Source organism: Pseudarthrobacter sp. AL07 (assembly GCF_029960665.1).
Taxonomy (GTDB): Bacteria; Actinomycetota; Actinomycetes; order Actinomycetales; family Micrococcaceae; genus Arthrobacter.
Genome location: NZ_JASBRB010000004.1, coordinates 55946 through 247561, shown reverse-complemented (window position 1 = coordinate 247561; position 191616 = coordinate 55946). Strand labels below are relative to the sequence as shown.

Genomic DNA, 191616 nt, shown 5'->3' with positions numbered 1-191616 from the left:
CAGCTACGCCGCCTGGAACGCCTGGCAGACCAGCGTCCCCGCCGTCTAAGCAGGCGCAGCGGTGCGAACACCAACTAAGTAAAACCAGGGTGCGGTGGTGCAGGTGCGTTCCACCCGTGCCACGCACCCTGTTCAGCGACTTACCAACCAAGGAGAATCACATGTGCCGGGCAGTGAAATGCGATAAATGCCACAAGACGACGTGGGCCGGATGCGGCCAACACGTAGACGAAGTCCTGCGCGGAGTTCCCAGCTCCCAGCGCTGCCTCGGTCACGCGCGGCAGAGCCGGTCCGCGAGGGGCTTTTTCGCCAAACTCCTCGGGCGGTAGAGCCCCTTAGCCGCCCCGGCGATCCTAAGCTGCGGCAGTATCAGCAGGTAGCCGGACGGTCCGAGCTGCTGGGCACGATCGGCCCACGTGCCGCGTTAAACGCCGACGGCGGGGCGTCCCAGCGTGCGGCCGGCGCGCAGGACCAGGACGCGGCGGAAGCTGCGATCCACTACGACGACGTCGGCACGCAGGCCCGCGCGGAGGCTTCCGATTTCGTGTTCCCGGCCGATGATGGCCGCCGGCACCGCGGTGGCCGACAGAACAGCGGCGGCCGGCTCCACCCCGGATTCAATGGTCCGCCGCACAACGTCCAGCATTGTGGCCGTCCCGCCGGCGAGCGTGCCGTTGCTGAGCCGGGCCACGGCACCGCTGACGGAGACGGCTGCGGGGCCCAGCTCGTAGTCGCCGTCGGGGAGTCCGGTGGCGGCCATGGAGTCGGTCACCAGGACCACGTTCTCCGCGCCTACCAGCTCAAAGACCATCCGGACCGTTTCGGCGTCCAGGTGCGCGCCGTCGGCGATGAGTTCGACGGCAATCGTGCCGGCACCGGCCAGCCGGAGGCACGCGGCGACGGGTCCGGGGCTGCGGTGGTGCAGCGGCGGCATGCCGTTAAAGAGGTGCGTGACGGTGGGGCGCGATACGGTCCCCAGACCGGAGGCCGTCAGCAACTCCGCCGCCTCGGTGAGGGAGGCCGCCGTCGTCCGTGCGTCCGCGTCAGTGTGGCCCAGCGACGGTGTGACGCCGTGCTCGGCGAGCGTGCGCACCACGGCGCCGGCACCGGGAAGTTCAGGCGCGTAGGTCATGGTCCGCAGGTTGCCGCCGGCCGCGGTCAGCAGTTCACCCAGCAGGAGGAGGTCCGGCTCGCGTAGGTACCTCGGATCCTGGGCGCCGCAGCGCGCGTGGGACAGGAACGGCCCTTCGGCGTGGATGCCCGCGATGAGTCCTTCGTCGGCGAGCTGCCGCAGGGTTGCCAGGCTACGCATCAGGTCCTCGCGGGACGCCGTAACCATGCTTGCCAGCAGCGTGGTGGTGCCGCTGCGGTGCAGGAAGTCCACGGCGGTCCTGGCAGCCCCGCTATCGCCGCTGGGGAAGTCGCCGCCCACGGCGCCGTGGCAGTGCAGGTCTACGAGGCCGGGCAGAATCATGCTGCCCGGCGGAAGGTTAAGTTCTTCAAGGCCCGGCAGCGATGCCTCGTCCAGGCCCGCACGGGGCCCCACATACGCGATCCGGCCGTCCGCGACGGCCACCACGGCGTCGGCCTGGACCGAACCGTCGGTCAGGACCGTGCCGGCCAGCAAATAGTTCCCGGCCTCAGCGGCGGCGGGCTGTGTCTGTTCCGGCTGTGCTCGTTCCGGCGGCGGGGTCACTTCAGGGCCTCGGCGAACCAGCCGGTGATGGTGGCCGGGTGCGTGATCGCGGTACCGACGACGACGGCGAACGCGCCGGCGTCGAGGCACTGCCGGGCCTGTGCGGGGGAGTGGAGGCGGCCTTCGGCGATGAGCGGCACGCCGAAGCCGGCGGCGGCGATCTGCTCCAGCAGTTCCAGGTCGGGGCCGTGCGACTTGGGTCGCTCGCCGGTGTAACCGGACAGCGTCGTGCCGATCAGGTCGGCTCCGGCCTCGACCGCCGCGGCAGCGTCGTCAAACGAGCCGCAGTCCGCCATGACCAGCGCGTGGGAATCCTGGTGGATGCCCGCCACCGTCTGGGCCAGAGTCAGGCCGTCCGGACGTTCCCGGCGCGTGCCGTCGATCGCCACCACGTGGGCGCCCGCGTTGGCCACCGCCAAAGCGTGGCGGAGTGTGGGAGTTATCAAGACGCCGTCGTGCCCGTCCTTCCAGAGCCCGATCACCGGAACCTCCACGGCTGCCCGCGTGAACTGCACATCGGCCAGGCCTTGGACGCGGATAGCAGCGGCGCCGCCGATCACGGCGGAGGCCGCCACCTGCGCCGTGGTGCGCGGGTCCCGCATGGGCTCGCCCGGATACGCCTGGCAGGAGACGATGAGTTGCCCGCGCAGGGCTTCGAGGGCTTCGGGGGTCAGAATCACAGTCAGGTCCTCTGGAAGTTTGGCGGAGCGGGTTGAAGATCGGGGTGGGGCGAGGTGGTCTGGCGGGGTGCTTTGGACGCCCGGGTCAGGACGGCGTGGTGAGGACCAGCCGCGCGGCGCCCACCATGGCCGCTGCGTTGCCGAGTTTAGCGGGCAGGACCGGAAGGCCGCGCAGGGCCGGCAGGAGTTCGGCGCGCAAGGCACGTTCCATGGGGTGCCACCAGGGGGCGCCGGCATCGGACAGCCCACCGGAAACCACCACCACTTCGGGGTCCAGGATATTCGCGAGACCCCCCACCGCCTGCCCTGCCGCGGCGGCGCCGAGGCCCACAGCTTTGATGGCCACGGCATCGCCGGCGCCGGCAAGGGCAAAGACGCCGCGGGCGTCCAGCGCCGGCTCGTTGCCGCCCAGACGCACGTACGCCTCACGGATGGCAGGGCCGGAGGCGATCGCCTCAACATGCCCGGCGCCGCCGCAGACGCAGGGCACAGCCTGACCCCCATGGAACGCGTACGGGGAAGCGAAGTGGCCCACATGGCCGCCTGCGTAATGGTGTCCCAGGACGGGGTGCCCGGCCAGGACAAAACTGCCGCCGACGCCGGTGCCGAAGGCTACCAGGAGCGAACTTGCCGTTCCTGCGGCGGAACCCGTCCACGACTCGCCCAGGGCGTGCGCATGGACATCGTTCACAGCCTGTACAGCCCCGGGCGCCAGGCCAAGCCGGGCGGCCAATCCTGCGGTCAGCTTGGTTCCGGCCCACCCGAGAATGGCATCGGTAGCGGACACCACAACACCGCGTCCGGCATCGATGACCCCGGCAGAACCAACCCCGACCCCCGCCACGTCCAGGCCCTTTGCTTGAGCCCGGGACATGAGGGAAGAAATAAGTGCCGCAGTAGCGTCCAGGATCGCGTCGCCGCCATCCCGGTTCAGGGTGGGAATGGTCTCCGAAAACAAGACCTCCCCGTCCCCGGAAACAACCCCGGCAGCAGTCTTAGTACCCCCAAGGTCAACACCGATCGCATGCTGCATTTTTGTTCCCATGTTCTCTCTGCTGCGGGTTAGGTTCGTTGTGGCCGGGTCGGAGCCAAGTGCCTCGCCCAACCCAACCACGACTGACTAAACGAGCCCGTTGCGTTCGAGGATGACGCGGATCGCCGTGGTCTCGGCCTCGTCCAGGGAGAGCATGGGGACGCTCATGACGTTCGTCTTGATGATGCCCATGAGCTGCAGGGCGGTCTTGAAGGCGCCCAGGCCCGCGGCGTTGCCGGACATGCGGCCGGCCTTGGGGGTGTAGACGATCTCGAAGACGTCGGCCAGGCGGTCCTGCTCGGCTGCGGCCTGGGCCCAGTCGCCGGCCTGCGCGGCGTCGAACAGGCGGCGGTAGCCGGCGGGGTCAACGTTGCCGAGGCCCGGAACAACACCCTGGGCGCCGCCCAGGAGGGCGCCGTCCACAACCACTTCGTGGCCGGTGAAGATGTCGAAGTTGGGGATGTCCTTGGCAGCCAGCAGCAGCTGGCGGAACGAGACGTCGTCGCCGGAGGAGTCCTTCACACCGGCAATGACGCCGTCGCGGCCCAGCTCGACCAAAAGGTCGGTGGGCAGCTTGAAGTGGGTGCGCACCGGCACGTCGTAGGCGAAGACGGGAACGTCGACGGCGGCGGCGATGGAGCGGAAGTGCGTGTTGTTCTCCTGGGCGTTGGAGATGGCGTAGTACAGGCTGGTGGCCACGATCGAGTCGGCGCCCAGCGCGATGACGCGCTTGGCTTCCTCAATGACGCGGTTGGTGGTCTGTTCTACTGCGCCCACGATGACCGGCACCTGGCCGGCGTTCACGCCTGCCACGGTCTGCACGACGAGGTCGCGCTCGCTGTTGGTCATGTGGGTGACCTCGCCGGAGGAACCCAGCACGAACAGGCCGCTGACGCCGCCGTCGAGCAGGTGCTTGGTGACGCTTTCCAGCGACGCTACGTCGATGGCGCCTTCGGCGGTGCGGGGGGTTACGACGGGCGGAATGACGCCCTGGAAACGGGAAGCGACGGTGGTCACAGAGTTCTCCAAATATTGATGGTTTAGACGAAAATTCATGGCGGGAAGGCTAGATGTGGAGCAGGCTCGGGGCGGCGCCCAGGAGCTTCTTGGTGTAGTCGTTGGTGGGGCTGTCGAAGACCTGGGTCGCGGTGCCCTGCTCGACGATCTTGCCGAAGTACATAACGCAGATGCGGTCCGAGACGTAGCGGACGGTCTGGATGTCATGTGAGATGAAAACCATGCCAAGGTTCAGCTGGGTCTTCAGGTCCGAGAGCAGGTTCAGCACCTGGGCGCGGACGGAGACGTCAAGGGCCGACGTCGGCTCGTCCGCCACGATGATGTCCGGATCCAGCGCCAGGGCGCGGGCAATCGCCACACGCTGGCGCTGGCCGCCGGAAACCTGCGACGGCGTGACTTCTGCAGCGGACTGCGGCAGGCCCACGAGGGCCAGCAGTTCCTTGACCTTCGCCGCACGGGATGCGGCGTTGCCGATGCCGTGGATCTGCAGCGGGTCGGTGAGGATGTCCTGGACGGTCATGCGCGGGTTCAGCGCCGTGGCGGGGTCCTGGAAGACCACGGACACGGAGCGGCCGAATTCCTTGCGCATGTGTGCGTTGCGCTTGATGGCGGGCTTGCCGTGGAACAGGACCTCGCCCGACGTCGGCGGCTGCAGTCCCACGAGCACAGACGCGAGCGTGGACTTACCGCAGCCGGACTCACCCACGATGCCCACGGTTTCGCCGCGGCTGATGGTGAAGTCGACGCCGTCGACCGCTTTGACGATGTTCGGGCGGAAGAGCCCGCCGCCACGTGCGTGATGGTAGACCTTGACGTCCTTGAGCTCGATGACCGGTTTGCCGGTTGATTCGCTCACTTTGCATCCTCCTTCAGATGGCTCGCCCAATAGTGGTCAGCGTCCCCGCCATTGGCGGCTCCCACCGACGTCAGGACCAGCTGCTGGTTGGGGTCGGCGTCGGACCGCAGTGAACGCGGGGCAAAGCGGTCTCCCGGGGCGAAGTCCCGCGGGGACGGGACGGTGCCGGGGATCTGGTGCAGGCGCACGGCGTCGGCCTCGATGGAGAGGACAGCGCCGAGCAGGCCGCGGGTGTACTCGTGCCTGGGGTTCTGCAGCAGCTCCGAAGCCTGTGCGGATTCCACCATCTGGCCGGCGTACATCACGGTGATGCGGTGGGCCAGGGAGGCCACCAGGGCGAGGTCGTGGCTGACGAAGACCATGGCGAAGCCGAGCTGTTCGCGCAGTTCGTTGAGCAGGTCCACTACCTGCTTCTGGACCGTGACATCCAGTGCGGTGGTGGGCTCATCGGCGACCACGATCTTCGGCGAACGGGACAGGGCCATGGCGATCAGGACGCGCTGGCGCTGGCCGCCGGAGAGCTCGTGCGGGTAACTGGCAAGCGTCCGGACCGGATCGAGCCTGACCAGTTCCAGCAGCTCGGTGGGGGTCTTGCGGCCGCCGCGCTTGGTCAGCTGCTCCATCTGGTCCTTGATCTTCATGGACGGGTTCAGGGAGCTCAGGGCGTCCTGGTAGACCATGGCGATCTGCTGGCCGCGCAGGCCTTCGTAGGCCTTGGCGCTGCTGTGGCTGGTGGCCGGATCCAGCAGTTCCTTGCCGTCGAACTTGATGGACCCGGTGACCTGCGCGGTCTTGGGCAGCAGGCCCATGACCGCGAGGGACGTGATGGACTTGCCGCAACCGGATTCGCCCACCAGGCCCATGGTCTCGCCTTCGCGGACCGTAAAGGAGACGTTGTCCACAATCGCGGTGTCGCCGAAGCGGCCCGGGAAGCGGATGGACAGGTTCCTGACCTCGAGGACGTTGCGCGCTCCGGCCGGTACCTGGGGGAGTCGATCGGTGCGCGTGGCCTCGATGGCGGAAAGCAGTTCCAGTTCCTTGTCCAGCAACAGGTGCGGGTTCGCCGCGGCCAGCTTCGGATCGGAGAGGATGGCTGCCTCGTTGTAGTGCTCCTCGGTGAGGACGTCGCCGAAAGCGGCGCGCACGCCGTCGAGCTCGTGTTCTTCCACCACCGAAGGCTGGGCCACGGAAGTGCCGATCTGGGTGTCGACGCCGGCACCCACCGCTGCGCCGGACACAACAGCCGAAGCGCCGTCGTCGTCCTTTACTGCAGGTGCCTTGCGCAGTTTCGGGTTCACCATGGCGTCGGTGAGGCCCTCGGCGAGGATGTTCAGCGAGAGAACGGTGAGCAGGATGGTCACACCGGCGAAGGTGGTGGCCCACCAGCCGCCGGACAGGACAAGGTTGCGGCCGTAGGAGATCACGTTGCCCCACGACGGTGCGGGGTCCTGGACGCCGGCGCCGAGGAAGGACAGCGAGGCTTCGAGGATGATGGCGTCGGCCACCATCACCGTGGCGAACACCAGTACGGGGGCCGCGGTGTTGCGGACGATGTGTTTGAGCAGGATGTAGAAGCGGCCTGCGCCGATCACACGCTCGGCGCGGACGTAGTCTTCGCCGTACTGGGAGAGCACGTTGGCGCGGACCACGCGGGCCAGCTGCGGGGTATAGATGATGGCGATCGCGATGATGATGGTGGGAACCGAGTTGCCGAACGCGGCCAGCAGCACTGCGGCCAGGGCGATGCCCGGAAACGCCATCAGGATGTCCATCAGGCGCATGATCAGTTCGTTGACGGCCTTGCTGGATGTGGCGGCGAAGGAACCCAGCAGGGCGCCTGCCAGGATGGCCAGAATGACGGCGCCGAGGCCGATCATCAGCGAGGACTGGGCGCCGAAGAGCAGCCGGGAGAAGATGTCGCGGCCCAGCCGGTCGGTGCCGAAGAAGTGCTCGGCACCCGGCGGGGTAGCGGGGATGAAGGTCTCCAGCGGATCGTGCGGCGCGATGACGGGCGCGAACACGGCGGAGAGGACGATCATGATGAGGAAGAGGAGGGCGATGCGGGAGCCCCAGGGCAGGGCCTTGAAACGGATGCCCGGGGCACTCAGCCGTTCAGCAAGCTTGCTGCGCATGAGCTATACCGTCCTGATTCGGGGGTTGATGAGCAGGTACAGGAGGTCCACCACGATATTCACCAGAACGAAGGTGACCGAGATGGTGAGCACCACGCCCTGGACCAGGTTGACGTCCAGGTTGGTGATGCCGTTGAGGATCAGCTGGCCCATGCCGGGCAGGGCGAAGATCATTTCAATCACGACGGCGCCGCCGAGCAGGTAGCCCACGCGCAGTCCCAGCACGGTCACCGGAGTCACCAGCGCGTTGCGGAGGACGTTCTTGGAGACCACTTCGCGGTAGGGGACACCATTGCCGATGGCGGTGCGGACGTAGTCGCGGTCCAGCTCCTCCACCATCGAGGTGCGGACCACGCGGATCAGCGAGGCGGAGACCGGGATGCCGAGGGCCAGGGCCGGGAGGGCCATCGAGTTGAGCCAGCCGCCGAAGCCGGATTCCGGCGTCGCGATTCCCCCTGAGGGGAACAGGGGGCTGGCGCCGAGGGCAAACCACTGGATCAGGAGGATGCCGAGCCAGAACGAAGGCGTGGCGATCGCGGCGATCGAGAAAACGCGGACCAGCTGGTCCTGCCATTTGTCGCGGTAAAGGGCTCCGAGGATACCGAAGACCAGGGAAACGACGACGGCGAGGAGGACGCCGAGGAAGGTCAGCTGCAGCGTCAGGGGGAACGCGGAGCCGATCATGGACGCCACCGACTTTGCCGGCGGCGTGGTGACGCCGAGGTCCAGCTGCAGCAGCTTGCCGAGGAAGCTGAAGTACTGGATGACCAGCGGGTCGTTCAAGCCGTTTTCCTGGCGGTACTGCTGCTTCGCTTCTTCGCTGGCGCCGTCGCCGAGGGCGGAGCTTGCCTGGTCGCCAGGAGCGGCCTGCAGGACAAGGAAGACGAGCAGGGTGATGCCCAGGATCATCAATGGCAGTGCTGCGAGTCTGCGGCCAAGCAGACGCAATATCGTGACCAATTTGTTCTCCGGTTTGTTTGGTTGCGCCGCAGGGAAGCGTCACGGGGTGGTGCTTTCGAGCCCGGAGGGGCTATGGCCGGCGGGCCACAGCCCCTCCGCTGCGTCGAGTTGGTGATGCCGTTTCCCCGGGAGGTCCCGGGTGCTGCGCTGGTTCTCAGCGCAGCTTAGGCGGTGCGGCCGACGTCGATGAACGACATGCCGGTGGTGGGCAGCGGCTTGAAGCCGTTGAGCTTCTTGTCGTCCCAGGCGGAGGGCAGCTGGCGGTGGAAAATCGGGTACAGCGGAACTTCTTCGGAAACGAGGTCCACAATTTCGCCGGTGATCTTCTTGGCGTCTGCTGCGGCAGCCTGGGAGCCCTTGTTCATGAGCTCCTGCAGCTTGGCGCGTTCCGGCGCGGTCCAGTAGGCGCGCTTTTCCATCCAGGTGGCGCCCGAGTAGAACCAGCTCAGGAGCAGGTCCGCGTCGTTGCCGAAGACTGACGGGTCGCCGGGGGCTGCGACCACTGAGTAGTCGCCGGTGCCGACGCGGTCGGTGTACAGCGCGCCGGACTGGATGCTCTTGACGGAGACCTTGACGCCCGGGATCTTGTTCCAGGATTCGAGGATCAGCGGGGCAACGTCCTTGACCCAGGCAGTGTCCGTGGTGAGCAGCTCGAATTCGAGGCTCGTGACGCCGGCTTCCTTCAGCAGGTCTTCGGCCTTCTTGACGTCGTAGCCGTAGACGTTCTTGGCCTTGACGTAGTCCGGGTGGCCTTCCTGGAAGTAGGAGCTGGCCGCCTTGGCATTGCCGAACAGGGCCTTCTTAATGATGGCTTCCTTGTCCAGGCCGTAGTGCAGGGCCTGGCGGACCAGCTTGTTGTTGAACGGGGCCTTGTTGCAGTTGAACATCAGGAACATCAGGCCGAAGGACTGGACTGATTCAACCTTGACCTTGGACTTCAAGCCGTCGATGTCCAGGTAGGGGACGTCCTCGATGGCCTGGACACGGCCGGACTGGACGGCGGTGACGCGGGCAGCGGCGTCGGAGAGCAGGAGCCAGGTCATGCCCTTGGCCAGTGCCGGCTTGGGGCCGTTATAGTCTGCGAACGCTTCGAAAACGATCTTGTCGTCCTTGGCGGCGGAGATGAGCTTGTAGGGGCCGGTGCCGACGGGCTTGGCGTCGAAGGCCTTGAGGTCCGTGGCCAAGGCCTTGGGGACAATTTTGACCACGGAGATGCGGGGGCCGAAGCCGGGGAATGCGTACTTGAGGGTGAACTCAACCGTCTTGGCATCCAGGGGCTTGACGTCCTGGATGAACGGGATGAACTGTGAGAACAGGGACTTGTTCGCCGGATCCATCACGCGGGTGAAGGAGAAGGCGACGTCTTCGGTGGTGACCGGGGTGCCGTCGTGGAACTTGGCACCTTCGCGGATGGTCACCTGGTAGGTGGTGTCGTTGACCTTCTTGGGGTCCGAGGCGGCCAGTGCGTTGTACGGCACGCGGGTGGCCGGGTGCAGTTCGATGAGGCCTTCGAAGATGTGCAGGTTGGCGGCCATCGGGGTGGCGCCTGAGGAGCTCAGCGGGTCGAAGCCGGTGGAGAGGGCATAGGAGATGCCCGCCTCGATGGTGAGGTCTTTGTTGACTGCCGCAGGGCTCGCGGAGTCGCCGGTGGTGGTAGCTGCCGGGCTGCCGCACGCGGCGACAGAGGCGGTGAATGCTGCAGCGGCGCCCATCGCACCGGTGAGCTTGAGGAAGTTCCGGCGGCTGGCGTCATTGACCAGCGGCAGGTTCTTGGTGATGTTGTTCATGAGGGCCTCGCCATTCCAGAAGGTTTATCGGATGTAGGACGTCCGAGCTCGTATGTCGACTGTAAGCGTCATCACAGGTTCACGTCAAGCGCCAACTTCGTAACGCTTTCCCACTTAACGTGGCTTCCGGCGAACGCTCTCTCACTTCCTGTGGGTTTTCGGCGAACGCTCTCTCACCCGTCGCGCTGACGTCGCCGGAGCCAGTGTCAAACCTGAAAGCACGACGGCGGCGCTCGGCAGTGCCCCCGCGCTCGCCGATCACTTCAAACGTCACCTCGTAGGCCACCTCGGCGTAGCCGCGCGCCACATCGGCCCTGGTGACGGTGTAGCCCGGGGTGAAATACAGGGCTTCCTGCCCGGGGCCGAGATCCGTGGCGGGAAAAGTGTCCGAGCCGGGACCGGACAGCCGGACCGCGGTTACGGGCAGGGATCCGTCATTGCGCGCCCTGCCCGTGAAGGCCAGGATGTCCCCGGCCTTGTAGCCGGGAATGATCGGGCCGTAGTTCAGGTCCTGTGCTTCCCGGGTGCCGATGACCTGCGCCGCCCCGGCCGAGTAGCCCTGGCCGATTTCCTTCCAGGTGTGCACGCCCCAGTCCGCGCCGCCGGGCTGCATGACGTGGAACTCGCCGGCGTTCCGCCAGACCGTCGGGCGGCCGGGGGTGATGGAGCGGAGTTCCATGTCGAACACCAGCCCGGCGCCGTTTTCTGGCGCGCTCGGCCCCTCGGCGGACTCTGACAGGGTGCTCCCGGCGGTGCTCCCGGCGGTGCTCCCGGCGGCGGCCCTGCCGGAGCCGCCGGGAATGTGGGCGGCGAGCTGTGCGGTGAGTTGCCCCGCGGGCACGGAGGCAAACACGATCTCCCGGTAGCCCTGCCGTTCGTAGAGGACGCCGATGTTGCCGTCGGGGAGCCGGGCGGCGGTCGAATAGGCAGAGCTTCCCGGGCACAGGACCAGCTTGGCGGGCCAGCTGCGCCCATTGTCTGGAGACAGGCTGATTACCGTGTTCCGCCGCAGTGACGTGTCGTGGTTGTTGGTGGCCAGAAGCCATGAGTCTGTTACCTCGCCGGCCAGGGAGTCCAGGGACGGCAGGCCGTCGAAGCGGACCAGGGAGCCGTTGTCGCCCGGGTCCGGGAGGTCCTCGACGGCGCGCAGTGCGCTCCAGGTGGCCCCGCCGTCGTCCGATAATGCGGCAAGGCGGCGCGGTGTGCCGCGGCTGTGCAGCAGCAGCCGGCCGTCCTGGAGCGCGGCAACCTTGTTTTCGTTGGGGGCGGAGCCGTGCGTCCGGGCGCCGATGAGCTCCCCGAGGGTCCAGGTGCTGCCGTGGTCGTCGCTGTACGCCGAAGCGGCCATGATCTCGCCGCCGGCCAGGACCACAAACTGCTGGACCAGCCGGCCGCGGTACGGGCCCGTGTGGATCTGGATGCCCTGCCCGGCCGCGGCGAAGATCCCGGTGATGTCCGGCTCGTCCGTACTAGGCTCACTCGGGCGGACAGGCGGGCGGAGTTTGAGCTGGGCGGTGATCCGGCGGTGCTTCCAGGTGAGGCCGTCGTCGTCCGAGTAGCTGAGATCGCAGTGCTGCACATCGTCGTCGGGCTCCAGCCCGGCCGCGGCTTCGAAGAATCCGGCCTGCGTTCCGGCGGCGTGGAACATAAGGATCCGGCCCGTCTCAGCGTCCACCAGGAGGCTCGGATCGCCGTGGCCATTGAGGCCGCGGCCAGTCCTTACTACCTGCTGTTTGCCCCAGGTCCGGCCATTGTCCGTGCTGCGCCGGAGCAGGAGGTCAATGGGGTTGGGCAGGTCATCGAGGTTGGGGCGGCCGTCGTAGGCTGCCAGCAACGTGCCCTGCCGCGAAACGGCAAGGGCGGGGATCCTGTATTGCCGGTAGCCTCCGGCGCCCCGGACCGCCAGCACGTGTTCGACGTCGGGCATGGCAGCCGACATTGGCTGCAGGACATGGGATGTCATATCTCCATGATAGGGGACGCGTAACACGCCTGTGTAGGCGGATTCATGTCTGGCAGAGTATGAGTATGCTCACAGTAATAGGCGAGGGCCTTGTTGACGTTGTCCAGCGCGCCTCCGGAATCGAAGCCCACGTGGGCGGCAGCCCCCTTAACGTCGCGGTGGGCCTGGCCCGCCTTGACCACCCCGTGCAGTTCGTTGGCCGCTACGGCCGCGATGCATACGGGGATTCGGTGGCGGCGCACCTGCGCTCCAGTTCCGTTATGCTGCCGCTGGGCCCCGATGAGCTGCCTACCAGCGTGGCCACCGCCGTGATTGACGACGACGGCGCCGCCACCTACACGTTCGAGCTCGCCTGGGAGCTTCCCGGCCTGGCGGACCGCCTCGCCTATATGCTGCAGGGAACCACGCTGCTGCACACCGGCTCCATCGCTACGATGCTGGCGCCGGGCGCCGCGGCTGTGCTGGCCGCCGTCGAGTACGCCCACCCCGCCGCCACAATCAGTTTCGATCCCAACTGCCGGCCCAGCATCATCACCGACGTGGATTATGCGCGGCAACAGGCGGAGAAATTTGTCACCCTTTCGGACGTGGTCAAGGCCTCGGACGAGGACCTGGAGTGGCTGTACCCGGGTGTGGGCGTGCTGGAATCGGCGCGCCGCTGGCTGTCGTTGGGCGGTTCCGAGGGGCCTGCCCTGGTAGTGGTCACGCGCGGCGCGGCCGGTCCGTGGGGAATTACGGCTGCCGGTGAAGCGGCGATTGACGCGCCTCGTGTGGAAGTGGCCGACACTGTGGGCGCCGGTGATTCCTTTATGGCCGCGCTGCTTTCGGGGATCGTGGATCGGGGCCTGGACGGCGCGCAGAACCGGAAGGACCTGCGCGAACTTCCGGCCGAGGGCCTGGCTGAACTCCTGGCCCATGCTGCCCGCGCGGCGGCCGTTACGGTTTCCCGCCCGGGCGCCAACCCGCCCACGCGTGCCGAGCTGAACTCGGTTCCGGAGGAGTGAGGAAGAAGTGCAGAAGAAACTGCAGCGCTGGCCCGGAGCTCCACAGGATTTGGCCACGCGGAGGCAACGGCACGCAATCCGATGAGACATCTGCCCTCACCGCAACCGGAGCGCTTGGGGATCCTTATGCGTGGCGCAATTCCGAAGGCGACATGCCGCAGGTCAGCCGGCATGCGCCAGGATCGAGAGGCTCCTGACGCCGTATTTCGTAGTCGCCGCACGGGCTCTGTCGGAGAGGAACTCATAGGGATTGGTCCGGAGCGTTTCCAGCGCGAACCCGCTGCCGGCGATCAATTCCTGGTAGGTGTCTTCCTGCGTGGCGCCACCGATGCAGGCGGCCCAGAGATCAATGTTGCAGACAATCTGTTGGGTCAGCGGCCTTTCGGTGACGATATCGGCAACCGCCAGGCGCCCTCCTGGGTGCAGCACGCGTGCCGCTTCGCGGAAGACAGCGGGTTTGTCCGCGGACAGGTTGATGACGCCGTTGGAGATGATGCAGTCGAAGCTGGCATCGTCGAAGGGGAGTTCTTCGATGTACCCGTGCGCGAAGGCGACCTGGGGAAAGCCGCCCTCTTTCCGCAGGCCGTCGGCCTTCTCCAGCTGCTCCTCGGTCATGTCAAGGCCCACCACCTGCCCGCCGGATCCCACCGTGACGGCGGCAGCGAAGACGTCCATCCCCGAACCTGAGCCCAGGTCCAGGATTTTTTCTCCGGGCCTGAGGTTCGCCAGGTCGAAAAAATATCCCACCCCGGCGAAGGACTCGACGGCGGCGGCAGGGATCGCGTCCAGCAGCCAGGCCGGGTAGCCCAGCTGCTCCGCAAGACCGCGTCCCATCTTGAAGTGGTACTTGCCCGCGGGGTTTTGGGCCACCGCCCGATAGACCTGCTTTACCTTGTCCTCAAGCTCGCTTCGGTCAACTGCAACTGTTCCCATGTCCATGGCTCTACCCGTGCTTCATACGATTTCGAGGGTGGTTTCAACCGGAACCGGGTTGGCCAGGCAGTCGCGGACAGGTGACGTGTCCTGGACATACCGGCACAGGGACTGAAGCTGCTCCGGGGTGGCATTCGGGCTGGAGACCCGTGCCTGCGCACGGATCGCGGTGAATCCGGGCCGAGGCCCTTCGAGGCCGAGGAAGGGCCGTGCATCCAGATCGCCTTCGACGTGGAACTCCAGTGAACTGATCTCTATGCCCTGGGCGGCCGCGTTGGCCGCGTATCCGACGGCGTAGCAGAAGCCCAGGGCCTGCAGCAGCAGTTCGACGGCGTTGGGTCCGGCGTTGTTTCCGAGGAGCACGGGAGGTTCGTCACCCTCGATCGTGAAGTCTCCGGTCCGGGTGGTGTCGGGTTCCCCCGCATGGGTGAATCCCAGGATCTTTCCCGAGTTGTGGGTGCCGCCGCGCCAGGTGCTGGTGGCTCTGAACGTAAAGCTGCCCTGGGTGGGATCTGCCTGGATCGCATCGATGGTCGCCAGTAGCTGGTCGACGTCAATGCCATTGCGGATGGTCGCTGTCGATTCCATCGCAATTCGCCTCTTTTCCGGGTTGTCCCGGGGTCCGCGGCGCGGCCCCCGGTTGTATTCAAGTGAATACTTGAATATCACACCCGGTGGATATATCTTGTCAAGTACCTACTTGAATATGATTTGCGGGAGGATCGGGCATGAGTGACAGGCCGGCAAAGGACAAGCTGTTTGATGCATTTGCTTCCGTGGCCAAGGTCCTTGGCAGTGGTCGGCGCGCCGAGATAGTGGATGTCCTGGCCCAGGGTGAGCGCCCTGTGGACGAAATTGCCGAGGAAATCGGGCAAAGCATCGCCAATACTTCGCAGCATCTTCAGCAGCTCCTGCGGGCAGGCCTGGTGCGCACCCGTCGCGAAGGAACGCGGATCCATTACCGCCTCAGCGGCACCGCGGTCACGCGACTCTGGGTGGCCGTGCGGGAGGTTGCAGCCGAGCATGTCGCAGAACTCGACGAACTCGCCGAGGCCTACCTGGGGGACAGGGCGGCCTTGGACTCCCTGACCCGGGCTGAGTTGACCAACCGAATGGCCGCAGGAGATGTAGTAGTTCTCGATGTGCGGCCTGAGCGCGAATTTCGCTCCGGCCACATCCCGGGCGCGGTTTCGGTTCCTATTGGAGAGCTGGCGGGGAGGATCAAGGACCTGCCGCACGGCCGCATCATCGTGGCGTACTGCCGCGGACAGTACTGCGTGTTCGCCGACGACGCGGTGCGGACGCTGCGGGAACAGGGCATGCCTGCCGCCAGGCTCGAGGAGGGCTATCCCGAGTGGGCTGAGGCCGGGCTGCCCGTCGAGGATGGCGCGCCGCGCAAGTCCGGCGCACCGGGATAGCCACGGCGCCCAAAATCGGCGGGACACTCAGCTACGGGGTGTTATACGTTGTGACCAGACCACGACGGGAATCAGAAGGAGGGACAGGACGCCTCCGGCCAGGGACAGAACGGCGTAGCTGGTGCCGGCGACGACGACTCCGGCCAGGGCGCCGCCGGTTGCGCCGGCAAGGGCGATAAGAACATCTATGGAGCCTTGTATCTTCGCCCTGGTGTCGAGCGGGGTGGCATCGACGACGAGGGCCGTGCCGCTGATCAGGCCGAAGTTCCAGCCCAGTCCGAGCAGCGCGAGTGCGATCATCAGTTGCCCCATGGAGTGCGTAGGGGCCGTTGCCGCAACGATCCCGGCGGCCAGGAGCGTCACGCCCGCGGCGACGGCCATGGGGACCCGGCCGAGCCGGTCGACGAGGACGCCGGTGATCAGCGAGGGCAGGTACATGAAGCCGATATGGATGCCGATCACAACTCCGACTTCGGTCAGGCCGTGGCCGTGCGACTGCATGTGGACCGGGGTCATGGTCATGATGGCGACCATCGCAATCTGGGTGAGGACCATGACGGTGGTGCCGACGGCGACACCGCGGTTGTTCCCCGGCGGTTCCGGGATGGAGGGCGAATCGGTGGCCGGGGCAGTCTCCGCCCGGTCCTGGGTCCTGATCGCGGTAGCCAGTAGGAGCGGGTCGGGCCGCAGCCAGAAATACAACACAAGGCCCGCGAAAGCGTAGGCGACTGAGGCGAGCAGGAACGGTCCGGCCAGGGCCGGGATGCCCAGGGCTGTGGCGAATGCGCCCATCGGGGTGACCAGGTTCGGTCCGGCAACGGCGCCGAGTGTTGTGGACACCATGGCCAGGCTGACTGCGGTGGCGCGCCGCTGGGGTGGTGCGAGGTCGGTTCCGGCGTACCGTGCCTGCAGGTTGGTGGCCGTTCCGGCACCGTAGACGAGAAGGGCAATGAACAACAGGACCACGCTGTCCGTTACCGCTGCCAGGACGACGCCGGCTGCTCCGATGCCGCCGGCGATGAATCCCGAGGCCAGGCCGGCACGGCGGCCCCGGCGCTGGGAAATCCGTCCGACCAGGAAGGCCGCCCCGGCTGAGCCGAGCGTGAATAGTGCCGCCGGGATGCCTGCCAGCCCTGCGGTGCCGAGCATCTGCTGGGCCAGAAGGGCGCCGACGGTGACACCGGCGGCGAGACCGGCCCCTCCGAAAATCTGGGAAATGATGACGACGGCGAGGGTGCGCCGATAGAGCGCATGGCGGCGCTCCGGGGAAAAGGAGTAGGACAGGACCAGTTTTTCTGGGATCTGCTGCACAGCCGGGGCCTATGCGGTGGCGGTCAGGTCGACGTCGCCGCTGGCGCGCCATTCAAGGACGCCTTCATTCATGGCGTACGCGTCGATGCCCTGCCCGCGCATCAGACGTGCCGCATCACGGGCGAGCAGGCAGAATTCGCCCCGGCAATAGACGATGACCCTCCGATCCCGCGGAAGTTCCCCGATCCGGGAGGCCAACTCGTCCAAGGGAATCGATGCCGCTCCCGGGTAGTGGCCTGCCTGGTATTCGTGCGCGGGGCGGACATCAAGCATGTACGCCCCGCGGATTTCCTCGATGGTGCGGATAGGCGGCACGGAGTCATCGCGGCCGCTGCCAAAGTCACCGTCGATGGTGGAGGGGCCGGGGAGGACCCGGGCCGCCATGTTCTTCATCGCCACGAACAATCCAGCGACCTCCGGACCTGCCAGCCTGTAATGGATCCTGGTGCCATCCCTGCGCGTCCGCACCAGGCCGGCACCCTTCAGTACTTGCAGGTGGGCGGAAACGGTCGTCACCCCCATGCCGGACAATCGGGACAGGCCGTCAACGGACTGCTCAGCCTGCGCCAACAGCTCGAGGAGTTCGAGCCGGTTTCCGCTGCCGATGGCCTTTCCAATGCGCGCCACGTGCGCGTAAGCGTCCCGGTTCACTTTCGACCTCCAGTATTCCAATGAATATTGGAATAATATCAGGGCGCTTTGGAACGGGCGGTCCGCTCGGAGACTCCGGCCAAATCCACCAACAGTGCCTCCCGCCGGCAGTATGTTGCCGTTCTAGGGTAGGGGAACCTCTCGAAGGATTGGCTGAAGGAACCCGAAGGAAGCTGCCAGTTGGGGATCCATCCCTAGTTCGCTGCGACGCGCGGTGAAGGCGCGTGATCTTCAGGGTGTTAGGCCCTGCAGATGTTCCTCGCAGCCCACCGCGTAGGCCTCGCGGAGCCAGACGGCAAGTTCGCCGTCGACGTCGGAGGGCTCGGTCACCCGAACGTCGTCGGGCGGCTCCAACGGCCCAGTCGTCCCAAACGAAGCGGCACGGCCGGGAAACCCCAAGCCCCACGTAGACTGGCAGGATGCGGCTGGTAGCAAGTGATATTGACGGAACGATTCTTGGGCACAACGGAAAGATCAGCGACCGCACCGTCCGGGCCTTCCACGCCTGCCGCGACGCCGGCATCGAGCTTGTTTTCGTCACCGGCCGCCCGCCGCGCTGGCTCCACCCGCTGGAGGAACAGCTGGGCCACACCGGCACGGTCATCTGTTCCAACGGCGCCGTGGTGTGGGACCTCGAAGCGGACCGGCTGGTGTCCGCCCGGACGCTGGGCATGGACGCGGTGCTGGAACTGCGGCGGATCATCAAGGAACTGCGCCCCGCCGCGCTCTTCGCCGCGGAAACCCTGACCGGATTCCATCTCGAACCCGGCTTTATCGAGAACGGCTCCAGCGAGCTGCTGGCCGAATTTACCCCCGCCCCGCTGGCCGAAACGCTCACCCCGGACGACGCCGTCGTGAAGTTCCTGGCAATTGTCAGGGATGGCACCGCGGACGACTTCCTGGCAGCCGTGCGGCCCGCCGTCGCCCATCTTGCGTCCGCCACGCACTCCGCACCGACGGTGGCGATGCTTGAACTGTCTCTTCCCGGCGTCAACAAAGCCGTCACCTTGGCCGAATACGCCAAGGCGCTGTCCATTGACGCCGCCGACGTCGTGGCGTTCGGGGACATGCCCAACGACGTCGAGATGTTGCGTTGGGCGGGCCACGGGTACGCCATGGCCAGCGGCCATCCGGACGCCATCAGCGCCGCCGGGCAGCAGGCGCCGCACTTTGACGACGACGGCGTGGCCCAGATCCTCGAAGCCAGGCTCGCGGCGCTGGGGGTAAAGCTCTCCTGATCCCGGCTTCCGGGCCAGGAATTCACAGCTTCCGCTCACCTCCCGTTCACACTTGCCACCTACCGTGGGTTACGGACAATCATCCGCAGCTGAAGGGGCAGTCATGGCAAGAAACGGTAACCAACGCGCGGTCGACGAGCCGTTGCGCCCGGCAGAGCCGGCTGCGCACTGGAAAGCACTGAAAGAGGGTGACCGCGTGCGCGTCCGCCTCACCCCCGGATACGAAACCGGCGGGTTCGTGGATGCCATCACGTGGGACCACACCGTTGTGTGGGTGGACCTCGACGACGGCCACGGCCGCACGCTGCTGCACTGCGGCGACGGCGTGGAGATTGTGTCGCAGGACGCATAGCCCGGCGGCTCCGGTACGCTCGAAAACGTGACTGAGCCGTTTTTTGATGCTTCCGACGGTGCTGGCCGTCCCCCGCGTCCCATTGCCCTGGCCCACCGCGGATTCTCCCGGGAAGGGCTGGAGAACTCGATGGCCGCGTTCCGGGCCGCCGCCGAACTTGGCTATGAGTACCTTGAGACGGATGTGCACACCACCTCCGACGGCGTGCTGCTGCTCTTCCACGACGACACCCTGGACCGGGTCACAGACGGCCGTGGCCGGATTTCGGAGCTGACCGCCGCTGAGGTTTCCACCGCGCGGATCGGCGGGCGCGAGCCCGTGCCGCTGTTCGACGACCTGCTGACCGCCTTCCCGGCTGCCCGGCTGAACCTGGACGTCAAAGACTGGAAGTCGGTGCAAAGCCTGGCTGCCGGCATCGAACGGCACGGCGCGCATGACCGGGTCCTGGTGGCCAGTTTCTCAGACCGCCGACGCAGAGCGGTGCTGAAAATGCTGAGCCGTCCGGTGGCCTCCTCGGCAGGGATGGTGACGAATGCGCTGTTTGTCCTGCTGGGCCCGGTGCTTCCGGCGGCCTGGCTGCGCCTTGCGCTGCGGGGCCCGTTGCGCGATGTCCAGGCCCTGCAGGTTCCGGTCCGCTACGGGGCGGTCCGCGTGGTGACGACTGCCTATGTGCGGCGGGCGCACGCCCTGGGCCTGATGGTCCACGTGTGGACCATCAACCATCCGGCTGAGATGCGCCGGCTGCTTGACCTGGGCGTGGACGGGATCGTGACGGACCGCGCGGATCTCCTGAAGCAGGTCTTGCGGGAACGTGGCCAGTGGCCCGGCGGCTGACCCGGTTCCTGGGCGCCTGCGCCGGGTGCACTGCGCAGGACTGCGGTGGAATTCCGAGCGGTTAGGAGCCGCCGGGACCCTGGATGCCGTGGTTGGCAGCGAGGTGGCGGAGCCCATCGGGGTCCAAAGGCGTATTCCACGCCGCCCAGTCCTTCGGCCGCACGGAGGGCCGGCCCAGCAGGTAGCCCTGGCCGGCACTGAAACCCAACTCCGTAAGGACCCTCAGTTCCTCGGCGGTTTCAACACCTTCGGCCACCAGGACACTGCCTATCTGCTCCGCGAAGTCCACCAGGCACGCGGCCAGGGCGTGCTGGGAGGTGTCCGTGTCCACGCCGCTGATCACATTCCGGCCCAGCTTGATGAAATCAGGCCGCAGATGGAGCATTCGGCTCAGGGCGCCCGCGGTTGGGTGCGAATCATCGATTGCAATGCGCAGCCCCCGTTCACGAAACGGCGTAATTGCAGAAATGAAATGCGAGTATTCCTCGTCCGGAATTTCGTCCGTCAATTCGAGCACAATACGGTCTACTGGCAACTCGATGTGTTCAAACAATTCGGGGAGCCGGGGATCCAGGCACGATACGGGGGAGATGTTCAGGGACACGTAGAGGTTCGCGGGGAGTTTCGCGGCAGCTAAGGCCGCGGACGCGAGGGCCGAGAATTCCAGGTTGGCGCCCAAGCCAACGGCGGCCGCCTCGGCAAACCAGATTTCCGCGCCGGCGCCGTCGTCGCTGACAAAGCGTGACAACGCCTCTACACCCACTACGGCCTTGGATTCCAGGCCGTAGATCGGTTGGAAAGCGGTCATCAGCATCTGGTTTTCCAACAGCGAGCTGATGCGCGACAAGCTGCGGAGAGACTCCAGCCGCTCGGCCAGCTGGGGCGGCATGGCGCTGACAGGCTGCGGGAAACGGGCAGTGTCCGGCGCGCTGGCTTCTGCGCTGTCCTGTTGTTGGCGCTCCAGAAGATACTCCAGCAGGGCCCGTTCCGGCGCGCCTGGGTTTTCTCCCAAGCGGTCGCTAAGGCGCTGACGTATTGCCGCCCCGGCAGGATCAGAATCCCCGAGGACCCCAGCAATAACTCCCCAAGCTTGTGTTCGAACCGTCATTAGCAACGCCCCCAGTTGACGAAGTAATGGCTCCTTGGCCTCTTTATTTTCAAATTTCCAGATACCTTCGGAATGCTCTACTTCTGATTATTACCAATCTTCCTGACCGAGAAGAATCGGATGCCGCCACTTGATCGTATATCGGGATGCTCGAAAAGCGCAGCCCAAAATCGATCAACCCCTATTACTCCCGGATGAAGTTTCCGCCAACAGCGCAGGAAGCTCTTCGGGCGGGACGGGTTTGCTGAAGAAATAGCCCTGTGCGCTGATACACCCGAGGTTCCTGAGGTGCTCGGCCTGATCCGCTGTTTCCACGCCCTCCCACACGGCTTCGAGCCCGCAGGCGCGCACCAGTTGAAGGACGGCGGCCACCAATGCAGGCTGGCTGGGGTCCGTGCCCAGTCCCTCAATCAGGGACCGGTCCACTTTGACCCGGTCCACTGGGAGCCGGCGCAGGTAACTGATGGAGGAATACCCGGTACCGAAGTCGTCGATTTCGATTCCGACGCCCAGTCCGCGCAGCCCGGCCAGGGAGTACCGGTCCAGTTCGTTGCCCCTGACGATGGCCGCTTCCGTCAGCTCCAGGACAACCTGCTCGGGGCGGACGCCCGTCTGCTTGAGCACGGCGCGGACGTCCTCGATGAACTGCAGGCTCTGCAGATCAGTTGCGGAGATGTTGATCCGGACGGAAAACCTGCTGTCCACCAGTTCGGCATCAATCCAGCGGCGTAGCTGGCCGACAGCTGTGCTGAGCACCCACAGGCCCAGCTCGGAGATCAGTCCCGCATCTTCTGCCAGCGGGATGAACTCGTCGGGCATGATGCGGCCGCGGGTGGGGTGGTCCCACCGGACCAGGGCCTCCACGCCTTCGATGCGCCCGGTGCCCAGTTCAATCACGGGCTGGTAGTGCAGTACCAGGCCCTGGCCCTTGACGGCGGTCCGGAGGTCCTCCAGCAACTGGCTGCGGAGCTTGCGGATGAGCAGAAGCCCGGGTTCGAAGACGTGGAGCCGGTTCTGCCCCTCCGCTTTGGAGGCGTACATGGCAACATCGGCCTCCATCAGTAGGTCCTCGGCCCGCCGCCCGGACGCCCCGACGCTGAGTCCAACGCTCGCCCCGCAGCGGACACTCCGGTCAGGAAGGTCAATGGGTTCCCTAATGGCTGCCAGGATGCGCTGGCCTACGACGGCGGCTTGGTCGGCGCCCGTGGCCGGCATAACGATGGCGAACTCGTCCCCGCCCAGCCGGGCTACGACATCGTTGGTCCGGACAGCGCGGCGGATGCGTTGTCCCACGGTAACCAGTACCTGATCCCCGGCAGAGTGGCCGAGGGTGTCGTTGATGGATTTGAAGGCGTCAAGGTCAAGGAGGAGGATAACGGGCGGGCTGAGGGCATCGCCGTCGTGGTCCTGGGCGGACTTCACTGCAGCAAGAAGCGCGGAGCGGTTGGCAAGTCCGGTGAGGGGATCCTGCATGGCCATCTTCTGCATCTCGCGGTGGGCTTCGTGCAGCAGTTGCGTGCGCACCTCAACACGCTGCTCAAGCTCTTCGTAAATGATCTGGAGGTCCTCGGCCAGGAGGTTGGTGCCCATGATGATGGCGTCGAGCTCGTCCCGGGCCGGCGAAACTTCTATCCGCGACTGGAGGTCTCCGGAAGCGAGCCGGATGATGCCATTGAGCAGCTGGGAGAGCCTGGGGTCATCGTCAGCGAACATCGGGTGCCTCCTTTCCGGGTTCAGGTTCCGTGCGGCGCGTGAGCTCCAAGGGGGAGGTTCACAGTGACAGTGGTGCCAACACCCAGCTCCGAGGTTACCTGAATGCTTCCGCCGTGGCGCTGGACGATGTCCTGCGTGATGGCGAGCCCAAGACCGGTGCCCGGAACCGCCCCGGACATCGCGTTCGAGGCGCGGTAAAAGCGGGTGAAAACGTGGGCTATCTCGTCACTGGAGATCCCCATCCCGGTGTCCGAGACGCTGACCGTCGCCCAGCGGGTGCCGTCGGCGTCTGCCCGCGTCATGCTGACGACGTCGATCTGTCCTCCACCGGGGGTGAACTTGATGGCGTTGGAGACCAGATTCGTAAAAACCTGCTGCAGCTGCACTTCGTCTGCCAGGAATTCGAGCTCGTCCGAGGCGTGGGCCATCACAATGGCGACATTCTGCACTGTTGCGAGCGGCCTCAGCGCGGCGGTGACGATCTCCAGGGTCCGAGCCAGCCGGATAGGGGTCAGGTGCAGCGGGCTTTGTTCATGCCCGTTGCGGGAAACGCTCAGCATGTCTTCGATCAGCAACCGCAGCCGTTCCGTGTTCCTGACCACGATGTCCAACATTTGGTGGACATCGCTGGACACGGGGTCGGACGTGTTCTCCTGGATCATGTCCAGGTAGGCCATGATCGATGTCAGCGGCGTGCGGAGCTCATGGTTAACGGTGGCCAGGAAGTCGGTCTTGGCTTTGTCCAGCTGCTGGAGTTGCTTGACCACCTGCTGCTGGCTGGTGATCAGGTGGCTTTGGATCAGGCCGTGGACGGTATTGCCAGCAACGTGCTGGATCAGTGCCAGCTCGGCCCGCGACCATTCCCTGGGGGAGTCCAGCAGGGCGATCCAGATAATCCCCAGCGACGAGCTGCCGTCCCCCATCGGGACGGCAACGGACGCGGCGGCACACAGTTGCGCGAGCTCGGCGGGCAGCCGGACATCGCCGGCACCGTGCGGTGCGAACGCCCCGTCCGCAGTGAGGACCTCCGCCCGCGCCCACAGTAGGTCAGCGGTCCTGCGCACCGGGCCTTCGTCCGTGCACAATCCTTCAGGCAGTGGGCCCAGACCGGGCCGGTGCCACTGGGCGGTAATGGGCGGCACCTTGTCGTCGTCGAACGTGGTCAGCCAGACCCGGTCCGCGCCGAAAGTCTCACCGAACCCCCGGACCACAACATCGGCGATCTGTTGCGGATGGTTGGTTCCGCGGACCAGCGCGGACACCTGCCGCAGCCTTTCGCGTAACGTCTCCGCTTCCTGCCGGGCTTCATTCCGGCGGGAGACCAGGTTAATCAGGGCAGTGGCACGGTGGACGAGTTCCTTGGCAGCAGGCGGTTTGGCGATGGTGTCCCGTACGCCGGTATGCTCCGCCGCCTTGACTTCGGCCGGGCTGTCGAGATCAACGAGAACCAGCACAGGGGCGGTGGCGTCGACGTCGGAGAGTGAACTGTCCAGGACCAGGACGGAGGGCTCGCGCTTTTCCAGAAGGGTCGAAAGGCCGGTGGCGTTGTCCACGGCGCTGACCGTGAAGCCCGCCGCCTCCAGTGCCGCCGTGGTGGATTCCCGGCGCCCGGCGTCGGGATCCGCAACGACAGCCAGGTACGGCACGGTTGCGAAATGTGGTGTGTCCGCTGGCAACCTGTCCCCCTTTGCTCCTGAGTGAGCACCCGTTTGCTCCTGACTGAGTACATTGTAGGGTGACGGAGCACACCTGCTCCTATAAAATGCGCGGAGGGTATCGTGACGAGTCAGCCTGCAGAAGAGGCCAAAGCGGACCTGGCGCTGGACGAACTGGGTGTGGTCCAGCTCAAATGGCCGCAGGGAGTGTCCATCACGGAGTTGGACGCCGTGGCCGCCATGCAGAACGTCAACGACCTTTGCGGGGCCGGCCGCCACCCCATGCTGGTGGATATGGCCACCACGGCCCAGGTCAGCCGGGGAGCCCGTACGGTTTTCGGCCGCCCCTGCCAGGCCTCCCGCATTGCGCTGCTGGGGGCGTCACCCGTTGACAAAGTAGTGGCCAACTTCATCCTGGGCATCAACAAACTGCCCTGCCCCACCCGGTTCTTTACGTCCCGCGACGACGCCATGGTCTGGTTGTTGAAGGAACCCGCGGCCACAAGCTGAACGGAACAGCCCGCGAACGGCTGCGGCGCGTTCAGGGTCCTATATTTGTCCTATGCCATCCCGCGCGAAAAAGGTGCTCTCCGCCTTGCGGCAGTACTTGATCCTGCCCAAGCTGATCAGACTGTCCATCTCTGCTCCGAAAAACAGGACCGTGGCATGGGACAGGTATTGGGCCGGAATCGCGAGGACGGGCGCCCGGAGTGACGTGCTGTGGGATTCCGGCACTGACCACGAGCTGCTGGGTTACGGGGACGTCCTGCGGCGGCACTTCGATCCAGGCCTTCCCGTGGTGGATGTGGGGTGCGGGCATGGCGCATTCAGCCGCGCCCTGACGGCGTATTCACCAAAGGTCCTGGGCGTTGACGTGTCTGCGCACGCGGTGGCCCGTGCCCGTGACGAATCGGCCGGAGTTGACGGTGTCAGCTACCTGGCCCGTGACATGACCGAGCCTGGAGCCGGCGCGAGTCTGGTGGAATCCACGGATGCTAACGTCTTTGTCCGTGGCGTGTTTCACGTCCTCGCGCTGGCCGATCAGGCCGCGCTGATGGAAAATATGCGGCAGCTCGCAGGTGCCCGCGGCACCGTCTTCCTGGCGGAGACGAATTTCCAGGGCAACCCCGTGGAGTACGTCGCGCACCTGGGGGCGTCACTGCGCAGCATCCCGGCCCCGCTGGAGCTGGCTATCCGGAAACTGCCCATGCCGGGCCGCTTTGGACCGGAGGAGCTGGCCCGCGTGATGCCGAAGGGCCGGTGGACGCTGGTGGAAGACGGTGCCGCAACCATCGAAACCAATCCGCTGATGGATGCGGCGGGGAACAGCAGAATACCGGGCTACTTTGCGGTGCTCAAGCCCAAAAATTGCGACGCTGGCCGGTCGGGTTCGTCCTTAGCTGTCCGCATACCGGAGTAGGCAAGCGCTTTCCCGGAAGCGGCTGGCATGATGGACGGCATGCGCATTCTCATCGCTCCGGATAAGTTCAAAGGCTCGCTCACCGCCGCGGAGGCCGCCGCCGCCATCGCCGAAGGTGCGCTGCGCGTATACCCTGACGCCGTCGCCACCCAGTTTCCGATCGCCGACGGCGGCGAGGGCACCCTGGAGGCTGCCGTTTCGGCCGGCTACGAGGAGCGGCTCAACGCCGTTGTGGGCCCCATTCTTGCCCCCGTCGGCGCTGCCTGGGCCATCCGGAAGAACCCCGGCGGCGGGGCGACCGCCGTCATCGAAACAGCCCAGGCCTCGGGTCTGGCTGAGATGGAACCCACCCCGGCCAACGCCCTGCGGGCGCACAGCTACGGCTGCGGGCAGCTGATCGCGGCGGCGCTCGACGCCGGAGCTACCGAGATTGTGTTGGGGCTGGGCGGATCAGCCATGACCGACGGCGGCAGCGGCGCCCTGCGTGCGCTGGGCCTCAAGCCGCTGGACGCCGCCGGCAACGTTGTTCCGTTGGGCGGCGGATCACTGGCCGATGTTGCGGCCCTGGATACCTCCGGGCTGGACCCGCGACTCTCCGCAACCTCCTTCAGGATCGCCGTGGACGTCCAGAATCCGCTGTATGGCGCCACCGGCGCGGCCCACGTCTTCGGCGCCCAGAAGGGTGCCGACGGCGAGGCAGTTGAACGGCTCGACGCCGGTCTCCGCAACTGGGCGTCCGTACTCCGCGAGGCCACTGGCCGGGACGTTAACATTCCGGGAGCCGGGGCGGCAGGCGGCTTCCCGGCGTCGTTCCTTGCCTTCACGAACGCCCGGCTGGAAGGAGGGTTTGCGCTTGTCGCAGGGCTCACTGGGCTCGCAGGTCAACTGGACAACGCAGACCTGGTGATCACGGGGGAGGGTTCCCTGGACTCGCAGTCGCTGACAGGCAAAGCCCCCATCGCCCTCGCGGACGCAGCCCGGGACCGCGGGATTCCGGTGATTGTGGTGGCGGGGCGGATCCTGGTCACACCCGAGGACCTGGCCGGGCACGGCGTGGTCGCCGCAGCACAATTGCTGGATGTTGCGGCCAGCCCGGAAGACGCCGTCGCCCACGCCGCAAAATACCTGGCCGGGGCTACCAGCCAGGTCCTGGAAGGCGCCTGAAGCCACAGCCCGTGTTCCGGTAATTACTCATTTGCGCCTGTGCACTCCGTCGACAGGATCCCCGGCGATTTGCTGGCTTGGCGGTCTGCTACCGTTCCGATGCGCGCCTGTTGAGCCGCAGCGGGACGTAGATCAGCAGGACCACCAGGACCGCCAGCAGGATTCCGCCGGCGGTCAGGCCGGCGGTGCGGCCGGCCGTCACGTCAAAGACCAGGGCGGCTGTTCCCACACTGAGCATCCCCACGCCGGCCAGGGCAATTTTGGTGATGGTGTCTGCGCTCGAGACTAGGGTTTCCTTGAGCCGTTGGCGGAAGAGCCGGCGGTGGACGCTGACGGGAAGCAGGATAAAGGCGGTGGTCAGTGTCGCGATCACCACGTTGACGAGGTAGAGAACCACTTGGAACTCGTCCAGGTCCTGGAACCGATCCTGGAACGGCAGAGTCAGGAGGAAGCCGGCCAGAATCTGGACCCCGGTCTGCAGCACCCTGAGCTCCTGCAGCAGCTCGGCCCAGTTCCGGTCCAGCTGCTCCTCGCGGGTTTCATTCCGCCCGGTGCTGCCGGGGAAGTCCTCAACATCAGACATGCCTCTCCTCGCTCCCGGGTCTGGCCGCGTGATCCAAAGCTAGGCCGGAGTTGCGCCAAAATCAACATTTGATAAGTTTACTTATTATTTGCTCCGGATGATGGACTTGCGCCTCCGTGCGGGATAGTTTCGAAGAGCCGGCGCAGGCAGGAGCCCTTCGAAGACCGATCCAATGAAGAGGTGGACTATGAGCGAAACGCAGAAACGGACAGACCCGCCCACCGACCCCCGGGACGGCTTTCATTCCGGGCCCTTCCCGAAGCAGGAACAGAAGCAGCCGGGCCTGACTGCGCTCATGGATCCGAAGCCAGACCACGGCGAACTTGGCTACGAGGGGCGCGGTGCGCTGCGGGGTAAGGCTGCGCTCATCACCGGCGGAGACTCAGGAATCGGCAAGGCGGTGGCCATCGCGTTTGCCCGCGAGGGGGCCGACGTCGCAATTTCCTACCTTCCGGAAGAAGAGGAAGATGCCCAGGACACGGCCGACTGGATCCGCAAAACGGGCCAGCGCGCGCTGCTGTTGGCCGGGGACGGCCGGGAAGAGGCCTTCAGCACCCGGATCGTCGCTGATGCGGTGGCGGAATTCGGGGGTCTGGATGTGGTGGTGCTCAACGCTGCTTACCAGAAGAACCGCGAGAGTTTCGAGTCCCTGCCGACCGAGGAATTCGACCGCGTACTCAAGACCAATCTGTATTCCCTGATCTGGACGGCCCGGGCCGCGGTTCCGCACCTGAAGGCTGGCTCCTCGATCATCACTACGGCTTCGATCCAGGCTTTCAATCCGTCGCCGGGGCTGATCGACTACGCCATGACAAAGGCAGCGCAGGTTGCCTTCACCAAGGCGTTGGCCCAGGAACTTGGGCCACAGGGGATCCGCGTCAACGCCGTGGCCCCCGGACCCATCTGGACCCCGCTGATCCCGGCCACGGAGTGGCCGGACAAGCTGCCCACCTTCGGGCAGGATACGCCGTTGCAGCGGGCGGGTCAGCCGGCAGAGCTCGCCGCGGCCTATGTGCTGCTCGCGTCCGATCAGGGGTCCTACATCTCCGGAGCAGTGCTGCCGGTGACCGGCGGCAAGGGCCTGTAACCAAGTTTGCACGTCAGATTCACATCTACTACAGGAGGAACCATGAGTCAGGACAACCAGCGCACGGAACCCGCCGAGGAAGTGGGCGGCTACGGCACGCCGACTGCGGAACAGGAGATGGGCGGGACGGACAGCAATCAGTTTGCCCAGCCCCGCGACGAAGAGGAATTTGATGCCGCCGGGCTCAATCAAAACAGCCCAGAGGGCGAAACGTTCGCCACCGGCACACCCAATCTCAGCCACTTCGATGAGGAAGACAAAGACAGCGCCGGCGAGCCGGGTGCCGGCCGATTCGGCGGCACTGATGACCAGTACCACGCAGAAAGCGACACCAATGATCCCGGCTTTGAGCCGGGAGAACCGCTCATCCCGCGCGACGCCGACGTTCCCTCCGCCGATGCCGAGATCAACGAGGCCAACGCCGACGCGCAGGGCTCTGAACCCTTCTCGTCGGAATCGGGACAGGAGGCTGCCGGCCTGCCGGACGGCAGCGGAGCTGACCTGCCCAAGGACAAGTCACCGAAGGATGACGACGAGGAGAGTTTCGATGCCGGATAGGCGGTGTTCTCCGCCGGGACTGCGGTTTTTGTGTGGGTGGATCTTGCCCACGGAGCGGTCACCGGACGTATCCTAGAAACAGGTTTTGCAGTGGGCCACGCGTTTCGAACCTAGGCGTGGAACATGGCCGCGGAGACACAAGGGGAGCCGGGCCGGGAATCGATTCCGGACCCCCAGGAGATGGTGTTCGACAGCACGGATGTCGAAGACTTCCTTGTGGCAGTCACCGGCGAGTTCATGCGCGACATCGATGGCGATTCGCGTGGTATCAGCTGGGCCGTCACCTTCTTCCGCTCCGGATCGGCCCGGACTGCAGCCGCGGGGAGCGCCGCCGCGCGCGCCGCGGACGAAGAGCAGTGCTCGTTTGCGGACGGACCCGTGCTGGAAGCTGTTCGCGCGGGTGATTTTGTGCATCTGGCCGACGTCGGCCGCGACCGGCGCTGGCCGGGCTATGCCAGTGCTGCCGCGGACCATGGCGTCCGGTCGCTGCTGTCCACGCCGGTTGTTGCCGCTGCCGAATGGAGTGCAGCACTTAGCCTCTACGCGTCCACTCCCCATGCCTTCACCAGCGAGGACATCATCAGGACGCGCAGGTATGCGCGTCACGTGGCCCGGTCGCTGCTGATGGTGGTGTGTGTGGCGGAGCGGGCCGCAGCCGGTGCTCAGCTGGCGGTAGCCCAAAGCTCCATGGTGCTTATGGACCTGGCCGTGAGCACGCTTGAATCCGACTACGGGCTCGGCCACGATGCGGCACTGCAGTACCTCCGGACCGTCGCACGGCACACCCGCCACGGGCTTCGCGAGACAGCCCTGAATATTGTGGCTGCCTCGCGTGCCGACCAGGCAGGGCGCGGCCGTGAAAATGCCTCCTTCCGGGGACTCTCTGACCTCGAAACACCCCCGCTCCGCCAGGGTCACTACATAACAGGGAGTACGGCATGAACGTCTGGAAGCAGGACATTGCAGCCGCGAGGGCCGCTGCGGATCCGGCGCCCCACCCGTGGCACCGGCTGGTTGCGTTGGGTGACTCCTTCACTGAGGGCATCGGTGACCCCGAGCCGCGCAGCGAGGGTGGCTTGCGCGGCTGGGCAGACCGAGTGGCCGAGGAACTCAGCGCGAACCAGCCCGATTTCGCCTATGCCAACCTGGCCGTACGGGGCCTGCTGGTACAGCAGATTTTAGACCAGCAGCTCGCTCCGGCGCTTGCGCTGAAGCCCGATCTGGTCACGCTCTCCGCCGGCGGCAACGATATCGTTTTCCGTCGCAGCGACCCTGACCGGCTCGCAGAAACGATCGACGACGGCGTGGGCCAGCTGGCCCGGTCCGGCGCCACCGTGGTCCTGTTTGCCGGGCCGGACTGGGGCGCGACGCCAGTCTTCAGCCAGATCCGCGGCAAAGTGGCCATCTTCAACGAGAACCTCCACGCGGTGGCCGCCCGCCACGACGCGGTCATGGTTGACCTGTGGTTCCTGCGTGAATTGTCGAGCGCGGGCATGTGGGACCCGGACCGGCTGCACTTCTCACCGCTGGGGCACCACACCATCGCCGCGGCCGTGCTGAAGGCCCTGGGTGTCTCGCACACCCTGGAGCCGTTCGAGCCTAAGCCGCCGCTGCCCCACAGCTGGAAGGAAGCCCGGACCGAGGACCTCATCTGGGCGCGCGAATATCTGGTTCCGTGGGTGATCCGGCAGTTGAGGCACCCGCCGGAAGCGGAGCTGACCGCCAAGCGTCCCGAGCCGCGCCCGGTTTTCGGCGTCGGAACCCCGCCCGGACCGTTTATCAGCGGCGGTCACGCAGCCTGAGGCAACAGCTTGACGCGCCTGCGGACAGTTCAGCGCTTCTTCGGCGCCCGTTTCGCTGCTGCATTGACTGCTGCCTTGACCGCGGGAGGCAGGCCCGCCTGCTCCGTTTCCGGTTCAGCCACCGAGCCGCGGGCCTTCGCGATGGCTTTCATGCTGTGGTAAATCACCAGGGCGGCGGCCGAGCCGAGGGCGATGCCGGTGAACGTCAGTTCCCCGATGGTCCAGGTGTAGTCGGCGATGCCGATGATCAGGGCGACGGCGGCGGTGGTCAGGTTCACCGGGTTGGAGAAGTTCACTTTGTTCTGCACCCAGATCTTGACGCCCAGGATGCCGATCATGCCGTACAGCATGGTGGCGGCGCCGCCCAGTACGCCCGGCGGGACCGTGGCAATCAGTTCACCGAACTTGGGCGAGAAGCTCAGGACAATAGCGAAGACGCCCGCAACCCAGTACGCCGCTGTCGAATACACCTTGGTGGCCGCCATAACGCCGATGTTCTCCGCGTAGGTGGTGGTGCCGGAACCGCCGCCGAAACCGGCAAGGACCGTGGCGGCGCCGTCCGCCATCAGCGCGCGGCCGGAGACGCCGTCGAGGTTCTGGCCGGTCATGGCCGCCACGGACTTCACGTGCCCGATGTTCTCGGCTACCAGGACCAGCACGACGGGGACAAAGAGGCCAAGCACGCCCACATGGAACTCGGGGGTCTGGAAGTGAGGCAGCCCGATCCAGGCAGCGGCCTCCATTTTTTCGTAGCTCACTTCGCCGCGCAGCATGGCCACGAGGTAGCCCACCACCACGCCCACGAGGATGCTGAGCCGGCCGACGATTCCGCGGAAAAGAACGCTGACCAGAATGATGGTGGCGAGTGTGCTGACGGCGGTGACGGGGGCGGCGTCGAAGTTCATTTTCGCGGCGGGGGCCAGGTTCAGGCCGATCAGTGCCACGATGGCGCCGGTGACGATGGGTGGCATCAGCCGGTTGATCCAGCCGGCGCCGAACTTCTGCACGATCGCACCGATGAGGGCCAGTGCGACGCCGGCGAGCACCACTCCGCCCAGCGCGCCGGGCACGCCGAACTGCTGTTGGGACGCCATGATGGGCGCGATGAACGCGAAGCTGGAGCCGAGGTAGCTGGGAACGCGCCCCTTGGTGATGACCAGGAACAGCAGTGTGCCGATGCCGGAGAAGAACAGGGTGGTGGCCGGTGGCATGCCGGTGATGATGGGGACCAGGAACGTGGCGCCGAACATGGCCACGACATGCTGCATGCCCACGCCGATGGTCAGGGGCCAGGCCAGCCGCTCATCCGGAGCAACCACGTGGCCGGGCGTAATCGATTTGCCGTTGCCGTGGAGCTTCCATTTCATTCCGGGCATGCTCATGGTCTGGGCCTTTCAAGGGGTTGCCGCTGGGGCTGGGATCTTCCGGTGCAACAATACCGCGCGGTCCTGCTGTGGTGAACGTCACGTGCGGGTTGGGAAGAGGACGGGTGTGCTTGAAGTTACAACTATGGAAAGCAGACCGCCGGCCCATCATTCGAGATGAGCGGGCCCAGCGAAAGGTACGCCATGACTATTGCCCACGAAGAAGCGGTTATCGATCCGGCCGCCGTCGACGCCATTTTTGCAGAGGCCCGCACGGCCAACTCATTCACCGGCGAGGTGACCGAGGACCAGGCCCGCGCCATTTACGAACTTACCAAGTTCGGCCCTACGGCTTTCAACTCCCAGCCCCTCCGCGTGACCTACGTCCGCTCTGACGAGGCGCGTGCCACCCTGGTTGACACCCTGGCCAACGGCAACAAGGCCAAGACCGCCTCCGCGCCACTGGTTGCCGTCCTTAGCTACGACACCGCCTGGGCCGAGCAGTGGGACAACTTCCTGCCCGAGTACAACGCACCGAAGGCCATGTACGACGCCGCCCCGGACCTGGCCGCGTCCACTGGCAACAACAACGCCCACCTGCAGGCCGGCTACTTCATCCTGGCCGTCCGGTCCCTCGGACTCGCGGCCGGCCCGATGACCGGAGCCGACTTCGGCGCCCTCGACGCCGCCTTCTTCCCCGCTGGTGACCAGAAGAGCTTCCTGGTGGTCAACATCGGCCAGGCCGGCGAAAACGCGTGGGGCGCAGCGAAGCCCAAGTTCAGCTACGAGGACGTTGTCCGCACCGTCTGACCAAACCCAAGATGCTCTATCACTTTTGGTCCCCATCCGGGTTGGATGGGGACCAAAAGTGATAGAGCATCTGCTTTTTAAGGTTAGGCGATGACGCCGTCCACCAGCGCCTTGGCTTCTGCCTGGACCTGCTTAAGGTGCTCCTCGCCCTTGAAGGACTCGGCGTAGATCTTGTAGACGTCCTCGGTTCCGGACGGGCGGGCGGCGAACCAAGCGTTCTCCGTGACCACCTTGAGCCCGCCGATGGACGCGCCGTTGCCAGGCGCCTCGGTCAGCTTGGCGGTGATGGTTTCGCCGGCCAGTTCCGTTGCGGTGACGTCCGACGGCGAGAGCCTGCCGAGTACCGTCTTCTGCTCCCGCGTGGCCGCTGCATCAATGCGCGCGTAGACAGGGGCGCCGAACTGGTCGGTCAGGCCCCTGTACAGCTGGGAGGGGGACTTACCCGTGACGGCGGTGATCTCCGAGGCCAGCAGCGCCAGCAGGATGCCGTCCTTGTCGGTGGTCCAGACGCTGCCGTCCAACTTGTTAAAGGAAGCGCCGGCCGATTCCTCGCCGCCGAACGCGCCTTCGCCGGACAGCAGTCCCGGCACAAACCACTTGAAGCCCACGGGGACCTCAACCAGTTTGCGGCCCAGGCTTTCCGCCACCCGGTCGATGATCGAGGACGAAACCAGGGTCTTGCCCACCACCGAGTTGGGGTTCCAGCCGCTGCGGTTGCGGTAGAGGTAATCGATGGCGACGGCGAGATAGTGGTTCGGGTTCATCAGGCCACCCACCCCGTCGACAAGAGGTGTGACAATCCCGTGCCGGTCGGCGTCGGCGTCGTTGCCGGTGGCGACGTCGAACGCCGCTGAACTGCCGCCGTCGGACATCCTGTTGATCAGGGAGGCCATCGCGAACGGTGAGGAGCAGTCCATCCGGATTTTTTCGTCCCAGTCCAGGGTCATAAACGCCCACTGGGGATCCACGGTGGGGTTCACCACGGTCAGGTCCAGGTGGTGGCGCTCGCCGATCTCGCCCCAGTAATCCACGGCCGCACCGCCCATGGGGTCGGCCCCAATGCGCACTCCGGCTTCGCGGATGGCGTCCAGGTTCAACACGGACGGGAGGTCGTCAACGTAGCTGCTGAGGAAATCGAACTTTCCGGTGCTGTCCGCGACGAGGGCTTCGGAGACGGGGATGCGCTTCACGCCCCGCAGGTCGTTTTCGAGGAGTTCGTTGGCGCGGTTGGCGATCCAGCCTGTCGCGTCCGAATCGGCCGGGCCACCGTGCGGAGGGTTGTATTTGAAGCCGCCGTCTCCGGGCGGGTTATGGCTGGGCGTGACCACAATGCCGTCCGCTTCCGGGGTGCCGGGCTGGCGGCTGTTGTTGTACGTCAGGATGGCGTGGCTCAGTGCCGGTGTCGGCGTGTAACCGTGCCGCGCGTCAATCAGCACGTGCACGCCGTTGGCGGCGAGGACCTCCAGGGCGGAGTTCTGCGCCGGCTCGCTGAGGGCGTGGGTGTCCTTCGCCAGGAAAAGCGGGCCGGAGATGCCCTGTCCGGCGCGGTACTCCACGATTGCCTGCGTGATCGCGACGATGTGTTTTTCGTTGAACGACGCCTTCAGGCTCGAGCCGCGGTGCCCGGACGTACCGAACGCCACGCGCTGGCCGGGATCACTCAGATCCGGCGTGATGTCGTAATACGCGTCGAGGAGCGCAGTGATGTCAACGAGGTCCTGGGGTTGGGCAACTGTGCCCGCGCGGCTAGCCATGGCACCAGCATGCCAGACCCAGGCTGGAGTCAAGACGCCGGGTCCACAATCCGGGCCCCTATGACGCGGAAAAGTCCCCTCCAGACTGTTGGCAGCAAGTAGTTAAAGCGAGTACCGGCCCCAAAAATACCTATATACCGGCTCCCTGCGGCGCTGCTACTTTCGGAAAACTCAGGAAAGAATGCCCGACGGCGGGGAGCGCCGCCGTCGGGCACTGCACTTAGCGTCGGGCACTTCAGTGAGTCGGACGCGGCAGTGAGTCGGCACGCGGGAACCAGGGGGCAGGTCATGGGGGCAGGAGACGGCGCGGCCGAGCAGTCCAGGCTGGCTGCGGAACGTGTTCAGCGGCTGAAACGCCAGCTCGATCAGGCCGAGCGTGCCACGAAGTCGTGGGATGCCGGTGCAGTGGGCGAGCGTCTGGTGGCGGACAGACTGAGCCGGCTCATTCCGCACGGATGGTACCTGCTGAACGATGTCCCCTGGCCCGGGCGGCCCAAAGCCAACCTTGACCATGTTCTTGTGGGGCCCGGCGGTGTGGTGGTGATCGATGCCAAGAACTGGACCGGCGAGGTCCGGGTCTCCGCCGGTGTCCTGTGGCAGGGCCGCTTTGCCAGGACGCAGTCCGTGGACGGCGCATTAGCGCAGTGCGCCGCCGTCGCGTCCGTGCTGGCCCCGCCCCACCGGCGGTTCGTCCGCCCGTTGATCTGCCTCGCCGGTCATCCGGACCTCTTCGGCATCACCAATTCCGACGTCGCCGTGGCAGGCGGCGACCGCGTTGTTGCTGCTGTCCTGGCGCTGCCTCCGGTGCTCGACCAGCAGACAGTGGTGGGCCTCTATGCGCACCTTGGCGAGCAGCTCACGCAGGAATCTGCTGCTCAAAGTCCTGCGGTGAACTCGCTGACCGTGAAGTCACCGACCGCGAAGCCGCTGACCTCGAAACTGTCGGCAGGACAGGCAGGCGGCGTCGGATCCGGACGCGCCAGGAAACCGAGCGCACAGCAACACGCCGCAGGTGGGTTGACCCGGGTGATGTTCCTGGCTGCCTTTGTGGTTTTTGCTGTCTACGTGCTGCCCTATTGGGGGCGGTAGGACGGGATGGCGGTGCCGGTAGGCCTGTATTGCAGGCGGCGGTAGGCTGGGAATCGAAGACTTCGAATGGGGAAAACATGACTGACCAGCCAACTCCGCGCCCTGACTCGCAAGGGTCCGCCGCCCAGGGACCAGTCGATTCGCCGGCAGGCTACGAGCCGCCGCAGTTTGTGCCGCCGCAGGGCCCCAGCATTCCGGCGCCGCCTTTGTATGACCAGAATCAGTTCGGACGGAACCAGTACGGCCAGCCTGGCGCGGACAGCCAGCCCGGCGATCAGTATGGCGCGGCCTATGCCCAGCCACCAAGCCCTTACGGCCAAGGCGCCAGCCCCTATGGCCAGCCGGCGTACGGGCAACCTGCGTCCGGCCAGCCTGCCTATTACGGCATGCCGGTGCAGCAGCCCAAGGGCCTGAGCATTGCCAGCATGGTCCTCGGCATTTCGTCGGTCCTTCTTGGCTGGTTCATGATTCCGCAGATCGCTGCAATCATCACCGGCCATCTGGCCCTCCGCCGCGAACCGTCGGGCAAGGGCATGGCCATCACCGGGCTGGTCGTGGGCTACCTTTGCCTGCTCGGCTACGGAGCGTTCTGGCTGCTCCTCATCATCGGGCTGATGTCATACGGCACCACCTACGGGTACTGACTCCCGGTCGAAACCGGGGTCGGATAGCGGGGCAGGCTGGCCCCGCCCGCCGCAGACTCCCAAGCAGCGGAAAGGCCCCCGACAGGGGGCCTTTCTTCAGCCGGGGCTGAACAACAAGTTCACACTCTCTCGCGCCGGCGTTCAGCGGCCGGTTCCTGGGCTTCGTGGGTCCTCCGGCGACGCGGGAAGGCCCAGAAGGTGAGTCCTGGCCCGTGTAGTGCGGCTCCGGACGGTCCGGCGGTGTTTCCTGGCGTTCTTCGGGTTTCCGGGCGGCTTGCTTCTTGGCACGCCACCCGAAATCTTCCATCGATGAGTAGCACATCACAGACCTCCTCGTACTGACTGCCCCTTAATCGTCCTCCGGATCGGCCCCGGAGTGGACCCCCGGAGCGGTTCAAACTGTCATCAGAAGCCGAGCTGGGCCGCCACCTGGAGCAGGACCAGTTCCGAGCCCGCCGGCCCCACGAGCTGGATTCCCATGGGCAGGCCGTGCGCTGGCCGCCCACCGGTCCAGTACACGGGAATCGTGATGGCCGGCAGGCCGCAGACGTTCACCATGGAGGACCATGGCGCGAATTCGCACTGCCGGCGGTAATCGCCGTCAGCATCCCCGGGCCATTCCGCAGCCGGCCATGGTTCGTCACCGTGCGTGGCGCCCGTAAACCAGCCCACGGGACGGGGCGTCTGCGCCAGGGCCGGCATCAGCATCAGGTCCCAGCCGCCGTACTGCGTGACGGTGTCGCGCTCGAATTGCCGCAGGAACGCCAATGATTCATTGAGCTCGGCGGCGCTGCGCTGCTGGGCCCGGCGTCTGAACGTGCGGGTCAGCGGGACCAGGAGCGCTTCGCGGTGCGGACTGATCCGGGCGGTTCCGACGGCGGCGGTCCACGCAGTGGTGAAGGCGTCAGGGTAGCGGTTGTCGTAGCGGATGGCGGCTTCGCTGACGGCGTGCCCGGCGTGCTCCAGCATTTCCAGGCCCACCTGCAGCGCGGCTAAGGTTTCGGGTTCCGGGGTCAACGGGAAGGTGGTGGACCAGGGGCTGTCCATGGTCAGGCCGATGCGCAGAGGACGCGGTTCGTGTCCCACAGCGCCGAGATAAATGTTGTCGGGGGACGGCACCAGAGCATCCATCAGCAGGGCCGCGTCGGCCGCGTTGCGGGCAAGGGGCCCCGCTACCACCAGCCGGGCGGGATCGCTTGAACTTTCGCCGGACGGCACCACGCCACGGCCGGGTTTGAGGCCCACCAGGCCGCAGGCGGCGGCCGGGATACGGACGGAACCGCCGCCGTCGGTCCCAGGCGCGAATGGAAGCAGGCCCGCGGCCACCGCGGCAGCGCTGCCTCCCGAGGAGCCACCGGAACTCCGGCTCGGGGCATGCGGGTTGCGCGACGGCGGTGCGATGCGGTTTTCGCTGTACGCCGTCAGCCCAAACTCCGGAACCTGCGTCTTGCCCAATGAGACAACGCCAGCGGCCTTGAGGACTGCGGCCAAGGTGCCGTCGGCGAGGGCCGGTTTGTGGTCAAGTGCAGCGCTGCCGTGGGTGGTCACCACGCCGGCGACGTCGGTCAGGTCCTTGAAAGCCACCGGCATGCCATGCAGGAGCGGCAGGCCGTCCGTCCTGGCCCCGGAGGCCTCTGCGGAGCCGGTTCCGAATTCTTTCCGGAACCGGGCGAACCGGGCATCGGCGGCGTCCGCATCGGCCATGGCCTCTTCTGTAGTGACCGTGACAAAGGCGCCCAACAGCGGATTCTGATCGGCAATGCGGGCCAGGAAATGTGCGGCGACGTCCCGAGCTGAGAGCTCTCCTGTGCGGAGCGCATCCCGCAGTTGGACGGCGGTCAGTTCGTGGATGTCAGCGGTGGAACCGGTTGTCTGCTCAGCGGGCAAAGCCCCTCCTCAGGGTCATTGAGAAGCGTAGCCTGCGTCAGCTTTCGGCAGGCACGGCAGGGCGGCTGACGCTAGGCTGGAGGAAGACCCGTGATTCTCCGAAAAAGGACTCCCATGAGCGATTTCGATTCTGTGCCCGTCAACGACGTCCCGGCCGACGCCGTGATTCTGGACGTCCGCGAAGACTACGAATGGGTAGCCGGACATGCCGCGGATGCTCTGCACGTCCCCCTGGATCAGCTTCCGGCACGGCTTGGCGAGTTGGACCCGGACCAGGACATCCACGTTATTTGCCGCACCGGCGGACGGTCCTTCCGTGCTGCGCAGTGGCTCACCGGCCAGGGCTATACAGCCATCAACGTGGCTGGCGGAATGGACCAGTGGCTCGAGTCCGGCAAGCCTCTTGTGTCCGATAACGGCCTTAAGCCTCTCGTTCTGTAGTTCAACCCGTATCTGTGTCCATCACCCAAGAGGAATCCATGCCCGCGATGCCCGTTACATACGCTTTCCTTGGGCCTGAGGGCACATTCACTGAAGCGGCACTGATGCAGGTACCGGACGCCGCCAAAGCCACGCGTAATCCGGCCTCCACCGTCAATGCGGCGCTGGACATGGTCCGCGACGGCTCTGCGGACGCAGCGATGGTGCCCATTGAGAACTCGGTCGAGGGCGGCGTCACCGCCACCCTGGACGCTATCGCCGGCGGACAGGAACTCCGGATCATCCGCGAAGTCCTGGTGCCCATCAGCTTTGTCCTGGTAGGCCGTCCCGGCATGGAGGTGGCGGATATCAGCCGGATCTCCACCCACGGCCACGCCTGGGCGCAGTGCCGTCTATGGGTGGACGCGAATATTCCGGGTGCGGAACATGTTGCTGGCTCCTCCACCGCTGCGGCCGCAATGGGGCTACTGGGCGACGAAGCTCACTACGATGCCGCGATCTGTGCGCCCATCGTCGCACAGGAGCAGCCGGGGCTGACCGTTTTGGCAGAGAACATCGGCGACAACCCGGGGGCCGTAACGCGTTTCATCCTGGTGAGCAGGCCGGGCGTCCTGCCGGAACGGACCGGTGCGGATAAGACCACAGTGGTAGTCCCGCTGCCGGAAGACCGTCCGGGTGCCCTGATGGAAATCCTGGACCAGTTCGCCACGAGGGGCGTGAACCTCAGCCGGATCGAATCCCGGCCGACAGGTCAGTACCTTGGCCACTACTTTTTCAGCATCGACGCTGACGGGCACATCGCGGATGCCCGGGTGGCCGATGCCTTGGCTGGGCTTCACCGCATCAGCCCGGCCACCCGCTTCCTGGGCTCCTACGGGCGGGCAGACGCCCAAAGCCCCAGCGTCCCGCAACACACCTCGGACGAGGCATTCCGGGCCGCACATGAATGGATCGGGAAGATTCTGCAGGGGGAATAAACGCGGCTGGACGACGACCAGGGCTTCGCCCACAGCGTAGGTCAAGGTACTTCCGCGGGATAGTTACTGTGCGTATGCTTGCCTGATCCACCTGGGGGAGGGACCCCTAACGAAAGGGAGCAGGTCATGAATACCAGCAGCACAGACAATGATGGCCAGGGCATGATCGTTAATCCCAAGCCCGCTGTCGACAATCAGGACTGGGACGGCGACGATGCTGACCGCGCTGACCGCCTGCGCTTCGAAGAGGAACAGGCCATGATCCGTGAGCAGTCCGAGGCGCGTGCCGCGAAGGCCGCCGCCGAGGCTGAGGCGGTCAAGAAGGCAACTGCCTGAGGCCAGGCCCGCTTAGCCCTGCTGGCCTTTCACCCTGATCAGGAGAGACCGCGGCTCCACCCGGACAGTGAGCTTCGTGGCCAAGCCGGATGTGTCGCCGTCTATTTGTGTGGGCATAGGCTCCGGGCACTTGATGACGATACGGCCGGCCCGGTACATCGTCATGATGGGCAGGTTGCCCTTGTGTTTGAAGAGGATTTTCGCATACATGGCGAGCCAGCCGATGGCGCTGCGGGGGCTCATGACCACCACGTCCAGCATGCCATCGTCGATCATGGCTTCCGGGATGAAATCGATCCCGCCCGGGACCAGCCCACAGTTAGCAAACAGGACGCTGCGGATATTCCGGACCTGCTCCGGCTTGCCATCCAGCGCCACTGATACCTTCCTTCGCCGCCCGGGCAGGTGACGCATTCCGGCCTCGGTATAAGCGAGCCAACCCACGGCTTTCTTCAGGCCGTCGTTAGTGTCCGCGAGAATTTCGGCGTCCATGCCGATCCCGCCCATCACCAGGAACGCGTGCTCGGAAGAGTGTCCCGTGCGCGAATTTTCGATTCCCATCCGAGCGGTATCAATGTAGCGTTGGTGGCCAAAAAGCGCTGTCTGCACGTTGGCGTGGAGGTCGCTGACATTCAGATCCACGTTTCGAGCCAGGAGGTTTCCCGTTCCCAAGGGAACCAGGCCCATGGCCACATCCGTATGTGCGAGAGACTCAGCCACCACGCGCACAGTACCGTCGCCACCGCCCACCAGAACGACGTCGGCCTTGTAGTCCAGCGCCGCCCGGGCCTGGGAGTACCCGGGGTCCTCGGCCGTCGTCTCGATGAAGAGAGGCTCGTCCCAGCCGGCGGCCAGGCAGGCGCGCTGGATGGCTTCTTTCGCTTCCGGGGCACGTGCCTTGACGGGGTTAAGGATGACCACGACGCGTTGCTGGGTGAGGCCGGTTTCGTGTGCTTCTTCGTGGACGGCGCTGCGGATGTGCAGGGCTTTGAGCCTGCGGACGCCCCACCAGCTGGAGACGGCGAAGGCAAGCGCCGCCGCGCTCAGGACGTAAAGAAGCCAGTCGTTCATGGTGCTTCAACAGTAGCCCGGCCGCGGCGCCGCGATTCCCGCCGTCCGGCCAGGAGGTGTTGGGTCCGCCGGATTCGATACTCTTGTCTGGTGATCGACGTAAAAGAGCTCAGCGAAAACCCGGACAAGTTCCGTGCCAGCCAGCGCGCCCGCGGCGCAGACGAATCAGTGGTGGACGCGATCATCGCCGCGGACTCCGCCAGGCGTGCCGCCCTGATCCGCTTTGAAAACCTCCGCGCGGAGCAGAACGTTTTCGGCAAGAAGGTGGCACAGGCCAAGGGCGATGAGAAGAAGGCCCTGCTCGCCGAGGTCAAGGAACTGGCCAACACTGTGAAAGCCGCATCTTCCGAAGCGGACGCTGCCCAGGCCAAACAGGACGAACTGCTGCGCACCATCCCGAACCTTATTGAAGACGGTGTCCCCGAGGGTGGCGAGGACGACTACGTGGTGGTCAAGACCGTTGGCACGCCCCGCGGGTTCCCCGATTTCGAGCCGAAGGACCACCTGGAAATCGGTGAGCTGATCGGCGCGATCGACATGGAGCGCGGTGCGAAGGTGTCCGGCTCCCGCTTCTACTTCCTGCGCGGCGTGGGTGCACGCCTGGAGATGGCGTTGCTGCAGATGGCCATGGACCAGGCCATCGAGGCGGGCTTCGTGCCCATGATCACGCCTACTCTGGTGCGCCCCGAAACCATGCAAGGCACCGGCTTTGACGTAAAGCACGACGCCGAGATCTACCGTCTGGCTGAGGACGACCTTTACCTGGTGGGCACCTCCGAGGTTGCCTTGGCCGGGTACCACGCGGACGAGATCCTGGACCTGACGGCCGGCCCCATCCGGTTTGCCGGGCAGAGCTCCTGCTACCGCCGCGAGGCCGGCTCGCACGGCAAGGACACCCGCGGCATCATCCGCGTGCACCAGTTCAACAAAGTGGAGATGTTCGTCTACACCACGGTGGAAAAAGCCGCAGCCGAACACGAACGGCTGCTGGCGTGGGAAGAGGAGATGCTGGCCAAGTGCGAGCTTCCGTACCGGGTGATCGACACCGCTGCCGGGGACCTCGGCATGTCTGCGGCCCGCAAGTTCGACTGCGAAGCCTGGGTTCCCACACAGGGTGCCTACCGTGAGCTCACATCCACCTCGAACTGCACCACGTTCCAGGCCCGGCGCCTGAACATCCGCGAGCGTGTGGTCAACGACGAAGGCGTAGCCAAGGGGACCCGTGCCGTGGCCACGCTGAACGGCACGCTGGCCACCACCCGCTGGATCGTGGCCATCCTGGAGCACCACCAGAACGCCGACGGCTCGGTCAACGTCCCGGCCGGACTGCAGAAGTACCTCGGCGGGATGGAAGTCTTCCCGGTCCTGTAGCATTCGCTGATCCCTGAACGCAGGATTCGGGGGCGTGCCGAAGGTTAATACTCACACCGGGGATAACCGGTGAGTATTTACCGGCTGTTCATGGGCGCTGTGGCCTGCGTCCTAGCCGGTATAGGGGGTCTCTGGTCTACTGGATGTATGACTACATTGACTGAAACCACAGTCGCTGGCATCGATGACCAGCGGATCGCAAACGAATACACCACCAAGTTCATGATTGCCCTGGACGTGGACGGAACCTTGGTGGACCACGACGGGCACATGTCCGTGCCCGTCCGGGAGGCCGCACAGGCCGTGGTCGCGGCAGGGCATGACGTTCTGATCGCAACCGGCCGCTCGCTGAACGCCACGCTGCCCATCATCGAGCAGATCGGCATCCAAAGCGGTTACGCCGTCTGCTGCAACGGCGGCGTGACACTGCGGCTGGATCCTGACCTGGCTGATGGCTACGAGATCATCCATAAGGCCACCTTCGATCCGGCCCCGGCGCTCCGGGCATTGCGGGAGAAACTGCCCACCGCGAAGTATGCGCTGGAAGACGAGGACGGCAACTTCCTGTCCACGGAGCGATTCCAGGACGCCAGCTTCGGCGTAGAGGCTATCGGCGTCGACTTCCAGACACTGCTGGAAGCCACCGCCGTCCGGCTGGTGGTGTTCAGCACCGAAAACACCCCGGAAGAATTCACCGCGACCATCCAGGAGATCGGCCTCGCCGGTGTCACGTACTCGGTCGGATGGACCGCGTGGCTGGACATCGCGGCGGCCGGCGTCACCAAGGCCAGCGCGCTGGAACGTCTCCGCGGCCAGTTGGGGACTGAACCCCACAGCACCGTGGCCATTGGCGACGGCCGCAACGACATCGAAATGCTGAGCTGGGCCGGACGTGGGGTCGCCATGGGCCAGGCCCCGGAGGAAGTCATCGCCGCCGCGGATGAGGTCACGCATTCAGTATTCGAAGACGGCGCCGCGCACGTGCTACGCAGCCTCCTTTAGGGGGCGTACTTGATCAGCCAAAACCCCGCTCAAATCTTCAACGTCGGGGCCGTGGGGCGATCACCGGCGCAGTGCAGTGACGGCACTCTGTAAAGGCGCCCAGCAAAAGGCGTGAGTCAGCAGCAAACCGCGTGGACTCGGCCGCAGTCAGCGCACCTCGAGGATGAGTGACAGCAGCCGTGCGGCGGCGGGACGGGCAGCGTGTTCCTCGTTCCACTGGGCCCTGGCCGCTGCCTTGCTGACGGCCTGGGTGGTGATTCCGAGTTCCTGGGCCACCGCTTTCTGCTGTCCGCGGACGCCCGGGGTCATCAGGTCCAGGACACGCCATTCAGCCCCGGATCTGTCCCGCACAATATGGCCCAAAAGCCGCAGAACGGCCTCGGCCTCGTGGGCGATTTCGGCCACCGGTCCCTCCACAGCAACCGGGATGCGTTCTTTGCTGTTCCGGAGCCGGTCCACCGCACGCCGGGCGTAGATCAGGCCGTGGCCGGAGGCATCCTTGATCTGGTTGGGAAGGGGCTCGTTGACCGGTCCGACGCCGAGTCCCACGTACCAGGAGCCGCAGCGCAGGGCGATCAGGGCAGCCTCCACGGCCTGGTGCGGGCAGTCCACAATGCCCTGGACTTCATCCTCCACGGACCGGTCGAAATCCAGGCGCGCGGGTATATGCCGCAGGTCCTTCAGCAGCTGAGGGACGCGGTCGCCGTCGCGCCGGCTGTCGGTCTGGTTGATGGTCAACGTGAACATGTGGATCAAAGACTACCGGTTAGCAGTTGACCCAAGGCAAGTCAGCGAGGGGTCCTGATTCAGGCAAAGCCTGACCTGCCACAAGGTTGTGCCGCGTCCCTTTCCGTGGGACAGATCTACTTGCGCTCCAACCCGCTGCTGCGGGAGCCCCTCGCCGCGGACCACACCAAGTCCGGGTTCCTGGGCCATTGGGGCACCAGTCCCGGGCTGAACTTCGTCTACGCACACCTGAACCGTGTGATCCGCCGGGACGCGCAGGAAATGCTCTTCATGGCCGGCCCGGGCCATGGCGGTCCTGCCGTAGTGGCGAACGCCTGGCTTGAGGGCACGTACTCGGAAATCTACGGCCAGGTGGGCCCCGACGAGGCAGGAATGGCCGAACTCTTCCGGCAGTTCTCCTACCCCGGCGGCATTCCCAGCCACGCAGCGCCCGAAACCCCGGGGTCCATCAGCGAAGGCGGCGAACTCGGGTACGCGCTGGCCCACGCCTGCGGGTCCGTGTTCGACAATCCCCAGCTGATCACTGCCGCCGTGATCGGTGACGGCGAGGCCGAAACGGGGCCGCTCGCGGCGAGCTGGCACTCGCACAACTTCCTGGATCCGGCCGCGGATGGTGCGGTGCTGCCCATCCTGCACCTGAACGGCTACAAGATCGCCAACCCCACCATCCTGGCGCGCATGCCGCAGGAACAGCTGGAGCAGCTGCTGCGGGCGTACGGTCACGAACCGTATTTCGTGACCGTCAAGGACCCGGACAACACTTAGCAGGCGCACCGGGACTTCGCGGCCGCCGTCGACAACTGCCTGGCCGGGATCCGCGCCATCCAGGACTCCCGCCGGGGCGGGGAGGACGGGACGGGCGCGGCGCACGACGGCGGCACTGCAGCCGGTGCCCCAGGAGACGGCGCTGCGCCGCACTGGCCCATGATTGTGCTGCGCTCGCCCAAGGGCTGGACGGGACCGCGGATAGTGGACGGGCTCCAGGTGGAGGGCACATGGCGGAGCCGCCAGGTCCCGCTGGCGGAAGTCCGCACCAACGGCGCCCACCTGAAACAGCTGGAGGAGTGGCTGAAGTCTTACCGTCCGGAGGAACTGTTCGACGCCGACGGCCGGCTCCGGACCGAGGTAGCCGCGAATGCGCCCACCGGTGACCTCCGGATGAGCGCCACCCCGCACGCCAACAGTGGACTCCTTCGCACGCCGCTGAAGCTGCCCGCCTACGCCACCCACGCCGTTGACGTCGCTGTGCCGGGAACCGAACGGTCCAGCCCGATGATCACCCTGGGCTCGTGGATGCGGGACGTCATCAGGCTGAACATGGAGAACTTCCGCCTCTTCGGGCCGGATGAGACGGCATCGAACCGGCTTCAGGCCGTCTACGAAGTGACCGACAAGGTATGGCAGTACCGGATTGAGGACGTCGACGAGCACCTTGCGCGTTCGGGCCGGGTTCTGGAGGTGCTCAGTGAACACCTGTGCCAGGGCTGGCTGGAAGGCTATCTCCTGACCGGCCGGCACGGGGTGTTCAGCTGTTATGAGGCCTTTATCCATATCGTGGATTCCATGTTTAACCAGCACGCCAAGTGGCTCAAGGTCCACCGCAAGCTCCCGTGGCGCCGGCCCGTGGCGTCGCTGAACTACCTGCTCTCGTCCCATGTGTGGCAGCAAGATCACAACGGTTTTTCGCACCAGGATCCAGGCTTCATCGATCACGCGGTGAACAAAAAAGCCGAGATCATCCGCGTGTACCTGCCGCCGGACGTGAACACGCTGCTCTCGGTCATGGAGCACTGCCTGGCGTCCACCGACTACGTGAACATTGTGGTCAGCGGCAAGCAGCCATCGCCCACCTGGCTGGGCCCGGCCGACGCCGCGAACCACTGCCGCCGCGGCCTGGGCATCTGGGAATTCGCGGGTTCGGAGGTGCCAGGGGAGGACCCGGACGTTGTTCTGGCGTGTGCCGGGGATGTGCCCACGGTGGAAACGGTGGCCGCGGCCGAACTGCTGAAGCGGGGTGTCCCGGGGCTGACGATCCGCGTGGTCAACGTGGTTGACCTGATGCGGCTCCAGGACGTGAGTGAGCACCCGCACGGCCTTCCGGCGTCGGACTTTGACGGCATCTTCACCCCGGACAAACCGATCATCTTCGCCTACCACGGCTATCCCTCGCTGATCCACCGGCTGGCCTACCGCCGCACCAACCAGGAAGGCCTGCACGTGCGCGGCTACAAGGAGGAGGGAACCACCACAACACCGTTCGACATGGCCATGCTCAACGGGATCGACCGCTTCCAGCTGGCCATCGACGCTATTGACCGCGTACCAGGTCTGGCCGAAAAGCACTCGCTGCTGCGGCAGAATCTTCAGGACCGGCGGATCCAGGCCCGCGAATACACACGCACACACGGCGAAGACCCGGAGGAGATCCGGAACTGGGTGCTCAACGCCTGAACAGAAGCAACGCGGGGTCACTTACGGCCGGTCCGGACGCCCAGGATGGGCGCGAAGTGACCCCGCGTTGCAGACATGGTGGGTTACAGCGAGCGGTACTCGAGTGCCCCGGGAATCCCGCCAGCCTGACCAAGGCCGTCGCCGCGGGCAAAGTCCGCCCACAGCCGGCGCATCTCACGGCCCACGGCGTCGATCTCACCCCAGGTCGCGCCCTTGAGGAGCCCTGCGTCGGCCCAGGTCTGCTGGTTTCCGAACAGCAGCGGCAGGTCAACGGTGTGTGCGGCGCGGTAAAAGTTTCCCGGTGCGCCCCAGGACAGCAGGTAGCTGTAGGCCTTGCCTCCCGCGCGGGCGTGGCGGCGGGCAAATTTGCGGGCAGATCGGCCGTATACAGCCTCCGTCACCGCCCAATTAATGGCCCGCACGGCAACGTCACCCAGCACGGGGACCTTGCCCAGCCAGCTGACCACTGGACTCCGGGGAAGGAACAGGCGGGCCTCGTCGGAGGTGTGCCCGATTAGCACCTCGATGCCCGGGGCCGTGGCGTTCCAGGCCGCCTCAACGCGTGATTCAGGTGGCAGCGGGGCGTGCCCGTATTGGGTGCCGAACGGCATGGCTGCCATCAGGCCGTATTTCCGGGCCACCTGGGACACGTGGTCTTCGATGTCCACCACGTTCAGCATCGGGGTGTCTTCCGTGACGGCTTCGGCCGCGATGCCCATGGCGCGGCTCATCTTGTGCCGGCCGCGGGTGATCCCCAAGGGTGCACTCTGGATGATGGCCCGCTGAAACAGGTACGTCGCCTCCGGAGTGGCCATGAGGTGGGCTACGGAGTCGCCGCCTGCGGACTGCCCGAACGCGGTGACCCGCCCCGGATCCCCACCGAAGGCCGCGATGTTGCGCTGCACCCATCGGAACGCTTCCAACTGGTCCAGCAGGCCGAGGTTCGCGGGCCGGCCGGTGCCGGTGGCCAAATATCCGAACAGGCCTAGGCGATAGGTCACCGAAACGACGATGACCCGGTTCTCTGCCACCAGCGACGTGGCATCAAAGATCGCCAGGTCGCCGGAACCGGACGTGTAGGAGCCGCCGTGCAGCCACACCATGACCGGGACGTGCTCGCCGTCGGCAAGCCCGGCCGGAACCGTGATCGACAGGCGCTGGCAGTCCTCACTTCCGGGGAGCTCGCCGTACCGTGTACCCAGGACGTCGTCCAGGAACGGAACGGGGCCCTGCGGGCAGGCGGGTGCGAGGGTGGTGGCGGCATAGTCGGCGGTCCAATCGGACGCGGTCACCGGAAGTTGAAAACGGCCCGCGGTGGCGTAGGGAATGCCGGTGGCCCGCAGCACCGAACCGTCCCGCCACCCGGTGATCGGTCCGCACGGCGGTTGAAAATACGGAGGTTCAAAATACGGGGCACTCAAAGGCTGGAAACTCACCCTTCACCTTAAACCACAACGCGGGGTCACTTCCTGCCCAATTCCGGAGGTGGAATGGGCGCGAAGTGACCCCGCGTTGCAGGCGGTGGGATCAGTGCGTGGCCGGCACGTAACGCTTGATGGAGGCTTCGAGCTCGGCCTCGGCGGCGGCGCGGTCGCCCCAGCCCTCGGCCTTGACCCACTTGCCGGGCTCCAGGTCCTTGTAACGGGTGAAGAAGTGCTCGATTTCCTTAATCAGGAATTCGCTGACATCGCTGATTTCCTGGATGTGGTCAAAGCGGGCGTCAACCGGGACGCACAGAACCTTGGCGTCGCCACCGCCGTCGTCGGTCATATTGAAAACGCCGATGGGGCGGGACTCAACAATGACGCCGGGGTGCAGGTCGAAGTCCTGCAGGAGCACCAGTGCGTCCAGCGGATCGCCGTCTTCGCCCAGGGTGTTCTCGAAGAACCCGTAGTGCGTGGGGTACTGCATGGAGGTGAAGAGGACGCGGTCCAGGCGGACGCGGCCGGTTTCGTGGTCAACTTCGTACTTGACTCGTGATCCCTTGGGGATCTCGATGGTCACGTCGTGCTTCATGGAATGCTCCTCGGCAATTGCAGGGGGTTCGCGGCACAGGAGACGAACAACAAAAAAGGAGTGTCGGTGCCGCCGACTACTATTGAGGATATAGCGAGAGGCCCAGGTTTCAGGAACTTGCGGGGAAATTTCAGGACTTGAGGACCAGCACCAACATGAAGGAAACATCGGGCGCAGGCGCGTTCCGGCGCACGGTTCAGCGCGGGCTGCAGGCCTGGCCCACCGCGCTGCTCTTGGCCGTGATCGTTATCCTGGCACTCCCCGCCGTGTGGCTGGTTGCCCCTGCTTTCGTCGTCCCGCCGCCGGCAGCGACGCCGGTGATGCCCGCCTGGCAGCAACTCCCGGCCACGCTTTCCGCCCGGAAGGGCCTGGCTCCGCTTACGGAGTCGGCGCCCGTTCCGCTGCCCACCGCTGTCGCCGCGCAGCTGGACGCCTTGTTAAAGCCCGACGGCGACGGCAGCTTCACTGGGCTTGTCCAGGATGCGCTCACTGGCCAGGTCCTGTTTGACCGGGGCGGTTCGGAGAGCCGGATCCCTGCCTCCAATATGAAGCTGCTCACCGCTGTGGCCGCCCTCCGGGCGATCGGGCCGGACCGCCGTTTCGGCACCAGGGTTCTAGCTGGGCCCGAGCGCAATCAGGTGGTGCTGACCGGCGGCGGCGACGTCCTCCTGGGCGCCGGTGAGTCCGCGCCCAACCAGGTGATGGGCCACTCAGGACTCGCCACCCTCGCCACCGCCACCGCGGACGCGCTCCAGGCCATTGGAACAACCGGCGAGCTGAAGGTTCTGGTGGACGATTCCCTGTTCAGCGGCCCTGCACTGAACCCCGCCTGGGCTGACGGGGACGTTGCAGCGGGCGAGGTGGCCCCCTTGTACCCGCTGGCGCTGAACTCGGCGCGCTTTGACCCGGCCGTGACCACCGGCCTGCGCCCCCAGGACTCTGCAATCACCGCCGCGGAGGCGTTTGCCGCTCAGCTCAAGACGGCAGGCGCCGCTGCGGGACTTACGGTAGCGGCCGGCGTCGAACGTTACACGGCGCCTTCCGGCGATGCGCTCCCCGCTGAAGAGCCGGCGGTCCTTGCCGAAGTCCAGTCCGCCACGGTGGGCCAGCAGGTGGACCTGATGCTGCAGACCTCGGACAACTATCTGGCGGAGGTCCTGGGCCGGATGGCTGCGTCGGCGGCCGGGGAGCCCGCCAGCAATGACGGCGCCACCTCAGCAGTCCGCACGCAGCTCGTGGACCTGGGGATCCCCACGGACACCATGCGTCTGGCCGATGTGTCCGGGCTGGCGTTGGCGAACCAGGTCTCTGCCCGCCAGTTCGCGGAAGTGGTGCGTGCCATCACCTCCGGTACCGACACCAGGTTGCTGGCTGCGCTGGATGGATTTCCGGTCGCCGGGCTGACCGGAACGCTGGACAGCCGCTACGGGGATGGCACCACGGCCCGCGGCGCCGGCCTGGTGCGGGCCAAGACCGGGACCCTGAACTCGGTGATCGCACTCAGCGGATACGTGGTGGACGCAGACGGGCGGCTCCTGGTCTTCTCGTTCATCGGCAACGGTTTGACGCCTGGCGCTGCAGGTAACAGGGAGGCCCTGGACCGGGCCGCCACGGCGCTCGCCTCCTGCGGCTGCCGCTAAGGCTGGCAACTCGCTAGAACGTAGCGGAATGTCCCGAGTTGGCGGCAGGAGTTGCCTGTGCCGCCGCAGAAACCGGGGACTCCCCGGACAAAGGAGCGCTGGGGCGGTACGGGATCATGGGGTACTCCTCGATGCGGGGCGGTTCTGTGGTCCCTACTTTGCCTGCGCTTGCTGGCAGGGCGCTTTCGGCATCCTGTGCGCCGGATGCGCCTGCGGACATCGCCTGAGGCCCGATGCGCCGGTGACCGTTCGCCGGTCAGCGAACTTAAGGACCATCTGCCGTCCGCTGTGATGTGATGGGGACTATGGAGTCCACTGCGCGTGATTCGTCAGCCCCGGCATCGTCCAGCCCCGCCCAGGCCCTGATTAACTGGGACTTGGCCGCGTCCACAGCGGCCCGGTTGGCCTCCTCGGGGCCCACCCTCAACTCTGCGGAAATCGGCGAAGCCGTGGACAGCCTGCGCCGCCTCGCGGACGCCTCGGTCCCGCACGTCCACGAAATCACGGGCCTCGAAGCCGCAAGGGACCTCCGCGACTCCTCTGTCCTGGTGGTGGACCGGGCCAGCTGGGCCAAAGCCAACACGCAGAGCTTCGCCGTGATGCTCAAACCCGCGATGGAAAAAATGCTCGAAAGCCGCCGCGGCAACGTCAGCCCGGCGGCGGCCAGCGTCAGCGGCGCCGTCACCGGCAGCCAACTCGGCGCTGTCCTGGCGTTCCTGTCCAGCAAGGTCCTGGGCCAGTACGATCCGTTTGCCGCGCTCGCCGAAGGTTCCAAAGCGCCGGCAGCCGGCCGCCTGCTTCTTGTGGCGCCCAACATCGTGGCTGTGGAGCGCGAACTCAACGTCACGCCGGAGGATTTCCGGCTCTGGGTCTGCCTTCACGAACAGACGCACCGCGTGCAGTTTGCCGCCGCGCCCTGGCTCCGCCACCACATGCTTTCCGAGATCGACAACCTCAGCGGGCACCTGCTGGGCAACGTTGATTCGCTGATGGAGCGCGCGTCCGCCGCCGCACGTTCCCTCAGGGACCGGACCGCCACCGGCGATACTCCCGGCCGCGGCGCCATCCTGGACCTGCTGCAGAATCCCGAGGAGAAGGAGTCCCTGTCCCACCTGACGGCAGTCATGAGCCTGCTGGAGGGCCACGCCAATGTGGTGATGGACGCCGTCGACGCCAGCATCGTCCCCTCGGTCAGGACTATCCGGCAGTGCTTCACCGACCGTGGCAAGGAGCGCGGCGTGATGGAGAAATTCATCCGCAACCTCCTGGGCCTGGACGCCAAGATGCGCCAGTACTCCGACGGCGCCAAATTTGTCCGCGCCGTCGTGGCGGTGGCCGGCATGGAGGGCTTCAACAGGGTGTGGGAATCCGCCGAAAACCTCCCCACCGAACCCGAAATCCATGAAGCCAAGCTGTGGGTTGACCGGATGGGTCTGTAGGTGCCCCAGGCCCCGAATGTGCCGGACGCCCGTACGGCTTCACCCGGACGACGGCGGCCCGGCAGGCTCGCGCCCGTCGTCGGCAAGGCGCGCAAGATGGTCCAGAACGCCCTGGCAGAGGCCGGCTATCCGGGGCACGTGCTCGTGGCCTGCAGCGGCGGTCCAGATTCGATGGCTCTCGCGGCGGTGGCGGCCTATTTTGCCCGCCGCGGCCACGTTGACGGGCACGCCCTGACGGTGGGCGGGGTGGTGGTTGACCACCAGCTGCAGGAAGGCTCGGCCCAGGTGGCTGCCGCCGCAGTCCGGACATTGCAAGAACTGGGCCTCTCCCCGGTGGACCTCCGGACCGTTACCGTCGCCAGCACCGGGAGGGGCCCGGAAGCGGCCGCCAGGGATGCCCGCCACGCAGCGCTGGAGGCTGCGGCCAGGGACTACGGGGCAACCGCTATCCTGCTCGGGCACACTCTGGATGACCAGGCCGAACAGGTCCTGCTGGGGCTTGCCCGCGGTTCCGGCACACGCTCGCTGGCCGGTATGCGCCCTGCCCGCGGCCTGTTGCTGAGGCCGTTCCTGGGCCTGCGCCGCGCGGAAACCCTTGAGATCTGTGTCGTCGAGGACCTTGAGCCCTGGCACGATCCCAGCAATTCGGACCCGTCGTTTGCCCGCTCCCGGACCCGGGTGGAAGTACTGCCGCTGCTCGAGGAAAAACTCGGGCCCGGCGTGGCTGAATCGCTGGCCCGGACCGCGTCCATCCTGCAGCTGGACGCTGACTATCTGGAGGACGTGGCAGATCGCACATTTGCCGCCTTGGCCGAGCGGTCCGGACTCGAGATCGGCCTTCCGGAGGAGGCCCTGGGGGATCTTTCCCCGGCCATCAGGTTCCGGGTCATCGCCAAGGCAGCGGCCGACGTCGGGGGCCAACAGCCCAGCTACCAGCGCCTTCTGGCAGCGGAAGCGCTGCTGCGCCGGCAAGGTTCTGCCGGTCCCGTGGAGCTGCCCGGCGGGGTGAGCGTGTACCGGCTGTCCCTCGCCGAGCTGGCCCAGCGGGACACGGCGGAAACTCTGCCCGCGACCCCGGACGGCCCCGACGGCGGCGCCCCCGTTCCCCGTGAAGCGGCCCGCTGTGGGAAGCTAGTATTCCGGCCTCAAAAACCGCCCCAAGAATAGTCGCACCCCGCATCTACACAGGAGCCATTGGTGGATTCAAACGACGTCCAGGCAGACCTCAAACACGTTCTCTACACCAAGGAACAGATCCAACAGCGGATCGCCGAGCTCGCCGCGCAGATCGACAAGGACTACGAAGGCCGCGAAATCCTTCTGGTCGGTGTACTCAAGGGCGCTGTGATGGTTATGGCCGATCTCGCCCGCGCGCTCCACAGCCACGTTTCGATGGACTGGATGGCAGTGTCCTCCTACGGCTCCGGCACCCAGTCCTCGGGCGTTGTCCGGATCCTGAAGGACCTGGACACGGACCTGATGGGCAAGGACGTCCTGATTGTCGAAGACATCATCGACTCCGGCCTGACCCTGTCCTGGCTCAAGACCAACCTGGAATCCCGGGGCACCGCTTCTGTGGAAATCTGCACCGCCTTCCGCAAGCCCACGGCCGCCAAGGTGGAGATCGACGTCAAGTACATCGGCTACGACATCCCCAACGAGTTCGTGGTGGGCTACGGCCTGGACTACGCCGAGAAGTACCGCAACCTGGACTTCGTGGGCACGCTCGCCCCGCACGTTTACGAGTAAAGATTTAGGCACGGCAATGCCGGCGGCGGCCTCTTCGGAGGCCGCCGCCGGCATTTAAGCTGCCGAACGCGCGCTGACCGCTGCCGCGTTGCGCCAGTTACAAGGGCCAAGGCCAGAACCTACCCACATCAGACCAAAGGACCCGCCATCCATGTCCAGTTGCCTTGACGACGCCCGCCCCCAGACGGACCCGGCCGGAACGCCCCACCTGCGCCCGCCCTCCATGACACGGCGCGGGACACCTGGCTCAATGACCCCAACGGCCTGGTGTTTTACCGTGGTAGCTACCACCTCGACTACCGTGCTCACGCTGCGCATCGTCGTCGACCATTGCTCGGTTGAGGTGTTCGCGCAGGGCGGGAAAGTGGTCCTGACCGACCTGGTCTTTCCGCGCGTTGGAAGCAAGGGTTCGTCCGTGTTTACCGAGAGCGGCACGGCCATCCTCCGGAAACTGGCTGTCGCCGCGGCCAGCTGACCTGCGGAGTTCCGCTTTTGCCGTCCGCATCCCGCTACGCCCAGAGGGAACTTTTGCGCAGCACCGTGCGTGAATTACTCCGAACGGTGTATAGCTAGTAGCTGATGCAGGACCACACGCGCGCAGACTCACTCGCCGTGCAGCACTACCAGGAGGGACGGGGCAAGCCCCCGAACAGATGAAAGCTAAGAGTTTCTTGAAGGGCCCGGGCATCTGGATCGTTGTTGTGATCGCCATGCTCCTTGTGGCTTTTGCAACACTGGCTCCCGGTGGTGCGGCACGGATCGATACGGACAAGGGCCTTGAGCTCCTTGCCGACAGCGGCAAGGTTGAGCAGGCAAAAATCTTCGACGGCGAAAACCGCGTTGACCTGACCCTCAAGGACAACCTGGATGTCAACGGGCAGGACAAGGGCAAGAGCGTCCAGTTCTTCTTTGTCGACGCCCGCGCCGCCGACGTCGTCAAGGCGGTCACGGCTGCCAAACCCGCCAACGGCTACACGGACCAGCCGATCGAAAGCAACTGGTTCTCCGGCCTGCTTTCGTTGCTTATCCCTGTCATCCTGCTCGGTGCGCTGTTCTGGTTCCTGATGACCCGGATGCAGGGCGGCGGCTCGAAGATCATGCAGTTCGGCAAGTCCAAGGCCAAGATGGTCAACAAGGACATGCCGCAGGTGACCTTCGTTGACGTAGCCGGTGCGGACGAGGCCGTGGAGGAGCTCCAGGAAATCAAGGAGTTCTTGCAGGAACCGGCCAAGTTCCAGGCTGTGGGCGCCAAGATCCCCAAGGGCGTGCTGCTCTACGGAGCCCCGGGAACCGGCAAGACCCTCCTGGCCCGCGCGGTCGCCGGCGAGGCCGGCGTGCCGTTCTTCTCCATCTCCGGCTCGGACTTTGTCGAAATGTTTGTCGGCGTGGGCGCCTCCCGTGTCCGCGACCTTTTTGAGCAGGCCAAGGCCAACTCTCCGGCCATCATCTTTGTTGACGAGATTGACGCGGTCGGCCGGCACCGCGGTGCCGGGATCGGCGGCGGCAACGACGAACGCGAGCAGACCCTGAACCAGTTGCTGGTTGAAATGGACGGCTTCGACGTCAAGACCAACGTCATCCTGATCGCGGCCACCAACCGTCCCGACGTCCTGGACCCGGCACTGCTGCGTCCCGGCCGTTTTGACCGCCAGATCTCGGTGGACGCCCCGGACCTGATCGGCCGCGACCAGATCCTGCAGGTGCACGCCAAGGGCAAGCCGATGGCCCCGGGCGTTGACCTCAAGGCCGTGGCGAAGAAGACTCCGGGCTACACCGGCGCAGACCTCGCCAACGTCCTGAACGAGGCAGCGCTGCTGACCGCGCGCTCCAACGCCAACCTCATCGATGACCGCGCCCTCGACGAGGCCATCGACCGCGTTATGGCAGGCCCGCAAAAGCGCAGCCGCGTGATGAAGGAACACGAACGCAAAATCACCGCATACCACGAAGGCGGACACGCCCTGGTGGCGGCTGCCCTGAGGAACTCGGCGCCGGTCACCAAGATCACCATCCTCCCCCGTGGCCGGGCCTTGGGTTACACCATGGTGGTCCCGGAGAACGACAAGTACTCCATCACCCGCAACGAACTGCTGGACCAGATGGCCTACGCAATGGGCGGCCGCGTGGCGGAAGAGATCGTCTTCCACGATCCCTCCACGGGAGCCTCCAACGACATCGAAAAGGCCACCTCCACGGCCCGCAAGATGGTCACCGAGTTCGGTATGAGCGAGCGTGTCGGCGCGGTACGCCTGGGCCAGGGCGGCGGCGAACCCTTCCTGGGCCGCGACGCCGGGCACGAGCGCAACTACTCGGACCAGATCGCCTATGTGGTGGATGAGGAAGTGCGCCGCCTGATCGACCAGGCGCATGACGAGGCGTACGCCATCCTCACCGAAAACCGGGACGTCCTGGACCAGCTGGCCCTGGAACTCCTGGAACGGGAGACCCTCAACCAGGCCGAGATCGCGCACATCTTCACGGACATCCGCAAGCGTGACTTCCGCGAGGTATGGCTGTCCAAGGAGACGCGACCGGTCCAGCAGGCCGGCCCCGTTGAGTCCCGCCTGGAGAAGTCTGAGCGCGAAGCCCAGCAGGAAGCCAAGGAGGCCCGCCTCGAGGAACCGCTGGACGCGCTGCCGCCGCACCCGCAGGGTGTCCCGGATGACGCTGCGTTCCAGGGCGGCATCCCCGACTCGGGGCCTGACGCCACGCACGGCTAAGCTTTCTTCTGTGACTCACATCGACGACGACGACGCATCCGCCTCCGCCGGACACCCGGCGGAGGACGGATCCCACCACAATAAGCACGAGAAGGTGGACCGGCCCCGGATCGAGGCGGCCGTCCGTGAAATCCTCCTGGCCATTGGCGAGGACCCGGACCGAGGTGGCCTCGTAGACACCCCCAAGCGGGTGGCCAAGGCCTACGCCGAGGTGTTCGCGGGACTGCACCACGATCCCGCTGACGTCCTCTCCACCACGTTTGACCTGGACCACGAAGAACTGGTCCTGGTCAAGGACATCCCGTTCTACTCAACGTGCGAGCACCACCTGGTGCCGTTCCACGGGGTTGCCCATGTCGGCTACATTCCCTCCCACGACGGCAAAGTGACCGGGCTCAGCAAGCTGGCACGCCTCGTGGATATCTACGCCCGACGCCCCCAGGTGCAGGAGCGGCTCACCACCCAGATCGTCGAAGCAATGGTCAGCCACCTCAAGCCCCGTGGCGCGATCGTCGTTGTCGAATGCGAACACATGTGCATGTCTATGCGCGGTGTCCGCAAGCCCGGAGCAAAGACCGTCACCAGCGCGGTCCGCGGGCAGCTTCATGACCCGGCCACCCGTGCCGAAGCCATGAGCCTCATCCTCGGAAGGTAAGTAACAGACCATGGACTCACTCGCTGCAGCCCCGGGAACCGGGCCCGCAACATCTCCGCTGCCCATCCTGCGCAAACCGCGCCCGGCCGCGACATTCGCGGACCTGCCCACCGGCCGCACCCTGGTGATGGGCATTCTGAACGTTACCCCGGACTCCTTCAGCGACGGCGGAAAGCACCCGACGGCGGACACCGCCATCGCGGCGGGCCTGCGGATGTTCTACGCCGGAGCGGACATCATCGATGTCGGCGGCGAATCGACTCGTCCCGGCGCGGAGGATGTAACCCTGGCGGAAGAACAGCGCCGGGTGATCCCAGTCATCGAAGCCCTGGTCAAGGCGGGCGCCCTGGTCAGCATCGACACCACGCACGCCGCCACGGCCGCTGCTGCCCTGAAGGCCGGCGCCGCCATCATCAACGACGTTTCCGGGCTGACCATCGAGCCGGAGATGGCCGAGCTCGTAGCCGCGTCCAAGGTGCCGTATATCCTCACGCACCGCCGCGGCGACGCCCGCACCATGGACTCCCTGGCCCAGTACCAGGACGTTGCCGGCGAAGTGGTGGCTGAACTGGCCGGCGTCCGCGACAAGCTCTACGCAGCCGGGGTGGGCAAAGAGCAGATCATCGTGGACCCGGGCCTGGGCTTCGCCAAGAACGACGCCCAGAACTGGGAGCTCCTGCAACACCTGGACCAGCTGGACAGCCTGGGGCACAAGCTCCTGATTGCCGCTTCCCGTAAGCGCTTCCTGGGCACACTCCTCACGGTCGCCGGCAAGTCCGCCGTCCCGGAGGAACGCGACGATGCCACGGCCGCGATCACCGCGATCAGCGCGGCCCGAGGGGCCTGGGCCGTCCGTGTGCACGACGTCGGTCCCAGCCTTGACGCCGTCAAGGTGGCCGCGCGGATGGCCGCCGCCCCTACCACCACCTAGGCCGGGTACCCATGGACAGGATCACGCTGAGCGGTGTCACCGCCGTCGGTCATCACGGAGTCTTTGATTTCGAGCGCCGTGAGGGCCAGCCGTTTGTAGTGGACGCCGTGCTGCATCTGGACTTCGCCAAAGCCGCAGTATCCGACGACGTCCGGGACACCGCCCACTACGGCGAGGTGGCTGAGCGGATCACGGACTGGATCACGGGGGAACCGCTGAACCTGATCGAGGCACTGGCCGTCCGGATCGCGGATGGCTTGCTCGCCGAATTCACCATCCAGGCCGTGGATATCACCGTCCACAAGCCCAAGGCGCCCATCGAGGTGCCCTTCGGCGATGTCGCCGTCAGCGTGCACCGGGAGAGACCATGAGCGTCGGGTACACCAAAGCCGTCCTGGCCCTCGGCAGCAACCTGGGCGAGCGGAACGACACCCTGTCCGAGGCCGTTGCCGACCTGGTGGACCCGCCGGAGGTTCGCCTGCAGGCCGTTTCCCCGGTGGTGCAGACCAAAGCCGTGGGCGGACCGGCCGGCCAGCCCGACTTCCTGAACATGATCATCACCGTGGAGACCACGCTGTCCCCAGCCGAGCTGCTGAAGCACTGCCAGGCCGTGGAAAACAAGCACCTCCGGGTTCGTGAAGTGCGCTGGGGGCCGCGGACGCTCGACGTCGACATCATCACCTACGGCGGCCTCATCAGTGACGATCCGGTCCTGACCTTGCCACACCCGCGTGCCGCCGGACGCGCATTTGTGCTGTATCCGTGGTCGCTCATCGAGCCGGCGGCCACCCTGGGCGGGGAACGCATCAGCGAGCTGGCTGCCCGAGCCCCCGACTTTGGCGATCTCGCCCCGTTCGACGGTTTCGGCGATTACGACGGCGTCCCCACAGCCGGGGCGGTCGAGTAACCAGTGAAGCCCATCAACCCTGTCCGCCTGCTGCTGATCGGCCTGGTCCTGACCGTGGCCGGCTGGTCGGCCACCGTAGTGACCACGCGCTACAGCATGGCTACGCCGGTTCTTCCGGCCACCGCGCTGGCCACCATGGGCGTGATTGTCGCCATCACACTGGTGCTTGGCATCCGCGTGCTCCGGTGGCGCAACAGCACCAAACGCAAGAAGGCCCTGGACCCGATCCTTGCCGCCCGGACCCTCGTTCTTGCCCAGGCGTGCGCCTACGCGGGCACCGTCCTGCTGGGCTGGCACGCGGGGATCTTCCTGGACCAGTTGCGGATCTGGAACCTGCGCAGCGACCAAGGCATCACCTGGGTGGCAGTAGCGATCGCTGCCGGTGGCCTGGTGATGATCGTCGTCGGCCTGCTGGTGGAGCAGTTCTGCAAGATCCCACCCGAAGACACCGAGGCTACCCCCGGCGACGGGAAACCCGGCCGCGGGGTACGTGGCGAAGCCGCCGGGGAAGGCGAATATGCGTACAGAAGCGATTGATCCACCCGGCATTTCATGGCACCGGGTGTCCCCGAAATACGTCACCGTGCGGCTGGTGCAGTGGGCCATCGAAAACCTGATCACGGTGGTCGTGCTGACCCTGCCCCTCGTCTTTGTCCTGCTTGGCTGGTGGCGGTGGCCGCCCCTGTGGCTGGCCATCACCGTCCCGGCCGTGACCCTGGTCCTGGCCGTCTGGCGCCTTCTGCTGATCCCACGGCAGGTGCGCGCTATCGGCTACGCCGAGCGCGACGATGACCTCCTGGTCCGTGGCGGTATTTTCTTCCAACGGACCATGACGGTTCCCTACGGCCGGATGCAGTACGTGGACATCGGCGTGGGCCCGGTGGAACGCGGGCTGGGACTCTGCACGCTCAAACTTCACACCGCCTCACCCGGAACCAACGCCAGCATCCCCGGCCTGCCCGCGGCGGAAGGTGCACGCCTGCGCGAGCAGCTCGCCGCCCGCGGTGAAGCGAGGCTGGCAGGGCTGTGACGGCAAACGTTCCGGAGGCCGGTGCACCGAGTGCGGTTCCGGTAGCGCCCGACGGCGAGTGGCTGCGTGTGCACCCGGCCTCCCCCTTTGTGCGCGGCTGGGTGGCGCTGGCGGCCATCGGATTCTTCTTCGGGCGGGACTTTTTCGAGCGGTTACTGCAGGGCCGTCCGGTCTTCGAGCAGGACTTCGCCGGCAGGGCACCCTGGCTGGTGGCCGGCGGCGGCATCGTCCTGGTGGTCACCGTGCTGGGTTTCATCCTGACCTGGTATTTCACCAAGTACCAGATCTCGGAAGGGTACGTCCGGGTAAACTCCGGTTTCCTCTTCCGCCAGCAGCGGCAGGCCCGGCTGGACCGGGTCCAGGCCATCGACATCGTGCAGCCCCTGCTGGCCAGGATCTTCGGCCTTGCCGAACTCAAGTTTGAGGTCGCCGATGCCGGCGAATCGGCAGTCAAACTGGCCTACCTCCGGATGGACGTCGCCCGCCAGCTCCGGGCCACCATCCTGGCACGGGCCGCAGGTATGGTCCCGGACCCGGCCCGGCCACAGGAGGCCGCGCCCGAGGCACCTGAACATCCGGTCCTGTCCGTGCCGCCGTCGCGCCTTATCGGTTCGCTGCTGCTCAGCGAGCAGAGCTTCTTTGTGGTGGTGGGCGGCATTGCCTCCGTGATCCTGTCCGCCGTGACGGAGAACCGCGGCTTCTTCTTCTACCTGATCCCGGCCGTGCTGGGCCTTGCAGCCAGCTACTGGGGGTCCTTCAACAAGGGCTACAACTTCACCGCCGCCATTTCGCCGGACGGGATCCGGCTGCGCTACGGGCTGCTGGACACGCAGGCGCAGACCCTGCCCCCGGGCAGGGTCCAGGCGCTGAAAGTAGCCCAGTCCCCGCTGTGGCGGATCTTCGGCTGGTACCGGATCCAGGTCAACGTGGCCGGGTACGGCGCAGCCGGGAGCAACGGCGAGACGGCGTCCCGGACCACGCTGCTGCCCGTGGGCAAGCTGCCCGAAGTGATGTCCATGCTTGCCCTCGTGTTGCCGGATCCTGGGACGCCGGAGCCCGGACGCATCTTCGCTGCCGGGCTCTCGGGGTTGGATTCCGACGGCGGATTTGTCACCACGCCGCTCCGTGCCAGGTTCCTGGCGCCGCTGGGCTGGCGCCGCAACGGCTTCGCCACCACTGACTCCGCCCTGCTGATCCGATCGGGCCGGTGGTGGCGGGAACTGGTGGTGGTCCCGCACCAGCGCACCCAGTCCATGGCACTGCACCAGGGCCCCCTTGCACGGCGGTTCCGTGTGGCGGACCTTGTCCTGCACACCACGGCGGGGCCGGTTTCGCCGCGGCTCACCCAGGCCGGACTTGACGAGGCCAGGTCCCTTTTTGATGCCCAGTCCGCCAGGGCCCGGCTCGCCCGCAAGCGGCAGATCAGCGAACAATGGCTGGCAACGGTGGTTCCCGCACCGGTGGTCGCGCCCGTCGTAACCCCTGTGGTTGTGCCGACCCAAACCCCCCTGCCGCAACAAAGTCCCCAACAGGAAGGCCCGCAACGTGGCTAAGCCCGGACGCCTTGGCGTCGGAATCATCGGTGCCGGGAAAGTGGGTGCCGTCCTTGGTGCGGCGTTGCGCTCGGCCGAGCACGCCGTCGTCGGGGTTTCCGCGGTGTCTGAGGCCAGCCGTGAACGGGCGGAGACGCTGCTGCCCGGCGTGCCCATCCTGGAGATCCAGGAGATTGTGGAACGGTCTGAACTGGTGCTCCTGGCCGTGCCCGACGACGCCTTGGCCGGACTGGTGGACGGACTCGCCAAACTCGGGGCGTGGCAGCCCGGCCAGATCGTGGCGCACACCTCAGGCCGGTTCGGCGTGGGGGTGCTTCGCCCGGTGCGCGCCGCCGGAGCCATCCCCCTTGCGCTGCACCCCGCCATGACGTTCACGGGCATGAGCCTGGACCTGACACGACTGCTGGATTGCACCTTTGGCGTGACCGCTGATGCAGCGATGCTGCCCATTGCCCAGGCGCTGGTAGTGGAGATGGGTGCCGAACCCGTGGCCATCGCCGAAGGGGACCGGACGCTTTATCACACGGCCCTCGCCCATGGCTCGAACCATATGGTCACCCTGGTGGCGCAGGCTTCCCAGCTGCTCCGGGACGTTGGCGTGGACGCGCCGGAGCGGATGCTGGGGCCCTTGCTGCGGGCCACGCTGGAGAACGCGCTCGCCTCCGGGGAATCGGCGTTGACCGGGCCGGTGGCCCGAGGTGACGTCGGGACAGTGGCGGCCCATGCTGAGGCGCTGCGGGAGTACGACGCCGGCGCGCACGGCGATGTTCTGGAGGCTTACCTCGCCATGGCCCGCGCCACGGCAAGGCGGGCAAGCAGCCGGGGGCTGCTCAAAGCGGATCAAGTGGCGGCCATCCGCGCGGCCCTGGAAGAGGAGAACTGACATGGCCACGCAACTGGTGACAACTGCCGCAGCGCTCCGCGAAGCGAGTGCCCGGCTGCTCGCCCAGAAGTCGGGCAGATCCCAGGGCCTCGTGCCCACCATGGGCGCGCTGCACGAAGGGCACGCCCGCCTGGCGCGGACCGCCGTCGAACAGGACGACGTAGTGGTGGCGTCCATTTTTGTGAACCCACTGCAGTTCGGCGATGCGGTGGATTTGGACCGGTACCCGCGGACCCTTGACGCCGACTGTGCCCTGCTGGAAGAACAGGGCGTGGACCTCGTGTTTGCGCCGCCGGTGGAAGAGGTCTATCCCGGCGGCGAGCCGCTGGTGCGTGTGACCGCCGGCTCCCTGGGGGAGAAATGGGAAGGCGCCTCACGGCCGGGACATTTCGACGGCGCCCTCACAGTGGTTGCCAAACTGCTGCACTACGGCATCCCGGGCTCAGGGCTTCCGCCTGCCGGTGCTTTTGCTTCCGGCGGCGGGGGACTGCCGGTCTACCGGGCTTACTTCGGGCAAAAGGATGCGCAGCAGCTGGCCCTCGTGCGACGGATGGTGGCGGACCTGAACTTCCCGGTCGACATTGTTGCCGTTCCTACGGTCCGGTCTGAGGACGGGCTGGCCCTCTCAAGCCGCAACCGGTTCCTATCAGACGAGGAGCGGGAAGCCGCCCTGGTGTTGTCACGGGCGCTGCGGCTCCTGGCGGAGCGGGCGGACGCCCACCAGCCGCTTGATCTGGAATCCGCCCAGGCCTTGGTGGAATCCCAGCCATTGGTCGAACTGGATTATTTCGACGTAGTGCATCCCGGCACCCTTGAGCCTTTGGCCGAAAACTGCCGGAAAGTCCCGTTCCGTGGCGAGGGCCTGGCTATCATCGCGGCCAAGGTGGGGCCGGTCCGGCTGATCGATAACGTGCCGCTGAGCAGCTGACATGTTGCGTCCGGCTCCGGGCGCGTAGGGCCTCGGACCACTGTCCGTCTGTCCGCGTATGGGCTATGCTGAAATTGTTGCCCCAGACCCTGGCATCGCCCTATTCGGCGTACTCCAGGAGGACCAATTTCACTCAGGGCACCCCACACTTCCTCTGCAATTAGCCGCGGCCTTTTTTGTGTTGCCCGGCTTCTGTCTGTCCAGCGCAGCCGCATGCACGGCCAGCGGGACGCCCACTTGCATTCCCCATTCCCGTGGCTGACCGGCCAAGCTCAAATCAGGAGCGAATCCAATGATCCGCACAATAGATGACGGGCTGTCGTATCTCGTCAAAGTGAATGACGCGTCCGTCCTGGACGAATATTTGAATTCGGCCGTTGACCTGGCCCGCCAGTATGCCTCCAGCACTGCCCTGTGCGGGATTCTGGTAACCCGCCACGCGCACGACACCTATACCGTATCGGTCAGCGAGGCCGTACCTTTCGGAGAGACCCATGAGCGCCACGATCCCTAAGGTGGAGGCCGTGTTGTCCTATGATCTTTTTGCCGACAGAATCACACCGATCGGATGGCAGGCGTACGAAATCATTACGTCCATCCTGGAGGACCCGTCGCCGGATCTGAACCAGGTCAAATGGCACCTTCGCAGGTGTGTGACCGCATACCCGGGCGCGCCGGAACGGGCGCTGCAGGCCCATCTGATGGCCACCTCAGAACTGGTAAATGCCTACAGCCAGGAAGGGCCGGCCTGAGGCCCTGTCATTGACGATCGTAGGGTCGCGGCAATATGTATCCTTGAGGTGACAACTCCGCCGTTCCGGTTCAGTCTGCAGCCGAACCTTTACCGCGGGATGATTCAGGGATCAGAGGCTCACCATGGACATTGCACCCGATATGGTTGCCGATGACCAGAACGTGTGTACTCCATATCTGGAGATGCTGCCCATAACGGGTGCCGCGGTGTCGATCTTCGGCGGAGCCGCCGCGGAGACCCTGTTCTCCGCCAGCGACGAACTCGCCGCCCGCCTGGACGAACTGCAGTTCAATCTCGGCGAAGGCCCGCGGTGGCGGGCCCACAAGACCCGCTTGCCCGTGCTGGTCCCCGACGCACAATCCACCGCCGACCACGAATGGCCCATGTTCCGGCAGGCGATCGCCGGGACGGACGCAGCCGCGCTGTTCGTTTTTCCACTCACAGTGGGCGCGATGGACCTCGGTGTCGTCGAGCTGTATCACGCCGTTAGTGGAAACCTGACCCGGTCGGACCAGTCGAAGGCGGCCGTACTTGCCGGGGAGACATCGTGGTATCTCCTGCGCAAGATTCTGAGCCTCAGCTCACCGGATACGGACCCAGCCCTGGAACCGGCGCTTACGTCGCGCCGCGAGATTCACCAGGCCACCGGGATGGTCCTGGCGCAGTCTGGTGCTACGGCAGCGGAATCCTTGCTTTTGTTGCGTGCCTACGCTTTTGCAAATGACGTCACGTTGGGGGAGACAGCCGCCGCTGTGCTCGAAAGAAAGCTCAGCTTCGACACCGACAAGGGTGGGGCCCGCGGCGCTGCCCTGCAGTAAAATAGGGCCATGGTAACCAGTACCCGCGCCGAGCGCGCCAGTGCGGCGTTCGTCAAGCTCACTGACACCCTGGTGGCCGATTACGACGTCGTGGATCTACTGCACACACTCGTGGAGGAGTCAGTGGGCCTTCTTGACGTCGCGGCCGCTGGTCTGCTGCTTGCCGATCCCAGCGGACAACTGCAGGTTGTCGCCTCCACCAGCGAGCAGAGCCAACTGGTCGAGGTGCTCCAGCTGCAAGCCGGAGCCGGTCCATGCGTGGAGTGCTATCTGACCGGGGCGGCAGTTGCCGTGGACGACATCGCCGGGCTTACCAAGTGGCTGGGCTTTCGCCAAGCCGCGCTGTCGCAGGGCTTCGGCTCCGTTCATGCAGTGCCCATGCGCATTCACGGCAGGATTATCGGAGCCATGGGTCTGTTCGGCGCACGTGGGGGTTCTCTGACCGCCGAGGATGCCGCGATCGGCCAGGCCCTTGCCGACGTCGCCACCATCAGCCTGATGCAGGAACGCACCATCCGGGAAGCGGCACTGGTCAACGAGCAGTTGCAGCTGGCACTGAATACCCGCGTGCTGATTGAGCAGGCGAAAGGCGTTATTGCCCATACGGCCGGGGTGGACATGGATGCAGCGTTCAACCTGCTGCGGAGCCATGCACGCGCCAATAGCCAGAGCCTGCATACGACCGCCGGACAGATTGTGGACCGCAGCCTCACCTTGCAAAGCCGTCCGCTCTAAGCCTTTCTACGGCGGTTGCCTCATGCTGAATCGCGGGCGGGCGCACATTGCGGCGCAGGAGCGTGTTGCTCTACTGCGTTGATCCACCCTGCGGGTCGCGGTTGATCATCAGCTGCTGCAGAAGTGCGCGCTCGGGTTTCCCAGGATTCCGGGCGACGCAACGGCGCAACCTGGCCCGGGCAAGTTCCTCGCCGGGGGCTGTTCCGCGGAGCACTTCATCGATGATTTCCTGCGCCTGCCACCGCAGGGATTCCCGGGCGAAGTAACGGATCTCGGCGGACGCAGCCGTACTTTCTATCCACGGGTCAGTGTCGTCACACGGGATAAAATCGAACGTTCGCTCTGCTGACATCGGGGCCTCCTTGCACCAAGCCGACGAGGTCTTTTAAGGGTACCGTCGGCGTCATAGCACTGCGTTGGGAAAAACATTACAGCGAGTAAGACCGGTCTGTCTGCACCTGGAGTAAACTATTCCTACGATGATTTTTGATGCAGACCACGCTGCAGAGCCCCCCCTGTCTCCTGCGGATTTACCCGCCGAGGCGGCAGTTGTTCCTGCCGATTCCCGGGGCCGGATCCTGGCTGTGGCGTATGAACTGTTTTCCCGCCGTGGGGTGCGGGACGTAGGTGTTAACGAACTGATCGAACGTTCCGGCGTCGCCAAGGCAACGTTTTACCGGCACTTCCCGTCCAAGGACGCACTCGTCCTGGCGTTCCTGGAGCAGCGGGACCAAATATGGACAGTTGATGCCATCGTCGGCCAGGCCAAACTGCGCGGCACAACCCCCGCCGAACAACTGCTTGCTATCTTCGACGTCTTCGGCGACTGGTTTCTCCGCGAAGACTTCGAAGCCTGCTCCTTCATCAACATCCTGCTGGAAATGGGCCCGGCCCACCCGCTGGGCCAGGCCAGCATCGACTACCTGGCCAGGATCAGGGGCCACGTGCAGGCCCTCGCGGAGCAGGCCGGGTTGGACCGCCCGGAGGAGTTCGCCCGGTCCTGGCACATCCTCATGAAGGGGTCCATCGTCTCAGCCACCGAAGGCGACACCCAGGCGGCGAAGCGGGCCCAGCAGATGGCCGGCTGGCTGATCGAGCACCACCGCAGCTGACACCGGCCCTCCCGCGCGAATGGCCCCTTAAACCCCGCCCACGAATGCGCCGTTCCCTCGATACCGAGCGCCTGATTGCAAGGAATCCGCCGAAGCCCGGTTAATCCGGCCGGCCCCGAGGCGGCATACTGGATCAAGGTCCGGGCCGAACTAAAAACCTGTGTCCCCGGAATTAGTACGGACGGTACAGTGTTGGAATCTGCAGCGACGATGCTCGCGAGCCACTTCATTCTTAGTCCCTGAGGGAACACCCATGTCCACAGAAGTCTCTTCGAACGCCTCCGGGCAGCCCGGGCCGGTAGCGGCGCCGAAGTCCGCCGCGGCGGAGAAGATGTCCCGCGAATCGGTGACCATCATCGCCACCCTGCTCGTGGCGACCTTTGTGGTGATCCTGAACGAGACCATCATGAATGTGGCCCTGCAGCGGCTGATGGTTGACCTGCGTGTGGACGCGCCCACCGTGCAATGGCTCTCCACCGGCTTTATGCTCACCATGGCGGTGGTCATCCCCACCACCGGGTTCATCCTCCAAAGCCTGCCCACGAGGGCCGTCTTTATGCTGGCCATGGGTCTGTTTGCCGGCGGCACCGCCCTGGCGTCGGTGGCTCCCGGTTTTGAGGTCCTGCTCCTGGCCCGCATCGTCCAGGCCAGCGGCACCGCCATCATGCTTCCGTTGCTGATGACCACCATCCTCACCCTTGTCCCGCTGGCCAAGCGCGGCGCCGTCATGGGCAACGTCAGTATCGCCATCTCCGTAGCGCCGGCCATGGGCCCCACTGTCTCCGGGCTGATCCTGGAGCATTTCACCTGGCGCTTTATGTTCGTTTTTGTCCTCCCGGTCGCCCTGGCCGCGCTGGCCATCGGCGCCAAGTACCTGACGAACGTGGGTGAAACCGAGAAGACCAAGCTCGATTTCCCCTCCGTGCTCCTGACGGTTCCTGCCTTCGGTGGCTTGGTGTACGGCCTGAGCCAGATCGGCGGCGGCCAAAGCGGTCCGGGCACCATGGCCATCGCCGCGCTGGTCATCGGCGTCGCCAGCCTGACGGTCTTTGTGCTCCGCCAGCTCCGGCTGCAAAAGTCCGAAGCCCCGCTGCTGGATCTCCGCGCCTTCAACTTCAGGATGTTCACGGTCTCCGTGCTGCTGATGGTGGTGGCCATGATGGCGCTCTTCGGCGGCGTGATCCTGCTGCCCCTTTATCTGCAGGAAATCCGCGGCCTGGGCTCGCTGGAGACGGGTCTCGCGCTGCTTCCGGGTGGCCTGGCGATGGGCCTGCTGGGCCCGTTTATCGGCCGGCTGTTCGACAAAGTGGGCCCGCTGCCGCTCACCCTTACCGGTTCCGTGCTGATGGCGCTGGCGCTGTGGCAGTTTTCAATGCTCGACGCCGGCACTCCGGTCTGGTGGATCATCACCCTCCATGTGGGGCTCAGTTTCGGCCTGGCGCTGCTGTTCACGCCGGCATTTACCACCGGCCTGAACCCGCTGCCGCCGCATCTTTACTCTCACGGCTCGGCGATCATGAGCACCGCCCAGCAGGTAGCCGGTGCCGCCGGAACGGCGCTGCTGGTGTCCATTTTTGCCGTGGTCTCGGCCGCGTCGGGGCTCGTTGCCGGCATGAGTGCAGCGTTCCTGACGGCAACCGTGATAGCCCTCGCCGCCGTCGTACTCTCTGCGATGATGCGCAAAACCGAAGGTGCCGCCCCGGGGCACGGCGCCCACTAGCCCACTTTTAACCCAACGCGGGGTCACTTAGCGCCCATCCGGCCCACGGGAATGGGCGCTAAGTGACCCCGCGTTGGTTGGATGGGGTCAGCCGGAGAAGAAGTCGCTCAGCTCGGTGATGAGCTTGTCCGGTGCACGGAGCACGCCGTCGTGGCCGGCTCCTGGCAGGATGGTGTAGCTGGAGCCGGACAGGACATCATGGATCTGGCCGCAGGCAACACCGAAGTACGCAGGGCTCTTCTCGCCCACGATAATCAGTGTTTCCAGGGGCAGCTCCAGGAACGGCTCGGCCGGCATGTCCGCTGCGATGATGGCCTTGATTTCCCGGACGCCGGTGCGCATCAGTTCACGCTGCTGCTTGCCTTCGGAAGTGCCCGCGGTGAGTTTGTTGGCCAAGGTCAGCATGGACAGCGGCATGCGGGATGAAAACGCCCCGCCCGCCTCAAGCCCGCGCTGCAGTACGGCTAAGGCGCGGTCGTCGTCCCCGGCGGCCGTGGCGCGTTCGTATTCGGCAGTCCAGTCGGCTTTCACGCTGTGGTTCACGGACACGGCGGGGTCATACACAGCCAGCCGCTCCACCGGAAGGGTCCGGGCCGCGTGCAGGGCCACAGCGCCGCCGAAGCTGTGCCCAAAAACGTCCGTGCTGGACGTGTGTTTCATTACGGCATCCAGGTCCCGGATGTCCCCGTCCAGCGTGTAATCCTCGGCCTGCGGCGAGGATGATCCGCGGCCGCGGCGGTTGAACGTGTGCACGGGGCGGCCCAACGCGGTGCTGAGTTTCTGGGCGAACTTTGTGTAGTCGGCCGCGGTCACCATGGAGGCCGGGACCACAACCACGCCGGAACCGGCGGAGGCCAGTTCAGCACCCGTGGAGAAGAGCTCCAGCGTGCCGCCGTCGGGGGTCTTGATGTTCTCGCTCGTCATGATCCGAGCCTAGCCGAGCAACCTGCGGAAAGCCTCAGCCCTTGAAGTAATCCGCGATGTCAGCGACAAGTTCCTTAACTGCGGCCGGAATGGAGCCATGGAAGCCGTTGGGTGAGACCTCGAACGTGCTCCCCGGGACGGCCGCGTGAAGGCGCTGGGCGGTGACCTTGTAGTAGCTCGGGCTCTTGCCGCCCACCATAAAGTGAGTGTTGGCGGGCAGGACGGCGAAGTTCCTTGCATGCTCGGCTTCGCCGTACGCGGCCCGCAGTTCGCCCACGCCGGTTGGCATCAGCTCCCGGAGCAGCTTGTTAACTTTGGTGCGCGACACCACAGCCATAAGCCCCGCAAGGACAGGCTCGGGGATCTTCGACAGCGCGGTGCCAGGCTGCATGCCCTTTTTCATTCGGGCCATGGCATGCCCCACTCGGCCGGCGTTCACCGCGGCCTCGAACTCGTCCAGCCAGGACATGTCGATGCTGCCGTCGATATTGACTGCGGCGTCGTAGACCGCCAGCTTGTCCGGTTCGTATGAGGTGCCTGCGAACTCCTGGACGGCGTTCAGCGCCACCGATCCGCCCAGACTGTGGCCCAGGACGTTGCGGGCACCCGTCGCATCCATGACCGTGCGGACATCGGCAATTTCCGTGGCCATGGAGTAATCCGCCGGCTGCTCGGTGGAGTTGCCCCGCCCACGCCGGTCGTAGACGTCCACTGCCCACCCGTCGCCCAGCCCGTCGGCCAAAGCCATCGAGAAGGGCCGGTAGATCAGGGCCGTGAGGAAGGCTCCGCCGATGACCACCACACGGCGTTCTCCCGGCGCATCCTCGGTTCCGTAGCTGTACAAAGCCAGCCTGCCGCCGTCGTGCGTGGGGACGTCCTGTGCTTTCACGCTCCCCATCCTAGGCGCGCGGTAAGGCTCCCCGCCGGGCAAGGCAACCTATCGGCGCCTCCCCAGAGTTCGGGCCTGGCCGTCGCTGCCGTTGATGAACCGGGCAATCCGCACGGCCAGGCCCTTGCCGGGCCGGATGGGTCCCTCGTGCAGCTGGCCGGGGACCACCTGGAAGGTGATCGATGGCACGGCGGCCGCCAGTTGGCGGCCGGTCTCGGCAAAATACGCCGGACTCCAGCCGCCGCTGAGCATCAGGACGGGGGCGGTGAGGGTGGTGAAATTCTCCAGTTCGGCGTCGGCGTCCAGTACCGCCCGCATTTCGGTGACGGCCGTGGGCAGCAGCTGGCGCATTTCCGCGCCCATGTTGGTTTTGGCGGAGAGAATGCTCAACATCCGCAGCGCGCCGAGCGGCAGGTAGGACAGCGGGCCCGCCGTGGCCAGGCCCTGGACCAGGTGCGCCCAGGCATGGTTAAGCTGGCCTGCGGTGACGGCGTCCTCAAGCTCCGGCCGCCAGCGGTGGCTCAGGTTTCCGGACAGCGACACCGCAGCGTCATAGGTCACCAGCCGGCCCACGGGCAGGGTCCGGGCCGCCTGCAGCGCCACGAAACCGCCATAGCTATGGGCCACCACGTCCGTGGAACCCGTCTCGCGCATGACCGCCGCAAGGTCACTGATCTCCGTCTTCACCGAATAGTCTTCCGGCTGCGGGGCGGACCCCGCCCTGCCGCGGCGGTTGTAGCAGTGCACCGGCCGGCCCAGCAGGACGCTGAGCTTCCGGGCAAAAGGCCGGTAGAGGGCGTCCGTGACCAAAGTGCCGTGGATGAGTACGACGCCGGGAGGTCCCGCCGTCGTCGACGGGTCCAGTCCTGCGGGGGTACGGAAGGAATGGACGTCGAGGCGCCCGCCGTCCTCCGCTTCAACTTTCCACGTCTCCACAGCCCGAGTCTATGCCCGGGCGGCTGCCGGGAACCGGTGGCGGGAATGCCCGGTAAACTTAGGGATTGTGACTTCCCAAAACACCCCCACCCCAAAAAATGTCCCAGAGCCGCTCGACGCCAGCGAGCAGATGCGCATCCGCATGGACAAGCGCGCGAAGCTGATCGAGCGCGGCACCGAGGCATATCCGGTCGGTGTGGAACGCACGCATTCCCTCACGGAGATCCGCGAAAAGTACTCGCACCTTGAGGCTGACGACACCACGGGCGATGTTGTAGGCGTCACCGGCCGCGTGGTTTTTGTGCGAAATACCGGCAAGCTTTGCTTCGCCACGCTCCAGGAAGGCGGCGTTGACGGCAAGGGCACCCGGCTCCAGGCGATGCTCAGCCTGGCCAACGTGGGCGAGGAAGCGCTCGCGGACTGGAAGGCGCTCGCGGACCTCGGAGACCACGTGTTCATCAAGGGCGAAGTGATTTCCTCCCGCCGCGGCGAGTTGTCCGTGATGGCCGAGTCCTGGTCCATGGCCTCCAAAGCACTCCGTCCGTTGCCGGTGCTGCACGCGGAACTGAACGAGGAAACCCGCGTCCGCCAGCGCTACGTGGACCTGATGGTGCGCGACGAAGCCCGGGAAATGGTCTACACCCGCGCAGCGATTACCCGTTCCATCCGCGAGAGCCTGCACCGCCACAGCTACGTCGAGGTGGAAACCCCCATCCTGCAGCTGGTCCACGGCGGCGCCCTGGCCCGCCCGTTCGAGACGCACATGAACGCGTTCGACCAGAAAATGACCCTCCGCATTGCCACCGAGCTTTACCTCAAGCGCGCCGTAGTGGGCGGGATCGACCGCGTCTACGACATGGGCCGCGTCTTCCGCAACGAGGGCGTGGACTCCACCCACAGCCCCGAATTCACCACCCTTGAGTGCTACGAGGCCTGGGCTGACCAGTTCGTCATGGCCGAGCGCATCAAGGAGATCATCCTCGACGCCGCTGACGCCGTGGGTGTGGGCCGCACCCTCCAGACCGAAGCCGGGGAGATCAACCTCGACGGCGACTGGGCCTGGGTTTCGGTCTACCCCGGACTGTCCGACGCCGTTGGCCAGGAAGTCACGCCGGACACGTCGCTTGAGGTGCTCCGCGAAATCGCCCAAAAGCACGAGGTCAAGGTGGACCCGAAGTGGGACGCCGAGAAACTGGCCGTGGAGCTGTTCGGCGAAATTGTGGAACCCACGCTCCTGAACCCCACGTTTGTGTACGACTACCCGCCGTCTGCCCAGCCTCTGGCCCGCCCGCACCGGGAGGACAGCCGGCTGATCGAAGCCTGGGACCTCATCATCGGCGGGATGGAACGCGGCACCGCCTTCTCCGAGCTGATCGACCCCGTCATCCAGCGTGAGCGGCTGACTGAACAGTCGCGGCACGCTGCCGCGGGCGATGTCGAGGCCATGCAGCTGGACGAGGACTTCCTGCGGGCCCTGGAATACGGCGCACCGCCCATGGGCGGCATCGGCCTGGGTATTGACCGGCTGGTGATGTTGTTCACCGGCGCCGGTATCCGCGAAACCATCCTTTTCCCGCTTCTGAAGCCCGAAGGCCACTGACCATGGAATATGTAGCCGTACTCCTGCCCTCGTTGGTGGTTGGCCTGCTTTTTTGGTTTGCCATGAAATCCATCTTCAATGCCGATAAGTCCGAGCGTAAGGCTGAAGCACGGGCCCAAGCCGAGGCGGAATCGCGTTCCGGCGTGCCCTTGAAGGAACAGAACCCCGAATCGGACAAATAGCTCGAAAGAGATTTGTGCGCGTTCCTGTGGATATCCACAGGAACGATTGAACGCTTTGACGCGTTGCCATAAAGAGGCCCATACTTTTTACAGGAACATCCTCATTTTCTGACAACCGAACCTTTCCAAGAGGAAGACATATTTAATGGCACAGAAAGTAAACATCATCCTCGTCGATGATCTTGATGGGGGATCGGCGGACGAAAACGTCCGTTTCGGCCTCGATGGGGTCAGCTACGAAATCGATCTGTCCTCGGCCAATGCGGCCGAGCTCCGTTCTGCCCTGGGGCGCTTTGTTGCGGCCGGACGCAAAACCTCGGCCGGCAGGCCTACCCGCACCAAGCCGGTTGCAGGCACCCGCCCCAACGACTCCGCGCAGATCCGCCAGTGGGCGCGGGATAACGGCTACACGGTTAACAGCCGCGGCCGAATTCAGGCTGAAATTCAGGAAGCCTACCAAAAGGCAAATTCCTGATCTGCCCATCTCCATCGGCGTAATAGGCCCTGTCTTCACCTTCGGGGTGGGGGCAGGGTTTTTTGATGCCAATTGTAAATGCGCAAAGACGGACTTTGGCATGCGCGAAACCCTTGCTGGCCAAAACTTTTCAGCCGTGCCGTTGGGCAAATCTCCGCGCGATTTCCTGACGGCGAGCCGGTGATTCGCTTTGAGCCTCTGGTCTGGGTCGCCGGCGCGAATTCGCCCACTCGAATCTTTGCGTGGCGGGAGACACCCGAAATGTCTCTAATTAGCGGGCCTTGGTGATCCTTGAGCCGTCGTCGTCCCTTACTGCGTTCCGCTCCTGACGCCGCGGTCATGAGCAGGATGACGGGAGGTTGAACACGTCATGTTTCCCCTGTGGCGAACACGCTCCCCAATAGTGGGTCTGCCACGTAGCATCAAAGTACGTCGTAGCTAGGAGTGTGGCGAAAATGTTTGAGCGATTTACGGACCGTGCCCGTCGAGTAGTTGTGCTTGCCCAAGAAGAGGCACGCATGCTGAACCACAATTACATTGGTACCGAACACATCCTCTTGGGTCTGATCCATGAAGGTGAGGGCGTTGCCGCCAAAGCTCTTGAGTCCTTGAGCATTTCGCTCGACGGTGTGCGCGAGCAGGTACAGGAGATCATCGGCCAAGGCCAGCAGGCCCCATCCGGTCACATCCCCTTTACCCCGCGCGCCAAGAAGGTGCTGGAACTTTCCCTGCGGGAAGCCTTGCAGCTGGGCCACAACTACATCGGCACGGAGCACATCCTGCTGGGCCTCATCCGTGAGGGTGAAGGCGTTGCCGCTCAGGTGCTGGTCAAACTGGGCGCAGACCTAAACCGCGTCCGCCAGCAGGTCATCCAGCTCCTCTCCGGCTACCAGGGCAAGGAGACTACCGGCGCAGGCGTCGGTCCCGGCCAGCCCGAGGGCACTCCAGCCGGCTCCGTGGTTCTGGACCAGTTCGGCCGCAACCTTACCCAGGCTGCGCGCGAGAACAAGCTGGACCCGGTGATCGGTCGTGAGTCCGAAATGGAACGCGTTATGCAGGTCCTTTCGCGCCGCACCAAGAACAACCCTGTGCTGATCGGTGAGCCCGGCGTCGGCAAGACCGCCGTCGTCGAAGGCCTCGCCCAGGCAATTGTGCGCGGCGACGTCCCGGAAACCATCAAGGACAAGCAGCTGTACACCCTGGACCTCGGTTCACTGGTGGCCGGCTCCCGGTACCGCGGTGACTTCGAAGAGCGACTGAAGAAGGTCCTCAAGGAAATCCGCACCCGCGGCGACATCATCCTCTTCATCGACGAAATCCACACCCTTGTGGGTGCCGGCGCTGCTGAAGGTGCCATCGATGCTGCGTCCATCCTGAAGCCCATGCTGGCTCGCGGTGAACTGCAGACCATCGGTGCCACCACCCTGGATGAGTACCGCAAGCACATCGAGAAGGATGCCGCGCTCGAGCGTCGTTTCCAGCCGATCCAGGTCAAGGAGCCCTCTGTCGCACACGCGATCGAGATCCTCAAGGGCCTGCGTGACCGTTACGAGGCGCACCACCGCGTCACCATCACCGACGGCGCCCTCACCTCGGCCGCGAACCTCGCCGAACGCTACATCTCGGACCGCTTCCTGCCGGACAAGGCCATCGACCTGATCGACGAAGCCGGTGCCCGGCTGCGCATCCGCCGGATGACCGCCCCGCCGGAACTGAAGGCAATGGATGAGCGGATTGCCAAGCTGAAGATGGAGAAGGAATCCGCCATCGACGCGCAGGACTTCGAAGGTGCCGCTTCGCTCCGGGACAAGGAGCAGAAGCTCATCACTGAGCGTGCCGAGAAGGAACGCCATTGGAAGTCCGGCGGCATGGATGACATCTCCGAGGTGGACGAGGATCTCATCGCCGAGGTGTTGGCCAACTCCACCGGCATCCCGGTCTTCAAGCTGACCGAGGAAGAGTCCACGCGCCTGCTGAAGATGGAAGACGAACTGCACAAGCGTGTGGTGGGCCAGAATGAGGCCATCAGGTCCCTGTCCCAGGCAATCCGCCGCACCCGTGCAGGCCTGAAGGACCCCAAGCGTCCGGGCGGCTCGTTCATCTTTGCTGGCCCCACCGGCGTCGGCAAGACCGAGCTGGCCAAGGCCCTGGCGGAATTCCTGTTTGGTGACGAGGACGCCCTCATCACGCTGGACATGTCCGAGTACTCCGAAAAGCACACTGTTTCACGGCTCTTCGGTGCCCCTCCGGGCTACGTCGGCTACGAAGAGGGTGGCCAGCTCACTGAGAAGGTCCGCCGCCGTCCGTTCTCCGTGGTCCTGTTCGACGAAGTGGAGAAGGCGCACGCTGACCTCTTCAACTCACTCCTGCAGATCCTTGAAGACGGCCGCCTGACCGACTCCCAGGGTCGCGTGGTGGACTTCAAGAACACCGTGATCATCATGACCACCAACCTGGGCACCCGGGACATCTCCAAGAGCGTTGCCACCGGCTTCCAGTCCGGCACGGACACCCAGACCGGCTATAACCGGATGCGTGCCCGTGTGACGGAGGAGCTCAAGCAGCACTTCCGTCCGGAGTTCCTGAACCGTGTGGATGACGTTGTGGTGTTCCCGCAGCTCACCCAGGACGAGATCATCGAGATCGTGGACATGTTCGTTGGCCGCCTGGAGAAGCGCCTCAAGGACAAGGACATGGGCATCGAGCTCACCACCGCGGCCAAGGTGCTCCTGGCCACCCGCGGCTACGATCCTGCTATGGGTGCCCGGCCGCTGCGCCGCACCATCCAGCGCGAGATCGAGGACCAGCTCTCCGAGAAGATCCTGTTCGGCGAGCTCCACGCCGGCGACATCGTTGTAGTGGACGTGGATGGCGAAGGCGACGACGCCAAGTTCACCTTCGCTGGCAACGCCAAGCCGCGCATCCCGGAGATCGCTCCCAGCGTCTAACCACCAAAAGCGAAGGCTCCGCCACTCCGAAAGGAGCGGCGGGGCCTTCGTGTTGTCCGGCTTCCCGGTGTTGAGTCCGGGAGCGCCCCAGCCCAGCCGGAGCGGCCGAAGCCGGCCGGGTGCCACCGTAGGATTATGGGGTGACCGACTCTGATTCCTTCCACATCCGTTCCGCACGTACCAGCGACGTGGCCGCCATCAAGGGCCTTGTGGCGCCGTTGGCTGTGCAGCGGATCCTGATGGCGAAAGAGACCGTAGCCTATTACGAAAGCCTCCAGGAGTTCCGGATCGCAGAAGCCGACGACGGCGAAGTCATCGGCTGCGGCGCCCTGCACGTTATGTGGGAGGATCTCGCAGAAGTCCGCACGCTGGCCGCATCGGACGCGTGGCGCGGCAAGGGTGTAGGGCACGTACTGGTGGAAAGCCTGCTGGCCGAGGCCCGTGAACTGGGCGTGGCCCGGGTCTTCTGCCTCACGTTCGAGGTGGATTTTTTCAAGCGCCACGGCTTCGAGGTCATGGCCGACCAGACGGCCGTGGACCCGGTGGTCTACTCCGAGCTGCTGCGCTCCCATGACGAAGGCGTTGCCGAGTTCCTGGACCTGGCGAGGGTCAAGCCCAACACCCTGGGCAACACCCGCATGATCAAGACCCTCTAGGCACCCCCAATCACCCTGCCGCGGGCAACCGCGGGAAGAAGTCACCCTGTGACATAAATAGCTTTATGTCGAATTGATGGATAAACTTACGAGGTTGCAGTGTGGGGCCTGCCGTAAGGGACAGTCATTGGGGGCTGTCCCTTACCGCTTCCACCGCATCGTCGCAGGCCTACCGGACTTCAGGCGGCGGTAGTAGGGTCAAAGTGCATCCTCCAGGACGCACCCACACCCCAGGAGTTCTGCCATGAAAAAGCTCATCAATGATCCCCGTTCCGTGGTTGACGAATCCGTCGAGGGATTCGGTCTGGCCCACGCGGGACTTGTCACCGTCACCGCCGATCCGAAGTACGTCACGCGCAAAGACGCGCCGGTGGCAGGGAAAGTCGGACTCGTTTCCGGAGGGGGCAGCGGCCACGAGCCGCTCCACGCCGGGTTTGTCGGGCTGGGAATGCTCGACGCCGCCGTGCCGGGGGCGGTGTTCACCTCGCCGACGCCGGACCAGATTCTTCCGGCGACGCTCGCCGTTAGCTCGGGTGCCGGCGTCGTCCATATCGTGAAGAACTACACCGGCGACGTCCTGAACTTTGAGACCGCAGCGGAGCTGGCGCAGGCCGAAGGTGTGGACATCCGCACGGTCCTGGTCAATGACGACGTCGCGGTGGAGGACTCCCTGTATACCGCAGGCCGCCGCGGAGTGGGCGGCACCGTTCTGGTCGAGAAAATCGCCGGCGCCGCCGCTGAGCGGGGCGATAGCCTCGATGCCGTGGCCGCGATCGGTGACCGCGTCAACAGCAACGTCCGCACCATGGGGGTTGCGCTGTCCGCGTGCACAGTACCGCATGCGGGAACGCCCAGTTTCGACCTGGCGGATGATGAGATCGAGATCGGCATCGGCATCCATGGCGAGCCCGGCCGGCACAAAATCCCGATGGAGAACGCTGACGGCATCACGGACCGCCTGCTGGACCCGGTCCTCAGCGACCTGGGCATCACCGGCGGCGAAAAAGTACTGCTGTTCGTCAACGGCATGGGCGGCACCCCCCTGAGCGAGCTGTACATCGTCTACCGCCGCGCTGCCCAGGTGATCGCAGAACGTGGAGCCGCCGTCGAACGCTCGCTGGTAGGGAACTACATCACGTCCCTGGAAATGCAGGGCTGCTCCATCTCGGTGCTCCGGCTCGACGATGAACTGACGCAGCTGTGGGACGCTCCGGTGCACACCGCAGCCCTGCGTTGGGGCGTGTAACCGTGGTGCTGGACGTGAAATGGGCCGTCAGATGGCTGACTCTCTGCGCCCAGGCCATGGCGGAAAACCGGGTGTGGCTCATCGAACTCGACCGTGCGATCGGGGACTCGGACCACGGCGAGAACATGGACCGCGGCTTCCAGGCGGTGCTGGAGAAACTGGCTGAAGCGCAGCCTGAGACGCCCGGCGCGGCCCTGAAGCTGACTGCCATGACCCTGATGTCCAAGGTGGGCGGCGCCGCAGGTCCCTTGTACGGAACCGCGTTCCTGCGCGCCTCCACCGCCCTGGGAGACGCGGCCGAAATTGATCCGGAACGCCTTGCCGAAGCGCTCGGGGCTGCCCGCGACGGGATCGTGGCCCGGGGCAAGGCCGAACCCGGCGACAAGACCATGGTGGATGCATGGACCCCCGCTGTGGAGGCTGCACAGGCCGCCGCCAAGGACGGTGCCGGCACCGTCCTTGGCGTGCTGGTGGCTGCGGCCGAAGCGGCTGAAGCCGGCGCCGTGGCCACCGACCCGTTGGTGGCCCGCAAGGGCCGCGCCAGCTACCTGGGGGAGCGGAGCGCGGGCCACCGCGATCCGGGCGCCGCCTCGAGTGCGCTGATTCTCCGGGCAGCCGTGGGGGCCGCAGCGTGACAGTTCGTCTGGTGGTGGTTTCCCATAGCGAAAAAATAGCCGACGGCGCCGTGGAACTTGCCGCCCAGATGGCGCCCGACGTCGTCATCCTCGCCGCCGGGGGCACCGCAGACGGCAGGATCGGAACGAGCCTGGAAAAAGTCATGTCCGCCCTGGACCAGGCGGCCGGCGGCGATGGCGTGGTTGTCCTGACAGACCTGGGATCTGCCGTGATGACGGCGGAATCGGCCCTGGAATTCGTGGAGGAGCGGGCCGGTGTGCTTCTGGCGGACGCGCCCCTGGTGGAGGGCCTGGTTGCTGCCGCGGTGGCCGCGCAGGGCGGTGCCGATGCGAAGGCAGTTAAACATGCCGCCGAAGCGGTCTACGGACTGGGGCCGGACGTGGCGGCTGCTTCGCTAGCCCTGGCTGTCAATACCGTGGCTGAAGGGTCCGTCACCGGTCCGGGGCCGGACTTCACCGGCGACTTCGAACTGGTGAACGAGGCTGGCATGCACGCCCGCCCGGCCGCCAAGATCGCGGGCGGCCTGGCGTCCCTCAACGCCGAAGTCACGGTCAACGGCGTGGATGGCGCGTCAATGACATCCCTGATGATCCTGGCGGCAGGTAAGGGATCCATGCTCCACATCGAGGCTTGGGGGCCCGACGCAGAGCGTGCCCTGAACTACGTTGGCGGCCTGGTGCAGGCCGGCTTCGGCGAGCCGTAGGCCGTGGACTGGAGCTATTTGACCTGGCTGCGGCCCAGATTGAAGGAGCGCTTGTCCACGAGCAGGTACGTGCCGGCTCCCATCAGGAGGAAACCGCCAACGCCGATCGCGATGATCTGAGTGCTGACGCCGACAATAAGCAGCACCAGTCCGAACAGGCATGCGATGGCACCGAAGTACGTGCGGCGCCCAAACCTCGTGCCCACGGAGCCGGACGAGAGTTCCTCGGCGAGCCGCGGATCGTCTGCAGACAGGCCCAACTCCAGCTCCTCAAGCTGTTTCCGCTCTCTATCTGAAAGTGGCATCACAACCCCTTCCCGGCGGCGAACCTGTTGTAAATCCAATGTTGCCGAGGCTGGTAATACAGACCGTAGAAGCGTCCTGGGTGGAAGTCAAGGGCGGGGCCGGAGGGCCCTTGGCCGCCATCAGTCACGCAGCCTGTCGCAGGCCCTGGGCGTCGAGAATCACCGCAGCGGTGACGAACTTCCCGCAGTGCTCACCGTAGGGATAGGCGCCGCGGGGCCGGAAATTCAGGGTGTGCACCGGCAGAGCCGATCCGTCCGGAGCAGCTGCGGTGGCGGTCAGCGCCATCGGGGCCTCGGTGAGGGACTCCAGCATCAGCATCCCGATCATGGTCCCGTCAGGGGAAGCCGTGGCGGAGCAGACCCCTTCCGGTGTGCAGCCTTGGTCAATCGAGGCAGTGCCGGTGAAAAGCTCGACGCCGGCTTCTTTACAGACGCCGTCCTGGCAGGCCTTGAGACGCAGTGAGCCCACCTGCGGTACGTACTCCCGGGCCACGGTCACAGAGACCGCTGACGCCTGGGCAATCATCGGGCACGGCGTCGGGGCGGGGTAGTAGTAGCAACCGGAGGTGAGAACCGCCGTCGTCATCAGTGCCAGAAGTACCCCGGGCTTGCCCATACTCCAGCGTAAATCCGGAGACGGAAGCCGGCATTGCTACCAGGAAAGTGATGCAAACATTGTTATGGCCGTTGCTCCGAAAAGCACCATAATGAGACCCGTCGCCATCCGGCCCTTGGCAACAACAAAGGCCGGCAGCGTGGATTCGGCGGGGTTGGCCGGGTTGTAGGCCACCGGGATGTGGGTGCCGATGATCGCCTGGTCCTGGCTGTAGATATCGGACTGCCCCAGCCAGCGCTTGCCGCCCGCGTCTGAGAATTCATACGACGGCGCAAACCGGTTCCGGCCGTTGCCTGCGGGTCCGTCCGTGCCGTGCAGGTTTCCGGTGACGGTGGCCAAAGTCTCTTGCCACCCCGCCATGGAGCGTTTCCGGCGGAAGGACGCGGCCAGGGACAGCCCCATCAGGATCAGGCCCGCGGCAAGGAAAAGCCCCGGCAGCACGATGAACAGCAGTTTCAGGGAGTCCACAGTTCAGCCCAGCGGGAAGTTGCCGGCGACCCAGAACAGCAGCAGGGCGAAGAATGCAAAAACCGGCATCAGGCACCCGATCACCATTTTGGATTCGGACGCCACCTGGAACGACTGGTTGGGATTCGCCGGGTTGTAGGCCACGGCCAGGGGTGATCCCGGTGCCTGCTGATTAGCGTACGAAACCTCGGATTCGCCCGCATAAAGGGTCCCGTTGGGGTCGGCGAACTGGTAGGTGGGGTAGAAGCGCCGGCTCCGCGTTGAGCCGCCGCCGCCATGTGTCCAGCCCGCCACGTTCCCGGTGACGGTCGCCTGCACCTTTGGCCAGCCGGCGATCAGTTTTTCCTGCCGCTTGGCTTTCCGCAGTGAGCGGACCAGCGCAAAAATGACACCCGCAACAAACAGTGCCCAGATGACATACAACACGATTCTCATGAACTTCCCCCGGTTCGAGTCACCAGAAAGTATCCCATTCAGGGGCGGTCCACACTAAAAGACGCTCAGGCCGGCAGCCGGTAACCGCCCTGGTGCAGCTCGGCCAGGCCGTCGCCGAGGAGGCCGGCAATGGCACGTTCGAGTTGTTCCGGCGCGGAGTTCAGGCGGTGCAGTGCGGACAAGGGCACGCCGATTCCTGTCGCCGCGAAGCCCAGGTCAGCAGGCTCCCGCTGGAACATTTCCGCCGGCACCGGGGCATCCGCAAGCCGAAGCACAGCTATCACGGCTCCCCGGACCTGCCGGTCAGTGCCGTGCCACGCCTGTCCTTTGGGAGCGTACGACGGCGGCGGCTCGCCGGCTGCCAGCCACGCACAGGAGTTCCGCACCGGGCATTCCGCGCACTTGGGCGCACGCGCCGTGCAGACCAGCGCCCCCAGTTCCATCACCGCGGCGTTCCAGCGCACGGAGGTCCCGACGTCGTCCGGCAGCAGTTCCGCTGCGAGCCGCATCTCCGCGGCGTTCAGCGACGGTGAGGGGAGTGCGACGCCGGAAACCAGCCGCGCGTGCACCCGCCGGATGTTGGTGTCCACCACAGTCTCCCGGCGTCCGAAGGCAAAGGCGGCAACGGCCGCGGCCGTGTAGCTGCCCACGCCGGGCAGGGCCAGCAGCTCCGTGTAGTCGCCGGGGACCTCGCCGGCGTGGTCGCGGACGATGGCGGCGGCGGCCGCGTGCAGGCGGAGTGCCCTGCGGGGATAGCCGAGCCTTCCCCAGGAGCGGACGGCTTCCCCTGCAGGCTCACCGGCGAGCCCGGCGGGGGTGGGCCAGCGCTCAAGCCATTCCCGCCAGACCGGCAAAACCCGCACCACAGGGGTCTGCTGGAGCATGATCTCGCTGACCAGGACTCCCCACGGTGAGCAACGGGTTTCGCGCCACGGCAGGTCCCTCGCCGTCTCCGCGAACCAGCCGGTGATCCTGCGGTGCAGCGCGGCGAGCTGGTCGGGGCGGAGTCCACCCGGGCCGGACGGGCCGTCCACGGGCATGGCTGGGGAAAGGGTCATGGCGTCGATTCCAACACTGTAGTGGATTCCCGGGAGCCGCGCGAAGATTCCCGCGGACAAACTGTGACCTTAGCGTTGACTGGGGGACCGGCGTGGTGGGACGGCAGAATCCGGCGGGTTCTCTAGCCTAGAAGGATGGGCAGGCAAGGCAATTCATCACCGCGCAAGACGGCATCCGCATCCGGTTCCCGGGGCGGTTCCGGCGCTACCGGGCAGCCGAGCGCAGCCGTCTACCGCCGCCGTCGGCTTTTTACGGGAACAGCCCTGCTCATGGCGGTGGCGCTCGCCTTCGGTGGCTTTGCGGTGGCCGGTGCGCTCAGCGGCACCGAGCAGGCAGCTTCCACGGGCGGCGCCACCGAATCTGCCCCCGCCCCCGGCCCATCGCCGTCGGAAACTGCGGGCACGGAACCCACTGCCACGCCCACGCCGTCCTGCAGTCAAAACCTGGTGACGGTGTCCGCTTCGACGGACAAAGCCGCCTACGGCCCCGATGAGAACCCGCTGCTCACCCTGAAGGTGACCAACGGCGGAACCATGCCGTGCGAGGTGAACATCGGAACGTCCCAGATGGAGTTCCTGGTGACCAGCGGTGCGGACAGGATCTTCTCGTCCAAGGACTGCCAGGCCAAAAGCGAAGACCTGATGAAGACGATTGCCCCGGGGGCCAGCGAAACGGCGAACTTTCCGTGGGCCCGTAACCGCACGCTGGAGGGCTGCAGCCCCATCGAAGCCAAGCCAGGAGCGGGCGGGTCCTACTACATTTTCACGGCCAAGCTTGGCTCGAGGGCCAGCCCCAAGGCCGTGTTCCAGCTCAGCTGATCCGCCCCTTAGGTGGGTGGGGATTAGAGGAAGCGGTCCAGCAGGCTGGCTTCGGCCATCCGGCTCAGGCCTTCGCGGACGGTGCGGGCACGTTGGTCGCCGATGCCGTCAACGGTCATGAGGTCGTCAATGGTGGCCGCCATCAGGAACTGCAGGCCGCCGAAGTGGTCCACCAAGCGGTCGGCAACAGCCTTGGGGACTGCCTTGAGCCCGGACAGCAACCTGTAACCGCGCGGCTGCACCACGGCGTCGAGATTGGCCTCGCCGCCGGCGAAACCGACGATCCCGGAGATCTTGCCCAGGTCGATCAGCTCTGTAGGGCCGAGGTTCACCAACGCAGTGACGGCCCGTTCGATGTCCTCGGCGGACGCGTCCGGCCGGGCGTAGTCGCGGATGATGACATCGCTGCCCGGGCCGCGGCCAACCGTGAGTTCATCGAGCTGGAGGGACAGAAGCCGGCCGTCCTCGCCAAGTTCCAGGACATACTGCGATATTTCCTCGGAGATCCGGCGGACCATTTCCTGGCGCTGCAGGGTCACTGCGACGTCGCGGACGGTCACCATGGCCTCGATCTCGAGGGCGGACAGGGAACTGGTCACCTGGTCCAGCCGCGAACGGTACCGTTCCAGCGTGGCGAGGGCCTGGTTGGCGCGGGCCAGGACCTTCTCGGATCCCTCCAGCACGTGCCGGAGCCCGTTCACGTACAGCGCGATGATCTGCATGGACTGGCTGACGGAGATTACGGGAACGCCGGTCTGGATGGCCACACGCTCGGCGGTGCGGTGGCGGGTACCGGATTCCTGGGTTTCGATGCTTGAGTCCGGGACCAGCTGGACCGCGGCCCGGAGAATGTTGCCGGCGTCCTTGTCGCAGATGATGGCTCCGTCCATCTTGGCCAGTTCGCGGAGCCTTGTGGGGGAGAAATCGATGCCAATGTCGAACCCGCCGGAGCAGATGGAATCGATGGTCCGGTCCGAGCCCAGCACGATCAGCGCACCGGTCCGCCCCCGGAGGATGCGCTCCAGGCCATCGCGCAACGGCGTGCCTGGAGCCACTCTGCCCAGAGTCGCCTTGAGCGATTCTTCGGGGCTCCGAGCCATAGGTTTTCCCTTCAAAGGTGCAGGCTGCCGCCCGCAGGTACGCCGGTTTACGCTCAGCCGGGAGGATCAAAAGTACTCAGTTTCCTGCAAGCTCAATGATAGAGGTAAGAAGCGGCAACAACCGCACGGACAAGCCCCAAAGTGCCTCGTTAGGGGGTGCCGCGAAGTGCCTTGGGAACGCGTGCGACGGCGGCTGGTCGGGTGGGCACATTTGGCCAGTTTGGGTGCGTGGCGGGCTCTGCGCCCCCACCACATCAGAATGAGGTGCATGCCCGGTTGGCAATGCGTCGACGAGCAGGGGCGCGTACCGGATCTTGTTACCGCTGCGTCCCCCGAAGAACCGGCGCAACTGCGCCGTTATGGGCCGGTCTCGCTGAGACGGCTGGTGTTGGAGGATCCGGAACGACGCGAGCTCGCCCTGAGCCGCGATGACACCGGGAAAGCCGTCAACCCCAAGGCAACGGATGAGTTCATCCTCCAGGTCGGCGTCACAGACGTGGAAGCCAAGCTCCGCCAGCGGGCCCGACCCGATGCCTGCCCGGCCGAGCGCACGGGCGATGCCACGGGACTCCCGCACATCACACAGACCTAGCAACCGGTGGCCTGCGACGTCCGGGCCGTAGCGGGCGAGGAAGCGGACGATGCTGGTGGCGCCTCCCATCGGGGCCACAGTCACCCGCTCGGCGGCCAGGTCGTGGCCAAGGCGCACGGCCAGCGTCTCCACCGCCATCCGGTCACTCTCGCCCTCAACCAACACCGTCGTCGCCTGCATGGAACCAGTATGCCGAACGCCAGCCTGGGTGGCTCGCGCGCCGTCAGATCTGGCACGGTCTGAGGGTTTGTACGCGTTAGTCCGTTGAGCGTCACCGCGATGAGTTCGGCAAGCTCCACCGGAGTGTGCGTCCCTGCCCGGCAAGGCCCTGGCCGGAGAAGGTCTTGTCCGGGCGTCATCCCAAGGCGACCCGGGCGTTTTTTCTCGGCGCTGAGGTCTTGGTCGTTGTGGATACACGGGCGTACCGATAAGGATTCCCGTCGTGCTTCAGCAGGTACCGTTTATCCCCCCGTCACCGGGCATTTTCTCGGGCGGGTCTTACGGGAATCGGGCGACCGCGGAAACCCGGCGAAGCGTGATCCGCAAAGTTTGGGTATCCCTTGCGCCGATGGGGGACCGGCTAAAGGGCACGCCGGCCGCCCTGCGTGGCGCTACGACCAGGGCTGCGGTTAGCTTGGCATGATTCAACTTGTCGACCACGGATTGAGCGTCCCCTGTGGACCACGTGACCAAAGGTCGCCTTTGAAGAAGAACAACAATGCGATGCACTTGGGGGAAAGTATGCAGGATGCGCCGAGCTTCGAACTGTGGACGCCTGCCAGGCAGAAGCTGCACAAGTACATCGGGGCAGTCGATTCGTCTCTCGCGCCCCTCTATAGGGAAGCGGTCCGGATGATCGATACCACTCCCGCAGCGGGTGAGGACCGCCTCCGCCTCGCCATGATCGGACACTGCATTCGAGAGCGCAAGAGGCGGAGGCTCTCCTCGGCCTGTTCCGCGAGTGGCTGGGCCAGACCGGCCACAGCAGCGTTCGTCAGGAGGGCTACAGCACTGCCGCCGGCCAAGTGTTCGAATTCTTCAATCGTGCCGGGAAACGTTTCCTGCCACGAGTGTCGCTGGGATCGGTGCTCGTGGGCAGCGGCGCCGAGATGGGGTGGGCGCGGAAGCCTAAGTCGGGGCGAGAGTTGGTGTAGTCCCAGGAATCGTGGACTATTTGGCCGTGAGTGGAATAGTGAAGAGATCGCTCAGGTCGGTCGCGGTAGAAGCCTGGCGCAGGAGCGGTCCGACGCCGAAGATCTCCTGGACGGTGCGCAGGGTGGAACCGTGGTTGTAGGCAATGGTGTTGGAGTAGTTCGTCTTGCCATACGGCGAGTTGACGATCAGGCCACTGGGATAGTTGCCGTCCCAGCCCATTTCGTCCCAGAGGATGAGGATGGCTCCGCCGTTCTGATACGCGGCTGATGCCTGTATCTTGGGAATTTCTGACTTGAGAAAACTATCCGCCTGGCAGGGCATGCAATTGGACCCGGAGGCGAGTTTCTCACCCTGATCCCAGTCGTTGGGGACGATAAAGTTATAGGCCGGAACGGTGTTATTGGTCAGATCGCCGGCAAATTCACTGTAGGGACGTTCATGGGACTGGCAGTAGCCCGCATCGTTGCGGACGTCGTCGAAGTAGACGAAAGCGTTGTGATCCAGCGAGTAAGGGGTGCCGGGGTCGGAAATATTACAGGTCGTGCCGTCGCCAGGCAGGTTCTCGGCATAGTACCTCCAGGAAATACCGGCAGTGCGCAATTGAGTGACCAAGTGGTCAGTCATACTGGTGCTGGGGGTCGGGGGCAGGAAGGTGCCGTCCGTGAGACCCATGGAATCCCCGGCCTCGAGAGCGATGTAATTAGGCAGGCTAGGATGCCCGTAAGTAGTGCTGTAATTCTCGGCGTACGCGGAGGAGGGCAACAGGACGCTATTTAGATACGGGTAGCTGCCGTTGGCTTTCACGTCTTTCCAGTCGGTATTCTCCATCATGACGACGAAAACGGTTTTGATGGCTCCAAGCGATGTAGGTGGGGGCGCTGGAGTAGGTGTGGCCGTCGGGGTCGGGGTCGGGGTCGGTGTAGACGTCGCGGTCGAGGTCGGAGCTGGCGTCGGTGCTGTAAGACCGCTCACCACGTCCAGCCGGTCGGCCTCCAGATTCACGCCGTTGGAGGCCGCGTTCTTGGTGCCGGTGGAACGCACTTTGATGGTGTGCGTACCGGCGGACAGGGTCGGGCTGGAATATACCAACTGTTGATCTTGGCGGGTAGTCGCATAAGGATCTACCAGGGTTTCGGTACCCCCATCGATCGAGACAGCAAAGATGGCCAGAGTGTTGTTCTTTTCCGAGAAAATCAGCCCCCGGGTCCCCTTAAACTTCACGCTGTAAGCCGCCCCGGAAGCATTGGTAAAGTGGTCGTTGCCCTGGTACAGGCTGGGCATACCCGTACTTGTGGACCACCCGCTACCTGTGTAGCTGAACTGATTCAAACCCGCTCCGACGGTAGCGTCGTTCAGCGTTTGAGTGGCGGCTCCACTCAGGCTGGCAGACGTTAACCATGCGCCGACCACAGCGGCAGCGAGCAACGTAGCTAGCCCGCGCCGCAAAATGGTTGAGTTTATCTTCATGTGATCGCCTAAGTATTTCTTTCCAAAGTTATTTCCCGATGCTGAAGGCGTCGGTGAAGGTGTATCCGGTTGCGGGAACAAATCTCACGTCCATCCGCGTGCTGGTCACGGTGACATCCAAGGTTCCCAGGGCTGGATTTTCGTTGGTCCCGGACCAGACGTCAAAGTAGGGCTTTTCGGGATCGTCGGTGTTGATTTCGCGGATGCTCTTGCCTCCGACGCCGATCGTGGTGAAAACCGTTCCCTTTCCTTTGGTCAGGGCGTCGTCGCTGTCAACCACGCACTCTGGTGTGACATCCCTGATAAACAGGTAGATGCAGGTCCTGTTGATGCCGAGCTGGTGCGTTCGTTGGTAGATGTGTTCATGGCCGGTCAGCACGAGATCCACATTTTTGCTGATCAGAAGGTTCGTCAGTGCTTGGCCTGCGTCACAGCCATAGTTCCCAATGCTGAAGCACGGGGTATGCATGCCCACCACTGTCCAGGGAATGTCCGCCGTACGGGCACCGTCAATGGCAGATTCGGTCCACCGCCACCGCTCGCTGTCCCTCGAATAGTCCAAAACGCCTTCCGGGAACTCCAGGCCGGGCGAGACCAGAATCAGCCTCACCAGTGGGTGCTCCTGGGGGACGTCCACGTACCACTGTTTGCCGTACTCGCCCTGCAGGCCGGGCAACTTGTTGGGCAGGCAGTTGGCGAAGTTCTCTATATGCCCCTCTTCACCATTGCTTTCGTGGTTTCCTGCCACCACCTCATAAGGAAAGTCCGGACCGAGCTTTGCGGTGATTAGGTCACAGAATGCCTGCTCCGGGCCTTGCGCGTAGGACAGGTCTCCGAGGTTGACGTTGAAATCGGGTCCAAGTTCCTTGATTGTGTCGAGCACCGCTTTGGCGCCCTTTCCCATGCCGACGTCACCGGCTGCCGTAAAACGCACAGACCTTCCATCGGGAGGCGCCGAACTCTTGGGTACGGCAAATTCGCAACGTGCCAACCCGAAACAGGTCAGGGAGGCCAAAACGACCGAGGCAACTACTTTCTGCCATGCCGGCATGTGACCACCATCCCTTGTTTTGAGTATTGTGTAGTGGTTCGTAAGGGTACGCCCTGGCAAGGACCGTGCTCGCGGGGATTCTGAATGCCGCCGCTCAGGCGCAAAAGGTGCAAGAAGCGGCTTGCCAGACATAGAAGAGTCTGTGGGATGCAATGGTTGCGAAGCACGCTCTGGCGAAGACCCCCTACTCGAAGCTGTCTTCCTGGCAGTTTGGCGATTTCGTCTTCGCGTGGGACTACGACGTTATCGCCGATACTTCAAAATCGAGACGTGCAGGCTTTCACGCATATGTTGAAAGCGAAGAGATGTTTTTGAGAATTTTCAAGAGTCTCTGAGATCAGCGGCTGATTCCCTAAGCCGGTCCGCCCTACGTTCTATGCCCTTGAAGGAGCATTGATCCTCGTCAGTTGATGATTTGGCCTCGCTCGTCCGCCCGGAGGGCTACGAGTCGCTCCTTCCACGCCTGTAGCGCCTCGGGCGCCTGTCGTGTCCAATCGGTGACTTCGCCGACGACCCTGAGCGGGGCACTGCTGCGATATGACCGGGTGGGGTTGCCGGGGAATTTCTTGTCGGTCACGGTGGGGTCGTTCTCGAATGCCCCGGTCGGCTCGACCTCGTAGACGCGCGGGGCTCCGTCACCCGCCGCGAGTCCCGCGCCGTTCGGAAGAGCGGTGAAATAGATGTGATTCATCACGACTTCGGGACGGTAGTTCGACCTGAAGCCCGCCCTGAGGAGATCACCGTCCCGGAGGTTGGCTTTCGTGCCGTGAAAGAACGGACCCTCGTCCAGGGATTTGCTCACACCTACAGCCTAAGCGTCTGAACCGCTGGCTGCCCGGAGGGAGAGAATCGCCCTGGCGGCGAAAGCGATGCCGGCTAGAAGAAGTACCACGGCCGAAATGATGAGGTACCAGACTCCGTTGGAGCCCAGTGCGGTGGATACGCCGATGAGGGAGAAAATAACTGCCCCCAGCGACCAAATGAGCGTTGCTCTCTTGGTGTTATTCATGGCCCCAGCCTAAAGTCCGCCGCTGCGATAAACTTGGAACTTGGCTCTCACAGAGCCATGCTTCCCCTTAAGGCCTGCCGAGCGCCTTGGGGTAACCCCACCGCAGCGAAAGTAGCACCGTGTCCCAAGATGTCCTTAGCCCCGCCCGGGTCAACGAGATTCACAAACAGGCGGCCCGGCGTCGGACCTTTGCTGTCATTTCGCACCCCGACGCCGGCAAGTCCACCCTCACCGAGGCTCTGGCACTGCACGCGAAGGTGATCGGCACGGCCGGCGCCTCCAGCGGTAAGGCCAACCGCAAGGAAACGGTTTCGGACTGGATGCAGATGGAGAAGGACCGCGGCATCTCCATCAGCTCCGCCGCCCTCCAGTTCTCCTACCGGGACACCGTCATCAACCTGCTTGACACCCCCGGCCACGCGGACTTCTCCGAGGATACCTACCGCGTCCTGGCCGCCGTCGACTGCGCGGTGATGCTCGTGGACGCCGCCAAGGGCCTTGAAACGCAGACCATGAAGCTGTTTGAAGTCTGCAAGGCGCGGAACCTGCCCATCATCACCGTGATCAACAAGTGGGACCGGCCGGGCCTGGACGCACTGGCGCTGATGGACGAGCTCACCGAGCGCACCGGCCTCCAGCCCATGCCGCTGACCTGGGCCGTGGGAATCTCCGGTGACTTCCGCGGCGTCTGGGACCTCCGCCAGGACCGCTTCGCCCGCTTCCAGCGCAACAATTCCGGCGCCAACATCGCCCTGACCGAGTACTTCACGCCCGAAGAGGCCGCGGAGACGCAGGGCAGCAACTGGACCGACGCCGTGGACGAGGCCGGCCTGGTCATCGAGTCCAACCTCGAATTCGACGTCGAAGCCTTCCACGCGGGCACCGCCACCCCCATCCTTTTCAGCTCCGCCGCGCTGAACTTCGGCGTGAAGGAACTGCTGGACGCCCTGGTGGACTTCGCGCCGCACGCCGCCCCCCGGCCCGACGTCGAGGGCAGCCCGCGCCCGGTCGAATCGTCCTTCTCCGGCTTCGTCTTCAAGGTCCAGGCCGGCATGAACAAGGCCCACCGCGACCACGTCGCCTTCATCCGTGTCTGCTCCGGAGTTTTTGAACGCGGCATGGTGGTCACCCAGACCCGCACCGGAAAGTCGTTCGCCACCAAGTACGCCCAGCAGGTCTTCGGCCGCGAACGCGAGGTCATCGACGAGGCCTACCCCGGCGACGTTGTTGGCCTGGTCAACGCCTCCACGCTGCGCGTAGGTGACAGCCTCTTCCTCGAAGACGCGGTGGAATACCCCGCCATTCCGCTGTTCGCCCCGGAACATTTCCAGGTGGCCCGGTCCAAGGACCCCAGCAAGTTCAAGCAGTTCCGCCGGGGCATCGAGCAGCTCGAGCACGAGGGCGTCATCCAGGTGCTCCGCTCCGACGTCCGCGGCGACCAGGCGCCGGTGCTCGCCGCCGTCGGCCCCATGCAGTTCGAAGTGGTGGAGGACCGCATGGCCCACGATTTCAGCGCCCCGATGCGGCTGGAACGCCTGCCGTACTCCATCGCCAGGATTTCGACGGCGGAGGCCATGCCCACGCTGGCCAACGTGCCCGGTGCCGAGGTGCTGTTGCGGTCCGACGGCGAATACCTTGCCCTGTTCAACGACGTCTGGGCCCTGCGCCGGATCGAGAAGAACCACCCCGATCTGACCCTCGTGCCCATCGGCACCCACAACCCCGCAAAGTAGCGTCCAATGTCTGCAGACCAACCCCGCGCGCTGATCACCGGCGTCGGCACCATCAACCCGCTCGGATCCACGATGGCAGAAACCTGGACCGGCCTGCTGGCGGGGCAGTCCGGCATCGCCGCGCTGGATCAGGAGTGGGCGGAGCAGTTGCCCGTGCGCATGGCCGGACAGGTCACCGCAGACCTTTCGGAGCACCTCACCACGCGCGAGCTGAAAAGGATGGACCGGTGCGGGCAACTGGCGCTGGTGGCTGCCCGGGAAGCCTGGCAGCAGGCAGGAACGCCCGACGTCGACCCCGAACGGTTCGCTGTGGTGATCGGCTCCGCCTATGGCGGCCTCGGTTCCACCCTCGAACAGGACCGTGCGCTCGCCAGCGGCGGCCCGCGCCGGGTCTCGCCGCACACCCTCACCCGGCTGATGGTCAACGGCCCCGCGGCCTGGGTCTCCATTGACCTCGGCGCCCGCGGCGGAGCCCGGACCCCGGTCAGCGCGTGCGCGTCCGGCGCGGAAGCAATTGTCCAGGGCGCCGAAATGATCCGCTCCGGAGCGGCCGACGTCGTGATTGCCGGCGGCGTGGACGCATCCGTCAACGACCTTGTGATCACCGGGTTCTCCCAGATCCGGGCACTCTCCACGCGCAACAGCGAACCCCAGCTAGCCTCGCGCCCGTTCGACGGCGCCCGCGACGGCTTTGTCCTCGCAGAAGGCGCCGGCATTGTGGTGCTTGAGAGTGAGGCCCACGCCCGGGCGCGCGGCGCCGTTGTCCTCGGCGCAGTGGCCGGCGGGGCGGTAACCTCGGACGCCAACGACATCGTGGCCGCGGACCCCGCCATGCAGCGGAGGGTCATGCAGAAGGCCCTGGCCTCGGCCGGAATGCAGGCTTCGGAAATCGGCTTCGTTCACGCGCACGCCACCTCCACCCCGGTAGGGGACCGGCTCGAGGCGCAGGCCATCAACGCCATTTTCGGTGCCAACGTGCCCGTGACTTCCACCAAGGGCCACACAGGCCACCTGCTGGGCGGCGCCGGTGCGCTCGCCGCGGTTGTGGTGGTCCAGGCCCTGCAGACCGGACAGCTTCCCGGAACGGCGAACGTCGAGGCGCTGGACCCCGAAGTGAACCTGAACGTCATCACGGAAAACGCGCACACGCTGGCGCCGGGCTCCGCCCCCGCCGGCCTGGTGAACGCTTTTGGCTTCGGCGGACACAGCGTTGCCCTGGTGATCACGGCCAGCTGACACCGCCCCCGCCGGCAACGGGCCCTACCCGATCAGCAGGCTCAACGCCTCCGTCAGATGTTCCACCTCGCGCACGGAGAAGCCCGCCGGGACAGGGCCGGGACCGTTGTGGCTGGCCGGGACCACGGCGTGGGTGAAGCCCAGGCGGTGTGCTTCCTGGATGCGCTGGTTGATGCCGGGTACCGGCCGGACTTCGCCGGCCAGGCCCACCTCGCCGAACGCGATCAGCCGGATGGGCAGGGGTTTGCGGGCCTTCGCGGAGGCGACGGCCAAGGCAACGGCGAGGTCAGTGGCCGGTTCGCTGAGCTTCACGCCACCTACCGTGGCCACGTAGGAATCGTCCTTGTGCAGCAGGCAGCCGGCGCGCTGCTGTAGCACCGCCAGGAGCATGGACACCCGTGAACTGTCCAGGCCGCTGGTGGCCCGGCGGGGCTGCGAGTTGGCGCTCTCGGCAAGCAGCGACTGCACCTCGGCAAGCAAAGGCCGCCGCCCTTCCATGGTCACGGTGATGCAGGTGCCGGAGACAGGTTCCTTGGTGCGGCTCACGAACAGCCCGCTGGGGTCCGTGAGCCCTTCGATGCCGTTCTCATTCAAGTCAAAACAGCCGACGTCATCCGTGGGCCCGTACCGATTCTTCACCGCGCGCAGCATCCGGAGCCGGGAATGCCGCTCGCCTTCGAACTGGCACACCACGTCCACCAGGTGTTCGAGCAGCCGCGGCCCCGCGATGGACCCGTCCTTCGTGACGTGCCCCACCAGCAACGTAGTCATGTTCCGGCGCTTCGCAGCTGCGATGATGGACGCCGCAACCTCACGCACCTGCGAGACGCCGCCGGCGCTGCCGTCCACGTCAGCGCTGCTGAGCGTCTGGACCGAGTCCACAATCAGCAGCCGCGGCTCGATTTTCTCCACCTGCCCCAAGGCCTGCCCCAGGTCAGTTTCGGCGGACAGGTACAGTGAGTCCGCGACGGCGTCGATCCGTTCGGCGCGCAGCTTCACCTGCGCGGCGGATTCCTCGCCCGTGACATACAGGACATCCTGGGCGGTGCGGGCGAACTTGGCCGCGACGTCCAGGAGTAGGGTGGACTTGCCCACGCCGGGTTCCCCGGCAAGCAGGATGACCGCACCCGGGACGAGGCCACCGCCCAGTACGCGGTCCAGCTCGTCCACGCCGGTAGGCAGGAAAGCCGCCGTGCTGGCATCCACCTCGGCGATCCGGCGGGCCGGCTCCAGAACTGTTGTTGCCGCCGTCGTCCGCGCTACAGCGGCACCGGTTTCCTCAACCGTCCCCCACGCCTGGCACTCGCCGCAGCGTCCCACCCACTTGACAGTGGTCCAGCCGCATTCGGCGCACTTATAAGCCGGCGCTTTGGACGCCCGGGAAGTCTTTGTTGCCATGGGTTCCACCCTACTGGCGGGCACCGACAATCCTCCCCACCTGCCCCCCTAAGCTCGGCCAGGGAACCCTGCAGGCGTGGGCCCAGCCCGTCGGCCCGCTACAAGCCCGGCAGCACGTCCCTGGCCTCGATCGGATCCATGCCCGTGGCCTCCAGGAGGTCCACCATCAGCGGCCGGAACAGCATCACCACAGTCTCTCCCTCAAGGCGCTGGACTTCCAGCAGCCTCGGGTGCAGCCGCAGCGCAACCTCGCTGAAGTCCTGCCGGGCCGTCCTCAGATGGGCGCGCCGCGCGCCGTCGTGCGTCTCGGCAAGGCCCAGCGAGAGTTCATCAATCGCAGCCGCCGTATCCTCCAGCACCTCTGCAATGTTCTCGGTTGCCTCATCGGACAGTGCGGCATGGTTGATGGCGCTGGTCAGCCGCCGTGCGAACACGCGGCTGTTCCTGAGCGCAAGGTCGATGGAGTCCAGTGACTGCTTGAGCCGGTCCAACTCGTCGCGGTGCCGGCGGTGGGCCGGCGCGAGCGTGGCCACCTCGCCGGAAGCACGGAGGGAGTGGCGCATAGCGTCCACCAGCGTCTGGCAGTTCCGGCCGCGGATCAGGGCGTGCCACGCCTGGGTGGAGTCGCTGTTGCTCAGTGCAGTAGCGCATTCCCGCAGTACTTCGGCCAGTTCGTGGAGCAGCTTCCGTACATCCTTGCGGGGCTCCCGGCGCGGATCCTTCGGAATCAGGATGGTCACCAGAAGTGCGAACACCCCGCCAACAATGGCGTCAATGCTGCGGGTGAACGGCCCGCCGTCCGGCGCCGGGAGCAGTACCACCAGCAAGGATTGCAGCCCCAGTTGGGTGGTGAAGATGTTGCCGCTGTCCAGGAAGCGGGCCAGCAGGATGGAGAACAGAAGGACGACGGCGGCCTGCCAGATGCCGCTGCCCAGCCAGTGCAGCAGCAGATCACCCACCGCGATCCCGATGGTGCAACCGAGGCCCACCTCCATCACCCGGCGCAGCCGCGGGTCACGCGAGAAGCCCAGTGCGATCAGTGACGATGTGGCCGCGAAGAGGGGGCCGGAGTGCCCCAGGACGTATTCGGCGAAGGCGTACGCCCCCACCGCGCAGGCGGTCATCTGGACGGCGGGGACCAGCGAGTTCCGGCTCCGGACCAGGCCGGTGCGGATGCGGCCGCGCAGGAATCGCCTGCTTGCTGAGAGTCCTGCTGCTGCGGCCATGCCCACCAGTCTATTTGCCGCCCGGACACCTAAGCCCGAAAGTGTGAAACGCGCAATGGTGGCGCCGCGGGTGTAAGCCAATATGCCGCCGTCGTTAATCTTCTGTTCACCTATGCCCGCCCATCCCGTTACCTGCGGCCCATAGATTCGTTGAAGGTACAAAACGTACGCATCGCGCTGCAGGGCGTCTCCGGCCCTGCCGCTGCTGAATAACCCTGGAAGGGGTACATCTAGTGAAGGCACTCCGTTTCGGCCGCCACGCGGCTATCGCTGTAATCGCAGCCGGCGCACTCGCGCTCACCGCCTGCGGTTCAGACAACGCTACGGGCAACACGCCTGCAGGCAACCAGACTTCTGCCGGCCCCAAGGTCACCGGCACGCTGACCGGCATCGGCTCCTCCGCGCAGGGCGCGGCCATGGACGCCTGGAAGACCGAATTTGCATCCGCCAACCAGGGCGTCACCGTGCAGTACTCCCCGGATGGCTCCGGTGCGGGCCGCAAGGCGCTCGTAGACGGGTCGGCCCAGTTCGGCGGCTCGGATGCCTACCTGAAGGACGAAGAGTTCGCATCCTCCAAGGCCGTCTGTGGCCCTGATGGCGCAATCAACATCCCGGTCTACATCTCCCCGATCGCCGTGGCGTTCAACGTCCCCGGCATCACCGAGCTGAAGCTTGACGCTGCCACCGTCGCCAAGATCTTCCGTGGCCAGATCGCCAACTGGAACGATCCGGCCATCGCCGCACTGAACGCAGGCGTATCCCTCCCGGACCTCAAAGTCACCCCGGTGAACCGCTCTGACGATTCCGGCACCACCACCAACTTCACCGAGTACCTGGCCGCGGCTGCTGCCGAGGTCTGGACCGACAAGGCTTCCGGCGTTTGGCCCGCAACCCTGCAGGGCGAGAACGCCAAGGGAACCTCTGGTGTTGTCAAGACAGTCACCGGCACCCCCGGCGCAGTGACCTACGCAGATGATTCCGCTGTCAGCGGCAAGCTCGGCGTTGCTCAGATCAAGGTTGGCGAGTCTTTCACGAAGATCTCCGCTGACGCAGCCGCCAAGGCTGTTGACGCAGGCAAGCCTGTTGAAGGCCGCTCCGCCAACGACCTGTCCATCAAGCTGGACCGCAAGACCACCATCGAAGGCGCATACCCGATCGTCCTGGTTTCCTTCCACGTTGTCTGCACCACCTACGACAAGCAGGAGACCGTTGACCTGGTCAAGGCCTTCGAAAGCTACGTAGTTTCCGACGCCGGTCAGCAGGCAGCTGCTGACTCCGCGAAGTCCGCGCCGCTCTCCTCGGCCCTCGCCGAGAAGGCCGTCAAGGCCATCGAATCCATCAAGGTCAAGTCCTAGTACCTGTCCCTGAACCACGTTCCCCGCCACGCCGAAAGGCGGGGCGGGGAACTTGGCTTTGTACGCTCGATTTAGGCACTACCAACAACCGAAGGGTCTGGAATGACCGCCACCCCCCTGAGTAGTTCCCAGGGCGCAGGCCGCGCCGGGGATAAGATCTTTTCCGGCGCCGCCCTGGCCGCCGGGTGCCTCATCCTCGCCGTCCTGTTCGGCGTGGCATTGTTCCTTGTTGTCCAGGCCATTCCGGCGCTCACTGCCCCGGCAGCCGAGATCCAGGGCGGCGAAGGCTTCTTCGCCTACATCTGGCCGATCGTTATTGGCACCCTCATTGCCGCCGTCATCGCCCTGGTGATCGCAACACCCGTCGCCATCGGCGTTGCCCTGTTTATCTCGCACTTCGCACCGCGCGGACTCGCCGCCGGCCTCGGCTACGTCGTGGACCTCCTGGCCGCCATCCCGTCAGTAGTTTACGGCGCCTGGGGCGCGGCATTCCTCGCCAAGGAAATATCCCCGGCCTACAACTGGCTGGCCGGGAACATGGGCTGGCTGCCCATCTTCCAGGGCCCCGCCTCTGCCACTGGCAAAACCATCCTGACCGCGGGCATTGTGCTCTCGGTGATGGTCCTGCCGATCATCACGTCCCTGAGCCGTGAAATCTTCCTGCAGACCCCCAAGCTCCATGAGGAAGCCGCCTTGGCCCTCGGCGCCACGCGCTGGGAAATGATCAAAATGTCGGTCCTGCCGTTCGCCCGTCCGGGCATCATCAGCGCAGTCATGCTGGGCCTGGGCCGGGCACTGGGCGAGACCATGGCGGTTGCCCTGGTCCTCTCCTCCGGTGCCCTGACCGCCAGCCTGATCACGTCCGGCAACCAGACCATCGCCGCGGAGATCGCCCTGAACTTCCCCGAAGCCAGCGGCCTCAAGGTCAGCACGCTGATCGCCGCCGGCCTGGTCCTGTTTGTGATCACCCTGGGAGTCAACATGATCGCCCGCTGGATCATCACCCGGCACAAAGAATTCTCGGGAGCAAACTAAATGTCCTCCACTCTCACTCCCGTGCGCAGCAAGCGTTCAGCCCTGACCAAGGGCCAGTTGCCCAAGTACGCGCCGTATGTTGTCCTGGCACTCGCGCTCATCGTGGGCGCCGCGATCCTGGCCCTGATCGGTTTTAACGCTTTCGGCTGGGGCATTGTCTCGGCCATCCTCTTCACCGCCGGCCTGGTGGGCTGGAGCGTTGTTGTGGAGGGCTCCCGCAAAGCCAAGGACAAGCTGGCCACCTGCCTGGTGGTGGGCTCATTCCTGGTCGCACTTCTCCCGCTGATCTCCGTAATCTGGACGGTTCTGGTCAACGGCGTTCCCGGCCTGATCGCCCCGGGGTTCCTCACCAACTCCATGAACGGCGTCACCGGCGCCTACGACAATAAAGCTGTCGAAGAGGGCGCCCCCGTGATCGGCGGCATCTACCACGCCCTGGTGGGTACGGTGCAGATGACGCTGGTCGCCACCGTCATCTCTGTGCCCGTCGGCCTGCTGACCGCCATCTACCTGGTCGAGTACGGCAACGACGGCCGGCTGGCCCGCGCCATCACGTTCTTTGTGGACGTTATGACCGGCATCCCGTCCATCGTGGCCGGCCTGTTTGCCGCAGCGTTCTTCTTCGCCGTGGTTGGGCCCGGCACCAAAACCGGTGCCGTCGCCGCCGTCGCGCTTTCTGTCCTGATGATCCCCGTGGTGGTGCGATCCAGCGAGGAAATGCTGAAGATCGTCCCCAACGAACTGCGCGAAGCAGCCTACGCGCTGGGCGTGCGCAAGTGGCGCACCATCATCAAGGTGGTTATTCCGACGGCGATCTCCGGCATCGCGTCCGGCGTCACCTTGGCGATCGCCCGCGTGATCGGCGAGACCGCGCCCATCCTGGTCACCGCCGGGTTTGCCACCAGCATCAACAACAACGTGTTCGGCGGCTGGATGGCCTCCCTGCCGACGTTCATCTACACCCAGATCCTGAACCCCACGTCCCCGGCAAACCCGGATCCCTCTTCGCAGCGGGCCTGGGGGGCCGCCCTGGTGCTGATCATCCTGGTGATGGTCCTGAACCTGGGCGCCCGGCTGATCGCCAGGATCTTCGCCCCCAAGACCGGCCGCTGAAAATATTCTCAGCAGGCCATTCCGGTCCTCGCGGCCAAACCCTAGACTTCAATCCATACCCCAGCAAGTGAAGGAACACCATGTCTAAGCGCATCGACGTCAAAGACCTGAACGTGTACTACGGCGATTTTCTGGCCGTGGAGGATGTCAGCATCAACATCGAAGCCAAGTCCGTAACGGCCTTCATCGGTCCCTCAGGCTGTGGTAAGTCAACGTTCCTGCGCACCCTGAACCGCATGCACGAGGTTCTGCCCGGCGCCCGCGTCGAAGGTGAAGTCCTGATGGACGGCGACAACCTTTACGGCCCCGGCGTGGACCCCGTGACCGTGCGTTCGCAGATCGGCATGGTCTTCCAGCGGCCCAACCCGTTCCCCACCATGTCCATCCGCGACAACGTGCTGGCCGGCGTGAAGCTGAACAACAAAAAGATCTCCAAGGGCGAGGCCGACGTCCTCGTGGAGAGCTCCCTCCGGAGCGCCAACCTCTGGAACGAGGTCAAGGACCGCCTGGAGAAGCCCGGATCCGGCCTGTCAGGCGGCCAGCAGCAGCGACTCTGCATCGCCCGTGCCATTGCGGTGGAACCGCAGGTGATCCTCATGGACGAGCCGTGCTCGGCGCTGGACCCGATCTCCACGCTGGCCATCGAGGACCTTATCAACGATCTCAAGGACCAGTACACCGTGGTGATAGTGACCCACAACATGCAGCAGGCCGCCCGCGTTTCGGAAAAGACGGCGTTCTTCAACATTGCCGGTACCGGCAAGCCGGGCAAGCTGATCGAATACGGGAACACCCAGACCATCTTCAACAACCCCGCCGTGAAAGCCACGGAGGACTACGTCTCCGGCCGCTTCGGCTAGTCCCCACCGCCGCCAAATGCGGCGTTGAAGGCCTGCCCTCAGGCAGCCAATGGTGACAACGCAAGGGCCAGCACGAACGCCCCGGAGGCGGTTGCCACGGGGGTCAGGACCCACAGCCCCAGAATCCGGATCACCAGCTTCCTGTTTGTCACGGAGAAGTTCTGGTTCTCGCCGGCGCCCAGCACGGCGGACGTCACGGTGTGGGTGGTGGACACAGGCCAGTGCAGTCCGATGGCGCCCACGAACAGGATCAACGCGCTGAAGATCTGGGCCACGGAGCCCCGCAACGGGTCAACCCGGGTGATTTTGTAGCCGATGGTTTGGGAGATCCGCCAGCCGCCGAAAAGCGTTCCCACCGTGATCATCACCGCTGAGAGCAGCGCCACCCACATGGGCATAGTGCCGTCGTCGGAATAGCCAGCCGCCAACAGTGCCAGCAGCAGTACGGCACTGATCCGCTGGCCGTCCTGCAGGCCGTGACCGAATGCTACGGCGCCGGCGGCGATGGACTGGCTGCGCCGGAAGCGTTGGTTGATCACGCTGGGCTGGGCGTAGCGCGCCGCCCACGTGACCGGGAGAACCAGCAGGAACGCGCCGCTGTACGCAACCAGCGGTGACAACAGCAGCGGCAGAACAACTTGGAACAGCAGTGACTGGTCTACCCCGCCAACGCCGGGGCCACCCACGGCCAAGCTGGCCAGGCCGGCGCCGCCCAGCCCCCCCACCAGGGCATGGGTGGAGGACGCCGGGATGCCGCGCCACCAAAGCAGGACGCCCCAGACGCAGGCGCTCGCGAGCCCTGCAACCAGGATGCTAAGGCCGCTGGTGCCCTCTGGAAGGCTGATCCAGGTCTGGCTGATGGTGACCGCCAGGCTGGCGCTGAGCAGGGCGCCCAGGAAGTTGAAGAAGGCCGCAAGCAGCACGGCCACGCTTGGCGTGAGCGCCCGGGTGCGGACCGCCAGGGCAGCGGACGTGGAGGCATCCCTGAAGCCGTTCAGGAAGCCAAATCCCGCGGTCAACATCACCACAACGCCGAAAATCACTGCTGTCACGTCAGGATTCCTTGACGATGATGCTGCCTACCTGGGTAGCGATGCGGCGCATGTCCTTGGTGACTTCGACCAGTTGGTTGGCGACGTCGCGGTTACGGGAATACTGCGCCCATTTCATGTCCCGGATCATGTCCGCTACCCAGATCCGGTGGGTCCGTTCGGCGCGTTTGGCCAGCCTGAGAATCTCAATCCAGTAATCCTCGAGGTCGTCGAGGTTGTTGAGCTGGCGCATGGCGTCCACGGTGAGCTCGGCTTGCCGGCTGATGATCTCAAGCTGGTCTGCGGCGCGCCGGGGCAGGCGGTCAAGCTGATACAGGGACACAAGCTCCGCAGCGCCGTCCAGTTTCTCGAGAGCCTCGTTCAGGTATCGGGACAGAGCATACATGTCTTCGCGGGGGAGCGGGTTCACAAAGCTCGTGCGCATGTGGGTGAGCAAGGCGAAATGCAGTTCGGCGGACTTGGCTTCGTGGTTGTGCATGTCGTCCACGAGTTTGGCGTGCTCAGTGGCGGGTACGCCCAGGATCTCTGCCATGGTGGCGCTGGCATGCACGATTTGCTGGGCCATCTGGGACAGCAAGGTCAGCCCTGCGGGCTCCTGGGGAAAAAGGCGCAGCTTCACGTTGGGATACCGGTCTCCGGGGATGTGCAGGGGTGGTGGGCCGCCCGCTTGTGACTTGACGCAGGCCAGCAACTGTGTTGATTCTAGCGGCCGTGGCCTGAAAACAGGCATAAAAATGGTGCCGAACCGGATACGCCTCTCGGCGGTAGGCCGCTCTAGGCGGCTAATTGTTGAAGCCCGGGGGTTTCGCGGCTCGACACCAGTTTCAGTGTTCTACGTTGCCTGGCCCAAGTCAACATTGACAGATCGGCGCCGGTGGTTCAGTCGAGCTCGCCCAATCGCCAGGCATTCGCCGCGTGCTCAAGGTCCTCGGCGGTCTTCACGAGCTGGTGCGAGTTGCGCGTGAGCTTGCTCGCATGGGCCTCGTTGCCGAGCTCGGCACCGTCGGCAATCGTCGCCTGGCCGAGCGCCACCACGCGGCAGAATGCGGCAGAACGCTCCAACGCGACGTCGAACTCGCCGTCGAACGCTCCGGAAAGAATGGCGTCCGCCATGGCCCGCATTTCTTCGGCTCCAGGCGGTTCGGCGGCGCCGGCCACTACATGGGAGACCTGAGCGGTGTCCTTGCCCGCGCGGAAGTACACGGAGATCCGTTCCGGGTCCTGGACAGTGGCGGCGCGCAGGGCGTACAGCCGCCAGAGGGCGCCGGGCAGCGAACGCGCCGGGCTTTCGGCCCACATCTCCGCGATGGCCTCCAGGCCCTGCTCGTCCGTCAGCTTGACCAGGCGTTCGGTGATGACGGGATCGTCGCTGTCGCGTCCGTGGCGCACCAGAGCCTGGGCAGCGAGGTGGGCGGCCTCGGACACGCGCGCAGGATCCGGACCGCCTGCGAACGGCTCAAAGTCGATGGGGGCGAACGGCTTGGGCTTGTGATGCCGGTTGGCTCCGCCGTAGTGACTGGGTCCTGCTTGTTCGCTCATGCCCCCACGCTACTCCTGTGCCGCGCGGGAAATCGAGTGCTGTTCGCAGCCAGGATGCACCTTGCCAGCGCCGGTGACGCTGTGCGGAATACGGAACGTACGACGGCGGCGCACACCTGCGTGCCAAACCCGCCCCGTGTGTGGGGTAAAGTATTCTACGTCCAGAAATGGACTGGGCTGATCGGTCGTTTGTCGGTCAGCTGGGGCCTTTAGCTCAGTTGGTAGAGCATCGGACTTTTAATCCGTGGGTCGTGGGTTCGATCCCCACAGGGCCCACCCACGCAGAAGACCAGAGACACTCCGTCTCTGGTCTTCTGTCGTACAGCGGGAGCCTAATGTTCGAAATGAGTGTCCGGCGCACCGCCCGGCAGGCTGGCCAGGATGCCCTCGGCCACCTTGCGGAGCTTGATGTTCCGGTGGCTGGATGCCTTGGAGATGATGGCAATCGCGTCGTTGTAGGAACACCTGTTCTGCGCCATGATGACACCGCAGGCAATATCGATGGACGTCCGGCTTTTCAATGCTGACTGCAGATCCGACGCCCTGGTGCTGGCCGACTGCAGCTCAAGGGCCAGCCTGAGGCCGCGGGACGCCAGGTCAGTGAAGCTGCGGGCCTCGGCGATCACGGGCAGCGGGAACGCTTGGCAGCCGGCTGCGAAGAAGGCGATGGCAGCCTCGGTGCCCTCATCAAGTGAAAGCCGAAGTCCCAGGACGCTGCCGAAGCCGGCGTCCTGGAGATACGGCCTGTAGCGTGCCCAGCGAAAGTCGGAGCCCACGTGGTTCATGGCAGCGGTACCCGTGCCCGTGAGGGCGTCGGTCAGGGGGCCTTCGCCGGCCTCCGTTTCCAGCCGGGCCAAGGCTACGGGCCGTGTGCCGGTTCCCGCGGTGGCTCTGGCGCGTTTAACCCGGTTCAGGACCAGGGCACATTCGATGGGGGCACCGGCGAGTTGGCTCAGCGCGGCCGCCGCGAGGTGGACCAGGGTCTCCAAGGAGTCGGGAAGGTCCGTCGAGCCGGTGACCAGATCGGGGATAAGCCCATCGGCCCCGAGCAGCCCGGAGGTGATCGCTTTCACGGCCGAGTCCGCGCCCGGATGACCGCCCGGTGCCGGGCTGGGTCTGCGGTCCGTGATTGCTGCCGGCCCCGCAGGGGGGACTCCATGCTGGATGGCGCGCTGTGTCGGATGAGCAGACGCCGGACGCCTGCCTGCCGACGAGTGCGCCGGGGACGCTTCGGAACGGGACTTCATGTCCGCCTCGCCATGGGTCACCGGGATCCGGCTGGCGGCGTGCGGTGGATGTGACCAGTGGAGAACGGAGGGCCGGCGACGGCTGGGGGAGAGGCCTTGGTCTCGAAGACCTCCTCGTCGCCGGCCCCGCTTACTTCCCGTCCCCCTTGGGACGGGAAAGCGCGGTTGCCAGATGGTGTATTCATCCTTCTCACAACCCCCTGGTGAGACATCCAATCGAACGCGATGTGCGAGTCTGTGCTCCTAGTCGACGGTAGTTCGGACGCGTCCCCGGCGACCGCGTAATCGGTACTTGTTTTTCAAGTTAGGTAGTACTTGTTTTTCCGTCTACGTGGCAGGCGACGGTGGAGGACTCGACGTCGGTCCTGCCCGCGCAGAACGTGAGCGTCAAAGCCAAGGGCGGCTGGCTCACCGCGGAACTCCCGGCGGTGTCCTGGTCCAGGATCCGGCTGGCCCTCGATTCCTAGCCGCGGGAGGTGGAAAGATGAGGGCCATGGAACTGCATATCACCGGTGACCCGGCCGCCGACCAACTGCTGACCGATGACGCGTTCGCGCTGCTGACAGGTATGCTGCTGGACCAGCAGGTCACCATGGAATCCGCCTTTGCCGGGCCGGAGAAGATCCGGGCCCGGATCGGGTCCATTGCCCCGGCCGCCGTTGCCGCGTATGAACCCCAGGCGTTCGTTGAGGTGTTCAAGGAACGGCCCGCGGTGCACCGGTTCCCTGGTTCGATGGCGGGTCGTGTCCAGGCGCTCGCCGAAACAGTGCAGCGGGACTGGGACGGCGACGCGACGCTGATCTGGACCAAGGGCGATCCCGACGGCGCGGAGGTGCTGCGCCGTCTGCAGGCACTGCCAGGATTCGGGGAGCAGAAGGCAAAAATCTTCCTTGCACTCCTCGGGAAGCAGCGCGGGCTGAGCGCCCCGGGCTGGCGCGAGGCCGCCGGCCATTACGGCCAGGAGGACGCCTTCCTGTCGGTTGCGGACATCGTGAGTCCTGAATCGCTCGTTAAGGTGAGGGCCAGCAAGCAGGCAGCAAAGGCGGCGGCCAAGGCTGCCCAGGGCTGACCAACCGTGGCAGTGACCATGAACGATGTGGCGCGCGCGGCCGGGGTGTTGTTGAAGACCGTGTCGAACGTGCTCAACGACTACGAGTTTATCCGGCCGGCCACCAGACAGCGGGTCCAGGACGCCATCGCCGAACTGGGCTACGAGGCGAACCTGACGGCCCGCAGCTTGCGCTCGGGGAAGACCCGCATGCTGGGCCTGATGCTGTCCGACCTCGCGGCACCGTACTACGCGGAACTGGCCTCGCGGGTGATGACGGCGGCGGAGCGGCGCGGCTACCGGGTGCTCGTGGAACAATCCGTCGCACTGGAAGCCAACGAACTCGGTGCCCTGCAAGGTCCCCTGCGGCAGTTGACCGATGGCCTGCTGTTCACGCCCCTGGTCGTGGGGGCCGACGCCGTTGCCTCCCACCGCGGCACAAAGCCGGTGGTGCTGCTCGGCGAGCACATTCTGGATTCTCGGCTGGATCTGGTCACCATGAGAAACCGGGACGCCGCCCACTCCCTCGCCGCCCACCTGCTGGCGGGAGGCCGCCGTCGTATCGCCGTGCTCGGCGCCCGGCCCGGCGAGTCGGCGGGCGCTGCCGGTCGCCATGCATGAACTGCTCGTCCGTGGCGTGAAGGTGCCAAGCGATGTTGCGGTGGTGGGCTTTGACGATATTGAGGAGGCACGATTCGCCTCGCCGTCGCTTACCACCGTGTCGCCCGGCGTGGACGAGATTGCAGAACGGTCCATCGGCCTGCTGATCGACCGGATTGACGGGCTGGAAGCGGGGGGCAGGCGGGGTCCACGCGGAGGCGGGCTTCGTCCTGAAAATCCGGGATTCGGCGCCCTGAGGGCTGCCGCCCGACTATCGTTGGCTGCAACAGTCGTGCGCGGGGGCGTGTTGCTCCCGTGCGTCAACAAGCAATGTAGGTTCGGGCCCAACACACCAGGCGAGGCGGACATTCCATGAAGACTCCAGACCAGCAGCACGCTCAAATTTTCGGCACACCGGCACCGTCGGGCGGCGGCGATGCCGCCGGTCATGAGCCCGTGGACCATCAACTCCTCCAGAGTTTGGCGGACGCGCACGGCGTGGGCACCTCGTTCCACGGCTGGGACGGGCTGCCGCACAGCGTGGCCGCGGAGACGCTGATCAAGGTCCTGGCAGCGCTGGGCGTCCCCGCTCACACGAACCAGCTGATCGAAAGTGCTTTGGTCGAGGCGGAAGTGGCGCCGTGGCGGCGGATGCTGCCCCCCGCCGTCGTGGTTCAGCAGGGCGAACCCGCACTGGTTCCCGTCCACGTCCGGGACGGGGCCACGGCCCGCCTGCATGTGGAGCTTGAAACGGGCACGGGCGAGCCGGTGGACGCCGTCCAGCAGGATCTCTGGGCGACGCCCCAGGACGTGGATGGCGTGGCCACCAGCCGGGCCACCTTCGCGCTACCGGAGGGGTTGCCGCTGGGCTGGCACACGCTGCGGGCAGAGTCCGGCGGCGTCATAGCCAAGGGTGCCCTGGTGGTGGTTCCGGCGCGGCTCACCACCGCCGATTCCTTGGCGGAGCGTCGGGGATGGGGCCTGGCCACGCAGCTCTACTCCGTGCGGTCCAAGCGGTCCTGGGGGATCGGCGACTTCGCCGACCTCGCGGATCTGGCCACGCTCAGCGGGGCCCGTGGTGCGGACTATGTCCTGGTCAACCCGCTGCACGCCGCGGAACCCGTGCCGCCGGTCCAGCCCTCGCCCTACTCGCCGTCCACACGGCGCTTCTTCAACCCGCTGTACATCCGGGTGGAGGCCATCCCGGAAATCGCCTACCTGAAGCCGCGTAAGCGCGCGGCAGTGGACAGCCTGCAAGAGCAGGTCCAGGCCCTGAACAAGGACGGCGAACGGCTGGACCGCAACGCCGTGTATGCCGCCAAGCTCCAGGCCCTGGAACTGCTCTATCACGCCAGGCGCTCGCCGGCACGGCAGGCAGCGTTCGACGAATTCTGCCGGATCTCCGGCTCAGGGCTGGATGACTTCGCCCTGTGGTCCGCTATCCGGGAAGACCTGGCACCGGACCATCCGCTGTGGACCGATCCGGACTCCGCGTTGGGCTCGCCCGACGCGGAGTCGCTGCGCGGAAAGCTGGCGGACAGGATCGGGTTCCACCGCTGGCTGCAGTGGATCTGCGACGAGCAGCTTGAGAACGCGCAGCAGGCGGCGCGCCGGGCGGGGATGCGGCTGGGTGTGGTGCACGATCTCGCCGTGGGCGTTGACCTCAGCAGCGCCGACGCCTGGACCCTGCGTGACGTCCTGGCTCCCGGGATGAGCGTGGGGGCGCCGCCGGACATGTACAACCAGCTGGGCCAGGACTGGAACCAGCCGCCGTGGCATCCCTCCCGTCTGGCGGAGGCCGGCTATGCACCGTTCCGCAACATGCTCTCCACCGTGCTTCGGCACGCCGGCGGCATCCGGGTGGACCACGTGCTGGGCCTGTTCCGCCTCTGGTGGGTGCCGGCTGGCAACTCCCCGCGTGACGGCGCCTATGTCACGTACGACCACGAAGCACTGATCGGCATCCTGGCGCTGGAGGCCCAGCGTGCCGGCGCCGTGGTGATCGGCGAGGACTTAGGAACCTTCGAACCGTGGGTGCGCGACTATCTGGCTGCCCGCGGCATCCTGGGCACGTCCATCCTCTGGTTCGAGAACGACGGCGATTCGCCCCTGCCACCGGAACGGTACCGGACGCAGGCCCTCGCCAGCGTCAACACCCACGACCTGCCGCCCACCGCGGGCTACCTGGCGGGCGACCATGTGGCGCTCCGCAGCAGGCTGGGCCTGCTGGAACGCTCTGAGGCGGAGGAACGGGCGGACCACACGGCTACGCTGGAAAAGATGATGGGGCTGCTGCGGGAACGCGGCCTCCTGCCCGAGGATGGGGGCACGTCCGGCGCCTCCGCCGAGGGGAACCACGGCAGCACCGGCAGCGAGGAACGCACCATAGAGGCGCTGCACCGCCTGCTGGCCCAGACGCCGTCGGTGCTTCTTGGCGTGGCGCTGGTGGACGCCGTGGGGGAGCGGCGCGTGCAGAACCAGCCCGGCACCACCGAAGCGCTGTACCCGAACTGGCAGGTCCCGCTCGGTGATCCGGACGGGAAGCCGGTGCTCATCGACGACCTCCCTGCCAACCCACGGTTCAACGCCTTGCTGGGTGCCGTCTCTGAAGCGCTGGGGGATCCTCAATGACCGACCGGGCCAGTACTCGTCGCCGGCTATCTTGCGGAGGCGGTTGACCTTCCGGGCCTGGAAAGCCGGCGCATCGACATCGGCTGGGACCGGGCCGTAGCCATGAACTCGTCCGTGCCGGCCGGCAGGTCCGGCACGGACAGCTTCCACACCAGCGTTGCCGGGACCAGCGTCAACTGGGCCTGGTCGCAGGTGCTTTTTAGACATGCCGCCGGAGCCAAGCTTGGCGTACATTCAGAGGCGGGCGATGGTGCCCGGAGCCCCTCAGCTCGCGGAAGGTGTACCCATGTCAGCCACTGACCTTCACGTTGAGTCCCTTTTGGGGATCGCTGAGCAGCTTCGCTCGGCGGGGTGCGTCTTTGCGGAGGAGGAAGCCCAGCTTCTCCTGGCCGCAATGTCCGATCCGGCCCAGATCGCTTCGGCGGTCCGAAAGCGCATTGCCGGGTATCCACTGGAGCACATCCTCGGCTGGGCAGAGTTCTGCGGTCTCCAGGTTGAGCTCGATGCCGGGGTTTTTGTACCGCGCCGCCGGACCGGGCTCTTGGTGAACGAGGCCGCAACCCTGCTCTCGGCGGACCGGATGCGGGAGTGCCTGGATGGTTCGGAGCCCGCCGTAGTTGTGGACCTTTGTTGCGGGTCGGGTGCCGTGGGTGCTGCCATCGCCTCCCGGATTGCTGGCCTGGAACTCCATGCGGCGGACATTGACCCGGCCGCGGTGGCCTGCGCCCGCCGGAACCTTGACCGTGCGGGTGGTGACGTCCACCAGGGCGACCTGTTCGAGGCACTGCCGCCCACCATCCAGGGCCGGATCAGTGTTCTGGCCGTCAACGCCCCCTACGTCCCCACCGGCGCCATAGATTCCATGCCGCACGAGGCGCGCGAGCACGAACCCTTATGGTCGCTCGACGGCGGCGCTGACGGACTCGAGTTCCACCGCCGCGTCGCTGCGGAGGCCAACGAATGGCTGCGGCCGGGCGGGAATCTCCTCATCGAAACCAGCGAACGGCAGGCCGCCCGGACGTCGTCGATCCTGGCACATGCAGGCTTCGCGGTGAGGACTGTCCGTTCGGAAGAACTGGACGGCACCGTCGTAGTGGGACGGGCCCGGTCTTAGTAACGGTGCGCCGGCAGGTACCAGTGCCTGCGGTGGCGGCTGCCCTTTAGCGCTGCGCTCTCGGCATTCCGTGTTGTGGCCGCCTTTTCGCGTTATGGCAGCGTCTTTTCGCGCTGGGGTGGTGGGGGTGAACCATCCCGGGCCGGGTGGTTCACCGCCGGCTCCGCTGATTACTACGACCTCGGCCTGATCAAGGGAAATCTGGGCAATCAGGTTTACCAGATACCCGCCGACGTGGATCTGTCGAAGTACCGCTCGGTTGACCTGTGGTGCGCTCAGTTCAGCGTGTCGTTCGGCGCTGCCGAGCTGGCCCCCTGAGTCAGGGCATGTGGCCATTACCTGGCCTGAGACGCTTCTGGCCGCCGCGTCCCCCAAGGAGCGCGGCGGCCAGCAACGACTATTTTTAGCACAATTTCAACGTTGCTTCCGTGTCACACGGCGAATCCCGCGTAATGTCCCCGCAACGATCCCGAATCATTCCCGCCGAGGGTCAACGTTCGTTGCTGCGCCGGCAGTAGTGGCGCCGCCTTCACCGGACCAGTCCTGGCCCTCGTTGTCATTGAACGCGGGGTCGGACTCGACGTCCGATGTTCCCAGGTTCATCGATTCACCCGCCGAAGTGCCGGCGTCGGACGTTTTGGACTTGGTGATACCCGACGCGGCCTCATGGTGGACGGCGGAGCTGATGACTGTGCCCGCCCGGCGCGCGGCCTCACCCAGCTGGTCCGCCACGTCGGGAGCCTTCTCCTTGATGGCCTCCGTGGCGGCACTGACTTTGTCCTGGACCGGCTTGCTGTCCCAGATGCTCGTAGCCCTGGCCTTGAGCTTGTCGTACGCTGCCCGGCCGGACCGTGATCCCAGGACGTAACCAGCCGCGATTCCAATACCTAATAGAAGCTTTGATTTCATTGTGAACTCCTGCTCGTTGAGAAGGGTCAGCCCCCGGTCCGAGTGGCCGGGGAAAGAAAACCGGCCCCGGGAGGTCCCGGGGCCGGTGTTCATGCCGGTAACGAAGTTAGCTGCGAACGCTGCGCTTCGTGATCATGCCGTAAACAAGCAGCACGATGATCGAGCCGGCGATCGCGAGCAACCAGGTCTGCAGCGAGAAGAACTCCTGCAGGCCGGTACCGAAAATCATTCCGCCAAGCCAGCCACCCAGAAATGCGCCGACGACGCCCAGGATGAGGGTGATGATCCAGCCGCCACCCTGCTTGCCTGGAAGGATTGCCTTAGCGATGGCGCCGGCAATAAGGCCAAGAATCAAAAATGCAAAGAAACCCATTTTTTCATTCCTTCTTCCTACATCAAGGAGGTACCCGGATCCCGGGCACGCTTCATCCTTCTGCCTCAATACTAATCATGCTTAGTATCTTTTCGCCACTCTGCATCCGCGCCAGAAGCATGTTCCCGGCCCTCTCAGTGCCCTGTCGTGTCCGAATCGTTGCCGGCGCCTGGCCCCTCGTCCAGGATGGCAAGTTCCGCGAGATCCTGCCGGTCCAGGGCGAAGTCGAAGATGTCCAGGTTTTCCTGCATCCGCTCGGGATTTCCCGATTTGGGAATGACTACAAGTCCCTGCTCAATATGCCAGCGCAGCACCATTTGAGCCGGCGTCTTGTCGTATTTTTCGCCCAGCTGCGCAAGCAGGGGGGCGCCCAGCAGGCTGGCCCCTGAACCGCCCAGCGGACTGTAGGATTCGGTGACAATTCCGTGCACGGCATTGAACTCCCGTTCCGCCTGGCGGGTAATCGCCGGGCTCAGCTGGATCTGGTTCACGGCAGGCACAACGTCGCTTCCGGCCAGCAGCCGTTCCAGGTGTGCAGGCTTGAAGTTGGAGACGCCGATGGACCGGACTTTGCCCTCCGCCTGCAGCCGCTCGATCGTTTTCCACGTCGACACGAATTCATCACGCGCAGGGAGCGGCCAGTGGATCAGCAGCAGGTCCACGTAGTCCAGTCCCATGCGGGTCAGCGACCCCTCCAGCCCCGCCGCGGCGCGGTTCTCGCCTTGGAACTGGCCATCCAGCTTGGTGGTGACGAAGATTTCGCTTCGGTCCAGTCCGGCCGCGCGGATACCGTTCCCAACGCCTTCTTCATTGCCGTATTTCACTGCCGTATCGATGTGCCGGTACCCGGCTTCCAGGGCATGTACGACGGCGGCAGTCACCTGTTCGTCGTTGAGCGGCCAGGTGCCGAGTCCCAGCTGCGGGATGCTGTAGCCGTCATTGAGCATGATGAGCGGTGAGAGAGTCATTTCAACAGTCTGCCGTGCTTTCGCTTTCCTTGCCCTCGAATGCCCGGAGGATGTTGCCGGCCTGGTGGACTACAACGGGCCGCAATACGAAACGGTGTTCATTTTCGAATTCCGGGACGGCGGGATCGCCAAGGAGACGGCCTACTGGAGCGAGGCCTTCGAGGCGCCCCAGTCAACGATCTCGCGGGTCCCGTCCGCGAACGGAATCGTGGCCGTGTAGCCCGGGACCAGGGACTTGATCTTGGTGTTGTCGAAAACCACTGAGTGGGATCGGTCGCCCAGCAGGTTGGGCCCCAGTTCCGCACTGTGCGCGGCGATGGTTTCCGAGGCCACATGGACCAGCTCGGGCTCCGGGACATCGGCTGCCCGGGCGAACGAACGGTAAACCTGGTTCCAGGGCAGATATTCGTCGGAGGTGATGGAGAATGTCTTCGCAGGCGATTTTGTCCCGCGAATACTGCCAGAAAGGGTTTTTTAGAGGCGTGGATTCCATGATGGGCAGCCGGGTGGGCGGCTTCTGGTACGCCGAGGCTGAAGACGTATTGACCCGTCCTGCCACGGAACAGCTCCAAGCGTGGAATCCAATGGATTCACCATGCGTAGTCCTCCGGTGCCGGGCGGTGGCCCGGGAAGATGTCGTCGAGCCGCTTGAGCGCGTCGGCGTCAAGGGTGACGTCCAACGCCCGGATGCCGGCGTCGAGCTGTTCCTGCGTGCGCGGCCCCACGATCGGTGCAGTGACAGCAGGCTGGTGAAGGAGCCAGGCGAGCGCGATGTCACCGGGTTCATGTCCGAGTCCGTCCGCTAGATCCTCGAAGTGCTGGATCTGGTCCCGGTGTTTCTCGAGCGTTTCTGCAGCGCGTCCTTCGATGCGCCGGACGCCTCCGCGTTCCTTCTTCAGGACGCCGCCCAGCAGCCCGCCCTGCAGAGGGGACCAGGGGATCAGGCCCAGGCCGTACTGCTGGGCGGCAGGGATGACCTCCAGCTCCACCTCGCGGCGGAACAGGTTGTAGATCGACTGCTCGCTGACCAGCCCGGTATAGTTCCGGCGACGGGCAGCTTCCTGTGCCTGGGCGATGTGCCACCCGGCGAAGTTGCTGCTGCCTGAGTAGAGGATCTTGCCCTGCTGGACGGCCACTTCGGTGGCCTGCCAGATCTCGTCCCAGGGCGTGTCCCGGTCAATGTGATAGAACTGGTACACATCGATGTAGTCCGTCTGGAGGCGCTTCAGGCTGGCGTCCAAGGCGCGGCGGATGTTCAGCGCAGACAGCTTGGACTCGTTGGGGCGGTCAGTCATGGTGCCGTACAGCTTGGTGGCCAGGACGGTCCGTTCGCGCCGCTCGCCGCCCTTGGCGAACCAGCGGCCAATGATGTCCTCGGTCCAGCCCCGGTGCCCGCTGCCGCCATAGACGTTGGCCGTGTCGAAGAAGTTGATGCCGGCGTCCAGGGCGGAATCCATGATGTTGTGTGCGTCCGCTTCGTCGGTATGCGGGCCGAAGTTCATGGTGCCCAGGCACAGGCGGGAGACTTTCAGGCCGGAGCGGCCCAGGTGCGTGTACTGCATGGGGAATCCTTCGTTGGTTGATGGACCTATCGGAATGCGGTGACCGGGCCTGCCTGAATCGCTGCCGGCAGGCTCGGTCACCGGTTGCTACAGCTGCGTGAAAGCGGCGACGGCGGGATCGGCACCGATGCGCGCGCCCCGCTCCAGGGCGGTGATGGAGGCGAGTTCGTCGTCGGACAGTGTGAGGGACGCGGCGGCGAGGTTTTCACGGATACGGGACGGGTTAACAGACTTGGGGATGACGATGGTGCCGGCGGCCAGGTGCCAGGCCAGGACCACCTGCGCCGTGGTGGCGTCGTGAGCCTGGGCGACAGCGGTGACGGCGTTCCCGTTGAGGTCGCCGCCCTGGCCCAGCGGACTGTAGGCCTCCACCGCAATCCCGAGGGCACGGCTCTTGGCGGCAAGTTCGGCCTGCTGGAAGCTAGGGTGCACCTCGATCTGGTTCACAGCCGGTACCACGTCCGAAGATTCGAGCAGGGTGTCCAGGTGGTCCGAGAGGAAGTTCGAGACGCCGATGGCGCGGATCTCCTTGGCGTTATGCAGGGCCTCCAGTTCCTTCCATGCCTGGACGTAGAGGCCCTGCGACGGAACCGGCCAGTGGATGAGGTAGAGGTCCACGAAGTCGAGACCCAGTGCATCGCGGGTGTCCTGGAATGCGTCCCGGGCCCGGCCCTGGTCGCCGTTGCGGAGCTTGGTGGTCACAAAGATTTCCTCGCGCGGAATGTCTGAGGCTGCGATGGCAGCTCCCACACCTGCTTCGTTGCGGTAGCCGGCGGCGGTGTCGATGTGGCGGTAGCCGGCGGCGAGAGCATCTTCGACGATCCGCTGGGTGTCTTCCGGCGGGACCTGGAATACGCCGAAACCGAGCTGGGGAATGGTGATGCCGTTGTTCAGCGTGATTTCTGACATGGGGGACTCCTCATAATGCGGAAGGGTGGTTCCTGGCACGGGACGTCCGGCCGGAAACCGCTTTCGGGAATTGCTCCGGTACGAGCCTATGTACTTTCTCGCCGATAGCCAGGCCCTGACCGTATCCCTGTTTTTCCTAGGACTGGCAGTCCTACCTTCGCCGTAGGAAGTGCCTGCCGGGACGATGCAGAATGGGGGCATGGGTCAGAGCGCCGAGCTCGGAAGACGCGGGGGCGGAAGCCACCTCCGGCGCGCGCCGCGTTCCTGGCCTCCGGCGTGAGGAGGTGGCCCGGCTCGCAGGTGTCAGCACGGACTACTACATCCGCCTGGAGCAGGGGAGGAACATCCACCCGTCGCGCTCTGTGCTCGACTCCGTGTCCCGAGCCCTCCGGCTGGATGCGGGCCAACACGCGCACATGGCCTACCTGTTGTTCACGGATTTTCGGGACCTGCCGGCGCACGAGGTCAACCTGACCCGATGGCTGGTTCTCGATCCCGGTGCCCGGGAACTCTTCCGCGCCTGGAAAACAGTGGCCGCGGACGAGGCCGGAGCCCTCCGCGTGGATGTCGGCCGGCACCCCAACGACCCGGAGGCCAACCAGCTGGTCGGCGAACTCGCCGTCCTCAGCGAGCAATTCCGGCAATGGTGGGCAGGGCGCCGCGTGGCCACGCGATCCGCCGGCAGCATACGGCTCCATCATCCCGCCGTCGGCGACCTGGAACTGAACTTTGAACACCTGGTCCTTCAGGACGATCCGGACCAGACCCTGAGGGTGTATTCCGCAAAACCGGGCTCGCCGCCGTCGGACGCCTTGGCGTTACTGAGTCTTGGCCTCAATGCCGGGACCGGCTCCGCAGTCGCCCCTCCGGGCACGACGCTGGACTTGGAAGTACTCCCTCCGGCCACCGCCGAAAGCTGATCGGTCTGTACGTCTGCTGGCAACGCTGATTCTAGCCAGGCGCACCGCAGGTGTTGCCTCGTCCAACAGAAGCCAAAGAGTGATGACCGCGCCCAAAGGACGCGGCCATCACTCCGAAAACCCAGGCAGGTCAGCCTTCGTGGCGGAAACCGAGCTTGACCCGCACCTGCCAGTCGGCAACCTGGCCATCTTTGAGATGGCCGCGGATTTCCTTCACTTCGAACCAGTCAAGGTTGCGCAAGGTCTTGGAGGCCTCGGCGATCCCGTTGCGGACTGCCGCGTCCACGCCTTCTTCGGAAGTACCGACAATTTCAGTAATGCTGTACGTGTGGTTGGACAACTTCGCTCCTCGTGATCGCCTTCGATTCCCGGTTGCGGGCCGTTCTTGAACACTAGTGGCACTTCTCAGGTGTGGCCAGACCCAATACTTCGGAGCGGATGCTGGTCAGGGCGCCTCGAGGACCAGGTTCTTGAGGTCATCCAGGGTCTGTTGCATGTGCAGGTCCATGGCTTCCCGCGACCGGCTCGGATCGCGCGACTCCAGTGCCTCGGCGATGTTCTGGTGGTGCCCGATTGCATGCTCCTGGATGGCGGGCACGGCCGATGTCTCGGCCCGGCGCTTTTCGAGCACCCGGTGCAGCGGCGCGAAAAGGACCGCCACAAAAACGTTCTCCGAGGCGCGCAGGATCAGGTCATGGAATGCCAGGTCAGCCTCCACGAAGGCGGCCACGTCATTGACCTCATGGGCGGCCCGCATCGCCGCTACATGGACGAACAGCGCCTGGACGTCGGTGTCGCTGATCCGGGCGGCCGCGAGCTCACACGCCCCGGTTTCCAGCATCCGGCGCAGTTCAATCAGCTGCACGGAGGCGGCGGCTTCGTTCTGGCCCTCTGACGCGGCGCGCAGCACAGCTTCCAGCGAAGCCCAGCGGTTTAGCGGGTTTACGAACGTGCCGCGGCCGCGTTCCACGCTGAGGATCCGCTGCGCCTCGAGGGTTTTCATGGCCTCGCGCACGGTCATCCGGCTTACCTCGTGTTTGGCGCTGAGCTCAAGCTCTCCGGGCACGCTGGATCCGGCGGGAAATTCCCCGGCAATGATCCGGTCCAGGAGCTCGTCTGCAACAACGCCCACCAATGATTTCCGTGCCATATGTCCCCCTTGCGGCGTCGCCAGATATGTCTGACAAGTCTACTTGCGCGTTTCTATGTCCTGTGCCACACTATTTGAAATGTTAGATGTCAGACATCTTACAGCTACCTCAATTTTTTGATTTCCCACACAATGGAGTGCACTGTGACGCTTGAAGCAGACATCCTGGCCGCCTTCCCGGCCGAAGTCCGGATTCCCGCCCGCCTTGTTGCCGACGCCGTCGCCGCGTCCAGCGCGGAGACCCCCCGGATGCTCATAGTGCTCGACGACGACCCCACCGGAACGCAGTCCGTTGCGGATCTGCCCGTGCTCACCCGCTGGGAGGTGAAGGACTTCACCTGGGCCTTCGGACAGGCGAAGCCTGCCGTGTACGTGCTGACCAACACCCGCAGCCTGGACCCCGCAGAAGCTGCAGCCCGCAACGAGGAAGTGGTCCGCAACGCGCTGGCCGCCGCGGGGCCCGCAGATGCCAGCACCGGTTCGGGCCTCCGGCTCGGGTTCGTGAGCCGCAGCGACTCCACTCTCCGCGGACACTACCCGCTGGAGCCCGACGTTATCGCCGCCACCGTTGCTGACGTCAGCGGAGAAGCCACCGACGGCGTGGTGCTGGTGCCGGCATTCCCCGACGCCGGCCGCGTGACCATCGGCGGCGTGCACTACATGCGTGGCACCGGGGACGACGCCGGCACGCTCACCCCCGTGGCCGAGACCGAATTCGCCAAGGATGCAAGCTTCGGCTTCACCAACTCGGACATGACCCGGTACGTGGAAGAGAAGTCGCAGGGCCGCTTCGCCGCGGAATCCGTGATCGTCCTTGACCTGAACATCATCCGCGCCTCGGCCGATCCGCAGATCACCGCCAAGGCCATCGCCGACGCAATCCATCCCGCCACCGACTCCACGCCGATCATCGCGGACATTGTCACGGAGAACGACCTCCGCGCCCTGTCACTGGGCCTGGAAGAAGCCGAACGGCGCGGCAAGAAGCTCCTCTACCGCGTGGGACCGCCGTTTGTCCGGGCCCGGATCGGCCAGGAAATCCGCACCGAGCTCACCGGCGCTGAAGCCTTTGCCGGCAACACCCCGTCCGAGGCAGGCGGCCTGATCGTGGTCGGATCCCACGTGGGCGTCACCACCCGTCAGCTCAAGGCCCTCACTGAACAGCACAGCGCGGCCCGGATTGTGGAGATCGACGTCGAGAAGCTGCTCAGCGACGCCGGGGACGCCCATCTGGACCAGACCGTCGGCACCGTCGTGGAGGCTCTCCACGGGGGAGATGTGATCGTCCACACGAGCCGGCTGCTGATCAAGACCGACAACCCCGCCGAAAGCCTGCGGATCGCGCGCACGGTGTCCGCCGCCGTCGTCGCCGTGGTGAACCGGACGCTCAAGACGTTCCCGCCGCGGTTCGTCATCGCCAAGGGCGGGATCACGTCCTCCGACGTCGCCGCCCACGGCCTGGAAATCCGCCACGCCATAGTCCGCGGGCCCATGCTGCCGGGCATCGTCTCGCTCTGGGAGCCGGTGGACGGCCCCGCCACGGGCATCCCGTACATCGTGTTCGCCGGCAACGTTGGCGATGACCAGTCCCTCGCCGACGTCACCCGCAAGCTCAGCAACACCTTCTGACCGGTGGTTGAGCTTGTCGAAACCCGCAAGAATTCAAAGGAGAACACCATGACCAGCAACTACACCATCACCGTCCTGGGCCTCGGCGCCATGGGCCTGCCCATGGCTACCCGCCTGGCCAGCGAACTCACCGTCCACGGCTTCGACATCGCCGAGCCGCGCCTGAAGCTCGCCGAAGAAGCCGGCATCCGCACCTTCGCCTCCGCCCGGGAAGCCTCCAAGGGCGCCGACGCCCTGCTCCTGGCGGTCCGCAACGGCGAGCAGCTCAACGAGGTCCTCTTCGGGGAGAACGGCGTGGCCTCCGTGCTGGAGCCGGGCGCCGTCGTTATCCTCGGCAGCACCGTGGGCACCGAAGCCATCCCCGCCACCGTGGCGCGCCTGGCCGAATACGGTGTTGAGCTCGTGGACGCGCCGCTGTCCGGGGGCCCCAAGCGCGCCGGCGAAGGCGACCTGCTGATCGTCGTCGGCGCCTCCCCGGAAGCCATGGACAAGGCCCGCCCGGCCCTCGAACTACTGGCTTCCACGCTGACCGTTGTGGGCGACAAACCCGGCGACGGCCAGGCGCTCAAGACCGTCAACCAGCTCCTCTGCGGCGTCCACATCGCCGCGGCCGCGGAGGCCCTGGCCCTCGCCGACGCGCTCGGCCTGGACCAGGCCAAGACCCTCGCCGCGCTCGAAGCCGGCGCGGCAGGTTCGTTTATGCTCTCCAACCGAGGCCCGCGCATTCTCGAGGCCTACACGGAAAACGGCGCCGAGGTCCTGTCCCGCCTGGACATCTTCGTCAAGGACATGGGCATCGTAGGCAAGGCCACCCGCGCCGCCGGCTTGGCAGCCCCCGTTGCCGCCGCGGCGGAGCAGCTGTACCTCCTGGGCCAGGCCCAGGGCCTGGCCGCCGCCGATGACTCCGCCGTCATCAAGGTCGTCGCCCCGGCCAAACGCACCTCCTAAGCGCCACCCCAATAACCCGACGACGGCGGATCCCCCCTTTCCGCCGTCGTCGATCCACCCAGCCCGCTAGGCCGAACTAGCACCGTCGAAGGAGACACACCATGAGCGCTCTCGCTCTCCTGGCCATTGCAGCAGCAGGCGTCGCCCTGCTGCTCGTGGCAGTCATCAAGTTCAAGATCCCCGCATTCCTGGCCCTGCTGGTGGTCAGCGTGGGAGTGGCACTCACCGCCGGAATCCCGCTGGCCGACGTCGTCAAGACCGTCACAGAAGGCATGGGCGGCACACTCGGCAACGTGGCCATCCTCGTCGGGCTCGGCGCCATGCTCGGCAAGATGATCGAAATCTCGGGCGGGGCCCAGGCCCTGGCCGGCAAGTTCACCCAACTGCTGGGGCCGCGCCGTGTCATCGCCGCGCTCACCTCGGCCGCCTTCCTGCTGGCCATCCCCGTGTTCTTCGATGTCGGATTCATCATCCTGATCCCGATCATCTATGGCTTCGCCAAGGCTGCCGGCGTTAACCCGGTCAAGATCGGCCTGCCGGTCGGCGCGATCATGCTCGCCATCCACGTTGTGGTCCCGCCGCACCCGGGCGTGGTGGGCGGCGCCGGAATCCTCGGCGCGGACATCGGATGGACCACCATCATCGGTCTGTCCCTCTGCATCCCCGTCGGCGTCCTCGGTTACTTCGTTGCCCGCCGGCTGAACCGCCGCGACTTCACCATGCTTCCCTCCACCGCAGCGCAGTTCCGGCTCTTTGGTACGGGGAAATCCGAGGTCGAACAGGACGCAAACGAAGGCGGGTCCGACGTCGCCGTCAAGACCCGCGTCGCGCCGGTCAAGACCGCTCCGAGCCCGGCCATGATCATCTCCCTCATCGTCCTGCCGATCCTGATGATCATGGTGGGCACCCTCGGCGCCGTTATCCTGCCCAAGGGCACCCCTGCTGCAGACGTTGCCGGCTTCGTCGGTGCGCCACTCATCGCCCTGCTGACCACCTTGGGACTCGCCTACTACTTCCTGGGCATCCGCCGCGGCTGGAGTTCACAGCAGACCGGTGAAGTCATGGACTCCGCCCTGGCCCCCACGGCCATCGTGATCCTCGTAACCGGCGCCGGCGGTGTCTTTGGCAAGGTCCTGACCGTCTCCGGAATCGGCAAGGCGCTGGCCGAGGGCCTGCACACAGTCGGCCTCCCGGTCATCCTGATGGCCTTCGTCCTGGCGGCAATCCTTCGGGCGTCGCAGGGCTCGGCCACGGTTGCCATCATCACCACCGCCGGCCTGCTGAGCGCTTCAGTTGCCGACGGCGGCTACTCGCCGGTGCAGACCGCGCTCATCCTGGTAGCGATCGGCTTCGGCGCCTTCGGCCTCAGCCACGTCAACGATTCAGGCTTCTGGATCGTCACGCGTTTCCTGGGCCTGTCCGTCGCAGACGGACTGCGGACCTGGACCGTGCTCACCACCATCCTTGGCCTGGCAGGCTTCGCCCTGACGTTCCTGGTATGGATCCTGGCCGGCGGCCTGAGCGTCTGATGCGCACCCGACTCGACCAGCTGGTCATGCAAGCCCTCCAGCAGGGCTCGGCCGTTCCCGCCTTCACCTGCTACGACTTCACCACGGCGCTCGCCGTTGTGGGTGCGGCCGACGACGCTGGCCACGGGATCATCCTGCTGGTGGCCCCCAAGACGGCTGCCACGGCGAACGGACTGCGGCTGATCGCCGCGTTCCGTGGCCTGGCAGACACCGCGTTCGTTCCGGTAGCGGTCCAGCTTGATCACGCGACGGACCTCAAGGTGATGGCCGACGCCGTCGCCGCGGGGGCGGATTCTGTCCTCGCGGACGGTTCCTCCTTGCCGTATGAGGAGAACATTGCGCTGGTCCGTCAGGCACGCGCTGTGCTGGGTGCCGACGTCGTGCTTGAAGCCGAACTCGGCGGCCTGGCCGGCGACGAGGACCGGGCCTTCGGCGCGGATGAAGCCGGTGTGGCAGTGGCCGGCCTGACGGATTCCGCCCAGGTGGAGGATTTTGTGGCCCGGACCGGCGCTGAACTGCTGGCTGTTGCGGTGGGCAACGTCCACGGCAAGTACAAGGGCGAGCCCCAGCTTCGCTGGGACGTCCTGCAGGACATTGCCGTGCGGACGCACATTCCCCTGGTGCTCCACGGAGCGTCCGGCATCCCGGCGGGTGAGCTGGTCAAGGCCGCCGCGATGAACGTGGGCAAAGTGAACTTCAACACCGAGCTCCGCACCGGGGTGCTGTCCACACTCCAGGCACAGCTGCCCGCGCACCGTGCCGACGGCGAGAATCTCCAGGGCCTGCTGGGGCACTGGAACACCACGGCCAGGGAGTTCGCCACGTCGGCGCTGGGCATGCTCACCCGGTGACGCCCTTTTGAGTTTTTTGGGAGGCTAGGATCAGCACATGATCCTGGCCTCCCTTCTTTTTGCGTTCATCGCGGCCGCGCTGCACGTGTACATCTTCACCATGGAGTCCCTCACGTGGACCACCCCGGCCACCTGGAAACGTTTCGGCCTCGCCTCCCAGGCCGACGCCGAGACCACCAAGCCACTCGCCTACAACCAGGGCTTCTATAACCTGTTCCTGGCCATCGGCGCGTTCATCGGAGTGGGCTGCGTGGCGTTTGGCCCGGACGCCTCGGCGCAGAAGGTGGCCGGCTGGACGCTGATGTTCAGCTGCTGCGGCTCGATGCTGCTGGCCGCCGCAGTGCTGGCACTCAGTGGGAAAAAGTACCTCCGCGCCGCGGTGCTGCAAGGCACGACGCCGGTGCTCGCCGTCGTGCTTGGGTTGCTGGCCGTGATGCTCGGGTAAGTCGGCGCCGCCCGGCAACTCAAGGAGTCGAGTGGCCACTCACGGCATGCCCGCGTAACGACTCATCACCGTCAAGATGCTCGCGAAAGTGTTGTGCTTGCCTCAGCTATTTGTGCTCGCGTGGGTGAGTGCTCCAGTGCCCGGGTTTTGGCTGCTGCGAGGGCGATCAGCTTGGTCTGGATGGTGGTGATGCCTCGGGTGAGGTCGGCCGGGTTGGTGATCTCCATCAGTGCCGCGACTTCAGTGGCTTTGGCTTCTGTGAGGATTCCGGAATCGATGACGGGTTGGTACGGGTCTGCGGTTTGTCGTAGATGCGGGTCTTCTTCCCGTGTTTGTTGGAGCGCCAGCCGGTTGCTTTCGTGCTGGCGGTGAAGAGGTTCAGCCGGACCCGCACAAGGGCGTAGAGGGCGTTGAGGAGCTTCAGCTCGGCGGCGGTGTCGTAGCGGTAGTGGAAGGCGTGCCGGCGGACGACGTCGCCGTTTTTCTGCTCGACGTGGGCGTTGTCGTTGGACTTGTAGGGACGGGATCGGGTGAAGTAGATGTCCTTCTCGTCGACCCATTTGATCAGGGCGTAGTTGATGAACTCTCCACCGTTGTCCGAGATAAGGCATCGGCATAATCCGAGTCGATCCCGAGGATGGTGAACGGGAAGGCGGCGGTGGCCTCCTTGATGGCGGCGAACACCCACTTCTGGACCTTGCTTCACCGAGACAGTCTCGGTCCAGCCGGTGGCAATATCGGTGGTATCCAGGGTAAAACAGAACTCGCCCTGGCCCAGGTCCGCATCGGAATGGAGTCCTTCAACAAGGTCTCCGGCTTGGTGTGGGAACGGCCCCTTGGGTCGAGTTTCCCCCGGTCTGCCTTGAGCCGGCGGTCGATGGTGGCAGGGGCGATCTTCAGCAACAACGCCGCCGTCCCGTCCTCGATACTCAGCTCCTTCAACCGGCGCAGCCGCGGAACCAAATCCGGCAGCGCTGCAGCCAGCAGGCGCCCGCACGGGGTGCCCTGGACGGCCCAGCAGAACCGCAGCGCCTCGATCACGTCTTCGCCGTAGACCGGGGGCCTGGGCGGCCGGGGCTTGACCTGTTTGAGCACCAGGGCCTGCCGCAGGGCCTTCCGCGCATGGTCACGGTGCCAAAGCGTCAGGGCACACAGCTCGTCCAGGATGGTCTTCTTGGCCGCACGGTCCGACCGGGCATATCGGAGGGCAGTGGTCTTCGTGACGGCCTTGCGTTCGCTCATCGAAAGCTCCATGGCTCACAGTGCCGGGCCAGCGGATACCACCCCAGCAGACGCGCCGCTACGCGGGCATTACCAAATGATTCTTCGATAGCAGCTACGCGGGCATCTTTGATGAGTCAACGCGTAGCCTTGACAGTGGCACTTCCCGCTCGCATGATGGGGATTAAGGTCCGAAGTGCCTTTTTGTTTTTTTATTTCTGAATTTTACTGGCGTCCCTTTATGCGTTGCGGCACTGATCGCTCAACGTGTTCTGGATGATGCCTTCGATGCGGCTAAGCTGGGCCGGCCGGTTCACCCTTTACGTGGTCTACGACATCCGTGGGCCCCCTCAGGAATGCGCCATGCTCAGTCATCTCCGAATTTTCCTGGCGTCGTTGCTCGCTTTGGCGACGATAGGCGCTTTTGCTTTGCTCAGCGGCGTGTCCAAGACAGCCGTCGCTGCCCCCACGACCGTCACTCTCAATGCGGTGGCGGACACCTATGTTTCCACGGTCTCGCCCAACAGTAACTTCGGCGGGGCGACGTCGTTGGCCGTATCGCAGAACACATATCATGTGCTCATGCGGTTCGATGTGTCGCTCCCGGCTGGCAGCAGCATCACCAGCGCGAGCCTTAGGATCTATTCCAGAACGTCTGTGAACGGGAGCCTAATTGTGCACCCTGCCAGCAACGCCTGGGACGAGACGACCGTGACTTCCGCCAACCAGCCTGCCTGGCAATCTGCTGAACTTGCCCGGACGGGAGTGCTGCGCTCGGACCAATATGCCAGTGCACCCTTGCCGACGAGTTCAGTGACCAGTTCCGGCAGCGCTAGTTTCGGGCTCAACACGACCGCTGGTGTGCAGGGCAGCCTGGCCTCCCGCGAGACCGGGAAACGACCGCAGTTGCTCGTTACTTACGAAACAGCGACGACGCCAACTCCTACGCTTACCCCGACAGCAACTCCTACGCCTACCCCGACAGCAACTCCCACGCCAACGGCGCCGCCCGCCGTCCCTGTTGTGCTACCAGTGGTTGAGACCGTTGGCTTTTCAGGGTCGGGGGACACTTCAGATGACTCTGCCATTTGGGTTGACCAAGCAAACCCGGCCAATAGCGTGGTGATCGCCGATAAGAAGGCGACATCAGGCGGCGGTATTGGGGTATTCGGAATGGACGGCCAGCTAATCCAGTTCCGTGCCGACGGAATGATCGGCAACGTCGACGTGAGGACTGGCTTCCCCTTGGCGGGGCAATCGATAGTGCTGGTCGGGGCGAATAACCGGACGAACAATACTCTGGCTCTGTATTCACTGAATACCGCGACCAGAACCCTGTCACCCATCGAAGCCCTTAGCATCGCAACTTTTGCACCCAACTACGGCTTCTGCCTCTACCACAGCAGCGTAAGGGGTAAGTTTTTTGCGTTCGTCACACCGTACGTGTCAGGTAGCATCCAACAATTCGAACTGTTCGATAACGGGGCCGGCAAGGTCGACGCCACCCTTGTCAGGACGTTGCCGATCAACAGCATCACCGAGGGCTGTGTCGCCGATGACGAACTGGGCAATCTGTATGTTGGTCAGGAGGACGTGGCTCTATGGAAGTACGGGGCCGACCCTGGGGCCGGTGGCAGCCGTGTGGCTGTCGACACGGCTGGTGGGGGCCGCCTGGCGGCCGACATCGAAGGGATGAGCATCGAGTACGGCCCGAACGGTACGGGGCGCCTCTTCGTCTCCAGCCAAGGCGATTCCACAATAGCGATCTATGACCGTGCCGGCGGCAACGCTTTCCTCAAGAAGTTCAGCGTCGGCGCCAACGGAACCATTGACGCAGTGACGGGCACCGACGGTGTGGACGTCACCCCTCTGAATGCCGGGCCGCAGTTCGAGCAGGGCCTCCTCGTGGTCCACGACGAGAACAACACCGGTGGCACTTCATCCAACCTGAAATACGTACCCTTGGGCGCCGTCCCCCGATAACGCCGCCGTCGCCGACACTGAAATGGCTCTGAGCGGTACGGTCCCGCATTCGTTCATGCCCGAATCCTCCCACCAGCACTGACAGTTTGGACGCTGCGTGCGGGACCCCGAAAATGACAATTCACATGGCAGGGCGTGCCCGCCGGCCGACTATCCCACAGAACCCAGGAATTGAGACGCCTCCGCCGGCCCGGAGTAGCTGCTCGAAGTTCGTGGGACATTCAGTGCGCAGCATCGCTGTGATGGTTAGCTGAGCATGATGGTCAATTCGCAGCTTGGAATGGACCGTTTGCAGTCCCGTTAAGGAACCCTCAGCGGACACTTTCTTCCCTAACTCCTGGGAGCGCACGCGTGTGAAGTGCCGCAGAGTGCCCGCCAAGCACCTGCGCCCACTGCTCTCTTCATCCCGCCTGCCCAGTCTGCTGGCTACATGAGGCTGGCCGGGGTTAAACGGGTCTGCCCTTATCAAGCTGGTGGAGCGACGGATTCTGGTCTCCACCCTCGACGTGGACGTGGACGTGGACGGTGCCGGGAGCCGGACCGCCAGAGAATCCGGCCTAGGGTCCTCAACCAAGAGCGAGTACTCCGGCCCCGAAAGACGGATACCGTCTGCGAAAAAATGAGTACAGGGAAGCACCTCACCATGCCCGCGTAACGACTCATCACCGTCAAGATGCTCGCGAAAGTGTTGTGCTTGCCTCAGCTATTTGTGCTCGCGTGGGTGAGTGCTCCAGTGCCCGGGTTTTGGCTGCTGCGAGGGCGATCAGCTTGGTCTGGATGGTGGTGATGCCTCGGGTGAGGTCGGCCGGGTTGGTGATCTCCATCAGTGCCGCGACTTCAGTGGCTTTGGCTTCTGTGAGGATTCCGGAATCGATGACGGGTTGGTACGGGTCTGCGGTTTGTCGTAGATGCGGGTCTTCTTCCCGTGTTTGTTGGAGCGCCAGCCGGTTGCTTTCGTGCTGGCGGTGAAGGGGTTCAGCCGGACCCGCACAAGGGCGTAGGGTCCGCCCACGCGGTTTCCGGACGACCGATTTCGCGGGCCCTTTCCGCTTACGGGCCGTGGACAGGGCCCGGCGGGCGTTGGCCCTGGACCACCCCGTCACACCCACGAGCTCGTCCAGAATCAACCCCTTGACGCTCTTGGACGACTTCGCATAATCGGTTGCGTACTTCTTCGTGATTTCCCTACGCTTTGCCATCGACAGGTCCATCCCTCATCGTCACCGCCGTGCCCGAAGCGGCCCGGGATTTCGCGAGCGTTTCTCAAATGAGGCATGCACCCCGTTTCGCGAGCACTATAGGTGAGTCTCGTCGGCCCGTTTAGGCACGCCCTCCTTTGGGGTATTATCGGTGTTGCAAAGGGCAATAGCCTCGAGAAGTGGGTCTGGCAGTCTTCCGGATGGTATGACGAGCCGGACCTGCGGCATTTAACGGTCGCAGTTGACGATGTTCTGAACGAGCGGAGCGGCCCTACTGATCCAGTCCCCGCCCCTTTGATGGCACCAAGCCACGGCGTCACTGACCCAAAGAAGTGGCTCCTCATGAGGCTTGCAATGCAGATACTTCAAGTTCTCGCCTCGAGACCTGAGGGGCTGTCCGATGATCCGCCGGTCTGCTTGTTCCAGCGATTCGTCGCTTTCCAGCACGAGCCTTGATGCCCCTGCGGCCAGCAAATCGTCAATCAGACGTTCCAAACACAACGGCCTGGCGATCTTGTCCGGCAGGTTTCGAGCGACATAAAGCCGAGTAGTGAGCCCGGCCCGGGCTGCGCCTTTGAGGAACGCGTTCCTGGAGCTGTCGCTTTCGCCCTTGAAATGGACTCTGCGCTGACCCGGTCGGCAGAGGGCGGGGATCGCCTGCCTGGCGGCCACGACGTCCGCTGGCGCAATCACGGACGCGGCCACGTAGTACGCCTTCGTTTTGGACTCGTCGACGAAGACGTGCGCGCCGGGCGGGATGAACGAATTCACATAACGAACCTTAACCGGGCTAAAAGTAGTTGAGTTACTGAGTACCCCGACCTATACTTTCAGTAGGAAGAATACCGGAAGGAGTCGCGTGCGGCTGTCCGACGTGGCCACAGTCAGTTCCGGCATGACCGTTCGCGAAAGGTTGAGCCTTCAGCCCAAGGGTGTTCTGGCCATTCAGATGGCTGACATTTCCGAGGATGGCAGCGTTCAGCCGAGCCTTCTGGCGCGGGTTGACCATGCTAACCCCCGCTACTTCGTTGCCCCCGGAGATATTCTGTTCCGTTCCCGCGGCCAAACCACTATTGCGTGGCGCGTCCCTGGCAATCTCCCTGAGCCGGTTGTGGCCGTCCTCCCGCTGTTCATCATCCGGCCAAGCGCTGACAATTACGATTCGGATTTCCTTGCGTGGTGGCTGAACCAGCCGGATGCGCAGACACATCTGCGGCGCGCAGCGCAGGGGCAGACCATTCAGATGGTGGCCAAGGCGACGCTCGAAACAGTCCCGCTTGTGCTGCCGTCACTCGCGGAGCAGCGGCTGATTGCCGATGCCGCACGCCTCGCCTCCCATGAAGCTCAGCTCATGCATCGCCTGGCGGATTGCCAGCACACACTTCGTAAAACCCAATTGACCGCCGCTGCCCTTTCCGGGCAGACCCACCCGAAAGCAGGCCCCGCATGACCGCGCAAGAAAGCCCCCGGCTCCCGAACGGCAAGAAGGATCAGGTCACGCAGGACCAGATCAACAACGCTGCCTGGGCTGCCTGTGACACGTTCCGGGGCGTGGTGGATGCCACGCAGTACAAGGACTACATCCTGGTGATGTTGTTCGTGAAGTACATTTCGGACGTTTGGACTGAGCACGCGGAGAAGTACCAGAAGCAGTTCGACGGCAATCCGGAGCGTGTCGAGTCACTGCTCAAGCGTGAGAGGTTTCCGCTGCACGAAACCTCCACGTTCAACCACCTCTACGCCAACCGGAACGCTGACAACATCGGCGAGCTGATCAACGTTGCGCTGGAAGCCATCGAGGAGGACAACCGGGCAAAACTGGCCGGAGTCTTCAGGAATATTGACTTCAACTCCGAGGCGAACCTGGGGCAGCCCAAGGACCGCAACCGGCGTCTGAAGAACCTGCTGGAGGATTTCGCCAAGCCGGAGCTGGATCTCCGTCCTTCGCGGGTGAGTGATGACATCATCGGCGAGACCTACATCTACCTGATTTCGCGGTTCGCCTCGGATGCCGGCAAGAAGGCGGGGGAGTTCTACACGCCGCGCTCCGTTTCAGAGCTGTTGGCCCGCCTCGCCGCTCCTCGAGAGGGGACGAGCATTTACGATCCTGCCTGCGGATCCGGTTCGCTGCTCATCCAGACTGCGGCCGAGGTGGGAAGCAACAACTACGAGCTTTTTGGCCAGGAGGTCAACGGCTCCACTTGGGCGCTGGCACGTATGAACATGTTCATGCATGCCAACGACAGCGCTCACATTGAGTGGGGCGACACTCTGAATGACCCAAAGCTGCTGGAAGGCGATCAGCTCAAACAGTTTGACGTGGTGGTGGCCAACCCGCCATTCTCACTGGACAAGTGGGGTGCCGAGGTTGCGGAGTCTGACCGGTGGGGCCGGTTCTGGCGCGGGGTCCCGCCGAAGAGCAAAGGTGATTACGCCTTTATCTCGCACATGATCGAATCAGCACGACGGCGGACGGGCAGGGTTGCCGTGATCGTTCCGCACGGCGTCTTGTTCCGTGCTGGCGCCGAAGGGCGCATCAGGAAGTCGCTGATCGAAGAAAACCTGCTGGACACGGTGGTGGGTTTGCCGGCCAATCTATTCACCACGACCGGAATTCCCGTAGCCATTCTGATCTTTGACCGTTCGCGTGAAAAGGGTGGCGCAAACGAGGGCCGCGAGAACGTTCTGTTCATTGATGCCAGTCGGGACTTTACGCCGGCCAAAGCCCAGAGCCTGCTGGACGAGGACCATATCGAGCGGATCGTTGAGACGTATCGCAGCCGGACAGAGGCTGAGCGGTACTCGCGGCTGGTGCCCCTCCAGGAGATCGGCGAGAACGATTTCAACCTGAACATCCCACGTTACATCGATACTTTCGAGGCCGAGGCTGAGATAGACGTCGCCGCTGTGCAGCGCGAAATCGATCAGATTGAAGCCGAACTGGTGGTAGTCCGTGCGCGCATGGCCGGCTACCTGAAGGAGCTGGGCCTCGATGACTGAAAACCCCAATATTGAGTCCGGTGGCGGATCCGGTGAACTGGTGCTGTACACGAGCGAGGACGGCCTGGCTCATGTGCAGCTGCGGGCTGTGGATGGCTCGGCCTGGTTGCCGCAGCGAGGCATCGCCGAACTGCTCGGGAAGGACGTGCGCACCATCAACGAGCACATCCAGAACGTCATCACCGAGGGCGAGGTGGACCCCAGCGCAACTATCCGGAAATTCCGGATAGTTCAAAACGAGGGCAATCGTGCGGTAGCGCGCGACGTGGAGCATTACAACCTCGACGTAATCCTGGCCGTTGGCTACCGGGTGCGTTCGGCGCGCGGCGTGCAGTTCCGCCGCTGGGCCACCACTGTGCTGAGCGAGTATCTCGTCAAGGGTTTCGCCATGGACGATGCCAAGCTCAAGGATGCCAAGCAGTGGGACTACTTTGACGAGTGGCTCGAACGCATCCGGGACATCCGGGCCAGCGAGAAGCGCTTTTATCAGAAGGTGCTGGACCTCTACGCCACAGCCGTGGACTACGACAAAAACTCGAATGAGGCCCAGCTCTTCTTCAAGGTCGTGCAGAACAAGATGCTGTGGGCTGTCACCGGCAAGACTGCGGCCGAGCTCATCAAGGACCGGAGTGATCCCAGCGCGCCGAACATGGGACTGACAAGCTGGGCTGGCGGAATCGTCCGCAAGGGCGACGTTTCCACCGGGAAGAACTACCTCACGAAAGAGGAGCTGGCAGGCTTGAACAGCGTCGTCACCATGTACCTGGACTTCGCCGAGAATCAAGCGAAGCGTCGCCTCGTGGTGACCATGGCGGACTGGAAGGAAAAACTCGACGCCTTCCTGCAGTTCAACGGGCATGAGCTGCTGACGAACGCCGGCAGCGTGCGCGCGGAAGTCGCGAAGAAGCTCGCCGAGGACCGGTACGGGGCGTTCGACGCGAAGCGGAAAACTGTGGAGGCTGTGGCTGCGGACGAAGCTGACTTTGCGGAGATTGAGCGGCTTGCGTCAAGGAACTTTCCTGACGAAGGAGACAACTCGTGATTAGTTCGCCCCAGCATTTCAGGATCGGCGACTTTGCAACAGTTGGATCCGGGACTACTCCTGCCCGCGCCAAGGCAGCGCGCTATTTCAGCAGTTCAGGGCACGAATGGGTCAAGACTGGCGACCTCACCAACTCGGTCATCCGCTTCACGGACGAAAAAATCACTCCAGCTGCCGTAGCTGAATCGAATTGCCGGCTCTATCCCTCTGGAACGGTGCTTGTCGCCATGTATGGGGGGCTCCGACAGATTGGACGAACAGGCCTTCTTGAACGCCCGGCTGCGGTGAACCAGGCTATTTCGGCCATTCAAGTGGACCCCACGAAGGCACATCCCGAATATCTGCTTCACTTCCTTAATCACGCGGTAGACGGATGGAGGCAATTTGCGGCGAGCAGCCGCAAGGACCCGAACATTACCCGCCAGGATGTCGAGTCGTTTCCTGTTCCGCTTCCGCCACTCGCGGAGCAGCGGAAAATCGCCGAAATCCTCGGCGCATGGGATAACGCAATTGACAAGACGATGGAACTGCGACGACTGGCGGACGTCCGCCGCGCGGAGCTTGTTGAGCGGGTGCTTGTGCCCTCAGACGGGGCTCGGCGGAAATTGTCAGAACTAACAAGGCCAATCAAAACGCGGAATTCGGCCGCCGCGATGGGCCGCGAATCCGTGATGGGAGTTTCCAATCGCTTAGGACTTGTGCCTATGAGGGAACAAACGATCGCAGCCGACATTTCGCGTTATCAGGTCCTGCCACCGAGGGGGTTTGCCTATAATCCAATGCGTATCAATGTGGGGTCGATCGCGATGTCACGATTGGAATCTCACGTTCTTGTAAGCCCGGATTATGTGCTTTTCCAGTGCGAGGAGCGAGAACTCCGCCCGGAGTACCTCGATCATGTTTTGAGGACTCGCTGGTGGCTGCACCACGTGAACGCGGGGGCCTCCGGCAGCGTACGAACCCGGACGTATTACGACGACCTCGCCGCCATTTCCATCGCCGCACCTCCCATAGCTAAGCAGGACAATGTCTCGCGTGCTCTCGACGGACTTGAGAAAGAGATTCAACTGCTGCAGCGCAAAGCCGAACTCCTCCGCACACAGAAGCGCGGCCTGATGCAGAAACTACTCACCGGGCAGGTGCGTGTGAACGTGGCTGCCGAGTTCGAGCCAGGGGGACAAAATGATGATTGACGAGACATTCGACGCCTCGGAGCTGAGCCAGTCGCAGGGCCCCGCCGTGCAACTGCTGGAAGCGCTCGGGTTCACGCAGCTCACACCGGCCGAAGCCTTGAAAGAACGCGGCGGCAGGCGGAGCAATGTGCTGTTCACCGGGATCCTCGCCGCGCAAATCCTCAAGATCAACCAGTTCGCGCACAAGAAGCGCCAGTACCCCTTTGACATGGCGGACGCAGAGGAGGCCGTGCGGCGGCTCGCGCCAGGGCTGGAACAGGTCAAGGGTCCGCAGGCGGCCAGCCTGGAAGTCTACGACCGCCTCAGCCTCGGCACCACCGTCACCAAGACTGTGGACGGCGACAGCAAAAGCTACTCACTGCGCTACATAGACTGGCAAAACCCTGCCAGCAACGTCTTCCACGTCACCACCGAAATGCGTGTGGAACGCACCGGCAGCAGCGCAACCCAGCGTCTCGACGTCGTCGGCTATGTGAACGGCATTCCGTTCATCGTTATGGAAAACAAGCGCCCCACGGAGGACCTCGACAAGGCCGGCAGCCAGCTGATCGGGTACCAAAACAGCGACGGCATCCCGCAGCTGTTCCACTACGCTCAACTGCTCATCTCGGCCAACCGGCAGGAGGCCCTATATGCAACCGTTGGAACGCCCCGGAAGTTCTGGGCGAGCTGGCACGACACCGAGGATACCGACGCAGACATCCAGCCACTCATAGCCGGGCGCGCCGTCAGTGAGCAGGACCGCCTCCTCTACGCGCTGTGCCGCCCCGAACGGCTGCTGGATCTTGTCCTCCGCTTCACCGTGTTCGATGCCGGGGTCCGCAAAATCGCCAGGCACCAGCAGTACTTCGCTGTCCGTAGGACTGTGGAACGCGTACTGACACCTGGCCATAAAGAACGCCGCAACGGTGGGGTCATTTGGCACACCCAAGGCTCGGGGAAATCGCTCACCATGGTGATGCTCGGCAAAGCCCTGGTCCTGGACCCCCGCGTCACCAACCCGCGACTCATCATCGTCACGGACCGCGACGATCTGGACAAACAGATCCGCGACACCTTCATCGCGTGCGAGCTGGAGCCCGTCCGAGCCAAGAGCGGCAAACATCTTGGCGAACTCATACGCGACGGCGCGCCGCTAATCACCACGCTCATCAACAAGTTCGACGGCGCGGCCAGCCGCGCGGGCCGGGACGAGTCCGGCGACATTTTTGTTCTGGTGGACGAGAGCCACCGCAGCCAGACCGGCCGTTATGGGGGCTACGGCCAATTCCATGTGGCCATGCGCCGAGTACTGCCCAATGCCTGCTACCTCGGGTTCACTGGAACGCCGCTGCTGAAACGGGAGAGGAATACAGCAGAAACTTTTGGCGGGATCATCCACAGCTACACCATCGATGAAGCTGTGCGCGACGGCTCGGTGGTGCCCATCCTGTATGAGGGCCGTCTGGTGGAACAGCAGATCACTGCCGGTGTGATTGACGCCTGGTTCGAGAAGATCAGTGCCGGGCTGACGGATGAGCAAAAGCGCGATCTCAAGCGGAAGTTCAGCCGCGCCGGCGTTCTCGGAAAGACGGCCCAGGCGATCCGTGCCAAGGCTTTCGACGTTTCCGAGCATTTCCGCCAGAACTGGCAGGATTCTGGGTTCAAGGCTCAACTGGTGGCGCCCAATAAGGCCGCGGCCATCCGGTTCAAGCAGGAACTCGACGAGATCGGCCACGTCACCAGCGAGGTGATCATCTCCCCACCCGATGATGCGGAAGACCGGGAAGAAGTAGACGCAGACTCCCGTGAAATCGTGCAGCGCTTCTGGAAAACGCAGATGGACCGGTATGGCACCGAGGCCAACTACAACGAGCAGCTCATCAAACAGTTCAAGGGCTCCGGCGGTCCGGAGATCATCATCGTAGTTTCCAAACTACTCACCGGTTTCGATGCCCCCCGCAACACCGTCCTCTACCTGTGCAAACCTCTGCGTGAACATACCCTGCTGCAGGCCGTGGCCCGTGTCAACCGACTGTTCTCCGACGAGAAGAGTGAGAAACAGTTCGGCTATGTAGTGGACTACGAAGGACTCCTCGGCGAGCTCGATGAAGCTCTGACGTCCTACAGTGCACTGGGTGACTTTGATTCCGAGGAGATTGCGGGGGCCGTGGTGGACATCCGCGAGCAGATCCGCCTGCTCCCGGGCCGGTGGAGCCACGTGTGGGACCTGTTCAACGCCGTCGCCCGCAAAGACGATATGGAAGCATTGGAGCAACACCTGTTTGATGAATCGCTGCGGCACGAATTCTATGAACGACTCAAGACGTTTGGCCGTACCCTTCATTTGGCACTGTCCAGCGACAAACTGCTCGACGTTATGACCCAGCCCGACGTGGACCGGTACCGGAACGACTACGCCCAGTTTGCCGAACTCCGGGGCGCAGTTCAAAACCGATACCAGGAGACCGTTGACCTCCGCGACTACGAACCACGCATCCGCCGCCTGCTCGATGACCACGTGACCGCTCTGCCGGCCGATACGATCATCGAACAACTCAACATCAACGATCCCGCCGCTCTGCAGGCCGTTGTGGACGAGGAAGGCACAACGCCCGGATCAAAGGCAGACCGGATCGTCAGCGCCACGCGAAAGACCATCACGGAACGGATGGCCGAGGACCCGGCCTTCTACGCGCGGTTCTCGGAACTGCTGCAGCAAGCAATTGACGAGTATCGCCGTCGTCGGGACGGTGAACGCTACCTGCTCCAGGCGAAGGAAATCGCGCAGCAGCTCGCCGGTGGTGACCGCGGTGCGGCTCTTCCCGCCGCGGTGGCGCACGACGACGACGCTGCCGCGATGTACGGTGCGCTCGGCAAGAGTCTCCTGGACTCGAAGCTCGCAGAATTTCTTGCCGTACGCGACGACGAAAGAGCGGAGACGGCGAAGACCGTTGCCGACATGATTCGGGAAAGGCAGGTGGTCAATTTCTGGACCAAGCCAAATGAGCAGAATGCTTTGGCCACCGCACTCGACGACTTCTTCTATGACTTTGGTGAACGCCGCGGCATCCAGATGCGACAGCCCGTTGTTGACAGCCTCACAAGGGCAGTCATGCAGGTCGCAAAGGCACGCTTCAAGAAGTGATGCTGGAGATGGAGCAGATTCAGTACGGAACCCGGGTCGTTGAATACTTTCTGGAGCGCCGGGACCGCGCCACACTTGAGATCACGGTGGAACCGGACGGGGTGGCCCGTGTTGTCGCGCCCATAGATTCGCCTGTGGAGGACATCGCTGTTCGAGTCCGCAAGCGAGCCCGGTGGATCCTTGCGCAACAGGCGACCTTCGCCGAGTTCCGGCCACACACACCACCACGGACATACGTTCCCGGCGAGACCCACCTGTACCTTGGCCGGCAGTACCGCATACGAGTGGTGCCAACTCAACCAGGTGAAGGTGCGTCCAACGTATCGAGCACTCCTGGCGTGAAAATGGTCCGAGGATTTCTGGAAGTGCGAGGCGTTGATTTCCACGACACCGCGGTAATCGAGAAGCACGTAACGGAGTGGTACCGGCGGCGGGCGCACGTGCAGCTTCCCAAGCTCCTGGAGCTGAACAAGCAGCGCTTCCCCGACCAAAATGCCGTGCAGCCAACGTCTTTCAGGCTTCAACGCATGCCCACCCGTTGGGGCTCAACGTCTCCGGCCGGCAGCCTGACATTGAATCCGGATCTCATCCGCGCACCCATGGATTGCATTGACTATGTGGTCACGCACGAACTGTGTCACCTGCTGGTCCCCAACCATGGCAGGCAGTTCTATGAACTTCAGAGCCTGGTGATGCCTGATTGGGAGCGCCGGAAACAGCGCCTCGAGCGAATAATGGCGTAGCGCTTGTGCATTTCTGGCCGGGAGCGCATCGCGGGCGGACAATTTAGTCAACAGCAGCATCGGCGCATGTAGGGACTGCACGTGAGTGGTGTGAAGGAGCCGGGGCCGGCCCCGCAGGGTGAACAGGAGGTCCAGCGCGACCTGGTGATCGACCTTGTCCGATTCGTCTGTCTGGCCCTGGTGGTGGTGGGCCACTGCATGATGGTCAGCCCCGTCCTGCAAACGGACGGCACCGTGACCTCCGAAAACACCCTCGGCGATCAGCCGTGGTTCGTGCCCGTCATCTGGATCTTTATGGTCATGCCGCTGTTCTTCGTGACCGGCGGCACCACCGGCCTCCGGTCCTGGCAGCGGCTGAAAGCCCGCGGCGGCACCGGCGTCGAGTTTGCCCAGGCACGGCTCCTGCGGCTGGTCCGTCCGGCAGCGGCCCTCCTGGCGGTGATGTTCCTGGGCCTCTCGGCGGCGCTTCTGTTCGGTGTGGACGCCCAGGTGGTCCAGCTGATGGCCACCGGGGCCGGTATGCCTCTGTGGTTCCTTGCCGCCTACCTGGCAGCCCAGCTGAACATTCCGCTCCTGGCGCGGTTCCACAGCCGCGCGCCCTGGCTGACTGTTGCCGTCCTGGCTGCCCTGGTAATAGCCGTCGACTGCTTCCGCGGGGCCCTGCCCATGCTCGCCTACGCGAATCTTGTTTTCCTGTGGTGCGCGGTGCAGCAGCTTGGTTTCCTGGTGGCCGACGGTCATCTCGCCAGCCTCACCCGCTCCGGCCTGGTGGGGCTCATCCTGGCAGCCAACCTGCTGCTGGGGCTGGTCACTGGACTGGGCCTCTACTCCGGAAATATGCTGGTCAACCTCAACCCGCCCAACCTCTGCCTGCTGCTCCTGGGTGTTTCCCAGGCTGGCGCCCTCCAGCTTTTCCGGCCGGGGCTCGGCTGGGTTTCCGGGGTGCGCTGGGTCCGGGCGGTGGTCATGGTTGCCGGCCGCCGCTCCATGACCGTCTACCTCTGGCACCTGCCGCTGCTCGTGGCCATGTCCGGGCTCCTGCTCCTCACCGACTTCCCCAAGCCTGCGGCCGGCACCGCTGAATGGTGGTGGGCCCGTCCGCTCGTCCTTCTTGGCGTTGTGGCCCTCCTGCTCCCGGTGCTGGCCGCGTTCGGTCACCTTGAGGAACGTCCGACGGCGTCTGTCCACACCCGCGGCCGGCCCGCCGTCGCGGTGGTGACGGCCGCCGTCGTCGTCTTCATCCCGGTGGGGAACGCTGCCCTCAACGGCCTGACGCTCGGCCTGCTCGGAGGTGGCGCAGCGTGCTTCGTACTGGCCATGCTGCTGCTGGGCAGGATGCCGGTACGCGTCCCCGGCGATGTCCGTGCCGAACGGGCCGCCCACAACGGACGGCAGCCTGGCGAGCCATTGCCAGCCGGGCCAAGTAGTGCCAATGTCGAACCATGACTGAGAACATGATTTCCACAGAGGACAAGTTCAGCCCGGACGTCTCGCTGTCCAGGGATGACGAGCATCACCGCTACGAGCTGCGGGTGGGCGGGAAGATCGCCGTCCAGTCCTTCTTCCGGGACCTGCCCGGACACGTGGATTTCCTCCATACCGACACAGCCGAGGACTTCAAGGGGCAGGGGCTGGGCAAGGTGCTGGCGCACTTCGCGCTCGACGACGTTGTGGCTTCGGGTAAGCGGATCATTCCGCATTGCCCGTTCATTGCCAGTTACCTCCGTGCCCATGAGGGGGGCTACGAACAGCACATCGACTGGCCGGACAACTAGCGCGAGCGGTCACTTAAGCCCCCACCCGCTGGCGCGAACGGTCACTTAAGCCCCGGAAAATCCCTCAGGAGGGCCTCAAGTGTCCGTTCGCGCGGAGTAGTTTGCACCCGATTCGCGACCGGGGCCAGTCAATGACGCGGTCGCGACCTGAAGAACGCCCGTATTCCCGCGGCTTAAGATAAATAAGTCACAAAAGTTTGACGAAAAGGTTCACCTAAGTAAGGCTTGCCTTGCTAAAGACAACCCCCAACGTCGAACTAAGGATGACCACTGTGCCGCTGCTGCCCCGTGTTGATGAGATGTACGTGGATGAGAATCGGGTGGGCGAAACCCTGCCCGGGCAGGATTTCGGTTCACGGGTGGAGCTGGCCCTCGCTGCCACCAACCATCTGTTCAACACCAGGAACTCCACCCGGTACGTGGCGCAGGTTCTGCAGGGCGTCAACGCCGTGGCCACCAAAATCGACCGCACCACCAGGCCCTTTACCGGCGTCGGGCCTGCCGAAATGAAGGCGCGCATCGGCGCCGTGGACCTGGACCAGCCGCTCCCGGACACCGCGGCGGCCCTGGAGGAGCTGGAGACCGTGTACCTCCGGGACGCCATCTACTTCCACGATGCGAAGTACGCGGCCCACCTGAACTGCCCGGTGGTGATTCCGGCGCTGGTGGGGGAGGCCATCCTGTCCGCGGTGAACTCCTCGATGGACACCTGGGACCAGAGCGCCGGGGCCACCATGATCGAACGCCGGCTCATCGACTGGACCGCCGAACGCCTGCAGCTGGGGGCTGCAGCCGACGGCGTATTCACCTCCGGCGGCAGTCAGTCCAACCTGCAGGCGCTGCTGATCGCGCGCAACCACGCCGTTGCCGGCCTGCGGCAGGAGCCGGCCAACGCCGGACTCCGGCTGCCCGCCATGCTGGAAAAGCTGCGCATTTTCACGTCCGCGGACAGCCACTTCAGCATCCAGAAGTCCGCGTCCATGCTGGGCATGGGCTTCGACGCCGTGATCTCCGTCCCGTGCGCCGATGACCACAGGATGGACCCTGCCGCGCTCGCCGAGGCCATGGCGGAAACGCACGACGCCGGGCTGGTGCCGACGGCGGTTGTGGCCACCGCCGGGACAACCGACTTCGGTGCAGTGGACCCGCTCGCGGACCTCGCCGCCCTGGCCCGCGCCTACGGTGCCTGGTTCCACGTTGATGCGGCTTACGGCGGCGGGCTGATGGTTTCCGGCCGCTACCGCCACCTGCTGGAGGGGGCCCGCCTGGCAGACTCCGTCACCGTGGACTTCCACAAAACATTCTTCCAGCCCGTCAGCTCCAGCGCCCTGTTGGTCCGCGACCGCGCCATGCTCCAGCACGTCACGTACTACGCGGACTACCTGAACCCGGAAAGCGCCGCCCTGGCCGAGGTCCCCAACCAGGTGGACAAGAGCATCCAGACCACCCGGCGCTTTGACGCGCTCAAGCTGTGGCTGACCCTGCGCATCATGGGCGCGGATGCCATTGGCGCCCTGTTTGATGAGGCGATCGATCTCGCCGCCCGCGTGGGATCCGTCCTCGCGGCCGACGACGACTTTGAGCTCGCCGCCGCTCCGCAGCTCAGCACACTGGTGTTCCGGTACCGGCCCCGTGTGGCCGGTTCTGAACCCACGGACGCCGTGTCCGACGCTCACGGGCGGCTTTCCGAGGATGAGGCCGACGCCCTCAACCCGGCCATCCGCGCGGCGGTCTTCGCGTCCGGGCAGGCGGTGGTGGCCGGCACCAAGGTGGCCGGCAGGCACTACCTGAAGTTCACCCTCCTCAACGCCGAAGCAACCCTGGGGGACGTCAGCTCGATCATCGAGCTGCTGCGCCGCACCGGCGCGCAGCTGCTGGCCAGCGACAGTGCCAGCCCCAGCACCAGCGAGGTGTTCGGATGAGCACCTCCACCGAACCGCGCATTTTCGACTTCGCCGGGATCGGCGTCGGGCCCTTCAACCTGGGCCTCGCCGCCCTCAGCGAGCCGGTGGACGGGCTGGACAGCGTCTTCCTGGAGCAGCGGGAATCCTTCGACTGGCACCCCGGCATGATGCTGGAGCCTGCCCATCTCCAGGTGCCGTTTATGGCGGACCTGGTGACGCTGGCAGACCCCACCTCGCCCTATTCATTCCTGAATTTCCTCAAGCAGACCGGGCGGCTCTACCGCTTTTACATCCGCGAAAACTTCTATCCGCTGCGTGCCGAATACAACCAGTACTGCCAGTGGGTGGCCGGCCAGCTGCGCTCGGTCCGTTTTAGCACAGCCGTGCGGGATATAACGTACGACGCCGGCGTGTACCGCCTTTCGGTGGAAGGCCCGGAGGGGCCCGAGGTGCTGCTGGCCCGGCGGCTGGTGCTGGGCACCGGCACCTCGCCTTACGTGCCGGCGTCCTGTGACGGAATAGTCGAGGCGGCCGCGAACGGCGGGGGACTTGTCCTCCACAACGCGGACTACCTTTCGAGGAAGAGTGAGCTGCAGGCCAAACGCAGCATCACCCTCGTGGGCAGTGGCCAGAGCGCCGCGGAAATCTACTATGAGCTGCTGCAGGACATGGACACTTACGGCTACCAGCTGAACTGGGTCACCCGGTCCGGGCGTTTCTTCCCGCTGGAGTACACCAAGCTCACCCTGGAGATGACCTCGCCGGAGTACGTGGATTACTTCCATGGCCTGCCTCAGGACCAGCGTGACGGCCTGATCAAAAGCCAGAAAAACCTTTACAAGGGGATCAACTCCGAGCTGATCGATTCCATCTACGACCTCCTGTACACCAAAAGTCTTTCCGGCATGGTGGACACCCAGATCCTCACCCATTCGTCACTCACCGGCGCCGCGTGGGATCAGGCCGCCAGTTCCCACACGCTGCGGCTCCGGCACGAGGAGCAGGGTTCGGATTATGTTCTGGACAGCGAAGCAGTGGTCCTGGCCACCGGCTACACCTACCGGGAGCCGGAATTCCTGGCCGGAATCCAGGACCGGATCGCCAGGGACGCCGCCGGCCGGTTCGCCGTGGCACGCAACTACGGCACCGGCGTGGAACCCGGCGAAATATTCGTCCAGAACGCCGAGCTGCACACGCACGGCTTTGTCACCCCGGACCTCGGCATGGCCGCCTACCGCAACTCGTGCATCCTGCGCGAGATCACCGGCTGCGAGGTCTATCCAGTGGAACGGCGCATCGCTTTCCAGCAGTTCGGGCCGCCGCAGCCAGGCCCGATCGCCGCGCCGGCTCCGATCCATGCTGCGGAGGTGTCCGCATGAGCTTCACGTTCCGCTGTGTTGACGCTGTTGCCGATGCACCCCTCCTCCACAGCTGGGTGACCCAGCCGTACGCGTCGTTCTGGGGGATGCTGTCCTCCACAGTTGACGGCGTTGTGGAGGAATACTCAAGAATCCAGGCAACGGGGCATCACCATGCCTTGCTGGGGATCGACCACGACGAAGCCCCCGCCTTCCTGATGGAGGAGTACCTTCCGGCCGCCTCGCCGCTTGCCGCCGTCTATGCCGTGCAGGAGGGCGACATCGGCATGCACCTGCTGGTGGCGCCGCCGTCGGGAGATCCCCAACCGGGGTACACGGCCGCGGTGATGGATGCCGTGCTGGAGCGGCTGTTCGAAAAACCAGGAGTTGAACGCGTGGTGGTGGAACCGGACGCCAGGAACTCCAAGATCCATGTGCTCAACGAGCGGCTCGGCTTCCATCCGTCGGGGGTAGTCAACCTGGCGGACAAGGAAGCGCTGCTCAGCTTCTGCACACGCCAGGACTACCTCGCCGCCCGCGCAGTGCTGCGCCACCCCCAAGACCCTTCCCATGACCTTTCCGCCCCGATCCACCAGGGAGCACCACTGTGACTACTCTCGAACTGAACCCCGCCATCACCGCAACGGCGGGAACCACCGCCAACACCGTTCCCCACCTCGCGCCCGAGCGCTGGGCTACGGCCAACCGCCATCTGGTCCGCAAGGCGCTCGCCGAATTCCTGCACGAACGCATCCTGGAGCCGCAGCGCCTGGGCTCCGGCGGGGGTGCCACGGGTGCGGAAGTGCCCGCGGTATACGCGGTGCGAAGCGACGACGGCTCAACCACGTACTCGTTCACCGCACGCGTGCTGGAACTGGAGCATTGGTCGGTGGACGCAGCTTCCATCCGCTGCACCCGGGGCGGCGAGGACGCCGCCCCGGACGCGCTTTGCTTCATCACCGAGTTCAGGGGCACCCTGGGCATCCGGGAGGAGATGCTCCCGGTCTACCTCGAAGAGATCAGCAGCACGCTGGCCGGGCATTCCTACAAGCAGTGGCAGGGACAGCCATCCGCCGAAGAGCTCGCGGCAGGGGTCACCGGCGGCACCGACCCCGCAGCAGACTTCCAGGCCATCGAACGCAGCATGACGGAGGGTCACCCGTGTTTTGTGGCCAACAACGGCCGGCTGGGCTTCGGCGTCAGCGACTACCGGGCGTTCGCGCCGGAGACCGGAGCCTCCGTCAGCCTGGAGTGGATCGGGGTCCATCGCAGCAAGGCTGTCTTCACCTCCAGCGCCGGGCTGGACTACCGTGCCCACCTGGAGGCCGAGCTCGGCGCCGCCGCGCTGCAGTCGTTTGACGCTGAATTCGCAGCCCAGGGTGTGGACCCCGCGCAGTACTTCCTGATGCCGGTGCATCCCTGGCAGTGGGAGAACAAGCTCACCGTCACGTTCGCTGCCGAGATCGCCCAGCAGCACATCATCCATCTGGGGACAGGGACTGACAGCTACCAGGCCCAGCAGTCCATCCGCACGTTCTTCAATACAGCCGCGCCCGCCAAGAGCTACGTCAAGACGGCGATGTCCGTCCTGAACATGGGCTTTATGCGCGGACTCTCGCCCCAGTACATGAAGGCCACCCCGGCCATCAATGACTGGCTGCAAGACCTGATCCGGGCAGACGCGGCCCTGCAGAAGCGCGGCGTGGCCATGATCAGCGAGATCGCGGCGATCGGCTACCACAACAGCTACTACGAGGCCGCGTCCGCCAAAGGCTCGCCCTACGGGAAGATGCTGTCAGTGCTGTGGAGGGAAAGTCCGCTCCCTCTGCTGGAGGACGGCCAGCAGCTGGCCACCATGGCGTCGCTGCTGCACGTCGATTCGGCCGGCAAGCCGATGGTGTCTGCCCTGATCGAGCGTTCCGGACTGGAACCGGTCGAATGGCTGCGCCGCTACTTCGAGGCTTACCTCGTCCCGCTGATCCACTGCCTCTACCGGTACGAACTCGCCTTTATGCCGCACGGAGAGAACGTGATCCTGGTGCTGAAGGACGGCGTCCCAGTGCGCGCGGTTATGAAGGACATTGCCGAGGAAATCGTGGTGATGGGGCGCCGCCTAGACCTGCCCGAGGAGGTGTCACGGATCCAGGTGGACATTCCCGACAGCGAAAAGGTCCTGGCCATCTTCACGGATGTGTTCGACTGCATCTTCCGTTTCCTCGGCGCCCTGCTGGTGGAGGACGGCAAACTCAGTGAGGAGGAGTTTTGGGGCACGGCCGCCCGGGTTATCCAGGACTACCAGGCGGAGAACCCGGAGCTCGCGGACCAGTTCGTCCGCCACGACCTGTTCGTGGCTGACTTCGAACTGTCGTGCCTGAACCGGCTGCAGCTGCGGAACAACCAGCAGATGCTTGACCTCACCGACCCGTCCGGCGGGCTGCAGATGGCGGGCCGGCTCGCCAACCCCCTGGCAAGGTTCGCTTAGTCTGGGCATATGGAGACACCAACCACAGCTCTCGTCACAGGTGCAACGGCAGGGCTGGGCGCGGAGTTCGCCCGCCAGCTCGCGCAGGAAGGCCACCACATGGTGCTGGTGGCCCGCGACGCCGCCCGGCTCCAGCAGATCGCTGACGAACTCGAGCGTGATTACAGCGTTTCCACTGAGGTGCTGCCCGCCGACCTGACGGACGACGCCGGGGTGGCTGCCGTCGTCGGGCGTCTTACGGACGCTGCACGGCCGGTTGAGGTCCTGGTGAACAATGCGGGGATCGGGCTGCTGCATTCGTTCGAAAAAAATTCCCTGGAGGACGAGCGGAGGCACCTTCGCCTGCACGTGCAGACCCCCATGGAGCTCTGCCATGCCGCCCTGCAGGGGATGCTGGAGCGGCATTCCGGCCGAATCATCAACGTGGCCAGCGTGGCGGCTTTTGCCAACCGCGGCAGCTACTCGGCTGCGAAAGCCTGGCAGGTCAGCTTCAGCCGCTGGGCCAACATTGCGTATGGACCAAGAGGCGTGCATGTCACGGCACTGTGCCCCGGATTTACGCACACAGAATTCCATGACCGCATGGGCATGGACAAATCGGTCGCGCCGCACTGGATGTGGCTGCGGGCGGACTGGGTGGTCCGGGACGGGTTGGCGGACAATGCAAGCGGGAAGGGCGTTTCGATCCCCACCAAACGCTACAAACTGGTGGCGGCCATCTCGCGATTGCTGCCGGCGCGGCTTACGTCCGGGCCGCCGCGACGCCCGAAACAGTAGTCTTCCGCGGTGCGCGGACCGCAATCACCACCGCGATGCCGATCGCCGCGCCTACAAGGGTTTCCACCGCGCGTTCGGTGACCAGCAGGCCCGGGTCCGCGGGCGCGGCAAGCTGCGTCATGAGCAGGATCACCGGCGTGAAGAATGCCATGGCCCAGCCGTAGTGCCGCGCCATGAACAGCTCGGTGGAGAACTGGAATGCGATCACCAACAGCGCCAGTACGGCCGCGGTGTGGCCGGGGAAATATTGCAGCGGCGACAGCGGACCAGGGAAAAGGACGACGGCGACCAGCGCCAAACCGAGGAACGTCCCCACGATGCGGTGGATCCCGCGGTGAACGCGGCTGGGCAGGTCGGCTCCGGCAAGCGGGACGGCGGCCGCGGCCATGGCCCAGTGCGGGTGGCCGCTGCCGCTCAGCACTCCGCAGGCGCCGGCGGCGCCGACGGCCAGGACATAGCGGGCTGCGTGCACCAGCGCGGCCTGACGGATTTCGCCGCTGAGACGCGGAACGTCCCGCATGGCGCCCGCTTGCCAGGTCCGAACCCGCAGCCAGCCGGCGAAGCCCACAAGGATTGAGAATGCAGCCGAGGCTGCACCGATCAGCACGGCCGTCAGGAACGGCACGTTCGTCGGAACCGAGGCGCAGGCGCCTAGTGCCAGGATGCCGAAGAACGGTCCGTTCGGCTTGAGCTGCACCTTGTCGGAGAACAGGGACCCGATGCCGGCCAGCAGAGCCTCCACCAGCACCAGCCACCAGGAGTGGATGTGGTTGAGGGACAGGAATACGCCCACCGTGATGCCGCTGACCAGGACCACTGCCGCCTGCGCCTGGTGCTTGAGGCGCAGCTGATGGGATTCCGAGCGTCCGTACATGCCGGTCAGGGCGCCGAACACTGCGTACATAGTCAGCTCTGGGCGGCCGATGACCAGGAGTGCCAAGGAGGGAAGCGCCACGCTGAGGGCAACCCTTACGGCCGAGAGCCGGTCGTTGTTCGCCGGGCCCAGCGCGTGCAGGGTTCGGGCATGGGCCATGACTCTGCGCACAGCAACACCACCTTTTCTTCAAGCCCGTGTTCGAAAATTAGCAGAAGCCCGGAAGGGCCACCATTAGCTGGGTCACAGGGCGTCGCTAAGGCCCGCCCTGCGTGCTTCCCCCAAGGAAAGCGTGCGGGACGGGCCTTTGAGCGCGGGCTACAAGACGGCCCCGTCAGGCCGGTTTTGTTTTTGCGGTGCTTAACTGTGTTGCTTAGACTCCGGCCGGGACCTTAGCGGCCGCGGCATCGGTGGCGTCCTGGGATTCGAACGGCATGTCGGCCAGGTCGATCAGCGGGTTCTCGTCCTGGGTTGCTACCAGTTCCTTGGCTTCCGCCTGGGTGTCCACGCTGGGCATGGAGCCTGGGAGCGGACGCTTGGCCGATTCCTTCAGGAAGTAGATGGCCACAGCCCCGATGGCTGACGTCAGCATGAGGTAGTACGCGGGCATCATGTCATCGCCCGTGGCCTTGATCAGCGCAGCAACGATGAACGGGGTGGTTCCACCAAAGATGGCAACGGCGAAGTTGTAGGCGATACCCATGGCGCTGTACCTGTTGGCTGTCGGGAACTGCGCGGGCAATGCCGAGGCGAGGTTCGCAACATAGAACGTGACCGGGAAGGCGATCAGCGAGAGGCCCGCCAGCGTGGACCACACCTCACCGACACCGATGAGGAGGAACGCCGGCGTGGCCAGTACCACGGTGCTGATGGCGCCGATCCACAGCACGGGACGGCGGCCGATTCGGTCGGACAGCTTCCCGGTCAGGGGGATGCAGAGGCTCATGATCACCAGTACAGGGATGGTCAGCAGCGTTCCGTGGACGGGATCGTAGCCTTTGGACTCAGTGAGGTACGTCGGCATGTAGGACGTCAAGGCGTAGCCGGCGGTGTTGGCAGCGGCGACAAGGACCATCGCGACGATGAGCGAGCGCCAATAGGCCTTGACGATGCCGACCGGTGACTTGGCTGCGTCCACGTCAGCTGCTGCTGCGGCCTGCCCTATGGATTCCTGGGCATCCAAGGTGGCCTGGAACTGAGGGGATTCCTCGATCTTGTTCCGGAAGTAGATGGCGATGAGGCCCAACGGCCCTGCAATCAGGAAGGGTATGCGCCAGCCCCATTCCTCCATGGCTGTCTGGCCAAGGGTCAGCTGCAGGACAGAAACAAGTGCCGCACCCAGGGCAAAGCCAAGGTAGCTGCCCATGTCCAGGAAGCTTGCAAAGAATCCACGGCGCTTATCCGGGGCGTATTCGCTGACGAACGTGGTGGCGCCTGCGTATTCACCGCCGGTGGAGAAGCCCTGTATGAGCTTCAGGACTACCAGCAGTACAGCGGCCCAGATTCCGATCTGCGCGTATCCGGGCAGGAGTCCGACGGCGAACGTGCTCGCAGCCATAATCATGAGTGTTGCGGCGAGTACCTTCTGGCGCCCGATCTTGTCGCCGAGCCAGCCGAACACGATGCCGCCGAGTGGACGGGCAATAAACGTGGCCGCGAACGTTCCAAGCAGGAACAGCGTCTGGACGGACTTGTCGGCCTCGGGAAGGAAGACGGGTCCCATGGTGGTGATCAGGTAGCCGAATACGCCGACATCGAACCACTCCATGGTGTTACCCACGATGGTTCCGCCGAGCGCTTTCTTAAGCATGGGCTGGTTGACCACGTTCACGTCGGACTCTTTGAGTCGGCGACGCGTAAGGATCTTAGGTTTCCGCGCACTTGTTGGCGCGGTGGGTCGTACGTTGTTGGGTCCTGCATTGTTGGTTCTGCTGGCGTTGTTCACGCCTGCTGAAGAGTCGGTCGTGCTTCGGTCTGTGGGCATTTGGGCGACTCCTATGGAGGTCATTTGCTTGCGACTTGTAGCTGCCCCGCTCTGGGCAGGCTTTCAATTTTACGCGGATTCCATGGCAAATGAGAGTTTTGTACCGTAAAGTGCCCTCCTTGAAGAGGGTTTCCATCGGCTTTCAGGGACTTCTTTTGGCTGGTCTCGCCCCGTCATCACTGGGATTCGGGCGGTTCAGGCCCATCGTTACCGAATCTTTTTGTTCACGTCGCATTTTTTAGGCCATTTTCCCCTGATTTGCGCGGGAAAGTGACGGCCGCCACGGCCATCCGGGCACCAGCCCAGACCGCTAGACGGCCCTACATGCGGGCCGGAAACCGGGGGTTCACAACCCAGGCTGAAACTGCCTATTGTTGAGCCATGGGAACACTGATTTTTGAGTAGTCGGACGCCTGCGGCCTGGTACCACAGGCCTCGTCCAGCTGATCTCGTCAGACACACTGATTCTCCTCAGAAAGGTTCCACCACATGACTGAAAACAACACTCCCAGCCAGCCCGACCCCGCGCAGGACGACGCCGACACCAAGGGCATCCGGGCCGGGCTCACCGAAGCGCAGCGGGCCATGCTCGCCAGCAAATCCCGGGGCGGCGACGCCGGACTGCAGAGCGTCGGCAAGAGCCACAAGCCCACCCACGCCAGCGGCAAGCAGGGCCCGGCGGAGAAGAAGGTCCGCTGGTAATTCCAGCGCCCGGACAGCACGCCAGACCTACTATTGGTAACCACTTCATTTCATTGCGGAAGGAAGAAAAAATGGCTGAAAAACATGCTGGAGCAAAGATTGAGCCGGAGGTCGCGGGCCATCTCGCGGCAGCCATGGACACCCCGTCCATGCCTGACCCGGCCACCATTGCGGTGACCGCGGCGATGGCTGGCGAACAGCAATGGCCGGACGGCAACGGCAAGCACCGGCACCCCAAAGAGCGGGATGCAGGCCACGGCCGCATGGGCCAGGAAGCTGCAGTCACGGCCGTGCACCGCACCGGCCGCCCGCAGATGCCGCACTCGTCCTAGGAACACCTGCGCAGCCGACGCGCATCTGACCTGACGACACAGAAAAGGCCTGGCGAGACCCAAATTCGGGCGTCGCCAGGCCTTTTCTGTGTCCCAGGAGATTTTGCGAGTCCTGGAGGAATTTGCGCGTCGGCTGCTCAGCAGCACGAGGCCGCCGCGCTAGGCTTCCGGCAGCACTTCGTCGGCGGTTTTGTCCAGCCGCCAGCCCCGCCACACCGGATGCCGGAGCTTCCCGCTGCCTGTCCATTCCCCGAAAGTCACCTCGCCGACCAGCCGGGGCGTCACCCAATGGGCGTCCGAGGCATCCTCAACGGGAACGTCCTCGAACGGTGACGTCTTGCGGGCCAGATGGTCCACCTTCTGCCGCAGTCCCTCCAGTTCCCGGGTGCTGAACCCGCTGCCCACCCGGCCAACGTAGCGCAACTTGTTGCCGTCAGGGATCCCCACGAGCAGCGACCCTACTGAGCTCTGCCGCCCGCCTTTGCCGGCCCGCCAGCCACCCACCACAACTTCCTGGGTCTGGTGCAGCTTGATCTTAATCCATGTCCGGGTCCGCCGCCCGCTGACGTAGCGGCTGTCGGTCCGCTTCGCCATGACACCCTCAAGCCCCAGCTCCTGCGCACTTTCCAGAATGTGCTCGATCCTTTCGTCCAGGACCGGAGACAGCTCCACCGGGCACCCCGAAGGCCGATAAAACTGCTCAAGGCGTTGCCGCCGCTTGACGAGCGGCAGCCGGCGAAGGTCCTCGCCACCGTCGGACAGCAGGTCAAAGAGCACCAGCCGGACCGGGATGTCTGCGCGGGCCTTGGCGACGTCGCCGGGCCGGGTCAGCTTCATGCGCCCCTGAAGCAGCCCGAAGTCGGGCTTCCCGGAAGGCCCGACGGCGATGATCTCACCGTCGGCAACAAACGGTCCCGCCGGCCAGCAGGACCGGTCCGTCAGCTCCGGGTAGGTTGCGGTGACGTCGATGCCGTTGCGGCTGAAGATCCGGACCTTCTTTTCGTCCGCGACCAGCAGGGCCCGCACGCCGTCCCACTTCAGTTCAAACTGCCAATCGCTACCGTGAAGGTCGGCGGCGGTCCCGGAAGTTGCCATCATGGGACTGAAATCCGCCGCCGGTTCATCCTCCACGTGGGCTCGCCGTGGATGGAATGTGTGGTGGTCCTTGTCCATCAGGTGGATGAGCCATTGCCCTTCAGTGTCCCTGCCCTGCCCGCGGCCGGTGTGGATGAGGGCGAACTTCCGGGTGCCGCCCAGGCCCCCGCCCTCGGCGCCGGTCAGGGTGGCGATGACCTCGCGGCCGTTGATCCATTTCTCCAGTTCATACGTGCCGTGGTCCCAGATGGTGACCTCGCCGGCGCCGTACTGGCCCTTGGGAATGGTGCCCTCAAAAGTGGCGTAGTCCAAGGGGTGGTCTTCGGTCTGGACCGCCAGGTGGTTCTTCCCGCCGGATTCCGGGACGCCCTTCGGCAGGGCCCACGACACCAGCACACCCTCGTGCTCCAGCCGGAAATCGAAGTGCAGCCTGCTCGCGTGGTGCTCCTGGATCACGAAGGTGTCCCCGGTTCCTGAGGCGCCGGAGAACGAGGTGCCGGAGAACGGTTCCGGCGTCGCGTCCGGGTCCCGCATCGACCGGTACCGCTCCAAGCGGGCGTGTGCGCCGACGTCGTCCGTCCCTTCGCCCGAAGGACCCAGGGAACGTGCGTCCCCCGTGTGCCCGGCACCGCTGGCGACGGCGGCGAACGGGTCCTTGCCCGCCTTGACCCGGCGCAGCACGGCTTTGTAGTCGAGGTGCTCGAGCTTGGGGGAGCCGATCTCCTGCCAGGTCCGCGGGGCAGCCACGGTGGGGGTGAGGCGGCCGCGCAGGGAGTACGGCACGATGGTGGTTTTGGCGGCGCTGTTCTGGCTCCAGTCCACCAGTACTTTGCCTTTGCGCAGCGTCTTTTTCATGTCGCTGACGGCGAGATTCGGGTGGTCCGCTTCCAGAGCGCGGGCCAGTTCGTGGGCAAAGTCCGAGATCTGATCGGAGGTCTGCGTGCCGTCAAGGCGGGCGTAGAGGTGGATGCCCTTGCTGCCGCTGGTCACCGGCACGGGTTCCAGGCCCACGTCCTGCAGGATGGCCCTCGCAAGGAACGCAACCTCGGCGCATTCCGCCAGGCCTGCGCCGTCGCCGGGATCGAGGTCAAGGACCAGGCGGTCCGGGTTGAGCTGCTTGCCGTGCGAGTCCACCTGCCACTGGGGGACGTGGATTTCCAGCGAATTGATTTGGCCGAACCAGGTGAGCGTGGCGGGATCGTTCACCATCGGGTAGTAGATGGTCCGGTCCTTGTGTGTGATGGCGGCGCGGGGGAGCCAGCCGGGCGCTGAATCCTCCAGGTTCTTTTGGAAGAACACCTCGCCGGGCTGTCCGGGGGAGCCCACGCCGTTGACCCACCGCTTGCGGGTGGCGGGCCTGTTGGCCGCTGCGGGGATCAGGACATGGGCCACGGCGGCGTAGTAGGCCAGGACGTCGGCCTTGGTGGTGCCGGTCTCCGGGTAGATGATTTTGTCCAGGTTGGTGAGGTTCAGTTCCCGGCCTGCCACCCTGACACGCTCTTTAGGGCCGGCCATGGGTCTTCACCTCCGGCCCCACGTGATGTTCACTTGAGGGATGAGAGCCATCTGGAAAGGTGCCATCGCGTTTGGCCTGGTGAACGTGCCCGTGAAGGTCTACAGCGCCACCGAGGACCACGACATCAGCCTCCACCAGGTCCACAATGCCGACGGCGGCCGGATCCGGTACCAGCGCCGCTGCGAGGTGTGCAGCAAGATCATCGACTATTCGGACATTGACAAGGCCTTTGAGGACGACGGCCGGACGGTGGTCCTGTCCAAGGACGAGCTCAAATCCATCCCGGCGGAGAACAGCCACGAGATTGAGGTGGTCCAGTTTGTTCCGTCGGAGCAGCTCGAACCCATGATGTTCGAGAAGAGCTACTACCTGGAGCCGGATTCCAAGTCGCCAAAGGCCTACGTGCTGCTGCGCCGTGCGCTCGAGGATACGGACCGCGTGGCCATCGTCCAGTTTGCCCTGCGCGAAAAGACCAGGCTGGGGGCGCTGCGCATCAAGGACGACGTACTGGTCCTGCAGTCCCTGCTGTGGCCCGACGAGGTCCGGGAGGCCAGCTTCCCGGCCCTGGACACGTCCCTCCGGATTTCGGCACAGGAACGCGAAATGTCCGCTGCCCTGGTGGAGTCCATGGCCGCCGATTTCGAACCCGGGCACTTCACTGATGACTATCAGGTGCAGCTCCGGAAGCTCATCGAGGCCAAGCTGGAGAAGGGCGATTCGCTCGATACCGACGAAACGTTCGGCGCAGAAGCGGGTGAGGGTGGCAACGGCGAGGTCATCGACCTGATGGAGGCGCTGAAGCGCAGCCTGGAGCGGAAACGCGGCCGCGGGAAGGCTGCCGCGTCTGCGGATGCGGGCTCCGGGGATACGGCCTCCGGAGACGCGGACGACGACGACACGGAAGCGAGTGCCGACAGTTCCGGCGCGAAGGCTCCCGCCACAGCCGGTGCCAAGACTGCAAGTACGAGGAATGCTCCCGCGAAGTCCTCCGGAACCAAGGCCTCCGCCGCGAAGCCCGCGGCGAAGGGTGCCACAGCGCGGGCGCGAAAGGGCGCTTAGAGCAGTCCGCGAGCAGTCTGTGGTGGTGGGGATGGCCGCCACCTAAGAGCTCCGCAGGGCGGAGATAAGCTCGCTTTTCTTTTTGGCTGAGTAACCAGCGAGGCCTATCTCCTTGGCTTTGGCCTTTAGTTGCGGGACGGTCCAATCGTCGTAATCGCCGGCTTTCCCACCCTTGCGTCCTACCGCTGAGCGGCCTTTGTTGGCGGCCGCGTTCGAGATGCGGGCGGCCTTCTGCTTGGACGCGCCGTCGTCCCGCAGTTCCTCGTACAGTTCAGGATCTTTCAGGCTCGGGTTCTTCTTGCCGGGCATGTGGTCCTCCTTCGCCGGGTCCGGGATGAGCACCGTATTGGCTGGTCAGGCTTCCACGCTAATTCCGGGACTCTGGAAACACAAGGAAGCAGTAAGGTTGCTTGCTTCCGTGTTGGTCCTTTAGCTCCAGGCGCTTTACAGCCCGCCCTGATGCGGCCACAATGGGTCGCATTACAGCCCTGTGGAACAGCCTGCTATCACTTGAAGCCTGTCAAGGGAAAGCCTGTCAAAGGAGAGGGGCGCCACCATGAATGACAATGCGGACGTAGACGAGGCCGACCGGGCATTGAAGCAAAAGCACCGGACCATGTGGGCCTCAGGGGATTACCCGGCACTGGCCAGTGAGCTGGTGCAGGACCTCGGAGCCATTCTGGTTGATGCCTGCGGAATCAAGCCGAAGCAGCACGTTTTGGACGTGGCCGCCGGCGCCGGCAACGCGGCCATCCCTGCAGCCATGATGGGCGCGCATGTGGTGGCCAGCGACCTCACCCCGGAACTGTTCTCCGCCGGGCGTCGGCAGGCTGCCGATCGCGGCGTCGGGCTTGAATGGGTGGAAGCGGACGCCGAGGCGCTGCCGTTCGAGGACAATTCGTTTGACGTGGTCACGTCCTGCCTGGGCGTGATGTTCGCTCCGCACCATCAGGCCGGAGCGGACGAAATTGTCAGGGTGTGCAAACCCGGCGGCACCATCGGCCTGCTCAACTGGACGCCCGAAGGCTTCATCGGAAGGATGTTTGCCACCATGAAGCCGTTCGCGCCGCCGCCTTCGCCCGGCGCCCAGCCGCCGCCGCTGTGGGGGAGCGAGGATCACGTGCGGGAACTCTTCGGGAGCAGGATCACCGATATCCAGGCGAAGAAGCGTTCGCTGGCCATCCGCAGTTTCCACCAGCCGGAGGACTTCCTGCGGTACTTCAAGTCCCACTACGGCCCCACCATCTCGGTCTATAAGTTCATTGGCGATGACAAGGACAAGGCGCAGGCCCTGGACAAAGCGCTCACCGAACTGGCCGATTCCTTTGGCGAGGCCCACGGCGATGCCGTATGGCAAATGGAATGGGAATATCTGCTGTTGACCGCCAAGGAGGCCCGATAGTGCCCGGGAACCATGTGGCCACATCCACCATCACCATCGAAGCTCCGGCGGACCGCGTCTGGAAGGTCATCACTGATCCGGCCGCCGTCAAGGAGTTTATGTTCGGCGCGGACCTGGAAACCGACTGGACGGAAGGAAGCCCCATGGCCTGGCGCGGGCAGTGGGAAGGCAAACCCTACGAAGATAAGGGCGAGATCCTCGAGGTAGACCCCGGACGAAGACTGGTCCACACGCACTTCAGCCCGCTGGGCGGTCAGGAAGACAAGCCGGAAAATTACCACACGCTCACCTGGACCCTGGAGGGCCAGGGCGGTGCAACAACACTCACGCTCTCGCAGGACAACAACGCCGGCGAAGACGCAGCCGAACACTCCAAGGGCATGTGGGACATGCTCGTGGCGGACGTCAAGAAGATCGCAGAACGCGGCTAAGAAACCAGCGGCCGCCGTCGTACCTTCCCAGGAGAGGGGACAGGCGCGACGGCGGCCGCTGGGGTCAGGCTGTTTACTCGGCGTCGTGATCCGTTTCCAGGATCTGGACCAGACGCTCCAGGGCGTCATCCGCGCCGGTACCTTCTGCGCGGAGCACCACAACATCGCCGTGGGCGGCACCCAGGCTCATGAGGGACAGGATGCTGGCGGCGTCCATTGCCTCATCCACCGGCTCGCCCTGGCGGGCGATGGTGATGTCCAGATCGAACTCGCCGGCGGCCTCGGCAAAGATGGCGGCGGGGCGGGCGTGCAGGCCTACTCGGCTGGCGACGGTTGCGGTGCGTTCTGACATTTGTGCTCCTTTGACTTTCGGCGAGTCCGTTGGTTCAGCGCCGGGGGTGGTGGTGCGGTGCGGCCGGTCAGACCGTTACTAGAACCGACTCAACGGTAGCGGCGGGCTGGCGGACGGCCCAGCGCTTGAGAGCGATCACTGACAGGGCGGTGACGACCGTTCCGACAATGATAGAGACAACGAACATCAGGAAGTTGTCGATGGCGAAGAAGACAAAGAGACCGCCGTGCGGGGCTTTTGACCCTACACCGGCCGCCATGGAGATGGCGCCGGTGACGGCTCCGCCCAGCATGCTGGCCGGGATGACGCGGAGCGGGTCCGCAGCGGCGAAGGGAATGGCGCCTTCGGAGATGAAGGATGCCCCCAGCAGCCAGGCGGCTTTGCCGTTCTCGCGCTCAGCCAAGCTAAAGCGCTTTTTGTCCAGGACCGTGGACGCAAGGGCCATTGCCAGCGGCGGAACCATGCCGGACGCCATGACGGCCGCCATAATCTGCCACGGTGCCTGATTGTCCAGCGTTGCGGCACCCAGGCCAGCGACGGCGAAGGCATAGGCGACCTTATTGACCGGACCGCCGAGGTCGAAGCACATCATCAGGCCAAGGATGATGCCGAGGGCTATGGCGCTGGCACCGGTCAGGCCGGACAGGAAGGAGTTCAGCCCAACAGTGATGGCGACGATCGGAGCGCCCAGGATCAGGAACATGAGGCCTGAGGCCACGATGGAAGCCGCCAGGGGGATGATCACCACGGGCATCAGGCCGCGCAGCCAGCGGGCAACCTGAAGTTGGCCGATAACGTGCGCGATGTAACCGGCCAGGAGACCTCCGACGATACCGCCTAGGAAGCCTGCGCCCATAAAGCCGGCAACGGCGCCGGCAACGAAACCCGGTGCGATGCCTGGCCGGTCGGCAATCGCATACGCGATATATCCGGCCAGTGCGGGTACCAGGAATCCGAGCGACAAGGCGCCGATCTTGAACAAGACCGCACCGAGGTACGCACCGAGCGGGCCCCACGCGTTCTCAGGGAATTCTGTGGGCAGGTTGAAAATGCTGTTGTCCACCACGATGGTGTCCGCGTACTTTGTGATGAGGTAGCCACCCATCAGGAAGCCCAACGCGATCAGGAGGCCGCCACCGGCGACGAACGGGATCATGTAGCTGACACCGGTGAGGAGTGCCTTCTTCAGCTTTTGGCCGATGTGTTCGCCCTTTTCGGTGGCCTCGTTCTCAGCCTGTTCCTCGGCCCCGAAGTGGGGGACTCGGCGCGCATTCGGATTGTCGGCGGCAGCGAGCGCCTCCTGGACCATCTTGGCCGGCTCGTCGATGCCGCGCTTGACGGGGGCGTTGATGACGGGCTTGCCAGCGAAGCGCTCCTTGCCGCGGACATCCACGTCCACGGCAAAGATCACGGCTTCGGCGGCGGCAATGACTGCAGGGTCAAGCGGCTTGGCCCCGGAGGAACCCTGGGTCTCAACCTGCAGGTCCACGCCCATTTCCTGGGCTGCGGCCACGAGTGAATCGGCGGCCATGTAGGTGTGGGCGATGCCGGTGGGGCACGCGGTCACGGCCACCAGACGCCTGGGGCCAGCGGTGGTTGAGCCAGTAGCAACAGCACCGGCAACAGCAGCAGCGGGCGCAGCTTCGGCAACCGCAGCGGCTGCGTGGGCCGCCGGCTTGTCCGCCAAAGCGCCGTCCACCAGTGCCACGACCTCTTCCCGCGAAGACGCATTGCGGAGTGCCGCAGTGAAATCCTTTTTGATCAGGGACCGTGCCAGCTTGGACAGCAGCTGCAGGTGCTCCTGGTCCGCGCCGTCCGGCGCGGCGATAAAGAAGACCAGGTCCGCGGGCCCGTCCTTGGCGCCGAAGTCCACCTTGGGGTTGAGCCGGGCCATCGCCAGCGTGGGTTCGATGACCGCAGCAGAGCGGCAGTGCGGGATGGCGAGGCCGCCGGGGATGCCGGTGGCGGTCTTCTGTTCGCGGGCGAAGGCATCGGCGAAGAGGCCTTCGACTTCTGACGCGCGGCCGGTGGCAGCTACTGTGCTGGCCAGGTGCCGGATCACGTCCTCGGGCGAGGTGCCCAGGTTCTGGTCGAGCACGACCAGGTCGGTGGTGATGAGCTGAGTCACTGTCAATCCTTTCGAAGAGCCGTGATGGTTACGGCATCCGGGGTGGTTTGGTGGACTGCCGGGACAGTGGAACCCGGCAGGGAGGCGGCGGCGGCACCATGTGCCACTGCCTGACGGAGGCAATCGGCCGGGGCGGCGCCCTGGCCATGGGCGAGCAGGTAGCCGGCCAGCGACGAATCGCCCGCACCGACCGTGCTGACCGCGGCGACCGGCGGATGCGTGGCCAGCCACGCGCCGTCGGCCGTTACCAGGACAGCTCCCTTGGATCCGAGCGTTGCCAGCACAGCACCCACACCTGAACGTACGACGGCGGCGGCGGCCGCTGCAGCGGCCTCCGGATCCGCTTCAAGTTCGTCTGCGGTGGACGCCGTAGCGAAGCCGGCTGCAGCAGCCAGTTCCGCCAGTTCCTCGGCGTTGGGTTTGAGGAGGTCCGGTTTCCCGGACACACCGTTCTGTGAAGTGCCATGCTGTGCCGTGCCGTCCGGCGAGGGGCCGGAGACGGCGGCGACGAGCGGGCCGCCGGAGGAGTCGACGGCGATCAGCGGCGCACCGCCGTCGGCTCCGATACCAGCGCCCGACCCGGCGCCGCTGCGCAGCCGCCGGGTGACGGTCGCGTAGAAGTCGGCCGGGAAGCCCGGCGGCAGGGAGCCTGCCATGACCACCCAGCTGGCGCCGCGGGCGCGTTCCAGCAGCAGGCCGATCAGGGCTTCCTGCTGGTCTGCGTCCATGATGGGTCCGGGCTCGTTGATCTTGGTGGTCACGCCACCAGGCTCGGTGAGTGCCACGTTGGTGCGCAGCGGCTGTTCGATGGGAAGAGCCGCGAACGGCACGCCATCGTGGAGCAGCCCGGCGAGGACGGGATCATTCTCAGCGCCCGGAAGCACCGCGATAGTCTCCAGGCCGGAGGCGACCAGGGCGCGGGAAACGTTGACGCCCTTGCCGCCGGATTCCTGGCTGACCGAGACCGCGCGTTGGACTTCGCCGCGTGCCAGGGGGCCGGGCAGGGCCACCGTGCGGTCCAGGCTGGGGTTGGCCGTGAAGGTGACAATCATGCGATCACCACGTCAACGCCGGCCTCGGTCAGGGCTGCCGCGAGTTCGGGGCTGGGCTCGCTGTCTGTAATCAAGGTGTCCAGATCTTTCAGGGAGGCGAACTGGACCAGGGTTTCCACGTCCAGCTTGGAGGAATCGGCCAGCACTACGATGCGGTGCGCCGAATGGACGAAGGCCGCCTTGACGGCGGCTTCTTCAGGATCGGGAGTGCTAAGGCCAAAGCTGGCGTGGATGCCATTGGTGCCGATGAAAGCGACGTCGGGGCGCAACCGCTGCGCCGCTTCCACAGTTACCTGCCCCACCGCGGCCTGGGTGAGCCCGCGCACCCTGCCGCCCAGGATTTGGAGGGCGACGCCGGGCGCGCTGGACAGCTTCGCCGCGATGGGGACGGCGTGGGTGATGACTACCAGTTCGGCGCCGGGTCCGGTAGCGGAAGGCTCGACGGCGGTGCGCCGGGCGAGAAGGTCAGCCAACGCTTCAGTGGTGGAACCGGCGTCGAGCAGGATGCTGCCGGACGTGGCCCGGGGGATCAGGGCCAGGGCCGCCTGGGCGATGCGCACCTTCTGGTCCGGGCGCTGGATGGTCCGTTCGTTGATGCTTTCCTCGGTGGTGCTGAAGCGGTCGGCGGAAACCGCTCCGCCGTGGACACGGCGCACAGTGCCGGTGCTTTCGAGGGCGGCCAGGTCGCGGCGGACAGTTTCGGTGGTGATGCGGAAACGCTCAGCCAGCAGGGTCACGCTCACCCGGCCGGTGCCGGCAACAAGCTCGGCTATCTTCTGCTGGCGCTCCTCGGCAAACACATACCCTCCATTGCGTAAAGTGCTGAATCCCAGCCCTGAAATCCAGTGACTGGCATCACATGATGTTGAATTACTTGACTTTATCTTTGTATGTGTTGGTTTGTCAATGAAAACCACAAAAGGGCAGAACTGCTTGGAGTTTTTGTCCACATATTGCGAGTCGAACGGCCCGAAACTCCGGATAAGTGGACAAAAACTCGCGGGGCGGGGCGGGTGCGAGTCGGGTTGGGCGTGTGTTAGCCGGCAACGCAAAAGCCGGGCCCGACCTTTTCGGTCGGGCCCGGCTTCCGGGTGGTTTTGAAGCCTAGATGCCGCCGTCGCGGCTTTCGTTGCGGGTGATGCGCTCGCCGGTGTTGGGATCCACCACCGACCGGGTTTCGCTGACCCGGCGGCTGCGGCCCGGTGAGGCCAGGATGAGGGAGGTGATCAGCCCGATCACACCAACGGCCATCAGGATGTATCCAATCAGGACCTGGTCTATGAAGGGGATCAGCCCCGGGGCTACGGCCCAGGCCAGGATGGCACCGAGTGCAATAAGGAAAATGGAGGAACCGATTCTCATGACTTGCTCCTTAGTTGTGCGAGTACGTGTGGTGCCAAAGTTGATAAGCATGCTGCCTTACGCTCACGCTACAGTCCGACGGGGCACGATTCAATGATTGGGCCGCCCGGGGCGCGCCAGCGTCTTGGCTGTTCAGGAGCCGGGCGCTGGTTAGGCTGATCTGATGGAGACAGTTGTTTGGTCCAAGCCGGAGGCTGAACGGGCCGGCACGCCGCTGCTGGTCATGATGCATGGCTACGGCACGGACGAGTCCCGAATGGTGCGGCTGTTTGAATACCTCCCGGCCGAGTTCACTTGTGCTGCGCTGCGGGCGCCCATGGTGATCGGCGACCACTACGGCTGGTTCCTCCTGGACTACTTCCTGGCCAACGATTTCGCGGATGTCATCACGGCCACCAACACCGTCCAGACGTGGATCAACTCCGTCCGGGGCCAGCACAGCAGCGTCAGCCTGTTGGGCTATTCCCAGGGAATGGCCATGGCCAGCACGCTGCTGCGCCTTCATCCCTCGGATTACCAGGCAACGGTGGGCCTCTCCGGTTTTGTGCTGGAAAGCGAACTGCTGTCGCTGACCGAATCCTTCACGGCCCCGCCGCCCTTCTTCTGGGGTCGGGACAAGGCGGACCTGGTGATCAATGAGGACGCAACGGCCTACACCGGACAATGGCTGAACGAAAAGACCCGGCTGACCGCCAGGACATATCCGGGCATGGGCCACGCCATGAGCAAGACGGAGATGGTGGACGTCAGCGCCTTCCTGCGCCACTACGTGCTCGGCTGACTACCTGCTCCACTCAACGGCATGCGGGGGCTGAAATCCCTACCCCGCAGGGCGTGTGCCCGGTATCGCACCATGGGAAAAAACAGTTGCACGCCAAATCTGTAAGCGCTTACACTCGTCGGTGGCCCACTCTTGCGGGTCACTGAAACCATCGAAGAGGGAAGCCGGACCCATGCCACGTGCCATGCCTCCTGCCTGCCTTGCGCCACCGCCCCGCGTCCGCCAAGTTGTCAGGCCGTGCCAAGGCGCCCATGATGGAAGAAAACGTTCAACAGCAGCCCACCGGCCCGCCGAGGTTTTCACCTTGGCCCTCAGCCGCCCCTGCTGACCCGGTGGCATCGTGGCCGCCCTCCCCGCTCCTGCTCGAACCCTCCTTGTTGCCCGCTTTTCGGGCCCGCTCTACTTTTCTGCCTATTTACCTACCGCCCAGTAACAACCCGCCCGTGACATCCCGCCTGTTGCCCGCCGTCTGAAAGGACACCGCGCATGACTGACGTTCTGAAAACCCAAAGCACTAGCTGGACCACCGCCTCCGCCATCCTGTTCGACCTCGACGGCGTGCTGACCCCCACGGCCGCTGTCCACGAACAGGCGTGGAAGGAACTTTTCGAGGGCTTCCTGGCGTCACGTCCGGATGTGCCCGGCTACCGCGAGGACGACTACTTCGATCACATCGACGGCAAGCCCAGGTTCGACGGAGTCCGGGACTTCCTGGCGTCCCGCGGCATCGTGCTGCCAGAAGGCGCGCCAAGTGACGGCACTGCCGGTCACTCGCCCACCGAGGGCGCCGGGCAGGACGCTCCCCAGCAGGACCCCGCCCGGCAGCATGCCACCCGGCAGGACCCCGCCGATGCCACCGTCCAGGGGCTGGGCAACCGCAAGAACAAGGTCTTCAATGACATCGTCAGCGCCGGCGTCGAGCCGTTTGAAGGCTCGGTGCGCTTCCTGGAAGCCGCGGTGGGCCGCGGACTCAAGGTCGCCGTCGTCTCCTCGTCCCGGAATGCTCCGGCTGTCCTGAAGGCCGCAGGCTTGAACAGGCACTTCGAAATAGTGGTTGACGGCGTCGTGGCTGCGGCCGAAGGCCTCCCCGGCAAGCCGAGCCCGGCCACGTACCAGTACGCCGCGGAACTGTTGGGCCTGCCCAGCGAAGAATGCGTGGTGGTCGAGGACGCCGTCTCGGGCGTCCAGGCCGGACATGCGGGGCAGTTCCACTCGGTGATCGGCGTGGACCGCGGCGCCGGACGGCAGACCCTGCTCGACGCCGGGGCCACGCGTGTGGTCAACGACCTCAACGAGCTCCTCTAACCCAATCGCCGTCTGACGCTCCCCGGCCTCAGGCACGAAGCACCTCCCCGCACCGCACAACGCCAAAGGACCCCAACACCATGGCTCTTATCACTGCGGACCGTGAACGGTTCCCCAACACCCCCTGGCAGCTTGTGGAAACACGCCACCAGCCGGGCAGCGCGGGCACGCTGGAAACGCTCTTTGCCCTTGGCAACGGGCATCTGGGTATCCGTGGCGCCCACTGGGCGGCCGCGGACGCCGATCTTCCGGGCAGTTTCATCAATGGCCTGCACGAGATCTGGGAGATCAAGCACGCGGAGAACGCATTCGGCTTCGCCCGGACCGGACAGCGGATCATTTACATCCCGGATGCGAACAACTTCACAGTGATCATTGACGGTGAGAGCCTCATGCTCGCCGAATCGACAGTCCTGGATTACCGCCGCTCCGTTGACTTCGCCACCGGCATCTACGAATGCCGCATCACCTGGCTGTGCCGGTCCGGCGCCACGGTGACCACCACCGAACGTCGCGCCGTGGGCTTCGCCTCACGTGGCAGCCTGGGCATCTCGCTCGAAGTGGCGTCGGACCGCGAGGTTTCCGCCGACGTGACGTCGTCCGTCATCAACCGCCAGGACCAGCCTGTGGAGGACCACTCGGCGCATGACCCGCGCCGGGCGGGCCGGCACGCCGGCCGGGTCCTGCTGCCGGTAAGGTCCGACGGCGGCGACGGCTCGCTCCGTCTCTCCTGGGAAGCGGCGGAATCCGGGCAGCGCGTGGGAATTGCCGTGGACCATTGGACCTCGGCCGGGCACCAGCCTTTCGAGACTGTGGCGGGCGAGGATGACAGCAGCGTCCGCTATGTCCTGGCGGTAGGTGCCCAGGAGCCGTTCCGGCTGGAAAAGAGCGTCAGCTACGCCGCCGGCCGCGGCGTCCAGGACTCGGAACGGGACGCGGCGGAGGCCGCCGAGGCAGGGCTCCGGTCTGTGGAGGACATCTTCGCCGAGAGCCGCGAGCATTACCGCGCGTACTGGGACACCTCGGACATCGTGGTGGGCGGCCAGCCCGAGCTCCAGCAGGCCATCCGCTGGAACTTGTTCCAGCTTGCCCAGGCCACTGCGCGGGCCGACGTCGCCGGCATCCCCGCGAAGGGCGTCACAGGATCGGGTTATGAGGGGCACTATTTCTGGGACCAGGAGGTCTACCTCCTGCCTTACCTCACGTACACCAACCCCGACGGCGCCCGCCAGGTCCTGGAGTTCCGGCACAACATGCTGCCGGCCGCCAAGATCCGGGCCAAGGAACTCAGCGTGGACGGCGCATTGTTCCCTTGGCGCACCATCAACGGCCTTGAAGCCAGCGCCTATTACGCCGCCGGCACGGCGCAGTTCCACATCGCAGCGGCCATCGCCTTCGCCACCAACCGCTACCTGTGGGCCAGCGGCGACGAAATCTTCCGCGAGGGCATGGGTGCCGAGCTGTTGATCGAAACCGCCCGCATGTGGAGCTCCCTGGGATTCTTCGGAAAAGACGGGCTCTTCCACATCCACGGCGTCACCGGACCGGACGAATACACGGCCGTTGTCAACGACAACCTCTACACCAACGTGATGGCAAGGTTTAACCTGCGCACCGCCGCCGCGCTGGACCACGCGGGGATCGACGACGCCGAACGCGAGCTGTGGGAGCAGGCGTCGAACCGCATGCAGCTGCCGTTCGACGATGACCTGCAGGTCTATTCGCAGGACAACGACTTCATGACCCTGGAGCCGTGGGACTGGACCACTCCCCGGTCCAAGTACCCGCTGCTGCTGAACTTCCACCCGCTGGTGATCTACCGGCACCAGGTACTGAAGCAGGCAGACACCGTGCTGGCCATGTTCCTGCAGTGGCAGGATTTCTCCGCAGATGAGAAGCGCCGCGCGTTCGATTTCTACGACCCCATCACCACCGGCGATTCCACCCTGTCCGCCTGCGTGCAGGGGATCATGGCTGCCGAAGTGGGTCACCCCGAAGCTGCCCTGAAGCACTTCACGAACGCCGTCTTCATCGACCTGGATGACACCCACGGGAACACGATCGACGGCGTACATATCGCTTCCACCGGGGGAGTCTGGAGCTCACTGGTCTCCGGCTTCGCCGGGCTCCGGGACCAGGGCCACCTGCCGTACTTCGATCCGAGGCTTCCGGCGGAGTGGGAGACGCTGTCCTTCCACCTGAAGATCCAAGGCCGGCTGCTGCTGGTGGAGCTCGACGCCGGTGCACTCACGCTGAGCGTCCGCAGCGGCGGACCGCTCGACGTCGATGTCCGCGGCCAGGTGCACACCATTGGTGAAGAAGCAGTCCGGGTTGCCCTTGCTCCCTTTGAAGTTCCGGAACGCACTGTCTTCCCCGGCGGGCCCCCGACGGCGAGCCTCCCCATCGTGGGGTTTCGCGCCTGAAGTGACTGCGCGCCTTAGGTGAGGCTGAAGCGTCAGTCTCCCGCCGCCGTCGTGCGTTCCACGTCTGCTGGCTTGCACGGAAACGCAGGCCCACAGCAGGGTCCACAGCATCTAGGATCGGCCGGGACCGGAACCGCATTAGTCTTAAGCACCCTTAGTGTTAAGGCAGGGCCGCAGCCAAAACTGCCGGCGGACACAAGCAGTACACAAGCAGAGGTGACCATGGCCAGGCGCAGAAATCCCGCAGTACGCATCGCACAGGAGACCGCCCACAACGCGGTGTTCGACTCCGACGGCAAACCGAAACCCGGCGTCCACAACGTGCTCCTCCGGGCAGTTGAAATCCAGCGGCCGCTGGTGCTCGCCTACGTCCGGCGGCTGCAACGAAAACACCCGCGCGCCAGTGCCGCCAAGCTCGCGGAGATCCTCGAACGCGACTACCTTCGGGCGGTGGCCGGCGGCGGTGCAATCGTTGGCGCAACTGCCGTTGTGCCGGGCGTCGGAACTGTGGCTTCCCTGGGCCTGTCCGCTGCGGCTACCGTGGGCTTCCTGGAAGCCACAGCCCTCTATGCCACGTCGCTGGCCGAACTCCATGGCATCCGGCTGACCAACCCGGAAAAGGCCAGCACCATGGTCATGGCCATCATGCTGGGCGAAGAAGGCACGGCACTGCTGGGAACGTTGAGCGGCCAGGCCATGGGCAAGGGAGCCAGCCAGACGCAGGCGTGGGGCAACGTCCTGACCAAGTCCATGCCATCGGGCTTCGGTGCCATTCGGAACAAGATCCAGAAGGCCTTCCTCAAGAACCTGCTCAAACGCCAGGGCACTGCGCTGCTTGGCCGGGCGCTTCCGTTCGGCATCGGTGCGGTGGTGGGCGGTGCCGGTAACCTCATAATGGGCCGCGCCGTGGTGGCGAACGCCAAGGAAGCCTTTGGCCCCATGCCGGACACCATCCCGGGGGAGCTCAAGGCCGTGGCGGCGGAACCGGAAATACATACTCTGGAGGGCAACAACCTTGGATCTTAACGCTGATCTCGGCGAATCGTTCGGCTCGTGGAACATGGGGGACGACGCCGCCATGTTCGGGCTGGTGACCAGCGCGAACGTGGCCTGTGGTTTCCACGCCGGTGACCCCATCACCATGCTGGACAGCTGCCGTGCCGCTTTCGAACTTGATGTGACCGTCGGTGCGCACGTGGGGTATCGGGACCTGGCCGGGTTCGGCCGCCGGTCCCTGGACATGTCCTTCGATGAGCTCTTCGGCGACGTGCTCTATCAGCTGGGCGCGCTCGACGGCGTGGCGCACGCCGTCGGTGCCTCCGTTGACTACGTCAAGCCGCATGGCGCCCTGTACAACCGCTTGGTTCACGACGCCGAGCAGGCCTCTGCCGTGGTCGCCGCCATCCAGGCCTACGACCCCGGGCTGCCGATCCTCGGCCTGCCGGGCTCGCAACTGCTGATCCAGGCCAAGGAAGCCGGCCACCCGGTGTTTATTGAGGCCTTCGTGGACCGCGCCTACCAGGCGGATGGGACCTTGGTGCCGCGCTCCCAGCCGGGTGCGGTCCTGCACGACGTCGGTTCGATCGTTGAGCGGGCCGTGCGGCTCGCGACGAAGGGCGAAGTTGTGGCCGTGGACGGAACGGTGGTTCAGGTCAGGCCCGACTCCCTGTGCATCCACGGCGACACCCCCGGGGCCGTGGAGATGGCCGCCGGTGTTCGGGCCGGGCTCGAAGCGGCCGGCGTAGAGCTGGAGTCCTTCGCGTAGTCAGCCCACTGCAACGCGGGGTCACTTACGGCCCATGCCGCGCGCCAACATGGGCCGTAAGTGACCCCGCGTTGGTTTGGAAGGGCCTGGTCAGCCGAAGACCAGGTGCGCCGCGCTGAAGATGACCAGCCCGGCCAGTGAGCCCACCACGGTGCCGTTGATCCGGATGAACTGCAGGTCCTTGCCCACCTGGAGTTCGATTTTCTGCGACGTTTCCTCGGCATCCCAGCGGGCCACGGTATCGGTGATCACGCCTGCGATGTCGGAGCGGTAGGTCCGCACCAGGTAGCCGGCGGCATCGCCGATCCAGGCGTTGACCTTGCCGGCCAGTTCCGCGTCGTTCACCAGGCGTGAGCCGAAATCGCGCACCGCCGACTTGAACCGCACCGTCAGCTCGCTGTCCGGATCGTCCACCGCAGACAGCAGGGCGCTCTTCACGGTTCCCCAGGTGCGGGAGGCCAGTTCGCGGACCTCGGGGTCTCCCAGAACCTGTGCCTTGATGTCCTCGGCCCGGTCGATCATGACGGGATCGTGCTGAAGATCCTGCGCGAGGTCGTTCAGGTACTTGTCGATCTGCCGCCGCACCTGGTGGTTCGGATCGGATTGCACGGCGCGCGCGAACTTGAGGATCTCCACGTAAACCTTGTCGCCCACGAGCCCGTCCACAAACTGCGGGACCCAGGTGGGGGAGCGGTCCGAGACCAGCCGGCTGACGGTTTCGTGGTTGTCATCCACCCAGTCCGCGGCACGGTCCACCAGCAGGTCCACCAGCTTGTGATGGTGCCCGTCGGCGAAAATCCGTTCCGCCATCCTGCCTACGGGCGGTCCCCACGGCGGAGTCAGCAGGTGCATACGCACCATTCCCTCGATGACCGCCTGGACGTCGTCGTCGTTCAACACCTTGAACGCACCGCGGATGACGGCGGCACCCTCCTTCGCCACCCGCTCGGCGCCACCCGGCCCGGCGAGCCATTGCCCGGCCTTCCCGGCGACGTTTACGCTGGCCAGCTTGTCCTGGACCACCTGTTCCGACAGAAAGTTGGTCTCCACAAATTCGCCGAGCGACGCCCCGATCTGGTCCTTGCGGCGCGGGATAATGGCGGTGTGCGGGATCTTGATGCCCATGGGGTACTTGAAGAGCGCGGTGACGGCGAACCAGTCGGCCAGCGCGCCCACCATGCCGCCCTCAGCCGCGGCGCGGACGTACTGCAGCCACGGATACTCCTTCTGCAGCGCGAACGCGAAGACAAAAATGACCGCCATGGCAATGAGGAGTCCCAGCGCCAGAAGCTTCATTTTCCGCAGCGCTGCCGCCTTTTCGGCGTCCCCGGCGCTGAGCTGATGACCGGCGACGGCGGCACTCGCCTTGGGGGACCGCGGCGCGGGATCTGCGGGCCCGGGCGGGGGCTGGCGGGTAGTTGGCTCAGAGTTCACCTGCATGTGCCCAGCCTAGTCCCGCGCCGCCGGGCTTCGTCCGCTAGCGTGTCCTCATGACATTCGAGGAGTCTGTGCCGGAAAGGCCACTGGTTTTCGCTCACCGGGGCGCCAGCGCGGCATTTGCCGAGCACACGCGCGCCGCATACCTGCGGGCGATAGCCGACGGCGCTGACGGGGTTGAGTGCGACGTCCACCTCACCCGGGACCAGCACGCCGTACTGCTGCATGACGCCAACCTGGACCGGACCTCGGACGGGACCGGGCCGGTCGCGGACCGAACGCTGGCGGAGTTGCGGCTGCTGGACTTTTCGTCGTGGAAGGGCGCTCGGATCCCGGACGAATACGGTGCCCGGTCTGAGCAGTTTCTTACCCTGCCGGAACTCCTAAACATCCTGCGCGGCGTTGGCCGGCCCATTGGACTGGCCATCGAGTTCAAGCACCCCAGTCCCTACCAGCTGAAACTGGAAGACCGTGTGCTGGGCGTGCTCCGGCGCGAAGGCTGGGATGCCGGAACTTCGATGCTGGACAACGTCCGGGTGACCTTCATGAGCTTCAGCCCCGATTCGGTGAAGCATCTGCTCCGGAGCGTGCCGGCCGAATTCATCTGCCAGTTGGTGGACGACATCGACGTCGACGAACTCCGCGACGACCTGAGCCTGGGCCCCTTGGCTGGCGGCGCGATCGCCAATTTGATGAAGGCGGCGCAGTTGGAAGGCGAACGCATCCTGGATGACTGCGAGGTGGGACTCGCGGGGCCGGGCATCATGTACGTCCGCGAGCACGCACGGACGGTGCAGCGCTGGCTGGAATCCGGCCGCCGCTTCCGCGTGTGGACCGTGGATTCCGAGCGGGACGTGGCGCTCTGCCAGGGGCTGGGGATCCACGAAATCACCACGAACAAACCTGGCAGTGTGCTGGCGCAGCTCCAGCCGAGCGGGCAACAGGTCCAGCTGCCCTCCTGAGCCGGTGCTGTCTGCCGTGTTGTTTAGGTCGCTGCTGTTTAGCCGCCGGGGCGGCGCTGTGATTGAGTGGACCCATGCCTTTTCGCTGGTCCGCCCGGGCCACCCAAACAGTCTCCGCGGCTGCCATGAGCGCGCTGCTGATGGCCAGCGCCATGAAGCACTTCCGCGAGCCGCGGTTCTTCGAACAGGTGGTCCCTGACTACCTTTGCCGCGAGGCGCCAATTGCCGGCGGCCAGTCGCCGGAGGGGCGCGAAATACCAGCACCTGACGGCGTTAGGCGGCCCCTGGCGGTGATGTCACGGGAGGAATGGATTGCGGTGAGCGGACTGCTGGAGGCGGGTGCCGCCGTCGGACTTTTGATACCCGGCACACGCCGCGCAACCGCAACCGCCGTGACTGCACTGTTCACGGTCTTCCTGGCCGGGCACGTGGACGCCCTTCGACGCGCGTATGGCCCTGCCGGTTCGCCGGCGCAGCGCAACGTGCATACTGTCAGGCTGCCGCTTCAGCTGCCGCTGATCCTGTGGGCCTGGAGCCTGCGGAAACCGGGACGACGGCTGTGAAGCTGCTCGCCTCGCCCGCCGTGCGGGTGGGAATCTCGATCAGCATTGCAACGGGGCTTTACGGGATTTCCTTCGGCGCGCTGTCCGTCACCTCCGGACTGGATTTCTGGCAAACCATGGCCCTCAGCCTGCTGCTCTTCAGCGGCGGCTCCCAGTTCGCGTTCATCGGTGTGGTGGCGGGCGGAGGATCCGGTATTGCCGCCATGAGCGCGGCCACGCTGTTGGGCATGCGGAACGGCATCTACGGCATGCAGCTCAACGCGCTCCTGCATCCGACCGGCTGGCGGCGCTATGTCGCGGCGCAGGTCACCATCGACGAGTCGACCGCCACCAGCAGCGGGCAGACTGATCCTGATGAGCAACGCCGGGGTTTCTGGACGGCCGGCATTGGCATCTACATTCTCTGGAACCTGTTCACCGCCGTGGGTGCCCTCGCCGGCAGCGGGTTGGGCGATCCCGGGCAGTGGGGCCTGGACGGTGCCGCGGTGGCCGCATTCCTGGCTCTGCTGTGGCCGAGGCTCAAGGGCCGGGAACCGGCGGCGATTGCCGTGGTGTGCGCCCTGGCCACGGTGGTGGCCGTGCCGTTCGTTCCCGCGGGCGTGCCCATCCTGATTGCCGCCGTCGTGGCTGCGCTGATCGGCTGGTTCAGCCACGGACGCAGTGATGAAGGCCTGGAACCGGACGTGGATCCCTACCATCCGCACCACGGGCGCCGGGACCGGAGCAACAACACGCGCCGGGACAATCAAGTGGACGCGCATCTCGACAAGCAAGGGGACGGCCACGGCCAGACGGGGCAGGCGGGCACATGAATCTCTGGATCTGGTTGCTGCTGGCGTGCGTCCTTGCCTATGCGTGGAAGCTGGTGGGCTATTTCGTCCCGGCGAAGCTGCTGAAGGACCCCCGGACGTCGCGTATTGCCGGCACCATGACCATCGGATTGCTGGCATCGCTGACCATCGTCAACACTGTGGCGTCCGGCCAGACGCTGGCCGCCGACGCGCGGCTGGGAGCCCTCGCCGCCGCGGCCGTCGCACTGGCCTTTCGGGCGCCCTTCCTCGTGGTGGTTGTGGTGGGTGCCGGTGCTGCAGCCCTGCTGCGGCTGATCGGTTGGAACTGACTGTCCATCTTGCGAAAACCGGCATCAAACTACTGGTGGTGCGGTTCACATGCGTTGTAGCATGGGCCTGGCTATGCAGTTGGCCGTGCACTCTCCTGAGAGCGCTGACCATGGAGATAAGACTGCACCCAGCCGGTGCAAAACCCGGAAAGACTCACCGTCCAGCACTTGATGGTTGGCGAGCAGGGCTGCCGGTCAAGCGCTTCTTTACCCGGTTCCGGTCCCTGGCCGACCTTCCGCCCGAGGACCTGGATCTACTTTCCGAGCGCATACGACGGGCCCTGGACCTCGGCCGGGGAGCGGATATGGCCGCCCTGCACGCGGCGGTTCGGGCCGAACTCCGAATCCGGGAAACGGAACCGGACGGCTGAAGGCAACGCCTAAAGGAGCCCCTTAGATGAATGATGAGCCCGATCCCAACGCACCCGATCCAGGCAGCGGAACCGATAACCCCAAAGGTTCGGACCCGAAGCCGCGTCCGGTGTACGACACCAGCGTCTCCGAATCGACGCGGGAACTGCGGGATACTTCCCGGCGCCGTCGCGACGCAGAGGAGAAGCTGCAGCAGCACCTGGTGGAGGCCAAGGAGCATGTGCCCCATGACTATGATCATGCGCCGCACAAGCATGGCAAGGAACACACCGCGGCGGAGGGGAAAGACAGCGCCGGGCGCCAGGAAACCCCGACTGAAGAACCCCAGTCGTAGGCCGGTCAGGCCGTTTGTTCATCCTCTGGCGACCCGGTCCGGCGGGCGCTTTCTTCAACTCCCAGCTCGTACCAAACCTGCGCACCGAACACCGGGGTGGGAGTGTCGAGGTTTTGGAAGAGGGTGTCCAGCAGATTGGCCAGGTCTTCAGCAGCCAACGAAGGAAGGATCTTCTCCGGGCCTAGAGGGTCGTGGATGAGCCGGGACAGGTCGGCTTGGTTCATCGGCGGACGATGGCATTGGATTGGTTGCGCCGCGTTTGTTTCACTATTGCTCCCTCTGAAGATTCAGAGGCTGGCTGCTTAACCCTACCCGAGTCTAATCCAACCTTGGGGCACCAACAATGGGGGTCGTTACGTGGGGCCGCGGTGGCTCGGTGCAGGCAGTGCTTACCCGGACCGGCGGTTGGTCAGGCGTGGGGTGTCAGGTGAACTGTGGACCCTGCAACTGCGGAGCGGGCAGCGGTACGTGCGCGGGCAACGGGCGGTGGGGCCGTTCAGTGCGGATGGCATCCTCGATCAGTGCCAAGGGGCGGCGCCAGGCATCGGAACCCGGTTCCATGGTGTCCACAACGCCGATCAGCATAGCGAGCAGGCGGAACATGTCAGTCATGGAAATATCGGAACGCAGGGTGCCTTGACCTTGGCCGCGGTCCAGCAGGACGCTCATGGAGTCCATCAGTGAGCCGGTGATGCCGGTGAGGAGTTCGCGGCGGCCCGCAACGGCGCCCAGCAGGTTGGCATCAGCGCTGGCCGCGGCCATAAGGGCTTCGAGGACGCGCAGCAGCCCCGCGGTTGCGTCGATGTCAGCCAACGCGCCTGCCATGACGGGGTCCACGGTCTCGCGGAGCTGCCGGTTGAGGGCGGCCAGGACCAGCTCCTCCTTGTCGGCGAAGTTCCGGAACAGGGTGGCCGGGCCAACGCCCGCCGTCAACGCAATGGTCTGGAGTGGAACCTCGGGGCCATGCTCCCGGAAGCACCGGCGCGCGGCCAGGATGATCTTGTCCACGTTCCGGGCAGCGTCTGCGCGTAGTGGCTTGCGGACGACGGCAATGCTCATTCGTTCAGGTTAGCAATGCGGCAGCCAGCCATCATGGTTACCGGAGGGTAGCCGGCTATGTGACGCTTTGCCGGCCTCGCCAAACCCGTTCCGGGTTCGGCTGCATGACAGACTTGCCCTATGTTGCTTGCATTTTCAGTCGCCCCGTCCGGTACGCCCGCCGCGGGATCGCGTCCCACCGACGCTTCAGTGCACGACGCCGTTGCGGCCGCCGTGCGGATCGTAAGGGAGTCGGGCCTGCCCAACCAGACGGACTCAATGTTCACCACCATCGAGGGCGAATGGGACGAGGTGTTCGACGTCGTCAAGCGCGCCACCGAAGCCGTGGGAGAGTTTGGCAGCCGTGTCTCACTGGTCATTAAGGCCGACATCCGGCCTGGCTACAAGGGTGAGCTCAGTGCCAAGGTGGACCGCCTCGAAGAAGCACTCTCAGACCGTTCCTAATTCCTGTCGCGCAAAGCCTGCTCCGCGTGACGCTCCCCCGCAGTCACTGGACGGGTTTCCTGCGCCGAGTCCTGGACCGGGGCATGCCCGCGTGCCAGACTGTGGCCATGTTCGAGCACAAGTCCCAGCCGGGGTGGGTGGCCGTGGAAGACTTCCTCACCACTACTGTGGTGCATCCCGACGCTGCGCTCCAGCGGGCGGTGCGCTCCGCCGTCGACGCCGGGATGCCGCCCATTGAAGTCACGCCCAACGCCGGCAAGCTGCTTAAGCTCCTGGTTCAGCTGTCCGGCGCCCGGCGGGTTCTGGAGATCGGCACCCTGGCGGGGTTCAGTAGCATCTGGATGGCGCAGGGACTGCCCGACGGCGGCCGGCTGGTGACGTGCGAATATCTCGCGAAGCATGCGGACATCGCCAAGGCGAATGTGGAGGCGGCCGGGTTGGGGGACAAGGTAGAGGTCCGGGTGGGCGCTGCCCTGGACACTTTGGCCGCGCTGCAGGCGGAGGGTCAGGAGCCGTTCGATTTTGTGTTCATCGATGCGGACAAAGAAAACAACGTCGCGTACCTCGAGTGGGCCGTGCGCCTGGGCCGGCCGGGAACCACGGTTGTCCTGGACAACGCCGTCTGGGAGGGCGCCGTGCTGGATCCTTCCATGGACCAGGTCAACGCCCCCGGGATCATCAGCGCCCTGGAGCTGCTGGGCCGGCACCCGCAGCTCGACGCCACCGTGATCCAGACTGTCGGCTCCAAAGGCTGGGACGGGTTCGCCCTGGCACGCGTCCGCTGAGCGCACAGCGCCACCGGGTCATTGGTCAATTGCTAAGTATGCTTAGAATGACTGTCCGGCCAATGCTCCGTCCGGAGTCGCCTGCACTGGAGGAACACGATGAAAGCGTCACCCACCCTTGCCAGCAACCTTCAGATGGTCCTCACAGACCTGATTGAGCTCCATCTCCAGGCCAAACAGGCCCACTGGAACATCGTGGGCACCAATTTCAGAGACCTTCACCTGCAACTGGACGAGATCATTGCCAGTGTCCGGCTGTTTGCCGACCAGACGGCAGAACGGATGCGGGCACTGCACGCCTTGCCCGACGGGCGGAGCCGGACCGTAGCCGCAGACACACGCCTTGATGAGCTCACCGGCGGGCTGATTTCCACGAAAGACGCCGTCAAACTGGTCACGTCCAGGCTGGAGCGGACGGTGAAAACCATGCGGGATGTCCACGATGAGGTGGACGAAGAGGATCCCACCAGCGCCGACTTGCTGCATGCCGGCATCGAACGCCTGGAACAGCTGGCATGGATGGTCAACGCTGAAACCATGACGCCGTCCGCCGCCGTCGCGGACCCGGCGGCAAAGTAGCTCGGGCCGGAGAAACGCCAGAATGTCTGCATCGCCCCACCTGCCCGTCCGCATGATCTCAACTCAATCCGAGCTGGCTTGGACAGATCCCCTGCTCGACTCCGTGGCCTCCGCTGCCGGCGACGTTCCCGCGCTGCTGTCGTTGGCCCGGGACGCGGGAGGCAACTGGCCGCAGCCGGGGGGCGGGCATACTGCCCATCTCTGGGAGCTGCTCGCTTCCGTCTCCGCCGTGGACGTTGCCGCCGGCCGTGTTTTTGAACCGCATGTGGATGCCCAAGCGATCCTTGCCCAGGCAGAGAACTATCGGGCGGGCCACGATCCTGCCGACCGCGCGGGGGCATGGGGAGTGTTTGCCGCCGAAGGCCCAGGGCTTCGCCTGGAGGCCAAGACCGGCGACGCCGGAATCCTATTAAGCGGGTCCAAACCGTGGTGTTCGCTGGCGCCGCTGCTGGACAGGGCTGTCATCACTGCCCACACAGAAACCGGCGGGAGAGCGGCCTTCGCTGTGGACCTCCGGGATCCGGGCGTGACGTGCGGGGAGCCGGTATGGGTGGCCCGCGGGTTGCGGGAGATTCCCAGCGGGACGGTCCATTTCAGCCACGTGCCCGCGCAGCGGCTGGGCAGCGACGGCTGGTATTTCAGCCGTCCCGGTTTTGCCTGGGGTGGCATGGGGGTAGCTGCCTGTTGGCTGGGGGGCGCCGTGGGCGTGGCACGGGACTACAAAGCTGCCTTGGCTGCCGCAGCCCGGTCCGGCCGCGAACCTGACCAGATTGCCCTGGCTGCACTCGGCGAAACAGACAGGATCCTCACCGCCGCGCTCCAGTACCTGGCGCGAACGGCAACAGCTATTGACGACGGCGGCCTGTCCACCGGGGAAGACACATGGGCGGCCGAGGACGGCAGCCAGCAAACCGTGGACGGCCATCCGGACGCTGTCGAAGGCAAGCCAGCGGCGGACCGGAGTGTATGGAGCGATGCGTTACGCGTACGCGGAACCGTAGCGGCCGCCGTCGAACGAGTCCTCTCCCTGGTAAGCCAGAACCGGGGACCGGCGCCGCTGGCGTTTGACGAACCGTATGCCAAGCGCATGGCGGACCTGGCGCTGTACGTGCGCCAGCACCATGCAATGCGGGACGATGCGCAGCTGGGAAAACTGACGCTGAAGGGGGAACATCTGTGGTGACTTTTTCGCACATGGACCAGGGGACTGCGGAGGCCCGTTGGGCGGCGAGCGGGCTCGCCGCGATAGCGGAGTTGCCGTTGGGGCAAAACGAATTGGCTGCCATGCGGTTCGTGGTGTTGGCTGCACACCCCGACGACGAGACCCTGGGCGCCGGGGGCCTGCTGGCGCTGCTGCACTCGCTGGGCGCCGACGTCGAGGTGCTGCTGTGCACGGCGGGGGAGGGCTCGCACCCGGACTCGGCGACAACCACGCCTGAACAGCTCGCCGCCGTCCGGCTTCAGGAGTTTGCGGCGGCGATGCGAGTCCTGGGGATGGCCGGACGCTGGCGCTTCCTCGGTCTGCCGGACAGGGGCCTGCAAGAACTGGCGCCGGAAATCGCCGGCCGGCTGCGCGAGGCCATTGGCCGATTCACCGGCCCACCGCAGCAGCTGGCGATTGTGGCCCCTTACCGGGATGACGGGCACTCCGACCACAACACCCTCGGCGCGGTGGCTGCGGACGTCGCCGGCGACGATGGGCACGGCCTGCTGGAGTATCCCATCTGGTACTGGTTATGGGCCTCCCCGGAGGACCCTGCCTGGCGGTCCTGGGCGCGCTTTCCGCTAAGTACTGAACAGCAGGCGGCGAAGAGATCCGCTATGGACTCCCACACGAGCCAAATCCGTCCGCTGTCCGGGCTCCCCGGGGACGAAGTGCTCCTCGGCGAGGGGCTGCTGCAACATTTCAGGCGCTCTTTTGAGACATTCGCCTGGACGCCGCCCGGGGCCCAACTGGTCCCATCCCCTCCCCATTCCAGCGCGGACGCGCAACGGATCTTCGACGCCGTACACGCGAAGTCCGATGACCCCTGGGCGTACACCACCAGCTGGTACGAGCGGCGCAAGCGCACCCTCACCCTCGCCGCGCTGCCCCAGGAGACCTACTTTTCTGGCCTGGAAATCGGCTGCTCCATCGGAACATTGACCGCCGAACTGGCCACCAGATGCACCAGCCTGCTTGCCGTGGATGCCAGCGGTACCGCGCTTGAACTTGCGGCCCGCCGACTCGCGCCGTTTCCCGGCGTCAGCACGCGGCATTTGACGCTCCCTGCCGACTGGCCCGGGGGCCGCTTCGACCTCGTGGTGGTCTCCGAGGTGGGCTACTACCTGTCGACGGCAGAGTTGGAGGTGCTGCTGCAGCGGATCCAGGAATCGATGATGCCAGGCGGCACGCTGCTGCTGTGCCACTGGCGGCACCGGGTTTCCGGATGGGAGCTCGACGGCGACTCGGTCCACGCGCTGGCCCGGAACCGGCTGCGGTGGCCTACCGCCGGTCTGTACCAGGAACGCGATTTTGTGCTGGAAACGCTCGTGGCTCCCGCCGATGGCAGCGACGCCGGCGATCCTGGACCTCCGGTGTCCTGAGATGGGCAGGATCGAGCAGGTTGCCGCGGTCATTCCGGTCCATAACGAGGAACCGCACCTGGCACGTGCGCTGGCAGCGCTCAGTAGCGCAGCCGATGCGCTGCAGCAAAGCCAACCGGAGATCGACGTCGCCATCTTGGTGGTTTTGGACGCCTGCACGGACGGCTCGGGCACCGTGGCGGCGCGGTTTGCAGCGGCGGATGGCCGCATCACCCTGCTGCCGGTCGTGTTCCGCAGCGTGGGGAGGAGCCGGCGGGCAGGGATTAACCTGCTGCTCGCAGGACGCGGGCCGGACCGTGCGCGGGCGGGCCGCGTGCTGGCCACCGAACGGATGTGGCTGGCCAATACAGACGCCGATTCCTGCGTTCCGGACAACTGGCTCCTCCGCCAGGTGGAACTGGCTGACCGCGGCGCCGACGCAGTCTTGGGAACGGTGGAACCGGATCCGGCCGGGATGGACGGCGAACTCCTGCGGCGCTGGCACGTTCGGCATCCGCTGGGGGAGGACCATCCCCATGTGTACGGTGCGAATTTCGGGGTACGGGCCTCGGCCTACATTGGTGCTGGCGGCTTTCCCTGCCAGCCCTCGCATGAGGACCGGGTCCTGGCAGCACAGCTGCGCCGCAACGGGTACCGAATAACTTCCACGGACGCGGTCCGGGTTGTGACCTCCGGGCGGACCGAGGCCCGGGCGCCGCAGGGATTCGGCACCTATCTGCTGGCTCTGGGCATGGAATCCACTGTGGCGTTCGAACGCTGAAGAAGCATAAACGGTGGAACCACATGGATGCTGCGCAGCGAACGCAATGAGGGGGCCGACGACGACTGGGGGGACTGGCCTCGGTCTCAGGAGAGGCCACCTCGCCGCCGACCCCGCCTGACACCCGGGACGCCACGGCCCCGGGAAACCCGAAGGAATCTGCTGGTATTAATTTTCCTCCACGCGGGATGCCCTGCCTAGTCCTAGGGGTCCCGCGTGCTGGTGTCCCGTTCCGACTGCACCGCGCCGTTCCGATGGTGCTCACGCAGCTCACGGCCGCGCCGGATATCGTCCTCCTCCTGCTCTTGCATCTTCTCGCTCCTCTTGGTGTCCCGGGGCGGCAGTTGGATGGTCTCCTCGGCCTCGATTCCGGCCTGGAGTTGCCGTCCCCGCTCCATCTCGGCGTCGAACTCTGCCCCGAACAGCAGCGACATGTTCAGGATCCACAGCCAGAGCAGCATCACGATCACACCGCCGAGCGCGCCGTACGTTTTGTTGTAATTGCCGAAGTTGGCCACATAGAAGGCGAAACCCAGCGAGGCCAGCAGAAAGATAAACAGGGCTATGCCGGAGCCCAGGCTCATCCATTTGAACTTGGGTTGCTTGACGTTGGGAGTGGCGTAGTAAAGTACCGCGATGATGACAATGATGAGCGCGACCATCACTGGCCACTTGGCGATGTTCCAGACAGTGAGGAACGCGCCGCCGAGCCCGATCAGGCCGCCTGCTGCCTCCGCGACAGGTCCGCTGAGCACCAGCATGCCTGCCAAAAGGGCCACGATGGCTACGGCGAGGAGCGTCACGGCCAGCATGGTTCCGCGCAGCTTGACGAAAGGGCGGCCCTCGTCCACTTCATAGATCCGGTTCATCGCCCTGCCAAAGGCGCCAACGTACCCCGATGCGGACCACAGTGCTGTTCCGAGGCCAATGACCAGAGTAAATCCTGCCGCTGGCGCGTTGGCTAACTCCTCAACCGGGCCACTAACGGTATTCACCGTCTCAGCAGGGGCGAAGCCCCTTACGATTTCCAGCAGGGCCGTGGTTGTTTTCTCGGGATCCCCAAAGAGGCCGATCAGGGAAACGAGCGCGAGCATTGCAGGAAACAACGACAGCACGGCATAGTACGTAAGAGCCGCCGCGAGGTCCGGGCACTGGTCCTTGGAGAACTCCCGAAGGGTCTTTTTGGCAATGTACTTCCACGACGGTTTGGTGACGTCGCCAGGGCTGTCCGGTTTCCGGGTGTCGTCGGGCGCCGGAGCTTGGCCAGCCTTGGCAGTGCTGGTTTCGGATGAGTCATGAGCGGCCATGGGTGTCCTGTCTGGAAAAAATCAGACAGGCCGGTTCCGCCGGGGGAGGCGGAACCGGCCTGTCAGTCCTACTGGCGGGGCTGTCGCCGGTGCTAGAGCTGGCGCCGTTACGTGTTCTGGACGTGGTCCCTGGCATCGGTAGCGCGATCCTTGACGTCGGTCGCTGCCATCTGGCCTTCGGCCTTGACATGCTCGGCGGCGTCCGTGGCGGTGGCCTTGACGTTCTCCATGGCTTCCCGGGCGGGTTCCTTCAGGCCTTCGGCCATGTCCTTGGCCGCCTCGGTCAGCTCGGTGGTCAACGGTTCGGCGGCCGACTTGAGGGCATCCGCTGCTTCGCGTTCCTTCTCGCTGGCAGGGATCAGTGAGGACAGGAGCAGACCGGCCCCGAACGCGATCAGGCCTGCCGCCATCGGATTGCCCTGTGTCTTGGCCTTCACCTGGTGCGGAGCGTCACCAATGGCGGCGCCCGCATCGCTGAGGGCGTTGCCTGCACTGTCGGTGCGGGTGCCACCATGCACGCGGCTGGTGGCGTCGGCTGTTCCCATGACTTTCTCCTTCACTCCGAACACGGCGTCCTTGACCTTGTCTGTCTGCCGATGGACGATGTTCGACGGCGTCACTTTGTCCGCCACCGCATCCACGCTCGTGCCCAGGCGGGCACGGGTTGCCTCAATATCTGAACGGATAACGTCCGGGTTGTCGCTCATGGTTTTACCTCACCGGGTTTTAGGGTTGGGGGAATTTCCTGGAGTGTTTCAGCGGTTTGGGGCATGCCCTTTATGGTTTTGAGCTCCCTGCGGCCCACGGAGGCCAGCACAGCGGCGATGACGCCCCAGATGACAGCGACGACGACGGCGGACCAGCCGAGTCCCATCAGCCCGCCCAACGCGACCCAGAGGGCGATTGACAGGAACAGGAGCACGAAGTGGCCGGCTACGCCGGCGCCGGCCAGCATGCCGCCTCCCCGGCCTGCCTTGCTGGCGGATTCCTTGAGTTCGGCCTTGGCAAGCTCCACTTCCTGGCGCATGAGCGTGGAAAGGTCGCGCGTCACCTCGCCGAGCAGGTCACCTAACGACGTGTTGTCCGCCTTAGCATGCGCCGCAGACGGGGGAGGTGCAGGTATCTGGCTGCTCATCAGAGCCTGCCAGCCTGGCCGTCTGCGGAGCGGTCCCGGGTCAGGGGGTCGTTGGCCATAGGATCGTCGGCGAAAGCGCCATCCGGCAAGGGATCGTCGTCGCGGCGCTCATCAGACCACTCCTCCGCGAGCTGCGGGCGGTCCAACGTACTGGCGGGACGCGAAGGGTCACCGTAGCTGCTCCCCGGTGCGCCGCCGTCGAACCCTGCCGTGTTGGTGGCCGGGCCCGGCAACTGCACCGGCGGGGGCGGGACAGTGCCACCAGCCGACGGCGTGTAGCCGCCAGGACCCGCGACATGCTGGCCGCCCGTGCCAGGGTAATTCGACGCGGACTCTGGTGCGCCGGCGCTCAGGCTGCGGCTGAGCCGGCCGGCAAGGACTCCTGCGCCGGCCGCGAGAAGCAGGAAAGTCCCGGGGCGCTGCCGGGCGAAGCTTTTGACCTCGTCCAGGAGCGACCCCGGGTCCCGTCCGTCCAGCCAGGTGGCGACGGACGAGGAACGTTCCGCTGCCTGGCGGACCATGTCGGTGGCCACCCCGGGTTGCTCTGACGCCTGAGCCATGGCGTGCAGTTCGTCCGAGACTGACCGGAGGCCGTTGGCTACCTTCTGCTGCTGCGCGCTGGCCTGTTGGGTAAGGTCATGGCGGGCTTGCTGCAGGAGCTCCTTGGTGTTCGCCTTGGCCTCCGATGCGACGTTGGCCGCTTCCGACTTGGCGGTTTCAGCCACACTCTGTGCGGACTCCGCCGCGGTCCGCGCCACATCTCCGGCTTCTTGTTTGGCTGCATCCGTGCGGGAGGTCCCGTACGTATCACCCGTTTGCGGCGCTGCTGTGGGTAACGTGCTGGGGAACGTACTTGGCTCACGTTCTCCTGTGGTTCCGTGGGTGGCCGGTGGAGACGGGTATGCCGAATCCTCGGGCCATTGGTTCTCTGTCATCTTCGCTCTACTCTTTCCAAAGAAGGCCTGTTGTTGATTAAGAACCAGCGATACTGGCCGTAAAATAGTAAGCATGATTAGTAACGGAAGGTAAGTACCCTTCCTACCTGAATTTCAAAAGGGGTTCGTATCGCCTGCCGCCCGGCATCGCAGGGACCCCGTCGCAATGAAGTGGAAAGGGTGGGCAGTCGTGGATACAACATCGTGGGTTTGGGTGGTTATTGCCATCGTTGTGCTGGTCCTGATTGTGCTTTGGCTGGTGACCGGGCGTCGCCGTCAGGCCATGCAGCAGAAGCGGGACGAATCACACCGCGAAAAGGCCGCCGAAATGCGCAGGAAAGCCGAGAACATTGAGCTCGATGCGCGTGAGAACGAAGCCCGGGCCACTCGCGCCCGTGCCGACGCAGAGAAGGCGCAGGTGGACGCTGCGAGGCTGAAGCAGGAGGCTGAGCAGAAGGCCGACGCTGCCAGGTCGCTCCGGGAAGACGTGGCCGAGCGCACCCAGAAGGCTGATGCCCTGGACCCCGACATGGATCAGGACGGGGACGCAGCGCGTACCGATGCCATGCGGGCCGACGCTGACGTGCATCCGGACGACGCCATCCGCACCGACGCCACGCGCTCCGATGCCACCCGGGCGGAGGCGCTTCGGCGGGATCAGGAAAAGGAAAACCGGGACAGGCCGCTGGCAACCTAGCCAGCTTGCGGCGCCCGGACCGGTCTGGACTGAGGCCGGGCCGGACCGCCGGCGCTGGGTGGTCACTTATGGTTGATCCATGACTGAGTTGATCCATGACTGAAGCGGCACACGGGTAATGGCAAAGCGTGCCAAGTCAGGCGGGCGGAACAGCCAGCGTTCGACGGCGGGTGTCATCGAGGTGCCCAAGGGGAGCCGTCCTGAGGGCCCGGTTGAGGGCGTCTACTACGTTGATACCGGCGACTGCGAGCTCATTGCGGACCAGGATAACTCCAACGGGTGGCTACTGAAGATCAACGGCGTCATGAGCTCCCATATCGACCTCGCCGATCCGTTGTTCCTCGATTTTGAGTACATGCGCTGGATGGCGGCTTTGATTGAGTCCCGTTGGCCGCCGAAGTCCGGCAAGGGCGGAGCTAAAGCGGTGGCGCCCACCGCGGGCGGGACGGGGAAGCTGCGCGGACTGCATCTGGGTGGCGGGGCTTGTTCGCTGGCCCGGTACTTCCACGCCGCTTATCCTGACGCCCGGCAGGTGGTGGTGGAGCTCGACGGCAAACTGGCCGAGTATGTCCGCGGCTGGTTCGACCTGCCCAAGGCGCCGCTCCTTCGGCTCCGCGTGGGGGAAGCCCGCGAGGTCACCGAGACGCTGACACCGGACAGCCGCGACTTCATCATCCGAGACGTGTTTGCCGGTTCACTCACACCGCGGCCGCTCACCACCGCCGAGTTCAATGACCACATCCAGCGGGTCCTGGCGCCGGGCGGCATCTATGTGGTGAATTCCGGCGACGCGCCGGACCTGAAGAATGCGCGTGAGGACGCCGCCACCATCGCGGCCGCATTCAAATACACCGTCATCGTCGCCGACCCCGCCATGCTGAAGGGCCGCCGCTACGGCAACATGGTCATGGCCGGCAGCGACAGCCCGCTCGACGGAGACCCGCAGCTGGCCCGCCGGCTGCTGGGCGGCGCCGTCCCGGCCCACATCTGGAACGACGCCCAGGTGCGAGCCTTCGCTGCAAACTCCCCGGTGCGTCACGACCCGGCCGTGAACGCCTCCGGTGATTGAGCTCGTCGAAATCCAGGTTTCGACAAGCTCAACCACCGGAGTTCCCGCCCCGGCGCAGTAAGGCATCGCGGTGCGCCACCGTCTGGTCGCGCAATGCCTGAACAACGGCGGCCACGGCAGGGCGGCGCATCGAATCCGGCCGCAGCACCATCCAGTAGGGGAGCAGCTCGGCGAAGTCGTCGGGGAGCAGCCGGACTAGGTCGGTGTGCAGATTGCCCATAAAACAGGGCAGGAATCCGATACCCGCGCCGGCACGGGTGGCCTCCACATGGACAAACACGTTGGTGGACGTGAGCCCTTCGCGCATGGCAGGCACCAGCCGCCGGGGTGCGTCCAGATCGTCCACCTGCAGCATCGAATCCACAAAATACACCAGCGGGTGCTCCGTCAGTTCAGCCACGCTCGCCGGCGTCCCGTTCTCGGCGAGGTAGGCATGCGAGGCGTACATCCCCAGCATGTACTCGCCCAATTGCACAGCTTCGGCCCGGTGGACCTGCGGTTCGCCCACCACCACTTCGATGTCCAGGCCCGACCGCTGCTGCAGGGCCCGCCGGGTCATAGTCACCACTTCCACGCTCAGGCCCGGGTGTTTCCGGCGCAGCCGTGCCACCGCGGGTGCGGCGATGTAGGCGCTGAAGCCGTCGGTCGCGGTCATGCGTACGACGCCGGTAATCGGGTCAGGTGCCTGGCCTGCCGGTCCCAGCGCACTCACCGCTGCCTCCACCTGTTCGGCAACCCGGACAGCGTCTGAGCCCAGCTCCGTCAGTTCCCAGCCGCCGGCCGCCCGTGCCAGGACGCGGCCGCCGAGCGCCTTCTCGAGGGCGGCTATCCGGCGCGAAACGGTGGTGTGGTTCAGCCCCAACACTTGCGCCGCCGTCGTGAATTTTGCGGAGCGGGATACCGTCAGCAGGACCAGGAGGTCATCGGGATTAGCCTTCATATCTGCAATTGTGCACACGGCGGGTGCTGGATTGGGTATTGAAGGCGCATGTTTGTGCAGTAATACTCAGTGGAGCCATTAGTGCTGTGGATTCGAAGTGCAGTGGATCACAGCGCGTGTCAAAGTGGACACTAAGGAGAAACTCATGAGCGTAGAGCAGCGCTCGGCAGACAATGCCGCCGGATCCGCACCCAAGGGATCCGGGCTTAAGAAGATTGTGGCCGCCTCGATGGTGGGCACGGTGGTGGAATGGTATGAATTCTTCCTCTACGCCACCGCCGCCACCCTGGTCTTCGGGAAGTACTTCTTCCCCGCCACCGGCAACGAGCTGGACGGCATCATCCAGGCGTTCCTGACCTACGCGGTGGGCTTCGTGGCGCGCCCCCTCGGCGGCATCGTCTTCGGCCAGATCGGCGACAAGCTGGGCCGCAAACCAACGCTGCAGCTGACCATCGTGATCGTCGGCGTGGCCACGTTCCTGATGGGCTGCCTCCCGGGCTTCGCCGACATCGGCTACCTGGCCCCGGCCCTGCTGGTGACCCTCCGCTTTATCCAGGGCTTCGCGCTCGGCGGCGAATGGGGCGGCGCGGTGCTGCTGGTTGCCGAACACAGCCCCAACAAGTCCCGCGGATTCTGGTCCAGCTGGCCGCAGGCCGCCGTGCCGGTGGGCAACCTGCTGGCCACGCTGGTGCTGTTCATCATGTCCACCACCCTGAGCCCCGAGGCGTTTCTCGGCTGGGGCTGGCGTGTGGCCTTCTGGCTCTCCGCGGTGATCGTCTTCGTTGGCTATTACATCCGCACCCACGTCACCGAAGCCCCCATCTTCCTCGAGGCCAAGGCCCTCGTGGAGAAGGAGCAGGCTGTCAGCTATGGCGTCTTCGAGGTGGTGCGCAAGTACCCCAAGGGCATCCTGCAGGCCATGGGGCTGCGCTTCGCGGAGAACATCATGTACTACCTGGTGGTCAGCTTCGCGATCGTCTACCTCAAGAGCGTGCACAAGTACGACACGTCCTCGCTCCTCCTGGCACTGCTGATCGCCCACGTCATCCACTTCCTGGTCATCCCGCAGGTGGGCCGGCTCGTGGACAAGCTGGGACGCAAGCCCGTCTATCTGACCGGGTCCATCTCCGGTGCGGCCTGGCCGTTCTTCGCCTTCCCCATGTTCGATACGCGCAACGCCGTGGTGATTGTCCTGGCCGTGACCATCGGCCTGTGCCTGCACGCGTTTATGTATGCCGGCCAGCCCGCCATCATGGCCGAGCTCTTCCCCACCCGGATGCGGTACTCGGGTGTCTCGCTGGGCTCGCAGGTGACGTCCATATTCGCCGGTTCGCTGGCGCCGCTGCTGGCTACCCAGTGGCTCAAGGACACCGGTTCCTGGCTGCCCACGGCCATCTACCTGGTGGTCGCCTGCGCCATCACTACGGTGGCGGTGCTGAGCCTGAAGGAAACGAAGGGCATTGCTCTGGAAGAAGTGGACAAGGCCGACGCCGCCCGCGAGGGGCTGCTCTCGGCCGGCTCACGCTGAGCTGCTGAGCTACTGAGCTACTGAGGACTGGTTAAACGATGGGAAGTGCAATGGAAAACACGCTTAACGGCCGCAAGGCCGTGGTGACCGGCGGTGCCAGCGGGATCGGCGCTGCCTGTGTCCGGGAACTCGCCGCCCGCGGGGCGAAAGTGGTGGTGGCCGACGTCGACTCCGCCGGCGCTGCCGCCCTCGCTGATGAAGTGGGCGGCACGGCCTGGGCCGTGGACCTGCTGGACGTGGACGGACTCGCCACCCTGAGCCTGGACTGCGACATCCTGGTGAACAACGCCGGGATTCAGTGCATCAGCCCCATCGAAGCGTTCGATCCGGCGGACTTCCGCCGGATCATCGCGCTGATGCTCGAAGCCCCGTTCCTGCTGATCCGGGCCGCACTGCCGCACATGTACGCCAACGGCTTCGGCCGGATCATCAACGTGTCATCCGTGCACGGAATTCGGGCCTCCCCGTTCAAAAGCGCGTATGTTTCCGCCAAGCACGGCCTCGAAGGGCTGAGCAAGGTGACGGCGCTTGAGGGCGGGGAGTACGGAGTCACATCCAACTGCATCAACCCCGGCTACGTCCGGACCCCGCTCGTCGAGAAGCAGATTGTGGACCAGGCCAAGGTGCACGGCATCCCCGCGGCCGAGGTCCTGGCCAAGGTGATGCTCACCGAGTCCGCTGTGAAACGCCTGGTGGAACCGAAGGAGGTTGCTTCGCTGGTGGCCTGGATGGCGTCCGATCATGCCGGCATGGTCACCGGCTCCAGTTACGTGATGGACGGCGGCTGGTCGGCTCGGTAAGCCCCCAACAGTCCTTCCGGGGCTTGGAGTTTTTGTCCAGATAACGCGGGTTCCAGGGCCTGATGGGTGCGTTATCTGGACAAAAACTCAGTCCTGGCGCCTCAGGTGGCGGTGATCGTAAAAGAAGACCCCAGCCGCGGCTCCGAGTTCCACGGACGGACCGCGGTGGGACATGATGATCCCCGCGTGCCGGCCGTTGAACGGATCGTCACCCACCACTGCTTCGCCCACGCGATAGGGGCACCGCGGGCGGAGCATCGCGAGGACCCGGCCGCAGGCGCGGCGAATGAGGGAAGAAAGTCTGACAGGCCGCCCCATGCTGGCAAGGTCCTGGACATGTGCTTTTACCATGCGAACCACTCCTTAAAGCGGCGTTGAGCCGCTCAGTTTGGTGCGGTAGCCGGAAAGCTCCCAGCAGAGGATGGTCCTCCTATTCCTGGCTGGCACCTTACAGATACGGTAGGCCCTATTCACACCAGTCACACCAGTAACATGTACCTGTTTCGCGGGCCAGTTCTACCTAGGCGATTTCAGGGTCGGTCCCGGCTGTCGAGGATGTCGTCGGCGTTGTTGTAGGCCCAGGTGACCAGTGGAACCAGCAGGCTGGACAGCTCATAGCCGCGCTCGGTCAGGCTGTAGTCCACGCGGGGCGGGATGACCGGCTGGGCCTTCCGCAGCACCAGTCCGTCGCGCTCCAGGGTCTTGAGGGTCTGAGCCAGCATTTTCTCGCTGATTCCCCCCGCCGCTGTCCGGTCACGCGCAAGAGGGTGCCCAGCAGCTGATAGTCGTGGCCTGCCGGAATCGTTGGCGGAACCAGCTGGCGGAGCTGGGAATCGTACGCGGCAAGGATATCGCTGGCTGAGGCCATACGCTTCAGCCTACGACCGGCCCGTCCCAGCCAACTTTGGACCGAACCCCACCCAAGGCAAGTGTCTGGTATTCCGGACACGTTTGTATTTTGATGGCAGAAAGAGGACCATCCATGGGCGCAAGGTTAAGTACGGGATCCCGGACACGGCCGGATCCCCCGCGAGAATTGACGGAGGGCACAGTGGAGTCGAGTGCAGTGGTGTCGAGAACGGAAACCAGGCCTGAGGTGGGCAGCGAACCAAGGGCGACGTCCAAAGTCCCCGCTGCCGAGAACACCCTTCGTATCCTCAAACTACTGGCCTCGAAGCGGGGGCCGATGGCGGCGTCGAGCATTGCGACGTCCTTGGGATTGCCGCGCTCAAGCGTTTACCACCTGCTCGGGGTAATGGAGGCGAACGGTTTTGTCCTCCACCTGCACGAGGAGCAGCGCTACGGGCTGGGGATCAGTGCCTTCGAGCTGAGCTCGGCGTATTCGCGGCAGGAACCGCTGTCCCGCCTGGGCCGGCCGCTGCTGGCATCGCTGGTGGATGTGATCGGCGAGAGCGCGCACCTGGCGGTGCTCCATGGGCGCGACGTGCTGTACATCGTGGAAGAGCGGGCCAAGAATCGCCCGTCCCTGGTCACCGACGTCGGCGTCCGGCTCCCCAGCCACCTCACCGCCAGCGGACGCGCCATCCTCGCGGCATTGCCCAAGTCCCAGGTCCGTGCGCTTTACCCGAATGCCGAGGCCTTCACTGCCCGGCATGAGGTGGAGGGCGCCATCATGAAGTACTCCGCGCTGTCCTCGCACCTTGACGGGGTCAGGCAGCGCGGCTACGCCACCGAGCACGGCGAGGTGACGCCCGGCTTCGGCTCGATCGCCGCCGCTGTTACGGACCACGTGGGATGGCCGACGGCGGCAGTCGCCGTCACGTTCCTCGAGGACAAATTGCCGGCGGACCAATGGCCGGCGCTCGCCGCGCGGGTCCAGAAAGTAGCGGACGAGCTGTCGGTGCGCATCCACGGCCGCGCGGCCAAGTAGCGCCGCCACCGGAGCCATGCTCTATCACTTTCGGTTCCCGTTCGAGCGGTTTGGCGACCGGATCTGATAGAGCAACAGGGAAATGGCGCAGGTCTGGAATCCCGGACACCACCCCTCCGAAAGCCCTTTTTGACCAGCCGTAAAGGGGCTTTAGTAGAGACAGAACCTCTTCCCATCACCGCGAACCACTCGCCAGAACACAAAGGAGCCCTCATGGCACCCGCCGATTTCACCACCGGTGCCCGCCCGGTCAAAGCAGCCCGCGGCACCGAACTCACCGCCAAGAGCTGGCAGACCGAAGCCCCGCTGCGGATGCTGATGAACAACCTGGACCCCGAGGTGGCCGAACGCCCCGAAGACCTGGTTGTCTACGGCGGCACCGGCCGCGCCGTACGGTCCTGGGCCGCGTTCGACGCCATTACCCGCACCCTGGAAACCATGGAAAAGGACGAGACGCTCCTGGTCCAGTCCGGCAAGCCGGTGGGCGTGTTCCGCACCAACGAATGGGCACCCCGTGTGCTGCTGGCCAACTCCAACCTTGTCGGTGACTGGGCCAACTGGCCCGAATTCCGCCGCCTCGAGGCCGAGGGCCTCATGATGTACGGACAGATGACCGCCGGGTCCTGGATCTACATCGGCACCCAGGGTATCCTGCAGGGCACTTTCGAGACCTTTGCCGCGATCGCCCGCAAGCTCGCCGGCGATGCGGACGGCACCCTCGCCGGAACCTTGACCCTCACCGGCGGCTGTGGCGGCATGGGCGGCGCCCAGCCGCTCGCCGTCACCCTGAACGAGGGCGCCTGCCTGATCGTCGACGTCGACGAAAGCCACCTGCGCCGCCGTGCCGGCAAACGCTACCTCGACGAGGTGGAAACGGACCTCGACGCCGCGATCGCCAAGGTGCTGAAGGCCAAAGAAGAGCGCCGCGGCTGGTCCGTGGGCTACGTCGGCAACGCCGCCGAGGTCTTCCCCGAGATCCTGCGCCGCCACAACGCCGGCGAACTCACAGTGGACATCGTCACGGACCAGACCAGTGCCCACGACCCGCTGAGCTACCTCCCTGAAGGCATCGCGGTCGAGGAGTGGCACACCGAGGCCGCCGCCGACCCGGAAGGCTTCACCAAGAAGGCCCAGGCCTCGATGGCCAAGCACGTCCAGGCCATGGTCGAGTTCCAGGACGCCGGCGCCGAGGTCTTCGACTACGGCAACTCCATCCGCGACGAGGCCCGCACCGGCGGCTACAACCGCGCGTTCGAATTCCCCGGCTTTGTCCCGGCCTACATCCGCCCGCTGTTCTGCGAGGGCCTCGGCCCGTTCCGCTGGGTGGCGCTCTCCGGCGATCCCGAAGACATCGCCGTCACGGACAGAGCCATCAAGGAACTCTTCCCGGAGAACAAGCACCTGCACCGCTGGATCGACGCCGCACAGGAACGGGTGGAGTTCGAAGGGCTGCCGGCCCGGATCTGCTGGCTCGGCTACGGCGACCGCGCCAAGGCCGGCCTGCTGTTCAACCAGCTGGTCAAGGACGGCAAGGTCAGAGCGCCCATCGTGATCGGCCGCGACCACCTCGACTCCGGCTCCGTCGCCTCCCCATACCGCGAAACCGAGGCCATGGCCGACGGCTCCGACGCCATCGCGGACTGGCCGCTGCTCAACGCCCTGCTCAACACCGCCTCAGGTGCCACTTGGGTCTCGATCCACCACGGCGGTGGCGTCGGCATCGGCCGCTCCATCCACGCTGGCCAGGTTTCCGTCGCCGACGGCACCGACCTCGCCGCACAGAAACTCGAACGCCTCCTCACCAACGACCCCGGCATGGGCGTCATCCGCCACGCCGACGCAGGCTACGGCCGCGCCCTCGACGTCGCCAAAGAACGCGGCGTCCGCATCCCCATGAACGAGGCCCGGTGATCGAGCCCGTCAAGATCCAGGTTTCGACAGGCTCAACCACCTGCCCAGGCTCAACCACCAAAGTAGGAATCATGACCATCGCCACGAACGAAGCGCTCACCGTAACGCTCGGCTCCACCGGAGTCACACCTGAGGACGTTGTCGCCGTCGCGCGCCACAACGCCCGGGTGACCATCGCCCACGAAGCGCTGGACACGGTGGCTAAGGTCCGCGCGCACATCGACGAACTGGCGCACAGCGAGACCCCCGCCTACGGTATCTCCACCGGCTTCGGTGCGCTGGCAAACCGGCATATCCCCAGCGAGCTGCGCACCCAGCTGCAGAAATCGCTGATCCGCAGCCACGCCGCGGGCATGGGCCCGGCCGTGGAACGCGAGGTGGTCCGCGGCATCATGTTCCTGCGCGCCAAGACCCTCGCGTCCGGTCGAACCGGCGTCCGTCCGGTCGTCCTGCAGACCATGGTTGACGTGCTCAACGCCGGCATCACGCCGGTGGTCCGCGAGTTCGGCTCGCTCGGCTGCTCCGGCGACCTCGCCCCGCTGTCCCACTGCGCGCTGGTGCTGATGGGCGAGGGGGAAGCGGAAGGGCCCGACGGCGTGACGTACGGGGGGCGGGGTGAGGCGCCTGTCGCCGCGCTGCTCGCCGGTCACGGCATCGAGCCGGTCGTCCTCGCCGAGAAGGAAGGCCTGGCGCTGGTCAACGGCACCGAGGGCATGCTGGGCATGCTCCTGATGGCCATCGCGGACCTTCGCCAACTGCTGACGACGGCGGATATCACCGCCGCGCTCAGCGTCGAGGCGCTGCTCGGTACGGACCAGGTCTTCGTGCCGGAGTTGCATGCGGCGCTGCGTCCGCACCCCGGCCAGGCCGCCAGTGCAGACAACATGCTGCGAGTGCTCTCCAACTCCCCGATCGTGGCCTCGCACCGGGTGGGGGATTCCAAGGTCCAGGACGCCTACTCGCTGCGCTGCGCACCCCAGGTGGCCGGCGCCGCGCGCGATACCGTGGACTACGCCGCCCTTGTGGCTTCCCGTGAGCTTGCTGCGGCCATCGACAACCCGGTGGTCCTGCCCGACAGGCGCGTCAGTTCCAACGGCAACTTCCACGGCGCACCCGTGGCGTACGTCCTGGACTTCCTGGCCATCGCCGTGGCGGACCTCAGCTCCATCGCCGAGCGCCGGACGGACCGGATGCTGGACCCGGCGCGTTCGCACGGGCTGCCGGCGTTCCTCGCCGCGGATCCGGGCGTGGATTCGGGCCTGATGATCGCCCAGTACACGCAGGCAGGGCTGGTCTCGGACAACAAGCGACTGGCCGTCCCGGCGTCGGTGGATTCCATCCCCAGCTCCGCCATGCAGGAGGACCACGTGTCCATGGGCTGGCACGCGGCCCGGAAGCTGCGCAAGGCCGTGGAGAATCTCCGCCGTGTCCTGGCCATCGAACTGGTGACGAGCGCCCGCGCCATCGACATGCGGACGCAGCTGTCCGACGGACAGCTCACTCCGGGCCCGGCAGGCACTGCCGTGATCGGGGTGCTGCGGTCCGTCGTCGAAGGCCCCGGAACCGACCGGTTCCTGTCACCGGAGCTGGAGGCGGCTGACCGTCTGGTTGCCTCCGGAAAGGTCCGGGCAGCCGCCGAATCCGCCGTCGGAATTCTTTCCTGAGCGGGAATATTCTTCAGTCCTGCTACGAAATTCAACCAATGTCGAAATATGGTGCGGCACGTACATTTCGGCGCCGGGAGTGTAGTAGAAATAAAGGTGTAGTGAAAGTCACATCAAAGAGGCTGTGGCGCAGAACGTATACAAAGGGGTAGTAGTTCAAATGAAAGCACGCGGGGCTGTCCTGTCGAGGCGTAATATCCATGCGGCCACCATCTCGGAGTGGGGAACGCTCAAAGCTGGTGACCAGGTGGAAATCATTAAACACGCGCACGTCATTGCGGCGGGCGAAGTGGAAGAAGTATCGCAGAGCGGGAACGTGCTGTGGCTCGTGCCGGCCACCGCGTCAGAGAAGGAACTTTTCCTTAAGTCCGACGGTGTAGAGGTCCGCAGGAGCTAGGAACGCGACATCAAAACGCACAAGAGTCCCTGCCTTCCGTTGCCGGAGGGCGGGGACTCTTGCGTAGATCGCGTTGGATCGCGGACTGGATCCCGGCAGGGACCGTAGCCCGGATTCGGGGCCGAATCAGCTCAGGCCGCAATGCTTTCGTATGTTTCGCCGAAGGGGACTGACTCGTCCAGGGCCACCGTGAATCGTCCCGGGCGCAGCCGCGTCACAAGGATGCCGCAGACGGCTTCTTTAGCCGGCTCGATCAGCGTGGCGACAGCCTGATCCAGGCCTTCGTGCATCTCGTGCGCTGTGGAAAAATGCAGGTCGATGGACAGCGAAGCCGGGTCTTCGACGGCCAGGGGACGTTCCAAAAATGCTGTAGTCATGTGCCGAACTTTCTGTTTCTCGTGCCAAAGGGCTCCATCTACTGTACCGGACACAGGACCTGGGATGTCAGATGAATGCTGCCTCGTGGGCCCAGACGCCAAAATCCGAAGTTTGTTCGCCGGGCCGCACCGTCAGGGCGGGGTCCCGCGAACAAACTTCGGATCGAAGGTAACGCTCTGTTCAGCCCGCCGTGCCCGCTTTGACGGCCAGCACGGGACAATCAGCCTCGAGCAGGATCCGCTGCGAGGTGCTGCCCATAATCAGCTTGCCCACCGGGGTGCGGCGGCGCAGGCCGATCACGATGAGCTCGGCGTTGTGCTCCTCCGCGGCGTCGAGTACCTCCGCCGCCGCGTCATGCCCACGGACCGGCTGCTTGATCACGTGGTCAATGCCCTGGGTGGCCAGCCGGTCCTCGATGCTCTGGATCTCAGGTTCCTGGGCGTACCTGTTGTCCACCAGGGCATCGCCCTTGGACGAGTTGATGACCAGCAGGGTGGTGTTGCTCTTCCGGGCCTCGGCGACGGCCTGGGTCAGGGCCGCTTCGCCCTCGGGGGTCGGGACGTATCCCACAACGATCGTCATGGCTGTACCTCTTTTCTGTCAGTTGATCTTCTGCTGCTGGGCGGATGCGGGGCTGATGCCCAGGACTGGGCAGCCGTCCGGTTAGCCGTCCCCGTCGCCGCCAGTGGTGGCGCGGTGGCTGCCATGGCTGGTGCTGCCGCTGGCATCCGTCGGTTCGGATTCGCCGGAGCGCGTGGCGGGCACTCCTGCCTGCAGTGCTGCCGGGCGGTTCCGACGCCACAGCTTGAGCAGCAGCGGAAAGGCGAGAATAATCGCCAGAATGACATAGATGCCGACGGCGATTGGCTCGCTCAAGAGACCGGCGGGGTCACCCGCGCTGAGCTGCAGGCTCTTGCGAAGCTGTCCTTCGATCCTCGGCCCCAGGATGACGCCCAGGATAAGCGGCAGCACGGGGAGTCCGAAACGCCGCATCATGAATCCCAACGCACCGAGCACCAGCAGGAGTATCAGATCGAAAGCCTGCAGGTTGACCGAATAGGCGCCCAGCGTGGCGAAGAACAGGATCCCGGCGTACAGGTACGGCCGCGGGAGCTGCAGGATTTTTGCCCACATCGGTGCCAGGGGCAAGTTGATGAGCAGGAGCAGGAAGTTGCCGATAAAGAGGCTCGCGATCAGCGCCCAAACCAGCGGTCCCTCGTTGGCGAACAGGAGGGGTCCCGGCTGAATGCCGAACTGGACAAACGCTGCGAGCATCACGGCGGCAGTGGCATTGGTGGGCAGGCCCAGGGCCAGGAGAGGCGTCATGGTGCCGGCGGCGGCCGCGTTGTTGGCTGCTTCCGGTCCGGCAACTCCTTCGATGGCTCCCTTGCCGAACTCCTCGGGATGCTTACTTAGGCGCTTCTCCGTCACGTAGGAGAGGAACGTGGGGATCTCGGCTCCACCGGCCGGAAGTGCGCCGAAAGGGAAACCGAATGCCGTTCCGCGGAGCCAGGGCTTCCATGACCGTTTCCAGTCCTGTTTTCCCATCCAGGGTCGGCCTACCGGGATGACGTGCAAAGGAGTGCGGCGCATATGAGCGGCAACCCACAGTGCTTCGCCCACCGCAAAGATGGCGACTGCCACCACCACGATGTCCAGGCCATCGGCGAGCAGGGGCTGGCCGAAGGTGAGGCGGCGCTGGCCGGTGACGGAATCCATGCCTACCAGGCCTATGGCCAGCCCAAGACCGAGCGAGGCAAAGCCCCGGAGCCGCGAAGATCCAAGGACGGCGGTCACTGCCAGGAGTGCAAGCACCATGATGGCGAAGTAGCTCGGCGAGCCCAGGCTGACTGCGAACTCAACCACGATCGGTGCGAAGACAGCCAGTAGTGCGGTGCCGATGGTGCCTGCCACGAAGGAGCCGATGGCTGCCGTCGCCAGGGCCTGGGCGGCCCTGCCGGCTTTAGCCATCTTGTTGCCTTCAATGGCGGTGACAACAGAAGACGATTCCCCTGGGGTGTTTAGGAGGATGGACGTGGTGGAGCCGCCGTACATTCCGCCGTAGTAGATGCCAGCGAACATAATGAAGGCGCTGGTGGGTTCCAGGACGTAGGTGACCGGGAGCAGCAGGGCAATGGTCATGGCCGGGCCAAGGCCCGGAAGCACGCCGACGGCAGAACCCAGGATCACGCCAATAACGGCGTAGAGGAGATTCATAGGGGTCAGGGCGGTGGCAAAGCCGTCCATGAGGGACGAGAAGACGTCCATTAAAGAATTCCTTCCAGGAGACCGGCGGGCAGCGGGATGCCGAGGCCTAGGTAGAAGCCGTAAAAAGTCAGTACGGACACAGCCAGGGCAATGAGGCCATCGCGGACGTAATGCCGGCTCCCCAAGGCCCACGCGCTGCCCCAGAACAGGACGGTTCCCGAGATCACCCATCCCGCCCAGTCGATCAGC

General features: G+C 65.1%; 193 protein-coding genes, 1 tRNA gene and 4 pseudogenes (1 of these 198 running past the window's edge). 117 read left to right on the top strand and 81 right to left on the bottom strand.

The features are described 5' to 3' along the window. Nucleotides 1-424 precede the first annotated feature (424 nt). From nagA to QK290_RS06455, 9 genes are all read right to left on the bottom strand, one after another. Nucleotides 425-1627, bottom strand: coding sequence for an N-acetylglucosamine-6-phosphate deacetylase (gene nagA, locus QK290_RS06495; RefSeq protein WP_282329875.1), 1203 nt, complete (start codon nucleotides 1625-1627; stop codon nucleotides 425-427). A gap of 65 nt (nucleotides 1628-1692) precedes the next feature. Then, on the bottom strand, nucleotides 1693-2376 hold the full coding sequence (locus tag QK290_RS06490; RefSeq protein WP_282329856.1) for an N-acetylmannosamine-6-phosphate 2-epimerase: 684 nt from the start codon (nucleotides 2374-2376) through the stop codon (nucleotides 1693-1695). 85 nt (nucleotides 2377-2461) lie between these two features. Beyond that, on the bottom strand, nucleotides 2462-3409 hold the full coding sequence (locus tag QK290_RS06485; RefSeq protein WP_282329874.1) for an ROK family protein: 948 nt from the start codon (nucleotides 3407-3409) through the stop codon (nucleotides 2462-2464). Nucleotides 3410-3496: 87 nt separating this feature from the next. Beyond that, the gene (locus tag QK290_RS06480) at nucleotides 3497-4426 is read right to left on the bottom strand and encodes a dihydrodipicolinate synthase family protein (RefSeq protein ID WP_282329855.1); all 930 of its coding nucleotides are present in this window, start codon (nucleotides 4424-4426) and stop codon (nucleotides 3497-3499) included. A gap of 49 nt (nucleotides 4427-4475) precedes the next feature. Then, nucleotides 4476-5282, bottom strand: coding sequence for an ATP-binding cassette domain-containing protein (locus QK290_RS06475; RefSeq protein ID WP_282329854.1), 807 nt, complete (start codon nucleotides 5280-5282; stop codon nucleotides 4476-4478). Next, a complete protein-coding gene (locus QK290_RS06470; RefSeq protein WP_282329853.1) occupies nucleotides 5279-7414 on the bottom strand; it encodes a dipeptide/oligopeptide/nickel ABC transporter permease/ATP-binding protein in 2136 nt (711 codons plus the stop codon). The genes QK290_RS06475 and QK290_RS06470 overlap by 4 nt, the downstream gene beginning before the upstream one ends. Before the next feature lie 3 nt (nucleotides 7415-7417). Then, nucleotides 7418-8374 carry an ABC transporter permease gene (locus QK290_RS06465; protein ID WP_282329852.1) on the bottom strand — a complete coding sequence of 319 codons (957 nt, stop codon included), beginning with the start codon at nucleotides 8372-8374 and terminating at the stop codon, nucleotides 7418-7420. A gap of 164 nt (nucleotides 8375-8538) precedes the next feature. Next, a complete protein-coding gene (locus tag QK290_RS06460) occupies nucleotides 8539-10161 on the bottom strand; it encodes an ABC transporter substrate-binding protein (protein ID WP_282329851.1) in 1623 nt (540 codons plus the stop codon). A 79-nt stretch (nucleotides 10162-10240) separates the two neighbouring features. After that, nucleotides 10241-12124: an exo-alpha-sialidase gene (locus QK290_RS06455; RefSeq protein WP_282329850.1), complete on the bottom strand. Its 1884-nt coding sequence runs from the start codon at nucleotides 12122-12124 to the stop codon at nucleotides 10241-10243. Nucleotides 12125-12189: 65 nt separating this feature from the next. On the opposite strand from QK290_RS06455, the gene QK290_RS06450 reads away from it, so the two are divergent. Further along, the gene (locus QK290_RS06450) at nucleotides 12190-13128 is read left to right on the top strand and encodes a PfkB family carbohydrate kinase (RefSeq protein ID WP_282329849.1); all 939 of its coding nucleotides are present in this window, start codon (nucleotides 12190-12192) and stop codon (nucleotides 13126-13128) included. A gap of 162 nt (nucleotides 13129-13290) precedes the next feature. Here the strand turns inward: QK290_RS06450 and QK290_RS06445 are convergent, their stop codons facing one another. Continuing rightward, nucleotides 13291-14061: a methyltransferase domain-containing protein gene (locus tag QK290_RS06445; protein ID WP_282329848.1), complete on the bottom strand. Its 771-nt coding sequence runs from the start codon at nucleotides 14059-14061 to the stop codon at nucleotides 13291-13293. A gap of 21 nt (nucleotides 14062-14082) precedes the next feature. Then, a complete protein-coding gene (locus tag QK290_RS06440) occupies nucleotides 14083-14649 on the bottom strand; it encodes an OsmC family protein (RefSeq protein ID WP_282329847.1) in 567 nt (188 codons plus the stop codon). Between the two features lie 140 nt (nucleotides 14650-14789). Between QK290_RS06440 and QK290_RS06435 the strand changes: the two genes are divergently transcribed. Further along, the gene (locus QK290_RS06435) at nucleotides 14790-15479 is read left to right on the top strand and encodes a metalloregulator ArsR/SmtB family transcription factor (protein WP_282329846.1); all 690 of its coding nucleotides are present in this window, start codon (nucleotides 14790-14792) and stop codon (nucleotides 15477-15479) included. A 27-nt stretch (nucleotides 15480-15506) separates the two neighbouring features. Here the strand turns inward: QK290_RS06435 and QK290_RS06430 are convergent, their stop codons facing one another. Together QK290_RS06430 and QK290_RS06425 are read right to left on the bottom strand one after the other, a co-directional pair. Beyond that, nucleotides 15507-16790: an MFS transporter gene (locus tag QK290_RS06430; RefSeq protein WP_282329845.1), complete on the bottom strand. Its 1284-nt coding sequence runs from the start codon at nucleotides 16788-16790 to the stop codon at nucleotides 15507-15509. A gap of 9 nt (nucleotides 16791-16799) precedes the next feature. Next, nucleotides 16800-17441 carry a metalloregulator ArsR/SmtB family transcription factor gene (locus QK290_RS06425; RefSeq protein ID WP_282329844.1) on the bottom strand — a complete coding sequence of 214 codons (642 nt, stop codon included), beginning with the start codon at nucleotides 17439-17441 and terminating at the stop codon, nucleotides 16800-16802. A gap of 419 nt (nucleotides 17442-17860) precedes the next feature. Here QK290_RS06425 and QK290_RS06420 point away from each other — a divergent pair, with 419 nt between their 5' ends. The 3 genes from QK290_RS06420 to QK290_RS06410 all read left to right on the top strand — a co-directional run bounded on the left by QK290_RS06420 (nucleotide 17861) and on the right by QK290_RS06410 (nucleotide 19865). Then, nucleotides 17861-18679: an HAD family hydrolase gene (locus tag QK290_RS06420; protein WP_282329843.1), complete on the top strand. Its 819-nt coding sequence runs from the start codon at nucleotides 17861-17863 to the stop codon at nucleotides 18677-18679. Nucleotides 18680-18782: 103 nt separating this feature from the next. Continuing rightward, a complete protein-coding gene (locus QK290_RS06415) occupies nucleotides 18783-19031 on the top strand; it encodes a hypothetical protein (protein ID WP_282329842.1) in 249 nt (82 codons plus the stop codon). 27 nt (nucleotides 19032-19058) lie between these two features. Further along, nucleotides 19059-19865, top strand: coding sequence for a glycerophosphodiester phosphodiesterase (locus QK290_RS06410; protein ID WP_282329841.1), 807 nt, complete (start codon nucleotides 19059-19061; stop codon nucleotides 19863-19865). A gap of 61 nt (nucleotides 19866-19926) precedes the next feature. On the opposite strand, the gene QK290_RS06405 is transcribed toward QK290_RS06410, so the two are convergent. The 3 genes from QK290_RS06405 to QK290_RS06395 form a co-directional block, all read right to left on the bottom strand. After that, nucleotides 19927-20877 (bottom strand): EAL domain-containing protein, encoded by a 951-nt coding sequence (locus tag QK290_RS06405; protein ID WP_282329840.1) that lies wholly within the window; start codon nucleotides 20875-20877, stop codon nucleotides 19927-19929. 270 nt (nucleotides 20878-21147) lie between these two features. Beyond that, the gene (locus tag QK290_RS06400) at nucleotides 21148-22686 is read right to left on the bottom strand and encodes an EAL domain-containing protein (protein ID WP_282329839.1); all 1539 of its coding nucleotides are present in this window, start codon (nucleotides 22684-22686) and stop codon (nucleotides 21148-21150) included. Between the two features lie 20 nt (nucleotides 22687-22706). Next, nucleotides 22707-24362: an ATP-binding protein gene (locus QK290_RS06395; RefSeq protein ID WP_282329838.1), complete on the bottom strand. Its 1656-nt coding sequence runs from the start codon at nucleotides 24360-24362 to the stop codon at nucleotides 22707-22709. A gap of 102 nt (nucleotides 24363-24464) precedes the next feature. Here QK290_RS06395 and QK290_RS06390 point away from each other — a divergent pair, with 102 nt between their 5' ends. The 3 genes from QK290_RS06390 to QK290_RS06380 are packed head-to-tail and all read left to right on the top strand — an operon-like array spanning nucleotide 24465 to nucleotide 26925. Beyond that, nucleotides 24465-24851, top strand: a complete 387-nt coding sequence (locus QK290_RS06390) for an STAS/SEC14 domain-containing protein (protein WP_282329837.1) — start codon at nucleotides 24465-24467, stop codon at nucleotides 24849-24851. Between the two features lie 52 nt (nucleotides 24852-24903). Then, on the top strand, nucleotides 24904-25761 hold the full coding sequence (locus QK290_RS06385; RefSeq protein ID WP_282329836.1) for a class I SAM-dependent methyltransferase: 858 nt from the start codon (nucleotides 24904-24906) through the stop codon (nucleotides 25759-25761). 39 nt (nucleotides 25762-25800) lie between these two features. Further along, nucleotides 25801-26925: a glycerate kinase gene (locus QK290_RS06380; protein WP_282329835.1), complete on the top strand. Its 1125-nt coding sequence runs from the start codon at nucleotides 25801-25803 to the stop codon at nucleotides 26923-26925. 88 nt (nucleotides 26926-27013) lie between these two features. On the opposite strand, the gene QK290_RS06375 is transcribed toward QK290_RS06380, so the two are convergent. Then, a complete protein-coding gene (locus QK290_RS06375) occupies nucleotides 27014-27508 on the bottom strand; it encodes a DUF6328 family protein (protein WP_282329834.1) in 495 nt (164 codons plus the stop codon). Nucleotides 27509-27695: 187 nt separating this feature from the next. Here QK290_RS06375 and QK290_RS06370 point away from each other — a divergent pair, with 187 nt between their 5' ends. The 4 genes from QK290_RS06370 to QK290_RS06355 all read left to right on the top strand — a co-directional run bounded on the left by QK290_RS06370 (nucleotide 27696) and on the right by QK290_RS06355 (nucleotide 30955). After that, a complete protein-coding gene (locus QK290_RS06370) occupies nucleotides 27696-28595 on the top strand; it encodes an SDR family oxidoreductase (protein WP_282329833.1) in 900 nt (299 codons plus the stop codon). A 42-nt stretch (nucleotides 28596-28637) separates the two neighbouring features. Next, complete coding sequence (locus QK290_RS06365; RefSeq protein ID WP_282329832.1) at nucleotides 28638-29153, top strand: hypothetical protein; 516 nt, start codon at nucleotides 28638-28640, stop codon at nucleotides 29151-29153. A 123-nt stretch (nucleotides 29154-29276) separates the two neighbouring features. Further along, complete coding sequence (locus QK290_RS06360) at nucleotides 29277-30095, top strand: GAF domain-containing protein (RefSeq protein ID WP_282329831.1); 819 nt, start codon at nucleotides 29277-29279, stop codon at nucleotides 30093-30095. Next, nucleotides 30092-30955, top strand: a complete 864-nt coding sequence (locus QK290_RS06355; RefSeq protein WP_282329830.1) for an SGNH/GDSL hydrolase family protein — start codon at nucleotides 30092-30094, stop codon at nucleotides 30953-30955. The genes QK290_RS06360 and QK290_RS06355 overlap by 4 nt, the downstream gene beginning before the upstream one ends. A 29-nt stretch (nucleotides 30956-30984) precedes the next feature. On the opposite strand, the gene QK290_RS06350 is transcribed toward QK290_RS06355, so the two are convergent. Beyond that, nucleotides 30985-32337 carry a solute carrier family 23 protein gene (locus tag QK290_RS06350; RefSeq protein WP_282329829.1) on the bottom strand — a complete coding sequence of 451 codons (1353 nt, stop codon included), beginning with the start codon at nucleotides 32335-32337 and terminating at the stop codon, nucleotides 30985-30987. Nucleotides 32338-32523: 186 nt separating this feature from the next. Between QK290_RS06350 and QK290_RS06345 the strand changes: the two genes are divergently transcribed. Continuing rightward, entirely contained in the window at nucleotides 32524-33129 is a 606-nt protein-coding gene (locus QK290_RS06345; RefSeq protein WP_282329828.1) for a malonic semialdehyde reductase, read from the top strand. An 83-nt stretch (nucleotides 33130-33212) separates the two neighbouring features. On the opposite strand, the gene pgm is transcribed toward QK290_RS06345, so the two are convergent. Continuing rightward, complete coding sequence (pgm, locus tag QK290_RS06340) at nucleotides 33213-34883, bottom strand: phosphoglucomutase (alpha-D-glucose-1,6-bisphosphate-dependent) (protein WP_282329827.1); 1671 nt, start codon at nucleotides 34881-34883, stop codon at nucleotides 33213-33215. A 288-nt stretch (nucleotides 34884-35171) separates the two neighbouring features. Between pgm and QK290_RS06335 the strand changes: the two genes are divergently transcribed. Together QK290_RS06335 and QK290_RS06330 are read left to right on the top strand one after the other, a co-directional pair. Next, nucleotides 35172-35972 carry a nuclease-related domain-containing protein gene (locus QK290_RS06335; protein WP_282329826.1) on the top strand — a complete coding sequence of 267 codons (801 nt, stop codon included), beginning with the start codon at nucleotides 35172-35174 and terminating at the stop codon, nucleotides 35970-35972. Nucleotides 35973-36049: 77 nt separating this feature from the next. Then, nucleotides 36050-36616, top strand: coding sequence for a DUF4190 domain-containing protein (locus QK290_RS06330; RefSeq protein WP_282329825.1), 567 nt, complete (start codon nucleotides 36050-36052; stop codon nucleotides 36614-36616). Nucleotides 36617-37021: 405 nt separating this feature from the next. Here the strand turns inward: QK290_RS06330 and QK290_RS06325 are convergent, their stop codons facing one another. Continuing rightward, the gene (locus QK290_RS06325; RefSeq protein WP_282329824.1) at nucleotides 37022-38503 is read right to left on the bottom strand and encodes an amidase; all 1482 of its coding nucleotides are present in this window, start codon (nucleotides 38501-38503) and stop codon (nucleotides 37022-37024) included. 114 nt (nucleotides 38504-38617) lie between these two features. Here QK290_RS06325 and QK290_RS06320 point away from each other — a divergent pair, with 114 nt between their 5' ends. The 3 genes from QK290_RS06320 to QK290_RS06310 all read left to right on the top strand — a co-directional run bounded on the left by QK290_RS06320 (nucleotide 38618) and on the right by QK290_RS06310 (nucleotide 40257). After that, a complete protein-coding gene (locus QK290_RS06320; protein ID WP_282329823.1) occupies nucleotides 38618-38944 on the top strand; it encodes a rhodanese-like domain-containing protein in 327 nt (108 codons plus the stop codon). 38 nt (nucleotides 38945-38982) lie between these two features. Then, on the top strand, nucleotides 38983-39921 hold the full coding sequence (gene pheA, locus QK290_RS06315; RefSeq protein WP_282329821.1) for a prephenate dehydratase: 939 nt from the start codon (nucleotides 38983-38985) through the stop codon (nucleotides 39919-39921). 126 nt (nucleotides 39922-40047) lie between these two features. Further along, a complete protein-coding gene (locus QK290_RS06310) occupies nucleotides 40048-40257 on the top strand; it encodes a hypothetical protein (RefSeq protein ID WP_185262232.1) in 210 nt (69 codons plus the stop codon). Between the two features lie 12 nt (nucleotides 40258-40269). Here the strand turns inward: QK290_RS06310 and QK290_RS06305 are convergent, their stop codons facing one another. Then, a complete protein-coding gene (locus QK290_RS06305) occupies nucleotides 40270-41328 on the bottom strand; it encodes a diacylglycerol kinase family protein (protein WP_282329820.1) in 1059 nt (352 codons plus the stop codon). 90 nt (nucleotides 41329-41418) lie between these two features. Between QK290_RS06305 and serS the strand changes: the two genes are divergently transcribed. Then, a complete protein-coding gene (serS, locus tag QK290_RS06300) occupies nucleotides 41419-42699 on the top strand; it encodes a serine--tRNA ligase (protein WP_282329819.1) in 1281 nt (426 codons plus the stop codon). A 147-nt stretch (nucleotides 42700-42846) separates the two neighbouring features. Then, a complete protein-coding gene (locus QK290_RS06295; RefSeq protein WP_282329818.1) occupies nucleotides 42847-43701 on the top strand; it encodes an HAD family hydrolase in 855 nt (284 codons plus the stop codon). Nucleotides 43702-43848: 147 nt separating this feature from the next. Here QK290_RS06295 and QK290_RS06290 read toward each other — a convergent pair whose 3' ends face one another. Then, nucleotides 43849-44448 carry a hypothetical protein gene (locus tag QK290_RS06290; RefSeq protein ID WP_282329817.1) on the bottom strand — a complete coding sequence of 200 codons (600 nt, stop codon included), beginning with the start codon at nucleotides 44446-44448 and terminating at the stop codon, nucleotides 43849-43851. Nucleotides 44449-44547: 99 nt separating this feature from the next. Between QK290_RS06290 and QK290_RS06285 the strand changes: the two are divergent. Further along, nucleotides 44548-46899: pseudogene (locus QK290_RS06285) on the top strand (phosphoketolase family protein); the annotation flags it as partial. An 83-nt stretch (nucleotides 46900-46982) separates the two neighbouring features. On the opposite strand, the gene QK290_RS06280 reads toward QK290_RS06285, so the two are convergent. Further along, complete coding sequence (locus QK290_RS06280) at nucleotides 46983-48335, bottom strand: carboxylesterase family protein (RefSeq protein ID WP_282329816.1); 1353 nt, start codon at nucleotides 48333-48335, stop codon at nucleotides 46983-46985. Between the two features lie 91 nt (nucleotides 48336-48426). Beyond that, nucleotides 48427-48915 carry an inorganic diphosphatase gene (locus tag QK290_RS06275; RefSeq protein ID WP_282329815.1) on the bottom strand — a complete coding sequence of 163 codons (489 nt, stop codon included), beginning with the start codon at nucleotides 48913-48915 and terminating at the stop codon, nucleotides 48427-48429. A 155-nt stretch (nucleotides 48916-49070) separates the two neighbouring features. Here QK290_RS06275 and dacB point away from each other — a divergent pair, with 155 nt between their 5' ends. The 20 genes from dacB to QK290_RS06180 all read left to right on the top strand — a co-directional run bounded on the left by dacB (nucleotide 49071) and on the right by QK290_RS06180 (nucleotide 65657). Further along, entirely contained in the window at nucleotides 49071-50555 is a 1485-nt protein-coding gene (gene dacB / locus QK290_RS06270) for a D-alanyl-D-alanine carboxypeptidase/D-alanyl-D-alanine-endopeptidase (RefSeq protein ID WP_282329814.1), read from the top strand. Nucleotides 50556-50860: 305 nt separating this feature from the next. Further along, nucleotides 50861-51994: a zinc-dependent metalloprotease gene (locus QK290_RS06265; protein ID WP_282329813.1), complete on the top strand. Its 1134-nt coding sequence runs from the start codon at nucleotides 50861-50863 to the stop codon at nucleotides 51992-51994. Between the two features lie 96 nt (nucleotides 51995-52090). Then, entirely contained in the window at nucleotides 52091-53161 is a 1071-nt protein-coding gene (gene tilS / locus QK290_RS06260) for a tRNA lysidine(34) synthetase TilS (protein WP_282329873.1), read from the top strand. Between the two features lie 30 nt (nucleotides 53162-53191). Further along, nucleotides 53192-53743, top strand: a complete 552-nt coding sequence (gene hpt, locus QK290_RS06255; protein ID WP_282329812.1) for a hypoxanthine phosphoribosyltransferase — start codon at nucleotides 53192-53194, stop codon at nucleotides 53741-53743. Between the two features lie 264 nt (nucleotides 53744-54007). Further along, complete coding sequence (locus tag QK290_RS18635) at nucleotides 54008-54085, top strand: hypothetical protein (protein ID WP_348994442.1); 78 nt, start codon at nucleotides 54008-54010, stop codon at nucleotides 54083-54085. A 1-nt stretch (nucleotide 54086) separates the two neighbouring features. Continuing rightward, nucleotides 54087-54218, top strand: coding sequence for a GH32 C-terminal domain-containing protein (locus QK290_RS06250; RefSeq protein WP_348994443.1), 132 nt, complete (start codon nucleotides 54087-54089; stop codon nucleotides 54216-54218). 178 nt (nucleotides 54219-54396) lie between these two features. Continuing rightward, a complete protein-coding gene (gene ftsH / locus QK290_RS06245) occupies nucleotides 54397-56463 on the top strand; it encodes an ATP-dependent zinc metalloprotease FtsH (protein ID WP_282329811.1) in 2067 nt (688 codons plus the stop codon). 10 nt (nucleotides 56464-56473) lie between these two features. Then, on the top strand, nucleotides 56474-57118 hold the full coding sequence (gene folE, locus QK290_RS06240) for a GTP cyclohydrolase I FolE (RefSeq protein WP_282329810.1): 645 nt from the start codon (nucleotides 56474-56476) through the stop codon (nucleotides 57116-57118). A gap of 10 nt (nucleotides 57119-57128) precedes the next feature. Then, nucleotides 57129-58049: a dihydropteroate synthase gene (gene folP, locus QK290_RS06235; RefSeq protein WP_282329809.1), complete on the top strand. Its 921-nt coding sequence runs from the start codon at nucleotides 57129-57131 to the stop codon at nucleotides 58047-58049. Nucleotides 58050-58060: 11 nt separating this feature from the next. Then, nucleotides 58061-58420 carry a dihydroneopterin aldolase gene (gene folB, locus QK290_RS06230; RefSeq protein ID WP_185262250.1) on the top strand — a complete coding sequence of 120 codons (360 nt, stop codon included), beginning with the start codon at nucleotides 58061-58063 and terminating at the stop codon, nucleotides 58418-58420. Next, the gene (folK, locus tag QK290_RS06225; RefSeq protein ID WP_282329808.1) at nucleotides 58417-58956 is read left to right on the top strand and encodes a 2-amino-4-hydroxy-6-hydroxymethyldihydropteridine diphosphokinase; all 540 of its coding nucleotides are present in this window, start codon (nucleotides 58417-58419) and stop codon (nucleotides 58954-58956) included. The genes folB and folK overlap by 4 nt, the downstream gene beginning before the upstream one ends. A 3-nt stretch (nucleotides 58957-58959) precedes the next feature. Next, entirely contained in the window at nucleotides 58960-59493 is a 534-nt protein-coding gene (locus QK290_RS06220; RefSeq protein ID WP_282329807.1) for a DUF3180 domain-containing protein, read from the top strand. Continuing rightward, the gene (locus tag QK290_RS06215; protein WP_282329806.1) at nucleotides 59474-59986 is read left to right on the top strand and encodes a PH domain-containing protein; all 513 of its coding nucleotides are present in this window, start codon (nucleotides 59474-59476) and stop codon (nucleotides 59984-59986) included. Before QK290_RS06220 ends, QK290_RS06215 begins: the two co-directional genes overlap by 20 nt. Next, entirely contained in the window at nucleotides 59983-61539 is a 1557-nt protein-coding gene (locus QK290_RS06210; RefSeq protein ID WP_282329805.1) for a PH domain-containing protein, read from the top strand. The genes QK290_RS06215 and QK290_RS06210 overlap by 4 nt, the downstream gene beginning before the upstream one ends. After that, a complete protein-coding gene (locus QK290_RS06205) occupies nucleotides 61532-62422 on the top strand; it encodes a DUF2520 domain-containing protein (RefSeq protein WP_282329804.1) in 891 nt (296 codons plus the stop codon). Before QK290_RS06210 ends, QK290_RS06205 begins: the two co-directional genes overlap by 8 nt. 1 nt (nucleotide 62423) lies before the next feature. Further along, nucleotides 62424-63350, top strand: coding sequence for a pantoate--beta-alanine ligase (locus tag QK290_RS06200; protein WP_282329803.1), 927 nt, complete (start codon nucleotides 62424-62426; stop codon nucleotides 63348-63350). Nucleotides 63351-63642: 292 nt separating this feature from the next. Continuing rightward, nucleotides 63643-63864 carry a hypothetical protein gene (locus QK290_RS06195; RefSeq protein ID WP_282329802.1) on the top strand — a complete coding sequence of 74 codons (222 nt, stop codon included), beginning with the start codon at nucleotides 63643-63645 and terminating at the stop codon, nucleotides 63862-63864. Next, entirely contained in the window at nucleotides 63845-64102 is a 258-nt protein-coding gene (locus tag QK290_RS06190) for a hypothetical protein (RefSeq protein WP_282329801.1), read from the top strand. The genes QK290_RS06195 and QK290_RS06190 overlap by 20 nt, the downstream gene beginning before the upstream one ends. 124 nt (nucleotides 64103-64226) lie before the next feature. Next, nucleotides 64227-64922, top strand: a complete 696-nt coding sequence (locus QK290_RS06185; protein WP_282329800.1) for a GAF and ANTAR domain-containing protein — start codon at nucleotides 64227-64229, stop codon at nucleotides 64920-64922. 9 nt (nucleotides 64923-64931) lie between these two features. Then, entirely contained in the window at nucleotides 64932-65657 is a 726-nt protein-coding gene (locus QK290_RS06180; protein WP_282329799.1) for a GAF and ANTAR domain-containing protein, read from the top strand. 70 nt (nucleotides 65658-65727) lie between these two features. Here the strand turns inward: QK290_RS06180 and QK290_RS06175 are convergent, their stop codons facing one another. Continuing rightward, nucleotides 65728-66009, bottom strand: coding sequence for a hypothetical protein (locus QK290_RS06175; RefSeq protein ID WP_282329798.1), 282 nt, complete (start codon nucleotides 66007-66009; stop codon nucleotides 65728-65730). Between the two features lie 127 nt (nucleotides 66010-66136). On the opposite strand from QK290_RS06175, the gene QK290_RS06170 reads away from it, so the two are divergent. Next, nucleotides 66137-66769, top strand: coding sequence for a TetR/AcrR family transcriptional regulator (locus QK290_RS06170; protein WP_282329797.1), 633 nt, complete (start codon nucleotides 66137-66139; stop codon nucleotides 66767-66769). A gap of 253 nt (nucleotides 66770-67022) precedes the next feature. Further along, nucleotides 67023-68489 (top strand): DHA2 family efflux MFS transporter permease subunit, encoded by a 1467-nt coding sequence (locus tag QK290_RS06165; protein ID WP_282329796.1) that lies wholly within the window; start codon nucleotides 67023-67025, stop codon nucleotides 68487-68489. Between the two features lie 87 nt (nucleotides 68490-68576). Here QK290_RS06165 and QK290_RS06160 read toward each other — a convergent pair whose 3' ends face one another. The 3 genes from QK290_RS06160 to QK290_RS06150 are packed head-to-tail and all read right to left on the bottom strand — an operon-like array spanning nucleotide 68577 to nucleotide 71238. Continuing rightward, the gene (locus tag QK290_RS06160) at nucleotides 68577-69413 is read right to left on the bottom strand and encodes an alpha/beta hydrolase (protein ID WP_282329795.1); all 837 of its coding nucleotides are present in this window, start codon (nucleotides 69411-69413) and stop codon (nucleotides 68577-68579) included. 34 nt (nucleotides 69414-69447) lie between these two features. Then, nucleotides 69448-70302 carry an alpha/beta hydrolase gene (locus tag QK290_RS06155; RefSeq protein WP_282329794.1) on the bottom strand — a complete coding sequence of 285 codons (855 nt, stop codon included), beginning with the start codon at nucleotides 70300-70302 and terminating at the stop codon, nucleotides 69448-69450. Nucleotides 70303-70350: 48 nt separating this feature from the next. Then, nucleotides 70351-71238, bottom strand: coding sequence for an alpha/beta hydrolase (locus QK290_RS06150; RefSeq protein ID WP_282329793.1), 888 nt, complete (start codon nucleotides 71236-71238; stop codon nucleotides 70351-70353). Nucleotides 71239-71368: 130 nt separating this feature from the next. On the opposite strand from QK290_RS06150, the gene lysS reads away from it, so the two are divergent. The 8 genes from lysS to dhaM all read left to right on the top strand — a co-directional run bounded on the left by lysS (nucleotide 71369) and on the right by dhaM (nucleotide 79684). After that, a complete protein-coding gene (gene lysS, locus QK290_RS06145) occupies nucleotides 71369-72838 on the top strand; it encodes a lysine--tRNA ligase (protein ID WP_282329872.1) in 1470 nt (489 codons plus the stop codon). Nucleotides 72839-72840: 2 nt separating this feature from the next. Continuing rightward, nucleotides 72841-73020, top strand: a complete 180-nt coding sequence (locus QK290_RS06140; protein ID WP_282329792.1) for a hypothetical protein — start codon at nucleotides 72841-72843, stop codon at nucleotides 73018-73020. A 145-nt stretch (nucleotides 73021-73165) separates the two neighbouring features. Then, nucleotides 73166-73495 (top strand): Lsr2 family protein, encoded by a 330-nt coding sequence (locus tag QK290_RS06135; RefSeq protein ID WP_282329791.1) that lies wholly within the window; start codon nucleotides 73166-73168, stop codon nucleotides 73493-73495. A 455-nt stretch (nucleotides 73496-73950) separates the two neighbouring features. Beyond that, complete coding sequence (locus tag QK290_RS06130; RefSeq protein ID WP_185262270.1) at nucleotides 73951-76443, top strand: ATP-dependent Clp protease ATP-binding subunit; 2493 nt, start codon at nucleotides 73951-73953, stop codon at nucleotides 76441-76443. A gap of 140 nt (nucleotides 76444-76583) precedes the next feature. After that, nucleotides 76584-77099 carry an amino-acid N-acetyltransferase gene (locus tag QK290_RS06125; protein WP_282329789.1) on the top strand — a complete coding sequence of 172 codons (516 nt, stop codon included), beginning with the start codon at nucleotides 76584-76586 and terminating at the stop codon, nucleotides 77097-77099. A gap of 244 nt (nucleotides 77100-77343) precedes the next feature. Then, nucleotides 77344-78345, top strand: coding sequence for a dihydroxyacetone kinase subunit DhaK (gene dhaK, locus QK290_RS06120; RefSeq protein WP_282329788.1), 1002 nt, complete (start codon nucleotides 77344-77346; stop codon nucleotides 78343-78345). A gap of 2 nt (nucleotides 78346-78347) precedes the next feature. Beyond that, nucleotides 78348-78980, top strand: coding sequence for a dihydroxyacetone kinase subunit DhaL (gene dhaL / locus QK290_RS06115; RefSeq protein ID WP_282329787.1), 633 nt, complete (start codon nucleotides 78348-78350; stop codon nucleotides 78978-78980). Then, on the top strand, nucleotides 78977-79684 hold the full coding sequence (gene dhaM, locus QK290_RS06110) for a dihydroxyacetone kinase phosphoryl donor subunit DhaM (protein WP_282329786.1): 708 nt from the start codon (nucleotides 78977-78979) through the stop codon (nucleotides 79682-79684). Before dhaL ends, dhaM begins: the two co-directional genes overlap by 4 nt. 14 nt (nucleotides 79685-79698) lie before the next feature. Here dhaM and QK290_RS06105 read toward each other — a convergent pair whose 3' ends face one another. The 5 genes from QK290_RS06105 to QK290_RS06085 all read right to left on the bottom strand — a co-directional run bounded on the left by QK290_RS06105 (nucleotide 79699) and on the right by QK290_RS06085 (nucleotide 82548). Continuing rightward, nucleotides 79699-79989: a DUF3040 domain-containing protein gene (locus QK290_RS06105; protein ID WP_282329785.1), complete on the bottom strand. Its 291-nt coding sequence runs from the start codon at nucleotides 79987-79989 to the stop codon at nucleotides 79699-79701. A gap of 124 nt (nucleotides 79990-80113) precedes the next feature. Next, entirely contained in the window at nucleotides 80114-80605 is a 492-nt protein-coding gene (locus QK290_RS06100) for a hypothetical protein (protein WP_282329784.1), read from the bottom strand. A 36-nt stretch (nucleotides 80606-80641) separates the two neighbouring features. Then, entirely contained in the window at nucleotides 80642-81073 is a 432-nt protein-coding gene (locus QK290_RS06095; RefSeq protein ID WP_282329783.1) for a DUF3592 domain-containing protein, read from the bottom strand. Nucleotides 81074-81076: 3 nt separating this feature from the next. Next, a complete protein-coding gene (locus QK290_RS06090) occupies nucleotides 81077-81508 on the bottom strand; it encodes a DUF3592 domain-containing protein (protein ID WP_282329782.1) in 432 nt (143 codons plus the stop codon). A 65-nt stretch (nucleotides 81509-81573) separates the two neighbouring features. Then, on the bottom strand, nucleotides 81574-82548 hold the full coding sequence (locus QK290_RS06085; RefSeq protein WP_282329871.1) for an A/G-specific adenine glycosylase: 975 nt from the start codon (nucleotides 82546-82548) through the stop codon (nucleotides 81574-81576). Between the two features lie 153 nt (nucleotides 82549-82701). On the opposite strand from QK290_RS06085, the gene QK290_RS06080 reads away from it, so the two are divergent. Further along, entirely contained in the window at nucleotides 82702-83385 is a 684-nt protein-coding gene (locus QK290_RS06080) for a hypothetical protein (protein ID WP_282329781.1), read from the top strand. Between the two features lie 23 nt (nucleotides 83386-83408). Here the strand turns inward: QK290_RS06080 and disA are convergent, their stop codons facing one another. Further along, on the bottom strand, nucleotides 83409-84485 hold the full coding sequence (disA, locus tag QK290_RS06075) for a DNA integrity scanning diadenylate cyclase DisA (RefSeq protein WP_282329780.1): 1077 nt from the start codon (nucleotides 84483-84485) through the stop codon (nucleotides 83409-83411). 268 nt (nucleotides 84486-84753) lie between these two features. Here disA and QK290_RS06070 point away from each other — a divergent pair, with 268 nt between their 5' ends. Then, nucleotides 84754-85077: a hypothetical protein gene (locus tag QK290_RS06070; protein ID WP_282329779.1), complete on the top strand. Its 324-nt coding sequence runs from the start codon at nucleotides 84754-84756 to the stop codon at nucleotides 85075-85077. Between the two features lie 48 nt (nucleotides 85078-85125). On the opposite strand, the pseudogene QK290_RS18630 reads toward QK290_RS06070, so the two are convergent. From QK290_RS18630 to QK290_RS06050, 5 genes and pseudogenes are all read right to left on the bottom strand, one after another. Next, nucleotides 85126-85257: pseudogene (locus QK290_RS18630) on the bottom strand (TOPRIM nucleotidyl transferase/hydrolase domain-containing protein); the annotation flags it as partial. A gap of 990 nt (nucleotides 85258-86247) precedes the next feature. Then, nucleotides 86248-87699 (bottom strand): alkaline phosphatase family protein, encoded by a 1452-nt coding sequence (locus QK290_RS06065; protein ID WP_282329778.1) that lies wholly within the window; start codon nucleotides 87697-87699, stop codon nucleotides 86248-86250. Between the two features lie 28 nt (nucleotides 87700-87727). Next, nucleotides 87728-88633: a metallophosphoesterase gene (locus QK290_RS06060; RefSeq protein WP_282329777.1), complete on the bottom strand. Its 906-nt coding sequence runs from the start codon at nucleotides 88631-88633 to the stop codon at nucleotides 87728-87730. 520 nt (nucleotides 88634-89153) lie between these two features. Beyond that, on the bottom strand, nucleotides 89154-89552 hold the full coding sequence (gene arr, locus QK290_RS06055) for an NAD(+)--rifampin ADP-ribosyltransferase (protein WP_282329776.1): 399 nt from the start codon (nucleotides 89550-89552) through the stop codon (nucleotides 89154-89156). A gap of 9 nt (nucleotides 89553-89561) precedes the next feature. After that, nucleotides 89562-89759, bottom strand: a complete 198-nt coding sequence (locus QK290_RS06050; RefSeq protein ID WP_282329775.1) for a hypothetical protein — start codon at nucleotides 89757-89759, stop codon at nucleotides 89562-89564. 119 nt (nucleotides 89760-89878) lie between these two features. Between QK290_RS06050 and QK290_RS06045 the strand changes: the two genes are divergently transcribed. Then, nucleotides 89879-91492 carry a peptide chain release factor 3 gene (locus tag QK290_RS06045; protein ID WP_282329774.1) on the top strand — a complete coding sequence of 538 codons (1614 nt, stop codon included), beginning with the start codon at nucleotides 89879-89881 and terminating at the stop codon, nucleotides 91490-91492. A gap of 6 nt (nucleotides 91493-91498) precedes the next feature. Then, complete coding sequence (locus tag QK290_RS06040; RefSeq protein WP_282329773.1) at nucleotides 91499-92728, top strand: beta-ketoacyl-[acyl-carrier-protein] synthase family protein; 1230 nt, start codon at nucleotides 91499-91501, stop codon at nucleotides 92726-92728. A 24-nt stretch (nucleotides 92729-92752) separates the two neighbouring features. On the opposite strand, the gene radA is transcribed toward QK290_RS06040, so the two are convergent. Both radA and QK290_RS06030 read right to left on the bottom strand, forming a co-directional pair. After that, nucleotides 92753-94126, bottom strand: coding sequence for a DNA repair protein RadA (gene radA / locus QK290_RS06035; RefSeq protein WP_282329772.1), 1374 nt, complete (start codon nucleotides 94124-94126; stop codon nucleotides 92753-92755). A gap of 98 nt (nucleotides 94127-94224) precedes the next feature. Then, a complete protein-coding gene (locus QK290_RS06030) occupies nucleotides 94225-95352 on the bottom strand; it encodes an FUSC family protein (RefSeq protein ID WP_282329771.1) in 1128 nt (375 codons plus the stop codon). A gap of 233 nt (nucleotides 95353-95585) precedes the next feature. Here QK290_RS06030 and pstS point away from each other — a divergent pair, with 233 nt between their 5' ends. The 4 genes from pstS (at nucleotide 95586) to pstB (ending at nucleotide 99715) form a co-directional block, all read left to right on the top strand. Continuing rightward, a complete protein-coding gene (pstS, locus tag QK290_RS06025) occupies nucleotides 95586-96707 on the top strand; it encodes a phosphate ABC transporter substrate-binding protein PstS (RefSeq protein ID WP_282329770.1) in 1122 nt (373 codons plus the stop codon). A gap of 102 nt (nucleotides 96708-96809) precedes the next feature. Continuing rightward, the gene (gene pstC / locus QK290_RS06020; RefSeq protein ID WP_282329769.1) at nucleotides 96810-97742 is read left to right on the top strand and encodes a phosphate ABC transporter permease subunit PstC; all 933 of its coding nucleotides are present in this window, start codon (nucleotides 96810-96812) and stop codon (nucleotides 97740-97742) included. Next, nucleotides 97743-98855, top strand: coding sequence for a phosphate ABC transporter permease PstA (gene pstA / locus QK290_RS06015; RefSeq protein WP_282329768.1), 1113 nt, complete (start codon nucleotides 97743-97745; stop codon nucleotides 98853-98855). A gap of 80 nt (nucleotides 98856-98935) precedes the next feature. Continuing rightward, nucleotides 98936-99715 (top strand): phosphate ABC transporter ATP-binding protein PstB, encoded by a 780-nt coding sequence (gene pstB, locus QK290_RS06010; protein ID WP_282329767.1) that lies wholly within the window; start codon nucleotides 98936-98938, stop codon nucleotides 99713-99715. 38 nt (nucleotides 99716-99753) lie between these two features. Here the strand turns inward: pstB and QK290_RS06005 are convergent, their stop codons facing one another. The 3 genes from QK290_RS06005 to QK290_RS05995 all read right to left on the bottom strand — a co-directional run bounded on the left by QK290_RS06005 (nucleotide 99754) and on the right by QK290_RS05995 (nucleotide 102306). After that, on the bottom strand, nucleotides 99754-100767 hold the full coding sequence (locus QK290_RS06005) for an inorganic phosphate transporter (protein WP_282329766.1): 1014 nt from the start codon (nucleotides 100765-100767) through the stop codon (nucleotides 99754-99756). 1 nt (nucleotide 100768) lies between these two features. After that, nucleotides 100769-101386 (bottom strand): nuclease PIN, encoded by a 618-nt coding sequence (locus QK290_RS06000; protein WP_282329765.1) that lies wholly within the window; start codon nucleotides 101384-101386, stop codon nucleotides 100769-100771. A gap of 260 nt (nucleotides 101387-101646) precedes the next feature. Next, complete coding sequence (locus QK290_RS05995) at nucleotides 101647-102306, bottom strand: hypothetical protein (RefSeq protein WP_185262292.1); 660 nt, start codon at nucleotides 102304-102306, stop codon at nucleotides 101647-101649. A gap of 203 nt (nucleotides 102307-102509) precedes the next feature. Between QK290_RS05995 and QK290_RS05990 the strand changes: the two genes are divergently transcribed. Continuing rightward, nucleotides 102510-102582: transfer RNA gene (locus tag QK290_RS05990), tRNA-Lys, on the top strand. A 56-nt stretch (nucleotides 102583-102638) separates the two neighbouring features. Here QK290_RS05990 and QK290_RS05985 read toward each other — a convergent pair. Further along, on the bottom strand, nucleotides 102639-103379 hold the full coding sequence (locus QK290_RS05985) for an ANTAR domain-containing protein (RefSeq protein WP_282329764.1): 741 nt from the start codon (nucleotides 103377-103379) through the stop codon (nucleotides 102639-102641). Between the two features lie 518 nt (nucleotides 103380-103897). Here QK290_RS05985 and QK290_RS05980 point away from each other — a divergent pair. The 7 genes from QK290_RS05980 to QK290_RS05950 all read left to right on the top strand — a co-directional run bounded on the left by QK290_RS05980 (nucleotide 103898) and on the right by QK290_RS05950 (nucleotide 109264). Beyond that, nucleotides 103898-104020 carry a hypothetical protein gene (locus QK290_RS05980; protein WP_282329763.1) on the top strand — a complete coding sequence of 41 codons (123 nt, stop codon included), beginning with the start codon at nucleotides 103898-103900 and terminating at the stop codon, nucleotides 104018-104020. Nucleotides 104021-104037: 17 nt separating this feature from the next. Next, nucleotides 104038-104622: an HhH-GPD-type base excision DNA repair protein gene (locus QK290_RS05975; protein WP_282329762.1), complete on the top strand. Its 585-nt coding sequence runs from the start codon at nucleotides 104038-104040 to the stop codon at nucleotides 104620-104622. Between the two features lie 6 nt (nucleotides 104623-104628). Next, complete coding sequence (locus QK290_RS05970; protein WP_282329761.1) at nucleotides 104629-105222, top strand: LacI family DNA-binding transcriptional regulator; 594 nt, start codon at nucleotides 104629-104631, stop codon at nucleotides 105220-105222. After that, nucleotides 105215-105577, top strand: a complete 363-nt coding sequence (locus tag QK290_RS05965) for a substrate-binding domain-containing protein (RefSeq protein ID WP_282329760.1) — start codon at nucleotides 105215-105217, stop codon at nucleotides 105575-105577. The genes QK290_RS05970 and QK290_RS05965 overlap by 8 nt, the downstream gene beginning before the upstream one ends. Then, the gene (malQ, locus tag QK290_RS05960; RefSeq protein WP_282329759.1) at nucleotides 105574-107832 is read left to right on the top strand and encodes a 4-alpha-glucanotransferase; all 2259 of its coding nucleotides are present in this window, start codon (nucleotides 105574-105576) and stop codon (nucleotides 107830-107832) included. The genes QK290_RS05965 and malQ overlap by 4 nt, the downstream gene beginning before the upstream one ends. 286 nt (nucleotides 107833-108118) lie before the next feature. Further along, complete coding sequence (locus tag QK290_RS05955; protein ID WP_282329758.1) at nucleotides 108119-108946, top strand: putative protein N(5)-glutamine methyltransferase; 828 nt, start codon at nucleotides 108119-108121, stop codon at nucleotides 108944-108946. Nucleotides 108947-109021: 75 nt separating this feature from the next. After that, on the top strand, nucleotides 109022-109264 hold the full coding sequence (locus QK290_RS05950; protein ID WP_282329757.1) for a DM13 domain-containing protein: 243 nt from the start codon (nucleotides 109022-109024) through the stop codon (nucleotides 109262-109264). A gap of 156 nt (nucleotides 109265-109420) precedes the next feature. Here QK290_RS05950 and QK290_RS05945 read toward each other — a convergent pair whose 3' ends face one another. The 3 genes from QK290_RS05945 to QK290_RS05935 all read right to left on the bottom strand — a co-directional run bounded on the left by QK290_RS05945 (nucleotide 109421) and on the right by QK290_RS05935 (nucleotide 111196). Continuing rightward, nucleotides 109421-109855: a hypothetical protein gene (locus QK290_RS05945; protein ID WP_282329756.1), complete on the bottom strand. Its 435-nt coding sequence runs from the start codon at nucleotides 109853-109855 to the stop codon at nucleotides 109421-109423. A gap of 106 nt (nucleotides 109856-109961) precedes the next feature. Beyond that, nucleotides 109962-110228, bottom strand: a complete 267-nt coding sequence (locus tag QK290_RS05940) for a GlsB/YeaQ/YmgE family stress response membrane protein (RefSeq protein ID WP_248763117.1) — start codon at nucleotides 110226-110228, stop codon at nucleotides 109962-109964. Between the two features lie 134 nt (nucleotides 110229-110362). Next, the gene (locus QK290_RS05935) at nucleotides 110363-111196 is read right to left on the bottom strand and encodes an aldo/keto reductase (RefSeq protein WP_282329755.1); all 834 of its coding nucleotides are present in this window, start codon (nucleotides 111194-111196) and stop codon (nucleotides 110363-110365) included. Between QK290_RS05935 and QK290_RS05930 the strand changes: the two genes are divergently transcribed. Next, nucleotides 111177-111416, top strand: coding sequence for a hypothetical protein (locus tag QK290_RS05930; protein ID WP_282329876.1), 240 nt, complete (start codon nucleotides 111177-111179; stop codon nucleotides 111414-111416). The genes QK290_RS05935 and QK290_RS05930 overlap by 20 nt on opposite strands. Here the strand turns inward: QK290_RS05930 and QK290_RS05925 are convergent. From QK290_RS05925 to QK290_RS05915, 3 genes and pseudogenes are all read right to left on the bottom strand, one after another. Beyond that, a pseudogene (locus QK290_RS05925) lies at nucleotides 111365-111768 on the bottom strand (NAD-dependent dehydratase); the annotation flags it as partial. The gene QK290_RS05930 and the pseudogene QK290_RS05925 sit on opposite strands and share 52 nt — an antisense overlap. A gap of 18 nt (nucleotides 111769-111786) precedes the next feature. Continuing rightward, nucleotides 111787-112758, bottom strand: a complete 972-nt coding sequence (locus QK290_RS05920; RefSeq protein WP_282329754.1) for an aldo/keto reductase — start codon at nucleotides 112756-112758, stop codon at nucleotides 111787-111789. An 87-nt stretch (nucleotides 112759-112845) separates the two neighbouring features. Then, complete coding sequence (locus QK290_RS05915) at nucleotides 112846-113667, bottom strand: aldo/keto reductase (RefSeq protein ID WP_282329753.1); 822 nt, start codon at nucleotides 113665-113667, stop codon at nucleotides 112846-112848. A gap of 191 nt (nucleotides 113668-113858) precedes the next feature. Between QK290_RS05915 and QK290_RS05910 the strand changes: the two genes are divergently transcribed. Further along, nucleotides 113859-114587 (top strand): helix-turn-helix transcriptional regulator, encoded by a 729-nt coding sequence (locus tag QK290_RS05910; RefSeq protein ID WP_282329752.1) that lies wholly within the window; start codon nucleotides 113859-113861, stop codon nucleotides 114585-114587. 130 nt (nucleotides 114588-114717) lie between these two features. Here QK290_RS05910 and QK290_RS05905 read toward each other — a convergent pair whose 3' ends face one another. Together QK290_RS05905 and QK290_RS05900 are read right to left on the bottom strand one after the other, a co-directional pair. Next, the gene (locus QK290_RS05905) at nucleotides 114718-114927 is read right to left on the bottom strand and encodes a dodecin (protein ID WP_160676972.1); all 210 of its coding nucleotides are present in this window, start codon (nucleotides 114925-114927) and stop codon (nucleotides 114718-114720) included. A 105-nt stretch (nucleotides 114928-115032) separates the two neighbouring features. Next, nucleotides 115033-115737 carry a FadR/GntR family transcriptional regulator gene (locus QK290_RS05900; RefSeq protein WP_282329751.1) on the bottom strand — a complete coding sequence of 235 codons (705 nt, stop codon included), beginning with the start codon at nucleotides 115735-115737 and terminating at the stop codon, nucleotides 115033-115035. Between the two features lie 144 nt (nucleotides 115738-115881). Here QK290_RS05900 and QK290_RS05895 point away from each other — a divergent pair, with 144 nt between their 5' ends. The 5 genes from QK290_RS05895 (at nucleotide 115882) to QK290_RS05875 (ending at nucleotide 121139) form a co-directional block, all read left to right on the top strand. Further along, nucleotides 115882-117366: a four-carbon acid sugar kinase family protein gene (locus QK290_RS05895; protein ID WP_282329750.1), complete on the top strand. Its 1485-nt coding sequence runs from the start codon at nucleotides 115882-115884 to the stop codon at nucleotides 117364-117366. Nucleotides 117367-117414: 48 nt separating this feature from the next. Then, a complete protein-coding gene (locus QK290_RS05890; protein WP_282329749.1) occupies nucleotides 117415-118314 on the top strand; it encodes an NAD(P)-dependent oxidoreductase in 900 nt (299 codons plus the stop codon). A gap of 101 nt (nucleotides 118315-118415) precedes the next feature. Further along, nucleotides 118416-119843 (top strand): GntP family transporter, encoded by a 1428-nt coding sequence (locus QK290_RS05885; protein WP_282329748.1) that lies wholly within the window; start codon nucleotides 118416-118418, stop codon nucleotides 119841-119843. Continuing rightward, nucleotides 119843-120694 (top strand): class II fructose-bisphosphate aldolase, encoded by an 852-nt coding sequence (locus tag QK290_RS05880; RefSeq protein WP_282329747.1) that lies wholly within the window; start codon nucleotides 119843-119845, stop codon nucleotides 120692-120694. Before QK290_RS05885 ends, QK290_RS05880 begins: the two co-directional genes overlap by 1 nt. A 37-nt stretch (nucleotides 120695-120731) precedes the next feature. Beyond that, nucleotides 120732-121139 carry a DUF1304 domain-containing protein gene (locus tag QK290_RS05875; RefSeq protein WP_282329746.1) on the top strand — a complete coding sequence of 136 codons (408 nt, stop codon included), beginning with the start codon at nucleotides 120732-120734 and terminating at the stop codon, nucleotides 121137-121139. A 71-nt stretch (nucleotides 121140-121210) separates the two neighbouring features. On the opposite strand, the gene QK290_RS05870 is transcribed toward QK290_RS05875, so the two are convergent. The 3 genes from QK290_RS05870 to QK290_RS05860 are packed head-to-tail and all read right to left on the bottom strand — an operon-like array spanning nucleotide 121211 to nucleotide 122381. Beyond that, the gene (locus QK290_RS05870) at nucleotides 121211-121366 is read right to left on the bottom strand and encodes a hypothetical protein (RefSeq protein WP_282329745.1); all 156 of its coding nucleotides are present in this window, start codon (nucleotides 121364-121366) and stop codon (nucleotides 121211-121213) included. Next, nucleotides 121366-121845 carry a hypothetical protein gene (locus QK290_RS05865; protein ID WP_282329744.1) on the bottom strand — a complete coding sequence of 160 codons (480 nt, stop codon included), beginning with the start codon at nucleotides 121843-121845 and terminating at the stop codon, nucleotides 121366-121368. The genes QK290_RS05870 and QK290_RS05865 overlap by 1 nt, the downstream gene beginning before the upstream one ends. Then, nucleotides 121842-122381: a hypothetical protein gene (locus tag QK290_RS05860; RefSeq protein WP_282329743.1), complete on the bottom strand. Its 540-nt coding sequence runs from the start codon at nucleotides 122379-122381 to the stop codon at nucleotides 121842-121844. Before QK290_RS05860 ends, QK290_RS05865 begins: the two co-directional genes overlap by 4 nt. Before the next feature lie 342 nt (nucleotides 122382-122723). Between QK290_RS05860 and QK290_RS05855 the strand changes: the two genes are divergently transcribed. Further along, on the top strand, nucleotides 122724-124343 hold the full coding sequence (locus tag QK290_RS05855) for a phytase (protein WP_282329742.1): 1620 nt from the start codon (nucleotides 122724-122726) through the stop codon (nucleotides 124341-124343). Nucleotides 124344-125011: 668 nt separating this feature from the next. On the opposite strand, the gene QK290_RS05850 is transcribed toward QK290_RS05855, so the two are convergent. Both QK290_RS05850 and QK290_RS05845 read right to left on the bottom strand, forming a co-directional pair. Next, nucleotides 125012-125542, bottom strand: a complete 531-nt coding sequence (locus QK290_RS05850; protein ID WP_282329741.1) for a hypothetical protein — start codon at nucleotides 125540-125542, stop codon at nucleotides 125012-125014. 228 nt (nucleotides 125543-125770) lie between these two features. Continuing rightward, the gene (locus QK290_RS05845; RefSeq protein WP_282329740.1) at nucleotides 125771-126313 is read right to left on the bottom strand and encodes a hypothetical protein; all 543 of its coding nucleotides are present in this window, start codon (nucleotides 126311-126313) and stop codon (nucleotides 125771-125773) included. A gap of 88 nt (nucleotides 126314-126401) precedes the next feature. On the opposite strand from QK290_RS05845, the gene QK290_RS05840 reads away from it, so the two are divergent. From QK290_RS05840 to QK290_RS05780, 13 genes are all read left to right on the top strand, one after another. Further along, the gene (locus QK290_RS05840) at nucleotides 126402-126992 is read left to right on the top strand and encodes a hypothetical protein (protein WP_282329739.1); all 591 of its coding nucleotides are present in this window, start codon (nucleotides 126402-126404) and stop codon (nucleotides 126990-126992) included. After that, nucleotides 126989-128542, top strand: a complete 1554-nt coding sequence (locus QK290_RS05835; RefSeq protein WP_282329738.1) for a type I restriction-modification system subunit M — start codon at nucleotides 126989-126991, stop codon at nucleotides 128540-128542. The genes QK290_RS05840 and QK290_RS05835 overlap by 4 nt, the downstream gene beginning before the upstream one ends. Beyond that, on the top strand, nucleotides 128535-129584 hold the full coding sequence (gene rhuM, locus QK290_RS05830) for a RhuM family protein (protein WP_282329737.1): 1050 nt from the start codon (nucleotides 128535-128537) through the stop codon (nucleotides 129582-129584). Before QK290_RS05835 ends, rhuM begins: the two co-directional genes overlap by 8 nt. Continuing rightward, nucleotides 129581-130777 carry a restriction endonuclease subunit S gene (locus QK290_RS05825; RefSeq protein ID WP_282329736.1) on the top strand — a complete coding sequence of 399 codons (1197 nt, stop codon included), beginning with the start codon at nucleotides 129581-129583 and terminating at the stop codon, nucleotides 130775-130777. The genes rhuM and QK290_RS05825 overlap by 4 nt, the downstream gene beginning before the upstream one ends. Beyond that, nucleotides 130770-133904 (top strand): HsdR family type I site-specific deoxyribonuclease, encoded by a 3135-nt coding sequence (locus QK290_RS05820; protein WP_282329735.1) that lies wholly within the window; start codon nucleotides 130770-130772, stop codon nucleotides 133902-133904. The genes QK290_RS05825 and QK290_RS05820 overlap by 8 nt, the downstream gene beginning before the upstream one ends. Before the next feature lie 8 nt (nucleotides 133905-133912). After that, the gene (locus QK290_RS05815; protein WP_282329734.1) at nucleotides 133913-134647 is read left to right on the top strand and encodes a SprT family zinc-dependent metalloprotease; all 735 of its coding nucleotides are present in this window, start codon (nucleotides 133913-133915) and stop codon (nucleotides 134645-134647) included. A gap of 90 nt (nucleotides 134648-134737) precedes the next feature. Next, nucleotides 134738-136093 carry an acyltransferase gene (locus QK290_RS05810; RefSeq protein WP_282329870.1) on the top strand — a complete coding sequence of 452 codons (1356 nt, stop codon included), beginning with the start codon at nucleotides 134738-134740 and terminating at the stop codon, nucleotides 136091-136093. Then, nucleotides 136090-136422: a GNAT family N-acetyltransferase gene (locus tag QK290_RS05805; protein WP_282329733.1), complete on the top strand. Its 333-nt coding sequence runs from the start codon at nucleotides 136090-136092 to the stop codon at nucleotides 136420-136422. The genes QK290_RS05810 and QK290_RS05805 overlap by 4 nt, the downstream gene beginning before the upstream one ends. 299 nt (nucleotides 136423-136721) lie before the next feature. Beyond that, nucleotides 136722-138344, top strand: coding sequence for an aspartate aminotransferase family protein (locus tag QK290_RS05800; protein WP_282329869.1), 1623 nt, complete (start codon nucleotides 136722-136724; stop codon nucleotides 138342-138344). Next, nucleotides 138341-139705, top strand: coding sequence for a lysine N(6)-hydroxylase/L-ornithine N(5)-oxygenase family protein (locus QK290_RS05795; RefSeq protein WP_282329732.1), 1365 nt, complete (start codon nucleotides 138341-138343; stop codon nucleotides 139703-139705). The genes QK290_RS05800 and QK290_RS05795 overlap by 4 nt, the downstream gene beginning before the upstream one ends. Further along, on the top strand, nucleotides 139702-140295 hold the full coding sequence (locus QK290_RS05790; protein ID WP_282329731.1) for a GNAT family N-acetyltransferase: 594 nt from the start codon (nucleotides 139702-139704) through the stop codon (nucleotides 140293-140295). Before QK290_RS05795 ends, QK290_RS05790 begins: the two co-directional genes overlap by 4 nt. Nucleotides 140296-140306: 11 nt before the next feature. Continuing rightward, nucleotides 140307-142166 (top strand): IucA/IucC family siderophore biosynthesis protein, encoded by a 1860-nt coding sequence (locus QK290_RS05785; RefSeq protein ID WP_282329867.1) that lies wholly within the window; start codon nucleotides 140307-140309, stop codon nucleotides 142164-142166. Between the two features lie 9 nt (nucleotides 142167-142175). Next, on the top strand, nucleotides 142176-142943 hold the full coding sequence (locus tag QK290_RS05780) for an SDR family NAD(P)-dependent oxidoreductase (RefSeq protein WP_282329730.1): 768 nt from the start codon (nucleotides 142176-142178) through the stop codon (nucleotides 142941-142943). On the opposite strand, the gene QK290_RS05775 is transcribed toward QK290_RS05780, so the two are convergent. Next, on the bottom strand, nucleotides 142909-143988 hold the full coding sequence (locus tag QK290_RS05775) for an FUSC family protein (RefSeq protein WP_282329728.1): 1080 nt from the start codon (nucleotides 143986-143988) through the stop codon (nucleotides 142909-142911). The genes QK290_RS05780 and QK290_RS05775 overlap by 35 nt on opposite strands. A gap of 202 nt (nucleotides 143989-144190) precedes the next feature. Then, a complete protein-coding gene (locus tag QK290_RS05770) occupies nucleotides 144191-145801 on the bottom strand; it encodes an MFS transporter (protein WP_282329727.1) in 1611 nt (536 codons plus the stop codon). A gap of 489 nt (nucleotides 145802-146290) precedes the next feature. Between QK290_RS05770 and QK290_RS05765 the strand changes: the two genes are divergently transcribed. Together QK290_RS05765 and QK290_RS05760 are read left to right on the top strand one after the other, a co-directional pair. Beyond that, nucleotides 146291-146503: a hypothetical protein gene (locus QK290_RS05765; protein ID WP_282329726.1), complete on the top strand. Its 213-nt coding sequence runs from the start codon at nucleotides 146291-146293 to the stop codon at nucleotides 146501-146503. A 71-nt stretch (nucleotides 146504-146574) separates the two neighbouring features. Next, nucleotides 146575-146835 (top strand): hypothetical protein, encoded by a 261-nt coding sequence (locus QK290_RS05760; protein ID WP_282329725.1) that lies wholly within the window; start codon nucleotides 146575-146577, stop codon nucleotides 146833-146835. 159 nt (nucleotides 146836-146994) lie between these two features. Here QK290_RS05760 and QK290_RS05755 read toward each other — a convergent pair whose 3' ends face one another. Next, entirely contained in the window at nucleotides 146995-149445 is a 2451-nt protein-coding gene (locus QK290_RS05755) for an ATP-dependent DNA ligase (protein WP_282329724.1), read from the bottom strand. Between the two features lie 40 nt (nucleotides 149446-149485). Between QK290_RS05755 and QK290_RS05750 the strand changes: the two genes are divergently transcribed. After that, nucleotides 149486-150505, top strand: coding sequence for a Ku protein (locus QK290_RS05750; RefSeq protein ID WP_282329723.1), 1020 nt, complete (start codon nucleotides 149486-149488; stop codon nucleotides 150503-150505). A gap of 42 nt (nucleotides 150506-150547) precedes the next feature. Here QK290_RS05750 and QK290_RS05745 read toward each other — a convergent pair whose 3' ends face one another. Next, nucleotides 150548-150814 carry a Rho termination factor N-terminal domain-containing protein gene (locus tag QK290_RS05745; protein ID WP_282329722.1) on the bottom strand — a complete coding sequence of 89 codons (267 nt, stop codon included), beginning with the start codon at nucleotides 150812-150814 and terminating at the stop codon, nucleotides 150548-150550. A 247-nt stretch (nucleotides 150815-151061) separates the two neighbouring features. Between QK290_RS05745 and QK290_RS05740 the strand changes: the two genes are divergently transcribed. After that, the gene (locus QK290_RS05740; protein WP_282329721.1) at nucleotides 151062-151907 is read left to right on the top strand and encodes a class I SAM-dependent methyltransferase; all 846 of its coding nucleotides are present in this window, start codon (nucleotides 151062-151064) and stop codon (nucleotides 151905-151907) included. Next, complete coding sequence (locus QK290_RS05735; protein ID WP_282329720.1) at nucleotides 151907-152338, top strand: SRPBCC domain-containing protein; 432 nt, start codon at nucleotides 151907-151909, stop codon at nucleotides 152336-152338. The genes QK290_RS05740 and QK290_RS05735 overlap by 1 nt, the downstream gene beginning before the upstream one ends. A gap of 73 nt (nucleotides 152339-152411) precedes the next feature. On the opposite strand, the gene QK290_RS05730 is transcribed toward QK290_RS05735, so the two are convergent. From QK290_RS05730 to QK290_RS05710, 5 genes are all read right to left on the bottom strand, one after another. Continuing rightward, complete coding sequence (locus tag QK290_RS05730; RefSeq protein WP_193340868.1) at nucleotides 152412-152690, bottom strand: HPr family phosphocarrier protein; 279 nt, start codon at nucleotides 152688-152690, stop codon at nucleotides 152412-152414. 67 nt (nucleotides 152691-152757) lie between these two features. After that, nucleotides 152758-154818 carry a fructose-specific PTS transporter subunit EIIC gene (locus tag QK290_RS05725; protein WP_282329718.1) on the bottom strand — a complete coding sequence of 687 codons (2061 nt, stop codon included), beginning with the start codon at nucleotides 154816-154818 and terminating at the stop codon, nucleotides 152758-152760. A gap of 2 nt (nucleotides 154819-154820) precedes the next feature. Beyond that, complete coding sequence (locus QK290_RS05720) at nucleotides 154821-155870, bottom strand: hexose kinase (RefSeq protein WP_282329717.1); 1050 nt, start codon at nucleotides 155868-155870, stop codon at nucleotides 154821-154823. Continuing rightward, nucleotides 155867-156670 (bottom strand): DeoR/GlpR family DNA-binding transcription regulator, encoded by an 804-nt coding sequence (locus QK290_RS05715; RefSeq protein ID WP_282329716.1) that lies wholly within the window; start codon nucleotides 156668-156670, stop codon nucleotides 155867-155869. The genes QK290_RS05720 and QK290_RS05715 overlap by 4 nt, the downstream gene beginning before the upstream one ends. Before the next feature lie 304 nt (nucleotides 156671-156974). Next, nucleotides 156975-157232 (bottom strand): DUF6458 family protein, encoded by a 258-nt coding sequence (locus QK290_RS05710; protein ID WP_282329715.1) that lies wholly within the window; start codon nucleotides 157230-157232, stop codon nucleotides 156975-156977. A 163-nt stretch (nucleotides 157233-157395) separates the two neighbouring features. Between QK290_RS05710 and QK290_RS05705 the strand changes: the two genes are divergently transcribed. The 5 genes from QK290_RS05705 (at nucleotide 157396) to QK290_RS05685 (ending at nucleotide 163506) form a co-directional block, all read left to right on the top strand. Continuing rightward, entirely contained in the window at nucleotides 157396-158013 is a 618-nt protein-coding gene (locus tag QK290_RS05705; RefSeq protein ID WP_282329714.1) for a phospholipase, read from the top strand. 486 nt (nucleotides 158014-158499) lie between these two features. Next, a complete protein-coding gene (locus QK290_RS05700) occupies nucleotides 158500-159318 on the top strand; it encodes an HAD-IA family hydrolase (protein ID WP_282329713.1) in 819 nt (272 codons plus the stop codon). Between the two features lie 80 nt (nucleotides 159319-159398). Beyond that, a complete protein-coding gene (locus QK290_RS05695; protein WP_282329712.1) occupies nucleotides 159399-161741 on the top strand; it encodes a glycosyl hydrolase family 65 protein in 2343 nt (780 codons plus the stop codon). Between the two features lie 222 nt (nucleotides 161742-161963). Then, entirely contained in the window at nucleotides 161964-162767 is an 804-nt protein-coding gene (locus QK290_RS05690) for a hypothetical protein (protein ID WP_282329711.1), read from the top strand. Continuing rightward, a complete protein-coding gene (locus tag QK290_RS05685; RefSeq protein ID WP_282329710.1) occupies nucleotides 162757-163506 on the top strand; it encodes a 5-oxoprolinase subunit PxpA in 750 nt (249 codons plus the stop codon). The genes QK290_RS05690 and QK290_RS05685 overlap by 11 nt, the downstream gene beginning before the upstream one ends. 90 nt (nucleotides 163507-163596) lie before the next feature. Here the strand turns inward: QK290_RS05685 and QK290_RS05680 are convergent, their stop codons facing one another. Next, complete coding sequence (locus QK290_RS05680) at nucleotides 163597-164946, bottom strand: DUF445 domain-containing protein (RefSeq protein ID WP_282329709.1); 1350 nt, start codon at nucleotides 164944-164946, stop codon at nucleotides 163597-163599. A gap of 50 nt (nucleotides 164947-164996) precedes the next feature. Between QK290_RS05680 and QK290_RS05675 the strand changes: the two genes are divergently transcribed. The 5 genes from QK290_RS05675 (at nucleotide 164997) to QK290_RS05655 (ending at nucleotide 168294) form a co-directional block, all read left to right on the top strand. Next, the gene (locus tag QK290_RS05675; RefSeq protein WP_282329708.1) at nucleotides 164997-165905 is read left to right on the top strand and encodes a glycerophosphodiester phosphodiesterase family protein; all 909 of its coding nucleotides are present in this window, start codon (nucleotides 164997-164999) and stop codon (nucleotides 165903-165905) included. A 74-nt stretch (nucleotides 165906-165979) separates the two neighbouring features. After that, nucleotides 165980-166468: a hypothetical protein gene (locus QK290_RS05670; RefSeq protein ID WP_282329707.1), complete on the top strand. Its 489-nt coding sequence runs from the start codon at nucleotides 165980-165982 to the stop codon at nucleotides 166466-166468. Then, entirely contained in the window at nucleotides 166465-167280 is an 816-nt protein-coding gene (locus tag QK290_RS05665) for an AzlC family ABC transporter permease (RefSeq protein WP_282329706.1), read from the top strand. The genes QK290_RS05670 and QK290_RS05665 overlap by 4 nt, the downstream gene beginning before the upstream one ends. Continuing rightward, on the top strand, nucleotides 167277-167588 hold the full coding sequence (locus QK290_RS05660) for an AzlD domain-containing protein (protein ID WP_282329705.1): 312 nt from the start codon (nucleotides 167277-167279) through the stop codon (nucleotides 167586-167588). Before QK290_RS05665 ends, QK290_RS05660 begins: the two co-directional genes overlap by 4 nt. Before the next feature lie 397 nt (nucleotides 167589-167985). After that, a complete protein-coding gene (locus QK290_RS05655; RefSeq protein ID WP_282329704.1) occupies nucleotides 167986-168294 on the top strand; it encodes a hypothetical protein in 309 nt (102 codons plus the stop codon). A 5-nt stretch (nucleotides 168295-168299) separates the two neighbouring features. On the opposite strand, the gene QK290_RS05650 is transcribed toward QK290_RS05655, so the two are convergent. After that, nucleotides 168300-168518 carry a hypothetical protein gene (locus tag QK290_RS05650; protein ID WP_282329703.1) on the bottom strand — a complete coding sequence of 73 codons (219 nt, stop codon included), beginning with the start codon at nucleotides 168516-168518 and terminating at the stop codon, nucleotides 168300-168302. Between the two features lie 199 nt (nucleotides 168519-168717). Next, complete coding sequence (locus tag QK290_RS05645) at nucleotides 168718-169353, bottom strand: TetR/AcrR family transcriptional regulator (RefSeq protein ID WP_282329702.1); 636 nt, start codon at nucleotides 169351-169353, stop codon at nucleotides 168718-168720. 120 nt (nucleotides 169354-169473) lie between these two features. On the opposite strand from QK290_RS05645, the gene QK290_RS05640 reads away from it, so the two are divergent. From QK290_RS05640 to QK290_RS05615, 6 genes are all read left to right on the top strand, one after another. Further along, nucleotides 169474-169797 carry a thiamine-binding protein gene (locus QK290_RS05640; protein WP_282329701.1) on the top strand — a complete coding sequence of 108 codons (324 nt, stop codon included), beginning with the start codon at nucleotides 169474-169476 and terminating at the stop codon, nucleotides 169795-169797. A gap of 107 nt (nucleotides 169798-169904) precedes the next feature. Further along, nucleotides 169905-170582, top strand: coding sequence for an O-methyltransferase (locus QK290_RS05635; protein ID WP_282329866.1), 678 nt, complete (start codon nucleotides 169905-169907; stop codon nucleotides 170580-170582). 99 nt (nucleotides 170583-170681) lie between these two features. Next, the gene (locus tag QK290_RS05630) at nucleotides 170682-171161 is read left to right on the top strand and encodes a DNA starvation/stationary phase protection protein (RefSeq protein ID WP_282329700.1); all 480 of its coding nucleotides are present in this window, start codon (nucleotides 170682-170684) and stop codon (nucleotides 171159-171161) included. Nucleotides 171162-171183: 22 nt separating this feature from the next. Next, nucleotides 171184-172344, top strand: a complete 1161-nt coding sequence (locus QK290_RS05625; RefSeq protein ID WP_282329699.1) for a hypothetical protein — start codon at nucleotides 171184-171186, stop codon at nucleotides 172342-172344. Next, on the top strand, nucleotides 172338-173747 hold the full coding sequence (locus QK290_RS05620; protein ID WP_282329698.1) for a bifunctional PIG-L family deacetylase/class I SAM-dependent methyltransferase: 1410 nt from the start codon (nucleotides 172338-172340) through the stop codon (nucleotides 173745-173747). Before QK290_RS05625 ends, QK290_RS05620 begins: the two co-directional genes overlap by 7 nt. After that, nucleotides 173707-174507, top strand: a complete 801-nt coding sequence (locus tag QK290_RS05615; protein WP_282329697.1) for a glycosyltransferase — start codon at nucleotides 173707-173709, stop codon at nucleotides 174505-174507. The genes QK290_RS05620 and QK290_RS05615 overlap by 41 nt, the downstream gene beginning before the upstream one ends. A gap of 203 nt (nucleotides 174508-174710) precedes the next feature. Here QK290_RS05615 and QK290_RS05610 read toward each other — a convergent pair whose 3' ends face one another. The 4 genes from QK290_RS05610 to QK290_RS05595 all read right to left on the bottom strand — a co-directional run bounded on the left by QK290_RS05610 (nucleotide 174711) and on the right by QK290_RS05595 (nucleotide 177707). Beyond that, a complete protein-coding gene (locus QK290_RS05610) occupies nucleotides 174711-175814 on the bottom strand; it encodes a YihY/virulence factor BrkB family protein (protein ID WP_282329696.1) in 1104 nt (367 codons plus the stop codon). Between the two features lie 107 nt (nucleotides 175815-175921). Continuing rightward, the gene (locus QK290_RS05605) at nucleotides 175922-176521 is read right to left on the bottom strand and encodes a DUF3618 domain-containing protein (protein ID WP_282329695.1); all 600 of its coding nucleotides are present in this window, start codon (nucleotides 176519-176521) and stop codon (nucleotides 175922-175924) included. Continuing rightward, entirely contained in the window at nucleotides 176518-176949 is a 432-nt protein-coding gene (locus QK290_RS05600; protein WP_282329694.1) for a phage holin family protein, read from the bottom strand. Before QK290_RS05600 ends, QK290_RS05605 begins: the two co-directional genes overlap by 4 nt. Continuing rightward, nucleotides 176949-177707, bottom strand: a complete 759-nt coding sequence (locus QK290_RS05595) for a hypothetical protein (protein WP_348994657.1) — start codon at nucleotides 177705-177707, stop codon at nucleotides 176949-176951. The genes QK290_RS05600 and QK290_RS05595 overlap by 1 nt, the downstream gene beginning before the upstream one ends. Before the next feature lie 367 nt (nucleotides 177708-178074). Here QK290_RS05595 and QK290_RS05590 point away from each other — a divergent pair, with 367 nt between their 5' ends. Together QK290_RS05590 and QK290_RS05585 are read left to right on the top strand one after the other, a co-directional pair. Beyond that, nucleotides 178075-178581 (top strand): hypothetical protein, encoded by a 507-nt coding sequence (locus QK290_RS05590; RefSeq protein WP_282329692.1) that lies wholly within the window; start codon nucleotides 178075-178077, stop codon nucleotides 178579-178581. A 118-nt stretch (nucleotides 178582-178699) separates the two neighbouring features. Beyond that, complete coding sequence (locus QK290_RS05585) at nucleotides 178700-179650, top strand: fused MFS/spermidine synthase (protein ID WP_282329691.1); 951 nt, start codon at nucleotides 178700-178702, stop codon at nucleotides 179648-179650. A gap of 28 nt (nucleotides 179651-179678) precedes the next feature. Here QK290_RS05585 and QK290_RS05580 read toward each other — a convergent pair whose 3' ends face one another. Continuing rightward, nucleotides 179679-180590 carry a LysR family transcriptional regulator gene (locus QK290_RS05580; protein ID WP_282329690.1) on the bottom strand — a complete coding sequence of 304 codons (912 nt, stop codon included), beginning with the start codon at nucleotides 180588-180590 and terminating at the stop codon, nucleotides 179679-179681. A gap of 145 nt (nucleotides 180591-180735) precedes the next feature. On the opposite strand from QK290_RS05580, the gene QK290_RS05575 reads away from it, so the two are divergent. Together QK290_RS05575 and QK290_RS05570 are read left to right on the top strand one after the other, a co-directional pair. Beyond that, nucleotides 180736-182118, top strand: a complete 1383-nt coding sequence (locus QK290_RS05575; RefSeq protein WP_282329689.1) for an MFS transporter — start codon at nucleotides 180736-180738, stop codon at nucleotides 182116-182118. Nucleotides 182119-182168: 50 nt separating this feature from the next. Then, the gene (locus tag QK290_RS05570) at nucleotides 182169-182918 is read left to right on the top strand and encodes a 3-hydroxybutyrate dehydrogenase (protein WP_282329688.1); all 750 of its coding nucleotides are present in this window, start codon (nucleotides 182169-182171) and stop codon (nucleotides 182916-182918) included. Between the two features lie 87 nt (nucleotides 182919-183005). Here the strand turns inward: QK290_RS05570 and QK290_RS05565 are convergent, their stop codons facing one another. Both QK290_RS05565 and QK290_RS05560 read right to left on the bottom strand, forming a co-directional pair. After that, nucleotides 183006-183269, bottom strand: a complete 264-nt coding sequence (locus QK290_RS05565) for a hypothetical protein (RefSeq protein WP_282329687.1) — start codon at nucleotides 183267-183269, stop codon at nucleotides 183006-183008. Nucleotides 183270-183448: 179 nt separating this feature from the next. Continuing rightward, a pseudogene (locus tag QK290_RS05560) lies at nucleotides 183449-183655 on the bottom strand (helix-turn-helix domain-containing protein); the annotation flags it as partial. Nucleotides 183656-184014: 359 nt separating this feature from the next. Here QK290_RS05560 and QK290_RS05555 point away from each other — a divergent pair. The 4 genes from QK290_RS05555 to QK290_RS05540 all read left to right on the top strand — a co-directional run bounded on the left by QK290_RS05555 (nucleotide 184015) and on the right by QK290_RS05540 (nucleotide 188781). Beyond that, nucleotides 184015-184809 carry an IclR family transcriptional regulator gene (locus QK290_RS05555; RefSeq protein ID WP_282329686.1) on the top strand — a complete coding sequence of 265 codons (795 nt, stop codon included), beginning with the start codon at nucleotides 184015-184017 and terminating at the stop codon, nucleotides 184807-184809. A 213-nt stretch (nucleotides 184810-185022) separates the two neighbouring features. Beyond that, a complete protein-coding gene (gene hutU / locus QK290_RS05550) occupies nucleotides 185023-186720 on the top strand; it encodes a urocanate hydratase (RefSeq protein WP_282329685.1) in 1698 nt (565 codons plus the stop codon). Between the two features lie 71 nt (nucleotides 186721-186791). Further along, nucleotides 186792-188384 (top strand): histidine ammonia-lyase, encoded by a 1593-nt coding sequence (gene hutH, locus QK290_RS05545; RefSeq protein ID WP_282329684.1) that lies wholly within the window; start codon nucleotides 186792-186794, stop codon nucleotides 188382-188384. 160 nt (nucleotides 188385-188544) lie between these two features. After that, nucleotides 188545-188781, top strand: coding sequence for a hypothetical protein (locus QK290_RS05540; protein ID WP_282329683.1), 237 nt, complete (start codon nucleotides 188545-188547; stop codon nucleotides 188779-188781). A 131-nt stretch (nucleotides 188782-188912) separates the two neighbouring features. On the opposite strand, the gene QK290_RS05535 is transcribed toward QK290_RS05540, so the two are convergent. The 4 genes from QK290_RS05535 to QK290_RS05520 form a co-directional block, all read right to left on the bottom strand. Further along, nucleotides 188913-189158 (bottom strand): hypothetical protein, encoded by a 246-nt coding sequence (locus QK290_RS05535; protein WP_282329682.1) that lies wholly within the window; start codon nucleotides 189156-189158, stop codon nucleotides 188913-188915. Nucleotides 189159-189339: 181 nt separating this feature from the next. After that, nucleotides 189340-189741: a universal stress protein gene (locus QK290_RS05530; RefSeq protein ID WP_282329681.1), complete on the bottom strand. Its 402-nt coding sequence runs from the start codon at nucleotides 189739-189741 to the stop codon at nucleotides 189340-189342. An 81-nt stretch (nucleotides 189742-189822) separates the two neighbouring features. Further along, a complete protein-coding gene (locus QK290_RS05525; protein WP_282329680.1) occupies nucleotides 189823-191427 on the bottom strand; it encodes a tripartite tricarboxylate transporter permease in 1605 nt (534 codons plus the stop codon). Continuing rightward, nucleotides 191427-191616 carry the 3' end of a tripartite tricarboxylate transporter TctB family protein gene (locus QK290_RS05520; protein WP_282329679.1) on the bottom strand. It continues 323 nt past the right edge of the window, so the window shows 190 of its 513 coding nt (coding positions 324-513); the start codon falls outside the window, past its right edge — the gene reads right to left on this strand; the stop codon is at nucleotides 191427-191429. The genes QK290_RS05525 and QK290_RS05520 overlap by 1 nt, the downstream gene beginning before the upstream one ends.

Coding starts and splice junctions, on each gene's coding strand:
- QK290_RS06485 (WP_282329874.1), bottom strand. CDS start 3,409: ATGCAGCATGCGATCGGTGTTGACCTTGGGGGTACTAAGACTGCTGCC.
- QK290_RS06470 (WP_282329853.1), bottom strand. CDS start 7,414: ATGCGCAGCAAGCTTGCTGAACGGCTGAGTGCCCCGGGCATCCGTTTC.
- QK290_RS06460 (WP_282329851.1), bottom strand. CDS start 10,161: ATGAACAACATCACCAAGAACCTGCCGCTGGTCAATGACGCCAGCCGC.
- QK290_RS06455 (WP_282329850.1), bottom strand. CDS start 12,124: ATGACATCCCATGTCCTGCAGCCAATGTCGGCTGCCATGCCCGACGTC.
- QK290_RS06450 (WP_282329849.1), top strand. CDS start 12,190: ATGCTCACAGTAATAGGCGAGGGCCTTGTTGACGTTGTCCAGCGCGCC.
- QK290_RS06445 (WP_282329848.1), bottom strand. CDS start 14,061: ATGGGAACAGTTGCAGTTGACCGAAGCGAGCTTGAGGACAAGGTAAAG.
- QK290_RS06440 (WP_282329847.1), bottom strand. CDS start 14,649: ATGGAATCGACAGCGACCATCCGCAATGGCATTGACGTCGACCAGCTA.
- QK290_RS06435 (WP_282329846.1), top strand. CDS start 14,790: ATGAGTGACAGGCCGGCAAAGGACAAGCTGTTTGATGCATTTGCTTCC.
- QK290_RS06420 (WP_282329843.1), top strand. CDS start 17,861: ATGCGGCTGGTAGCAAGTGATATTGACGGAACGATTCTTGGGCACAAC.
- QK290_RS06415 (WP_282329842.1), top strand. CDS start 18,783: ATGGCAAGAAACGGTAACCAACGCGCGGTCGACGAGCCGTTGCGCCCG.
- QK290_RS06400 (WP_282329839.1), bottom strand. CDS start 22,686: ATGTTCGCTGACGATGACCCCAGGCTCTCCCAGCTGCTCAATGGCATC.
- QK290_RS06385 (WP_282329836.1), top strand. CDS start 24,904: ATGCCATCCCGCGCGAAAAAGGTGCTCTCCGCCTTGCGGCAGTACTTG.
- QK290_RS06380 (WP_282329835.1), top strand. CDS start 25,801: ATGCGCATTCTCATCGCTCCGGATAAGTTCAAAGGCTCGCTCACCGCC.
- QK290_RS06375 (WP_282329834.1), bottom strand. CDS start 27,508: ATGTCTGATGTTGAGGACTTCCCCGGCAGCACCGGGCGGAATGAAACC.
- QK290_RS06370 (WP_282329833.1), top strand. CDS start 27,696: ATGAGCGAAACGCAGAAACGGACAGACCCGCCCACCGACCCCCGGGAC.
- QK290_RS06365 (WP_282329832.1), top strand. CDS start 28,638: ATGAGTCAGGACAACCAGCGCACGGAACCCGCCGAGGAAGTGGGCGGC.
- QK290_RS06360 (WP_282329831.1), top strand. CDS start 29,277: ATGGCCGCGGAGACACAAGGGGAGCCGGGCCGGGAATCGATTCCGGAC.
- QK290_RS06355 (WP_282329830.1), top strand. CDS start 30,092: ATGAACGTCTGGAAGCAGGACATTGCAGCCGCGAGGGCCGCTGCGGAT.
- QK290_RS06350 (WP_282329829.1), bottom strand. CDS start 32,337: ATGAGCATGCCCGGAATGAAATGGAAGCTCCACGGCAACGGCAAATCG.
- QK290_RS06345 (WP_282329828.1), top strand. CDS start 32,524: ATGACTATTGCCCACGAAGAAGCGGTTATCGATCCGGCCGCCGTCGAC.
- pgm (WP_282329827.1), bottom strand. CDS start 34,883: ATGGCTAGCCGCGCGGGCACAGTTGCCCAACCCCAGGACCTCGTTGAC.
- QK290_RS06335 (WP_282329826.1), top strand. CDS start 35,172: ATGGGGGCAGGAGACGGCGCGGCCGAGCAGTCCAGGCTGGCTGCGGAA.
- QK290_RS06330 (WP_282329825.1), top strand. CDS start 36,050: ATGACTGACCAGCCAACTCCGCGCCCTGACTCGCAAGGGTCCGCCGCC.
- QK290_RS06320 (WP_282329823.1), top strand. CDS start 38,618: ATGAGCGATTTCGATTCTGTGCCCGTCAACGACGTCCCGGCCGACGCC.
- pheA (WP_282329821.1), top strand. CDS start 38,983: ATGCCCGCGATGCCCGTTACATACGCTTTCCTTGGGCCTGAGGGCACA.
- QK290_RS06310 (WP_185262232.1), top strand. CDS start 40,048: ATGAATACCAGCAGCACAGACAATGATGGCCAGGGCATGATCGTTAAT.
- QK290_RS06305 (WP_282329820.1), bottom strand. CDS start 41,328: ATGAACGACTGGCTTCTTTACGTCCTGAGCGCGGCGGCGCTTGCCTTC.
- QK290_RS06295 (WP_282329818.1), top strand. CDS start 42,847: ATGACTACATTGACTGAAACCACAGTCGCTGGCATCGATGACCAGCGG.
- QK290_RS06290 (WP_282329817.1), bottom strand. CDS start 44,448: ATGTTCACGTTGACCATCAACCAGACCGACAGCCGGCGCGACGGCGAC.
- QK290_RS06275 (WP_282329815.1), bottom strand. CDS start 48,915: ATGAAGCACGACGTGACCATCGAGATCCCCAAGGGATCACGAGTCAAG.
- dacB (WP_282329814.1), top strand. CDS start 49,071: ATGAAGGAAACATCGGGCGCAGGCGCGTTCCGGCGCACGGTTCAGCGC.
- QK290_RS06265 (WP_282329813.1), top strand. CDS start 50,861: ATGGAGTCCACTGCGCGTGATTCGTCAGCCCCGGCATCGTCCAGCCCC.
- tilS (WP_282329873.1), top strand. CDS start 52,091: ATGGTCCAGAACGCCCTGGCAGAGGCCGGCTATCCGGGGCACGTGCTC.
- ftsH (WP_282329811.1), top strand. CDS start 54,397: ATGAAAGCTAAGAGTTTCTTGAAGGGCCCGGGCATCTGGATCGTTGTT.
- folP (WP_282329809.1), top strand. CDS start 57,129: ATGGACTCACTCGCTGCAGCCCCGGGAACCGGGCCCGCAACATCTCCG.
- folB (WP_185262250.1), top strand. CDS start 58,061: ATGGACAGGATCACGCTGAGCGGTGTCACCGCCGTCGGTCATCACGGA.
- folK (WP_282329808.1), top strand. CDS start 58,417: ATGAGCGTCGGGTACACCAAAGCCGTCCTGGCCCTCGGCAGCAACCTG.
- QK290_RS06215 (WP_282329806.1), top strand. CDS start 59,474: ATGCGTACAGAAGCGATTGATCCACCCGGCATTTCATGGCACCGGGTG.
- QK290_RS06200 (WP_282329803.1), top strand. CDS start 62,424: ATGGCCACGCAACTGGTGACAACTGCCGCAGCGCTCCGCGAAGCGAGT.
- QK290_RS06195 (WP_282329802.1), top strand. CDS start 63,643: ATGATCCGCACAATAGATGACGGGCTGTCGTATCTCGTCAAAGTGAAT.
- QK290_RS06190 (WP_282329801.1), top strand. CDS start 63,845: ATGAGCGCCACGATCCCTAAGGTGGAGGCCGTGTTGTCCTATGATCTT.
- QK290_RS06185 (WP_282329800.1), top strand. CDS start 64,227: ATGGACATTGCACCCGATATGGTTGCCGATGACCAGAACGTGTGTACT.
- QK290_RS06180 (WP_282329799.1), top strand. CDS start 64,932: ATGGTAACCAGTACCCGCGCCGAGCGCGCCAGTGCGGCGTTCGTCAAG.
- QK290_RS06175 (WP_282329798.1), bottom strand. CDS start 66,009: ATGTCAGCAGAGCGAACGTTCGATTTTATCCCGTGTGACGACACTGAC.
- QK290_RS06170 (WP_282329797.1), top strand. CDS start 66,137: ATGATTTTTGATGCAGACCACGCTGCAGAGCCCCCCCTGTCTCCTGCG.
- QK290_RS06165 (WP_282329796.1), top strand. CDS start 67,023: ATGTCCACAGAAGTCTCTTCGAACGCCTCCGGGCAGCCCGGGCCGGTA.
- QK290_RS06160 (WP_282329795.1), bottom strand. CDS start 69,413: ATGACGAGCGAGAACATCAAGACCCCCGACGGCGGCACGCTGGAGCTC.
- lysS (WP_282329872.1), top strand. CDS start 71,369: ATGCGCATCCGCATGGACAAGCGCGCGAAGCTGATCGAGCGCGGCACC.
- QK290_RS06140 (WP_282329792.1), top strand. CDS start 72,841: ATGGAATATGTAGCCGTACTCCTGCCCTCGTTGGTGGTTGGCCTGCTT.
- QK290_RS06135 (WP_282329791.1), top strand. CDS start 73,166: ATGGCACAGAAAGTAAACATCATCCTCGTCGATGATCTTGATGGGGGA.
- QK290_RS06130 (WP_185262270.1), top strand. CDS start 73,951: ATGTTTGAGCGATTTACGGACCGTGCCCGTCGAGTAGTTGTGCTTGCC.
- dhaK (WP_282329788.1), top strand. CDS start 77,344: ATGAAAAAGCTCATCAATGATCCCCGTTCCGTGGTTGACGAATCCGTC.
- QK290_RS06105 (WP_282329785.1), bottom strand. CDS start 79,989: ATGCCACTTTCAGATAGAGAGCGGAAACAGCTTGAGGAGCTGGAGTTG.
- QK290_RS06100 (WP_282329784.1), bottom strand. CDS start 80,605: ATGGGCAAGCCCGGGGTACTTCTGGCACTGATGACGACGGCGGTTCTC.
- QK290_RS06090 (WP_282329782.1), bottom strand. CDS start 81,508: ATGAGAATCGTGTTGTATGTCATCTGGGCACTGTTTGTTGCGGGTGTC.
- QK290_RS06085 (WP_282329871.1), bottom strand. CDS start 82,548: ATGCCCGTGGACGGCCCGTCCGGCCCGGGTGGACTCCGCCCCGACCAG.
- QK290_RS06080 (WP_282329781.1), top strand. CDS start 82,702: ATGGGCAGGCAAGGCAATTCATCACCGCGCAAGACGGCATCCGCATCC.
- disA (WP_282329780.1), bottom strand. CDS start 84,485: ATGGCTCGGAGCCCCGAAGAATCGCTCAAGGCGACTCTGGGCAGAGTG.
- QK290_RS06070 (WP_282329779.1), top strand. CDS start 84,754: ATGCCCGGTTGGCAATGCGTCGACGAGCAGGGGCGCGTACCGGATCTT.
- QK290_RS06065 (WP_282329778.1), bottom strand. CDS start 87,699: ATGAAGATAAACTCAACCATTTTGCGGCGCGGGCTAGCTACGTTGCTC.
- QK290_RS06050 (WP_282329775.1), bottom strand. CDS start 89,759: ATGAATAACACCAAGAGAGCAACGCTCATTTGGTCGCTGGGGGCAGTT.
- QK290_RS06040 (WP_282329773.1), top strand. CDS start 91,499: ATGTCTGCAGACCAACCCCGCGCGCTGATCACCGGCGTCGGCACCATC.
- radA (WP_282329772.1), bottom strand. CDS start 94,126: ATGGCAACAAAGACTTCCCGGGCGTCCAAAGCGCCGGCTTATAAGTGC.
- QK290_RS06030 (WP_282329771.1), bottom strand. CDS start 95,352: ATGGCCGCAGCAGCAGGACTCTCAGCAAGCAGGCGATTCCTGCGCGGC.
- pstC (WP_282329769.1), top strand. CDS start 96,810: ATGACCGCCACCCCCCTGAGTAGTTCCCAGGGCGCAGGCCGCGCCGGG.
- pstA (WP_282329768.1), top strand. CDS start 97,743: ATGTCCTCCACTCTCACTCCCGTGCGCAGCAAGCGTTCAGCCCTGACC.
- pstB (WP_282329767.1), top strand. CDS start 98,936: ATGTCTAAGCGCATCGACGTCAAAGACCTGAACGTGTACTACGGCGAT.
- QK290_RS05995 (WP_185262292.1), bottom strand. CDS start 102,306: ATGAGCGAACAAGCAGGACCCAGTCACTACGGCGGAGCCAACCGGCAT.
- QK290_RS05975 (WP_282329762.1), top strand. CDS start 104,038: ATGAGGGCCATGGAACTGCATATCACCGGTGACCCGGCCGCCGACCAA.
- QK290_RS05965 (WP_282329760.1), top strand. CDS start 105,215: ATGCATGAACTGCTCGTCCGTGGCGTGAAGGTGCCAAGCGATGTTGCG.
- malQ (WP_282329759.1), top strand. CDS start 105,574: ATGAAGACTCCAGACCAGCAGCACGCTCAAATTTTCGGCACACCGGCA.
- QK290_RS05955 (WP_282329758.1), top strand. CDS start 108,119: ATGTCAGCCACTGACCTTCACGTTGAGTCCCTTTTGGGGATCGCTGAG.
- QK290_RS05945 (WP_282329756.1), bottom strand. CDS start 109,855: ATGAAATCAAAGCTTCTATTAGGTATTGGAATCGCGGCTGGTTACGTC.
- QK290_RS05940 (WP_248763117.1), bottom strand. CDS start 110,228: ATGGGTTTCTTTGCATTTTTGATTCTTGGCCTTATTGCCGGCGCCATC.
- QK290_RS05930 (WP_282329876.1), top strand. CDS start 111,177: ATGAGCGGTGAGAGAGTCATTTCAACAGTCTGCCGTGCTTTCGCTTTC.
- QK290_RS05935 (WP_282329755.1), bottom strand. CDS start 111,196: ATGACTCTCTCACCGCTCATCATGCTCAATGACGGCTACAGCATCCCG.
- QK290_RS05920 (WP_282329754.1), bottom strand. CDS start 112,758: ATGCAGTACACGCACCTGGGCCGCTCCGGCCTGAAAGTCTCCCGCCTG.
- QK290_RS05915 (WP_282329753.1), bottom strand. CDS start 113,667: ATGTCAGAAATCACGCTGAACAACGGCATCACCATTCCCCAGCTCGGT.
- QK290_RS05910 (WP_282329752.1), top strand. CDS start 113,859: ATGGGGGCATGGGTCAGAGCGCCGAGCTCGGAAGACGCGGGGGCGGAA.
- QK290_RS05900 (WP_282329751.1), bottom strand. CDS start 115,737: ATGGCACGGAAATCATTGGTGGGCGTTGTTGCAGACGAGCTCCTGGAC.
- QK290_RS05890 (WP_282329749.1), top strand. CDS start 117,415: ATGACCAGCAACTACACCATCACCGTCCTGGGCCTCGGCGCCATGGGC.
- QK290_RS05885 (WP_282329748.1), top strand. CDS start 118,416: ATGAGCGCTCTCGCTCTCCTGGCCATTGCAGCAGCAGGCGTCGCCCTG.
- QK290_RS05880 (WP_282329747.1), top strand. CDS start 119,843: ATGCGCACCCGACTCGACCAGCTGGTCATGCAAGCCCTCCAGCAGGGC.
- QK290_RS05875 (WP_282329746.1), top strand. CDS start 120,732: ATGATCCTGGCCTCCCTTCTTTTTGCGTTCATCGCGGCCGCGCTGCAC.
- QK290_RS05870 (WP_282329745.1), bottom strand. CDS start 121,366: ATGGAGATCACCAACCCGGCCGACCTCACCCGAGGCATCACCACCATC.
- QK290_RS05860 (WP_282329743.1), bottom strand. CDS start 122,381: ATGAGCGAACGCAAGGCCGTCACGAAGACCACTGCCCTCCGATATGCC.
- QK290_RS05855 (WP_282329742.1), top strand. CDS start 122,724: ATGCTCAGTCATCTCCGAATTTTCCTGGCGTCGTTGCTCGCTTTGGCG.
- QK290_RS05850 (WP_282329741.1), bottom strand. CDS start 125,542: ATGGCAAAGCGTAGGGAAATCACGAAGAAGTACGCAACCGATTATGCG.
- QK290_RS05835 (WP_282329738.1), top strand. CDS start 126,989: ATGACCGCGCAAGAAAGCCCCCGGCTCCCGAACGGCAAGAAGGATCAG.
- rhuM (WP_282329737.1), top strand. CDS start 128,535: ATGACTGAAAACCCCAATATTGAGTCCGGTGGCGGATCCGGTGAACTG.
- QK290_RS05820 (WP_282329735.1), top strand. CDS start 130,770: ATGATTGACGAGACATTCGACGCCTCGGAGCTGAGCCAGTCGCAGGGC.
- QK290_RS05815 (WP_282329734.1), top strand. CDS start 133,913: ATGGAGCAGATTCAGTACGGAACCCGGGTCGTTGAATACTTTCTGGAG.
- QK290_RS05805 (WP_282329733.1), top strand. CDS start 136,090: ATGACTGAGAACATGATTTCCACAGAGGACAAGTTCAGCCCGGACGTC.
- QK290_RS05800 (WP_282329869.1), top strand. CDS start 136,722: ATGTACGTGGATGAGAATCGGGTGGGCGAAACCCTGCCCGGGCAGGAT.
- QK290_RS05795 (WP_282329732.1), top strand. CDS start 138,341: ATGAGCACCTCCACCGAACCGCGCATTTTCGACTTCGCCGGGATCGGC.
- QK290_RS05790 (WP_282329731.1), top strand. CDS start 139,702: ATGAGCTTCACGTTCCGCTGTGTTGACGCTGTTGCCGATGCACCCCTC.
- QK290_RS05780 (WP_282329730.1), top strand. CDS start 142,176: ATGGAGACACCAACCACAGCTCTCGTCACAGGTGCAACGGCAGGGCTG.
- QK290_RS05770 (WP_282329727.1), bottom strand. CDS start 145,801: ATGCCCACAGACCGAAGCACGACCGACTCTTCAGCAGGCGTGAACAAC.
- QK290_RS05765 (WP_282329726.1), top strand. CDS start 146,291: ATGACTGAAAACAACACTCCCAGCCAGCCCGACCCCGCGCAGGACGAC.
- QK290_RS05760 (WP_282329725.1), top strand. CDS start 146,575: ATGGCTGAAAAACATGCTGGAGCAAAGATTGAGCCGGAGGTCGCGGGC.
- QK290_RS05755 (WP_282329724.1), bottom strand. CDS start 149,445: ATGGCCGGCCCTAAAGAGCGTGTCAGGGTGGCAGGCCGGGAACTGAAC.
- QK290_RS05750 (WP_282329723.1), top strand. CDS start 149,486: ATGAGAGCCATCTGGAAAGGTGCCATCGCGTTTGGCCTGGTGAACGTG.
- QK290_RS05745 (WP_282329722.1), bottom strand. CDS start 150,814: ATGCCCGGCAAGAAGAACCCGAGCCTGAAAGATCCTGAACTGTACGAG.
- QK290_RS05740 (WP_282329721.1), top strand. CDS start 151,062: ATGAATGACAATGCGGACGTAGACGAGGCCGACCGGGCATTGAAGCAA.
- QK290_RS05730 (WP_193340868.1), bottom strand. CDS start 152,690: ATGTCAGAACGCACCGCAACCGTCGCCAGCCGAGTAGGCCTGCACGCC.
- QK290_RS05720 (WP_282329717.1), bottom strand. CDS start 155,870: ATGATTGTCACCTTCACGGCCAACCCCAGCCTGGACCGCACGGTGGCC.
- QK290_RS05710 (WP_282329715.1), bottom strand. CDS start 157,232: ATGAGAATCGGTTCCTCCATTTTCCTTATTGCACTCGGTGCCATCCTG.
- QK290_RS05705 (WP_282329714.1), top strand. CDS start 157,396: ATGGAGACAGTTGTTTGGTCCAAGCCGGAGGCTGAACGGGCCGGCACG.
- QK290_RS05700 (WP_282329713.1), top strand. CDS start 158,500: ATGACTGACGTTCTGAAAACCCAAAGCACTAGCTGGACCACCGCCTCC.
- QK290_RS05695 (WP_282329712.1), top strand. CDS start 159,399: ATGGCTCTTATCACTGCGGACCGTGAACGGTTCCCCAACACCCCCTGG.
- QK290_RS05690 (WP_282329711.1), top strand. CDS start 161,964: ATGGCCAGGCGCAGAAATCCCGCAGTACGCATCGCACAGGAGACCGCC.
- QK290_RS05680 (WP_282329709.1), bottom strand. CDS start 164,946: ATGCAGGTGAACTCTGAGCCAACTACCCGCCAGCCCCCGCCCGGGCCC.
- QK290_RS05675 (WP_282329708.1), top strand. CDS start 164,997: ATGACATTCGAGGAGTCTGTGCCGGAAAGGCCACTGGTTTTCGCTCAC.
- QK290_RS05670 (WP_282329707.1), top strand. CDS start 165,980: ATGCCTTTTCGCTGGTCCGCCCGGGCCACCCAAACAGTCTCCGCGGCT.
- QK290_RS05660 (WP_282329705.1), top strand. CDS start 167,277: ATGAATCTCTGGATCTGGTTGCTGCTGGCGTGCGTCCTTGCCTATGCG.
- QK290_RS05655 (WP_282329704.1), top strand. CDS start 167,986: ATGAATGATGAGCCCGATCCCAACGCACCCGATCCAGGCAGCGGAACC.
- QK290_RS05650 (WP_282329703.1), bottom strand. CDS start 168,518: ATGAACCAAGCCGACCTGTCCCGGCTCATCCACGACCCTCTAGGCCCG.
- QK290_RS05645 (WP_282329702.1), bottom strand. CDS start 169,353: ATGAGCATTGCCGTCGTCCGCAAGCCACTACGCGCAGACGCTGCCCGG.
- QK290_RS05640 (WP_282329701.1), top strand. CDS start 169,474: ATGTTGCTTGCATTTTCAGTCGCCCCGTCCGGTACGCCCGCCGCGGGA.
- QK290_RS05635 (WP_282329866.1), top strand. CDS start 169,905: ATGTTCGAGCACAAGTCCCAGCCGGGGTGGGTGGCCGTGGAAGACTTC.
- QK290_RS05630 (WP_282329700.1), top strand. CDS start 170,682: ATGAAAGCGTCACCCACCCTTGCCAGCAACCTTCAGATGGTCCTCACA.
- QK290_RS05625 (WP_282329699.1), top strand. CDS start 171,184: ATGTCTGCATCGCCCCACCTGCCCGTCCGCATGATCTCAACTCAATCC.
- QK290_RS05615 (WP_282329697.1), top strand. CDS start 173,707: ATGGCAGCGACGCCGGCGATCCTGGACCTCCGGTGTCCTGAGATGGGC.
- QK290_RS05610 (WP_282329696.1), bottom strand. CDS start 175,814: ATGGCCGCTCATGACTCATCCGAAACCAGCACTGCCAAGGCTGGCCAA.
- QK290_RS05605 (WP_282329695.1), bottom strand. CDS start 176,521: ATGAGCGACAACCCGGACGTTATCCGTTCAGATATTGAGGCAACCCGT.
- QK290_RS05600 (WP_282329694.1), bottom strand. CDS start 176,949: ATGAGCAGCCAGATACCTGCACCTCCCCCGTCTGCGGCGCATGCTAAG.
- QK290_RS05585 (WP_282329691.1), top strand. CDS start 178,700: ATGGCAAAGCGTGCCAAGTCAGGCGGGCGGAACAGCCAGCGTTCGACG.
- QK290_RS05580 (WP_282329690.1), bottom strand. CDS start 180,590: ATGAAGGCTAATCCCGATGACCTCCTGGTCCTGCTGACGGTATCCCGC.
- QK290_RS05575 (WP_282329689.1), top strand. CDS start 180,736: ATGAGCGTAGAGCAGCGCTCGGCAGACAATGCCGCCGGATCCGCACCC.
- QK290_RS05570 (WP_282329688.1), top strand. CDS start 182,169: ATGGAAAACACGCTTAACGGCCGCAAGGCCGTGGTGACCGGCGGTGCC.
- QK290_RS05565 (WP_282329687.1), bottom strand. CDS start 183,269: ATGGTAAAAGCACATGTCCAGGACCTTGCCAGCATGGGGCGGCCTGTC.
- hutU (WP_282329685.1), top strand. CDS start 185,023: ATGGCACCCGCCGATTTCACCACCGGTGCCCGCCCGGTCAAAGCAGCC.
- hutH (WP_282329684.1), top strand. CDS start 186,792: ATGACCATCGCCACGAACGAAGCGCTCACCGTAACGCTCGGCTCCACC.
- QK290_RS05540 (WP_282329683.1), top strand. CDS start 188,545: ATGAAAGCACGCGGGGCTGTCCTGTCGAGGCGTAATATCCATGCGGCC.
- QK290_RS05535 (WP_282329682.1), bottom strand. CDS start 189,158: ATGACTACAGCATTTTTGGAACGTCCCCTGGCCGTCGAAGACCCGGCT.
- QK290_RS05530 (WP_282329681.1), bottom strand. CDS start 189,741: ATGACGATCGTTGTGGGATACGTCCCGACCCCCGAGGGCGAAGCGGCC.
- QK290_RS05525 (WP_282329680.1), bottom strand. CDS start 191,427: ATGGACGTCTTCTCGTCCCTCATGGACGGCTTTGCCACCGCCCTGACC.